A 230,686-nucleotide genomic window follows, 5' to 3' on the forward strand; every position below is an offset into this window, starting at 1 on the left:
AAATGGGCTTTCTAAGGCAGCGTCTATTGCCTGTAGTTTTCTTTGACGACTGGTTTCCATAAAAAGAAGACTCCCCGTCTCTAATAGATTAGTCAATATAACTAACAGCCCTAATCCGGTGGCAGCCATAACAATATTAGCTAAAATAGGCTTCCACTGTGCTCGATGATTTCCCATATTTTCGTAACTTTCTTTAAGCGTAGCTTTAAAATCCGCTTTAATAGCACTTAATGAGGATATCCCTTCATGCTTAAAATAATACTCGGAAAATGATGTGGTTAATGCCTTTAGTTTTTCCGCCTGTTGAAGAACATAAGCTCCTTCTGGTGCGCCCGCCTTTACTAACTCATTGCCATAATCCAAGAAAGAACGAATTTTATCATGTAAATTACTAAGTTTTTCATACCTTAATAGCGCATCTGCGTCTCTATTTACCAAACCATTCTGCCGCATCAACTTTATTTTTTCGGTAGGTATACGATTATTATAATTGGAATTGCATAGAATATGAAGGATTTCTAGATTCTGATTGCGCGGAGTGATTGCTTTTTCTAAAACTTCTATTAATAGCTCGGAAGAGGGTTGGTTCTGATGAGAAATCTCGCAAATAGTTTTAATTTTCAACCATGGAAGATTATAATCCCCCTTCCGCAACAGATTACTTAAAAGTTCTTCAAATGCCATTTTGGTAGGTCTATTGGCTGTGCTCATTTTGCAGAAGAACTCTAAAATAGATTGTGCTTCCTCTGGGTTTTGATACGACTCACAAGTATTTTTTAACGCTCTATCTATATACTTTTCCGCAACATTCATTTTGCAAAAAAACTCAACTACCGGTAAACCAGCATAACAAGCTGCTTCTTCCAACGCTTCTCCCAGTATTTCGGGAGTTACTTCAATATTTTCTATAATAAATTGAATGATCGATAAATTACCAGTTTGGGCAGCAGTGGGTAGTAGGTGTGGATCAGCATCAAAATCGATGTGTTTCTCCTTCATATAGCGAAGTACATGTAAGCGCTCAGATTCAACGGCTCTCATTAATGCTCTCTGCGCTGTCTTTTGTGTGAGCTCTTTTCGTTTTTCTAGAAAGCACATAATATGTACATGTCCATAAAAAGCAGCGTCCACATAGAGCTCGTCAATAATTTCTGAGCTAAATTGAAATTTATCCATTAAAAACTGTACTACATTTAAATGGCCATACCTTCCAGCTTGCTTCAGGCCTGGATTCATAATTTCGCTAGTTTTTGATAACATATCACAAAAATAAGCAACAATCTCGATTTCACCCCTGGCGATTGCTTCTAATAAAGCAATGTCCATATCTTCTGCAGCGGCTTTCAAATGCTCTCTCTGGCCACAAATTTTTTGAATCTCGTGTATATTTCTTTTTAAAACCGCTGTGATTAATGCAGGTAAAGGAGCGCTTTCAAGAGGAAAATGCTGTAGCCTCTTGAAAAGTCTATTAAATACAGAAGCCTCTACTTCCCCATTAGTGCGTGCAAGTAACTCTTGACATACATCCCAACGCTTAAATGTGGCGGCAACCTCGAGAGCTTTTTTATAATTAAAAGATTGTGACTTGTCTAAATGATCTTTAATTAAACTAAGGGGGGAACAAATAATAAGCCATTGTTCCTCTGAGTAACCTAATGCTCTGTATAGTTCTTTTTTCTCAAACAACTTGTGCCGTAAGTTATCATCAAGATCTCCCTCCACTAACCAGGATAACGAAGAGCGGCCTCTTGCATCTGTTAATCTTAAATCGGCTGCAGTAAGCTCGTCGACAAATGAAGGGTCTCTTGCTTTAATTCTAGAAAACAAAATACGGTGCTCTGTAGAGAGATGCGCATAATTTTCTCTGTAAGATTGTAAAAAAGCTTCATAACTGTTTTGGTTTTCCTGTCGAGGATGAAAAGGAAAATGCTGATGGAGCTTATTTTCCCAGAAATTTTCGTTTTTTAAAATGTTATGAAACCTTCTATCCACTACAGATAAAGCTAGAATATCTTCCATCTTTAGAAAGCTGAGTACATCAAACAACATGGGCATAGGGAGATCAGTGATATTTTTTGTTGCCATTTGAGCTTTTTGATTATTTGTCATTTAATTTTCTTAAACAGAGTTGATATAGGCGTTTGTCTTGGACATATCAGAGAGTTTACGTTACATGTATGACTAATAGTTGTAAAAAACGCCAAATTCATTCTTGTCGAAAATAGGAAAGCCAAGTCCCACTAAGACATGGATGAATAATTAAAAGTCATAAAGTACCAAATAATGCCATATTATTGTATAACCGTCAACTTAACTTTTGCTGATGCAAGCAAGAAGAGGTTTTATCCAGATGGCACCATATTTATTGCAAAGGTAGAGAGAAATTTGATTTTTATCTAATTCGTGACAAAACAGCACAAGCAAAAACCATTCCTCCCGCAACATTCATCGTATTCCTGACCATTGCCCTCATTCTTGGAAAAAGATACGTTATTTACATGAGAACCTAGAAGCTCGTCCAACTTTAGCAGAGGTACAAAACATCCTTATAAATGTAGAAGTTGTGGCACCACTTAAAGAAGAGTCTTTATGGTGGTCGCGCAAAGAACCTCACCTTAAATAAACAAACAAATAATCAGGTATCTACTAAAAGACTAAATCAGGAGGTAGAAGCATCTGCTGAGGAAAAAGAGGAAGAAACCCCTCGTAAATTAGTAAAAGAAAATCCTATAAATAGCATGGTTTTTTAAGTTTACTTAAACATTGATGCTGACATAAAGAAGCGATTAAATTGCAGGCCTATATGTAAGTCCCTTATTCTTTTTTTAATATTGCTCCTCAATCCAAAGAATGACGCTATAAATGACTCAGAAAGTTTACTATTAGTTCTTTAGGCTTTAATAATTCCTCATAAAATTCCTCATAGGTTTTAAGGTTAGAAATAAATTAACCAATTAGGCCTTCAGCCAAGTTTTTATAAAATCCTTCTTCTGAGAAGGAGATAGCTCACTCCATTATACAATTAATGCTTGATTATATATCGATGCGACATATTCATAGCGATGCTCGGAAACGTAGCCTAATTTTGCGAGCATTCCAAATTTTCCAATGCCACCCCTGCAGCACCATATAGCTCCAGGGGACGGCTTAGATTAACCCAATTAATTAAAATGATAGGTAATGCTGGCAGAAAACTCATTTAAGTTAATATTTTTTGATCTCACTGGCTGTACGGTGCCTGAATCATTTAATACCGTGTCTCTGTAATGCGTACCAGTTTGCAAAGGCCCGGCACCTACAAAGCGATAGGAAAAGCCCAAACTAAAATTTTTATTAAAAAAGTAATCCGCTCCTAAACCAGCATCCCAAGCGAAATTAGTAGAGGTATGTCCATCTACCACGGTGTTAAAACTTTGGACTGGATTTACATAGGTCGGAACATCAAAATCTGCAAAGCTGCCAATTTTATTACTCGATACGCCAATACCTCCTTTGACAAAAGGTACAAATCCACCCCAATCTACAGTGGGTTTTAAAATTAAATCTACCAAATAAGTTTGGATTTTTATCCCTCTGGCCTCGTAAGTTTCAAAGGGGTCGTTTGAAAAATCAGCGCCACTATTTCCATCTATGCGCCATGAATAACCACTACGATAAGCATAACCAAATTGTAAACTTACATTTTGATTCCAATCATAGCCAACAAAAGCCCCTACGAAGCCAGCAGTACCAATATCACGATTAAATGTTGCATTGGGGAGGGGATGGAAGCTTGTTACATTAATCACGACAACAGGCTCAAGATGTGCTTCTGTCGATACAGAACCACCACCTTCTACACCCAAATAAAAAGAGTGTTTGACCGTATCACTCCCCATAGTTCCTGCAAAAATAGAGCTGCTCATGGTAGTAAAAAGACAGGCCGTCAGAATATTTAATTTAAAAAACATAACAATCCTTATTATGATGGTAGAAAAATATTACAATATAATCATTAGGATATAACAATAGTATTATCGATGGCTAGTTCTATATCTAAATGCTTCTTTAAAAGGAAAAGGTTATTATTTAATCCAATTGGTTGATTATATATCTTTGCGATATAATCTGGCACACCAAATTTTCCAGGAAGTATATGTTAACCTGTGAATTTTCTTCATCTAATGTATTGCAGACTATATTTAGCTTCCTTAGCAATAGAGACAATTTATCGCTTGCTTTGGCAGCAAAAAGCCTTCAAAAAGAATTGAATTCAGCGCCTTTCGCTATGCGCTCTATTACTCAATCTAAGAGGCTCCATGAATTAACCATTCAAATGAGGAGTTTGGAAAATGACGACGAAATATATAATTTATATTATAAGATATGTAGCGAGGAGTTTTCTGAATACCAGGACATTTCTTTAGATTTACGTTTCTGGAAAATCACCACATTACAAGCATTAAGAGATGGAGTAGTTAATTTAGAGGAGGTGTTGGATTTCCTGAAGCATCAAAAAGAGCCTTCATTAGAAATCAGGATACATTTCATAAGAAAGATAAAAGAGTTTGGCGTGAAAGTGCCCACGTCAGAGGTTCTGAGACTTCCTAAAAGCCAGTTATATCTTTTTGCCGAGAATAATGTGCTTCAGGCTCTAAAGAGTAACTGGATTTCCTTGCAAGAAATCCAGAGAATTCCAACTCCCGTTTTGCAGGTTATTTTTAGTGGCAACAATGGTATGTTGGCATTGGAAAAAGGTTTATTAGATATGCATTTGTTAATCAGTCATGATTGGCAATTTTTACGCGAAGACGTCGAGTTTGATAGGACGAATGAGGCATTAAACCTAAGAAATTTATTTTGCGGCAATCCTTTTAAAGCATTAGATGAGGGTTTAATAACAATGAGGGATGTTTTATCTATGCCATTCTCGAGTTTTACTGACATTCTTGTTTCCGATTCTGAAGTTATAAGCTTACTGAGAGAAAAGAAAATTTCTTGTCAAGACATGCAGGATAAACCCTCTAGTCATGAAATTACTAAGTTTATCAACCTAAGAAAACCATTTATGTACTTCCGCTTTGTGAAAAACGCGGAGATTGCCATTGAAAAACCAGATTATTTTAATCCATTTCAGAAATATTTTTTTATGTATCGCCCATTAAACGAAGTTGCTGATTTTTTCGCAAATACCAATGTGTTGTATTTAGAAAGTACGGCTTTATCAAGATTATCTACAGAAATAAGGGAGCTTATTGGTAGATATTTTCCAATTTTTGAAAATTTTGCATTAGTCGATGTAAATTATGAAGTGGTGGAATCTTGTCATCCGGTGACCCGAGTGAATTTTGCACGACAATTTAATATTGGCAAACACAGTGTACCTTCGTTGTCAGCCCAAACTACTTTTTTTGTACAGCAAAATCGATTACTGGGCTCCTCTACCAAATCTAATGACACAGAGAATGTTTTGGAAAACTGTAAAGATAATTATTTTCACAAACTGATTTAGACCAGGTAAGAATAATTCAAATTCACTGAATTAATCTTACCCTTGCCTTAATTTTGGGTGCCTTGCAAAGAGAGAAAAAGAGAAATGCCCAGCAGATGAGGTACTTGAACTCCTAGTCATGGATAGATTGGTGCCTAAGTCTTATTACTCTCCTGAAAGTACTGACGTGGTTTAATAGATTTGACCACTCCAGTTAAGAGATAATGGACTTAACTGGAGAAAGTAATGACGATAAGAAAGAAATACCCGAAAGAATTTAAAATGGATGCAATTAGAACAAGGTTATGGAGTAACAGAAGCAGCAAATAACTTAGGTATTGCTCAAGCGCTACTAAGTCGCTGGATAAAGGAACACAAAGAACAAGATGGGCAAGCATTTCGAGGAAATGGCAAGTTAACAGCAGAACAATTAGAGATACGTCGCCTGCAGGAAGAAAATAAACGCCTGAAAATGGAAAAGGAAATTTTAAAAAAGGCGGCGGCAGATTCAACCGTTCATTGCAACACCTAATTTGTTATAGTTAACTTTTTAGGAGTGGCGATGATATATACGGTATCAAAACGGAGTTTTACAGAGTACCAGCAAAGCGCGATTTGGTCATTATGGTCTCAAGGAAAGTCTCCTAGTAAAATCGGAAGACAGCTTAACAAGCATGCAGGATCAATTTTTTTGTTTTCTACAAAAATATGGAGGTATAAAACCTGCTAAATCTATTCGCTCCAAACGAGCATTAACTTTGTCTGAACGTGAGGAAATATCTCGAGGTTTATCGGCAAATTTATCTATCAGGAATATTGCAAAAACATTAAATCGCTAACCGTCCACTATATCTCGATAAATTGGCCGTAATGGAGGGATTTTAAAATATCGAGCTATATTAGCGGATAAACAAACGTGGATAAGAGCAAAACGTCCTAAGAAATCCAAGCTTCAAATCAATATCCCATGGAATGATATAATTGCAGATAAACATTCAAACAAGTGTTCACCGGAACAAATATCTGGTTATCTTAAACGTACCTATCCGAATGATACTGCTATGAATATTTCTCATGAATCTATTTATAAAACACTTTATGTTCAATCTCGGGGCCACCTAAAAAAAGAACTATTGAAGCATCTTCAGACACAGAGAGTGATGCTCATCAATTGTAAGCACGCCCTTTTCGTCAACAAGAGTTAAATTATTTTTTGCTTTGATTAAGATTCAATGCTATTTTTTAAAGCCGATTTAAGCAATCGATTTTTTTGAATTAATCTTACCGGAGAGGATAACTCAAGGAGAGCCCTATGAATGCTAAACTTCATTCGATATATGCAATTTTTTTATTAGCTGGATATACTACCTACACACACGCAGACAATTCCTTTAATTCTGTAATTCCAGCAGGAGCAACTTGGAATTATGTTCTTGCTGAAACACCTCAACTTAAAACATCACCTATAGCTCAAGTCTATGATATTGACGGTTTTGATAATACTGCAAACGTGGTTGATATCATCCATTCTGCTGGTGCTAAAGTCATTTGCTATATCAGTGCAGGAACTTCTGAAAATTGGCGCTCTGATTACAACAAATTCCCATCTTCAGTACAGGGTAAAAATGTAGATGGATGGAAAGGTGAAAAATGGCTAGATGTCCGCCAACTATCTACTCTTTTACCTATCATGGAAGCTCGCGTGGCTATGTGTCAAAGTAAAGGATTTGATGCTGTAGAGTTTGATAATGTTGATGGATACACCAACAAAACTGGCTTTAACATCTCAGCTCAAGACCAAATTAATTACAATATAGCGCTTGCTAATTTAGCTCATAAATACAATTTAGCTGCAGCATTGAAAAATGATGTAGCTCAAACCAATCAACTGGAAGAAAGCTTCGACCTGGCTATTAACGAACAATGCTACCAATATGACGAATGCTCCTCTTTAGCCCCTTTCTATAAAGCAGGGAAAGCCGTGCTTAATGTGGAGTACAAAAAGAAACACATTAACTGTTCTGACGCTAAGAAAAAAGGGATTAGCTCCACCTATAAAACCCTTGATTTAGACGAAACCCCTTTCGTTCCCTGTAAATAGTTCATAAAGTTCTTAGTAAAAACAGTACGTTAAGTCTGCAGGCCAATATTTAAAGGTTAACAAATGAAAAAAATTATAATGCTTATATGTTTATCAACCTCCGCATTAGCTGATATTAATTCTGATGTTAACTCTCTGAAGATTAGAGTGGGGGCACCTTTTATCACATTAGGCCCTGCTCCAAATATGATTGATAATTTATTTAATTCTATTAAGCTCAGTGATAACTCGTTTTTATGTTTTACCGCAAATTCATATAGTTACAAAATGACAGGAAGCGATCCCTTTTGTCAAAAAAGTAATTTAACTTCAGTCATTGGGCCGGTTCCAAATGGATACGCAGACTGTGGATTATGGATTAACGATGTGCAAATAGATCCTAATAATAAACATCATTTATTAGGTTATGCACATGCCGAAACAGCATGTACAAATTCCGGGACCCATAAGTCCATGAATTTAGTTGAATCAAATGATAATGGTAAAACATGGAATTTGACAGGACAAATTATTACTGGCATGGATCAACCTACACTCGGAAAAATAACCGGTGAAGGTGATGGAAACGTTATTTCAGGTACAGATGGTTATAATTATTTGTATCTATTACGCAATAGCGACTATCGTACTATTGTAGCTCGAGCTTTAAAAAGTAATCCCGAAGGCCCATGGTATAAATATTATAATGGAGCGTGGAATTCACCTGGTCTAGGGGGAAATGCTACGGCTCTTAATGCGTTTGGATCCGCTTCGGTATGGAGGGAGAAAAATTATATAATGCTTTTATCCTTACCTAATGGGAGTGAAGGAGTAAGGGCTTCATTTTCTCAGGATTATATTAATTTTACTCCGTTACTTGATCCTATGCTTGTGAGTGACAATTCAAGTTGGAATCGCACCAACAGCTCCACAGAGCTATTCGCCTATCTTGCCGCTACAGGGAAACAAGGCGGGCGTGTTTGGAATAATGGGCAGTTCCTAATGAGTTATATGTATTTAGAGCCGATGACGAATTTTGGCTCCCGTTATCTGGTGAAGCGAGCTGTTTCTATTAGTGTAGACACTAAAATTAATGATGGGTCTATTCCACAAGTTGGGGTTGAATTAAGTCGATGGATAAATCCTATAAGCAATGACTTTTGGACAACTACAGCAGCTACTCCAGGTTTGTATAAATATGTGAATGCCTTGGGCTATTTAATGACGAGAAAACTTACTGGTAAACAAGCACCCGAGACTGTCGCAATTGAAGAGTGTATTAGTAATTGGACTGGAGGCACGGATCATGTGATTACAATCGATGGTACCTGTTCTAATTCTGGTTATACTCGTCTTCGAACTTTGGGCTGGCTGTATAAAGAAAACCTTCCAAACACGGTAGCCTTATATCGATGCTGGAGCCCCACCAAATATAAATCACATTTTGCTTCTACAGATATTAATTGTGAAGGCGAAACAACGGAGTTTATTTTAGGCTACATAATGATCAGTTAAATTAATTTTTAATCTTGTTGCATTACTATTTGGGCATCGGCCAATTAACTGTACCTAGATGGATTTATTTGTAGGAAGGAAAATGTGATGCTAGAAGGCCTTTTTTATTAAGAAAGCCGGCTTTGGCACATTATCCTAAAGGGGAATAAAAAGTTGCTCAAAGACCTTAGGATAACGTTTTTTATTCGACTTAGGCTTGCATAATGAGGGTGCGGTGAAGTTATCTTTAGGCTGATCTTGCATAATTAAATTAACGTACTGAAAATCATTGGCACTAATAAAATCGATGAGAGAACAATATAATCCAACCGATCGCAATTTAAAAGTAAAATCAATTTAAGAAGAATCTGAGGATAAGTGGTCAACTTATATTAAATATGTAGCCATATTTTAATCAGTATGCTATGTTTACAGGCTTATTTGGTATTTGAGTAGAATCATGAGATTAGCTATTAAAATGATACAATATTTTATCATTACGGGATTATTATTGAGTTTAACTGCTTGTGTAAAAACAAACCATCAGGGAAATGGAGTAGCTTCTTATAAGGTTAAGGGTAAGGTATATACTCCTCTTAGATCTGCCAAAGGGTACAAAGCACGAGGATTAGCTTCGTTTTATAGTAATCGCCTACATCATCATAAGACATCCAATGGGGAACGCTATAATATGTATTCGATGACCGCTGCGCATCCTACGCTCCCATTTAATACTCGATTACGAGTTAAGAATCTAACTAATGGACGAACAGTAGTGGTTCGCATTAATGATCGAGGCCCTTTCTATAATAAACGAATTATCGATGTTTCTTATGCGGCCGCACGTCGCTTAGGGCTCAAAAGCCCTTCTATGGTAGAAATACAGGCTCTAAGTTAGAAATATAAATTCTGCGTAAAAGTTATTTCTGCGATGGGTTACTTGAAACACTGGTAATACGAAATTCACCCCATTTAGTACTATACTTTATTTGATAATATATAACTTCTTTTATTCACTTCATCGAGTTTGCCGGCTCACAGTTCCACCCAAGCCATTAAAAACTCTATGATTAAAATCTATTTTAAATAGTATGGGCATTATTAAAGGCTATAAAATACTGGAAACGCTTTATCAAAGCCCCAACACCGTCCTTTACCGCGGTTTACAGCTTCTTGATAATCTCCCCGTTATGCTCAAATGTCCATGCTCTGAGCACCCTTCCCTTAAAATTCTTGCAGATTTACAGCATGAATATTTTTTACTTAAGCAACTTAATATTCCAGGGATTATTAAGCCCTATGCACTCATTCAGCAAGGTCACCTTACTGTTTTAGTTTTAGAAGATATCAATGGGCAAACCTTAAAGAATTTTTTACAAGAAAAGCCATTGGAACTGGATGTTTTCTTCAAAATTGCCTTACAGCTGGTCTATGCCTTAGCGGAGCTACATCAGCAACACATTATTCATAAAGACATTAAACCCGCTAACATCATTATTGAGCCTCATAGTCTGTTAATCAAACTGGTCGATTTTAGTATTTCTTCACAGCTGCTTGAGGAAACACAAAGCTATAATAACCTCCGTCTCTTAGAGGGTTCGCTGGCGTACATATCGCCTGAGCAAACGGGGCGAATGAACCGAAGTATTGACTATCGCACCGATTTTTATGCTCTGGGAGTCACTTTTTATGAAATGTTAGCAGGCCATTTACCTTTTGATGCAACGGATATTCTTGAGTTGGTGCATTGTCATCTTGCGAAAACGCCAGTCCCTCTATCATCGCTTCCTCTCAATATTCCAACGATGCTGAGCCAGATTATTATTAAACTAATGGCTAAAATGCCAGAAGAACGTTATGCAAGCGCACGAGGTCTGGCAGCAGACTTAGCCGAATGCGCCAGGCAATGGCAATCAAAGCAAGCCATCACTGAATTTGCTTTAGGTACTATCGATATCAGTAATCAACTTCAGCAAACACAAAAACTGTATGGGCGTGAAGAGCCAATTGCAGAGCTACTTGCTGCTTTTGAGCGCGTTAGCCAAGGGAAAAATGAAGTGGTTCTAGTGTCTGGCTATTCCGGAATTGGTAAGACCTCGCTAATTAAGGAAATATATAAACCGCTGACCTGTCGTAAAGGATATTTTATTCAAGGTAAATACGAGCAATTACAGCAGAACAAACCTTATAGTGCGCTTATTGATGCGTTACAAAGCCTGATTAAACAAGTATTAGCAGAGCCTGAGCAAAAACTTAAACATTTAAAACAAGTTTTACAGCAATCTATTGGCAATCAAGGGCATGCACTACTTGCTTTAATTCCCTCGATTAAACGGCTGCTTGGCCCGCAATCACTTTTAGAAAGTACTCCTGGCGATGCTCAAAACCAATTGGCGTTTGAATTCCAGCAGTTTATAAAGGTGTTTTGCAGGGCAGATCATCCATTAGTTATTTTTTTAGATGATTTGCAATGGGCAGATAATGCCTCCTTACAATTACTTCAACGTTTATTAGGGGATACAGCTAATAGTTATTTTATGTTGATTGGCACTTATCGCGATAATGAGGTGGATTTTGGCCATCCATTGATCGAGTTCCAGAAAACCCTAACGGCTAATGGAATAGTCCTAAATGCCATTAAATTATCACCATTGACCCTTTCTCACCTGCAACAACTAATCGCTGATACGCTGGGCTGCGGACTTGCACGGGCAAAACCCTTGGCTGAAATCCTGCAGATAAAAACGGAAGGAAATCCTTTTTTTATCCATGAGTTTCTCAAGACTCTGCATCATAATCATCTGTTAACCTTCGATTATGAAAAGGGCCAATGGCAATGGGATATTATGCAAATCGAACAACAGCATATGACAGCAAATGTCGTCGATCTACTCATTAATAACATTCAGCAGCTATCACCACCAGCACAAGATAAGCTTAAATTAGCCGCCTGTATTGGTATCCAGTTTGATTTACACACCTTATCGGTTATCGGCCAACAATCTGTATCACGCACTCTGAGCTTATTGCAGGAAGCCTTGCATGCCAACCTCATTCAGTTAGTCTGCGGCAATTACAAGACCATCGATTTGCTGGAAAGTAACGGCTCCTCTCCACAACATTCAGAAGATTTGATTATCTTTCAGTTTAAACATGACCGTATTTTGCAAGCAGCCTATCAGCTTATAGCGCCGGAACTTCGACGTGAATTGCATTTAAACATTGGCCGTTTATTGCTAGCCAACGCAGATAAGAACTCGGATGATGAAACCTATCTTAGCCAAATTGTACGCCATTTAAATGAAGCTTCGTCATTAATAACCAAGCCTGCAGAGAGATTGGAACTCGCCGAACTTAATTTGCAAGTAGGTAAAAAAGCAAAAGCTGTTGGCGCATACCAAGCTACCAAAAATTATTTCAGTATGGCTATTTCCCTATTACCCCAAGATGCCTGGGAAAATCATTATGATCTAACCTTTGCTTTATATTGTGGCCTGGCTGAAAGTGAATTATTAACTGATGAGCACCAGCTAGCTAAGCAGCACTTAAACCTGCTCTTTAAGCAAGCTAAAACCAAGTTTGATAAACTCCTGGTCTATCAGCTCGATATCATACGGCTTAGCCTTGCGAACCGTTATGACGATGCGCTGCAGCAGGGATTGGCGGTATTACGCCTATTTGGGCTTGACCTCCCTTTATATCCTAAACCTTATCATATTTTAACCACATACTTATCTATCGAATGGCGATTGTATGGTAACAAATTTACTAATTTGGATTTAACCCAGCGAGCTAGTAATGAATACAGTTTGTTGCAAAAAATCTTAAACCAGTTATACGCTTCTACCTACATCACTTCGAACAAAGAATTATTTGTTTTACTCATATTTCATGCGGTTAAACTATCCTTACGCTATGGATACACCCCTGACAGTTCCTATTGTTTTGCAGCTTATGCATTTGTATTACTCCATGTATTTAAACGACATGACGCAAGTTTTAAATATATTGCACTTGCTTATCAGCTTGCTGAATATTACCCCGATCCTTCGGTATTAGCTAAAGTGGAGTTTTGTATGGGACATTTTCTCCATTTTTGGAAATACCCACTTTCCCAATCATTGAATTATACCCTACATAGTTATCAACTGGCGCAACAGGCTGGGGATTTAACGACCGCAGATTATAGCTTTATAAGTCATTTTTTAAATCAATATGCTTTAAGCTACCCTCTATCTGGCCTTTCAAGCACCATTAGGGAGGTATTAAAGAAACGTGACCCAGATGACTATTTCTATCCGGTCTGGATTTTGTTGAAATATTCCATAATAAACTTGCAGCATTCGCCAATAAATAAAAATTTTGATCAAGAAATAATACAGTCCTTTCAATCTGTTTCTGAATGCCAAACTCAACATGAACAGGCTTGTTTTTACTTTTGCGCTATAAAACTCGCCTATTTGACCGGTAAATTTTCTTTAGCAGTGGCAATGGGTCTAGAGGCAGAGGTATTTTCAAAGTCGGCTATAGGAACAATCACCTATGTGGAAGGACAATTATATTATGCATTAAGTTTAGCTGCGAGCTACAAAACAGCCACCATCAATGAGCAGCATTGTTACAAAAAGAAGCTGCTCGCTATTCAAAAGGCTTTTAAGCGTTGGTCAGGATGGTGTGCTATCAATTTTGAGCCCTATTATTTAGTGATCAGTGCAGAAATCTTCGCTATCCAAGAAAATTATCGCAAGGCAGGTGATTTGTACGATCAAGCGGCTCAACTTGCATTAGATAATAATTCCCCTCAGCTTACTGGCGTTATAAATGAATGTGCCGCTCGCTTTTACTCACAGGAAAATAAACCGCACATAGCAAAACACTATTTTCGTGAGGCGCATTATGGGTACGAGCGTTGGGGAGCACTCGCACTTTGCCAGCGTCTAAAGCAACAGTCTCCCCAATCGTTTTATGATTATGGGCATCCTAAAACTTCCTTACAGCAAAAGGCCATAACTAACACCCAAACATCAGCCTTAAGCAGTGATCTATCCATAGATTTTATGGCAATTCTCAAATTAGCCCAAACGATTGCCAGTGAAATACAGTTTGATAAGCTATTAAAAAAACTTCTGCAAATTGTGCTGGAAAATGCTGGCGCACAACGCAGTGTACTTATTATAAAGAAAGACAATTCCTGGCTTATCGAAGCAGAGGGTACTTTAGAACAACAACATATTTGGCTGGTAGATGCAAAGAATGTAGAGACACGTACCGACTTACCCCTCACGGTTATTAATTATGTACAACGCACCGAAGAAGCGGTGCTAATACAGGATGTCGTTAACGACATCCAATTTTTAGATCCTTATTTGCAGCAGTCTAAATCGAAATCAATACTAATAATTCCTTTCTTCTATCAAGGCCAACTAAGACGCATTCTTTATCTTGAAAATAATATGCTTAAGCATTGCTTTACTGCTCAGCACTTACAGGACCTTACTATCTTGGTTTCCCAGGCCGCCATTTCATTAGAAAATGCTTACCTTTATTATCAAGCAACCCATGATCCATTGACAGGTTTTGCCAATCGTAATTTGCTCTTTCAAATTTTTCAGCAGAGCGCTTCGCGTTTATCACGTGAAGCCAAGCAATTAGCCATAATTTTCCTGGATTTGGATTATTTTAAAACTATTAACGATACTATGGGTCATGAAGTCGGTGATAAGCTACTTATCTATTTTTCAGAGCAAATTAAAACGTGTCTACGTGCCGGGGATTTGCCTGTACGTCTGGGAGGCGATGAGTTTGTAATTTTACTGGATAGCCTTGATGAAAGCGTGCAAGTAAAGGCCATCATAGATAAAATTTATCGGCAACTTGCTGCCCCTGTTACTATACAAGGTCATACTATCCATATTTCAACCAGCGCTGGCATCAGTTTATTTCCAAAAGATGCTACAGATATTCAGGGGCTTTTAAAGCAAGCGGATACTGCTTTATATCGAGCTAAAGAATTGGGCAGAAACCAGTATCAGTTTTATTCAGTAGCATTAACTCAATACATTCAGCAAAACCACCATCTGGAAGCTGAGTTCGAAAATGCATTAGCGAATCAAGAATTTTGTTTATTTTATCAGCCAATCTTTGATTTAGTAAGCAAACGCATTATAAGTCTTGAAGTATTACTGCGTTGGCAGCATCCAACTAAGGGATTGCTAGAAGCCAAGCAGTTTATTCGATTACTCGAAAAAACACCGTTCATGTTGCCCGTAGGGGAATGGGTTCTGCGTACAGCCTGCCAACAAATTAAGCATTGGCGAAATAAAAATTTACCGAGGGTTCCTATAGCAGTTAATATTTCTGCATTGCAATTTGAAAATCAATTTATTAGTAAATTAATTGCTGACATTTTAGCAGAAACCCAGCTAGAACCTGCCTATTTAGAGCTTGAGTTAACTGAATCCATTCTTATTGAATCAGCCAACGTTATAAAAGTGATGAAGGCATTAAAAAATTTAGGCGTTAATTTAGTCATTGATGACTTCGGCACAGGCTATTCCTGTTTGGCCTATTTGTCACGTTTACCCCTTAGTAAATTAAAAATTGACCGCTCTTTTATTAAGAAAAATCAGGTAAAAAAACAAGATAAGATTATTTTAGAAGCCATTATTGGATTAGCTCACCGTTTACAGCTGCAGGTGATTGCTGAGGGGGTTGAAGATATTTCGCAAGTGAATTTATTACGTAGCCTGCAAGTTGATGCAGTGCAAGGCTATTATTTTAGTCGTCCCTTATCCGTAAATGACTGTGAACTTTTAATGATGAGAAAAACCCATGGTGAATTAGTTCTATCCCAAAGAGGCTCTCACAGAAATGATTGTTAGATACACGTAGCAACTGCTCAAGACAGTTGCTACTCTTTGGTTGTTATGAGTTATAATAGGGCATCTATTTATGAGTAATTAAATATTAATCATATCGCCCCTTAAAACTTCCAACTTAGCCAATAATCATATAATTTTTGAATATTATTCGAACACAGTATAGTTTGCGCTTGAGATAGACGCTCAACAGGCCAATCCCACCAGGCCATTTCTTCTAGCTGTGCAATCTCATTCTCGCTAAAACGCCGACGAATTACTTTGGCAGGAACACCAGTTACAATGGAATATGGTTCAACATCTTTAGTTACTACCGAACGAGAACCAATAACAGAACCTGAGCCAATTGTAATACCAGGCATAATCATGGCTTCAGCACCAATCCAAACATCATGACCAATGATTGTATCCCCCGCAGGCTGGTAACCATCAAGAGCTTCTGCAAACTCCGGCTCACCAGTATAGAAAAAGGGAAACGTGCTAATCCAATCCATACGATGGCCCTGGTTGCCTGCCATCATAAACGAGACGCCTGTTCCTATTGAACAAAAACTACCAATAATTAGTTTGTCCACATTCTGATCTGGTAATAAATAACGTGCGCAATCATCAAATGAGTGGCCATGATAATAACCTGAATAGTAACTATAACGGCCTACAATAATGTTAGGATTGGTGACTTGTTGATCCAGGGGCACTCCCTTAAATGGACTTTCAAAATAATTATTGCTGCTCATAATAAATGCTCGTCGAGTATTCTAGTTAATCTATATTAATTTTTTTTAAGCAGCCAATCAATTTTCTTCACATTAATTTTTGTTTAATTAATCAATTCTTTCTTTTATCAAGGCAGAACAAAGATATAGCAAAGCCTTAAGTTACCAATTACTTAATAGTTACTTAATAATCAATTGTTAAAATATTGTCTATTTCGTAAAAAAATAGGACGATTCAATGAAACTAAAGGAATTGTTAGAAAAATATCTTCAAACTTCTTACGATAAAGCCGATTCTATTAATTACATTACCAAACATAAAATAGACATTAATATTCCACAGGAACTTTCTGAATTTATTGAAAAAATTAACGGGAATGAGTTGATAAAAGAAAAAGAATTTCATTTGTTCTCAAAGCAGTTATCCAAGCTTAATGAAAAAGCGAAAGAATGCATAATTCATTTACTTTCGTCCATAAGTTTTAATAAATATAAGGAACAAAAAGAAAACATTAAAAATGCGGTTATGAATATTGAGCGCAACTTAGCTGAGGGCAAAAAACTGCCTAAAAGCTCAGGAGAGAATGCCGCAAATTACATAGGAATATTAAATTGTTACCAGCTCTTTGCTCATCACGTTTCTATATATGAAGGAAGCAATTACTTCACTTATCCTGGGGTTACTCGTAAAAAGCTAAATAATATTATTGTTAAAATCCCCTTTGCACTTAATGCCTTAAGATTAGTTGGAGAGTTACCAACGACTGATAATTTCAATGGATTTAATCTAAGCAAACCCTTTTATCCTTTACAATTAGACATTATTAAAGCAGAAGTAATAGGCTTAAAAAAAGGAGTTAAGCGCAGTGATGACTATTTTCCATATAAAATGGTAAAGAAAATCGCTAGAGGAGCTACTGGTGATAATACTTTTGTCGCTACAAATGGTAAGAAAATACTTTTTGTACGTGGCGTAGAAGATTATTCTCCTGATGCTGTTCTTGCTTCTAAAATTGCTACTTTAGTGAGCCCCCAGCATTTCTCTTCCGAACGCTTATTAGATAACCGCTTGGTTGGCTCACGAAAAATTTCTACCTATGCAGTCTCTTTAGCAGATGACCGTACCCTTGATCTTAGAAACAGGTATATCGAGCAAGAAAAGAGAATATTTCCTGGTTCAGGTATTATTGATGAGGTGACCAACTTTATTGATGAAACGGATCCGAACATTGAGAATTATGGGCTTTCTTCCACAGATATTTATCAAAGCCACTTAACTAAAATTGATTTTGATAGATGCAGTGTTACTTCAAAAATGTCAAAAAAAGAATACGAACGGGATATATTAACTCGCTCTATTGGGGGAATTTATCGCAACCTGCCTCATATACACAGTGCTTCTGATTATATCAAAGAGAAATTATTTGCCCGATTAAAACTCGCTATGCTTACCAAAGAATTACTTCGTTCTCTTGCCAATAAGGCTTTTGCACCGGAAGATGCGCAATCCAGGGATAGAGCAGTTAAGGAGTGCATGAACCGCAGTACTATCGCATTAAAGTTATTTTTTAAACATAATCAAACTAAAGATTTTCTTCACCAAGACCCTACAATACTTAACCAATGCTACCATCAAATCGCCGGATACATAGCAACTCATTTTGCAGCGGAAGACCAAGAGCTATTGCAATCCTCATTAAGAAAGCGAGTTGAGGCTATTCAGGTTAAAGTTAAGAAAAAATTAGGGATAAAATTAACGCTTACTGATTATGTAAGACTGGGAATTGAAGAGGTATCCGCTGTAGCAGAACCGATAGTTGCTCAAGGCAATAATTCTTTTATAGAGCCAGAGTCACTTATGAAAGTACAAGCTGAGCCCGAAGTTGCGAAATCTGAAGGCACCTTTTTATCACGTAATTGGTTAAAGTTGTTAGATATCACTACCTTAGGTAAGAAAACAGCCGATGAGGAGCATCGAGTATCCAATGTGGAGGGCAATGAAGATGCTTTAAAACCTTCGCCCGATGTACAAAACTTGATCCAACAAGTTGAAGTTGCTAGACAATTGCTTGATAATGAAATAGTCAGAGCAGAAAATGCGCTTGTTCAGATACATAAAAAATCAACCGCCAAAACCCAAGACCCTGAACAGGATGTATCCAGCAAATTTGAGGCATAGGAAATTGAAATGAATGAGCTAAAATTTTTTAAGAATTTTAAACAAACCTTCGATGCTCTGGAAAACCAAGCTAGCGCAGAAGATCTTATTCAGATGCGGCAAATTAGGGCACAATTACATGCCGAACTGGATAAATATAAAGAATGGGTAAGTCATAGTTTTGATTCATTATGGGATAAACGGAATCAATATAATCAACTTTTAGCAGATAATATTAATTATTCCCAGTTAAGTCCTGAGCAATACAAACAGGTTACAAAACAATTTAAACAACTTGATTGCGATATTAACGCTTTAAGCGATTTCCTTAAAGAAATAAATCCTGAAGTGACACTTACATCTTATGAAAAAAAACTAAAATCTATCAATGAGCAAATTCACACTCTTGAGCAAACAGCGTCATGCACATTATAAAATAGGCTGGCTGTTAAACCCAGCCTATCTTACCTTATAAAGACGTCTTAATTAATCATCATTAGCAGCTCATCAGCTTGATGCCTTGTGTTATTGCGTTGTAATTTTTCTTCAAACATTTGCAGCTCATGCGACACATCAGTATATTCACCCGCATCAACCAATGCCAATAAATTAGGATTTACCAATCCATTTTCGCAAGGATAGATGCTAGAAAAATCACGTTGCATTACGGCTAATATTTCCGGTTGTAACTCAGACCATAGCGCAGATAGACCTTCATTTTTCAATTGTTCCAAGGCATCAGAATTCTTGGCCAAATATCCTTTCAATACTTGACGTACAACACAAGGCAATTTTAAAGCAGCAGTAGCCGGTGTAATGAAACTCACCTCACAAAGCTTATGGATTTTTGCCATGCCTTCGATCATTTTGTTAAATGCACCGCCTTCACATGATTGATGAGAACCTGACCGTCCACTGTCTGCTCCAGATTCCGATAAGGCATATTCTCGATCAACCTCATATAGAGCAGCATAAAAACAGGCTTCTGCTGTTTCTTGAGTCACCCCTTCGCGCCATTGATTAGCATCTCGAACTGCGGCCCAACAATATTGCAGTAATAATCGGGAGGAAATGCCTGATGCTGCCTCAGTATACCTAGAGTGAGTTAATTTATTTATTGCTGCATTCAAACTATCCAGTATTTCTTTATCGCTTCGTTGGCCAACTAAGTTTGGGTCATAATTTCGAACACGTTGGGCCACTGAAATGTCCAACATCGGATTAAACACTACGGAATTATTTCCATAATACTCATACAACCGAGTAGCTGATTTAGCTGTACTATTATGCACACTGGCCGTATGAGTACTTTGACGTCCATTCAAATTTTGAGCCAGTGCGGCAACTGGGCGCGCCACTTCTCTTTCCAATTGGGTTAATCGGACAAAAGGCTGATTAACTGCCTGCAAACCGTTTAGATTATCAATCACTCTGACATCAGTCCAAAAAGCACGATGTTCTAAAAGAAAATCGAAAATTTCTTGATTTCCCAGGATACGCTCCTCTGCATCAACAACATGGGTTAAACGCTCCATAGCATATACTAAAGCCAGGTTTTGCGGTTGCTCTAGTAAACGCCGAATATTATAGGGGTTGCGTATTCCCATTTGTTCAAGACGATGTAAAGCCACATGTAACGCGGTATAAGCCGTTTGTATGGATAACACAGCCGCACAGGCTGCACCAGATGGTGGTGGAGGTGGTGGAGAACCCGGGAAGAACCATCTTAATAAAGTGATTCCAATAACAATAGGTGTTACTGCGATGGTAAACGCTAATGCCACCCCGAACGTTATTGCTTTAATTGGTAATGCTATTGCCCATGCTAATAAATTAAGAAAATGGCTGGCTTTGCGATCCTCAAGATAGGTATCTGCGATAAGTTTTCGCGATAATAAAGGCAATAAGGTGAAATCTAAAACCCCTTTTTGGCCAAACCCTCGGAAGTTCTTATCAAAATGATCTCCATAAAACACCGTAAATGTTTCGCTAATGCCATCTAATAAGGATAAATTGCGGCTCCATAAAAAAGGAATAACCAGATCTAAAGTTAAATCCGGCATGTTCTGCCCAAGTATATCTTCTGAATAAATATGCTTTGTAGCGCGAAATGTTATATTAGAATTAGCCGATACAGGATTTAGTGCAGAAAAAAAAGAAGGCATTTTATATTCCCTGGAAAATTTCTTGCACATACTACTATAAAAATAGCCAATGAGCAAAATATCCATGCACATACAATCTTGATTATCACAGCCTGTAATTACATTGATATAAATATAAAAACAAGCTGTTTATGAAGGTTTTAAATTAATCCTCTGAGTCAATTTCTAATAAATGCAATTCTTGAGCCTGATATCCTTGCTTTTGAGCAAAATAAACTAAAGCCTCTTCGCGTCCATGGGTTACCCACACCTCCTGTGGATTAACTTCTAATATAGTTTGAGTTAATTCGTACCAATCTGCATGGTCTGAAATAATTAAAGGAAGCTCGACTCTTTTTTGTTTGGCACGCGCTCTGATTTGCATCCACCCCGAAGCCATGCCCACTAATACATTAGCAAATCGTCGAGACCATTTATCATGGAGCGAACTCGGTGGGCAAAGAACTAGTGTCCCTTGAGAAGAAGTGAGATCCAGTTCCGATGCCAGCTTTAAACACCCCAAATCAATACCTTTACTTTGATAAAAATCACAAAATTTCTTTAGGCTTCCATGCAAATAAATAGGGTCATGGTAGCCTAAAATTCGTAACGTTCTAATAAGCCGCTGGCATTTACCTAAAACATAAACCCCAATTAAATGGCAACGCTCTGGAAACATGACTAAAGAGTCAAAAAGTTTTTTTATTTCCTGTTCAATGGGTGGATGTTTGAAAACAGGTAATCCAAAGGTGGCTTCGGTAATAAATACATCACAAGGCTCGCTTACAAAAGAATCGCAGGTAGGATCAAAGGTACGTTTGTAATCACCCGATATAATTAAGCGCCCCCCCAAGTAGCTAATTACTATTTGCGAACTACCGAGAATATGGCCGGCAGGCAAGAAATATATTTCGACATCATTAATTTGAATCTTTTCGAAATAATTTAATGAAACAATATTGGAGGTATATTCTTCTCCATAGCGTATTTGCATTAGAGCATGAGTATCTGGATGCGCAATTATCTTTTTATGTCCAAAAACGGCATGATCCGCATGAGCATGAGTGATAATCGCACAATCTACAGCATCCCTAGGGTCAATGTAGCATTGAGCGGGAATACAATACAATCCTTCGTTTCGAACCTCTACCCATTGACGTGGATGAGCCATTTCTTTTCCTAAGGTTTAATTAATTGAATTAAGGTTTCTAAGTGATCGCCCTCTTCTGCTGGCTTATCCCAACGAATCCGGTTAATTCTGGGAAATCTTAAGGCTACGCCAGATTTATGCCGAGATGAGAAATTAACTGCATCAAAAGAGACCTCAAAAACAAGCTCCTTTGTTACCTCGCGAACGGGGCCAAAGCGTTGGATGGTATGATTCCGTATCCACTTATCAAGTTCAAGCAACTCCTGATCCGTAAAACCAAAATAAGCTTTTCCAATAGGTGTGAGCTTATCTTTATCCCACAAACCAAAAGTGTAATCCGAATAATAAGAAGAACGCTTACCATGCCCTCTTTGTGCGTACATAAGTACCGCATCAACGATTAGTGGGTTTCTTTTCCACTTATACCAATGTCCTTTAGGCCTCCCCGCTAAATAGGGACTGTCCTTATGTTTAATCATCAAGCCCTCAACGGCAGGATGGTTTTCATCCAAGACTTGTTGTTTTAACTCATGAAGAGTTTGTTGTGGATTTAAAGGAAGTAAATCAGAGAGTAATAAATTTGGTCTGGCGTGATTGGCAAACCATTTTTCCAAGAGAATTCTTCGCTCATAGAAAGGACGATCGCGCAAATCAACTCGCTCTAAAGATAAAATATCATATAAGATGATGCCTGCTGGAAAATCACTCAACATTTGCTTCGAAAGCGTTTTGCGGTTTAAACGTTGTTGCAGATCGTTAAAACTTCTTACTGTTCCCTCTTTAATAATCACCAGCTCCCCATCTAAAACCACATTGGAATCAATCACATTTAATACATCAGGAAAACTATGGCTTAAGTTATCCCCTGTTCGAGAAAAAAGAGCCTTGTTGTGCGGGGTTGCAACGATTTGCACCCGAATGCCATCATATTTTCTTTCAAAATAAAATTGATTGGGCGTAACTGAACTTATTTCCTTTTCTTCTAAAGGATGGGATAACATTACGGGATGAAAAAAAATGACATCGTCTAATGCTGGTTTATCAGCTTGTTTTTCGAGCCAGGCAAAAAGATTAATATAAGGCGGCTGTAATCCATGCCATATTTGCTCAATTTCTTGTACATGAACCTGCCCATAATGAGCTAAAGTATTTTTTAAAAAGCGTTCAGAAATCCCTATTCTTAGGCTACCTAATCCTAATTTTAACAAAGCCCAGCGCTCAATAGGGTTACTTTGATTGAGCAACTGAGTAATGTAGGTTTTGATTTCGCTTTTAGATAATGTTTGAAGCGCTACAATAATCTCCGACAGCGAAGGTAACTCCTGCGGGCTTTCATTCTGGGGCCAAAGTAATGCAACGGTTTCCGCGAAATCCCCTACATAATCATAAGATAAGGAAAACAAGAATGCATCTACTCGTTCTTCAACTAACTCTTTAATTAAGGAGCGCTTAAAATGAGGAAAATCAAGTGTATTCGCCATTACCGCCAAAGCATAACCGCGGTCAGGATCAGAAACCTCGGTAAAATAATGCTCAATTAATGCTCTCTTATCCAACTGGCTAAAGGTAAAATATAAGCTGCTGAGTAAATGGGCAAATTTATTCATTAGATCACTTTTTTCGCATTTTTTTCTGGCCTATCTGGGAGATAAATAGTTCTAGAACATCTAAAAAGCTCATAATTAAAGTAGAGTTTTTTACTTTTGAATGCGTCATAAGCTTTGCGAAAAGCATTCGAATCAATTTAAGACGAAAATAGGATAAAAGAAAATGGTAAAACATTCGAATTCCTAGTATATAACCCACATTATTATTATAGTCTAAAATATATTTTATCAATGGAAATTAGGAGGATAGTAAAGAAAAAAGCGATATTTTTTCCTCTACTATCTACAAAAATCATGTAACAGAAGCTTAGAAAATTAATTCCTAATAGTTTTAATTTCTTTTTGAGAAAGGCTATATGAATAAAAATCCTCCTTTTGTGTATGTGAAGCAAACCCCAGGCATTCAGCGGAAAAAACAAGGAAAAACCTTTGTTTACTACGATTCAAAAGGAAAAAAAATAACTGATTCAAAGGTCTTAGAACGTATCAAGTTACTTGCCATTCCTCCAGCTTACACGCATGTCTGGATATGTTCTAATGAAAAGGGCCATATCCAAGCCATAGGGCGAGATAAAAGAAATAGAAAACAGTATATTTACCATACTTCTTGGGTGCAGGTAAGGCAGGAACAAAAATTTAAATCACTATTGGATTTTGGTTATTCTCTTTCTTCATTAAGAAAAAAAATTAAGGAAGAAATAAATAAACCCCCTACCCTCGATAAAAATCAAATCATTTGTTCAGTTCTTTTTTTAATAGATAATTACTCTGTAAGAATAGGAAATAATACCTATGCGAAGCAGAATAAAACTTATGGTATTACAACACTTAGAAAAAAACATATACGCCATAAGAAAAATGCTGTTTCTTTTGAGTTTTTAGGAAAAAATAAACACCCTTGGCACTTTGAAGTAACTGAGCAAAATCTCGTGCAAATTTTAAGGCACTGTAATCATATTCCAGGGTATGAAGTTTTTAAATATTACACGGAACAACAAGATATCGCCGTAGTTACCTCGCAAGATGTTAATGAGTATTTGCATCTAGTCACCCAACAGCCTTTTACAGCAAAAGATTTCAGGACATGGATTGCCACCCGAGAGTTTTTTATTCGCGCTATTTCATTATTAGAAATGAAAAATTTAAAAATAACCCATATTAAAAATAGTATGCTGGAAGTGGCAACATTACTAGGACATACCCCTGCTATTTGCAAAGCAAGTTACATACATCCCCAAATTTTTGAGTGGTTAAAAAATGGAAAATTAATGCAATGGAAAAGGAAAAACCAAAGGCATATTAAAACAAAAAAACCGGATGAGCTCTTACTTCTGTGGTTGGAGGAAGTCTATTCTATGTAAGGCTCCGTAAACATCAGCCTACCAGATGGAGCATGTTAATAACGCAGATACCTCAAAAGTCCTGTCATTTGCTCGTTTGAGCCTCACAATAAGCTTATTATTTAGTTAAACCAATTGTGCCTCCCAATAAAATTCGCGATAATAAATGATTAATCCCCAACTGATTAGCAGCCGATGCTGAACATTCTAGACAATATTAATTTAACCCCTTTAAATACATTGCGCTTAAAATCAACAGCGTCCCATTACGTTGTCTTAAATCAAGTCGAACAATTAGATGAGCTTAGAGCAGTTATTTCTAATTTCCCCAAGTTCTTTATCTTGGGTGGAGGCAGTAATTTAATTATACCCACTCAATACCAAGGCTTAGTAATTCATAATCAATTACGGGGTATTACAATCACTAAAATTGGCAAAGAACAAATCGTTACGGCGATGGCCGGTGAAAACTGGGATGCATTTGTGGCTTACTGCACCTCTTATGGGGCTTTTGGGTTGGAAAATTTAAGCTTAATCCCGGGCACGGTGGGGGCTGCGCCAATTCAAAATATTGGTGCCTATGGAGTTGAAGTTAAAGATTTTATCAAAGAAGTTCTGGTATATGATCTTCAAACTGCAAAACTGATTAGTTTGAGCAATAGCGAATGTCAATTTAGCTATCGAAACAGTTTTTTAAAAAATAATTCGCGTTATATTGTTATTAGCGTCAGCTTTACTTTACTAACAGAGCCTAATCTTAATGCTAATTATGGTGATGTTGCGCAAAGACTTTCCTCTTTAACTAATCCAGTACCCTATGACTTGCGTAATATAATTATTAGTATTCGCCAAAGTAAATTACCTGATCCCGACAAGCTAGGTAATGCAGGTAGTTTTTTTCATAATCCTATCATACCCAAAAACATGGCGCAGGAGCTGAGTATTCAATATCCTAAGTTGCCCACGTTTCCCACACATGATCCTGAGAAAATTAAAGTATCAGCAGGATGGCTGATCGATAGTTTGGGCTTAAGAGGAGTACGGCAAGGCAATGTGGGCATTTATCAGGAGCATGCGCTAGTTATGGTAAATTATGGCGGTGCTTATCAAGCAGAGTTATTGGAGTTTGCCGATTGGGTTCAAACGAAAATCAAAGAGCATTATGATGTAGAACTTAACATTGAGCCCATTATTTTAAATTGATGGCATTCAAAGCTCAAACCAATACCGATTATGTCGTATAAATAAGGTTTTGTAGTCCCTTCTGAAAAGCTACAATTAATCGCCCTATTTAAGGCCCTTAAAGTATTCTATTTATAAGGCTTTATTTAAAACATTTTTAAGTACAGGATCAGCTTCTTTTATAAAATCCCCTTCATTACAATTTATGGTATTGTTAAACTCATAATCATAGCGGATTTTAACTTTTACCGGCTCACTAAAAACTGCACTATCTGATGATTTATAAAATTTTTTCTTAAAAAAAACCGTAAGTTTTTTATCACAACCATTAGGGAAAAAATTATTATTAATATAACATTCTTGACTAAACTTTCGTTCCCCTTTGCTTGAACAAGGCGCATGCGTCAAAAATATGTTAATAGTATGAATTTTTTGTTTGGGGAAAATCTCTTTAAATTCTTTTACCATTTGAGGAAATGCTTTAATAAGATTTTCCTCAGCATGTTGTGACTCTTGAGGAAACTCTAAAGCCACTCCGGCAGCGAGCATGAAATTATAAAGTTTAAATTTTTTAACATTATCAATTTCCTCCATATCTCTTTCTAATAACTCATTACCTATTGCTATTTTCGCCTGAGCTAGCATAATTGTGGCAATATTTGCAGTAGGATTACTGCGAATAACAAAATAGCCCTGGCCATTAAAAGAGAGGATTGCAAATACTTCCTTCTTTTTTCTTTGGAACGCTTTAAGAGCATCAGAAAGATGAAGATATATTTTCATTATTATTAGTCATTAAAAAGCCGAGATTATAAATAAACTATATTAAGAGAGTATTAACAGAAACAAATAATACCTATGGCCGATTTGAGTAAAAAGTTAGGGTTAAATTTCAATTAAATTATTATACTTTTATATGCGGTAACAAACTTTCACTAGGAGCCAAATTCCACTACTGAAAAAGGTTTCGTAGTGAGCCCTTTAATGTGCGCTTTTCCTCCAAAACTCACATTGATTCCATACTACTTCTTGTAAAGAGCGAGTTTGATTGAATATATTTCTTAATTTTTCAGCATCATTCATTTTGTTTTTTACTTCATCTTCCAACAATAAAAGATATTTTTCTGTTTGCAATTTAGAAGAGTATTTTCTTATTTTTTTTATGGTATGAAGTATATCTTGATCAATCGTATAATGTTGTTCACTAACAGCATCAATAATATCGCCATTAAATCCATATCTACTGGCCTGAAAATGATTATAATCATAAAAAAAATATAAATTGGGAGAAAGCTCTATCGGTTTTTCTTCTAATAAATACAATGCTAACGTTTGCAGATAAGCCGTTATTAAAATTGCCTTATTTAATGTTAAAGGAGTATCACAAACCCTAACCTCAACAGTGCCAAAAGATGGTTGGGGTCTTATATCCCATAAAAAATCACCTAGGCTTTGTATTGCTCCTAAGTCACGCATTTTATAGAAATATCCCGTAAAATCGTTCCAATTTTTAAAAAAAGGAATCACCCCGCTGAATGGAAAAGCTTTAAAAATAGTCGATCTGGACGAAGCAAATCCCGTATCGGTCCCCAAATAAAAGGGAGATGAGGCGGCAATGGCAATAAAATGAGGAATAAAACGGGCGAGCGCATGTATTAGATACAAGGCGTTTTCAGCGCTATCACAGCCTATATGAATATGTTGACCAAATACAGTTGCTTGTTGTGCTAAAAATTTATATTTTCTGCCAAAGGAAGCAAGTTTTTTATTTTTAATACAAATATCTTGTGTGTTCCATTGATGAAAAGGGTGAATCCCTCCTCCGGCGAACGAAATATTTAAAGCAGAAGCCTGTTCTAACAAGAAGCGATATATTTTATGAAATTCTGTATATAAATCATTGACGTTATGATGCACTAGCGAATTAATTTCAATCATACTTTGAGTCAGTTCAGGTTTAATTTGCTCTCGATATACACTTCCCTGAATGCTATCCAAAACTTCATTAGCGCGCGAGATTAAAGAAAAAGAGTTTGGATCAATTAATTGGAATTCCAGCTCTAACCCAATTGAAACATTTGAGGATTCTTTAAAGAGTAATTCTTTCATAGCATTATCCTTATTGCAGCCTTGCCATTTGTGGGGATAAAGAAAAAAGAACATTGGACATAATTCAGGTCCTCAAAGTTCATTTTCTTTGCAATGGCACCCTCTCTTTTCATTAGCGTGTAAGAAGGGCTAAATCAGCCGTTTTTTAGTTACTAAATTTCCCCAAGATTTAATTAAAGTGTAGAAGAAATAATGAGGGAAAATTTAAAAAATTTTAAATTTACATCTTAAGCTATAATAAAAGGGATAAATTTTTTTCGATGCATCACAAAAGAAGCGAGAGGGATATGTGCCGATTCGTAGCTTATATTGGGAAAAATGAGATCTTATTATCAGAGCTTTTAATTAAGCCCAACAATTCCCTTGTGAAGCAAAGCCTTACTTCAAGAGAATCACGAACAGTGACTAATGGGGATGGATTTGGCCTAGGATGGTATACTTCCTATGACAAAACACCTGCATTATTTACTTCGTTATTTCCTGCCTGGAATGATCAAAACTTAAAATATCTCGCTAAAAAAACTCGGGCTTCGCTTTTTTTTGGGCACATAAGAGCAGCAAGTACAGGCGGTATTTCGCAATTTAATTGCCATCCGTTTATCTATAAAAATTGGTTATTTATGCATAATGGATGGATTCCTTATTTTAAAAAAGTTAGACGTCAAATTCAAAATTTATTAGATGATGACCTATACAATTGGATCAAAGGAACAACTGATTCGGAGTTGATTTTTGCTCTATTTTTACAGCTCACAAAAAAAATGAAAATTAAGAGTGCGGATGATATTCAAGCTGTTTTATTAAAAACATTACATATCATTAATAATTTAGTGAATGAACATTATAAAAAAGGGGTATGTTACTTTAACATTTGCATTACTAATGGGAAGCAGACTGTTGCTTTTCGTTATTGTACTTCTTCTCAAGCCAAACCAGAAACCATGTATTTTTTTGAGGATTCTGAGATAAAACAAGTAATCATAGCCTCAGAGAAACTCTCCTCTAAAGGGCTAAAATGGATAGCGATGCCCCGCAATACTTGCTTATTAGTAGATAGCGACTTTAATATTTCTCTAAAAGAGCTTTCCTAGCAGAGTCCTCTAAGCCTTGAATCACGAATCAGAAATCATCACATTAAAAAACTATTATTATCTTCACTCGCAGATGATACTTCAGAAAAATCGGATTGCATTTTGATTATATCCGCTAAGAGTTGATGCTCCCATGCTATATTTAATTTGTCAAAGACAAATTGAATATTTCTTTTAAAGGAATCTAGCTCTAAAGATGATACAGTACTAGGGTTGCCAAAAAACGTTTCTACATACCCATGATGTGATTTTTTTGCAACTATAAGCGCAGGTACTAGCGTTAAAAGGGCAAGAGCGCCGGCAATCCATTTTAAAAGATATGGTGTATTACTCCATATACTTCTCTGATTTTTAAATTCTGCTTCCGCTTTCTGAATAGATTGGTAGCAGCTTCTTTGAAAGTTCAATAAAGAGCTTTTCTCTTGAGGATTCGAAAAAAACTCCTTGGAAATTATATCTAATTCAGAAATAAGAGTATGAGCTACTTTAGCAACCTTAGAATATCTTGAATTAAAGTTAGGCTGACCTTTGGTGCCCTTAGAGATTAATGTATCCGTGTAACTTCTAAATACATTTAAGTAATCCTCAAAATGCTTTTTTCTACTTTCCACCATATAGTGGTAACTCATAGCAATATGCCTTATTTAAATACGTTATTTTAACAAATAAAGACTTAAAAATAAACACAACGTAGTGGTAAAGGTCATGGCCGGAGGGGATTTGAAAGAGGGAAATAATCCCCCTTTCACTATCCATCCAATGCATTTGATAAAAAATACAGACTGAGGTACTTAAACGCTTTTTACTTCTACTTTTATGAAGCTAAGTTTTATTTAATAAATTTTGCAAATAAATATCCTATTCCAGCAGCGATGAGTACGGAAGTAAGAGGCTGCTTTTTTATACATTGAGCCATACCGTCAACATATTCTTCGAGAGATTCCTCAGCGCAATGCACTCCCTCTTTTCCAGATTCATATAAATTAGAGGCTTTATTTCCTAGATCATCGACAATTTTTTCTGTTTTTTCTTTGGTGCCTTCATACGCGTCAGAGAGTTTTTCTTTTGTAGTGCTGTATAAGTCATTAACTTTATTCTTTATTTCTTCTCCTTTACCATATATATCGTTCATCATTTTTCTCCTTAAAGAATAAACATTTATATTCAATCCCTCTTTAAAGAATAATCGGCTTAAACGATATGTCAAATTAATATCCATGACGGCAATTAATCAATGAGTACTTATTGATATTTTTAATAAGCGATATCCATTATTCTAATGTCTATTAATTGCATTATTTTCCTGGTTAAAGGATTCTCGCTTTTTTTACTATACGAGCGCTTGATTCCCATATTTTTTCTTTCAGTTTAATTAAATCGGAATAGATTAATTTGCCATCTCGTTTCATAATTTTTCCATTAATAATGACCGTATTGACATTCTGTCTTCCCGCATAAAATAGAATGGATTGGTAGGGGTTATGGATAGGCCAAAGATTCATATCTTGCAAATCAAGAAGAATAAGGTCTGCCTTCATGCCTTTGGCTATTTTGCCCACCCTGTTCCCTAAATTTAGCGCTTTTGCACTGTTAATTGTTATCCAATCTAAAGCGTTATCGCATTTAAGGTCAACAAGCTTCACCAATTCACCAGACTCTATTATTTTCTGGTTATCAATCGCACGCTGTGTCTGCATAGCAAAGCGTAACTGGGTAAACAAATCCCCGCCTATATTCGACGCTATATCTGTTCCTAATATGGGTGTACCGCCAGCTTTCAATACCTTCCCTGTTGCTGGAAAGCCCATTCCCATTTGCATCTCTACCTCAGGTGTAATGCTCAATGAGGCGCCATGATCCGCAATTAGTTTATATTCCTCATCTGAAAGGTTATTACCATGCACAAAATTAATATTGTTATCAAGCAATCCCGCCTCATAAATTTTCTTCACTCCGAATTTTGCAGAGCGCACGCCAATATGCATTGATGCTAAAATATTTAATTCGCGCGCTAATCTAATATCGCTAAAAAGTACTTCATCTTTTGTAGAGTCAGGACCACGGACAGCTAATGCCATCTGTATCCGTTCATCAGCTGCAGGAAAGCGTTTTTTAAAAAATTCAACCGCCTCATTGGGATGTTTTTCCGAGCTATCAAACCACCATTTTGTTGCATCGATTCCGGGTGGACCATATCCAAAAATAGCGCGAATCCCAGATTCCTCCAGACCTCTTAACGCCCCCTCTGCCCACTCCAGACCATTAATATTATTACACCAATCAAAGACACATGTTACTCCCGCGTCAATTTGCTCTAAAGCGCCAAATAGATTAGCAAGATACATATCTTCTGGTGTAAATTGACAACCCAGACTATCAAGCATTTTTTCGAAATAATCGAACAGACTCCAATTGCCGGCAACACCGTGCAACGCTGCCTGCCATACATGGATATGCGTATTGATTAAGCCAGGCATAGCTATCATTCCTTGCGCATCTATTATTTCTGTCTTTATTTCGCCATCCGCTATATTAAGATGAGGACCAATTTCTTCAATCGTGTCGTTGGCTATAAAAATATCCACTTTTTGTGCTTGTTGATAGTTCCCTGCATTTAATAACAAGGCATCTCGAATCAAAATAGAACTTTTTCTCACACCTATCTCCTTCACCTAGTTTCTTGGCTAATGGTTCATTACATTAAAATGAATGCTTTTAATTTTATGGATTGTATTAGTATCCTGCCTGGATTAGGTATATATTAATTATTCGATAAGCAATAAGATAGCAACCGAAGTTATTTAATAAAATCAAATAGCAATAATCCCCTATTAGTGGTTACCTGTAAATAATTTTGGGAACGTTTCATAAGCTGTGAATTTATTAATGCACACAATAAACTGGAGATATAATGGTTTTAGAGTTTGATGTAATTATTCTAGGTGGTGGTAAAGGAGGTAAAACTCTTGCCATGGATTTAGCAAAAAAAGGGCAGCGAGTTGCCATGGTAGAGGATAATCAAATTGGAGGTACGTGTATTAACGTAGCCTGTATTCCTACCAAAGCCTTAGTACAATCAGCTAAAATAGCGCATTATTATCGTCACTCAAAGGAATATGGGATAGAGGGTTCATTAAAGCCAATAGACTTTAAAGCAGTCCGCGAGCGTAAAGATGCTATAGTAAACAGCATGCGTGAAGCTAATTTAAAGCAATTTCTGGATTCAGGAATGGATCTAATTCTTGGCCGAGGTAAATTTGTAGGTCCAAAAGAAATCGAAGTACAATTATCGACTCCTCGCGATGGGGAAAATACCTTAAGAATCAAAGCGGATAAAATTATTATCAATACTGGCGCATTGCCCTTTATTCCCCCAATGCCTGGCATCGACAAGATAAAATACCATACTAATGAGACTTTAATGCGTATAGATGAAGTTCCTAAGCATTTGCTCATTATTGGAGGAGGATACATTGGGTTAGAGTTCGCACAAATATTTCGCCGTTTAGGTTCTGAAGTAACGGTGATTGAAGCGAGTAGCACCTTTCTTAATCGAGAGGACCCAGATGTTGCAGAACAGGTACTTAAAGTTTTACAAGAAGAAGGTATTCATTTTTCCTTGGATACAAAAATTAACAATATCCGCCAAGAGGCCAATGAGGTTGTAATCGAGATAAATCAAGAAGATACCTCCGGTGAATTGAGAGGCTCTGATGTTTTAGTGGCTGTAGGAAGAGTGGCTAATACTAAAGAATTACAGCTGGATAGTACCGGAGTAGCATTGGATGAGCGTGGCTTTGTAAAAGTGAATGAATATCTAGAAACTAGTATGGATGGGATTTGGGCTTTAGGAGATGTTAAAGGAGGAGCTCAGTTTACACATTTATCATTAGATGATTACCGTTTACTAAAACATAATTTGGAAAATCCTCATCAAAAACATTCGACAAAAAATCGACTTATACCTTATACAGTATTTCTCGACCCGGAACTAGCGCGAATTGGGCTTACTGAAACTCAAGCTAGAGAGCAAGGCTATGAAATTAAAATTGCAAAAATCAATGCGGCTGTGATTCCACGAGCAAAAACTCAAGGTACAACAACAGGATTCTTGAAAGCAGTTATTGATGCAAAGACCGATACGATCTTGGGTGTTTCTATTTTTTGTGCCGAAGCAGGGGAAATTTTAGGTACAATTCAATTAGGAATGGAATTGGGTATCACATATCAAAAACTTCGCGATATTATGTTTGCCCATCCGACGTTAGTAGAGGGAATTAATTTATGGTTTGCTCAAGTCAATTAAAATAATTGCGAAGGCCGCAAGTGCTTGCTACAAGCATTTGCGGCAAACGTATTAAGCTTTAATCTCAAAGAGGCACTTATGGAAGTGGAATCAGAAAAAAATAACATGAAGATTGTTAAAACCTGTAAAGAAGAGCATCAAACTGACGCTAAGATCAGGCGAATAAAAGACTGTCTTCTTTTTTCTATTGTTTTAATTATGATTTTAGGTGTTTTTTATTTTTCGGTATTAGTTCTTTTCGATGTTAGAAGTCTGGACTATGAAAAAGAATGGGCCAGAATAATTATTACCGCAATCATCTCCGCCCTTCTTGGTTACCTCATTGGGAAATCCAGTAAATAGAGAATGATTAGGCAACAAATTAGTTCACCTTAAATTGGCTAATTATTGCTTAGGCTATCTCTACAAAAGTAATTTCGTTGAACTATAAATTGTGAAATCGCTTCCAGAAATATGTCTCACTACAGGTGAGGCATTAAGGGACTCCTGATTTATCCCCTTAATAGTTGATATGATATCAGAATAATTAATATGGCTTATCAGAATATAAAGATGGAAAAAAAATAGGGAAATTTAATATCCTTATACTGAGTAAGAAAGGAACCATGGATGTTTGCAGTACCAGTAGACACATAAGTTATTCATTGCAGGCATGTGGCTCGCTACTTAAATTGCCAAGCTACATTAAAACTCAGACTCTTAAATCTGACACTAAAGGTTACCATTCGTTCAATCGGAATATCCGTTTCTATTTTAGGTCCTTTTGCACTGAATAGCTCGCAAATAGCGTAAGGCTACTGTCGATGTATTTATATTTTATAAGATTATTAACTACATAATAAGGATGAGTATGAATATAAAATGGATTGGGGTGAGCTTATCACTCTTCTTAAATAATGCGATGGCACAAATGCCCATTGTGACACCGCAACCTACCACCTGTATTTCAGCAAACTTTAGCGCTACCGGTACGAATAGCTGGAAAACTGTGTATCTTCAATTAACTAATAATTGCGATCAAGGGGTCGACTTTCAAAATTCAAGCATAACGTTTACCACAGCAAGCACGCTCCATAATGCAGATTTTTGGGGTGTTTTTTCGCCCTTATCTTATCCGGTTAATGCATTAAAAATCGCATCACAAATACAAAGCGATAAAACTTATTTAGATAGCTTAACTTTGCAATTTCCAAATTATACCGGGTCAAATAGTATATTACCTAAAGGAAACTCGTTTACACTGATATATGGGGCGCCTCAAGCAGATTATGTTGCTTCCAGTGTTCGTGTTTATGTAAGCTCACCCATAGCTACTGGCACCATCAACTTAATGAATAACACCGCCAAGCCAACCAACATTAGTCAAGGTTATGCTACCGTTAAGCTAACAGCAAACAACCAAACTGTCAGTACGGTGCAAGTACCATGGTCTGGTCAGCAAGCAGTAACTGGCTTAGCTGCAGGAACTTATGGAATTTCGCCCGTCAGTATTACGGATAGCGCAGGTATAGTTTATCAAGGTGCAGCTAACCCAAGCAGTATTAATTTAACAGCGAACTCCACCGTGTCCTCTAGCATTACTTACACGGCACAACCCGCGAGCAAAGGAGCTATTAATATTAAACTGTCCGCCTTACCTAACCAATTGTCCGGCTATACTGCAGTGCCAACGGTTACCCTCACTCGAGCTGATAATAATAGCGCTAGCTCTGTTTCTGTAGCTTGGAATAATACAACCACAGTAAGCCAACTAGCTAACGGCATCAACTATTCCTTTGCAACTCCAGCCATTAGCTATAATGGCTATAACTGTACACCAACATTTACACCCAACAGCGCTACAGCGACTACCTCTGCACCAACCGTGCAACTCGCTTATTCCTGCACACAAGTGACAGCAGATACTGTTTCGGTGCAGATTACAGGAGCTCCCTCCACTACCTCATCTATAAATGTAACTTTTACGCCCACAGGTAATGCTAATGCAATTACCCAAGCGATCTCGCTTACTAATGGCACCGGTGAAGGCACTGTACAATTAACTGATGGAGCTGTTTATACGGTAAGTGCTAACCCACTTAGCGGCTATACCGTAAGTTTTTCGCCCCAACCTTTAACTGCTTCTGCAAATGCAACGGAAGTTATTACCTACACTCCTTCCACAACCAGTACTGGAGGGCGAATTATTGCGTATTTACCTGGCTGGAAAACCCCTCCTCCAGCGAACGCATTAGCCAATGCTGGTTATACTCATGTTCTAGTTGCCTTTGGTGTTTTTAGTACCTCTGCTCCGGGTCAAATTACCAGCGCATTTGATACCGTAACCAAAGCCTATATTCAATCATTACAAAGTGTGGGAATCAAAGTACTCTTATCTTTGGGTGGCGCATCAACAAGTGTTGCAAATACTACAGTTAATTTTCATCAAGTTCTATCATCGGCCTCCTCGGCAACCGTTTTTGAACAAACGTTCATCAGTTCTTTAGAGAGCCTGATTACCCAATACGGTTTCGATGGTTTTGACTTTGATATTGAAAGTGGCTTAAATGCTGGGGGGAGCTTTGCTGCACCTACCGGAGATATTGCCGTTTTAGCAAATATCATTAATACCATGCATGCTAATCATCCTGGTTTATTGCTAACCTTAGCGCCGCAAATTGCTAATATTTCAGCTACCTCTGGATTTGATGCAACTTGGGGAAATTACGCTTCGCTAGTGATGCAAACGTACCAATCGCTCGAATGGGTGGGAATACAAATGTATAATGCGGGTTGTGCTTATGGTATCGATTTAATTTGCTACGATCCTAACAATACCAGCAGCCCTAACACTTCCGTAGCGATGGCGACTGACTTATTGGCCAACTGGCCTGCTACAACTAACTCTGGGCAAAGAACAGGTTTTCAGCCTTATATTAGCCATTTAAAACCATCTCAAGTCGTTCTTGGTTACCCAGCCCCCAATGCTTCGGGTAGTAGTGATGGCCAGCCTGCAGCAGTGATTAGTACGATTAAACGTGCAATTCAATGTTTACGTACAGGGGTGGTTAGTTCATCAAGCTGTGATACCTATGTTCCTCCAGCAACTTATCCAGGATTTGGAGGAGTTTTTGAATGGGAAGTCACTTATGATGAAGCCAACAATTATAATTTTGCCACAAGCTTGGTTAACTGTATCACCAAAGGTAACTGTAATTAACCTCATGATAAAGCTCAGATTGTAATAATCTGGGCTTTATTTTTGCTAAATAATTCATAATAAAAATCTATTACTATTAATTATTTAATTAACATTAGAAAACATCTAAATTTTTTAATTATTTTTCGTTAAAAAATCCAAATTATACCTTTAATTAGTAATATGGAATAATTGATAAAAAAATATAAATTCTTATCAATTTTTTAAAAAAAATAATTGGTGAATTAACAAAAAGTTACAATAAAAATCGCTATCTCCAACTTGAGTTTAAAGCGGTAAAGTCTAGACTTTATAGTGGTTAACATTAAAGGAGAGTATTATGAGCACTACAAAACAAGGAAAAGGCTCTAATTTAACCCAAGAAGATAGAAAAAAAGGTGGTGAACATTCCCATGCAAAACATGGAAAAGGTGGCCATCAATTAACAGATCAAGACCGTAGTAAAGGTGGTAAAAATTCTCATAAATAATGTGGGATTCCATCCATTAGTTAATTTTAATTAATGGATGGTTTTTTGATTTTTAATAGGAGTTTTTATCATGGATACTACTAAAGATATACATATGACTACCCAGCTTTTTAAAACGCAAGAAGAAGCAGAAAAGGCATACCAAGATGCCATTGATGCCGGGTATAGACCTGAGGATATAAATATTTTAATGTCAGAGGCCTCTCGTGATAAATATTATAATTCAGTGTTAGTGAAAGAAGGCTCTAAAGCAGGAACAGGTGCTGGAGTAGGAGGAGCCACAGGGGCAGTTATTGGAGGAATCGTCGCAGCGATTGCCGCTATAGGTACAGCTTTAGTCATCCCTGGCTTAAATTTAGTGGTTGCAGGCCCTCTTGCTGCTGGTTTAGCAGGCGTTGGCGCAGGAGGAATTGCCGGTGGTTTAGTAGGCGCGCTAATTGGTTGGGGAATCCCTGAAGATAAAGCAAAAGTATTTGCCTCTGGTATTGAGTCCGGTGGTATTGTATTAGGCGTAAATGAAAATCGTCCTGGAAGCAACTTAAAAGAAAAGTGGACTTATTAACAAGAAGAAACCCATCTAGTGATTTTTCTATCACTAGATGGGGCCTGAAAACATTCTCGAATTTCCTTATTAAATCTTTATAAAAATCTTGAGTCACGCCTTGTCTTTTGCTTTAGTTGTGCGAGCAAAAGCAAGACGTTCCGTTTCTTATTCATCTAATTAATCTTAATTTGGGTTCGCGGAGGAAATTTTTTCAGCACCTCTTTATAACGATTCATTTCATTTAATAAAGGTATTCCTAGAGGAATGTGTCGAATACCGATAGACTCATCCTCTTGAGGGTTCGTATATATATTAAACATCATTGACCCCGCTGTAGGAGCAATTGTACCGCTAATTCCTCCTTTTTGGCCGCGTTCCGTGGCGCTATTTGGAAGTTGCACTAAGGTCATAAATTTAAACTCATCAATTCGAACCCCAGATAGTTGGTCATTTAAAAAATATAAAATGCTACGACGATTAGATTCTCCCTTAGGTGCGAGTAAGAACGATAATTGATCAATCCCATCAATATATCGGTCTGAGGGCACTAAAGTACTCGCTTCTTTACCCGCTTTTCCTGCTAAAGCCAAAGTTGTTGGGAAAATATCCGCTAAATCAAATAGGCCCTCTGATTTACGAGGCTCGATCATTCCTTTCCAATAAACAAAGGTAGGAACGCGCACTCCTCCTTCCCAGGTAGAGCCTTTACCTCCACGAAAAACGGTACGTCCGTAAGGAGGTACTTCTTGCTCAGGTCCATTATCAGAAGAAAAGAAAATAATGGTATTGTCTAATTGATTGGTTTCAGCCAAAGTTTTATAGAGTCCGGCAAAAATGTCATTCACTTCGACAATACAATCACCATAGGTCGTGCGAGAGGCAGAGCGGCCCGCATAATATTCATTGGGATAATTATCAAAGTGACAACCACGTGTATTGTAATATAAAAAGAAAGGCTTTTTAGTTTGTGCTTGTTTGCGGATAAACTCCTCCATATTTCAGCCAGCCTTGATCCAGATTTTTAATATTTTCTGGCGTAATCACACCAAGAGACTCAATTTTTCCTCCCTTAACGGCATGTACTTCATCTTTATTAAAAGGGACTTCATTTAAGTACTGTGTACGCGCAGGGCTTAAGGCAATTTCAGGGTTGAAATTTTTATCACGCCATTCGGTATACATGTCAGAAACAGAAAGAAAACCACGGAAATCATCAAAACCCACATTTTGGGGTTGAGAACCTGTGTTTTCTCCTATATGCCATTTTCCAATAGCCTGAGTAGTATAACCCAGATTAGATAATAACTTAGCTATGGTGATCATCCCCTCTAATCCTCCTGGCTGACCATACATTGGAGGAGAGAGAATCCCATGATGAACAGGATATTGGCCAGTCATTATTGTGGCTCGGGTAGGTGAGCAGGTAGGTTGCGAATAGGCAGAAGTAAGGATTAATCCCTGAGAAGCTATACTATCTATATTAGGTGTAGCAGAACCTACTGAGATACCTCCGCCATTAAATCCCATATCAAACCAACCCACATCGTCCATTAGGAAAATGATGACATTCGGTTTTTTTCCGGTTTTTGCCTCTAAATCCGCTAATTTTTTTTGTGCTTCTTTCATCTGATCAGGATGCAGAATAACAGGCTCCATATTAGGTGCCAAACTAACAGGTTGTAATTGAATATATTGATTAGGATGATTATAACCAGGCTGCCCTTCTACCTTGATAGGACCATCTTGTCCTGGGCCATAAATAATGCCTTGCAAATTAGTATTTGCATTAGAGGATGGGGGTTGAGTATTTACTTGCTGGTCCGGAGCTGCAATTACGCAAACAGAATAAGCCGTTAAAAAAAGAGAATAGATAAAGTTCCTTTTCATCTTAGTGTCCTAGCTTAGAGTTAACTACGATAATTATAGACTATAAACTCTTAGGCAAGCTCTGATATATGCCCCCCTCTATCTATTAAACGCTAAGCAAATTTAATTTTTTAAGTATCTATTCTATACTTTTTAAATCGTCCTAATTTAATTTTAAATAATTAAATGGGCATTAGTGAACATGTTCACACTCACATTCTCAATAAGTGAGAGACAGTTCTACAAGAGGAACTATGGACAGTCAATTATCTTATTTTCTTCATCTTTCCAGCATCATTGAATCCATGCCCGATGCTTTGGTTATTATTAATAATCAGGGTCGTATTATTTTAGTTAACAGTCAAACGGAACGTTTATTTGGATACGCACGTTCTGAGTTATTAGGCGAAAATGTAGAACTACTGATGCCTGAACGATATCGCAACAAACACGTCCATCACCGTGATAATTATTTTATAACACCTAAAGTGCGTTCTATAGGTGAAAACTTAGAATTATATGGCATAAAAAAAGATGGTACTGAATTTCCTGTAGAAATAAGCCTAAGTCCATTGAAAACAGATGAAGGCGTTTTTGCCCTTGCAGCCATAAGAGATATTACCCCTCGTAAAAAGGCTGACGCAAAATTTAAAACCATTTTGGAGGCTACCCCAGACTGTTTAATTGTCATTAATAATGAAGGGAAAATCGTCTTAGTTAATAATCGTGCAGAACAGTTGTTTGGCTATAAACCAAATGAATTACTTGGTCAATATGTGGAATTCCTAATACCTAAACGTTTTCATGACAATCATGTCGGTCATCGTACTAATTATTTTGCTAAGCCACGAATAAGACCTATGGGGGCAGGCCAGGAGTTATATGGGCAGCATAAAAAAGGCCATGAATTCCCTGTCGCAATAAGTTTAAGCCCATTGGAAACTGAAGAAGGTATGTTGGCTTTAGCTGCGATACGTGATATTTCAAAACAAAAAGAGCTGGAGCAGCAATTATTTAATCAAAACAAGGAACTCGAGCTACAAAATCATTTAAAAACAGAATTTCTGGCTAACATGAGTCATGATATTAGAACGCCGCTAACAGGCGTTGTAGGTATGTCTAAATTGTTGGAAGATAAAGTCCAAGATCCAAATCAAAAACAATATGCTCAATGGTTAGGTGAAAGTGGCAAGCAAGTTCTAAATATGTTGAACGTTATCTTAGATACTGTGTCGGCCGAAAACGTCAATGAAGCCACATTACGCGAAGAACCTTTTGAACTCAATCAAATGCTGCAAGAAATTTTACAACTGGTACGTCCTTCTACCATAACAAAAGGAATTGAATTAAAAACTCAGATCGATGAGAACACGCCTCCTTATTTGGTAAGCGACCACCTGAAACTGCGCCGTATTTTATTAAATTTACTTGGTAATGCAATTAAGTTTACTCAAGCGGGCCACATTACGATTGAGGTAAAACTTCTCAAGCAAATGAAAACTCATGTTTTATTACACTTTGCTGTTGCAGATACAGGTATGGGGATTCCATATGAACTTCAAGATAAAGTATTTGATAAGTTTTTTCGCGGTACCCCCTCGCGTAAAGGACTATATCGAGGCCACGGCCTAGGTTTACATATTGCAAGTTCTTATGCCAATTTATTAGGTGGGGAAATTCTATTAACGAGTAAACCCGGAGTCGGGACAACCTTTTATTTCGATCTCTTAATAAAGATAAGTGATGAAGCTTCAACTAATGACAAATTAAAAATTACATCTCCTTCTGCTAAAACAAAAAGTAAAACGCCTGCAAATGCTCCTAAATTATTGCTTGTTGAAGACAACCATATTGCATTGCTCACTCTTGAACATATGATTAACCAAGCCGGCTTTCATTATCGCAGTGCGCATGATGGAGAGAATGCGCTAAATTTAGTTACAGAAGAAGTATTTGATTTAATTATTACTGACCTGGGACTTCCGGGATTATCAGGTTTGGATCTGACTAAAAAAATAAGAGCCTATGAAAAAGAGCATAATCGCCCCCCTGTTCCGATTATAGGACTAACAGGTCATGATGCAGCTAAAATAAAAAACCACTGCCTCAATGCAGGATTAAATGATACCTTTACTAAGCCACTCACTCCAGAGGCTTTAGAAAAAATTAAATTTATTTATTTTTCCTCAGCTCAATCAACATCGTTGCCAGTGGATAAAACCCCTTCCCCAAAAACTATAAAAAAGCATTCGGCTGATTTACCAGAGACAGAAGAAGAACTTTTTACTTTGGATGCATTTCCTTTATTAGACACTAGTAGTGCACTTGCGAGCATGGGTAATGATGCAGCCCTACTTAATAAAACTCTAAAGTTTATGATGGAACAGGAACTCCCGAATGATATTAAAGCACTAAAAATGGCCTATGTCTTAGGAGAGTGGGAGAATATTGAAAAAATCGCGCACCGCATGAAAGGAGGCTTGGTTTATTGTGGCGCATTTAAACTAGTCCATGCCTGCCAATACCTCGAACGATATCATAAAACCGGACAAGTCAAATTTCTTGAGCCCCTTTATAAACAATTAAACGAAGTCATTGATGAAACGAAAAATGCGATAAGCCAATGGCTGTCACCATAAACAGTCTAGTGGATGTCAAAGGTACATAAGAATCAAATAGCCGAAGCTCCAAAATCTAATGAGTGCTGCTCTGCAGATGAAAAAGCATTGTTTACATAGATACGCCTGATAATTGAACAGCGCAACTGCTCGATCTCAATAAAATAAAAACTATTATTCTCATCTTTGGTACGTTGACAACACAAAGAACCCGCATGAAGCAGCGCGCAAGGAAAACCTTGCCTTTTGGGAATCAAGATTAAATTAGAATAATGCAGATGCCCCGTGCAAACCAGATGAATTGGACTGTCTTTTAAATACTCCAAAAATTCCGCCGCATTATTCAAAGGATGGTGCATCCCCGAAAAATATTTAAGGTTATGGTGAAAAAACAGAATATTTAATTGCCTTGAGTGATCGGAAAAGTGATTTCTAATACGAGTTAAGGTCTTAATACTTAATGCTCCATCTTTAAGTTTATACGGTGTAACGCTGTTAACACCCAAAATATTAACTTCTTCATTCTCATAACTCACCTCCAATTCAGAGGAGATGTACCTTTTAAACTGTTTAAACGGATGACAAAAGCGCCCAAGAGGATTATGCAAAGGAATGTCATGATTGCCTGGAACAATCAGTTGAGGAACCGTTATACGCCTTAAAAACTCTGATAATTGCTGAAATTGTGTCGCCTTCCCCCTTTGGGTGAGATCGCCTGAAATAATTACAAGCTCAGGCTTTAACAATGCGCAATCCTTGAGGAACGGCTCTATAATATCAGGATTATGCATACCAAAATGCAAATCAGAAATATGAGCTATTCGCATAATGGACTCGTTAAAAGGGTTAATGCTCCCGGCAATATTTCATAATACAAGGGAGTTTTTACTTTAATAGTTTCACCATCTAAAGAAATCGTAATTTCTTTCTCGTCGCGAAAATGCACTTCAACAGGATGTATTGAATGGTTGATTTCTAAAAGGTTTTTGCTACTAAATAAGCGCTTTATTAATTTAAAAATACGAATTTTTCCATGCTTAAAATAATAAATTCCTAGTAATGCTTTTTGAAAACTCTCTCTTTTAATGGCTATCGGAAACTCATAAGAATAAACATTATTACTAATCATCAAAAAAGAAGTGTGTAAAGCAAGCTGCAGATTTTTACTTTTTATGACGAGCTTAAATGATTTATGTTTTTTAAGCCCTTCCCAAAAGCCGGGAATATAACTCAACCATTTATTATAATATTTACTGTATTGATCCCGTTTATCGGCAAATTTGGGATAAAAACCAATGGATGAATTATTAATGAAGATGAAATTATTTACCTGAGCTACGTCAATTTTGCTTGTTTGCTGCTGCTGCAGAGAGGTAATAAACTTATCCACACTCACAGGTAGCCCCATTTCTTTGGCAAAGTGATTCAAAGTTCCTAAAGGAAGTACTCCCAAAATGATGGAGGTAGAGGCACAATAATGTGCAGCGGTCCGTATTGTCCCATCTCCTCCTCCCACCAGAATAATCTTATAGGTTTTAATACATTCTTTTATAGTTTCTGCTAAATCTTCAGGGGTTTTATCATAAAGGTGATATGCAATTTCTGCCTCGTGCAAGCCTTGTAAATAGGAAGCAGCTGCGCTGTGATTGCGGGCTTTATTGTTGAGAATAACTGCAATTGTATCCATCTGCACCTCTCATGGTTCGATAAAGCGGTTAACGCATCGACTTTTCTCCTTAATACGGTCAATTATAGCACAGCCAGGTTTAAGGCTATTAGCCTTAGGATATGCTTAGAGACGGTTCATGCAACTATGCGGTTAAAATTTTTCTCGGACTATTTTGCTTTTATGTAAGATGAGGATGAAAGGAATAGATATCCAAAACATCTCGATTTGAGCCTTAAAAAAATTAAACCCCATGAAGCTAATCCTTCGCGAGGTAGGGTCTGGCAGATAAAAGGCTTTAATAATTATAAAGATTACGGTTTAGTGAAAAATAACTACTGCCAGGATAATAAAACCTGTGATTGCTAAAACACCATGACCTATGGCTAAAAATTTAGGGATTTTTTTTCCACTCAGATCAAAAAATAATAAAATTCCTCCACCTATAGCTGCAGCTATGAAAATAATTAAGATGTAAAAAAGAACATGATAAAAAAAAGCGGCTATCAAGAGAGAAATAATTGCTAATGAGCCAGCAACCCCATGGATAATCGCAATTCCTTTTGGGGTATTTTTTTCTTCTAACACATAAGTTAATAAATAAACTCCACCCATCGCTGTCAAAGCGAAGAGAATAATTGCTACGATGGCCATTTTATACGTCCTTATCTAAAATTTTATTATGATGCTCTTCTAAAGGGCATGTTGCAGGCCCTTCTATTACTACTCCCTGGGGAGAAAACCGACTGCCATGAAGAGGACAATCCCATGTTTGCTCAGCATTATTCCAAGATACTATTCCTTTCATATGAGGACAAACTGCTGTGACCACATGCAATTCATTTTTTTCATTTTTCGAGACTGCATATTTAACGCGATTTACTTCTACTATTCTGCCTTCACCCGCTTGCAAATCCTGATATTTAGTTGAAGTAAAAAGAGGGAGGTCTTTCAAATATTCTAATAAAACATTTCCATTTTCTTTGAATAAAAAAGAAGAGGAATCAAGTAAATCCTTGCGTCGGGCGTCGTATAGTTTGAAAAATTCATTCATTTTGCCACTGAGTAAATCTCCCAAAATAATTCCAGCTAATGTTCCATAGACCAAACCATCTGCAAAATATCCGGTCGCCATATAAACATGTCTTGCGGAAGCATTTGCGAGGCCGATATAAGGAATACTGTCTGCCGCATGAAAATGTTGCGCTGACCATTGGTAAACAATTTCATTCACGTCAAATTGATGCTCTAAAAAATGGCTTAATTCTTTAAAATTGTTGTTCATGTTCGCACTTTGCCCAGTTTTATGATGGCTACCGGCAACCATCAATAATTCAGGATCATTGCCTGAATGAGGGTGAGTGCATAAAACAGGGCCATCATCCATATTTCGAAAGTGACCTTCAGGATATTCCTTATTATTTAAGCTCACGGCCACTACATAACTTCTATAGGGTGCAGTAAAAAATTGTATGGGATTAATTCCTATAGGTGTGTGAGTGGCAATAATAACTTTCTTGCCAACAATTTTTGCATTTTCTGTAGTTATAATGCATTTATCATTTTCTTGGATGTCTAATGCTCTTGTATTTTCAAATATATGACACCCTTTTTTATGTAATTCTTGAGCCAGGCTAACTACATACTGTAAGGGATTAAACCTTGCCTGATTTGGCATCATTAGGGCTTTTTTAAATTCTAAATTAAGCGGTAGATTTTGTGTCTCATCTACATCCAACTCCATTCTTTTCCAAAGTTCAATCTCAGCTTGAAATTTAGCATTATCCTTTTTATTCGAGTAGGCATACCAAGGCCTTTTTTTAAATTGGCATTTCATCTTATATTCATTCACAGTACTTTCAATATAATCAATTGCTATCTGCCGTGAATGAGCCACATTTTTGGCTGTGTTTAAATCGAAATTACTCTCGATGCTTTGAAAAAGAGGCTGAACTGGTACATAGAGATTACCAGTTGAAGCTCCCGTGGTAACTCCGCCTATTTCCTGGGAATCAATTAATGCCACAGTTTTTCCAGCATTAATAAGTTGTTTGGCTGCAGTAACTCCCGTAATCCCCCCACCAATAATGATTACTTCTACTTCAAGATCAGATGCAAGGGAGGGGTATTTATGTTTTATCTCAGTAATATCTCTCCATAACGAAGCCATGCTTAATCCTTATTGTTGAATGTGAATCTTGCGTAATTCAGAACATGAGGCAGGAACTAATTCGAAATTTTCTCTTTCCATTATAGATAACTATTTTTTCTTTTCGCAACTAAGAATTACCTTACAATTTATTATATCATTTTAAAATTATAAGAAAGATGCCATTGTCAAATTTGGGATATACGAAAGAACTGACTGCTATAGAAAGTTAGTGTAATAATATGCAAGTCCAACTATTTTAAATAATTTTTATAGACTCTCAGCATAAAATCGCCCAAAATATCCTCGTTTTGCGCTTTGGAAATTTGCGACAAAACGTACTACTTAACTTAAATTATTAGTTTCAATGGATGAATTATGCCCAAGTATATAAGAAATATAAGCGCCGTATTGCTCATGATGATATGTCAAATCTTATTTGCCAGCGGTGGTAGTGGTCAGTTTTTTAATGTTTCTGCAACAGGCACACCTGCAAACGTAGAAATTACGCTCTGTCTTAATGGAAGAGGAGCGTTATCATGTCAAAATTATAATGTTTCTGCCTTAAGTTTAAATATATGCGGCGTACCAAAACATTTCTATCCGAATGCTGGAATAAAAGTAAACACACCAAATTACAAAATTGGTAATTTAGGTATGGACTGTGTGCCAATGGGTAATGGCTATTGTTTATTCCCAGTAAGCAATACCGCATGCAGAAATATCTCAGTAGTTGCTAATACACCACTGACCATTTCTCCGACATCCCTACCACCTGCTCCCCTTAATGGCGCTTATGACCAGACAATTATTGCAAGCAATGGCACCGCTCCATATACTTATGCCGTGGTTTCTGGCTCATTACCAACCGGCCTTACTTTAAATACCTCAACTGGGAAAATATCAGGCACATCTACGACTGCCGGAACCTTCTCATTTACCATTGAGGCAATCGATGCCAATGCCAATACAGGCTCCAGAAGCTATTCTATTACTGTGTCAACTTCAGTGTGCATAAACAGCAGCATTTCACTCCCTTTTGATTTAAGTAATGATATTACCGGAACGGGAGCTCCATCGTGTGGGGGTACTAATCCCAACTCAGGACCTTATAAACTGTTTCAATATGATAGTATTTCTTGCAGTGGAGGACAATTAACAGCAAGTACCTGTGGACAAACGTCTATGGATTCGCAACTTGCAATATTTCAATCACAAGAACCTCCTTTCGGCGCCTGTATAGCGGGTAATGACGATGGCTGTGGAGGAAGTACACAAAGCCAGGTTACCTGGAGTGCCAGTGGGGGTCTTTTTGATATTGTGATAAATGAATATTCTGGCGGCACGGGTACTGGTTCTGTAATTGTAACTTGTACTTGCTAAATTAAGATTATGCCGCAAAAGACCGACTTTGCGGCATAATCAACATAACATTTTGCTTCTAACCAGGTCAAAAATGAGAATCGAAAGAACAGCGTCGCTATAGGAGAGTTATAAATAAAAATTTACTATCGCTCTGGTTGTAAATGAGATGCCTGCATAGTTTTAAGGCTTTTGCCGTGGACATTGGCATAATAGAAAGGTAATGCCATGGTCACCCATTATTTCGTCATGCCAATAACTCATGCTATAGTAATAATTAAGGATCTCATTTGAATATGGACATGCTCAATTTTTTATTCCACCCTATAGTTAGCTTTAGAAAATGGTATTTAATTTCTCAAACCACCACTCATGCTTACAAAGAATATGCTTACTTCATTCTTGAGCAACATCCTGGCAGATTACCGGTGATTGAAAAATTATATGAAATTCGTCGACTTGACGGCCCCATCTGGACACGTCTAGCAAAGGACTCTCGAGTTTGGGACGGAGTAAACGCCTTGTTTGAGCATAACATGCTTACTCGAGAATTGGTGGACTGGTTATTAAAGAAAAAGGAATTTCCTCTTAATGAAGTTATTGCAGGATATCAGGCCATTCGACCTTACACACTTCCTCCAGAAGATTTTTTTCTAACATACAACAAATACCAACATATTATTCCCTTATTAACTGAACATGCACCGCTATTAAAAGGTTTGTTAGATGCCGGATTAATAAAAGGAAACGGATTAGATTATTGGTTATCCTATCCAGAAGGTCTTCCCAAAGAATTGTTATGTGCTCATGACGATGTCAATCTAGTGGAGCTTTTACATAAGTATGGCCTAATTGAACCAGGGTAGTTAGTTCCTCAGAGCGAATGGAAAAATTAGGCTAATTCTATCCCACAGCTGTATTTATACTGCCCAATACAGCTTATGTGGTTTTTTAAAAAGTGCTTATACATCAGTAGCCACCTCCCTGCGTAAAAAGCTATATTTTTTTCCAGTAACATAAATAAAAAGCAAGCATAAAACAGCGCAGATACTTATGGGAATACCTGGGTTTAAGTGGTTTTCAGAAGTGATAATTAATGAAGGTATTAAACCACCAAATATAGTCAAACTGAAGTTATAAGAAACAGCAAGCGCCCTGCCACGCAAGCTTAATCGAAATTGAGTAACCATAAAAACAGGCAGTGCCGCGTTGAGTAATGCTTGAATGAGAGCAAAAAAAACTAATACCATGATACAGAAAATGCTATTAAGCCATGGCAATACAGCAAAAATAACATAAGAAAACCCTAAATAAAGTAAGGAGGCAATCTTGATTTGTCTGATTACACCAAATTTATCTGCTAAAATCCCGGCAAATGGCAAAGCAATTAAGTAGGTTAGAATAGCCAGGAATGTGATTAAAATTGATTGCTTATGAGAATATAAATTTAATGATGTAGACAAAAAGGTGGGCATAAAAATAAAAGTAATATAATAAGCAGAAGCGGATAAATTGGTAACGATAAACGTTCCTAATAGTTCCTTTTTATAATTTTTAATAAGATTGCTAAAGCTTGGGATTGCCGTATCACTTGGAATAAAATTATCAATTTTGTTTCTAATAAAAAGCAAAATAAAACAACTCAATGCGCCAATTAAAAATGGGATACGCCAAGCGTAGTGAATAACTTGCTCATGAGGCAGCAAATAAAGAAGAATAAAAATACTAAGGTTCGCTAATAGCAGTCCAACACTCCCACCAACGAATGCGAAACTTCCAGAAAAAGCAGGAGATTTTTTTCCCTGCTCTACCGCCATAATAATGGCCGAAGAATATTCTCCTGATATGGATAACCCTTGAATTATTCTACAAATGATAAGACCTGCACCCCAATACATACCCATAAGATGCGCAGGAAGCAAGCCAATTGCGGAAGTTGCTAAAGTCATGAATAGGGTTGAAACCAATAATACTTTTTTTCGCCCTAAATGATCGATTAAATACCCAAAGCCAATAGCTCCCAAGGGTTTAACCACATAACTGACAACATATGCCAGAATAGTAAAATTAATAGCAGTACTTTTATCTTGGAAAGAAAAAAAGACCTCCGATAAAATCGGAATAAGCAATGGGAATACCGTAAAATCATAAACTTCAATCAATGTTCCTAAGAACGCCGAAAACAGGGTAACTTTTTTCATGTACATCCAAGCAATGTTTGATTTGATTATTGTAACATTGGAATAGCAGCAAACGTAGGTTGGCACTGCCTTATATGTGCCTAATAATTCCCATAGAAGACGTTATCCTAAGGAGTTTACAGCGAAGGATGAGGTGCCCAGCTGCGCTTTATTCTATGAACCTCTTCAGTAAATATTGGGTTAGTTCACTATAAATTTCGCAAGAAATGGATAGAATAAGCTTTGCTCAAAACCTATCATTAAGTAAAGGCTATCCAAATTTATGGCTCGGTACAACTAATCAAACGAGTCAAGGAGTTGAAAAACATGTCAGGGCATAATCAAAGCAACTATGAACGCGTGGAGAAGGCCATTCATTATATTAATGAGCATTTTAAAGCACAGCCTTCATTAGATGAGGTTGCTAAAGCCATTCATGTCAGCCCCTATCATTTTCAACGCATATTTAGCGAATGGGCTGGAGTTAGCCCAAAAAAATTCATGCAATACATTAGCTTAAATTATGCCAAAGACTTATTAAAAAAGCGTATGCCCTTACTTGATGTCACTTATGAAACGGGGTTATCCAGCGGCAGTCGTCTGCATGACTTATTTGTGAATATTGAAGGCATGACACCTAGAGAATTTAAAAATGGAGGGGCAGATTTAACCATTAATTATTGTTTTGCGGAAAGCCCCTTTGGAAAGATTATTGTTGCTTCCACTGCCAAGGGCGTTTGCGCTATGTCTTTTGAAGAGGATGAAACCCAAGCGCTGATCAATTTAAAAACACGCCTCCCCAATGCGAAGTATTATCAAATTACTGATAAGTTTCAGCAAGATGCTCTGCTTATATTTCAAAAAGACTGGAATAATCTTAGTAAAATCAAACTGCATTTAGCAGGAACCCCATTTCAATTAAAAGTTTGGGAGAGCCTTTTAAAAATCCCGTTGGGAACTTTAGTTACTTATGGGGATATTGCACAGAATATAGGAAATCCCAAGTCATCACGAGCAGTGGGTTCTGCGATTGGCAGCAACCCCGTTGCCTTTCTCATCCCCTGCCACCGCGTAATTCAAAGCAGTGGAAAAATAAGTGGCTATCTTTGGGGAGAAGCCAAGAAAAAGGCCATTATAGGATGGGAAGCAGCTAAAATAGAGTTGTAGAGGTGAGCGAATGGATCTTATTGAGCAAATAACTGGGGCATTCCATAATTTACTCCCTTATGGAGGTACAGTACATTATTATGGCCCTATCATGACCCCGAAGATGGCTGATGATTTTTATGATGCATTGATGCAAAGCATTAATTGGCAAAATGATGAGGCGATTATTTATGGAAAAAAGATAATTACTAAACGCAAAGTAGCCTGGTATGCCGACCAGCCCTTTTCCTATACTTATTCCAAAATAACCAAAACAGCGAACCCCTGGCTTCCTGTTCTTAAGGAGCTAAAAGAGATGGTTGAACAAGAAAGCGGAGAAAAGTATAACTCGTGTCTGCTTAATTTATATCATGATGGCAATGAAGGTATGGCCTGGCATAGTGATGCTGAGAAAGATTTAAAGAAAAATGGTGCGATAGGCTCTCTTAGTTTTGGTGCAGAGCGTAAGTTTTCATTTAAGCATAAAACAACAAAAGAAACTGTTTCCCAAATTCTTCAGCATGGTAGTTTATTAGTGATGAAAGATGCAACTCAGAATAATTGGCTTCACCGTTTACCGCCAACAAAAGCCACATGCATGCCTAGAATTAATTTAACATTTCGAACTATTGTACGTACTATAATAGATCCAGCAGCGATCTAAGCAAATTAAAGGATTAAACATTATGATAGATCTTTATTACTGGCCTACACCTAATGGGCATAAAATTACAATTTTTTTAGAGGAAGCTGATTTGCCCTATAAGCTTGTTCCCGTAAATATTTCCAAGGGAGAGCAATTTGCTGAAGACTTTTTGAAAATATCTCCAAATAATCGCATGCCTGCATTGGTTGATCATGCTCCCAAAAACTCTGAAAAACCTATAGCTATATTTGAATCAGGCGCAATCTTACTCTATTTAGCCGAAAAAACCGGTCAGTTTTTGCCTGCTAATTTGCATGAGCATTATGAGGTACTGCAATGGCTATTTTGGCAAGTTGCTGGATTAGGGCCTATGGCAGGACAAAATCATCATTTTAGCCATTATGTCCAAGACGTACCTTATGCAACAGAGCGCTATGTCCGAGAAACAGCTAGATTATATGGTGTTTTAAATAAACATTTAGCAAACCGCGAGTTTATAGGAAGTGAATACTCAATCGCAGATATGGCCTGTTATCCTTGGATTGTTCCTCATGAAATGCAGCAACAAAATTTAAATGATTTCCCTTCTTTAAAAAGATGGTTTTTAAAAATTCAAGAGCGCCCCGCCGTTCAACGTGCATATGATATAGAGAAAGACATCAATGTAGATAAAGTATTATCAGAAGAAGCTCGTAAAATTCTATTTAATCATGGGCAAAAAACGTAAAATAATTTAAAGGCAAACTTTAAGCCTCTTCTGAGGCTTAAAGTAAATAGGGTACAGCGATACACATGACAAAAATGCATGAAAATGAGCAAGCAATCGACTTAGAGCTTGTTCGATTTCTTCTAAAAAAGCAATGTCCTCAGTGGGCCAAGCTTGAGCTCCTTCCTATTCCCTCAAGCGGTACTGATAATGCCCTATTTCGTTTGGGTAGCCAGTATGTAGTTCGCATTCCTCGTATTGAATGGTCTCCAGGTAGTGTTACGAACGGAATTAATAAAGAATGGCTATGGCTTCCACAGTTAGCCCGGCATTTAAAAATTCCTATATCTGAACCGATATTCAAAGGGGAGCCCGATGGTAATTACCCCTGGCCTTGGAGCATTACCAAATGGAATGAAGGTCATAATCCTGCTTTTGAAAAAGAAAATGAATACGAGAAGCTTGCTATTGATTTAGCCAATTTCTTAAATGACTTACAGGGTATTAAGCTTTCAAAATCAGGCCCTCTGTCCCGCCGCGGTGTGCCATTAGAGGAGATGAATGAGGAAACGCAAAAGGCATTAAACGCTTTAGAAAATGATATGGACACAAAACCATTAGCTTCTTTGTGGGAGCAATTAGCGAATACTCCAAAATGGGATAACCCCGCCGTTTGGTTGCACGGGGACTTATTGCCCGGAAATATTTTAATTAATAACAACAGACTGAGTGCTGTCATCGATTTTGCGGATGTTGGTCTTGGTGACCCCGCTTGTGATTTGATTGTCGCCTGGAGTTTACTGAATGAGCATTCAAGGATGGTTTTTCGTAAACATCTGATGAATGTTGATGAGCATACTTGGAAACGAGGGCAAGGATGGGCCTTATCCATCGCACTGGTTATTATCCCTTATTATAAAAACACCAATCCGGTCTTAGCCTCTGTAGCCAAAAGAATGATTGAGCAACTTATCTTATCTAACAAATAACAGGGTAAAACCCGTATTACACTGCGCTAATACGGGCTACAGGTTAGATAGGCATCTGACTTAAAGGCTTTTGAGGTTCATTCATTTCCACTTTTGCTCGAGATGCCATCATGGCATCATGGAAATGCGCAAAAAACAAATTTTTATGATCCTGTTCGTTAAACTGGATAATTAAGGCATATCCTGGTTCTTTTTCTAATGAAGGATCTTCTTTAATGTCCTTTTTTATCTCTCGAATAATCTTTAAGAACAAATGTTCACTGGCAGTTGAACTTACTGTTCCATTAAAAAAAGTAAGGGCAAGGGCTGTAGTCACATCATGATTAAGAAAATAGCTATTAATTTCCTCTTTTCTTGAAGCAGAACTCCAGAAATAGCTACTCCAGGATTGACGACTTGTTGAATCCTCCTCTAATGCTTTATCTATTAAGTTATAAAATCGTTTTCCTTCCGATGCAGTCGCCCCTACCCAAGAAAACAAAGTATTGAATACCAATTCGATACCCCGTTTGCTACAAAGCTCAGGCAGCCCAGTGTCTTGACTAGTAGGAATACCATGGGATAATGATATGAGCGCTTTTTGCATAAACTCATTGAAAGGCGTGGTAAAGTTGCGTGCATTATAATGGTACGTTAACAAGCCTAATTCTTTAGTAAGAATAGGTGAGTCATCGACCTGGGAGATATTTAATTCACGGAATGACTTGGCAAATAATAGAGAAAGAAACGGAAATGAACTTAATTGTACGGCAAGAAATAAAACATCACTAATAATATCCTCTTCTTCCCATGAGCGATTGGATTTTATTAACCAATCATTTAGAGCTGTTTCATCTCCTTGAACTAAAATACTTATTAACTCCCGTCGTTTTTTTTGAGAATCTTCATATTCATTGGGCTCATAAGGCTCCTCATAAATATCCACATGAAGCTCTAGCTCATCATCATGATCAACATACTCCTCAAAGTCATCAAAATTGTCAAAATCCTCCTGATCACTCAATGAGTCCGATGTAGTATTGTGCGGTGATTTTCCTGGCATACATCTCTCCCAATAAATAGCGTCGAAACTACTATATGCTTAATAAATGTAAGATTCAAGGATTAAAAAAAGCGCTAAAAAGAACTTAAATACTCTTTAGCTCATTGAACGATTAATTCTCTAACTAACTAAATAAAAAGGTTTTTTTAACGTTTGGTTGCAAAGGCTAGAGGTAATATCTGTAGTTTTGAAAAGCATTAAATCAGGTAAATAATACTTCCGCTTATGGCAAAGCTCTAAAAGATTCCTTTTAATACCTAAAAAATCCGTTTGGCTCCCCTATCCTTATGGATTTAGGGTTCTGCACTGTAGGATAAAGCGTTTTCATATTTGTGCGCGCCCCTCTGAAAATGATATCTCGCAGATGGACGCGTAATGAACGTAGCTAAATGTTACTTATTTGACCTATGCCGGCAACGACACCTTCCACGCCTAGTTCTTCTCGATGTTCTTCTACAATTTCACAAACCGAAGACGACTTTTCCTGCCCCTTACTACTTAAGCCTGCCTGAAGTTCATTTTGAACCATTGGTCCTCCAAGCAAACTTATGGCTCTAGATGAATCTAGACTTGCTTCTATTTGTTTTAGTGGAGCAGATAAGCCAGTCGTTGCGGTGAATTTTCCTTCAATTGCACCTGTCTCCTGGTTCACGTGCAAGACATAAGGAGGTGTAAACAAAGATACTTCGTTTTGCTCATTTTTTGTTTTATAAACACTACGGGTTTCCGCGTAAGCAAAAATTGAACTCATCCCAAAAAGATCAGCAAAAAAAGTTTGAAAATTTTTCCCATGCCCAAAAAACCAACAGTCACGCCCCTCAGCTTTCTCAATAAGCTTTTTAATTTCCTCGACTTTATCACCGGCATAATCTAAATCTTGTTTTACATCAATGCGGCCATCGATTATCTGAGGTTCAACAAAACCATGTTTTTTTATATTGTTTAACGCCTGCAATCTTTTTTCATATAAACTATCAAAATCTTTTTGGCTGCAAAAAAGCATAGAAAAAAACCAAAGAATCACTTTGAATGGCGATCGCCAAAAAGAAATAGTTGCGTATACTTTCTTCATATCTGCTTTTGAACGAACATCCGTCCCAGAGGGATGACTACTATTTTCTGTTAATGCAGGTTCAATAGATAGTTCTGCATCACTAATATGAGCGGGAATTAGTAACCCCGCTGTTTGCATCGCGCGGTTCATTGGGGAAATTGCAATGAAGGGTTTAGGATGTTCAGGATAAAATAATAAATTGCCTGTAACTTGATTTGATTCACGCATATTGGATTCTGCTGATGCTGAAATAGGCGCATTAGGACTAAGACCCAAGCGTTTTTGTGCCCATATTGCACTTTTCCCGTGACGGCTAAATAAGATGTGCCCCGTAATTTCCAGGCTCTGAGCGTTAAGGTATACCTGATCCGCCTCTTTGAGTTGTTTTAGTAAGGCTCCTTTTGCTTCGTCATTAGCCTGATTTAGTTTAGTTATAAGATCTTCAACATGCTGAAAATAAACTTGTTTTCTTTGATCCTCGGTACTCTCTGCCTCAACAAAAGAACTCTTTTCATCCATTAATGGAATAAATTTTTTTTCTTGCACAATGATGTTCCTAATTAAATTCAAGTATATTTGCTTGTACATTATACAGAAAAATCGTCAAAAAAAATAACATTTTGATCTTTATAATCGATTCGCACGCGTGTAAACAATTGACTTACTTGTTCCATACAATATATCCGTTTACACTGTAACTCGTATATTAAAAGACTTCTGGGTCACATGCCCCAGAGTTGTACGAAGGACGCGTGCATGGGGGTTATGATAAGGACGTTTTTTTACCTGGCTCTGGGAGTGATTCTCTTGGGCTGCACTGTATCATTGCCACAAAAACGCCAACTTGAACATCTCAGCTCCCTACCCAAAATCGAACCGGAGGTTAAACGGCGATTAAAGCATAAAAATACTTTTGCAATGGGCAATTGGCCCCAACAGCAATGGTGGTTAAATTATGGCTCAGCTGAATTGAATCAACTAATTGAGGAGGCTTTGTCGAGTAATCCATCCATTCAGGAAGTACAAAGCCGAATTACCGTAGCACAACAAGAAGCCAATGTGGTGCATTCTACTTTATTCCCACTTGTATTTTTTGATGCAACTGATACCCAACAGCATTTAAGCAAGCATGGATTATATCGAGCCTTGAATCCTAAGCTTCCGCTTAATACGACCTTCCTGGATTTGTCGCTCTCATTTCTCTATGAATTTGATTTTTGGGGGCAAAACCGTAATCTGCTAAACGAGGCCCTCGGCAAAGCAAAGGCTCAAGAGGCTGAGACTGAAGAAGTAAAACTCATTATTACAACTGCACTGAGTCAAGCCTATTTCGCCTATAAAACCAATTTACAAAGAAAACACTTATATGAAGAACTAGTCCGTATACGGCAAGACCTTGTTACTTTGCAAAAGCACATGGTGCATAAAGGACTATCCTCGGAGCTGCCAGTACTTGCTGCCACAGAAAATTTACTGGAAGCAAAGAAATGGCTGGCAAGTATCAATGAAGAGTTAAGTAACAATACCCATTTGCTTAATGTACTGGCAGGGCGAAACCCCGCCCACCCCTTATCGAATGAGCGAACATTGCCTCAACTCCCTAAAACTTTAGAAATTCCGCGCAGTATTTCCATTGATTTACTTGCACGCAGACCTGATTTAATGGCACAAATTTGGCGAGCAAAAGCCTGGGCTTATAAAACAGGGGCTGCAATGTCTGCTTATTACCCCAACGTAAATCTAAAAGCCTTCATCGGGTTACAAAGTGTAACGTGGACTAAGTTTTTTGAACTGGCCAATGGTACTGGCGGCCTTACCTCCGCAATTCATCTGCCTATTTTTACTGCAGGTGCGATTCGCGGCAATATTAAAGCCGCACAAGCCCAATTTGAGGCGGCAATTTATGCTTATAATAATTTGCTCTTACGAAGCACTCAGGAGCTTCTCGATACACTGGTTTTTGCTCAAACGGTTTACCAGCACAAAGCAGAGCAAGTAGAAATCATTCATCAAGCACAACAACGATATCGTCTGGTTCGTTTACGCCAGCAAAAAGGTTTAGACAGTCAATTTGATGTGTATTATTTGCATGAAGAAGTGGTTCAGAAACAACTGGTTAATAGCACCCTGTTGTATAACCAATACCTCGCTTCAATTAAAATAACAAAAGCCTTAGGTGGTGGATATTACCAACCCCAGGTGCCACTGGTACAGCAACATGAAGAAAAAAGCTAAACAACAGCATATAGCCCTTATTATTGCACTTTGCATCATTTTTTTATGCTTCTTTTTATATTGGCTTTTTATTTGGCGTTTTGAAGAATTCACCAGTGATGCTTATGTTCAAGGCAACTTGGTAACCATTAAACCCTTACGTCCTGGCTTTGTAACCGGTATTTATACTGATGACACTTATTACGTAAAAAAAGGACAACTTTTAGTTACCTTAAATGAAACCGATTCCATTATCGCCCTGGAAAAAGCAAAACAAAAATTAGCACAAACTGTACGTGATGTCTGTCAGGCCTTTCATAATGTTTTTGTTTTCGCCGCAGACATTAAAGTAAAAAAAGCAGAGTATCTGAAAGCAAAACAGAACTATAAACATCGCTATGATGTAATTCAGATGAAGGGAGTTTCTTTAGAGGATTATCAAAATGCAGCCGATGACTTACGCGCCAGTGCTGCATCATTGGAAAGCACGCAAAACAATTACCATAAAACGCTTGCCTTTATCCAAGGTACCTCCATCACCGAGCATCCGTTAGTACAGAACGCTATTCAGGAGGTTCGCGATGCTTGGGTGCAACTTTATCGTTGTAAGATTTATGCGCCCGTAGAAGGTATTGTCGCTCAACGTAGCGTGCAGGTAGGCATGTGGCTCTCCCCCAGTGATGGGCTCATGTCGGTTATCCCGCTTGACCAAATATGGGTTAATGCGAATTATAAAGAAACTCAATTGAGCAATATTCGCTTGGGACAACCGGTACGAATTACCTCGGATCTCTATGGCAATTCTGTGGTTTTTCATGGAAAAATTGCCGGTTTGCCTGGTGCTGCCGGCAATGCATTTGCCTTACTTCCCCCCGAAAACCTTTCAGGAAACTGGATTAAAATCGTGCAACGTCTGCCGGTTCGCGTATCTCTTAATCCTGATGAGCTGAAAAAATACCCCTTACGTGTAGGGCTATCCTTAGAAGTCACTACGGATCTCTCCAACCAAAATGGTGGATTTAATAACACGGCTACCACTGAATCACCACGGTATTCAACAGATATCTTTCAGCAAGAAGAGGCTGGAGTCGATAAATTACTTACCCGTATTATTGCCGCCAATATTGACCCGAACCTGCAAAAATACGCACAAAATGTATTTGCCTATAATGAGTTAGCCCATGAGAAAAGAGTAAAGAAATGATCCTTTATTTACTTATCTTTTCTCTGGCGGCTGTAGTTTTTAACCTTACTTTGCCCCTTATGGCAGGATTATTCATTGTTGATAATCTTGGCGGCAGTACCTACATTAGCTCTTACGCCATTAGTTTCTTTTGTATTGGTAATATGTTAGGTGTGCCATTTGGCAAGCCACATAGCACTCGCTTAAACCCCATTCAACTCTATATTCTATGTTTAACATTAATGATCTTTTTTTCCTGGCAATGCGCCTTTGCGACGAATTACCTTTCTTTTATTTTATTTCGCTTTCTAGAGGGGATTGCTTCAGGCCCATTATACCTCTTAATTACTTATACCCTTATCCCTGATCTTGCCCCCAATCGTGATAAAGCATTTATCACCTCATTGCTCTTACTTTGCTTTTCTTTAGGTCCTGTTCTTGCCGCCAGTTGGGGAGGATGGATTGCCTTTTATCATCAATGGAGACTGCTGTTTCTTTCCCACATCATCTATTGCTTCTTTTTAATTATTTTTGTGGGTTATCGTTATCGAAAACACTACCCGGCGGTTAAAAGAAGCCAATTTGATTATCCTGGTTATTTTTTCTATGCCATTTTAATAATCTGCTTTGGTACCGTAATTGCTGCAGGACAGGAGCTGGACTGGTTTCGCTCCCCACTTGTTCGCACTCTGGCGATAATTGGCAGCATCAGTAGTCTGTTTTTTGTTTTGCGTTGTCTTCATCATCGGTATCCACTGATTGATTTAAAATTACTAAAAAATGGTTATTTTTGTTTGGCGATGCTGCATGTAAGTTTACTCTTTGCCATCTACTTCGGCATGATTATTTTGCTCTCTTTATGGCTGCACCTCTATGTGAATTACAGCCCATTTTGGGTGCTTCTCTCAATTTGCGTCACCCTTTTAGGGGCCTGGTTACCCGTTGTGATTCATTATAAAGCCTATGACCCACGTTTTCCGCTGATAATTGCTCTGATTTTTTTAATTGCATCCAGTTTGTATACTATTCAATTTAACGTACAAATTGATTTTAATCGTATTGCCATTTCACGAATTTTAACAGGCTTTGGACTTAGCCTTTTTCTCGCACCATTATTTCGCTTATCGGTACAGGTTTATCCTAAAGAAAAACTGCATGAATGCCTAAACTTATTTCATATCATCCGACTTTGGGGAAGTGGCATTGGCATCGCGCTCTTTGTGACGTTGTGGCATCGTCGCCAAGTATTTTATTATGAGCGCTTAGGCAGCCGCTTAACTGAATTCTCAGCCGTAACCAATGATTTTTTCAAAAAAGCCCAGCAGGTTCCCCTTCCCGGAAAGCATGCTTTTGCCCAGCTCAGCTCCTATCTTAACCGCCAGGCAACTGCTCTGGCTTTAGATGACTGTTTTTACTTAATGAGTTGGATTTTGATTGCGTTACTCATCATTTTATTATCCACATTTTTCTTTAAAGAACCGGTGTTATTTGATAAGAAAAATGCACCGTACTAGAGCTTGTCATTTCAAATGCTTATTCATTAAAAACGAAATAATTTCAGAATGCTCTTCATCGTCCCCTTCATTCTCAAATGAAGACATAAGATGCTCACGCCAAGTAGCTGGTGCATTCCATTTACTTAGGTAATCCTCTTTTTGTTGTTGATTAAGCCCATGCCAAAAAGGAAGCCAAACGTAATGAATCCAAATTTCCCCTGATTGTCGCCAAAACATATCCCAAGGAGCAAAATCCAGGGCAAAAATCCAGGGGGGATCAATTTCTGCACTCACAGGATAAGGCCCTTTAAGCTGTATCGATTTTTTATTCCCTATAAACTCTATGGAACTATCGATAAAAAAATTCACCCATTGTTTTGACTGGACATTTTGAAATTGTAATTTCCCAAAACCAGTCTTATTAAAATAATAATCGCTAGGGTAATACTGTTTCAGCTCATTAGAATGCTCTTGCTCCAATGGCCACTGCGACCGCTTATAAAATTGCTTTCTTTTATACGGGTAAAGATAACGGCAGTGCAAAAGGAAGCAAACAGTTGTTTTATTAATCGGCTTAGGAGCTGTTAATGTGCCAATTATTTTTCTTTCTTTAAAAATCAAATAATTTTGTGCTAATGGCAGGACAGATTGAGAATGCTCTTTAGGTAAAATTATTTCAAGCCAATTAACGTCTTCCCTTTTCATGCGCTCTACCCAATTAATTTCGTATCAATCTGATTTTAAATTTTAATTGATTTATGGAAAATTAAATAGCATAACGAGCATTTCCTGTATCAATCAGCTCTTTTTCTTAGAATCCAGATAGGTTTCACAACATTCACTGGTAAGTGGTCGGGAATAAACATAGCCCTGGAAGCCGTCAATCCCTTGGGTATGAAGCGTATTGAGTTGCTGTTCATTTTCAACTCCCTCTGCAATCACCTTCATATTTAATTTATGAGCCATAGTAGTAATCGCATGGATAATCGTTTGATCCAAGGAGTTTTCTGCACAGTTATCAATGAATACCTTATCAATTTTTATTTTGTTAACTGGTAAAAGTTTCAAATAAGATAGAGCTGAATAACCTGTCCCAAAATCATCGAGAACTAAGTTTACCCCTAGTTGCTGTAGCTTTTTAATTTCTCTGTATAAGTTCTCATTGTGGTTAAGAACTAGTGTTTCTGTAATTTCAAGCTCTAAAAATGCAGGATTAAACTGGGTTTCGGTTAAAACCTCTGCAACAACAGAGCTAACTGATTGGTTAAGAAATTGTGCTGCAGATAAGTTAATTGCAATAAAACCTGAAAAGATATTTTTGTCTTGCCAAAGTTTCGCTTGTTGGCAAGCCGTTTTTAAAACCCATTCACTTACAGGACCAATTAACGGACTTTTTTCTAAAGTCATAATAAAATCTTTAGCTTCTAAAACTCCTTTTTCAGGATGTTTCCATCTGATTAATGCTTCAAGACCGATTATTGCTCCAGTATCCACCGCATAAAAAGGTTGATACATCAAAAAGAATTCCTGATTCTCATAAGCGCGTTGTAATTCCTTATCTAAACCGTGTATACGTTGGTAGTCTTCCAATAATTGAGTGGAATAGTAATAAAACCGATTGCGCCCTTTTTCTTTCGCCTGATATAAAGCCGTATCTGCAAGCTTAAGTAAGGTTTGTATATCATGCCCGTCATCCGGGAAAATACTGATTCCAAGGCTGGTGGTCGTCTGCAAAATATGCTCACCAACATGAAAGGGTTTAGAGAGTTCATGGAATACCCATTCAACGATGGAATTTAAGTATTCTTTGGAGGTAAATTGAGTGAGCATGACGACAAACTCGTCTCCCCCTATCCGTGCAGCAATATCACCTTTTTTTAAAATAGAGTTTAATATTTTCGCAGTATGAACCAGTAACTTATCTCCATAATCATGCCCTAAATTATCATTAACCATTTTAAAATAATCTAAGTCTAAAAATAATAAAGCAATTCTTTTGCCCGTGATACCTGATTTTCTAGATGTTTGTTGAAAGAGCTCATACAACATATTACGGTTAGCAAGCCCTGTGAGTGGGTCATGCGATACCTGATAATAAAGTTTCGCGTTTTCCAACGAAGTCATAGCCTGCGAGCTAAGTAGCTGCAAACTGTCTATATGACTTGCGGTAAACGTATTATTACTTTCTTTATGCTCTAAATACAAAATATGGCAGAGCTGACCTTGATAAAAAAGTGGCATCGCCAGGATCGATTTAGGCTGTTCTTTTTGCACATAAATATCATTGAAAGTGAGATCCGACTGGTTTGTATCATTGATAATGATGGCTTTTTTGGTCAATTGTACATAGTTCAAAACGGAAAGAGGATATTTTAATCCCGCATCAGATGCTTTGAGATTATTCAAATAAATGTTTTGTTCTTCTGAGTTTCCTTCCGCTTCAATAATCCATTTTCCATTTATCCGGGTTAAAATAATACTGTTCTGAGCGCCTGAATTTTCCAAGACAATGGTAAGAAATTTTTGCAATAGTTTATCTAAACGGATCTCACTGGATAGTAACTGGGTAAATTTCAAAATAGCTAGCATGTCTAAATGATGGGCCCCGCCTCCCCCCGGAGGCAGCATCGGTTTGGCTAATGCTGTTTGGCTGGTAATGTATGTTGGATAATTATCTTCTAACCATTGAGCTTTAGCTAAGGCACCCCATTTTTTAAATAATTGATAGGCATTTTGTAAATAGAGTTGTGCCACTCGCCCTACTTTTTGGCTAATGCAATAACAACCCGCCTGCTCACTGGCAATCGCCGCAATTAAAATGGACTTGCTCGCCAAGGCCCTATTAACTGCTTCATCATACAAAGGAAGGGCATCTTGGTTATTAAGATGTGCTAATTCCGCATCAATTAATAGGGCATGCATTTTAAAATTATCAGGACACCAAGTAGCGTAGGTATCAATCAATTGTTTAAGCTGCTTTATTGTCTTTAAAATGGGTTTATGTTGTTTTTTGGGTAATTGCCGAAGGTATTGGCACAAAGCCAGCGCATAATAAAACTTGCCATCAAAATGGGTTATTAATCCTTTATCATACTCAGCATAAGTCTCATGATGTTGTCCCATTTGCATGGCTTGGTTGATGTTGCCTAATAGAAAATGTAAGCGCGTAATTGAGCAGTAAAAAAAGCCCAGTTCCGTTTTATTCTCTCCTTGAATAATGCGTTGTTCAAAAGCGTCCAATTGCTCAGGCTGGACTGGCTCCAGATTCTTTAAGCATTGCACGGAATAAGCCCAAAATTTTGTCACATTAACAAAATCTGAGATATTGGTACGAGACATAAATGACAAGGTAGCCTCAACAGCCCCTTTTACTTCGTCCAGTGATTGTCCTATGGTAAAAGAATGAAGTACTAAAGTGATGCTACTGTAATTGCTATAGCCTAAATCCCCCGCTTCGCAGCCTAGGTTAAAAGCGTTCCTTATTGTTTTATTACATTCACTAAGAGGTAATTGATAGGGCTCAATAAATTCGCCTAAAACAAATTGATTCCTGCCATCAAAGTTTGATACCCCATATTTTTGTTTTAACTTATTATAAAGTCGGACAAAAGACAGCGCTTCCTCATGTAAGTATAAAGAATGCATAAGCACAAATGCATAGACTGGAATACACATAGAGGTGCTTTCGGTATAACCATGCTGTAAACTTAAGCGTATATTAATGCAGGTCAGCAAAATAAACATTTTTTGCTCAATAATAAAGGCGCTATTTAGCAATTGCGTAATTAAGTTAACGATGGCCTTTTGTTTCAAATCACTCATCAAAGGTAAATCAATAAATTCCGGCGGCGTTCTTTTTAGTTGGAATTTAATTTTATAAATGGCGATTAATAAGTGATAGGTCTTTGGTTTTTTGGGGATCTGGATGCCAAAACTTTTTAAAGCATTTAACCCTAAATTAAGTGCATCTCGATGTTTACCAATGGTGGCTAACATTTCAATTTTAAGTCGATTGATTTCTAAAATCTTAAGTGGCTCTTTTTCTTGATTGAGCAGTTGATTAAAATAGTTATTGGCATTAACAAAATCGCCAATTAAATATTTGCATGCCGCCAACTCTTTATAGAGCTGGAACGCCAATTCTTCTTCCATTTGCCAACAATTATCTGGTAATAAAGAAATACCCGCGGAGAAATATTCATTCGCAGCATAATAAGCTGAGGCTGATTTAGCTTTCTGGCCAGCCCATAAATTATACTTGGCTAATTCCACTCGTTCATTAGGGTTTTTAATCAAAAAAATGGCTTGATTAAAATGCTTCATCACCTCGAACAACCGCTCATCTTTTTCTGTAAGCGCTTTTTCTTTAAGTAACAATCTACCTATTTTTAGATGGATATAAGGCAGCCTATCTTGTTCTACTAATTCCGAGCTTGCTTGCTGAATACGATCATGAACAAATCGATAATTTAAAGTACTTAATTGCTCACGATTGATAATGCTCTCTAAACCTACCAGGTTTTGAGTTAGATAAGCCTCTTCTATTGGATAAATTAAATTGGCTTTAATTGCCTGGTATAAGCCCTCTGCGGTTTGCCCAATTGTTTTTTCACTAATGGTAACCAAAGTGTCAAAATCAAATTTATGGCCTAAACACGCCGCTAACATTAAAATCTCTTGAGTGGCTTGAGGCAGCCAATGAATTTTTGTTGTCAGCAACTCCACCACATTATCCGTAGCGTTCTGCTGCAAAATTTGCGATAAATCCCACTCCCAGCAACCTAGTTCATAGGAAAATCTTAATAACTTGTTCTGATAAAGAACTTTAATGAATTCATTAATAAAAAAGGGATTTCCCTGAGTTTTCTCGAAAACGCATCGTGCTAATTCGTGGATTTTTTTTAAAGGACTTAATAAAGTATCATGTAATAATTGCTGAATATTTTTTAATTCTAAAGGCTGCAGCGTAATTTGCGTGAGTGCCACATTGTTATTACTAATATTATTCAATGTTTGTTGTAAGGGATGACCCTCATCAATTTCATTATCCCGATAAGCACCTAACAGCAATAAATAATTGGTCTCCTGATCTTGCAATAGGTTTTCGATAAAATTAAGCGATGAATTATCTGCCCATTGCAAATCATCAAGGAAGATAATTAATGGATGATTTTGTTGCGCAAAGACACGAATCAAATTTTGGAATGCCAGATTAAATCGTATTTGCGTATCGTTAGGATTCAATTTTGGAACAGCTGGTTGTGCTCCTATAATTAATTCTATTTCTGGAATTACATCGATAATAACCTGTCCTACTTTGCCTAAAGAATCTAGTAGCTTGGTTCTAAGATTATTTAAATTATCCTCACTTTCCGAAAGGACTTGTTCCACCAATCTTTGAAATGCCGAGACAATGCCGCTGTATGGAATATTTCGTTGTATCTGATCAAATTTCCCTTGGATATAATAAACACGATGTTGCACCATCGCTTTATGTACTTCATTAACCAAAGACGTTTTCCCAATTCCAGAATATCCAGCAATTAACACTATTTCTTTATTGCCTTTGCTTACACGATTAAAGGCTTGTAATAATTGCTCTACTTGTGCATTACGACCATATAAATTACGCGAAATGCTTAAATAATCACGGGTATCGTTTAAACCTAGAGTGAATGGTTTAATACAGCGTTTACGTTCCCATTGCTCTTGGCAGGCCTGAAGATCAGATTTTAAGCCAATGATACTTGAATACCTTGACTCGGGCATTTTATTCATAAGCTTGTCAATAATCGCATTGAGCATCTCCGGAACGTCTGATCTTTTTTCAAATACTGGTGGTGCTTTCTTAGCAATGTGACAATGCACTAACTCCAAAGGATCTTTGCTTTGAAATGGTAATTGATTCGTTAACATCTGGTACAGAGTTATTCCTAAAGAATAAAAATCCGTGCGGTAATCAATAGGACGATTGATGCGACCTGTTTGCTCTGGTGAAATATAAGCCAAATCTTCTTCAAGATTGAAGGTCATATAATCAAAAGTTTCTTCTGAAAGTTGCGTACAGACACTTAAATCAATGAGCTTTAAGGTTAACTTATCGGGATCAATGATAATATTTGATGGGTTAATTTCTTTATGAATAATTTTTAATTGATGCAATTCCCCAATTATATCCACTAACTGCAAAGCCAATTTACAGAAATCACCAATTTCTAAGCGATTATCCTTAAGATAATCATGTAAAAGCATTCCTTCTACATTCTCTAAAACTAATATTGGTACGGGAATATCTTGTAAAAAGTCATAGGCTTTAATAATGGTGGGCGCATTAATTTGTTGTAACAAGTTAAACTCGTGCTGTAAAACAGCGAGATTTTCTGCGGTTATATGATGATTATTTGGTGTTTTTAATAAAACACGGCACCTATCTTTACTTCTAATGGCATAGTAAGTATCGATATTATGATTATTACGCATTTTCTTTTGTAATGCATAACCTGATATGGCAACCATTTCGACTCATTTATTGATAGTCATTCTCTTATATATTTGATTTGTCATTGCAGTTCAAATCAACATCCCGATACGTCTATCAAATTTCTCTGAACAAAAAGAGTGTATTTTCCTGATCTTACAATATACTAAGATTTAGTCCATACAATTATCAGCCTCTTATGGACTTAGATTATCGTAGACCTACATAAGCTACATGTTTTCCAGTAGTGTTTTACTCGATGCTCGAGAATACGTACTATACGTAAAGTGTAGTGCAGGAAGACGGCATGTCAAAATTTTTTCTTCCTGATAAATTTAAAGACAAAAGAACATTAATCGCTAAATTTTCATTTAGAGCGCTAAGTGATTCGCTTGTATCTGTAATGATCTTTTATATTTATGTTAAAATAGTGCCCAACCGAGGATGCACTAATAAGTTCCTCATAGATATTTCTAGGTACGTTATAATACGCGTATTCCCGATTACTTAAAAAGCGTAGATACAAAGTACTACCTTGATAGGCAGCAGCGGAGATAACAGATGATTGAAGTTGAATCCAAGCGACCATTAGAAGATCCCCCTTCTGATTCAGTTAAAAATCTGAATGATTATAAGCTTGGTATAAGTAATATTACATATCAAGTCTCTTTGGCAAAAGATGGAGAAGCTTGGTGCGCTCTAATTGGGCATGACATTCAAACAGGAATTAGTGGTTTTGGTAAAACAGTGCCTGAAGCCTTACGTGATCTGGCAGATAGAATATGCGAATAATTAACCCATTTCAATGCGTTACTTTTTTGCATCCCCTAATAAAAGTGCCATAAAGATATGGTTTTCATAGGTTCCATTGATGCGAACAGCATTTTTATGGATGCCTTCCTTTTCAAATCCAAATTGTTCATATAAGGCAATTGCTCGCTTATTTTGCTCACGTACAGTAAGCTCGATGCGTGTTAAACCCTTTTGCTCTGCCTGTTGAATAGCAGCATGTATTAATTTCTTGCCAATTCCTTGCCCCCGATAAGATGCTAATACACCCATGCCTAAAGAACCTATATGAGCAAAAACCGGGCGGTCAAGCGCGCTAATATCACACCATCCAACTACGTGGTCATCACATAAAGCTACAAAATGAGGCCAATTACCCTCAATATTCTGCAATACAAAATCTCGCGTAGTATTTATAGGCGGCCCCTCTAAGAAAGCCAGATACTTAAGTTCGCGCGCAACGCTATCAACCGCCGCCCAAAATCCATCGATGTGTTTTTCAGTTATGGGAACTATTTCAATCATTTTTTAGCATTCCTCATAGTATGAGGGGTGGACCTTCATAAAAAAGTTCTGACTAATTGGCAACAGCCAGAACCGCTTTTCAATCTTATTTTTTTCTCTTTTGAGCAGATGGGCTCATTGGCACTTTAATTTCATTGGGATAATCAAAAGCCGAACCACTTGCTATATCAATTACGCCACCAATAATTCCACCAAATATAATATTACCAAAGATTAACCCTTTAAGCTTGGATTGTACCTTAGTCGATGATTTTCCATAGCCTGGTTTTTCGCAAGTAAGGAATAAATCCTTGTTGCTGCGATGAACCACAATACTATTTGGCGTGTGATCTACATACCATTTACCTTTATTATTTTCTAAGGCACAGCGTGCATTTTGAGCTGGGGGAGTTAATACCTTAATTTTTTGCTGATTGCCACTAACTATAGAAGCACAACCAGTTAAGAGAGAAAAGCCAAAACAGGCAGAAGACAATAATGCTAATTTTTTCATAATTTCCATTTTTCCATAAAATATTGGTTGCTGTTTCAACAATAAGTTGTTGATCATTCCATTAAATCCCAGTTCCATAACTTGGGAATTTTGGAGCAGGCAGAATACCAAGCTTTTATAAAAAAGCAATGAATATTTTATAAAATTGCAATAACAAGATAGGATTTGTTTTTTTATGGACAGTATGGTAAAAAACAATCTTGCTCCTGCTGTTTATTACCTTGTAAATGCCCTTAGAAGATAAATTTACAACCAAAAATAGAGGTGCCTTAAGCAACCCCGAAGGCCGATTTGAAACAACACGCTATGAACATTTTGCTGATGGCTGGAATTTAGAAGAAGAAACCTTGCCGGAAATAGAAACCGTTCTATTATCAGAAACAGCTAAATCCATTATTTCTCATAATGATTCTCCTGATTTGCCATTTGAGCAATCCATCAACCCTTATCGTGGTTGTGAGCATGGTTGCATTTACTGTTACGCACGTCCTAGTCATGCTTATGTTAATTTATCACCCGGTATCGATTTTGAAACCAAGATTTTTTATAAAGAAAATGCTGCACAACTTCTAAGCAAAACATTTGAAAAAGCCAGTTATCGCTGTAAAACGATTGTCTTAGGCGCGAATACTGATCCCTATCAACCCGCAGAGGCTTCGTTAAAAATAACGCGCAGCCTTCTTGAAGTGTTTAAGGAGTATAAACATCCGGTAAGCATTATCACTAAAAACTCCCTGATTGAGCGAGACTTAGATTTGCTTACAGCCCTGGCTAAAGATAACTTAGTAAGCGTAGCCCTCAGTGTAACCACGCTTTCTAAAGAGTTGAAAAGAACCATGGAGCCACGCACCTCCATGCCAACAGCCAGGTTAAGAGCTATTAAACGACTTACTGAACACGGTATTCCTGTACGAGTACTGGTGGCTCCGGTTATCCCGATGATCAATGATATTGAACTTGAAAAAATTTTAGAGGCAGTCAGCCAAGCCGGCGCTAAGCATGCCAATTACGTTCTACTCAGATTGCCACATGAGGTCAAGGATTTATTTAGAGAATGGCTCGATGAGCACTTTCCTCAAAGGGCATCGCATATTATGAGTTTAATCCAGCAAATGCGCGGCGGTAAGGATTATGATTCGACGTTTGGCAAACGAATGTCTGGTGAAGGCATCTTTGCAAGCTTACTAAAGAAACGCTTTCATCTAGCCTGCCAACGCTATCATTTAAATAAAACACCTGCCCAAGCGCTGGATGTGACACAGTTTGAGCGAAAAATGGCTGGCGGCAAACAATTACTCCTTTGGGATGAAATGTATTAATGATCGCAAGCTAGCGCTGAACGGAGTGAAGCCCAGCATTGCACGTTGCTGGGCTTCAGCCTACATCCCCATATCCATTGTTTATGTTATACTTGATTTTTTTACTACTGGCTTACAAACACTATGCATACATTACCTCCATGCCCCAAATGCAACTCCGAATATACATATGAAGATGGCCCCCTATTAATTTGCCCTGAATGCACTTACGAATGGAGCCAACATGAACATGATGCGGATGAAGGCCAGAATGAGGAACGAATCATTAAAGATGCTAATGGCCAAGTATTAAATGATGGAGATACCGTCACCGTTATTAAAGACTTAAAGGTCAAAGGTTCGTCTCTAGTAGTAAAAGTAGGTACTAAAGTAAAAAACATTAGACTGGTTGACGGTGATCATGACATTGATTGTAAAATTGATGGCATTGGCGCTATGAAATTAAAATCAGAATTTGTGAAAAAAGGCTAATTCTCCAAGATAAAGACACACCGGCATAATCAAAGCATAATGGAGTTAGGATGAAAGGATCTCATCACACAGCGAAACGAAATCGTATGAGTCGTCTCAATACGCGTTGGCCTACCTGGCTTGCGCTTATTGTGGTTGCTTTACTCTATGAAGCCCTACCCAAAGTATTTTATTGGGGACCAAGAGGTTTACTTATTGGCTTGGTAACGGTGCTATTGATCCCCTTAATCATTGGTCAGTGGCGCGGCGATTCTCACATCAATCGTATTCTTGCTCTAGCAATTAATATCCTTATTACGCTGTATACCATAATTTCTGTCAGTCGATTACTCATAGCTACCTTTCAAGGACAAATTGGCCCAAACCACTTGCTTATCTCATCCATAATTTTATGGGCAGTCAATATTTTGGTTTTTGCGCTCTGGTATTGGAGTTTAGATGCTGGTGGCCCTGTACAAAGAGAGCTCAAAGAAAGTGCAGGCTCAACTGCTTTTCTATTTCCTCAAACCCAACTCGCCTTAACTGAAACAGCAGGCGTACCCAAAGCGATAAAAGACTGGAAGCCTCATTTTGTGGATTACTTATTCCTAGCCTTTAATACTACCACCGCCTTTTCACCAACGGATACGCCAGTGTTAACCCGTTGGGCAAAGTGCATGTGCATGCTCCAAGCAATAATTTCTTTAGCCATTATCGTAATGCTCGCCGCACGCGCCATTAACATCTTAAACTCAGGTTCAAGTTATTTTGTTTCATAAAAATGACAAGCCGGGTTGCCCATAAGAGTCCTTACTTAAAGCTCAGGGTACGTCATCCTGGTTTTCCTATGGGTTACACAGTTTAATTTTTTATACCATAATAAATATAAATTCATAAAGATTATGTCCATGCCCCCAAAAAGCTTTGATTACGTTATCGTAGGCGGAGGTTCCGCAGGCTGTGTTTTAGCCAATAGACTATCGGAAAACCCTAATATTAAAGTATGCCTACTCGAAGCAGGCCCAGCAGACACTAATCCCTTCATTCGCATGCCCATGGGAATTATCATGGCCATACGCAGTAAAAAGCTAAACTGGCATTTATGGACCACACCCCAAGTTCATTGCAATAACAGAATTATGTATTGGCCTCGAGGGCGAACGCTTGGAGGCAGCTCCTCTATTAACGCCATGTGCTACGTAAGAGGACATGCTCATGATTATGATCACTGGGCGCAATTAGGTAATGAAGGCTGGTCTTATCAGGAAGTACTTCCCTACTTTGAAAAATTTGAACGCGAAGGAAAAATTCATGTCGATAAGCCCAGGTATTTAAATCCCTTGATGCGTGTTTTTGTTCAAGCAGGAGAACAAGCTGGTTATTCGCGTTTAGAGAATTATAATAAAGAGCTGCACGAAGGCGTAGGGTATTTTGAGGTAGCGCAAAAAAATGGACAGCGTTGGAACAACGCTCGAGGTTATTTAGATCCCATTAAAGAAAGAAGTAATTTAACCATTATAACGCAGGCCCACGCGGTTAAAATTCTTTGTGAAAATAAATGCGCTAAAGGAGTACGTATAGTCAGACGAGGAAACACGCTAGACATTTGGGCCAATAAAGAAGTGATTTTATCTGCAGGAAGCATCGGTTCGCCTCATCTTTTATTACTATCCGGTATAGGGCCTAAATCAGAGATAGAGAAACATGGTATTACTTTGGTGCATGATTTACCCGGAGTAGGAGAAAACCTACAAGATCATTTAGATATTCATATAACCTGCTTGGATAAAACACATACTTCATTTAGCTTCCGTCCTAGTGCTCTGTGGCGACACCTTAAATCATTAGCGCTTTATTTATTTAAACACCAGGGTGAATTAACCAGCAATTACACACAAGCTGTAGGTTTTGCCAAAACGAACCCCACACTAATTGCTCCCGATATACAATGGCATTTCGCAGCATCTATGTATACTAATAGCGCACGCCAATTAAGGGATTTGTTCCATCATTATGGCTATTTATTGATGGCCTGTTTTTTACATCCTAAAAGCAAAGGCAGGATTAAATTGCGCAGTGCTAACCCTCTGGAGATGCCCTTAATCGATCCTAATTATTTATCGGAAAAAGAAGATTTGGATGCAATGGTAACTGCCTTTCAAAAAAGTAGGGAAATTCTATCCCAACAAGCCTTTAAGCCTTACTGTCTAAAAGAATTTGAGCCTGGAGAGACCGTGAAAACACAAGCGCAAATTCGCGAATACATTAAGCAAAAATCAGAAACCATTTATCATCCCATAGGTACCTGTAAAATGGGTATTGATTCAATGGCCGTAGTCGATCCCAAACAATTAAAGGTATATGGAATGGAAAATTTAAGAGTGATCGATGCCTCCATTATGCCTACCTTAATTAGTGGTAATACCAATGCCCCGACCACGATGATTGCTGAAAAAGGAGCCGCAATAATTTTAAATGCGACAATTTAACTGGGAGAACATTTTTTTGCATCAAAATAGTACACTCCTCTTGCATATCGTCTTCCTATATTTTATTTTTAAAAGCCAGAGAAGTCTGGTTTTCCATACTTCTTTTAGAATATATAAATAGTAATTAGAAATTTTTTACAACAGGAGAAATTTCCATGAATAAAAATCTACTTTCTATTTTACTTTCTATCGCTCTTATCTCACCAGTATTAGCGAACTCTGTCAACGATACACAAAATACATCCATCAACAGCAATAACCAATTAATCGATCCATTTACTAACGATCCATTTTTTCAATCACACAATGCTGTCCTACAGCAAATGCAAAAAATGCAGCAGGCCATGGATCAATTTATGAAAAATCAATTTATACAAATGCAAAATAGCCTGGCAAATACTCCAAATCAGGATCCCTTCGGTAGTGCAAAAAACATTGAGATTGAAGAAAATAAAAATGAGCTTATTTATAAAATAAAACTGCCACAAGGCAGCGATAATAAAGTTGATGTTTCTGTTAAGAATGGGCAATTAATTATTAGTGCCAATGTAACTCAAAAAATTACCCATGAGGAAGGTCAAAGTAAAAGCGTAAGTTATTCTCAAAGCAATTACAGCCAATCATTCCAATTACCTCAAGGATACGATCCCAACTCAATGACTACAAAAATGAAGGATTCAAACTTGATTGTTACATTAAAAAAACAAGCTTTGTAAATCCGAAATAATTTAGCTGCGTGACATTATTGTGTGAATTAAAATGTATCCAATAATGGTCACGCGAACACTGGCAAGCAATCAAAATGGAATTTTCAATAAAGCCTCTTTATATTTGCCAAATAATTTAATTCGCATTCTACACAACCTAGATTTTCGGATAGAATTATTTTGCACTCAAGAAATTATACGCTTGGGCTTCATTTTCAGGTTTTTTAGTTATCTTTTTTTCTAGCAACTCAACCATACTCATGACTTTAGCATGATGTTCAGATAGCTCTGTGAGCATCATATTTGCATAGCACCGATCTCCAGGAACTGAAGCAAAAGAAATGACTGGGTAAGAAGCAAGTAATTCAGAAAAAGCTTTAGAAAAGCTTATATCTTCATAGAGTTCGCGCTTAAGCTTTGCGAATAATTCTGGATTAGAAAAAAATCGCAATTCCTGGCTTAATGCTTGTGCAGTTAAATTGAGCTGCTCTACGAATATAATAAGCCGCTCATGAACTTGCGTTTGCTCGTTAAATATTTCTTCACAAGACTCCAAAAAAAATTTAAGATCTAGCAGTTTTTCTTTTTCTTTTTTTTTGGGTATGTTCTTAGATGGGCCTACAATAGAGGCTCCAAAAATACCTAAACATACACTGAATGATATTAAAGAGAAGGCTTCACATAGAGGATTCCCGAAAGTCATAATATAAAGAGATGCCGAACATACAGTTAAACTGGCAAACAACAATTGTGGGTAATAAGTGGCTACAAAAAGTGTAGTAAAACGACACAGGTTTAAACACAACAGCCCTAAAGCTAAGGTTAGTTTAGTTAAAGCAGTCCCAAACTCTTTAGCGGCATCATGAGTTAATGACATTGCATTCGAGAAATTTAATGCAAACAAAGAGCTTGCTACCTGCCCTAAAATTTTGAATGTTTCAAAAAGCATGGAAAAGCCTGAGCTTACATATTGCCACTGTCCAATCCACATTGAGTAATTTATTTCTTTAAACTCATTAAAATTACGGTAATAGCGAAAAAAATACTCCCCTGGGTGTTCCCATAGGTTCATTTTTAATTCATTTAGATATTTTTTTTCTACTTCAGAGAAATTATCAAACATGCTCGTTCCTACCTCATACAATAATTTTTTACCAAGACAATGACTTGAAACTTATAGGGAGTGAGTTAAAACAGATGGTTTTGGGATTGATAAGTAAAGATGATTTTTCCATAATTTTTCCATTCATAGCAGACTAATAAAATTACTCTTTTCCATACCGACTTAAGGTTGAAGAATGCGAAGAATACATTGATGAATTATTTTTTTCAATAGTACTTATTTAAAATCCATCTTGGGGAAATTAAAGGCACTTAAACTAAAAATCATAGCAAATAGTACAGCAGGTCAACTATTTAATATTCAATTACTTATAATAATAATTAAATTAAAACCTGTAATAAACACAATTACTTCTAAGATCTCTTTCATAACTTTATACAGACCAAGTGGCCTTTTATACTGTAAGATAATAATTAAAATTTTAATTTAAGCCTGGCATGAAATTCCCATACCAACCCATTCACTTAACTCATGTACTTGAAACCACCCCTACTTGGGATAGTAAACGTAGGCTGGGCTGCAAGCCCAGCATTATGGGGCACAAACTCTGTTACAGAGCCTGAGAGCCCGTCGAACTACATGTTTCATCGCGTCAAGGGACATAACAATTTACAATATCCTTAAATTATTCTTCACCGCTAAAACAGTCGGATGTGAAGCACCCAATTTTTTGGCGCCAATAGCAATTGCCTTTTCAAAACAGGATCTTGCAGCCACCTTCTTACCCTGCTCAGAATACAAAGTGCCTAAATTATTCATATACGTCGTTAAAAGCGGATGGTCTGCGCCATGTTTTTTTTCAATGATGGCTATTGCCTGCAAATAAAGCGGTTCCGCTTTATCATATTGTTTTAACTCACCATAAACATAGCCTAAGCCGTTTAAACTTTGAGCATATAAAGGATGCTCTTCCCCTAATGCTTTTTTCCTAATCACCAATGAGCGTTGATAAAGCGCCTCAGCTTTACTGTATTGCTTTTCTTCTGAATACAAACTTGCCAAGTTATTGAGTACATTAGCAATCAGCGGACTCTCCGCTGGAAGTTTCTTTTCATAGATTGTAAGCGCCTGCTGATATAAGGATTCTGCCTTTGTGTAATTACCTCGCCCTTCATAAAAAGTCCCAAGGTTTAATAATGCATTAGCGGTATTGGGGTGCTCATTACCTAATTTGTTTTGGTAAAGCGCTGCAGCATTTTGGTAGAGCTCTTCTGATTGTTTCATCTTTCCTTGCGCGCTATAAACACTCGCTAAGTTATTCATATCCCGACCAATGGAACGATGGCCTACAGGAAGAACCTTCTGATCAATCGCCAAAGATTGTAGGCATAATTTTTCTGCCTCTGCGTAATAACCTTGCAATTTATACAGACGGCCCAAATTATTTAAGATCGTAGCATATTGAGGACCGTTAATTTGCAGCACCTTCACAATCGCTAACGCTCGCTCATAAGTGCGATGTGCCTTTTCATACTCCCCTATTCCCTCATAGGCTAATCCAAGATTATCTAAACTCGTGGTTAGCGTGTAATTTTTAGAGTCAGTATGTTGCTCATGAATTTTTATAGCGCGCAATAGCAATGGTATTGCTTTTGCACTTAAGCCTTGACTTATATAAAAATCAGCCAGATTATTGAGGGTTACTGCCAAATCAGGATGGTTTTTTCCGTATACTTGTTCATCCAAAGCTAATGTTTGATGATAGAGGGGCTCACACTTATTGTATTCCCCCATGCTTTCATAAAGAGCAGCCAAATTAGAAAAGAGACCGATTCTTAATTCCAAGTTTTTTGATGGCTCTTTATCTAAAATTTGCTGAGCCTCTTTATAGAGATTTTCTGCCTGAGTATATTTATTTTGCTGTCGATAGACCGAACCCAAAATAACTAAAAATGGAATACGCTTAATATCATCCTTAGGATATTTCCTATCAAAAAGACGCAATGATTTTAAGGCATAATACTCTGCCTTATCATGCTTTCCTTGTTCTCTATAATTCCTGGCAAGAAGATTTAATGTCGTTGTAGCAGAATAACTATCCTCACCATATAATTTTTCATAAAAGAACAAGGCTTGGCGTAAAAATCTATCTGCCTGCTTGAAGTTTCCTTGAACATAATAGGAGTGCCCTAAATTAAAACAGCTAATGGGTAGATGCCTAACTTCTTTATGTCGGGCAATCGAAAAAGCCTGACTGGCAAGAATTAAAGCCTTTTTACTGTCACCTTGTCTTTTGGCCACCCAATATTGAGTATTTACATTTTCCCATGGTGTTTTTTGTGCCCAACCCAAGCTAAAAAATAAGCATAAGATAAAGGCAACGACTAGTTGCCTATTTATTTGAACTCGCATGTTCTACCTACTTCGTTTACAGACTGATTAAGTGTCGTTTGCTCATGCCTTTTTACTGCTTCTTCAGGACAAAAAAATGAATGCCTATTGACCTTTCTAGATTCTGGAGTAATTGGATCAACTACTGGAAGTTTAGGTTTTATCCTATCCAAAATCATATCATCAAACAACTCCGGATGACCCAAACGCTTAAGATTACTTATTGCTCTATCGCTAACCTTGAAGGATAAATCCGCTAGATAATGCATTACTTGAGCACCCCAATAAGCCTGAGTGTGCTCCTGAGAAGCGTGCATGAACGTTGCTGCTGCTGTATAGTTACCTTCATCAAATTGTTTAATACCTTCCTCTGCCAAGGATTTGCCTTGCTCTTGAAATAACTCTACTACCTTTTCATCATAAAGCAGCGTATCCAAAACCCCAATCCCAACTAAAGCCCAACCAATAGGACCAGCAGCAGAACCCGTGGTTACTTTTAAAGAATAGTTAATTATTAGATCCCCAACCGTATTTTTCATTGCGGTATCCCAAACATCCTTTTTCCCATCAAGAGATGCGCCATATAAGTTAAAAATAAAGCTAATATATATAGTACCTCGAGACCCCATATAAGCTTTCGTGCTAAGGCCATCAGGAGCAGAAAATATTTTAGCCAACTTATCTGCCGAGTCAGCCCCAATTTTTTGAGCAAGTCCCTCCCACATATCTTCAGAGCTTGCTTTAACGACCTTGTTAAGTGCAGATAAAAGTTGGGCTTTAAACTTTTCTTTAAGCTCGGAAGCACCATCTCCTTTTTCTAAAGCCTCTTGCAGTTGTACTGAAGTTTTAGCAATTTCGCTCGCATCGCCCTCAGAAATCAAAGAAAAAAGCTCCTGAAACGCAGCAACAGCTTCCTCTTCAGACAAAGGTGATTTCTGATCTTTTTTATCTACATCAGTATCTTTTTCAGCCTTTTCACCAAGTTCCTCTTCTTCTTCCTCCTCTTCCTCACGACGCGAAGGTAAAACAGGCTCCTTCTGCTCTGGGAGTTTAGTCTCTGGAATGCCTGTGAGTCCTAATGCAGTAGTAATTTTTTCTACTCCAGATTTAATGTTATCGACACTCTTTTGGATGTAGTCTGAATTAGTAATAGGAACGTCCAGATTCACATGCATTTCATCGTTTTTAAGTACTTTTGCGCCGCTTGCAGATTCTGTGTGTACCTCACCCACAACCTCTTTAATTACGATTTGAACGCCATTTTCTCCATAAACCACAGGAGTATGTTCTACTATACGATCCACTTTATCAAAAGTGACTTCCCCCACAGCTATTGCTTGCTCACCGGTTGTATTTGATGCTTGTTGCCCCGTCCATCGTTGTAAATCATTCACATTAAAGCTAATGCCAACACCAGTATAAGATTGATGATCAACTACTTTTTCGCTAACTAATTTCGTGATTTCTACCGAACCACCATTAACCAACATCTCGCCACCTTTCATATGGGCATCATCAATCACAACTGAATGACCCGTATTATTCGCAACGTATATGCCGCTATGTTCTCTCACTACTGCGGAGTCACCTTTGCCAACATACGCGGATACTTGTCCTGAAAGACTTACCTGGCCTGATTTTGTTTCCGTAACACTAGTATCCTGTTTATCAATAATGCTTAAATGCTCAATCTTTGCATCCAAGCTTCCTGCAATAATTCGCGCGCCATCAAGAGTAACCTGGTCCATTGCCCCTTCTTTATAACCTAATTCCATATGGCCGCCGGCAGACAATTCGGCATTGACATGCTGTGTCGATTTGGTGCTAGTATGTGAGTATGCAAATGAAGCATCTTGTATTTGTCCCGTAGGAGAAACACCAATACTTTGGCTGGTAACCGTTTGATCTACAGAAGAATGGAGCTCAGCGGACCTTGCGACAATTTCAGGAGCATTAACTACCATATTTCCCCCGGCATGAACACGCACCCCATTTTCTAAATCAATGCCCTCTCCAGCTTCCAGGTAAACATTTCCTCCTCGATTTACACCACCTACACCTTGGGTCTGGTACTTAGTTTTGGTTGTACTTTCTGTCATTGTCACATTTATTGTAGGTGAAAATCCTTTTCCATCGGTGCCACCTAATCCGTAACGTGCCAGTATTTCGCCCGTTAGATTATTCTCACTTAAACCTCGCATAAGGCTATTGGTGGTATTATATAAATTAATTCCTAAATTTGATGCATTCGCTAAAAGCTCAGTCGTATTATTGCTGCCAAGCATGGAATTTAACTTGGATAAAGTAGCATCCTCTGCGCTCATTGCATCATAAATAGAGCCTCCGTTTTTCCAAGAATTCCAAGCACCCATTCCCGGTACCGAAACTCCAATCCCCCTGGATTTTTCAATAACTTCATGATCCAGAATATCTACGCCAAACTGTATACGACCATGTTCTGCGCGCATATCCAAATCGCCATTTCCTACAAAATAAGCACCACGCGCATCAATGCTTCCTTGCGTAGAATAAACACGGGTAACCCCATTATCGACAAATAAAGTAGGGGCAACTTCTTCATGTGTTTCATCAATTGAATGTTTCGATAATCCCCAGAGGCTACTTGAAGATTTATGTTTTTTACTTTGCGCCTTTAGGCTGTAAAGTAAAACGCTGTCCCTAGAAGAGATTTGCGTTCCACCTGGAGAAACAAAATGGGTCGCTACCGATTTTACGCCACCTTCCTCAGCGACTAAAGTATTCACCCCACCAAAGGATTGAACATTTGAATGACTAATAGAAGTTGTTGTAGTAACACTTTCGCTGGATTTACCATACCAGTTTTTTGTTTTCTTAACCTTTGAAATATGGGTTTCCTGTCTTGCCCCCAGATCAATACCGTGCAGTCCATAAATATAGTTGGAACCATTAGAAATAAAATTAGAAGCATCTGAACGTACCATGCCATTTGCTTTGATATAAAGGCCAACTCCTTCAGTATCAGCTAAACCAGAACCTCCAGCGATTAAGCCCGGGTCAAACGTGGTAATTCGATCGTAAGCTCCTCGATGTGTTGCCACATTACATTTATTAATAACGTCACCTTGAGCAATTAACTGAGTGTAAGCCCCGCCGCGAATAATTCCTCCGCAATTCACGATATTTCCGGTCGTTGCTTCCATGTACGTCTCACTACGTCCATTAATAATTCCCTCAGTACCCATATCAATTCCCCAAGGGTTTGGAGCAGGCTCCTTTTTGTCTTTAGTCTTATGATGGGAACCTGGAAAATCGTGGCGTTTAGGCCTAAAGATACTGCCAGGACTTTTAGGGGTAGGTGTCACTGAGCCTGGAGTTACATTTATTATTTCACTGGCTTTAATAGAAACTATATTCCCATTAATTCCACCTCCAACATTATAAAAGCCACCATCTGCCTCAAAACACGCTAATTGAGCAGCATAAATCTGATGGTTAGTTTTAATCGCACCCGCAGATTTCATATAAATGTTAACGCCACTGACATTTTTTAATAAGGTGATATCTGATTCAGTGGAAATTAATTTAAGCGTATTACTCGTAATATAATCAGAGTTTAAAGTAATGCCACTAGCTTTTACCGTTAAATCACAAAGGCGATAAAAAGGTAAATTTAGATCCATGTAATCCGCTGTATCAAACTCAAGAAGACCGGAAACGCCATAGCTACTGTACTGACCGCTACCCGAGATAAATTGATTCGCATTAGCTAAGTGCTTGATATCAAAAATAGCATTATCCAGATTCGATGAGCCATGCAGATTAGCAGTATCCGCCTGCACTGCAAAAAGATTCTTAATTTCTGTGGTTTTAGGTAAATCTAATACAGAAACCCGCCCGCCATGTTCATAATGTTTCGTGAAAAAAGCAGCCTGACCTTGATAAGATAATTGACTATAATCTACTAATTTATCCGTTGTAACAGTAGAATCTATTATATGCTCACGCCCATATTGGCTTAGTATCATTTCATTTAAAGTGACATCTGAGTGATCCAGACTTAACGTTCCATCGACATTATTTAACGAAGTACCATTGAATATTGATTTTTCAAGCGATAAATGCCCGCTATGATGAATTTTCGTATGGTCGATGTCGAGGTCAAAACCTGAAAGATGTGCACTTCCTGTAACATCTCCGGCTTGAGCTGAGATAAAGCCATGAGTCAGATCAATTTCTGCAGAGGTTCCTATCTCTACTAACTCGCATTTCTCAGTTTTCTCCTCAACCCCTTCCGCTTCAATAGGTTTACCATGAATTGAGGTGAAATCACCACCCGTAAGTTTACCATCTAAGTGTACTTTTTTTGTCTCAATAGCTAAAATATGTTGGGGGTTAAATTCTTTTTTCTCTTCTTTTTTCTCAGAAGTTTCTCCGGTTTGAGTTGGGGTATCAACCGAAGTTACAGGATTTTCTTTGGTAACAAATAACTCATCTTCTGCAGTCTTTTTCCCATTGATTGAAGATCCCGCCTGCAAAGAAACCGTTTCTGCTTTAACAGAAAGAAGATGCTGGTAGTCTATCTTTCCTTCAACCTGAAAATGATCCGTAGTAATCCAAGTATCATCAGATTTGAAGGTTGAGGTTTTTGTAGTTAGAAATTCATCGCGGTAGTGAAAGCTGGTTTTTTGTGAATCGAGTGTGCCTGCTGAAGTAAAACGCTCGCCTGTTAATGCGCTCTGAGTTACTGTTGTACTGGATTTTTCGCTATCGCGAAATTGTGTAATCTCGCCAGAGCAACTATCCAGAACCTGACTATTATTTTGTTGCAATGAATCAATTTCTAAAGAAAAACTATCCAAATTTATATGGCCATCATTCACCACCTCGTGACCAGCAATTGAACCATAGCTAAGCGTGATCTCTGCATGCTCACCAATAGTTAGCTTATCAAGTTTTGGGGATTTCTTTACAGGCGCATCTTCTGGTGTACTCACTGATGTGTTTTCAGATGGAGAAGGCTCTGGCTTATTTTCTATACCTTGTATCAGCGTATAATCGCCACCACTCATTGCCCCATCAAGCACCACCTCTTTTGCTTTTATTTGCAGCACATGGTTTGGATTAAACTCTTTCTTTACTTTCGATGGCTGATCATCCGTTGTGGCAACTTGTTCTTGGGCTGTCTCTGTCGTTGATGTTTCTTGTGCCACTTCGGTTTCTTGGTCTGGTGTCGATTTGATTACAAATAGCTCCTCTTCCGCGGTTCGCTGTCCATGAACTACGGAATTTTCAGTGAATGTAACCTTATCCGCTTCAATAAAGAGTCCATCTTCGTGTTGTAATTTGCCAGCAAGAATAATCTCGCCTGCTCTCATAGAAAGATGGGACGCTTGAGCAGTAGAACTTTCCTCCATTTTAATTTGGTGCTCATAATCTAAGAACGTTCTTTGGGCCTCTAAATGTCCCTTCGACTCATAATCAGTACCCCCAACAAACATATCAGCAAATTCTGTGACCGCAGCTTCGGTATCAGTAAATTGGTCAATTTTCGCAAAACCCCGACTTAAATGAAGCGTACCTTCTTGTTCAAGCGAGTCTATAACCACATAGGCTTGCTCGCCTATCATGGAGCCAGTATTCACTGTGCTATCGGCTTTATAGTAGAATCGATTTAGCCCTTCTAATGTCCCTTCGTTATAACCATATTGGGTAGAAAAACTAGCGTCACTACCTCCAGACCAGCCACTATTAAAAAATACCTGATTACTTATATTATGAGAGAATGCAGAAAACTCAGCCCCAGAGTTAAAGCTAAAGAGGCTTCTCTTCGCAGTATTGGGCGACACACTGCTTCCAAAATTGAGGTTTATCAATGAATCGTCATTATAGCCACCCAAAAGTACGCCTGCGGAACGCATGCCAAAATTTTTATAGTCAAATCGTGAAGCAGCTGATTTAATATCATAAAGAGATAGTGGGTTATCATTAAATGCACTTTGAGCGGAAATAAAATCATTACTCAGATTGGACAGCTCAAATGAAGCCCCATAAGCCATATTTGCCGCATTATATGCAGTAGATACAAGGCCCTTTAGGCAGCTTAGCTCCGCCATCAGCTCATGTGTTCGCATTTGCTTATAATGATCAAGATTCAAACCCGAAATCATATTATAAAGACTTAGACCTTGCTCAGAGCTAATAAGCCCATACGTCATGCAAGCTAAATTAATTGTATTACTATAGCTCGGGATCAATGTGGTAGCTGCAATTTTAGCTACTGAACCCAAATTAGCCCAACTAATAATGTCTGAAGCTTTCCCTGACAAATTGGGTGTAATTAAACCTGCGTTGACTGATAATAGAGTCGTATTGGAATAATTGTTAGCTGCAATAAGACCGCCATTAGCGCCATAAAATCCCGCTACAGATAAGGATTTTTTAGCATAGGTCCTTCCTAACAAGTTAAGGAAATTACTATGAATTACCATATCTTCTGCAGATAATGAGCCAGAGTTTTGGACTTGAGAATCAAAACCCAAAAATACTTTTTCAGCCTCAATTGAACCTTGATTAGTTAATGTGTTCCCTGTAATGCCCAACTTTCCGGAAAGATCTATGCTTCCGGTATGCTGATACTGGTTGGCCTCGATCCATAAATTTCCTTTTCCCGTAATTGAACCCTCTTCAGCAACAGTTAATTCCTGATGCACATTAATAAAAAACTTTGGCTTTTCTTGTTCTAATTCCTGCCCTGTTTGCTCTGGAGACGGCTCTTCTTTGGGATCCGCATGTACTGCAAGTGAGCCCATCACGAGCATGTTATTGGTATCAACTTGTGCTCTTCCTCCTAAAGCCAAGAAAGCCTCAGGATAGATTTCAAGTTCATTTTGAACAGTAATGCTCGAATTTGTTACATCCATTTTGCCTAAAGTCGACACAGATCCGCCAGTTAACATTGAGTTTTCTAATTTAGCTTGAGCCTCTAATGCAACCTCAATTAATCCTTCAACCGTGACTGCAGAGAGAGAATGGGCAGAAAACTGTTCATAAATGGACAGCTCTTTGGCCGATAAAAGGCTAGAGCATAATTCTGTACGCCCTAATGCAGTAAATTTTTTAGCTTGAACCTTTGAGTCAGTACTCATAATAGTAGAGTCAGAGGCATTCGCAAGTTGAGAATCAGCAACTAAAGTACTATCTTCTTTCAAGACAAGCTTGGAGTTATCCTCTAGCTCTACATCAAAAGCCCCTAATACCGAACCTTCAGACAATTCAACCGTACTGTTCTGAGAACTTAACTTATCCGCAATTGCAAAAATACTTGCTTCCAATTTAAGACTTGCATTTTCTTGTTTTAAATGCTCACAAAAAACTTTTGAGTCTTTTGCTTTCATTGCTCCTTGTGAATGCAAGAGCCTTACTTTCATTAAACTATTATCTTCTAATTCAATTTGTCCATCGAGATAGTTTCTGATGTCATCATCGGTAAGGAATTTGGAGCGTCTAACCTTTAAGTGCGAATGAAGCGGATGACTCATTACTTTCTCAGAAACCCCATAAATTGTGGAGTTATCAAGTGTAATATGGTTAGTGCACTCTAGTAATTCGATAGTAAAACCACAACCTTTAAACACTATTTGCTCTTCTGCATCACTACCAGTTATTTGTAGGCGCTTTGACTTGGAAAATAAGGAATTAATATTTGCTTTTTGGGAGGTAATATTTAAGGAATCTGCTTGGAAATGAGCTTTATCAATAACCAACTCGCCATTCAAGATTAAGGTATCCCCAGCAATACGTGACTCACTTAAATCTGTAGCTCCATTTAATTCAACTGCTGTTTCTGCGGTAATATTTGAGTTTTTACTACTTAATTGGCCTTCTCTTGTTTTAAAGTATTTTGTCTCAATATCAGCTTTTTCAAATAGTAATCGCCCCATGGATTTTAGCGAGGTCGCTGCCTTAAACTTAGAGTCGCGAACAATCGCCTCGGCCTCTTTATCTAAAAGTAACGCTTCAATTTCAATTTCTGAATGGTAGTTAAATTCTAAAGATCCTGCATGTATCTTGCATAATTTCCCTTTATATACGCTCTCACTCATAGAAAAATCATTATCATGGACATATGTGGTTGGGACAATATAATGACAATTTTTAAGTTCTGTTAGTGCTTTATTAGCGTGGGTAAAAGAATCCGAAAGCTTTATTAATGAGTTACTGGCATCAAAAATCCCGTGCTGCTGGACGCGTTGAGCCTCCAAATGACATTGCTCAAACACCAACTCCCCATTGTTTTCTATTTGGTTTAAAGGGGATTTTGTATTAAAAACATGAGCCACAGCTCGTTCATCAATAACTAATTGTTCATCAACCAGAAATAGTCCTTCCTGAGGCAGAGCTAAATTTCCGATACGGACTTGAGTATCTCCTCGAAGGTGTAAATTACCGGTATGAATATGATTGCTTCCAGGAAATCTAAAGGTAGACGATTCAGTTTCATGTCCCAAAATTAAGGATTTTGAGGTTAAAAAACATTCATTATTAATAGTAAAATCCCCATTCATTTCACTCGCTGTAGAAATCAGGCGTAACTTATCAACCACTGTTTTAACTGAACTATTCTGTTTAAAAAATTGCGTACAAACATCAAATTGTCCTGCAGTGCGTATATCCGCTGCTTGATGAACATAAGCGGCATCAATGACTAAGCTCTCTGATTTCACGGGAGCTAAAAGACCAATACCTTGACGTGCTTTTAAGAGAATAGCTCCTTTGGAAGTAATTTCATCATCGAGCCAGAGTGCCTCAGCATCAATGGCTAGTAATGATTCGATCTCCAAAGAGCCTTTTATGTATACAGGACCTTTTGCTTTAAAAAAACATTCTTTTGTTTTAAGAGCAGCAAATAGATTGATTTGCTTTTCAGTGTAAGATTGAACTATTAATCGTCCATCTGGAGTAGAGTGCCATTCTAAAACCTTAGTGCCATCATCATAAAGTTCTCCATGGGTTTTCGTTCCAATTATATTATCCGTAATATTATATTCACCATTCTGATCGGGCTGAATTAGAGCACGAGCCTGTTTCTGATTGGATTCCAACCAATCAACATCAGATAAGTAATGAGCATTGAGTTCACGGGGTAATACCCCAAGATCCTGTGTTCCAATACTTAAAACTTTAATTGCACTTGCCATTTTCCTTAGGTCCTTGCTTGCTAATAGTTGGAATAAAAATTTACATAAAATTTATTTGTTAAAATCTTAGGTTCGAAGGATTTTTTCTCTTCCTTACAGATGAAGCATCTGATGGTTGGCGAAACTCACTTTGATTTGAACTATGTAAACCATGTTTCGATAAAAGAGTACTTACATTTTCGGGAATGGTATCTGTTTGTTCTTGGCTGGTTTGATCCGAAGAGCTTGCAGTACTAGAAAATGTTGTTGATGCTTTATTTACATGAGAAGTAATGCTGCGCTCAAGCATACTGATTCTACTAGAGTTCAAATCGACATCATCACAAACCATTGAGATTCTGGCATTCTGCTCTTTCGTATCCATTTCTCTTTGCATTTCTACAGTATTTTGGCGGTGCTCTATAGTGTCTTGGCGGAGTGCAATTTCGTCAACTTTCTGGTTTAAACACTGCACATGACGACTTAACACCTGAATATCAACACTATTTCCGTCATTATCTACGCCTTCTTGGGTCGTTGTCTTTTCATTTTCTCCAGCAGCGCAGCTACTAAAATGATTAACCGCAGTGTCTCCCGCAGAAAAAGCGACCCCCAAAGTACCCGCAATACTAATCCCAATTTTAATTCCAATCGGCACGATTAATACAGGAGCAGCACAAGCTGCTACAAATGATACAATACCAAAACTAATGACACTCCCAGTCCATACAGGACTTACTTTTTTTTTCATAATTACCTCTAACTAATTGCTTTTAAGACCATGAATATTTATTTCATTGCTATTAAGGAGTTATGCTCTTGGGCTTTATTTTCAGGGAGTTTATCCATCTTTTGAACTAATAACTCAGCCATGCTTATGACCCTAGCATGATGCTCAGCTAATTCTTTGTACATCATATCGGCATAGCTTCGCTCTCTTGAGGCTAAAGTAAATGAGACCTCTGGATAAGAAGTAAGTAATTCAGAAAGAGCTCTAAAAAACTCTATATCATCTCTAAATTCGCGCTTAAGTTTTGCTAATAATTCTGGATCAGAAAAAAATCGTTGCTCATGGTTCAATGCTTGTGAAGTTAAATCAAGGCGATCTACAAAGACATCAAGGAGCTTACAAATTTTTATTTGCTCTTGATTCATTTTTTTCCAAAAATCCACAAAAAGCTCACGCTCGAGCGATTCCTCGCGCTGTTTTTTTGTAAACATGCGCTCATCACTATTTTTCTTTAACGTTCCTGTAATAGAACCCCCAAAAATACCTAAAAAAATGCTACTCGCCACTAATGTAAATGCTTCAAGAAGCGGATTTCCTAAGACCATAAAATAAAGATAAGCAGAACATACAGTCAGACTTGCAAATAATAATTGGGGATGAAAAGTAGCGACAAAAAGAGTAAAGGAGCGGCAAAGATTTAAACACAGCAATCCCAGACCCAAGGTTAATTTGGTTAGAGCAGTCAGGCCTTCTTTAGCGGCATCATGAGTTAATGACATTGCGTTCGAGAAATTTAATGCAAACAAAGAGCTTGCTACCTGCCTTAAAATTTTGAATGTTTCAAAAAGCATGGAAAAGCCTGAGCTTACATATTGCCACTGTCCAATCCACATTGAGTAATTTATTTCTTTAAACTCATTAAAATTACGATAATAGCGAAAAAAATACTCCCCTGGGTGTTCCCATAGGTTTATTTTTAATTCATTTAGATATTTTTTTTCTACTTCAGAGAAATTATCAAACATGCTCGTTCCTACCTCATACAATAATTTTTTATCAAGACAATGATTTGAAACTTATAGGGAGTGAGTTAAAACAGATGGTTTTGGGATTGATAAGTAAAAATGATTTTTCCATAATTTTTCCATTCATAGCAGACTAATAAAATTACTCTTTTCCATAACGACTTAAGGTTGAAGAATGCGAAGAATACATTGATGAATTATTTTTTTCAATAGTATTTATTTAAAATCCACCTTGAGGAAATTAAAGCCACTTAAACCAAAAAATCATAGCAAATAGTAACCGCAGGTCAACACTATTTAATATTCAATTACTTATAATAATAATTAACTTAAAACCTGTAATAAGCACAATTACTTCTAAGATCTCTTTCATAACTTTATACAGACCAAGTGCCTTTTATACTGTAAGATAATAATTAAAATTTTAATTTAAGCCGGGCATGAAATTCCCATACCAACTCATTGACTTAACTCATGTACTTGAAACCACCATCCCCACTTGGGATAGTGGTTGTGGTTTTAATCATGACTTGCAACTGGATTACTCCGATTGCCAAGGTGATGATAAATTTCGAGTAATGAAACTCCGTATGGATGCAGGGATTGGTACTCATATAGATGCTCCCAGCCACTGTGTTCCTGGCGGGAAAAACGTTCATGAGTTTGAGATGAATGACTTAAGTATGCCCTGTGTTGTTATTGATGTTTCCAATAAAGCACATGCGCATTATCGTGTCTCGGCAGAGGATATTAATGATTTTGAAAGCCTGCATGGCGTAATAGCTCATAACACCTGTGTTCTGATTAAAACAGGCTGGGAACGGTTTTGGGGCGAGCCACTCAAATACCATAACAACCATGTGTTCCCTTCTGTCTCAGAGGAGGCGGCTAATTTATTACTGGAGCGAGGAGCTGCCGCATTAGGCATTGATACCTTATCGCCAGATTGTCCTGACCATGGTTTTAAAGTCCATCAAGCCTTTTTAGGAACGGGTAAAATACTGATAGAAAACGTGGCTAATTTGGATAATATGCCTCCAACAGGTGCCTATATTATTATTTGTCCGCTTAAAATACGTAATGGGACCGAAGCCCCAGCCAGACTATTAGGGTTAATTGCAAATTAAGATAACCTCCTAGAGTTAGGGGCATGTTGTAATGCTATGATTCCTCTATGCTCAAGCAACTTTAAAACCAATTTGGCCATTGTGCATTGGCATGTAAGTCCAAGCCCATATCATAGCCGTGATTGTTGCCACATTAACCTGCGCGGTAAGCGCCAGATAAAAGCCATTAGAAACCAATGTTACCCCGTCCCGCTCCTTTGGCTTGATATAAAGCCTCATCCGCATGTTTAATTAATAAATTAATATCCTCTAAATTTGCTGAAATTGCACAGCCAATACTGCAGGTAACATGAATACTGCCCCCATTAAAGGAAATGGGGGCTCCTGCAACTTCGTCACAAATTTGCTGGCCTATTCTTAGGGCGTCATTTAATTCAATATTTGCTAACACGGCTAAAAACTCATCACCACCATAACGCCCTAATGCATCTTTTGGACGAAGAACAGCACGTATTTTTTCAACAATAATATTTAGAACCTCATCTCCAGCCGGGTGTCCATACGTGTCATTTACTTCTTTAAAACAGTCGATATCAATCATCAATATGGCAAGAAAGTTGTTTTGAATGTTTCTTAGCTCCATGGCCAAAATATCAAAAATGGCAGCTCGGTTCCAACTGTGGGTTAAAGGGTCAATACGACTCTTACGTTCAAGTTCTTCATTTTGTTGCGCCAATTTCACTTGCGCTTCAGATAGGGCATGAAAATTTAGCTCCTGCTCGACTAATGAGGCAAGATCTCGCAAAGTCTCTTGCTGCTTTAAGCTAAGCCGGCGTGGTTTATTATCACCAATACAAAATACGCCTATACGTTCACCTTCAAAATGAATGGGCACACCTGCATAAAAAACCCAGGTATCCGTATAGATACTATCAAAAAAACGAGGATCTTTACGTGCATCAAAAGTTACACAAATTTCCTCATCTAAAATGGTGTGATGGCAATAAGAGTCTTTTCTTACTCCCATGACAACACTTACTCCCTGAGCACTTTTCACCCATGCTACTTTTGCACCCAAAATATCAATTACAGCCAAGGGTACATTAAAAATCCGACGGGCAAGTCGCGTTATTTTATCAAAACGCTCCTCGGCAGGTGTACCTAGCATTTGCGATTTTTGAACAGCGGCAAGGCGTTGTTCCTCATTGGGCAAGTATGGAGCTTCAGGCATTCTTGCTTCTCTATTTAGTTAAAACAACAGGGGCGTAATATAGTACTAAATTATAGCAGAATTTTTGATTTATTTACGATTTTTCTATTTTATTAGTCTTTAGTAAGTTTTAAAAAAGCAAGCATACACCAAAATATTAAATGTGGTTAAGGGTAAGCCCAATTTAATAAACTCAAGAAAACCAAACCCCTTAATACCACGTTTTTCGCTATTTTGAATGATGATAATAGTACTAGCCGCCCCCAGAATAGATAAGTTACCACCAATCGTACTTCCTACTGCTAAAGTTAATAATTGCAGGTTTGAATGTTCCGCTTGCATCAACAGAGGTAAATAAAGCGCAACTAGAGGGACATTAGAAATAAATTGGCTCAAAAGAACACTAATTACTAAAATAGCCATTGGGCTGATTAATGACATATGGTAATGATGAATATTCGCTTGAAAAAAACCACTATTCCAAACACTTTGCATCAACACAAAAGTACTTGCAAAGAAAATTAATGTTCCCCAGTCAAGTTTTCTTAAAAAAAGCCATTTCTGTTTACTTAATAACAGAGGTATCGCGGAAATAAGTGCAATATAACTAAAATTTATCCTGAATCCTGTGTGGGCAAAATCCATTATTACTTTAGTCAAAACCAAACAAATCATCATAATTAAGCTTAATTTGACTAAAGCAACCGTCCGGAAATCGCGAATCGGCATAGGCATTGCTTTTTCAAGGGACTCCTCCAGCCGGTCTTTATACACAACATAAATAAGTAAATAGCAAATAATAAGATTTAAAATGGTTGGGATGGCCAGGGGCATAAAAAAATCAAGGAAGGGTGACATCATCTCTCCTTTTACCGCAATGAGTAAATTTTGCGGATTTCCCACAGGGCTTAAGGCACTACCAATGGTTACAGAAAATGCTAAAGCAAAGAGCAAGGGTTTAATTAAACTCTTATGTGATTTGCATAATTGCAGAATAATGGGCGTACCAATAATTGCAACGGTATCATTCATCAGTAAGGCGGCACTTGTTCCGAGTATAAAAACAACAATGAACAAGGCGTGTTTTCCAGTGCATGCGTGATAAAAAATATTATGCGTTAATTGCTCTAAATACCCACTTTCCTCAGCCGCTTGGGCGATAAAAAAAACGCCTAATAAATAAGCCATTACATCCGCCTCTATCGCCGCTATTGCCTGCACTGGGGTGATTTGTTGACATAAAAGCGCAGCAATAGCACCAAAGGCCATAATTGCCCAAATAGGAATAATTGTTCTCGCTACCCGGCGCAAAGCAATGGCAACAAGAGTAATAAAAAGAATAATGACTGCCACTGGCATTCTAGTTCCGCTATGTTTTTTAGTTGCTTTTATTATGAGTGAATCATTCAGGTTGTAAATAGACCCTATTTGCTTTAGCCCTAATGCTATCCTTTAATGTATATACATACCCTCATTATTTGAGCCTATCATGTCTAATTATCATGTTGAACGGATGAACCGTGATGAAGTGACACTGGCAGTAGATTGGGCAAGAGCAGAAGGATGGAATCCAGGCCTTCATGATGCTGAATGTTTTTATCAAACCGACCCACAAGGTTTTTTTGCAGGTAAGCTTAATAACCAAATCATAGCTGTTGGCTCAGCAGTTATTTATGATGAACATTTTGCCTTTTGTGGTTTTTATATTGTTGATGAAAAATACCGCGCACGAGGTTATGGCATGCAACTAACCGAGGCGAGGTTAGCCTATATCGGTAATCGCAATGCAGGAATTGATGGCGTTTTGGAAATGACGGATAATTATGAGCGTATTGGTTATCGTTTTGCTCACAATAATGCACGTTATGCTTTAGAAAACAGGCGCATCTCCGTTCATCCTCTAGAATATATTATTGATTTAAAAAATATTCCTTTTGAGCAGTTAGTTACGTATGATCGCCGACACTTCCCAGCCCCCAGAGCACGATTTCTCATAAATTGGATTAAACAAGATCAAGCTTTAGCTTTGGCTTATGTCAAAGAGGGACAATTGCAAGGTTATGGCGTTATCAGAAAATGTTTTAACGGTTATAAAATTGGACCTTTATTTGCAGATTCAGCGGCAATTGCAACACACTTGTTTGAACAGCTAGTAACTCATGCTCGGGGAGAAAGTGTATTTCTTGATATTCCTGAAAATAACCCCTTTGCGGTTGATTTAGTACAGCATTATGGGATGACCAAAGTATTTGCTACAGCACGAATGTATTTAAAGGGGGCTCCAAAATTATCTATTGAGGGTATTTATGGGATCACTTCCTTTGAATTAGGTTAGGAGAAAAATCCTCTCTCAGGACGGGAGGCTAACTTACGCTAATTTAAAGGCTGGGTAAATGAGGATAAATTTAGCCAGTAATCCATGCCAATCAAAACAAATTGACATCCCCTTTATTTATAGTCAAGATTCGTCATCGATTTAAGCCAACATCAGTCCTGGGAGCAATGGAGCAAGTGAACCCTTTAGCTAAAAATGTAAATTACTCTGTTGGCTTATTTATAAAATTTATTTTACTTCTCATTCTTATCAGCGTTTTTGTTCCTTTTGCTCCGAAAATGCCTGCCTCAACATTAGACTCATCTTGGGCTGTAGGCTTAAATCAAGCAGTTGTTCAGGGACTTGCTTTTGGCAAAGAAATTATCTTTACCCTAGGACCCTACTCATTTATTTATACAAAAACCTACCATCCAGCATTAGATGCATTAATGATAGGTGGGAGCCTGTATTTGGCACTCAGCTATTGGCTTTGTTTGCTTCTTTTAATGAAAGGATTTCGCGGGTCTTGGGCTTTAGCCTTTAGCTTTTTTCTGTTTATTATGGTTTACGCTCGAGACTCACTGCTTTTTTCCTATCCCCTGCTTGTTGGGCTTTTTTGTTATAAAAACTTGTCATCACCAAAACCATCCTTTTATTTTCCTTTTTGGTTGAGCTTATTTTTGGCCCCATTTGGATTAATGATTTTAGTCAAAGGCTCTTTATTATTGTTATGCGGCACTATAAGCAGTTTGTGCTGTTTATTTTTTATTAGTAACAAAAGAAGGATGTTGGCTTTAACTAGCTTGCTTGTGCCCTTTATTTCCATGCTGATATTTTGGGTTAGCATCGGACAACCTCTCATTAATTTACCTACTTATTTGAGTACCAGCATCTTGCTTGCTTCTGATTTTACTGAAGCAATGTCTGTAAACGGCAATAAAGATGAGATTATTTTATACTGCTTAAATGCCATTGTTCTTCTAGGCAGCATAGCTTGGCAAAAGAATGCTCGTGGAGTGAGTAAATTATTTTTATTCGGCATTTTCTTTGCCTTTTTGTTTATATCTTTTAAAGCCGGATTTGCTCGTCATTATGGGCATGCATTAATTCCGGGAACCTCCATTATGATGGCAACCTTGTTTTTGCCTTTATTGGTTAATAATACAAAACTGCTGATTACTTTATTCTGTGTTTCCCTGAATACTTGGTATGTAATTAATAACCACTACACCCGTTTATCAATTAGCGATAACTTTAAGTCGAATTATTCTTCTGCCTGGCATGGGCTTAAAAACCGGATAAGCAGTCCCAACTCCTTAGAGCAGGACTTTGCACTTTCAATGAGCTTCCTCAGCCAGCAAGCAGAATTTCCAATTTTTCAAGGCACTACGGATATCTACTCCTATAATCAATCCTATTTAATTGCCTCAAATAACCAATGGTCTCCTCGGCCCGTATTCCAAAGCTATTCGGTGTTTAACTCCATCTTAGCGGAAAAAAATAAACAGCACCTGCAAGGGGCTGTGCAGCCTGATAATATTATTTTTAAAATTGAGCCAATTGATGAACGTATTCCAGCCCTAGAAGATGGCAGGAGCTGGCCATTACTGCTAGCAAATTATCAACCTGTTGATTTAAAAAATGATTTTTTATACCTTCGTAAAAAGAAGGAGTCAGGCGCTAGAAAAGATGTGGCGACGTTAATAGCTAAGGAGCAGCATTTGTTAGGCGAATCCGTCACGGTTCCACGCGTAGAGGCACCAATCTATGTAGAACTTGAAATTAACCCTACACTTCTCGGTCGTATTGCAACTCTATTATTTAAATCCAGTCAGTTATACATGACGTTTACTTTGGAAAATGGCATCCAAAGACACTATCGCCTTGTTGCAAATATGGCAAAGGCAGGCTTTTTGTTATCGCCTTTGATTGAAAATACCACGGAATTCACTTTATTATATGTTAAAAACAGCTATCTAAATGAAAAAAATGTCGTTTCATTGACCTTGTCTACTGACGGTGACCTTATGTGGAAGCCTGCCTATGTAATTCATTTTAAGCAGTTAAATTATTAAGGCTATAATCAAATTAATACGAGCGACACAGGGATGATCATGCGCGATTTGATAGGTTATGGACCAGAAGGATTAAATTTCTATTGGCCAAATAATGCTAAAATAGCCATCAACTTTATTCTTAATTATGAGGAAGGCTCAGAGCTTAGCCCTGTTAATGGCGACACTTATGCAGAAACACAAGGAGCTGACTTCCCCTTTTCCCCTAAAGATGAGGGAATACGAAACCTCAGTATCGAATCGTTCTATGAATACGGAAGCCGTGTGGGCCTATGGCGATTACTTCGTCTTTTTGATGCGTATCAAATTCCTCTTACTTTTTTTGTTAGTGGGCAAGCATTGCTGTTAAATCCTTTATTGGCAATGTACTTGGCCCAAAATAATCATGAGGTTGCAGGTCATGGCTGGCGTTGGATTGATTACGCCCGAACATCTCGAGAAGTAGAAAAAGAACATATCATTTTGTGCATTGAAACCTTGGAAAAATTAACTGGGCAACGACCTAAGGGTTGGTATACTGGCAGGCGCAGTGAAAATACTCGGAGTTTACTTTTAGAAATTGGTGGATTTATTTATGATTCCGACAGTTATGCTGATGAACTCCCTTATTATCAAAATCAGCATTTAATAATTCCCTATTCTCTTGATTGTAATGATTTTAAGTTTACAACGAATTCGGGGTTGATTACTGCACAAACATTCTATGAGCAACTGGTAGCTAGCTTTAATTATCTTTATCAAGAAAAACGTCCAACAATTATGACTATAGGATTGCATCCAAGGCTCAGTGGCAGACCTGCTCGATGCGAAGCGGTTAAACAGTTTTTAAATTATTTGCTGCAATATGATGATATCTGGATAACTCAGCGCATTAAGATTGCTGAGTATTGGTTGAAGGAGTTTCCAGTCGCATAAGTTTGACGAGTTGAAGTTTAATCTAAAATTTTGAGATGAATTTTATTCTGTCATTGCGAACGTAGTGAAGCAACCCAGGAGTTCGAAGCACGGAGCCTGTTTGCTTCCTTCGTTTGCCAATGACGATATTATTGAATATAAAATTACTATCCATAGTTAATACTTGTCCTACCTAAGCCGTATAACGCACTGCTAAAGCAACCACATCTCCTGAGCCTTTATATTTTGCACTTACCTGATTCACCTCTTGTACTCTACTACTCTCTCCTAAAGCCACCTGAGTAGCATGCTGTCGTTGCTCATTCATGAAAATATGAGAGTAGGCTCCATCAAATGATAGGTATTTATTAACCACATAACTTAAACCAAAGTTTAGCAAAACGCGGCCTGCATCAGGAAAACGAGGATCGTTGTATCGATTGCTTGCTGGCGTTTCATCATAAGCAATACCTCCGCGAGCAACCCAAGATGGATTCACCCGATAATCAACGCCTAATGCCCCAAACCAAGCATCTCGCCATTTCATAGGCCCAACACTTAATTGATTAAATCCGTCTGGAGTCTCGATGTTAAAACGATTCATTCTACTCCAAAAGCTAACTTGTGCTGTAGCCTTAACGGTCCACTCATTAATGTCTCGTGCGGCACTCATAGTTAACATTGCTGGAGTTTTGAGATTTGTCGTAGCATACGATTCAACATTTGCCAAAAAGGTATCCGCAGGAGCCTGTACCAATAGCTCGCCTGGCAACATATATTGCTCAGCATATCCCATTTGGCGAGAAGAAATTTGAGAGCGATACCCAATTCCCAAGCGTGTTAATTGATTGGGTTGATATAAGGCACCCAACGTATAACCATAACCCCAATTATCCCCTTCAATATAAGAAGGTCTGGTTGCAGTTAAATAGGTATCAAGAGCAGGAGACGCTGTATAAATTCCATTAAAATTAGTGAATTCTGTTTTAAGGTATTGTGCTTGAAAACCAACGCCCAAAGACCACTGCTCATTTATTTGATAAGCAATTGACGGATTAATATTAACGGAATTAATCTCTGATTTAACCGCCGCAAATCGCAACACTGAATCGCGTGAATAATTATTCGACATGTAATAAGGTTCAAGAACAGCAACACCAACGCTAAATTTATTATCAAAAAAATGCCAACCAATATAACCATTAGGAATAAAAACCGATTTGTTTAAATTGTTTCTATGCGTATCGCCCGATACGGTGGTAGTAAAGCTACTCAGTGGAGTACCAGGTACATTAAAAGTATGTACCGCCTCCCCTCCGTCCATGCACATATTAGGGAAAATTTGACTGGCACCAACATAAGCTTGCAAACCATTTAATGTGGATAAGGTCGCCGGGTTACTAAACATTGCAGAAACATCATTTATTTGAACTGCAGAACCTGCCATAGCCGTTCCTTGCAGACTGGTGCTTGTCTCGTTTAATTGAAAACCTGCTGCATGTGCACTTACTCCAAATACGGATGGAATCATTACAGTAACGGCTACAAGTTTCTTTTTTAATAAACGTGGCTTAATTAACATAAACTCCCTCTTAGTTATATATATTAAGAGCTAATGAAAGGAATCTACGCCATCCTAGGAAGATTACAATGAAGGATCTCCTGAATAATGCCAGTGTTGAATGCATTATTCAGGAGATCCTTCATTGCGTTTGGGATGACGTTCTACCCTTAAGTTGACGGCCGTCTATAGAAATTAAATATAATTAAATAACGACAAATTTTGCAGCCGAACAAAACTTTCTTGTGCTGCTTGCAAATTAACAAGCTCTTGGTTGAACTCAGTTGCGACATCAACAGGATTAATATCCGTTAAGGTCTTTAAAATTTCCTTACTCATATCAATTAGATCTTGATTTGAATCTGATGAACTGGAAACTTGATTCATCCGAGAACCAAGACTGGCAAGCATATTAGTAAAATTCGTCAACGCACTATCAATTTGGGCTAATATTTGGTTATTCTCCGTTACTGCAGCAGCCTTTTCAGCCGCTGTAGCAAAGGGCCTACCTAAATTGCTAATCATTGATTGAATCGTTTCAAAAATAGACGTATTCATTGCAGGAGCAATGGCGAAAGCGTCACCTGGTGCTGGCATACCAGATACTTCCACTGTCATGCCATTAAAACTAACAGACATTCCTGCTTGATACAAAGGCGCATCATCAGGTATGCCTGATGGAGGAATCACATTACCCGTTGCAGCCCCAGTCACCATGACAACCAACTCACCGGCGGAATTTTGCACAAAGTTAATTGTATAGTTATCAGGAATATATGCAGCCTGATTCGTTACCGAACCTGTACTTGCTGAGGCGGTACCTGTATTGGGTGTTGCTGTTTCACTCACGGTAAAACTACCATTTCCCCCAGGTATATTCATGAAGATCTCATTGCCGGGATCATTAATTGCTATCTGCAAGCTACCGGAAATAACCTGATAACGCGTAGTGCTATCACCATTATAAACATATTGGCCTGCGTCATTTAAAGAAAAGGGTTCCGTAGAGGTTTGGCCACCGGCAAAAAGGTAATTGCCATTATTATCTTTAGTGTTTCCAAATGCTTGCAGTTGCGTCAATATGCCGCTCACTTCAACAGAATAAGCTTCGCGTTGAACATCCGATAAAGTGCCATTTCCAGCCAATACCTGGATATCCCGTAAACGTTGTAAGTTACTGACACAATTTGATAATACGGATTCTTCTAAACCCAATGCGTTTTGCGCATTAATGCAATTCGCTTGTAATAGTTCAGTAGTACTCACACGCTGATTCAACCATTGAATTTGGGCATAAGAAATGGGATCATCCGAGGCGTATTGAACCTTAACTCCTGTTGCAAGCATTTCTTGCAACTTTGTTACTCGCATTTGCTGAGTTAATAAGCTACTTAATCCAGTCTGGTACACCTGATTTGTTGAAATACGCATTTATCACCCCATCATCTCGAACAACACATGCATCATTTGATTAGAAACTTCAACTAATTTTCCCGCAGCTGCATAAGCCTGCTCAAGCCTCAATAAATTTGCGGCTTCTTCGTCCAAGTTCACCCCGCTTTTACTTTCTTGAAAATAAAGCGCTTGTTTGTACAACACATCAAAAGCATCATAGCGTGTTTTTGATTGACGCGTTTGACTACCAACATTGGAAAGCAAATCTGAATAACAATCAAAAAGAGACTCATTGCCACCATCAAATAACTGGGCTTGTTGAAGGCCAGCTAACAATAAACCATTGGTATTGTCACCAAAACCACCTTGGTTATATTCCGCAGTAAACGTATCACCCGCATTAGGCATTCCAGATAAAATAACTGAATACGATGGGTTTGTTGCATCGGGAATTTGTACCACGTTGTCTGAATTTGGAGTAAAAGGTAAGGGACCAGCCACGGTAGTTCCTGTAGTTACATCAACTACATTAAATTCAGTAGGTGAGGTGAAATTAATCGCATATTGGTCCGATACCCCAGAGGTATTAAACACGGTACCTAAAGCAATTTTTCCAACCCCGGTATTACTGGTACCGACAGAGGTTCTAACCGGAGATGCTAAAGCCATTAAATTGGGATCACTCACCAAGAGTTCTAAATCTCTCGCAGCGCCACGTGTTGGAATTAATGAATACGAATCATTATTAACTAATTTACTTATGTCATCGACAGTAATTGTCATGCCGTCAACTTCAATTTGTCCTGCAGGAGGAGCTGGTGGATTACTTGACCAATTGAGCGTCATGCTCGTACCATCAGACTGACGAATGACACGCACTTCATTTGTGCCAGTATCATTAACGACTAACTGATAATCACTCAATTTCATCTGCGACAAATCAGAAATAGCCACGGATAATACACCAGTACCTGCATTATCTGTAGCAGAAATAGCACGTTTTAGCTGCGCCGCACTGCTGTTAAAATCAGTAAAATAGTCTTGCCCAATTTGGTTGTAAAGATCCATACCTAATTTGTTTTGAGCGTTGAATGTTTGGGCTAAACCAATCGCCATAAGTCCTACTGTTTGGCTCGTTTGCGCAATGATATTGCTTTCATAGCTCATTAGGCCGCCTAAAGTTCCAGTAGTTAATTCCGCAGAAATATCTAACTGTCCTGCTCCGCTGCCTAATAACACTCGCGTACCTAAGGTATTTAAAGGATCAAATTGTACGGAGAGCGTTCTTTGATTTGGACCCACGACCAACATTTCTCCAGTTCCAATCCCAACGTTTACCGTACCATTATTTTGCACAATAACCGTTAAATCAGAGTATTCAGCCAGCTCTTTAAGTAATTGATCACGCTGATCTAAAAGTTGGGGTGAGGTAGGATTGCCCATGATTTCTTCATTAAATGAAACCAAATCTGCGCCTATTTGATTAATTCGATTGGCAATCATGCTGATTTGAGCGGTAGTATTTTCTTGAATTTGATCCAAGTTTGACTGCAAGAAATTAAATTGCTGCACCAATAACTGGCTCTGGCTTAAAGCAACGCCTCTTGAAGCCGCGCTATCGGGCGCGTTGTTTAACTGATTAAAGGCATCAAAAAATGATTGCATTGCAGCAGAAATGCTACTGCCATTTTGAGAGATTAACTGGTCAATTTGACTGGCTTGGTTATAAAAAGTTTCATATTGGCTACGAGTGCTTAAAGCCGCTCTCATTTGAGTATTGGCAAATTGATCGGCATTACGATAGATGGAGGTAATAGAAACCCCTGTCCCCACATAAACGCCACCATAACGCTCAGACAGCGCATCGGTTAACAAGATGCTTTGTTTGGAATAACCCGGTGTTCTTTGATTTGCTATATTATTAGCGGTTACATCCAACGCATATTGGAAGGCATTTAAGCCTGAATATGCGATACTCAAAATCGACATAACTGTTCACTCCCTGACCTATTATTTCGTTAGCATTTATTATGCTTTTCTTAGCTTACCACAATAATTCTAATATTATCATAGTTTTATTAAACCTGAGCCGATAAATCACAACGCTGGATAGCCTGATTCAATTCATCACCATGGTAAATAGATAAAATTTTTGTACTGTATTCCGGATCCGTCGCATAACCTGCTTTATGTAATTCCCGCACATAATTTTCAGGGTTAGCTGCACTCGCTAAAGCACCTTGATAACGCCCATCTTGTTGGATCAATGAAATATAATCATCAAAACCTTGCTCAATTGAGGAATATTTCCTAAACGATGCACTCATTTTAATAGGTGTATCGGCAATGTATTCCGTTGTTTTAACATTAACCGAATCATAGCTACTATTAGCGCCGGACTTGATATTAAATAAGTTATTGCTGCTAGTACCATCAGCATCTTTCGCAATAAATTTACCCCAGCCCGTTTCTAAAGCTGCTTGAGCTATTAAAATCTTTGGATCCAGGCCGATAAGAGCAGCCGCTTCTTTGGCTTTAGGCCAAATGGATTGCACAAAATCATCTACTGTAGGTGCTGGTTTATTCGCATCGCTACTAACTGGCTGTTTAGAGGTTACACCCTGCATAGCAGAAGCTGCCGTAGGCATCATTGGTGGGGTTGCGTTGGTGGCTTGTGCTGGCGTATTCGTAACTTCCCCTAATTGCCGAGTAAGCATCGTTGCAACACCAATGCCTCTTGACCCAGCAATATTGCTAGCATATTGTGCGTCTAGCATGTCTTCAAAAGTTTCGCGATTTTTTCCTCTGAAAGGACTGGAATCATCAAGAAAATGTTGTCCCATACGCATGCTTTTTAGCATGGACTGTATGAAAATTCCTTCAAATTGTCTGGCCACTTCAGGGGCAGCTCCTTTGGCATCAGTAACTGCCTTCGCTTTTAAATCAGCCAAAGCTGAAAAATCACTGGTTGCAATGCCATGTAACATAATAACTATCCTTTTCAATTAACCTAAATTCTAGCTCAAAAAAAAGCAAATGGTATCTTCTCGCGCGGCATTGTTGCGTTGGTTCCTCACAAAACAATACTTAGCCGAACTATTTATCATCAATCCCCAAAGCGAGACCCCATCCTCAATGCGCACCAAGCATATACAAGAAATAGAGCCCGCCTATACAGGCACTATTTCCTCCTCTATCTTATATCACGATCAAGGTTGCATTCAATGCGCCCGCTTGCTGTAAGGCTTCAAGTATGGCAATTACATCCGCCGGTGTTGCCCCTACCGCGTTAATACCTCGAACGATATCCTTAAGTGTGGTCCCTTTAGGTAATACAAAAGCATGATTATTTTTTTGCGCAATATTTACTTGAGATTGTTGTCTAACCACGGTTCTACCACCTGCAAATGCATTCGGCTGACTAATTACTGGCGTTTCAGTAACGCTTAACACGAGATTACCATGGGATACTGCGGCTGATTTAACAATTACATTTGAGGAAATAACTACAGTACCTGTACGTGAATTAATAATAATTTTCGCCATTGGCTCTGCAGGCTTAAATTCGATGTTTTCAATAACAGAGACATAATCAACTCGTTGTGACATTTTAACCGGGGCAGTGACCACAACAGATGTTGCATCCAAAGCCTTAGCAGTTCCTGGGCCTAATTGCTGATTAATTGCATCTGACATACTTTTAGCCGTAGTAAAATCAGGGCTATGTAAGTTATATGTAAGATTTTTAGTAAAGTAAAAGGGGTTAGGAATATCAGCTTCAATGGTCGCCCCGTTAGGGATTCGCCCGCCACTTGGAACGTTAACTGTTACACTGGAACCATCACTTCCCGAGGCACTAATACCTGAAACGATGATATTTCCCTGAGAGATTGCATAAATACGACCATCAGCTCCTTTTAGAGGAGTCATCAATAAAGTGCCACCTAACAAACTTTTAGAGTCCCCTATTGAAGAAATATTAACATCCAAAGTCTGCCCTTTTTTCATAAATGAGGACAAACTGGCTGTGACCATAACCGCTGCCATATTTTTCGAATTAAGTTTGGTGCCGGGTCGAATATTTACACCCAGTTGCGTGAGCATGTTTGCAAAACTATCTTCGGTATAACGTGTGCCATTTTTATCACCCGTACCATTTAAACCAACAACCAGACCATAACCGATTAATTGGTTCGTACGCACACCAGCCAGCGTTGCCAAATCTTTGATTCGTTCCGCATAAACCTGATTTAACAGCAGATTTACCGCGAACAGGCATGTAACCATCAGCACTCGCCGCATTACTGTTCCTTTCATTATTAATATCCAAATTCCAATGCCACTCAAGCAGGGGGGATTGATTAGGTTGAGCTCGAAAGCTCAACCCCAATACTACAATTAGGTTGGGAATAAGGGTCCCCACATAATTCGGGCCAACCATCCTTGAGCATTCGTATTATTAACCTGTCCTGTACCACCATAAGAGATTCGAGCATTTGCAACACGATCGGAGGTAATCGAGTTATCCCCTTTAATATCTTGTGGTCGAACGATACCAGATAGGCGAACATACTCTTCACCCTGGTTGATTTTGACCCACTTCTCCCCTTGAACCACTAAATTACCATTAGCTAAAACCTTAGCAACAGTTACAGAGATGTTGCCAGCCAACTGATTATTTTGTACTGCTTGTGCTGAACCATTAAACTGACGTTGGTTATTTAAGTTGAAGTCCATACTATAACCGCCCCCAAGAGAAATAGGACGTCCCAGAAATGCCTTATTGATTACCGTATTGGTATCATTTTTCATTTGCTGTAAGGTCGCATTCTTGGTCGCATTTGTATTTTCCACTAACAGCACTGTCAAAATATCCCCTTCATGCCGCGCCCGATTAGTCTCAAATAGTGGTAATGCCGTTTCAGGATCATAAATAGCCCCTGTTTGCCTTCGCAACTGTTTGGGATCGGGTGATGCAGGATAAGTAGGTGCATAGTCCGGGTTTTTTCCAGCCACAGGCGGATTCAAAACCTCACATCCGCCTAAGAAAAGTGCAATCCAACCCACTGTTAAAAAGTTAAATAATTTCATTGATCAAGTCTTCTTAAACAGTCTGATTTAAATATTGCAACATGTTATCTACGGTTTGCATGCCTTTCGCAGTAATCTCATAGCTACGTTGAGCCTGGATCATATTGACTAGCTCTTCAACAACATTCACGTTTGATGCTTCCAGATTATTTTGCAATAAAGTACCTAGACCATTATTTCCCGGATTATCAAGTATTGGGTTTCCACTTGAAGGGGTTTCAATGAATAGGTTTTGACCTATAGGCTGAAGTCCTGCTGGGTTCATGAAGTTAGTAAGCTGTATCGTGCCAAGATTCGTTGGTGTCGTGGAACCAGCAACTGTAGCACTAACAACCCCATCCTGGCTTATTGTAACTCCTAATGTTTGAGCAGGTAGCGTAATTGCAGGCTGTAATAAATAACCGTGGCTATCAACAATCTGCCCTGTACTATCAATGGTAAATGCTCCGTTACGAGTGTAAGCCTGAGTACCATCTGGCATTAAGATAGTAAAGAAACCCTGTCCTTGAATCGCCAGATCATAGGCGTTATTCGTGTTCTGAATGCTTCCTTGTTGAAACATTTTTTGGGTAGAAACTAAATGTACCCCTGTTCCAGTATTAATACCCGTTGGAACAATAGAATTTTCTGAAGATTGAGCTCCGGCCTGGCTTGTAGTTTGATAGAGCAAATCCTCAAATTGAGGTCTGTCACGTTTAAAACCAGTAGTGTTCACGTTAGCCAAGTTGTTAGCAATTGTACCAATAGTTTGTTCCTGAGCTTCCAAGCCCGATTTGCTCACCCATAATGCTGGTTGCATTTAAATCTCCTACATTTATTCAAAAATATTCCACAACACTCAAGATTAAAACTTAATTAATCGGCTAATATTTGGGTTAGTTTTTGTGCATTATCCCCTACTGTCGATAATATATTCATCTGTGTTTCAAAATCTCGTCCGGCACTAATCATTGCAACCATCTGCTCTACAGCTTGAACGTTTGAGCCCTCAAGTGCCCCACTAGTCATCTTTAATGTATTATCAACAGGAGCAACTCCCCCATTATTAAGTTGAAATAAACCATCAGCATTTTTAGAAATATTGGAGGTATCTAAAGAAACCATTTTTATTCGGTCTACAGTGGTAGCAGCTTGAGGCCCGTTTCCTGTAGGTACAATAGTGATTGTGCCATCCGTACCAATAGTAATATTTGATGCGGGAGGAATAGAAATCGGACCACCATTACCAATTACCTGTTTACCAGATGCTGTAACTAAGAAGCCATTTGCATCAATATTAAGACTTCCAGCTTTGGTATAAGCTTCTTTCCCGTTACTACCGCGTACAGCCAGCCACCCTTTGCCATTAACTGCTACGTCCAAAGTGCGCCCAGTTGTAATAATAGGTCCTGGAGTAAAATCAGCAGCATTAGGATTTTGTACCGTAAATGATTGACCGTAATTACTACTGCCCTGTGCACCTTGGACATAGAGTGTTTGAGCTTGATATAAATCAGCTCTAAAACCAGTAGTACCCACATTTGCTAAATTGTTTGCAATCACCTCTTGGCGGGCAAAATTTCCACGCCCGCCATTTGCAGCATTATACAAAATAGGATCCATTAATTAGCTCCTTAACGCATATTGATAATCGTTTGCGTAATTGCATCACCAGCGCGAATTGTTTGTGCATTCGCCTGGAAATCGCGTTGAGCACCAATCAAATTGACTAGTTCACTTGTTAAGTCCACATTCGACTCTTCTAAGCTCCCCGAACGGATATCACCAAAACTACCGGTTGTTCCAATACCAATTAATGGCTGTCCTGAGGCTGCGGTGGCAGACCAACATACATTTCCTATATTTTGTAAACCTTGAGGATCTGCAAAGTTAGCTAATTGAATTTGGCCCATAGCTAAAGTTTGGCCATTAGAATAACTTCCAGAAACGGTACCATCAGCAGAAACTTGTAAGCCTGCTAAATTACCTGTTGTATATCCATTTGTGCTCGCTGATTGCACGGCAAATGGGCTTCCAAATTGGGTACAGCTTGATAAATCAACCTGTAAACTTAGTGGATTAGCACCATTAGTTAATGTCATTGATAAAGGAATCAAGTTATTGGCGATTGGAGTTCCTGTATTGTCTTGTACTAATGAAAATGTACCATCAGAATTAAAATTAACAGCAAATAAGTTCGAACTGTTACCTGGTGTTGTAATTGCCGGAACATCCTGATTATCGATCTGGAAAGCTACATACCATTGGTTTTGAGTTCCTGGAGGCGAAGCTGCATCTGGGCTGCCTGCAGCAGCGGCTGCATCCGCTTTTATAAAATACATACTCAATACATGTGAATTACCTAAACTATCATAAATCGTCATTGAGGTTGTATTGTTATAAGTATCACTCACAGGTAAAGCACCCCCTGCCCAATCGGCTGCTGGTGGCGTGCTGCCCGAATTCAAATTAAGTCCCGCGGTTACTGTGGTACTGGCTTGTGGACTCAAATTTGCCTGGTTCACTTGGATTTTACCGGTTGCTCCGGTGATTTTTCCTGTGGAATCCGCCAAGTAGCCTGTAAGGTATTGACCCGTTGCGTTAGTAATATAATTTTGATTATCAAGACCAAATTGTCCTGCACGTGTATATACGGTGGACCCTTGGTCATTCAAAATAAAAAAGCCATTACCGCTAATAGCAAGATCAAGAGTATTATTGGTATTGGTAATAGTTCCATTAGTAAACATTTGCTGAACTTGGGTCAACATTACGCCACCACCAACGGTCGTACTGCCTCCTGAATTATAACCACCAAAAGAATAAATATCCCCAAAATTAGCGCGTGAATTTTTAAAACCTACTGTTGAAGAGTTCGCAATGTTATTACCAATTACATCCAAATGGCTTGACGCCGCGTGCAGTCCGCTTATCCCAGTATCAAAAATCATTTTTGTCTCCGTCCTATACTGTTATTTGTTTTACCTGGTCTAATGAAACTGCTCCGACCCCAGCTACATTAAGTTTTAAACCATCCCCGTTTTGGCCAAGGCTTACGCTATCAACGTTTGCAGAGGTCATTGTCCTAAATGCAACTTCTTTGCCCATATACTTAGCATGCACAGCTACTTTGTATTTCCCCTCCGGTACACGGTTTCCATCCTGCCCTATGCCATCCCAAGCGAATTGATAAAATCCTGGTGCTTGTGGACCTAAGGGTATTGTTTTTATCAGCTCGCCAGACGCGCCGTAAATAAAGGCATTGATATCGCTGACACCGGGAGGAATATCAATAGCCGTTTTCACATCGCCTTCTTTATCTAATTTAAGGCTATCGCTATTGACTAAAACTTTGCGCCCTACGAGAGCAGAAGCCTGTAATGCTTGATTAGATTGCAATGAGTTTGCCATTTGCTGCATGGACTCTTGCATTTTATTGACGCCATCATTTGTGCTAAATTGCGCGAGTTGTGACAAAAATTCACCATTTACTTGTGGCTGCATTGGATCTTGGTTTTGAATTTGGGCGACCATTAACCGTAAAAAATCCTGTTGCCCCAAATTTTGGGGAGCCATTTGGCCTGTGGACATCTGAGCCCCACCATTTACTCCATTTATCGAATTTGTTGTCATTCCTTTTCCCCTTACTCACCTAATTGCAAAGTGCGTTGCATTAATTGCTTTGCTTGATTAACTAATTGAAGATTCATTTGATAAGATTTCGCAGCTGAAATAACGTTAGCCATTTCTTCTGCGTAATTCACGTTTGGCGAATAAACATAACCATTCTTATCTGCTATAGGATTATGCGGTTGATAATGCTTAATAGGCTCAGCGTTACTAACATAGTTTCCCTTTAGTTGCACACCAGCTTTTATTTGATCACCAATCCATTGATTTGCACCTTCTTGTATTGCTTTGAATACAGGGTATTGTACGCGATAGACATCATCAACATTACCTGTCTCTACGTTGGCATTACTTAAATTTGAGGTACTGCTAGTTAAACGTGCGGTTTCAGCAGTTAGCGCTGAACCTGCAATATCAAAAATTGAACCGATTGACATCCTTACTCCCCTTTCAATGCAAGCATCATTGTTTTAATTTTGTTGTTCAGAAAATTTAAACTTGCCTGATAATTCAGAGAGTTACGAGCAAATTCCATGGTTTCTAAATCTTTATCAACAGTATTTCCATCTAAAGCAGTTTGTGCAGTAACGCGAAACTTCACATTTGCCGCAAGATCACCATTCTTAGTAATGTGGTTGGCGGAAGTAACAGCCATTTGCTGTGCACTTGCTGCCATCTGCTCTGCGAGGAAATTATTAAAATCAACGTCCTGAGCTTTGAAATTTGGTGTATTGGCATTAGCCAGGTTATTGGCTAATAGTGAGGCTCTCTGATCTCGTCCAATTAAGGCTTTGGCGTGAATACCAAAATAAGAGTCAAGATTTCGTGACATACATACTCCCTTGTAACTTTACATCCCTCAGCACAAACATTGTGCCAATTCTAAATAAATGAGAAAATAACCCGTCGCAGCAAATCAACGATCCTCGAAGATTACATGCAACATCTAGCAATAGTCGATCTAATATAAATTTGAGTACTCGCCATGTCAAATACTTATGAACTTCCTGTGGATGCGATTGAACAAGTAAAAGCTTATCTTTTGCAATTACAAAACACTATTTGTACTGTTATTGAAGACCTCGATGGTCATTCGCGGTTTATTGAAGACGCCTGGAAACGACCGGCTGGTGGCGGCGGTATTACGCGTGTATTGACTCAAGGTAAGGTTTTTGCAAAAGCTGGGATTAATTTTTCTCATGTTTCCGGAGAACATCTTCCCCCGTCAGCCAGTGCACATCGACCAGAATTAGCAGGTAGAAAATTTAGCGCATTAGGTGTCTCACTAGTGATTCACCCAGATAATCCTTATATTCCCACCTCTCACGCAAATGTTCGTTTTTTTATTGCTGAAAAGGAAGGTTCTCCTCCGGTTTGGTGGTTTGGTGGCGGATTTGACTTAACGCCTTATTATGGGTTTGCCGAAGACTGTCAACACTGGCATCAAACCGCATTAAACGCCTGCCAACCTTTTGGTGAGGGCATTTATCCTCGTTTTAAAAAATGGTGTGATGAGTATTTCTTTATAAAACATCGTAATGAGGCGCGCGGTATTGGTGGCTTGTTCTTTGATGATTACAATGAAATTAGCTTTGAACACAGTTTTGCCTTAATGCAAAGCATTGGGAATCACTACATCAAAGCTTACGCCCCCATTGTATCTCGGCGCAAAGAGCATCCTTTTGGAGCGCAAGAAAAGGCCTTTCAAAATTATCGTCGTGGGCGTTATGTAGAGTTCAATTTAGTGTACGACCGCGGTACTTTATTCGGTTTGCAATCAGGAGGTAGAACTGAATCGATTTTGATGTCGCTTCCACCTGATGTTTCCTGGGCATATAACTGGCAGCCGGAAGCAAATAGCCCGGAGGCTAAACTCTATAGTGATTACCTTCCGCCTCGGGATTGGATAAATATTTAAACGTCTATACATTGCGAGTACAGTAACCTAGAACCATATTAGCAAGGTTACGCTCGCAATAATGAGAGACATAAACCCGTTACAAAAAAAACCATCCGCTGCATTGTGTCTTCATTAACGGGATTAAGTTATCTCAATTTTCGGAACACGCTTTAAAAACATCCAAGCAAAAAATGCGGCAATAATATTTAATAAGCTTACTACTAAAAAAATTTGGGGAATAGCAGCGCTAAAATGCAGCAATAGCATAACCATTAATGAGCCTAAAACCATAAATAATGCGTTATAAATATTATTTGCAGCGATTACACGCGCCCTATTTTCTGGCGCGCTAGCAACCTGCAGGTAAGTATATAATGGCACCACAAATAAGCCAGCACTAAAGGCTAAAAGGAATAAATCAAGAGCAATGCGCCAGTGAGTTTTGTTAGAAAAAAATGATGTAAATGTTAATAAGGATTCATGCTCTTGGATGTTGGACGAAGCCCAATAAAGATCCGCAGTAAAGCACGTAAAAGCAAACATAGCCCAAGGGACTAAAGCCAGAGCAATACGACCGCGAAAAATAACATTAACACTGACAGACCCTATAGCTATTCCCAGAGAAAATAACGCTAAAAACAGTGCAAAGACCGTGTTACTAGCCCCTAAAACATAATGGGTATAATCAGGGAGCTTAGTTAATATAACTGTTCCCAAAAACCAAAACCAAGAAAGAATTAAAGTAGCTACTAAAATACCAAAATGCTCGGTCGCCTGTTTTATAAATCGATATGTTGCACGCCAAAATTGAATATCAATTTTGAGATTGGATGAAGTCGCTGGGGCACTAGGAATAAACAAAGACGATAATAGACCTAATAAAGCGACGAGAATCGTCATAAAAATAGCAATGTACGGTGTAGAGCCTTTAATACCTATAGCTAAGCTCCCTAAAGTAGTTCCCAAAAGAATAGCAATAAAGGTACTTGCATCAACAAGCCCAGTTGCCCCCAACAAATCTTTTTTAGGGAGATGATCAGGTAAAATAGCGTATTTTATAGGGCCAAAAAATGTCGAATGAGTTCCCATTCCCGCCAAGGTAAACATCATCCAAAAAATATTGCCGAAATATAAAGAAAAACTGCCGATAATCATTAAAAATACTTCAACGATTTTAATGATCCGGATGATTTTTGTTTTATCATATTTATCTGCGATTTGCCCCGAGATGGCAGAAAGTAAAAAGAATGGCAATATAAATAAAGCACCTGCTAGAGCTTGGTAATATTCTGATGGCGCCTGAGAATCTGTTAAATAATAGCTAATCATGGTAAGCATTGCTAATTTGAATGCATTATCATTAAAGGCACCTAAAAACTGAGTAAAGAAAAAAGGCAAAAACCGCCGTTCCTTTAAAAGGTAAATAACCCCTAACCCCATAAGGCATCCCTCTGTGCTACAAGTAAAAGTGGCTAAGAATAATCATGTCTTAGAGGAAAGTAAATGATTTGATCATTCGTTTAATGAGCGTTTGATAAAAAACAAAGATGAAATACCATCCTCCAATTTACCAACAGGATGCATATTGATAAAAGGCAAAAGCGAAAGGACGACCCTAATTTAGGATAACAACCCCAACATTAAACCCGAACCTCCGCCTATGCTGAAAAATTGCTCGGCGATAGCTAATGATGTACTCGGTTTTTTACTTACTCTGCTTCAGTAATTAATGCAACGTCTTGAGCTTTTAAGCCTTTAGGTCCTTTATCAAGAACAAAGGTTACCGGATCATTTTCGTGCAAAGTTTTAAAACCCACACCTTGTATATCTTTATAATGTACAAAAATGTCATCGCCTTGCTGATTAATAATAAATCCAAATCCTTTTTTTTCATTAAACCATTTTACATGGCCTGTCTCTCTCTGTGACATTAGTATCCCCTTTGTCTTTAAACTTTTTACTTATTTATGCCTATTGTCACGCAAGCTCAAGTGGTAAAAAGTTAACTCACTAAAGAGAACTGCGTTATAATAAACATTTACTCTGTACTTGGAATTTCATACAGCTAGATTAGCATAACAGTTTTTTATGTATTGTTAAGATTTTTTTATTAAATTCAATATAATTAACCTCTTTTTGTGCTATTGGAAAAACATTATGAATCATACGAAATCATCTTTTATAAAATTAGCGCTGAATTGCCAAGTATTAAAATTTGGTGAATTTATTTTAAAGTCTGGCCGAAAAAGTCCGTACTTTTTTAATGCAGGATTGTTTTACCAAGGCAGGGCACTTCACCAACTTGGTAAATTTTATGCACAGACCTTACTGGACCATCAGGCTGATTTCGACCACTTGTTCGGACCTGCTTACAAAGGATTACCTTTAGCAACAACAACGGCCGTTGCTCTGTCTGAGTTAGGCAAAGAAACGACCGTGACCTTTAATCGTAAAGAAGTCAAAGATCATGGGGAAGGAGGCCAATTAATTGGGGCCCCATTAACAGGCAATACCATTATTGTGGATGATGTGATCACCGCGGGAACCGCTTTTCGTGAGTCACAAAAACTAATTAAAGAATATGGCGGCAATCTCACAGGCGTAATTATTGCACTGGACCGCTGCGAGCGAGGACAAACTCATGAATCCACCCTCTCTGAAATTAAAGCTGAGGGAATTAATGTTTATTCTATTATTAACCTTTTTGATTTAATTGATTATTTAAAAGCAACCAATGAATTGGAACAAGTAAAAAAATTAGAAGAATATCAACAAGTTTATGGTTGCTAAATACTTGACTATCCTTTTTTAAATTAATCTGGTTGTTTGCAGCTAATGGACTGTAACTCGTATTAGCAAGCCAGGGCTTCGAACCCGTATCACGCTTTCGCTAATACGGGTTACAGGTCAGATACATACCCCAAAACCGATTTACCATTCTCCTTTATATATTTCTATTGACAGCTTTCTGTTTCTCCACTAACATCGTAACAATGTTACACTACGTTAATACGTTATCATGAAAACACAAACTACCGTAAAGCATTCTGCTCTTCCTGATTTAATGCATGCAATTAGCTTGCTGGAAAATAAAGAAGAAGCCCTGCAATTTTTTACCGATCTATGCACTCCTGCTGAATTAGAGGCAATGGCTGATCGTTGGCAGGTAGTCCCTCTTCTGCGACAAGGTATTCCCTATCGCACCATACATGAACAAACCGGAGTCAGTGTTACAACAATTACGCGAGTGGCACGCTGTTTAAGTTTTGGCACTGGCGGTTATGAATTAATCGCAAATCGGACGGGAGAGTTATGAAAAATCGTTTACGTTTAGCATTACAAAAAAAGGGGCGTTTATCGGAGGAATCGCTAAATTTATTACAACGCTGTGGCTTAAAGTTTCGTATCAAGCCTAACGCCTTACTCACCCATGTAGATAATTTTCCTATTGATTTGTTATTCGTCCGTGATGATGACATTCCCACCCTGGTTTTTGATGGACTTTGTGATGGCGGAATTGTAGGGGAAAATGTCTTATTTGAATCCTCACTGGCTAATCCAGATAAATCATTTAAAACCACTGCAAAATTGGGAAGTTGTACCTGCCGCCTCTCCCTCGCGGTCCCTGAAGCCTTTGATTATCAAGGCCCAGGCAGTTTAGATGGTAAAAGAATCGCAACCAGTTACCCCAACTTACTGAATCAGTATTTACAAGAACGAAAAATTTGTGCCGAAACCCTGTTTTTGTCAGGCTCAATTGAAGTAGCACCACGAATGGGCATGGCCGATGCCATTTGCGATTTGGTTTCCAGTGGCCAAACTCTAGAGGACAATAAGCTTTATGAAGTAGATACTCTCCTCCAAAGCCAGGCCGTGTTAATTCAAAGCGAACTCGATTGCCCGTCCCAATTTCAAGAGCTATTTGACATGCTGGCCCGTCGCATTCAATCCGTACAACAAGCCCAAGAACGCAAATACATCGTTTTTCATGCACCTAAGTCTGCTCTTGAGCGCATCGCTGAAAAACTACCCGGTGCTGAGTCACCGACTATCCTATCCTTACCAGGCCGGCAAGATAAGGTAGCAGTACATGTGGTGTCCAGTGAGCGGGTGTTTTGGAATACCCTGGAAACCATCCAAGAATTAGGAGCCAGTTCCATTCTGGTTTTACCAATAGAAAAAATGTTGGAGTAATAATGATGCTAGCAATTAAAAATTGGCAATCGCTTTCTGATACGGAAAAAAAATCCGTTCTGGCTCGCCCCTCACAAACTTCAGCAACTAAAAATGGGGTATTAGACATCATTAAACAGGTGCAGGCTTTCGGTGATAAAGCTCTATTTGAGTTAACACAAAAATTTGATGGGATTGCATTAAAAACACTTCAGGTGCCTTCGGAGCAAATTTGCAATGCGCGCATAAGCCAATCCGCTTTATATGCAATAAATACAGCCATTGAAACTCTGACTCGTTACCACCAGTCACTTTTACCAGAAAGCAAAAGCATGAGTACAGCCAATGGGGTAAACATCCAAACTGTTTACCGCCCTATTCAGCGTGTTGGCTTATATGTACCTGGAGGCAATAAAACACCGTTAATTTCTTCCTTATTAATGCAAGCCATACCTGCATTAGTTGCGGGATGTCCAATTAAAGTATTTTGCACGCCTCCTGATGCTAACGGCAGCATCAATGAGCACTTATTAGTTGCGGCTCGTTTATGCGGTATTGATACTATTTATACCTTAGGTGGCGCCCAGGCGATTGCGGCGATGGCTTATGGGACAGAAAGTATTCTCAAGGTAGATAAGCTCTTTGGCCCGGGGAACAGCTACGTAACTGAAGCAAAAACATTAGTTGCTAATGATCCTGCAGGAGCGGCAATTGACATGCCCGCAGGTCCCTCAGAAGTAATGATTAGTGCAGATGATAAAGCAAATCCAGCCTTTATTGCCGCCGATTTATTAGCTCAGGCAGAACACGGCATTGATTCACAAGTCATTTTACTTTGTGAGAGTGAGCTTCTAGCTCAACAAGTTAATCAACAGTTGGAAGTACAACTTAAGACTCTAACACGTACACAAATTATTAATGAATCATTAGCCAATAGCCGTATTATTTTATGCAAACAACAAGATGAGCAACTGGAAATTATCAATAATTATGCGCCAGAACACTTAATTATTAACCGCCAGGATGCGGAAGCATGGGTAGATCAAATTACTGCCGCAGGTACCGTGTTCCTAGGCCCTTGGGCCGCAGAAACCCTAGGTGACTATGTGACAGGTTCCAATCACGTTTTACCCACAAATGGTTTTGCGCGAAATCATAATGGGCTTAGCACTACAGATTTTTTAACTCGTTTTAGCGTGCAATCTATTGACCAAGAAGGAATTAAAAGTTTAGGAGCAGCAGCAATTACGCTAGCACAAATTGAAGGGTTAAGCGCTCACGCAAATGCGGTAGAAATTAGACTTAATTCTCTGGAGGTTTAAAATGTCCATACTTAATTTAATACGACCTGAACTCTTGGAAATCCCTACCTACATTGCGGGTTCCGAGGAAATAAAAAATAGATTGCACGCTAATGAGTTGCCTTGGTCAGCAATCAATGCAGATTCTATTGATTTGAATTTTTATCCGGAAAAAGAATACAAAATACAATTGCAAAAACAATTAGCACAACGATATCAAATAGAACCAGACCAATTAGTATTAACGCGGGGCTCTGATGATGGCATTGATTTACTTGTGCGACTATTTTTAAAGGCGGGACGCGATGCATTCATGCAATTCCCACCAACTTTTTCTATGTATGAGTTTTACGTGCAATTGCAACAAGCCCAAATCATACAATGCCCTCTCGATCTAAATACTGGTTTTGCTTTGGACCTCGGGCAAGTCAAACGCTGTTGGCAAGAAAATTGCAAAATAATTATGCTGTGTAGTCCTAATAACCCTACTGCTAATGCCATTGATTTAGAGCTTATTGCCAGCCTGTGCCACCAATACAAAAACCGCTCGGTCATTGTGGTGGATGAAGCGTATATCGAGTTTGCTGATCGTCAAAGTGCAACATCTTTAATCTCGCAATTTGATAATTTGATTGTACTGCGCACCCTATCTAAGGCATATGGTTTAGCAGCTTTACGCCTGGGAATTGTAATTGCCCAGTCGCAGGTTATTCAAGCCTTAAATAAAATTATGGCGCCTTATCCTTTATCCAGCGTGGTCATGCGCTTAGCACAGCAAGCGCTTAGCAATGATGCCTGGTTTATGACCGCAATCGAGCGTATTAAAAAAGCACGTTTGAAACTTAGTACTGATTTAGCGGCAAACTCACTTATTGAAAAGGTTTACCCATCAGAAACCAATTTCATTCTGGTGAAAACAGCCTACGCCAAAGAATTAGTTAATTGGCTAAGTCAACAAGGCATCACCATTAGAGGCTTTGCTGCCAATTCAGCCCTATCTGATCACCTACGCATTACCGTAGGTGATGAGCAACAAAATCTGCTCGTCATGGCTGCTTTATCTTCATTCAAAAATAGAATTTCGGGGTTGTAACATGCAAAAAATATTATTTATTGATCGTGATGGTACCTTAATTGAAGAACCTTTTGATTTTCAAGTGGATTCATTGGATAAAATTAAATTAACTCCAGGAGTAATCCCAGCATTACTGCAATTAAAAGAAGCAGGATTTCGTTTCGTTATGGTGAGTAATCAGAATGGAATTGGTACGCCCTCATTTCCCGAAGAAGACTTTAGCATTTGCCACGAGTTTACCCTGGATTTATTTTCATCTCAGGGAGTATTTTTTGATAGTATTTTTATTTGCCCTCACATGCCTGAGGATAATTGCCTTTGTCGTAAACCAAAAACTGGTTTGCTTGATGCATTTATGAAAGAAACAGCAATTAGCCTATCCTCATGCTGGGTCATTGGCGATCGCGACACTGATCGCGAATTAGCCAATAATTTAGGCATTAAATTCTTACCTGTTTCTCAAGAACATGGTTGGACGCAAATTGCACAAACTATTTTAAATCAAGGTCGTTCAGCAACAATACAAAGAAAAACCAAGGAGACTGAGATCAACTTGACGGTGATTTTAGATGCAGATCAAACAGGCTCCATTGCAACGCCGCTACCCTTTTTTAATCACATGCTTGAGCAAATCGCGAAACACGGTGGTTTTAATCTAATTTTAGAAGCTATGGGCGATGTAGATGTCGATGATCACCACTTAATAGAAGACACTGCCATTGCTTTAGGGGAAGCATTAAAACAAGCGCTGGGTGATAAGTGGGGTATTAACCGTTATGGATTTACTCTACCCATGGACGAGTCGCTAGCCTCTATTGCCATAGATATTAGTGGGCGCGGCTTTTGTGATTTTCAAGCAGAGTTCACACGAGAATTTGTTGGTGGAATGGCTACTGAAATGGTGCCCCACTTCTTCCAGTCCCTGGCTTGTGCTCTAGGAGCCACGCTACACCTGCAAGTTAGTGGCAAAAATCACCACCATATGATTGAAGCTTGTTTTAAATCATTAGGAAGAGCGCTGCGACAAGCATGTACTAAAGGCAATAATACCATGCCGTCTACCAAGGGGGTTTTATGATTGCAGTAATTGATGTCAGTGGCAATAACCTGACTTCCCTAGGTAATGCCCTAAACAGATTGGGGTTCGATTATGTATTAACCCATAATGCACAACAAATTCGTAATGCCAGCCATGTGATCCTTCCAGGGGTTGGCACCGCTGACTATGGTATGAACTCCTTATTAAGCCATGGCTTAGTGGAGGTACTCAAATCATTAACTCAGCCGCTGCTGGGAATTTGCTTGGGCATGCAATTATTATTGGACTCCAGTGAAGAAGCGGAAGTTAATTGTTTAGGATTGATTCCCGGGAAAGTAAAACGTTTAACGCAAAAGAATGATTTCCCTGTACCGCACATGGGTTGGAATCAACTGCAATGGTGTCAAGATTCGCCGTTGCAACGAGGTTTAAGTGAGCAAGATTACGTATATTTTGTCCACAGTTATGCCCTAAGTACCCAAGAGTATGCCGTAGCTCGCTGTGAATACAGTGAACCATTTACGGCCATTATTAACAAAGATAATGTCTGGGGCATGCAATTTCATCCAGAAAAATCAGCGCAAACCGGGATGCTCTTGCTTAAAAACTTTTTAGAACTGGAGGCTTTATGATTCTTATTCCAGCAATTGATTTACAAAATGGGCGTTGTGTACGTCTTAAACAAGGACAATTTGATCAGGTTACCTCTTTTGATGTCTCTCCTATTGAGCGTGCGGCATATTTTGCTCAATTAGGGGCGAAACGCTTGCATATTGTCGATTTAGATGGTGCTCAGGCAGGTAGCATGCAGCAACTACCTTTAATTTGCTCCATGCAAAATACGGGAATTAAAGTTCAAGCTGGCGGTGGGATTCGCTCTTTAGAACAAGCAAGAAATTGCTATGCTGCGGGTATTTCTAGCTTGGTTATTGGAAGTATAGCCCTGACTAATCGTACGCTAACCACCGCAATTTGTACTGAAATTGGTCCAAAGAATATAATTTTGGCTTTAGATGTCCGTATTACTAAGGGTATTCCTATCCCTGCAACCCATGGTTGGCAAGAGGCATCGGATACGAATTTATGGGATGTTGTCGCTTACTATCAACAACTAGGTATCCGGCAAATCCTATGCACTGATATTGCCTGTGATGGCATGATGCAAGGGCCCAGTGTTCGCCTTTATCAAGAAGCCGTAGAACGCTTTCCGGATATCGCCTGGCAGGCCTCTGGAGGGATTCGTAATCAAGACGATCTCGCTGCTTTAGATAAATTGGGGATAGCCGGGGCAATATTGGGATTATCCTTATATCAAGGTACGCTTGATTTAGCCCAAAGCCTCAAGGAGTATGAATTATGTTAACTAAACGAATTATTCCCTGCCTTGATGTGCGAGATAACCAAGTAGTTAAAGGCGTAAAATTTCGGGATCACCGCATCATTGGCGATATCATTGAGCTCGCCAGTTATTATTCTGAAGCAGGAGCAGATGAACTGGTGTTTTATGATATCACCGCCAGTGCCGAACAAAGAGCTGTTTGCCCTACCTGGGTTAATCAAGTTGCCGCAACGATAAATATTCCATTTACTGTTGCTGGTGGAATTCGTTCGAGCAATCAGGCAAAATCCATTCTAAATGCTGGGGCAGATAAAGTATCAATTAACAGCCCTGCCTTAGAAAACCCCGATTTAATTAATGAGTTAAGTCGGCAATTTGGCAGCCAATGCGTGGTTGTCGGTATTGATAGTCAATGGGTTAATGATGATTACTATGTCTACCAATATACCGGCGATGAGAATAAAACATTAAACTCGAAACGCAAAACTCGCGAGTGGATAAGTGAAGTTCAAGCGCGCGGTGCTGGGGAAATTGTCCTGAATTGCATGCAATCTGACGGTGTACGCACTGGCTATGATATAGAACAATTACGTGAAATGCGTTCATTATGCCAGGTTCCGCTTATTGCCTCTGGAGGTGCGGGCGCTCTAGAACATTTCACGGAAGTATTTTTGCAATCAGGAGTTAGTGGTGCTTTAGCGGCCAGTATTTTTCATGACAAAATACGAACCATTAATGAAGTAAAGTCCGCACTTAAGCAACAAAATATTAGGGTAAGATTATGAATCAATTAGAAATTAGCTCTTTAGATTGGCAAAAAATGAATGGCTTATTACCAGCCATTATCCAAAATGCGGAAAATGGCATGGTGTTGATGCTCGGTTATATGAATGAAGAAGCATTAATTGCGACTGTAACCACAGGCCAACTTACTCTATATAGTCGTAGCCGTAAGCGTTTATGGCGTAAGGGAGAAACCTCCGGTAACACAATGTCCGTGCAGCAAATTAGCACTGACTGTGACAGTGATAGTTTATTAATTTTAGTTATTCCCAAGGGCCCTGCCTGTCATCTAGGTTTCAATAGTTGCTATCAGCCTCACTGCAATAGTGCGTTGAGCTTTATGGGCGAGTTAATTGAGATCATTAATCAGCGTGCTGAAACGCAAGATGAGAATAGTTATACAGCTAAACTACTCAATTCGGGAGTTAGTCGTTGCGCACAAAAAGTAGGCGAGGAAGCGGTTGAAACCGTTATTGCCGCCGTGAATCAAGATAATGAAGAGTTTATTAATGAAAGCGCCGATTTATTATTTCATTTATTGGTTCTATTAAAAGCCTGCGAATTGAGTTTTTATGAGGTTTTAGATTGCCTCAAAAACAGAGATAGAACGATTCATACATAAATAATCGCGTCAACCCCCGGCTTCACGCCTTGAACTCATGGAATTGCTTCACCACAGCACCTTCGCAACGGGCAAAGAATAACTAAACTCCCGTCATTACGAACGAAGTGAAGCAACCCAGGGTTCTGTGCTTTAAATCAAGAATTGCTTCGTCACTAAATTTCACGCCTAAATAATGCATGCACCGATAGTTGAAAAATTAAACTCCAAAAGAACACTTATCAAATAAATTGCACTTTTATTGCGCAAACATAAAATAAAAATTATAATAGCTATAAAATATTTCATGGTCCAAATAAAGGCCTTTCTTATTAATAACGAAGAGCATTCTATCCTCATGGAAACTAAAATATACAATTCTTATATAAGCCTCCTCGACTTATTAGAATTAATCCCTCAAAGAACTGCCAGTGTAGAAACAACAAATAAAATAAAAGCCAAGCTTAAATTATTTATCACTGACTTCCAGAAGCGAATTCAACCAGAAGATGCTAATAAAGAGCTCTTGAACCTAACAGGGTTAGCTCAAGAAAATAAACATCTTTCTGAGTTACAGCACTTTTATGAAAAATTAATAAATATACACCAAATTAATGCGCAGCTTATTCAAAAACTCATCATATGCACCAAGCAAGCCTATTCCTCACTAAACCTGCAAGAACCTGATCTTATTTTTTTATTAACCGCTCCTTTTGATGAGGCAGCCAAAACAGGTGATGGTCAATATGCTCAGTCATTAGTGCAAGGTTTCCAATCTCAAGAAAAAAAACCTCATGTGTTTGGTTAAAAGAAGCTGATGGACATTATAATTTAAGGCTTCGATCAGGATTAAATTCCATACCACCGCAAACGATTCCCACCATTTATGTGCTACAGCCGGTTGCTAATGGACAGACCGTTGTCAGTGGTTATCAATGTCCTAGCGATGAGTTATTAAATGTTGCGAAGTTAAAAATCCAATCAGAAATTACCCTAAGAACTCCCAAAATAGTTTTAGATAAAAACAATCGCTTAAAATATATAGGTTATCAAAGTGAGCAAGGACTTAAACTCTTAACGGAACATGATGTTCTTGTTCAAAAAGAACTATGGACTTCTCAGCTAAACCAAAGGGTACGAGAGCTTCCCGGCCTAGAAACGCAACAGTCTGAACTTACTGTTAAATACACACAAATAGATACTCATTTTTCTGCAGTATTAAAAACTATGGAAGCAGCTAAAAAGCTTCCAGAAGAAGAAATTCATACTATTAATAAGATTATTACAGGGATTAAACAAGATTTTCCGAGATTCAAAATAGAGCCACTTAAACCTTCCGATTTACACGAAGTGATAGTAGAGCAATCCACAGGTATAAAAACTTCACTAAAAAGGATTCTTGCAGAGATTAAAGCGAATATAAAAAATAAAGAGCAAGAAAATGCAGCATTAGAGAGAAAAATCCTCTTATTTGAAGAGCTGAAAAAACAATTTGCCAACAACAACCTTAATCAAGCTGAGCTATTCGTATATGTGAAACAATTGGCAAAAATAGAAAGTTCCAATTCCAGGCAGCTAAATACTCCCCAAGAGTTTAACAAGGCTCTTCAGATTGCAATAGACGATAATGACCGTAAGGCCGCCGTTTCTACTTTATTCTCTACCATACAACATATGTCAAAGAACAGAAAATGCGGTATAGATATCCACATACGGCCACCAGATACAGGAATACTCATCATGCCGAAAGATATCCTGGAATTTAAGCGCTTAGGTCTATCGGTAAATATTACCGTACATGAGTATAAACAGAATTATACACGGCGTTTTTTACAACAAATGACTCATGAATTACTGCGCCATGCGGATTCTGTTTTATTTTTTAATCAAAAAGATCAACATAATGCGATTAAAGCAGCCCATAGTGGCCAGGTAGACGGAAAACATCCGGGGGACTGGCCTATCACCCCATACGAGCTGAGAGCAAAAACCGAACTAACTGTCGCCGCCCAAATACTTAGTGGTACGCCGCCACATCCACTTCAAGTATTAAAAAAAGCCCCCAACATTTTAAGCTTTGGCACCATTAGGCCGGGAAAAGGTTTTGAGGAAGCTTTAGAAATAGCGCAACTGCTCAACATCAAACCATCCCCCTTAAACTTACAACCTGCTGAGCAAACGATTGCAGATAAAATAACGGTCATTGTTGCGGGAGATCCTCAAAATGGTGAGCTTATGGCACAACTCTTTGCAGAGCGCTATGGCGCAGAAAATCTGAAAGAATTCCAAACCAATCATCCCTATATAAGTGAAGGTTTATCCAATGGAGCAAAAAGAATCTATTGGAAAAAAGCCAAACTCTATTTAGAGATCATGAGCAAACCCTTAAATAACCCGCATCTAGAACTTTATCCATGGTGCCCAGCAGAAGAGCTCACTGCATTAAAAGCACGGTGCAAATATGTATGTCGAATGGATGACATGGGTATGCGAAATAATGGTTCGGCCATCATTAGTGTACTTGATGTGGGTATAGTCTATACTAAATGGGGCTGTGTTACAGATAAATACTATACTGATACAGCAACTACTGATGTAGAAGGCGAAAGTTATACTGCAGCAGTCGATTTAGGCGAGACAAAATATGGTCTTCATAATCCGGGTGAAAGGAATACCTGGGATAAAAAATTGAAAATTGAATCTGACTTTAAACGCCGCACTCATGCACGTTCCCCAAAGGAAATTCTGCATTCCATTATAAAACGAGAAATAGACCAAGTTGATAAAAATGAAGTACAACAACTTGATACACCTAGAAGCCTCAACCACTATACAGTTTTTACGGCCCAACGTTTGCTATTAACAAAGTTTGCTTTAAAAAAGAGTATTCATGCACTGAAAAGTATATTTGTAAAAGAATATCCAGGACAACCAAATGATTTAACGGAGGAAGCCAAAACTCCAGAGCCAGTTCAAACGAAAACTACGCGTTATGCGCGAATCCGAGCGTCAGGAAACAAAGTAAAAAAAGCATTTTTCTGGGCGCAAGAGCATCAAGATGATTTATCCCTTACTACAAGCATGGAAACAGAATCCAGATCCGAAATGGAAACGCAACTTGAAACTGGGTTATTAATTCCTCTTAGGGTTAGCTGTTAATTTTTTTAGGAAAAATGGAAATGAAAAAGAATATTAAAGAATCAAGGATGGCCACTAAGTTAGATTTTTTAATTAGAAATGTAAAGGATGAGCGGCCTGATGCGATGGAGCATTTGCTTAGTTTTTTGAGTAGTTTTGAGGAGCCTGAAGAATTAGCTTTCTTGTTAGCACATAATACCGATTTATTGCATGAGTTAATGGACAGCCGATATGATGATTACTGGAATGGCGAGTTAATAGAATGTTCTCCTACTGATGACTTGTCCCCAGACAGCCCTCCTAATTTCAAATTTAAGCCACCACGCAACCTGACGTCTGTCCAATTTTGGGTAAGTTATATTATTGGACTGGCTTATGTAGAGGAACATGGTTTCCATAATACCATCCAATTGTTGCTGCGCTATCCTCCAGAGCTTCTTGATTATCATATTTTATATTCCGCTAGCCTTACTCTAAGGGGCACTCTTCCTGCTTCGACTACCCTCTCTGAGGAGCAAGAAGAGCTACTCATTGAAAAACTCAAAAAGGCAGCTCCTTATCATGGGTCCCCAGGCTATTTATTGTTAGTATTTTTACACGAGCATTTAGCATTTTTAGCCCACCAAAAAGCCGGGCGAGAAAAAGATTTAGCTCTAAGACAAGAGTTATTTAGAGAAAAAGATAGATATTCATTTCAAGTTCTTAAATATGTGTGTATGGCTCAACTTGCTGAAACTCTTTCGATAGCTGAAATTAATAATGCCTATTATGGAAAAACACTTTCTTCATCCCTGCCTTTTTCTGTTAAAGATCTTAGCGAGCTCTATGCAGCTTATTCGAGATCCTTTATAGCTCCTGAAACTACGCATATACATGAGATAATATCTAAGCAAGCCCGAGAAGAGTTTATGGATACTGAATATTTATTTAATATTAAAAAAGAGCAAATTAAAATAAAGCGCCAACAAAAATATTGCGAGCAGCAACAAGCAGGAAGAAATCACTATTTAGAAACGCCTTTATTAACTGCTGCAAGAGAGGGAGAATGGCAGACAATAATGGAACTCAATGCATCGACACACGATATAGATTGGAATGCCACTGATTATTTAGAGAATAACGTGTTGCATCTCGCAGTACTAGGTGGATGCCCAGCAAATATTATCAAACTTTTACTTACAAAATCCGACTCTCTGTGTCAAATGAAAAATAGTAAGGGCATTACCGCCATTGACTTGGACGAGGTTGGCGTTATCAAAAAAGTGGCGAGAATCGGTTTGCACAAACCCTTCGGCTTATTCCAACCAGAGCCCCCAAAAGAGGAGCCAAATTCAGAAGAAAAACGCTCTTATAGTTCTTCTTATAGCTCTAAAAGTTAAGAACAGGATTGTAGCCCGTATTACTGCAAGGCGTAATACGGGCTACAACTTAAACCACTGCCAACAACACAGCCGTTAAATAATTTCCCTCCGGAAATGCAGCTAAAGTAGGATGACAACTTGCTGGTCCATAAATGCCTAAAACACGTGCCTGCTTACCTACAGCGCCTGCTTGCGCACTTACCAGCGAGCAAAATTCTTGGGCTGAAAGTGCTGAGGAGCAATTACAAGTCATTAATAATGAACCAGAATTCATGTGCTTAAACACTTCACGATGTAAAAATCGATAATAATTTTTTGCGCGTTGAATATGTTGTTGAGAGGGAACCAGTTTAGGTGGGTCCAGTACAACAATGTCATACTCCCCTGCTTTCATAAGATAATCTCGGGCATCCGCTTCAATAAACTCAATATCGGTTAAACCATTTAATGCAGCATTATTAACCCCCTGCGCAATAGCCTGAGCTGAACTATCTACTGCCGTTACTTTAACTGCGCCAGCCTTAGCTGCATGCAAAGCAAAACCACCAGTGTAACTATACAAATCTAATAATTTTTTGCCTTGAGCTAATTGAGCAATGCGTTGATGATTTTCGCGCTGGTCAATAAATAAACCTGTTTTTTGCGCATTTGCAAATTCAACTTGATAAATAACTCCCGCTTCACGTACCTGAGCACTTTGCTCTACTACTTGCTGAGTTACTTGCTTCCAGCCATCTTGTCCCAAGGGTTTAACCTGGGGCATCCAAATAATTTGATCATTTGGAAATAGTTCTTGTAAGGCTTTGCTAATTACACTCTTATTAGCTTCAACCCAATAAGCTGAACTTGCAACCACACAAACTTGATTAAACCTGTCAATGGTTAAACCCGATAAACCATCTGCTTCACTATTAAAAAATCGGTAGGCTGTTGTTTGCTCATTGGGTAAATTTAAACACTGCCTTACTAAATGAGCCTGTTTTAGGCGGTGGGTAATTAAGGTATAAAAACTGCTTCGATCAATGTTTTCATTAGTTAATGCTAAAACTCTAACCCTATATAAGGAGTGCTCGTTATATGCCCCTACCCCAATAAGTTCTTCTTCAGCATTATAGATATCAACTAAATTCCCAGTAATAAGCTTCCCAGAGGTTCGTGCGATTGCCTTGGGGAAAATCCAGGGATGGCCACGTAATACAGTGTTTTGCTTTGCAGCAAGCAAAATGACTTTTGCATTCATTATCTATTTCCCAACGGACAAAAATCGGCTAATCTACACAAAGAAACGTAGACCTGCAATAGATATACTTCGAAACAAGTACTCCCAGGCTAACTCATTATTTTTGAAACACCTAATTGCATTATTTGCTCAATGTTTTTTTAAAAATAATATTTAGTCTTTTCAACAGGCTATCGCAATTCGCTAAATAAAAATATATAGGGATGCTTTATGTCACATTATGTAAAAATATTCGTTTTTTTCCTTTGCGCCAGCCTTTTTAATGGAATAACTTATGCTTCCCCCTGGTTCACTGGACCAATTCTGGCGCCAGCAGGTCATACCGTGCCGCGCGGCCATACCAACTTTGAACTTTATGGCATCGATGTCGAGACTGATGGCTTATATAACGGTGCTGGAAAGTTTCGTAAGACACCTTTATTTAGTAGCGTGCTTTTAAATCCGCTTTTGACCCATGGTTTTACCGACTGGCTCGATGTGCAGCTTTCAGTACCTTATGCCTTTAACAGCACGCGTGGAGTGCATTATAACCGCGTAACAGATAGCTCTGTAGGAGTAGGACTGCAACTGACAGAACAAAAAAAATCGAGATGGCTTCCTGACATTCGCTTCTTTGTTCAGGAAACATTTCCCACTGGAACCTATGATAGATTAAATCCAGCATTTTTAGGTACTGATGCCACCGGATTGGGAAGTTACCGAACTCTCATTGCAGCAAACATTCAATATCTCAAAGAAATTTATAATTCTCATTACTTGCGTACTCGCTTTATGATCTCGCGACTCTTCTCAACCCCAGTGAATGTTATAGGATTCAATAGCTTTGGCGGCACATCCAATACACAAGGAAGAATTAAACCCGGTGCTGAGGATAACGTAGATATTGCTTTTGAGTATACGCTAACCCAAAACTGGGTTGCTGTGATGGAAGGATATTATTCTGAGGGACAAGCAACACGCTTTAATGGTATTTTAGATATTGTAAATAATGACTTAGCTTTAATTGGCTCTCAACAATATTATGAATATGGACTCGCTCCAGCGCTTGAGTATAACTTTAACGCCAATGTAGGTGTTATTGGCGGCGTTTGGTTTCCGGTTGCGGGAAAAAATACCTCTCATTTCATGGCATATGTTTTAGCTATTAATGCTTATTGGTAAGATGAGAATAGTTTCTAACAAGGTGCATTGTTTCTATGGACAAAACAAATAAATTCTCCTATGGACTTACATTAGCCGCTTTAGGAGTTGTATTCGGGGATATAGGAACAAGTCCCTTATATGCATTAAAAGTTACTTTAGAAAATCTCACAGTAAACGAGGGAAATATTTTAGGGGTTTTGTCCCTTATTTTCTGGTGCTTAATTATTATTATTTCATTTAAGTACCTAATTATGATTTTCCGAGCCGACAATGATGGTGAAGGAGGTATTCTTGCTTTATTAGCTTTATTAAAGCACAAAGATGCCAAATACGTCCCTTTATTTTACATCCTGGCAATGTTTGGCGCAGGACTCCTCTTGGGAGATGGCATGCTTACCCCCGCCATCTCCGTTATTAGCGCGGTCGAAGGACTTGGCACCTTATCCAATTCATTCACACCTTATATTCTTCCCACCGCGGTAGTGATTTTGGTGTTTCTCTTTATGATCCAGTCAAAAGGAACTGCCAGTATTGGTTATTTATTTGGACCATTAACTTTTATCTGGTTTTTCACCATCGCCGCTTTAGGTGTTATTCAAATTATTTCTGCGCCCGTCGTGCTTAAAGCCATAAATCCTTATTACGCCTTTGTCATGTTGCAAAATACCGGCTTTAAAGGCTATTTATTATTAGGCGGCATTTTTCTGGTTGTTACTGGTGGCGAGGCACTTTATGCAGACATTGGCCATTTTGGTAAAAATCCTATTCGCACCAGTTGGTTTTTCCTAGTCTTACCCTGTTTGATATTAAACTATTTTGGCCAGGGGGCTAATTTGCTCTTACACCCAGACGCCATTAGTAACCCTTTTTATATGATTGCCCCTAGCTGGTTTTATTTACCTTTAATTATTCTGGCCACTCTTGCTACCATTATTGCCTCACAAGCAGTAATCTCCGCGACCTTCTCTTTAACTAAACAGGCCGTATTATTAGGTTTATGCCCGCGCATACCTATAGTCCAAACCTCAAAAGAATATTCTGGCCAAATCTATGTGCCACAAATCAATTTTATCTTATTCCTTGGCACCATAGCTCTTTCTTTTGCCTTCCGCACATCCGATAAAATGGCGCATGCTTATGGAATAGCCGTCAATGCCTATATGCTTATGGTAGATTTTATGGTTGCCTATACTGCCATTTCCATCTGGCAATGGTCAAAAACAAAAACTTCGGTGATCTTTGGTTTATTTCTTCTTATTGACTTTGCCTTCCTGGGATCGAATGCTCATAAATTCTTAACCGGCGGCTGGGTACCCGTAACCTTTGCTTTCATCTTAGCAACCATTATGTATACCTGGAAATATGGGTTGGAATACCTGCGTTGCAACTTCTATATGAATAAAGAGGATATTTCTAAAATTTTAAAGCAGTTGCAGTATAAAAACCTAAATCAACTTACTGATTTAACTGCCGTATTTATTACCGATGCCTATGACCGCAGTGGAGGCAGCTTTTTGCATTTCCTAAAACTTAGCCGCTCTGTTCCCGAACATGTAATCATTGTAAATCATGTGGTAGATAACATTCCGCATGTCCATTATAGCCAGCGCTATGAAGTCACATGCCTTGACGAACGGGTTTATTGCTTAACATTGCATTATGGGTTTATGGAAACAATTTCCATTCCTCGCGCTATAGAACGCGCATCGGATAAAAATATCTTGCCCTTCAAGTTTAATAAAGACCGTGCCACCTATATGGTTGAAATTCCAAATATTTTAGCCTCAAAAAGCAGAAAGTCACTAACCTTTTTCTGGCAAGAAAAATTATTTGCATTTTTAATTCGCAATTATTCTGCCAATTTAAATATCGAATTTTATAAACTTCCGTATAATAGGACCATGGCTATTGGCACCTATTATATTATGTAACATCAGGAGTTGTTCATGTGGTTTAATAACGCACTTATTTATCAATTTGAGCTTGACGACGCGAGTGTTTTAGAAGCGTCTTTAGCTGAAAATATTCTCAAACCCTGCCCTCCGCACGCACGGTTTATTTACGGTTGGAGCCCTGTTTTTTCTGATGAATTAGTTCAGGAAGTTGCTGGCACCTCACTTATTTGTATGGGTAAAGAAGAGCGCTTATTACCTCGAGGTGTGGTTAATAAAATGCTGGCTGAACGCGTGCAAGCGCTTGAAAACCAACACGGTCGTATGGTTAAGCGCGCCGAAAAAGCACAAATGGCAGAAGACATTGAATTTGAATTGCTTCCTAAATCATTTTGCATACAAAAAAGATTGCTAGCTATTCTGGATGCAGCAAGTAAGCGTATTATTATTAATGCCTCCAGTAATAACCAAGCATCTCAACTAACCTCTTTACTGCGTAAATCAGTTCCAGGTATTAGCATCGACCCAATTACTCATACAGAAAATTTAGCGGTACGTTTTGCAGAATGGATACAATCCCCAGCTAGCCTTCCTGCTAATTTCCAATTAGCATCTGATTGTGTTCTTTTTTCCTTAGATAATGAAAAAAAACGAATTCACTGCAAAGGCTATGAATTACCTGCAGATGAAATTTTGACTTTGTTAGAGCAAGGCATGGTTACTTCCGAAATTTCCTTAATTTGGAAAGAACGTATTCAATTTACCTTAACTCATGATTTCACTTTTAAGAAATTGAAGAGCCTTGATTATCTGGTTGATGATTTTAATGAAATTAAACAATTGGATGAAGAACTACAACAACGTGATGCAGCACTTACTTTGTTAGCTGGTGAATTACGTGAATTAACAAATGATCTTTTGGCTGCTTTTAAAGTCGCAACCCCGGCATTAGAGGAAGCTATATAATTCTTATGTCCTGGTTATTTGCAACCAGGACTTCCTTTTATCCGATAATCCCCATCTCATTCTATTTCCATAGCGTCCTAAAAGGCTCTCAGCTTATCAAACTATTAGAGCTGGCCCTGGGCTTAAAATCGCTAATAACATGGGCTTTGATGCAAAATAGCGAAGCAATCCAGAAGAACAATTCAGACTCCTGGTTACTTCGCAGCACTACAATAACGAAAGTTATAGTATGGTAAACAATTAAGATATCTTGGGCATATTTGTTGTATGATAAGTTGCTTGATAAACTTTCTTAGCTTCTTCAGCCGCGCTGTTTAATCCCAAAGCAACATTAGATTCATACATAACAGCTAACGCTTGCTGCACACTTGGTGCTTGAGGATAGTTTTTAACTAAATAACTTGCCCTCTCAATGGCTGCAACATACATTTTACGTTTGAAATAAAATTTAGAAATATTTAATTCCTTTTGAGCAAACATATTACGTAAATAGATCATACGTTGTAAGGCATTAGCACGATATTTGCTTTCAGGGAATTTTTGAATAAATACAGCAAAATCAGAGTAGGCTTGCGTCTGAGTTCCAGGATCGCGCCAAGACTCATCCATAGGCAGCATTTTAGCAAAAACACCACGAGTTTGTTGGAAATTAGCTAATCCACGCATGTAATAGGCATAATCTACATGTTTTGCACGTGGGTAAAGATGAATAAATCGTTCCGCGGTCGCTGCAGCAGAAGGATAATCCTCATTTTGATAATAGGCATAAATCAAATCCATTTGTGAATTTTCAGTATAATCACTAAAAGGGTACATTGTTTCCATTGCTTCCAATCGTTTAATCGCGCTCACGTATTCTTTTTTACGTAAGGCCTTTTGCGATTCATCATGAAGCTGTTCCGCACTCATCCCTTTAAATGGATTTTTATCGTCATCATCCTTATTCCACCAGGTCTTACACGAAGATAAAGAAACCAGAAGACCAACCAGGAATAACACTTGAATTCGTTTCATAACTACACCTATTGAATTATATCTGCTGCATCCACAAACAGTAACAAAAAAAATTTGGATCATTATACCTAGGACTATCTAATTTGCGAACATTCTTATGTGGATTTAATTTGCAATGAAATCAAAAAAGTATTTGCAAATCTTTTAACGTTGCGATAGTATTCTCGCCTGTCGGAGAGATGGCAGAGCGGTCGAATGCGGCGGTCTTGAAAACCGTTGAAGGGCAACCTTCCCAGGGTTCGAATCCCTGTCTCTCCGCCAAATCACACTTCAGCCTCTTAAATTTTCAATAATTAATAAATTCCAAAGATTGCATGTTCTTAAACGCCTCAGGCTCTTCTACACATAATATTTATATTTGGCCTATGTCCATTGCCCCTCATTGCCCGTAATAACCTAATGCCTTAAAAAATTGTCTTATCTATTTCTGGCTATTATCATTAGGGTTTATGTGAATTGATTGCAATTAGTGCTTTTAAATAGAGCACGATATTTATGACATAAGAAAATCTTAAGAAATAAATGATACAATGTGTTAAAAATAAATCAATTTGCCTGTTTTTTTTAAAGTGCGAGGTATTCGATGAGTAAAGAGCAGAAAACCCACGATAATATCAAGCCGACCAAGGAACAAACAAAACCACAACTTAAAAAACCATTATTGCTTGGATGTAGTGGCGGCGGGGGTCATATATCAGCAATCTTAGGTATTGAGCAGTCGCTTAAAATAACCTATTTTTCAAATGAGATTGAGCTTCCTTTATATACACCAGTTTTAGCAGAGCAGAAGCCGCCGGCCGCATCAATTCATACGGGTGCCAATATTATGCACGCTTATGGGGTAGGAAAACCCCTCCAAAAGCTAATTGAGTTAACCCCGATTCCTCTATTGCCTAATGCCCATGCCTTAGATGAAGAAATTAAAAACTTAAGTAAAAAAGAACAAACCAACGGTTCTCGCTGTTACATCGATATGTTACTTGATGTATATCCTGAGGGTTATGAAAGTGCGGCTGTTTGGAATATATTACAGCGCAATGAAAAAACCAGTACCCTGAAAAAATTAATTGCTCTCCAAAGCATGAGTGATACATTTAACTATCAAATAGTTTATGATTATTTCATGAAGACATTACAAGATGCGGAGTTACAGGGCTCACCGTATACCGAAATTATTAGTACTCAAGCCATGGCTCTTCCTGCATTATGTGATGTGGTTAAAGATTATAACGCCAGCCGCCCTATTGAAAGCCGTATTATTATAAATCAATATTTAACTGACCTTCCTACATTAGGCGCAGTACATTTTTTTAATGTTCTTGCTACGCTAACCCCAACGCAACAGCAGCAAATGAGGTTATATGGCATTAACATGACGGACGATGTCATTCAACATTTCTTTCCACAAGGTAATCATTTCAATAAAATTTACAATGTTCCTCCCGACAGAAACCCAATGGTCCGCACCGCCTTTAAAGATAGCGCCTATGACAATAGCGACAATTTTCATGAGGAAGTAACGCTTAGCTTTCAAAAAGAACAGAGCCCATACACCATTGCTCCTGGAGAGCAAATCGCCTCGATTATGCTTGGAAGCCAAGCAGGTGCTGATACAGTAAAATATATTGAACCCCTACTTAAATGCGGAATGGAACGAGTATTCGTATTTGGCGGTAAAAATAAAAGCCTTAGCGATAAAATTGATGAATTAATCAGTACGCATGAAGAATATAGAGATCGAATTGTTCGTCTGGACAATCAAGGTGATAAAGAAATTTCTGCCCTAATGACTCGCAGCAATATTGTTGTTACTCGTGGCGGCGGTTTAAGTGTGATGGAACAAATGGCGATGTCACACAACTCAGAACAAATAGTCTTGATTCATCATGCCGATGCCCCCGAAAACGCTCCCCTAAGCTCAGGAATCAGTTGGGAAGATAGTAATGTTGACATGCTTATTGATTACTTACAACAAAACGATACTTATGCTCAGAAAACGTCTCCCGGCTTAGCATTACGACATATTGCTGAAGGTCAAATTATTAACTGCATCAAAAAAAATCAAGAACAAATTGAACTTAAAGATTTGGCACAAAAGGTGCAAGGTATATCAAAATCCACATTAAATCAATGCTTAGCATGGCTACATGAAGGTCATGAAGATAAAGTGGTAAGTTACTTCAAGTATTATACGGATAAAGAATATCAACATGAGAAAAAGTACCTATCCACAATTGAACGCCTAAATGCTCGTTGTGATGATTGCATTGACTATCTACGTGCACAAATTTTGAATGAGATGAAAAATCACAGTGGGTATACCATTCAACTTAACGAGGTCGATGGGGATGAGGATATCGTTATTGCAGAATCCATCGATGCAGCTGCAATCGCAACTCAAGTACTAAATAATGAGCTGAGTAATCCAAGTCCTGCATTACTTGCTGCCGCTAAAAGCTATGCTGCAGTTCAAACCTTGCAAAGAACCATTAGCTGTACTAATGAAGATGCATCTCCATTTGAAAAATTAAATGCCTTTAAAAACAGCTACCGCGATAAAGAGATTAAACATACCCTACAATCTAATCAGAGTAATGTGTTTAAAAGATTAATTGATGAAATTATTTATCAATTAGCGAGAGTATTCAGCTCGAAAAAAGCTGAAACTTTATTTAGCCCACCAATGGTTTTGCGAAAAGAAATCCAAGGCTTGAAAGATGAAACCTCTATCGAGCTGTTTAATGGTACACCTACATTACAGTAGGTAACGCAACTTGGTTGCTTGCGACTGAGGGTAAGCTTTTGCAGGCAGCCAAGCTTCACTTTTCTAAATATAGGGAAATTTTGCTATGTATAAACTTTGTTTCTATGTTCCTGTATCCCATTTAGCTCCTGTTAAAGAAGCCGTTTTTAACGCGGGAGCAGGTATTATTGGTAATTATTCTCATTGCGCATGGGAGGTGTTGGGTGAAGGTCAATTTATGCCTTTACAGGGAAGTGAACCCTTTATTGGCGAAACGGATAAGCTTGAAAAAGTTCCAGAATATAAAGTCGAAATGGTTTGCGCTCAAAATTGCATCCATGAAGTTATTAGCGCCTTAAAAGAAGCGCATCCTTATGAAACTCCTGCCTATGAAGTTTGGAAATTAGAAAATTTTTAATTTAATAAAGAAATGTTTGCTGGGCTTTACAGCCCAGCCTACTATTAATAATGAGCCGATCCAAATGAAGTGTTATAAGTAATACCATCATAGGGTGGAGGAGATTGTAGCTCATCCATCGAGGGTGCTGATGGCTGTAGTTGGAATCCACCTGTATACTGAGTAGCATCATAGCCCTGCTGCGCAAAGAAGTTTTGAGCTGATTCCTGATAATAAGACTCAGGCGGTGGTGATACAAAACGTTGCTCTACCACGGGCACATAAGCATAAAATTGCGGTGGCATATAATATGGGGTTTTTACTTCACAATCAAAGAATAAATCCCCTACTTCAACGCTCTTAATAACACCACTACGTAGATTGCGAACCTTTTGAAGGCATTCATTAACCTTAGCCATACTCTTATCTTTACGCGAAAAGAATGATGGGATTTCTGCATTATTATTGCCTAAGAGTTTAGCGATTTCAGCACGAAGAGCTGCCATAGCACATTTCACCATTGTTGGGTCGATGCCTCTTTCTGCTAAGTTATATTCCTCTTTAGCTGTTAACCTAAAACGAAGGGGATCATTCGGATCCATCGCATTTTTATCAGCCTGTAAAGGACTACACAATAGATTCATTGCAAATGCACCGATGCCCGCACCAATGATACTCAAAAGAACTGCTCCGGTAACAACCACAACCGCAGGATTAAAGCCGGCCATAATTGCTAAACTAGTCAAAGGAGCAGCGGCAAATGTTAAGGTAAGCAGTGTCGAGCCTGCGCCAAAAGCAATGGAGTTAGCCATTATTAATGCTGCCTTTAACCAACCTTCATTATAATAAAAACGTTCAGCACCTTCTAAAAGCTGATTTAGCATATAATACATAGCAATGCTCGCCAATACCGCTGCAATTGCGGCTAAGAGCAATATTGCCAATGCAGCAAGGAGTTCTGATAAGTCGTTTTTATCAGAGTAACTGCCACCGCCATGGCCATGATGATTACCATGATTCCATCCACCATTAGGGTATCCTCCATGATGATGTGAATTATGATAATGACAATCATGAATAATTGAGCTGAGCAACAACCAATCAAATAAGGCTGAGTTATGACAGTCATAACGATTGTAGTTGTTGTATACAAATTTAATTTTAACGTTAAATTTGGGAGGCTCTGGTTTAAAGTTCTTCTTCTCTAGCTCAGAAAGATCTTTATAAATAGGTAAAGCGTAAAAGATTGCATTAAAGGATTTGTAAACTTTTGCTTTTTCGGAAGGCTCTAAATGATAAAGTGTACCGTAAGGTGATTCAAGGGAGTTTTGTACAGCAAAGAACAGTTCATTATAAATTGATGTCACGTCTTTGGGAACATTATCTTGATTAATATAATGCTTATAATGCTGTAAGACATTACCATAAAATAGCATCAAGTTATGATCGGTAAACTTACGTATATTTGTCATAGCTACTCCTAAAATTAAGTAGCACTAATCCCATTTAACTTAGGGCTTTGCATCCCTTATTCAGCAGTCCTTTGCTTTTGACTGGGGCTGGGTCCAGCCCCTTTCATATTAATAGTCAAAATTAAATAGAACTCATGCTAATGTCTTTCAATTTGGGCTTGATTAATTAAACTTTTTGCATATAAATCATAATCCATCATGCCATAACTAGCTTCGATCTGTTGAATGAGGCTTTCCTGTTGTTCCTTATCTAAAGTACTTAATTTTCCATCATTAATGTGCTTTAGTCTTACAACAACATAATCACCATTAGGTAAAACAGCACCATCGCGGCTTTCTGGTCGTAATAAGTTAAATGCCAACTCATTGATTTGAGGATCTGCTTTATCACTATCTCGAGTAGCTTGTTCTACTGTAGTCCAAGATAGCTTATTGGCACTAAGAATCGCTTCATGTTTTTGGTCATCAACTGGGTTTTGCAAGCTTTCGCCAAGTGTTTTAGCTTTGGCTTCAGCAGCTTGTTTTATCAATGTATTATGAATTTGGCTCTGTACTTCATTTAATGATTGCTCCTTCTCAGGCATATGTTCATTAACACGAGCAACAATAACCGAATCATTATCTAATTGAATCGGCTCGCTATTATTTCCTAACTCTAATACATCGTGGCTAAAGGCAGCATTAATCACTTGTGGATTTTTAGTTAAACTATCCTGGCCGCCAGCACGCGAGAACGGTTTAGTCGTCTCAATTTTTAATTTCATCGTATCAGAAACAGGCTTTAAGGAGTCAGGTGACTGATAACTTAAATCAGATAACTGCTCCAATGCTTGTGCATATTTAGCTTGCGCCATTTCGGTCATCAATTGCTCTTTAATTGTTACCTCAACTTCTGATAAGGGCTTGATGGTTACGGGTTTGTAGGCAATTAATTTAAAAATCTCAAAGCCATGCTTGGTTCGAGCTGGGGCTGATATTTCCCCTGTCTTTGTTAGATTAGATAAAATCTTATCATAATCATTTTGTCCTGCAGTAATCCAGGGAAGCTCTCCTTTATCCGCTACAGAAAGCTTATCATCAGACTCTGAAGCAACAAGCTTATCAAATTGGCTGGGATCTTTTTGTAATACTGCATAAGCGTCGTCAGCCTTTTTCTGAATTTGATCTAGCTCATCTTTGGAAACCCCTTCAGGAATAGCAAACAAAATATGAGCAACATGCCATTGTGCTGGAGTTAGGTAGTTATTTTGATTTTCATTATAGAAACGACTTACATCCTCATTGGATATTTTTATTTGCTTTTTAATATCATTCATCGACAGAGTTACATATTCCAGACTTACTTGCTCAGGGGCCATAAACTCTTTTTGATGCTTTTTATAATAATCAGCAACCGCGTCCGAAGAAATATTAACCTCTTTCGCAAAATGTGACGCAGGAACAATTAGATAGTCATAATCTCTATTTTGCATGTATAAGCGCACAAAACGTTCAACTTCATCAGGTAGCGCAAATGAAGTACCAATAAATGCAAATCGCTGTTGGTTCAACAGCATGCCTTGTCTCACTTCATTTTGAAAACTTGATTGTGTGAATAAAGCAGCACTAAGCGCCTGCTGGTATTTTTCAGCAGAAAAATGGCCATCTTCTTGGAATTGAGGAATACTTAAAGTAGCTGCATTCGCTTGGCTTTCACTAACCTCAAAGCCATTTTTATGCGCTGCTTGTACCATAACTTCATTTGCCACCATTTGATCGAGGACCTGGCTTTGCAGTTTTTTCTCATCTTCAGCCGTCATATGCGCCGCATCCTGCATTCCGCGCGCACGTCTGTAATTTGTTTCAAACGCCTGATAAGTTAAGGATTCACCATTAACAATCACTTTCGCATTGGATGTTTGATGCGATTGTAAATAGTAATCAACTCCAAAAAGAGTAAACGTTATGCCGATTAAAACGACAACTAGCCAAGCAACAACACCTTGTATGCGCTCATTTAACTTCTGCAACATGTCCCGAGATCCATTTAGTATTAACAAAGTTTTAATGAAGTGGGATTGTAACCTAATCGGACAAAAATCTAAACAAAAACTGCTAAATTTTACAAATAACTATGTGAACGATTATTGTTAAAAAACAATATATTTCCAGGAAAATGCCTTATATCATTAATTATCCAGTGCGCAAATAGGATAAAATTAGCTCAAAGAACAAAAGCTTACCGTGAAACAGCTTGCGTTAAATCGTAACTCGTATTAGAGAAAATCGGAAATATGAGGTTATAGATACAATAAAGAGTCCGGCAAGGTAATTGTTTATGTTTGATAACCTATATGAAATTTCTTTGGCTGAAGTCCTCTGAATTGAAGGACTTCATTTAGGATGATGGCGGAGTGGACGGGGCTCGAACCCGCGACCCCCGGCGTGACAGGCCGGTATTCTAACCAACTGAACTACCACTCCAAACTATGGTGGGTGCTGTAGGGATCGAACCTACGACCCTCGCCTTGTAAGGGCGATGCTCTCCCAGCTGAGCTAAGCACCCGAAATCTTATAAATTTCGCTTTACTACTCACCAGTTATGCACTGCATAAACTTGGTGCTCTCACTTATAATAAAAAACGCGCCTGTAAGCGCGTTTTAGAAATATGGCGGAGTGGACGGGGCTCGAACCCGCGACCCCCGGCGTGACAGGCCGGTATTCTAACCAACTGAACTACCACTCCATAATTATGGTGGGTGCTGTAGGGATCGAACCTACGACCCTCGCCTTGTAAGGGCGATGCTCTCCCAGCTGAGCTAAGCACCCCAAATCTTTAAGCTTCTTGAACCGCTTCTTTCAGGTTTTTGCCTGCTTTAAATTTAGCTACTCTTGACGCTTTGATCTCAATGATCTTCCCAGTTTGTGGGTTTCTGCCAGTACGCGCAGAACGGTTACCAGTAGAGAACGAGCCAAATCCAGGTATTACCACTTGGTCGCCACTTTTTAAGGCATCAGTAATAGTACTAGTAAAAGTCTCAAGTACTCTGCTTGCATCTGCCTTAGTTAAACCAGAACCACTTGCTAAAGCATCAACTAATTCGCTCTTATTCATTGCTTCCCCTATACAGTTAATCTTCCATACTTCAAGCTAATCTAACTTAAACTCAATCAAATTAACCAGTCAAGTAGTTACTTCCTTGCAACGCCCGCCAGTAGCGGGCCACGAAAGGAAATATACCTTTAATTAATGGGTATGTAAATCATTATTTTTAATTTTTTTTGATTTTTTACCCGCTAAAACGGCAGCTTGTATATTATCTGGACTATCTATCCAAGGACTGCGTTGTAAAGCCAGCTCTAACACCTGCTCAATAGTCTTCACAGGATGAATTGTTAGCTTGCGCAACACATTATCGGGTATCTCTTCCAGGTCTTTTACATTCTCTTCAGGGATGATTACATGCTTAATTCCGCCCCGGTGAGCAGCCAGTAACTTTTCTTTTAATCCACCGATAGGTAATACCTGTCCTCGTAAGGTAATTTCCCCTGTCATTGCCACATCTGCCTTAACAGGAATTTGTGTGACTACAGAAACCAATACGGTACACATACCAATACCAGCACTAGGACCATCTTTCGGAGTCGCTCCTTCCGGAACATGCACGTGGAAATCATATTTTTCAAAGAAATCATCAGCAAGCTGTAACTTTTTAGCACGACTACGTACAACAGTCATTGCAGCATGTATTGATTCTTGCATTACCTCACCCAATTGCCCCGTATGGATCACTTTACCTTTACCGGGCATCATGGAGGATTCAATAGTCAGCAACTCCCCTCCTACGCTCGTCCAAGCTAAACCAGTTACTTGACCAATTTGATCAAACTCTTCTGCCAGACCATATCTGTATTTCTTAACGCCCAGATATTTTTCTATATTATTTACAGTAACAGTTAACCGCTTAGACTTTTTCTTGCTTGATAAGATTTCTTTTACAACTTTTCGGCAAATACTAGCGATATCACGTTCCAAGTTACGAACGCCAGCCTCACGAGTGTAGTGGCGAATGACTTCACGAATAGCCCCTTCGCTAATATGAATCTCATTGTTATTTAAACCATTAAGACTAATCTGCTTAGGCACTAAATATTGTTCAGCAATGCTGACTTTTTCATCTTCGGTATAACCTGCCAAACGAATGACTTCCATTCTATCTAATAAAGGTGCAGGAATTTCCAATGAGTTTGCCGTTGCAATGAACATTACATCGCTTAAATCATAATCCACTTCCAAATAATGATCGCTAAATGTATGGTTTTGCTCTGGATCTAATACTTCGAGTAATGCAGAAGCTGGATCGCCACGGAAGTCCATAGCCATCTTATCTACCTCATCAAGCATAATTAATGGGTTTTTTACTCCAGCTTTACATAATTTCTGAATTATTTTTCCAGGCATTGAGCCAATATAAGTTCTACGGTGACCTCGGATCTCCGCTTCATCACGAACACCACCTAATGCAATACGTATGAATGTACGACCTGTCGCATTAGCAATGGATTGTCCTAAGGATGTTTTCCCTACACCTGGAGGTCCAACCAAACATAAGATAGGTCCTTTCAAACGTTTTACCCGTTGTTGAACTGCCAGATATTCGATAATGCGTTCTTTCACACGCTCAAGGCCATGGTGCTCTTTATCAAGTAATTTTTCTGCTTTGAGTAAATCAAATTGAATTTTACTTTTCTTTTTCCAGGGAACCATGAGCATCCAGTCAAGATAATTACGAATGACTGTTGCCTCTGCGGACATAGGTGACATCATTTTTAATTTATGAAGCTCAGCCATTGCTTTTTCTTTCGCTTCTTTAGGCATGCCGGCTTTATCAATCGATTTTTCAAGCTGCTCGATTTCATTACCTTCTTCACCCAGCTCACCCAACTCTTTTTGAATGGCTTTCATTTGCTCATTTAGGTAATACTCGCGCTGACTTTTTTCCATTTGACGTTTCACACGGCCACGCACCCGTTTTTCAACATGCAATAAGTCAATTTCAGTTTCAATGGCGGACATTAAGCGTTCAAGGCGCGTGCCAACATCTAAGGTTTCTAATAATTCTTGTTTATCATCAACTTTCAAAGTTAAATGTGCAGCAATAGTATCGGCTAGACGACCTGGCTCTTCTATTCCAGCCAAGGGTGAAAGCACTTCAGGAGGAATCTTTTTATTTAACTTAATGTACTGCTCAAATTGTGACATTAAGGAACGCATTAAGATGCCAACCTCAGGTTCTTGCACGGCAACATTTACTTCGTCCATTACTTCCAGAGAGGCTTCTAGATAACCCTTCTCCTGGCTATATCCCTTAACTCTTGCCCGCTGCTCCCCTTCTACTAAAACCTTTACTGTACCATCAGGTAACTTAAGTAACTGCAATACGCTTGATAAAGTACCCACATGGTATATATCTTCTGGAGATGGATCATCATTAGAAGATTTTTTCTGCGCGACTAAAAAAATTTGCTTACTGTCAACCATAGCGGCTTCAAGGGCTTTAATTGATTTTCCTCGCCCAACAAAAAGGGGAATAACCATATGAGGATAAACCACCACATCCCTCAGTGGCAGCACTGGTATCATAGACACATTTTCAGTCTCATTAGGCGTCACTTTATTTTCAATAGACATAACGAACCCTTATTCAAACAAAAGCTATAGTTATAATTTACAACAAATTTTTACTGCTCTTTAACTGAGTATAACGGTATTTGAGGAAATGAACAAAGTACTTAGTAAGAATGGAGAATTAATATGACAACTTATCTAAATTAGATGCAAGCGCCCTATCAGCTACTTGTTAGAAAGACTTAATTGATTGAATAAAAATGACATAAGCAACTATTCAATGTGTAAGTCTCTGAACCAGTAACTGGATAAAGGCGCAGAGACTAATATAGAGAATAGTCGCAAAATAATTAGCTATTCTTTACCACCTGCTGCACTCTTCATCTCATCATGCTCATAAATAAGTATAGGCTTTGACGAATTATTTACGGCACCCTCGTCAATTACAACTTTATTTACTCCTTCAAGAGAAGGTAATTCATACATGGTGTCTAAAAGAATATTTTCAAGTATTGCACGTAAACCGCGAGCACCCATTTTTCGCTCTAGGGCTTTTTTCGCAATCGCAACCAAAGCCTCTTCTCTAAATTCTAGTTCAACATCTTCCATTTTGAAAAGCGACTGGAACTGCTTGGTAAGCGCATTCTTGGGATTAGTAAGAATATCGATAAGCGCAGACTGGTCCAGCTCTTGCAATGTAGTTACTACAGGTAACCTACCTACAAACTCAGGAATCAATCCATATTTAATCAAATCGTCAGATTCTAATTGATTTAATACTTTAGAGACTTCATCACTAGTATCTTTTTTATTTTTCAGTTGTGCTGAAAAACCAATTCCTGATTTATCGCTACGTTCTCTAATTACTTTATCTAAACCTGCAAATGCTCCACCGCAGATAAATAAAATATTTGAGGTATCTACTTGCAAGAATTCCTGTTGCGGATGTTTACGACCACCTTGTGGGGGAACAGAGGCAATTGTTCCTTCGATAAGTTTTAGTAAGGCTTGTTGAACGCCTTCCCCAGAAACATCTCGAGTTATTGATGGATTGTCTGATTTACGGGAAATCTTATCAATTTCATCAATATAAACAATACCTTGCTGTGCTTTATCAACATCGTAATCACATTTCTGCAATAACTTTTGAATAATATTTTCAACGTCTTCACCGACATACCCTGCCTCGGTCAGTGTTGTTGCATCAGCCATAGCAAAAGGAACATTTAAAATTCGAGCCAAGGTTTGCGCTAAAAGAGTTTTACCGCTACCAGTTGGACCAATTAATAAAATATTACTTTTTCCTAGTTCAACGCCATCTTCGCTTTTATGCTGCAATCGCTTGTAATGATTGTACACGGCAACAGACAACACTTTTTTGGCATGCGGCTGACCGATGACATATTCATCAAGGAATTTTGAAATCTCTTTTGGTGAGGGTAAACGCACTTCTGCTTCTTCATGAGCTTCGTGTGTTTCTTCACGAATAATGTCGTTGCATAATTCAACGCATTCATCACACACAAATACAGAAGGACCAGCAATTAACTTTTTCACTTCATGCTGGCTTTTTCCACAAAAAGAACAATAAAGAACCTTATCACCACTTCCATTACTGGATTTACTCATATCCAACCCCTTCTTACAGCCATTACCGGGAAATAGGTAACACATGTAAAATATTAGTCAATCAGAAAAAGATATGCCACTACAAATTAAGAACTAATTTATTTAAAAGCCCCGCCATGGTATATCAATCTCTGGTTTAAAGCTTGATTTAAAAAGCTAAAATCAAGAGATCTTACTGCATATTGGGGCAACAAATGAGAATTACAACTGTTCTACTGAATTATTTGTTACTTCTCGATCGTAAAGTACTTTATCGATAAGACCATATTCAGCAGCTTGCGTAGCACTCATAAAATTATCACGCTCAGTATCACGCATAATTTGATCTGGAGTTTTTTTAGTGTGCTGCGCCATAATATTATTTAAGCGCTCTCTTACGGCTAAGGTTTCACGAGCATGAATCTCAATATCAGTTGCCTGACCTCGATAACCGCCTAATGGTTGGTGAATCATCACACGTGAATTTGGTAGACAGAATCTCTTACCCTCAGCACCAGCACAAAGTAGCAAAGCCGCAGCACTTGCAGCTTGACCGATACATAAAGTACTGACATCAGGCTTAATAAACTGCATGGTGTCGTAAATCGCTAAACCAGCCGTTACCACACCACCAGGAGAATTAATGTAGAGAGAAATGTCTTTTTCAGGGTTTTCAGACTCAAGGAACAACAATTGAGCAACCACTAAATTAGCCATATGATCTTCAACTTCACCCAATAGAAAGATAATACGCTCTTTCAATAGTCTTGAGTAAATGTCATAAGAACGTTCACCACGTGAAGTCTGTTCAATAACCATTGGCACCAATCCACTGGCATTGCGAATTATGTTATCTGAATATCCCGACATATAATTACTCTCCTTTTGTCTTCTCAGTCGCCTTTTTAGGATTCATTACTGAATCATAGTCCATAGATTTATGCTTAATCTTAGCATCAGCTGCTATTTTATCAGCAACCAGTTCTTCCATGACTAATGCTTCAATTTCAGCAAGATGTTCTTTGCTGCTTTGGTACCAAGCACGTAACTCATCAGGATTTTCGTAAGCACCAGCAAATTTCTCAATCATTGCATTCACTTTATCTTTATCTGCAACAATTTGATGTTTCTTAACGTATTCAGAGAACAGTAAGCCAAGGTGAACACGGCGTTTAGCTTGCTCTTCGAATAACTCTCTTGGGAAATCAGGAATCTTTTCATTTTCATGATGTTCATGGCCAAATAGACGATGATACATATCATGTTTCAAGTGTTCGATTTCTTTATCGATTAAGGCTAATGGTAGATCAATCGCATTAACTTCCATTAGTTTATCAAATAATTTCTCTCGGTTCATCATGCTAACACGACGCTCTAATTCACGAGTCATGTTCTCTTTGATGTCTTTCTTCAGAGCATCAACACCACCTTCCTTAATATTAAACTTTTCAGCAAAAGCATCATTAAGTTCAGGTAGCTTGCCTTCCATTGTGTTACGAATAGTAATCTTGAATACAGCTTCTTTGCCTGCTAATTCATTATGACCATAATCTTCTGGGAAAGTAACTTTAATGTCAAAAGGCTTATCTTTTTTGCCACCAATAATTCCTTCTTCAAAGCCAGGAATCATAGAGCCAGAACCGATAATTAATTCGTGGCCTTCTGCGCTACCACCATCAAATAATTTATCATCTAAGAAACCTTGGAAGTCGATAACAACCTTATCGCCTTTCTTAACGGCACGTGAGACATCATGCCATTCTTTATTTTGTTCACGTAGCTTATCAAGCATCTCTTCAAGATCTTTGTCAGTTACTTCTGAACGAGCTAATTCAACTGTTGCTTGATTTAATTCAGCTACTTCAAATACTGGCATTACTTCAAATGTAGCCGTGTATTTAAAATCTTTGCCTTTTTCGATTTGTTCAGGCTCAATGTATGGGTAGCCTGCAGGAACTAATTCATTTTGTTGTAATGCTTCGAATAGGGTTGATTGTACCATTTCTCTAGCCACTTCTTGGCGAACGCTATCTGAGTAACGGCTGGTAACGATGTGCATAGGTACTTTGCCAGGACGGAAACCATCAACTTTAACTTTATGAGCCAGGTCTTTGAGCCGCAAACTTACTTCTTCCTCAACTTTCGCTGTAGGTACAGAAATAGTTACCTTGCGCTCCAAACCGTTTAGGGTCTCAACAGAAACTTGCATCAATTCACCTCTTGGATTTTATAATGAAATGGTGCGAAAGGAGAGACTCGAACTCTCACGGGTCACCCCGCTGGAACCTAAATCCAGTGCGTCTACCAATTCCGCCACTTTCGCAATCAGGTTGGATTATCAATCAGTAATTCGGTCTTGTAAAGACTCAGATGAATCTTTAGCGAAAAACCTTCGTTTTCATCACATGGGGTGAACGATGGGACTCGAACCCACGACAACCGGGATCACAACCCGGGGCTCTACCAACTGAGCTACGCTCACCATAACTTAGTATAAATTGCCATCAGATATCACTATGGGCTGGCACGCCCGGCAGGATTCGAACCTGCTACCCTCGGCTTAGAAGGCCGATGCTCTATCCAGATGAGCTACGGGCGCTTAATTTGGTCGGGGTAGAGAGATTCGAACTCCCGACATCCTGCTCCCAAAGCAGGCGCGCTACCAGACTGCGCTATACCCCGACTGACCCGTCCCGAGGACAGTGCGCACATAGTACTAACCAACACGGCTAAGGTCAATAGCTAATCTCACATTTTTTTTAATATTTTAAATTGGTTAGACTTGTTATATTCATATTGTGCAAATTAAGACTTAGTTGGGTTTTTATTTACATAAGCCCTGCCCTAATTACCGGGATTTGAAAGGCAAATAGGAATAGAGAGTTACATATTAATAGTTTTTCAGATAGGATTGCCTCATCATTTATTTCATTCAAAACATCATGAAATTCAAGTTGCTTCCTCTTTTCGATAATTTAAACCATTTACATAAAAATCATGAAAACGTGGTTTTACCCGATCCGCAGTTCCACAATGATTTTCATTACACTTTAAATTTCTTAAAAAGCTACACCGGAAGCCAAGGAACATTTAATAGTTATCGGCGCGAAGCTGAGCGTTTATTGCAATGGTCTTGGCATATTAAAGGAACAACACTTACTGAATTAAAACGGGATGACATTGAGCAATATATTCGCTTTTGTCAAAACCCACCTAAGAATTGGATAAGCTTGAAAAAAGTCCCCCGTTTTATAGAGAAAAATGGACTGCGCGTGCCTAATGAAGAATGGCGTCCTTTTGTAGTTACCCTAAGTAAGGCAGCAATAAAAAATGGACAGATACCTGAAATTGAGCAGTTCAGCCTATCTCAAGGTGCAACTCAAGAGATATTTGCCATATTAAGTACCTTATTTAATTTTTTAATCGCGGAAGAGTACTTAGTTTCAAATCCAGTTGCGCTTATCCGTCAAAAAAGTAAATTCATTCGTAAGCGCCAACAAAATGCCCCTATTCGCCGATTAAGTATTGATCAATGGAGTGCCGTACTGAATGCTGCCGAAACATTGGCTGCTGAATCACCTGAAAAACATGAGCGCACCCGGTTTATGCTAAGCATGCTCTTTGGAATGTATTTACGTATCTCTGAATTGGCTGCGAATGATCGCTGGATTCCTAGCATGAATGACTTCGCGAAAGACAGTAATGGGCATTGGTGGTTTACCACGGTAGGAAAAGGAAATAAAGAGCGCCAAGTCGCTGTAAGTGATGCCATGCTTGACAGCTTAATTCGTTGGCGTACCTTTCTTGGCCTAACCCCACTCCCTTCACCAGCAGATAACTCACCGCTGATTCCTAAAATCCGGGGCAATGGTCCCATAAGTGACACCGCTCCCATTCGCCGCATCATACAACATTGCTTTGATTTAGCCGCAGAAGATCTTCGGATGAAAGGCCAACGTGAAGAAGCTGATAATCTTGCGGCAGCAACAGTGCACTGGTTAAGACACACCGGAATTTCAGAAGATGTGAAAATTCGCCCCCGTGAACATGTTCGTGATGATGCAGGTCATAGCTCAAGCGCTACTACCGATCGCTATATTGATATTGAAAAACAGGAGCGTTATCGTTCGGCGAGAAAAAAAATTATCGATCCTATATTAACTGAGGAATAAGGACTTTTCCCTTAGTTAAGCAATAAATTAAAGAACGTCATCCTAAAACAAGGTAAGAGATGGCGTTCTTAAAAAACCACACTATTTGTTTATTTTTCGATCTTTTGTTACAATAAAGCATCAAATCTAATGGCAGGAAACAAATGTCTCAGTTTTTCGAACTACCTAATGAGATTTTGCTGGAAATCTATAAAACCCTTTCTCCTCAAGAATTATTGGCTATAGCATCTACCGGAGAAAAATCGCAAAAACTTCGGCGTGAAGCCTTAAAAGCCTTATTCATGCAAAGAACAGAAGAAGCCATCAAAGTCCAACAAAGAATGCTGGAGTACTGGATGGATCATCCTAATCCATTAGCTCCTCCCAGAGATATTCTACTTTCTGCATTAAAACATATGGATGTATTTCATCAAATTATGGGGCTTGGTATAGTCAACCATACTGAAAACACTACAAAACAAGAACTTCAGCACTATCTGAACCATTTAATTGAGCAGACTCAACCTGAAATAGTGACCATACATGATTTGCTGCATTTACTCCAGGTTGTTCCTGTTTTAAATGAAAACAATATAGAAACAGTTCTTCCGTTTTTACAGGAAAACCTAAGCGGTGAGGATATACATATACGCCAATCCACTCTGGAACTTATTACGGCATTGGCTCCCAGACTTACCCCGGAGCAAATTTCTCCACTTTTCCCCGAGTTACTGGAAAACCTTAAAAATCCCGTGCTTGTGCGGAAACAGTGCATAGAAAGCTTTAGGGCATTAGCCAATAGGCTCAATGCTGAGCAGCTTAATCCTCTTATTCCTGAACTTCAAGAATGCCTAGAGTATGCAGATGAACGAGTAAATGAGATGGCCTTGGAGGTTATTAGTGTATTGGCTGACAAATTTAATCAAGAGCAACTTTCACTCTTCATTGATAAAGCTCAGAGCACACTTGAAGCAATATTAAATATCTTAGATGCTCCTCCAGGTAATCTTGACGATGACCAGGAAAATCTTGATGAGAACAAAGACACTCCTGAGGTAGATGAAGTAAGCCAAGATGAGGCTATGGAGCTTCTGCAACTATGCAAAGTGGCACTCTATACCATTAAACCATTGGCAAGCAAACTTAGTGCCGAGCAACTGGAGCGGTTTTTCCTTGTATTAATAAACTACCTACCGCATCAAGAATATTGGATAAGGAGTACTCATCTCCTATCAATTCTTATGGCTCTGGCCAAGAATTCTGCGCATCCTGCCCTACTTTTTGAGCGCATACAAAGTGCAGATCCCAAATTCATAGCCCATCCAAATACACGTATTGTTCTTAATATATTAGCAACTAAGCTTCAGATTAATTTGCCGGGTTCTAAAGCCTCAGACGCTTTTCGCTTGGCAGCTCTTGAGAAAGATATGGCCCGATCTGATAATACACTCACTCAAGAGGAGATTAATTCTCGTATTTCGACATGGTTAGAACACTTAAATTCTGATGATGAAAAAGAAACTCTAAGGGTTTTGGGCACGCTGGAAGCAAACGTTCATTTGCTCAGCACGAATCAGCTTGAGCTGCTGCTTCCTGGATTACAAAAAAACCTAAAACACTCAAATTTTTCTATCCGCGTTGCCGTTTTAGTTAATCTTAGCCTATTAGGTGATAAACTCGCCCCAGAACTTCTTATTCCACTTATTCCCGAAGTGCTGAAAAACTTACATGATGAAAGCGATGATATAAGCGATGCAGCCTCACCAACACTTCAGGCTTGGGCCCATCAATCACAAAATCTTGCAAAAGCGGTATTAAACAATCTAGTTAATGCCCTACGTAAATCTAAGGAAGCCCCAGAAACCGAAAAATTATGGGAAACACTTTTTGCTCTTGAGCAATACCAAAATAACTTTAGAACCTCTAATATTCTAAACCATATAGAATCGGTTGAGTCTTTAACCTATCTGTTTACCCAGATAACTATGTTGATAGAAGATAATGGATTGTTAATGCAGGATGAACTATCAATCCAGTATTTTCTGGTTCATTTATTAGAGCGATTAAATAAATCAGCACAAATAGAAGCTGCAAACAAGCTATTGTCAATTAGTTGCAATAGCGATATCGAGCCCGAACTTCGTGATGTAGCGCTGCAAGCTTTAGGATGTTGGACAATGGAACTAGTACGAACTCAACAGCAGGAATTAATTAATACTCTAAATAGTAGTATTGATGAAACGGCTCTTAAAACAAATGATAAATATTCTATTTTGCTTTTGGCTATAAAATCCCAAATCGCTCAAGCAGCACCAACATCAACCCTAACATTCAAATAAAGGGGCTATTTATCTGTTCCTCCAGCTCTATTGGATGTAGCCTGGAGGCAACGGCATATAATGCAGGAACTAAGAGCACTTATGTTTACTTGGCGTTAATTATGGGCTGTGCATACTAACATTTTCATTATCAGGATCGGCATTATCTATCATCTTCTGTTGGTTACCGTGTTGCTCTTTCATCATCGCTTTAAACCGTTGAGTAATATCTATCGAATGCTGAGTTAGATCAGCTGCTCCAAAATGCTGGGGTTGCGGATGCGGTTGTACGGGTTTAGGAGGGGTGGCGCCCATTGGTGGAGACAAATGTTGTGAATGCTGTTGTGCTGGCTTAAGAGGAGATGCTCCCACTGATGGAGGCAAAGGTTGAGGATGCTGCTGTGCTGGCTTAAGGGGAGAAGCTCCCACTGATGGAGACAAAGGCTGAGGATGGTGTTGTACTGGCTTAAGGGGAGAAGCTCCCACTGATGAAGGCAAAGGCTGAGGATGGTGTTGTACTGGCTTAAGGGGAGAGGCACCCACTGATGGGGGCAAAGGTTGAGCATGCTGTTGTACTGGCTTAGGAGAGGCTGCTCCAGCTAATAGGGTAGCGCTTTGAAAATGAGGGTACGAATACATTTGTGGTTGTGAATATTGAGATGATCCAGGAAAAGTTGAAGGCTTATCAAAATCATGTTCATCATCTGAGTAAACAACAGTCTCGGCATCTGGGTCAACAGCGGCAGCAGTGGCAGTGGCAGCAGAAGGTGAGTTTTTGACTTGTAACTTCTGCAATAGATAAGGGTGCACAGCAACATTCGAATAATCTCTATTTATTATATCACTGTCTAGTAAAATAGTTGTTTGAATAGAAGGATGATCCGTTGCTGTCTTATCATTAGCTCCAAGCTGAAGTTCTACGTGGTTTAACACGGTAGGCTGCTGCATACGAAACGAATAATCTTTATCAGGCCCAAATGAAACTCCTTGCATAAAAACCGTAAATTTCTTAGCGCTAGAGGACGCTGGCGATAAAAAAATGCTTCCTTGTAAGCCCCCCGTTGATGGACTTGAATACTCTTGTATTCTGCTTTTAAAATTGGTATCCCCCATATACCCTATTACAATTCTATCCGATGCTTTTGCCTGCTTTTCTAATAAGCTATGTGCATTAACAGCGTTTTTGGCGATATTATTGGGAATATGCGGAATATAAATACTGTATTTATTATTTGCCGTGCTGAACTGTATCTCCCCTACTGTAAAATGAGAGGTTATCTCCGTTTCTACGAGTGTTACTGCCTTTTCCATGTCATCTCTTACATAAAAATGCATGCTTTGTTTATTATCCAAACTACCAAGCCGATTGGTTCCCTGTATATAAAATGAACGCAATGTAAAACTAGCGGCAGTTTCAGCTGAAGAAGCAGCGGTTGCCGCTGCATTAACGGCAGGAGAGCTAGTTAAAGTAAATGTATTCAGTAAGTTATCTCTTTGACCTTCGATAACGGCGACAACATGAGGGGTTTCTCTATTATCAAATAGCTTAGTGAGTGCCTCAGCATAGGTTTTTACGTTTCTATAAGCCTCTACTTTTGATGCTAATGTATCCCTAACGTTTGGAGCTAGCACCTCAGGAGTGCTCCCATCAAAGGATTCATAGCGTATTCCAGCATTCCAGTAGCGAGTAGAGAAATTTCGCGAGGCCTCTTGAGAAAATACCGCTATTTTAAATCCATCCGTCCACTTCCAAACGTTAGGAGCTTGGCCGCCATCTAAATACATGCGCTGGTCATGCCTTATTGGTGCTTCATTGCCGGCAGCATCAATATATACGCTGTTGCTTTTTATTGGTGGGAAATTTCCTTCTACTCCTACCTGTGTTGGGGACCTTTTGGGCACATATCCATTACCTGCACCAGCCCCAGCTGCGGCACCAGCACTATTGCCAGTGGCTACTGCAGCGACAGCTCCTGCACTCGTTCCAGAGGCAGCAGGCTCACTTACCGGTACACTAGCACTCGCATCATCTTCCATGATGCTACTTTGCGGGTATTTTTCTTGCATCGTTAACTCCATAAACATTGAATGCAAGCAGGGAGGGAACTTAAAATCCAACCTGTTATTATATTAAGTATAACGCACAAATATGAAACATTTTTTATGCTTTTATTATCAAGATAAAAATACAGCTGCCCCATGCAGCATGACCATATTGCTGCTTTAATTTTTATATCTATGCTAGAATTCTTTCTCTTTTTCGTTGCTATTAATTTAAAATGTTAACCTTACGCCAAATCACCTTATCCCGTGGCAATAAAGTATTGCTCGACAAAGCCAGCATAACGCTCTATGAAAAGCAAAAAATAGGTCTTATCGGCCATAATGGCTGTGGAAAGTCTACCTTATTCGATTTTTTTCTGGGTAAGCTTATTGCAGATACGGGAGAGTATTTAATTAATCCTCATCTGCGCATTAGCCATTTATCGCAACAATTACCTGACAGTAATGAAAAAGCATTGGATTTTGTGGTTAGTGGGGATGAGGAATACATCAAATTATTGCAACGCTTAGAAAAAGCAGAGAAAGAAGGTAATCATGCTGAAGTCCTAGCCTGTCATGAAGAATTAAGCCATTCTGGGGGCTATAGTAAACCTGCACAAGCTGCAACAATTATGTCAGGTTTAGGATTTGGGAGTGACGAGCAAAATGCCTCGGTGAATAGCTTTTCTGGCGGCTGGCGGATGCGTTTGAGCCTTGCGCGTTGCCTCATGAAACCGGCGGATTTATTATTGCTTGATGAGCCCACCAACCATTTAGACATGGAAGCTATTTTTTGGCTTGAGCGCTTTTTAAAGCAAAGCCCCAGCACAATTATTCTGATTTCACATGATAGAGAGTTTCTGGATGCCTTTGTTACCCATATTCTTCATATTGAAAAACAGAGCCTAACTCTTTATGGCGGGAATTATAGTTGCTTTGAGAAAACTCATGCCCAGCAATTAGCCTTACAGCAAGCTATGTATGAAAAGCAACAGGCCAAGATTAGCCATATGATGAGTTTTGTTACTCGTTTCAAAGCTAAAGCAACAAAAGCCAAACAAGCACAAGGCCGCCTAAAAGCAATTGAACGAATGGAAGTTATTGCTGCCGCTCAAGCAGATTCGCCATTTTCTTTTGATTTTTTCCCCTGTCCCCGTGCAGGTAACCCCTTAATTCAATGCAATCAGGTTGATGCAGGTTACATGGGGCAGGATCCCATACTTAAGAAAATTAACTTATCTCTTAGCCCCGGAGATCGGATTGCGTTATTAGGTCCTAATGGGGAAGGTAAATCAACATTAATAAAGACTTTAACTGGCTCTTTACCGGTTTTGAATGGAACGATCCACCGCTCTGCCCATTTACAGATCGGTTATTATGCACAACATCAGTTAGAACAATTAGATTGTAAACTAAGCCCGGTTGAAACTATCCAAGTTTTATCTCCAGAAGTGCGTGAACAAAACATCCGCGATTTCTTAGGCGGCTTTAATTTCATGGGTGATATGGCCGTGCAACCAATTCATCATTTTTCTGGTGGTGAAAAAGCGCGCTTGGCTCTGGCTAAATTAGTTTGGCAAAAGCCCAATTTATTATTGCTTGACGAACCAACCAACCATTTAGATTTAGGCATGCGCTCAGCTATTGAATTGGCACTGCAAAGTTATGAAGGTGCGTTGATTCTTATCTCCCATGACCGGCATATGCTTAAAACCACAGTGGATAATTTTTATTTGGTTTATCAAAAAAAAGTACAGCCATTTAATGGTGACTTAGATGATTATTACTCTTGGTTACAGTCTAAAGATGTCATAAAAGAAAGCGCTAACACCATCGCGAGCCCTGCCAATGATTATAAAGAGAAAAAGGTATTACAAAATCGCTTAAAAAAACTAGAGCAGATGATAGAGCAATATCATGGAGAGCTCGAAAAACTGGATCTTCAACTTGGTGATGCTAGTCTTTATGAAGACAGCACCCAACAGAATAAATTAAACCAATTGGTGCAAAAACGTGAACAGACGCATTCCTCATTGGCCCAAGTTGAGGAGGAGTGGATGGAAATTAGTGAGACTTTAGAGGATTTATAGCCTAAGAAGGAACTAGCAATGAATGCATACCAAAAATTAGAGCAGCATTTTAAAAAATATTATGATTTTGAAAACCTTGCAGCCATTGTTTCTTGGGATGAAGCATCCATGATGCCTGCTGGCGGTGGTCCCGCACGGGCAGAAGCACTAGCAACCCTAAGCGCGATCCAGCATGATTGGTTAACCGATAAAACGGTGGGTGAATGGCTTAAGCAGTGCCAAGAGTTAGAGTTATCACCTTGGCAGCATAGGAATGTCTATTGGATTGAAAAGCAGTACCGACAGGCAACCTGCATCCCTTCTCTGCTTGTAGAAGAAATGACTAATGAGTCATTCATTTGTTCGCAGGCATGGCGAGAATTGCGTGAGAAAAATGATTGGCAAACTTTTAAACCTTATTTAAAAAAACTATTTGATAAAGTAAAAACCATTGCCGAAATTAAATCCCAGCTTTTTGGAAAATCCCCTTTAGATGTGTTAATTGATGAATATTCGCCAGGCTTAGATTGCAAAACAATTACACCAATTTTTAATTCGCTAAAGCAAGAATTACCTACGCTGATTCCTAAAATAATGGAAAAACAAAAGTCTCGTACTATAAAACCTATTATCGGTGATTTTGCGGTAGAAGCCCAAAAACAATTAGGTATGGAAATCATGTCTCGCTTAGGCTTTGATTTTAATCATGGTCGATTGGATGTAAGCCATCATCCTTTTTGTGGTGGGATTTCTACTGATGTACGCATCACCACACGTTATAAAGAACATGAGTTTCTCTCATCACTCATGGCCATTAGTCATGAAACAGGCCATGCCTTGTATGAGCAGGGTTTATTAAAGGAATGGCTGATTCAACCGGTTGGTCATTCATTAGGTATGGCTGTACATGAAAGCCAATCCTTATTTATAGAAATGCAGATCTGTCGCAGTTTAGAGTTTATGCGTTTTTTAACGCCTTTAACGCAAAAATATTTTGGTGAAGCTCAAAATATTACCGAGGAAAATCTGTTTTATCATTATACCCAGGTGCAACCAGGCTTTATTCGTGTTGATGCCGATGAAGTAACCTATCCTTTACATGTCATCTTACGCTATGAAATAGAGCAACAATTATTCTCTGGGGAAATAACGATCGAGGATTTACCTGAGGTATGGGATTCCTATATGCAAAAATATTTAGGGCTATCGACTAAAGGTAATGATAAGCATGGAGTAATGCAGGATGTACATTGGCCCTCAGGAATTTTTGGCTATTTTCCAGCCTATACCTTAGGTGCATTAATTGCGGCGCAATTATTTTCCTCAGTAAAAAGAGCTATCCCTGATATTAAACAACAGATTGCGCAAGGAGATTTTAAAGCGTTATTACTGTGGTTAAGAGAAAATATCCATCAAAAAGCCAGATTGTTACCTTATCAGGAATTATTACGTGAGGCGACAGGAGAGGAGCTTAACCCACAGCATTATTTAATGCACATTCATGAGCGTTACTTATAATAAATATTTACTGCCCCTCTGGTTAGCGGCCTGCTATCTCGCTCGAGATTTTAATTGCTCAAGCATTAATTTGGCTGCTATTTGCTCCGCCTTACGGCGGTTGGGTCCTTGGCCATGAGTTACTTGCTTTGCCGCATCAACGGTACATGTTACATAAAATATTTGATCATGCTCCTCCCCTTCAACCTTAGTCAAAGCATATTCAGGAAGCGCTAATTTTTCAGCTTGCAGATATTCTTGAAGTTGGGTTTTAGAGTCTTTTAAACAATCGTTTAAATTTGGATCTTCAAGTCGTGATTTATACAGCGTTAAAATGACTTCTTTTGCAGCATCTACACCGCCATCAAAAAAGATGGCAGCAAATACAGCTTCTAAAGCATCAGAAAGAATGGAGGCACGGCGAAAACCACCGCTTTTTAATTCGCCTTGCCCTAAGAAAAGATAATCTCCTAGCGCAATTTCACGGGCAATTTCAACTAACATATCACCACGAACTAAAAAAGAGCGTAAACGGCTGAGTTGTCCTTCGCTTTGTTGAGGAAAACGATGAAATAACTCATTAGCAATGACAAAGCTTAAAATGGAATCACCTAGAAACTCAAAACGTTCATAGTTGTCGCTACCAACGCTACAATGCGTCAACGCCTGCTTCAAATAAGCTTGGTTACTGAATTGATAATTTAAGCGCCTGCATAATCTTTCTAAATTAATTTTCACTACCTACTACACCTTTTTAATGAATCATTTTACCTATTTTAGACCAGCGAACAGTACCCGTTTTACTATCCCAGCTCATCCAGACTAAAAAGGCTTTGCCTCTAAAATAAGAGCTAGGAACAAATCCCCAGAAACGGCTATCTGCGCTATCATCTCGGTTGTCACCCATCATAAAATAGCTTCCTTCGGGAACTACAATATCAAAATCTACTGCCGGGACGTCGGTGCGCACAAAAATATTATGTATTACGCCATTTAAATTTTCGCTGTATTTCGCTACAGGCTTACCTGAACTTTCATCTATCGTATATTCAACAAAAGTTTGTTTTGCTTCCTTACCATTAATGGTCAATACCTTGTTATGGTAACTAATTTTGTCGCCTGGAACGCCAATAACTCGTTTAATATAATCATAAGAAGGATCGGGCGGCCAACGAAATACCGCAACTTCGCCGGTTTTAGGATCAGCGATCGATACTACCTTTTTTTCAATAACCGGTAATTTTAAACCGTACGCAAATTTATTTACGGCAACAAAATCTCCTACCAGCAATGTGGGTTCTAATGAACCGGAAGGAATGCGAAATGGTTCAATGAGAAAAGAACGCAGGATCAATACCACAAAAAACACGGGAAAGAATGAACGCGCGTATTCAATAATCTTATTCGGTTTTTGATCAGCAGTACGTTTTTTAGCCCAAAAAATAATATCTAACAGGTAAATTAACCCGCTGATTAATGATAATACAACTAATATTAAAGCAAAATTCATAAATCACATCCTAATATTGTAGGCTGGGTCCATGGCTCAACGAAACATAAGAGCCCAACCTACAAGTCATTGCAAAATTTCCTTAATTTCTGGCTATCTTTACTTTTTATCGGTTTGGAACACGGCCATAAACGCTTCTTGAGGTATTTCCACATGACCAACTTGCTTCATGCGCTTTTTACCTGCCTTTTGCTTCTCAAGTAGTTTACGCTTACGTGTTACGTCACCACCATAACATTTTGCCGTTACGTTTTTACGTAAGGCTTTAACCGTTTGACGTGCGATAATATGGCTTCCTAAGGCCGCCTGAATTGCTACATCAAACATTTGTCTTGGAATCAAATCTTTCATCTTTTCAGCAATCGCTTTTCCACGGCTATGTGATGAAGAACGATGAACAATAACAGAAAGCGCATCAACTCGCTCACTGTTGATTAAAATATCCATTTTTACCAAATCAGCTTCTTGAAAGCGTAAGAAATTATAATCTAAAGAAGCATAGCCCCGACTGACTGATTTCAAACGGTCAAAAAAGTCAGAAACTACTTCACTCATCGGGATATCATAAGTAACAGAAACCTGACGCCCGCTATAAGTCATGTTAACTTGTACCCCACGACGCTCAATACATAAATTAATGATTGGCCCTAAATAATCTTGCGGCACTAAAATATTAGCTCGAACAATGGGCTCATACATTTCTTTAATTTGCGGTAAAGGCGGCAAATGGGAGGGGTTATCAATTAATAAAGTTTCCCCTTTTTGGGTAACAATTTGATAAACCACTGTGGGTGCTGTCGAAATTAAATCAAGATTGTATTCCCGCTCTAAGCGTTCTTGAATAATCTCCATATGCAGCATACCTAAGAAACCGCAACGGAAACCGAAACCTAAAGCCTCAGAAGATTCTGGCTCATAAAATAAAGAGGCGTCATTGAGGCTTAATTTAGCTAAAGCCTCTCGGAACGCTTCAAAATCATCAGCACTGATTGGGAATAATCCAGCATATACCTGAGGTTTTACTCGCTGAAATCCAGGTAACGCATTAGCTGCCTGATTTTTTTCTAAAGTTAAAGTATCCCCAACCGGAGCGCCCTGAATTTCTTTAATTCCAGCGACAACGTACCCTACCTCACCGGCATTTAACGCGTCTAATTTAGTACGTTTGGGTGTAAAAATCCCTACCTGGTCCACTTCATAAGCGCGTCCAGTAGACATCACTCGCATTTTATCGCCTTTGCGAATAGAACCATTCACAATACGGACTAACGATACTACGCCCAGATAGCTATCAAACCATGAGTCAATAATTAAGGCTTGTAATGGTTCATCAATATTACCTTCTGGAGGTGGGATATTCGCAACCAAGGCTTCCAATACGTCTTCAACACCTAAGCCGCTTTTCGCGCTAGCGCGAATGGCATCATGAGCCTCAACACCAATAATATCCTCAATTTCAGCGATCACTCGCTCAGGCTCCGCCTGCGGCAAATCAATTTTATTTAATACAGGTAATACCGTTAACGACTGATCAATTGCGGTATAACATACAGCAACCGTTTGCGCTTCAACCCCTTGAGCCGCATCAACTACTAAAATTGCGCCTTCACAAGCAGCTAACGAACGGGATACCTCATAGCTAAAATCCACGTGCCCTGGAGTATCAATAAAGTTCAACAGGTAAGTCTTACCGTCTTTAGCTTTATAATTTAATGAAACACACTGAGCCTTAATGGTAATACCGCGCTCACGCTCAATATCCATGGAATCAAGTACTTGCGCACTCATTTCACGCTCAGTCAAACCACCACAAACTTGAATAAATCGATCTGCTAAAGTCGATTTACCATGGTCAATATGGGCAATAATTGAAAAATTGCGAATCCGCTTTAAATCACTCAATTCAGCTAACCTTTTTTGCAAATAGCGCATTTTAGCTTAAATACGCGCTAGCTTAAAGTCATTACAAAAATTTGCTAATGTTCCACTTTTTTAATAGAATTTTTTTCTTCCGCTTCACTATAGATGAGACTTACAATGCAACGAATAATCAGACTGGGTTTTACCGCGTTAATACTCGCTCTTTTTTCCTTTGCGTCGTATGCAACAGACACCGCCTTCACCAAACGTAAAGATGTACAGCAATTTATTCAAGAAATGGTTAAAAAATACCATTTTAATGCCAGACAACTGACCGCCACGATGAATCAAGTCAAGTTGCAACCGCAAATTATTGAATCCATGGAAAAACCCTACGAAAAGAAAAATTGGGATGTTTACCGTGATATATTCTTAACCCCTGCTCGTGTAAAAGGTGGTATCGATTATTGGGCTGCCAATAGGAAAACTTTAGAAAAAGCCCAACAAAAATATGGGGTACCCGCAGAAATTATCGTAGCAATTTTAGGTGTTGAAACGTTGTATGGTGAACGTCAAGGTGACAACCGAGTACTCGATGCCCTGGCAACTTTAGCCTTTGATTACCCCAAGCGTAGTCGATACTTTAGACATGAATTAAAGGAATATTTACTACTTTGCCGCGAGCATAATGTCCCTGCAACACAATATAAAGGCTCTTATGCGGGGGCAATTGGTCAACCCCAATTTATGCCAAGCAGCTACCGTAATTTCGCTGTTGACTTCAAAAATAAAGGCAAACGTGATTTAGTGAATAATAATGACGATGCTATTGCAAGTATCGCCAACTATTTCAAGGCTCATGGCTGGCAAACCAATGCGGGTGTTGCACAGCATGCAAAACTTGTAGGAACACGTTACAAAAACATTCAGATAAATCCTAGAACTGCGAATTACAATTATTCCCAATTAACCGCTAATGGCGTTAAACCCGTTACTGCAGCTCATAACCATCCAGCACGTGCCGCATTAATGGAATTAGTTACAGCTCAGGGAAATGAATATTGGATTGCCTATCCAAACTTTTTTGTAATTACTCGTTATAATTCCAGCCCACAATATGCTCTGGCCGTTTATTTATTATCTCAACAATTAAAACAACAATGGGTAGCAATGAACGCAAAAAAGCATAGGGCTTATGTATAGTGGATACTTTATTCTTATTCACTAAACATATTAATAATGAGGGATGTCTGTGCTTAAAACTTGATGCAGAGGGGAAAACTCATACCCCCCCTGCTCAGCGAAGTTTTACAGACATTCAAATGCTGCAACAAGATTGCACTACTATTGTGATTGAACGTTGTGCGCATGCCAGTCTTTTAACTCTTGAACTGCCCTGGCTTCCCGACCGAAAAGCACGTGTAGCTATTCCCTATGCCCTGGAAGATAAATTAGCCCAATCCGTTGATGAGTTACATTTTGCCTTTGACAAAGCAAGATACCAAAACAATCATTACTTGATTACCGCTATAAGCAAGCAGCGAATGCATTACATTATGAATTTGCTGACCGAAAAAGAGATTGAATTTACTGCCATTACTCTTGATTGGTTTGCATTAGAACCAGAGGAGCTTTGCATTAGCGAAGATGACCTACTCGTTAATTCAGATGACTTTAAAGGCGAGCTTTCTGGCGACTTAGCCGATATTTACATAAAAAAGCATCCACTGCATGCCCCCCTAATATTTACTGATAGTCTTATTAAGGTTGAGCTAGATTCCGCAAAAAGACAAGAAACCTCTTATGAGTGGATTGCAAGAAGAATTTTAAACGCGAAACTAATGAATCTTTGCCAAGGTGAAATGCAGCACGGCAGTAAATCTGATTGGATTAAAAAAGGATATCAGCTTGCGGGCGCTTTATTTTGTTTTTGGCTCGTGTCATTAATCTTGGTTAACGGCATTAACCTTTATTTTTTGAATAAACAAACAGCGCAAATTGATCAACAGATTGCCGAAATTTACCATAGCTTTTTCCCTGATGCCAAGCAAGTTATTAGTCCTAAATTTCGTATTATGCAATTGTTAAAGAGTAATAATAATGAAGGACAAACACGCTTTTGGTTTTTACTTAACCAATTCTCCAAAGTTATGGATAGCAAGCAATTTACCTTAGAACAATTTCGCTATCAAAATAAAACGTTGTCGGTGACGCTAATCAGTCCTGATTTTGCTAAATTGGAAAAACTAGAAAACCAATTAAAAGCCTCACAGCTAAATGTCAAACAGACGCAAGCATCAACCCATGAACAACAAGTTGTTGCAACCCTGGAGTTATCATGAAAGCATATTTAAGCTCCCTTAATGAACGAGAAAAATGGATGGTTATCGGTGCTGCCGTCTGTCTTGTTCTATATTGCTATTATATGTTTTTATATACTCCATTAAGCCACCAAGTGAATCAGAAGACTAACCAATTGGTTGAGAAGATAACGACTTTGGACTGGATGAAAAAAGTAAAAGGACAAAATCTTCGCCCTAAAAGTAAAGAGACAGTCGATAATAGTCAACTACTCACTATTTTAGCGACCCAGCTTAAAGACCATGCATTGCAAAAATATCCTTATCAATTGCAACAAACAGGTTCTGGCGATATTCAACTGACTTTTGAAGCAGTGCCCTTTAATTTGTTTGTTACCTGGCTAACTAAAATTAATGAGAAATATGCGCTGACCATCAAACAATTTAACGCGGAGAAAACGCCTACTGCCGGGGTAGCTCATGTTATGATTTTGCTAAGTGCGACTTAAAATAAAGTGGTCTGGCGCAACGAAGTATAATCCGGGAGCCCTGAGCGCAATGAATTTATTACACAGTAGCAAGCTGTAAAGCCAACCGATAACCTGCCAAAGCAATGCGTTGTTTAATCAGCTCTTGAGACTGTTTCTGATACTCTAAACTAGGCACTTCTTTTTCTAAAGTAGAATAAACCCAATTTTTGGCTAAACTGTAACTCTCCTGGGCCCAAATCTGAGGTGGAGCATTCAACTCTTGAGGAGAAAAAGAATCTCGAGGGTAAGCACTGGAAATTTCTTGCGCCATGCGCTGAAGCTGTTCTTCGGAAAGCGATCTAAATAAGCCAAAATCACTATCCCATAGCGCATGCAACGTGATCAATGACTCTGGATGATGCGGATCTTTTACCCAAAATAAATTTCCGCCCTGATCTCCCTGAGGTAATGCTTTATTTGAACGTGAAATAGCATGCAGCGGTTGATGTAAATCTCCGGTTATATGAATCAAAAAAGAGGTAAAGCGAGCGCGCTCACTCAGCGGTACCTCTTTATTGCGCAAGGTCTGATTAATTTGCCCCAAGGCCCATACAGCATTATCGGTATCAACAGAAACATCAGTTGCAGAACCATCGCTGCTGTAGGGAGTATCTATATAGTGCCAGTGCGTATAAGCCTCTATCGCGTGTTTTCGTATTGCATCAGGCCAAGTGGCAAGATTGGCTTTGGGATAGTCTCTTTGCAATGCCTGGGTTAATTCATTAAACGTTCTTTGTGATTCAGAATCGAGATTATTATAGGCAATCAAAGCAATCAAACGATGCCCCGAGTCCCACCATGCAAAGGAATTCAATGAATAAATAAATAATCCCAGTAGCATAAGGCCGCGTATGCTTATACCGAACATAGATAATCCCTAATATGCGTTATTCTGAATTATATAGTAACGCTTATTATTGCTGTACACTACTCCAGCTTTTTACTGTAGCCCCGTTACGAATATCGGCTGGTAAAGCATCCAAAGCTTTTTGTGCATCAGCAGCATCTTTGTAAGAGCCATAGACACCACTGTAATAATCCTTTCCATTGCGTTGATATTTAACTTGAGCCATTCGATTTTGCTTAGGAGCCTTATAAAGAGCTTGTGCTACCTTTGAAGCCTTTTCTCCATTAGCCAGTTCAATAGTATAGGCTTGTGGATTTTGATTTCGCACCCACTCTTCATCGCGTTCATGGAATGAGGTTGGAGAACGCATATCACCTACATGGTAAGAATCAGGCACAATAACATCACGTGGGGGTCTAATTGAGTAATTGTATTTGTAATTAGAACTGGAATTCCCATAATTGCTTTGCATGTAAAGTTGGCTATTGTCGTAGCTGGTATACGCAGGATAATACAAATTCTCACTAGTTTGATTGTCTACAAGGGTGCAAGCAGATATGCTTAAAACACTTAACCCAACGATGGCGAATCTAATATTATTATTCATTATTATTCCCCTGGTTATAAATCCTCTTAATTACTATTATCTTCCAAACCCGGAAAAACTTTAGAAAATAGACACTTCGTTTAAATTTCCGCACTTTAGGAGCTATCCGAAATAACTGAAATATATGCAAACCTATTGTTTCAACTAATAGTATGGCTTACAGTTACTGTTTTATCATTTTCACGGCAAGATTTATGTGGACGCATCGACGCTCAGGGCAAACAAACCAACGAGGAACTCATGATCATCGAGATCCTTATGAACGAGATAGAACTCGGGTAATTCATTGTCCTGCATTTCGAAGATTACAGAGAAAAACTCAAATCTTAGGAACAGACGAGGGAGATTTCCATCGTACCCGCCTTACTCATTCGCTGGAAGTCGATTCGATTGGCCGAAGTATTGTACGTAACCTATTGATTAACCAGGATCAGCACCCCGTAGTTACTGGTCTATTACCTAACGATGATTTAATTTCTGTTATTTGTTTATTGCATGATATTGGTCATCCTCCCTTTGGGCATGGCGGTGAAGTCGCATTGAATTATATGATGAGAAATTACGGAGGGTTTGAAGGGAATGGGCAAACGCTACGTCTACTCACTAAAGTGGAAAGTAGTTATGGAGCTTTTGGTCTCGATCTAACCCGCCGTGCATTACTGGGGGTCCTAAAGTACCCCGTACAGCGCTCCAAAGTAATTGCCCCGGAACAACCTCCTGTTCATGAGTCCATACATAAAACCATCAAAGTAAATGATTGGTTACCTCCCAAAGCTTATTTTGATTGTGAACAACCTGAAGTGGATTGGCTATTAGCGCCCTTTTCAGCCACTGATCGCGAATTATTTCAATCACTTTCTGTAGAACCTAGTGGAACGAAAGTAGGTAAAGCCGCCTATCACAGTTTTGATTGCTCCATTATGGACACCGCAGATAATATTGCCTATGGAGTGCATGATCTTGAAGACGCCATTCACCTTCGTCTAATTAATCCTTCTCATCTGGATACTCCCGAGTTTAGAGGGTTATTGAATAATACCTCGCTTTCAGCCCATCAAGACCGACTTATTAATTCTTTATTTTCTCAAGATCCTTACTTAAGAAAACAGACCATTGGAGAAATGGTAAATTATTTTATTACCTCCACCCAAATTAGTTTAACTCATGAAGGCTTTGAAAATAATTTATTAAAATATAATCTAGCCTTAATTCCTGAAGCGGCCGCTTTACTAAAGCATTTAATGCAGTGTATTTACAATAATGTAATTGACTCTCAAGAGGCACGAACCTTTGAATACGGCGGTCAAACTGTGGTGTTACGCTTATTTGATGCCATTAGCTCTAATCCAGGAAGCTTGTTAGATAATAAAAATCGTTTATTATTTAAACAAGCCAAAGACGAAATTGAAGCGTATCGAGTTGTTTGTGATTATTTAGCGAATATGACAGATGAGTATGCTTATCGCATGCATGAGCGTCTTTTCGGGTTTAATACCCGCACGATTTTTGAGCGTTTATAATTTTATGCTTTATCGGCTGAGTAAATATGGTTTTTGCTAGTCCTGGTGCTGGGCTTTACGGCCCAATCTAACATAGGTCAGAGAAGAATAAATAGAACGTACTGCTGCTGAACACAAAGAGAATTTATAAGTAAATGAAGTGACTAATTTAATTAAATTTAAGAAAGGCAATAAAAATGCCTAAAATGGCGTCCCCAAGGGGGTTCGAACCCCTGTTCTCGCCGTGAAAGGGCGATGTCCTAGGCCGCTAGACGATGGGGACCTAGATTTTTTATTTTACTACATTCTACTACTTTTTACCACAACCAAAACGCCTAAATGGCGTCCCCAAGGGGGTTCGAACCCCTGTTCTCGCCGTGAAAGGGCGATGTCCTAGGCCGCTAGACGATGGGGACCCTGAACGTTTTGCCCATCAACATACAAAGATGTTGATGGTGGAGCTAGGCGGGATCGAACCGCCGACCTCTTGCATGCCATGCAAGCGCTCTCCCAGCTGAGCTATAACCCCTCAATAAGGCTCGCATTGTAATGACCTCCCCCTATCCTGTCAAGCAGTTTTTTATTTTTTTACTTCATGTATATATCTCTTGTTAATTAGGCCTAAAAGTAATTGCTCTTTTAAAAACCAAGGATTAATACCCTCACCTAATTTACTTATAATTTTTTAATTCTCCAGGCTTGTTTTAATTCATTAAGTTTGATTTAATTCGCCGCGGTGTTTAAGCAAAAACACCTATGGAAAAATGTAGGCTTGTAGCTCAATGGCGCAAGTGGAGTACAGCAAGTTAGAAATAATGGAAACGGAAGATGTCTAACGATTTAGCTATCTATTTAAGTAAACAATTACTTTGGCATGCATTGCTCATTGCCTCACCAATAGTTCTAGTCGCACTCATTAGTGGTTTACTGGTTTCTATTTTACAAGTTGTTACCCAAGTTCAAGATTCAACCCTAAGTTTTGTACCTAAAGTTTTAGCTGTAGTACTTATGTTAATGCTTTGTGGCGGATGGATGTTGCATTCATTAGTAGAGTTTGCGCAAACCTTATTCCTTAATATTCCAGGGGCTATTAAATCATGACCTTGTCCCTCCCCTGGCTAACTAACTTGTTTTTTATTAGCATACGCTTAGGTACGGTACTGCTCTTTACTCCAATTCAAGCAATACGTTATTTACCTATTCATGCACGCTTACTTTTTATTTTTACTTTGAGCCTGCTTTTAGCTAATTATGTTCCCCATACCTCGTTAATCTTAAGCAATAATGCCATTCTTCTTGGAGGGCTTGCGGAGTTTGCCAATGGCTTAATCTTGACTACCAGCCTTTATGCGGCATTCGCACTTTTTCAAATTGCAGGCCAATTAATTGATAATGAAACTGGCTTTAATACCGCGGCTATTTTTAATCCCAGTGAGCATTATCAAGAGGCATTAACCAGTCATCTATTATCTATGCTGACTGTCCTATTCTTTTTTAGCCTCGATGGACATCAATGGTTATTTAAAGGACTCTCTTATTCTTTTGTGATTATTCCACCTGGAGCGCTTAACTTATTTGCAGGGTTTGTCCCAGTTATCAAACAATTTGGTTTTATGTTTAGCATGGCCTTTATAATTGCCAGCCCTATTATTCTTGCTCTACTTACCGTTGAGCTTTGTGGCGCCCTCATTACACGTAATATGCCACAAGTCAGCACCTATTTTCTAACTCTACCTATAAAAATTATTTTAGGATTACTCCTATTATTCATGATGATGGGCTACATTGCCCCAATCACCAACACGGTGTTTGCTCAGTGTTTTCAAACTTGGCAGGAGCTTATGTCATGAGTGAGAAAACTGAAAAAGCAACGCCTTATAAATTGCAAAAAGCGAAAGAAAAAGGGCAAGTAAGTAGAAGTGCCGAATTAACGACCTGTGCCGCTCTATTTGTTATGCTAGGCATGCTAAGCGCCTTATGGCCAAAACAATTGCATGAAATCCAAACGATGATTCGTCATTTGTTGCAATTAGCAGCACATTTGCAATTTAGTATTGATAACCTCCATCATTTACAGCAATTTATTTTAGGCCAGCTCATTAGTCTATGGTTACCTTTTGCTTTGGCAGGTAGTTTGGCTACCATCCTTACGAATCTGGCGCAAACCGGGGTGGTGTGGTCCACCACCCCATTGATACCTGATTTCAAACGCATTAATGTGGTCCAGGGTTTTAAGAAGTTATTTTCCATAAAAAGCTGCTTTGAAACTCTGAAAAGCACCTTGAAATTGTCTGTGGCATTTATTTTTTTATTCTTTACTTTAAAACATCAAATACCCAACTTATTGCAATTGGCTTTAACACCAATTAATGCTCAACCTCGCCTCATCATGCACTTTCTTCTCACTTTAATTTTTCAGTTGCTACTCTTGCTCGCAACACTCGCAATACTGGATAAATTCTATACGCGCTGGAGCTATGCAAAAGATCAGCGTATGAGTAAACAAGAAATAAAAGATGAATACAAACAACGGGAAGGTGACCCTAAAATAAAATCGAAAATCAAGCAGCTGCAACAACAATTACGTCAAAAAACTGCTTCATTAAAGCAAGTAAAATCGGCTGATGTAATTATTACGAATCCTACCCACTTAGCCATTGCCTTAAAGTATGATCGCAGCAGCATGCCCGCCCCCAAAGTGGTTTGCAAAGCCCAAGATAAAATGGTGCTACAGGTTAAAGAGCTGGCCAGAAAACATCACATCCCCATTGTGGAAGATAAGGCCTTCGCACGTATGCTCTATCATTCTGTGGATTTAAATCAATGGATTCATAAGGAACTTTATCCCTTTGCCGCAGCTATTTTTCGCGAACTCTATGCGCGTAAGCAGGTAGTGTAATGAGGGCTAATTTTTTTAATAATAGCAGTGAAATGCTCATGATTGCTTTTGCCACAAGCATTCTTTTTATCCTGTTTGTCCCTATTCCTGCTGCATTATTAGATCTATTGCTGATCGTGAATTTCAGTTGGGCTTTGACTATTCTTTTACTTACCTTTTACACAGATAAGCCTTTAAGTTTTTCTACTTTTCCAGCGTTATTATTAATCTCTACTTTATTTCGCCTTGCCCTAAATATTTCCGCTACCCGACTTATTTTATCAGATGCTCATGCAGGCAAAGTAATTGACGCCATGGGGCATTATGTCATTCGTGGTAATTACGTGATGGGACTGGTTGTTTTTCTAATCTTGATCATTGTGCAATTCATTGTAGTAACCAATGGAGCTCAACGTGTAGCTGAGGTAGCTGCTCGCTTTACCTTAGACAGTATGCCAGGTAAACAAATGAGTATTGATGCAGATTTAAATATGGGCAGTATTTCTCAAGATGAAGCCAAACTTAGACGCGCGCAAATTGAAAAAGAAGCGAACTTCTATGGAGCGATGGATGGTGCCAGTAAGTTTGTAAAAGGTGATGCCATTGCTGGTATTTTAATTATTCTGGTCGATATTATTGGCGGCTTTGCCATTGGCTTATTACAAAAAGGCTTCAGTCTCTCCGAATCTATTCAAACTTATACTCTACTTACCGTGGGTGATGGTTTAGTGACGCAAATTCCTGCTTTAATCATTTCCACAGCGACTGGAATTATCGTAACTCGAGCTGCAACTGATGCGCATTTGGGCTCTGAGGTTGCCAAACAAATTAGTGCCTACCCTAAAAGTTTAATCTTGGTTTGTTTGAGTTTAACCTGTCTTTTATTTCTAAAAGGCATTCCCCTAACCCCAGTATTATTCATTTTAGCTTTATTTGTATTCATTACCTTTTTGGCAATTAAATCCAAAAATAAAGAGGTACTCATCGAAGAGGCTGAAGAAAATTTATACGATAAAATTCGTATTCATCCGGTTGAAATCAGTCTGAACAAAGAGTTGTATCAAACTCTATTACCTTATGAAGAACAGGTATTAAAAATTATTCACCAAATTCGCGAACGAATTGCTTTTGATTTAGGCTTTGTGCTACCAGATGTGAAAATAAAAGCAGATAAAAAACTCAGCTACCCTTTTTATCACATTGCTATTCAAGGAAATCATTCCGAAGTAAATCCTCTTTATTTGGATAAGGTATTGGCTATTTTTTCTAGCCGCAATAAAAAACCTGGCACGGTACTAAGTACTGGATTTGATGTACGTGATCCCAGCTATGGCTTACCTGCGTGCTGGATAGATTCCGAGAAAAAACAAGAGGCCGTGGAGTCAGGTTATACAGTATGTGAGCCACTTACCGTATTAACCACGCATCTAAATGAAATTATCTATGCCCATATTGACCAGTTATTAACTCGAGAGGAAACCGAAAAGCTTTTATTACAGCCTGGTATTAAAAATTTAAGTGAGGAATTGATTCCCGCTCAATTACCTTTGAGTCATGTGCAACGTATATTGCAAACTCTCTTGCAAGAAAAGGTTTCCATTCGTCCCTTACAGCAAATATTAGAATTATTATTGGAACACGCCAAACAACTTCCTGATCCCATCCAACTTACCGAGCTGGTGCGAGCAGGTTTGGCCATGCCAATTTGCCAAAAGCTACTAGGCAATCAAAATAGCTTATACGTGCTGACATTAGAACCCTCTCTCGAGCAGCAACTGAATCAAAGTATCAGCGGAAAAAGTCATTTAACCCTGGAACCTAAACTTACAGAAAACTTAATTAGTGCATTGGCAAATCAGGTGGAAACCATGTTGGGGGAGCGCAAACGTCCTATTTTATTGTGCTCTTCTTTACTGCGACGCCATATAAAACAATTAACTCAACGAGTTATTCCGCATTTAACCGTACTGGCAATGAGTGAAATTCCAGTCACGATTCAGGTGGAATCTTTTGGAGTAGTAAAATAAGGAAACATTATGTTTGATGCGATTACCGCAACTCAGCTTGCCATGGATGTTGATCAATTGAAACTGCAATCGATCAGCCAAAACATTAGCAACATGAATACGCCAGCATTTAAACGGCAATTGGCTGAAACAGGAGCATTTACGAACTATTTGCAAGTAAATATGAATCAGGCAGCTCAACAAATTGAGCAAGGGCAAATAAAAACACAGGGTTTACTAAGCCAAACGCATAACCCTAAAGATCTTGCCATTAGTGGGGATGGCTATTTTCAGGTCCAAGGGGAGCAAGGTATTTTTTATACGCGCCGAGGTGATTTCCAAGTAAATGCTCAGGGTGAACTTACTACGGCCACTGGTGAAACTGTTCTGGGTAAAGGTGGGGTTATCAAAATAGATGATCATGCATTTACCATTGATACACAAGGCAGATTATTCATTGACCACCACCAAGTGGATCAATTGAACCTCGTGCAATTTAATAAGCCGGATTTGTTACGTTACGCCGGCAATGGATTGTATCAAAGTGATGAATCACCAATTCCTGCAGGAGCCAATACCCGTCTGCTCCAAGGCTTTGTAGAACAATCCAATGTGAAATCTATGGATGAAATGATGGATATGGTCAAAACCTCACGCCATTTTGAAGCCAGTCAACGTGTTATGCGTACCGCAGATAGTTTATTAGCAACTGCCATTAATCAGTTAGGAGAAGGAAATGTCTAATACACTCGCCATTGCCGCTAGCGGACTTAAAGCTGAGGAATACCATATTGATCGTATTGCCAATGACTTGGCAAATTTAAATACCTCCAATTATAAAGCCAGCACGGTAACCTTTGAAGATGTCCTGTACCAAAATATTAATGGTGAAGAGCCCCTATTTAATAACCAAGCCAATGCCAAATTAGGTTTAGGAACCGCGGTGTATAAGACAGGTAAGGATTTTAGCAAAGGCCCCTTAAAAGCTTCTACCAACGACAAGGATGTTGCTATTGATGGCGATGGCTTTTATCAAGTAATCAATTCAGATGGGAATATTGCCTATACCCGCAATTCCAGTCTAAAACTTGATGAGGACCATTACCTGGCGACTCAAGATGGGTTAAGACTTGCAGATAATATCCAAATTCCCGATGACCAAGCTAAATTAACGATCAAAAGCAACGGCGATGTTGAAGTTCTCTTACCTGATGAATCAGAGCCACAACTAATAGGTACTATTCAGCTGGCTAAATTTACCAATCCTGAAACCTTAAATCCTATTGGTTCAGGGCTTTATACCGTAACGGATCACACCAGCGAACCCCTAATTGATAATCCAAGCAGTAGTGGCTTAGGCGCTTTAATACAATATCAAACAGAGGGATCTAATGTCGACATGGTCAGTTCGCTCATGCAACTTACTATGGCGCAGCGAGTTTATCAATTGAATGCGAAAGCCGTACAAATTGCGGATGAATTGGAAAAAATAACTAATGAAATTCGTGGTTAACTTATTACTTTTACTGAGCGTGTTTCCCCTCCAGGCAGAAACGGTGTTGCGCTTTCGCACACCCATTACTCCTGAAGCGAAAAAGCTATGCGATCTGCTGCTGATTACTCCAGATAAACATCAGTGGGGAAAAATTATGTTGGATAGCAAACCCAAGTCAGGAACCAAACTGAATAAGCAACAAGTACTCACTTGGTTGCAACGTAAAGTTGGAAATTTTTCCTATCAATGGAAAGGTAAAAACAGCACCACTATTCGCGAAACCGCTTGCAGCAAAGCAAAAGATTTGCTCATTACGGCACAAAATGCCTTAGCTACACAACTAAAAAAACAGACATATAGTCAAGTAAAACTAAGCAGCACCACGAAGCTAAAAGACAGCAGTATTGCCTTGGCCAATTTTAAAATTCAACTCCCCAAAGGCTACCCTGTTGCTAAACGCGTTTGCGTTCGCCTTCATTATCAAAATCGTTCCATTCCAATCTGGTTCGCAGTTAAAGCGTATCAATCCGTATTGGTCGCGAAACACGCAATGAGGCGGCATACTCTACTTCGTCCAGCGGATGTGGTTTTAAAAAGACGTAATATAGCGGGTCTTAACAGTGCCCCATTAATGCAATTTCCAGCTACCGCTTGGCTTAATAAGTCAATTAGTAAACAACAAATTTTAACGCAAGACCTGCTTGGTAATCCACCTGAAGTGATGCAAGGGCAAAAGACCAAAGTCCTCGTGCAACAGCATGGAATAGCAATCACTATTGAGGCCATTGCACAAAGTAATGGTATTCAAGGTCAATCTATACGCATGAAAAACCCACGTACGAATAAATACTTTTTTGCTGTGGTCACTGGAAAAAATATTGCGGAGATTACTGCATGAATTCATTATTTAAAAAACTAGTATTCTTAGGAACCTTAGTACTTAGTCAGTCTTTATGGGCTATTAATCTTTTTGATGAGGATGTTTACCGGCCACTAATCGCGGATCGTAAAGCAACCCTACCCGGCGACATCCTTACCGTCATTGTTATGGAAACCTCTAATGCCCAAACCAGCGCGGATCTTTCTTCACATAAAGAGATAAAAGCCGCACTCGAGGCAGGCTATAACCATAACAACCACAAAGTTAATTTTGGTTTAGATGGTAAAGGAAAAGCAGCAGCTAAAACAGGACGTAATGGTAAAATAAAAGCCGCTCTTACTGTTTGCATCAAGGAAGTATTTCCCAATCAGACTTATCTGGTTGAAGGAGCCCAGCGGATTACCATTAATGGGGAAAACCAAAAAATCCTGTTACGCGGTGTGGTGCGACCTGAAGACATTAGCCCGCAAAATACTATTTTATCAACTCGCTTGGCTCAGGCTCAGATCGTTTATACCGGAGCAGGTTCTGTCTCAAACTCACAAGATCGTAATTATATTTACAAGATCCTGTCGTTTATAGGGGTCGTATAATGAAAAAACTGTTCCTCCTGGTCGCTTTATGTGCACTTTTATACTGGCAACCAAGTTATTCTGCCGTGCGTCTCAAATCTATTGCTCGCCTATCTGGCTTACAAGAAAACCCAATTACAGGTTATGGCCTAGTGATAGGTTTGGCAGGCTCAGGCGATTCCCGACGTAATAAGGATACTACTCAGGCAATTTCGAACTTATTACAAACATTTGGAGTCACCCTAAGTCCGAATGAGATTAACAGCCGCAATACAGCAACTGTAATTATTACAGCCAACCTCCCTTCGTTTGCTCATCAGGGAGATAAAATAGATATTAATGTAGCCTCACTTGGTGATGCCAAAAGCCTGTTGGGAGGGACCTTGCTAGTCACGCCGCTAAAAGGGGCAGATAACCAAGTTTATGCCTTAGCGCAAGGGCCTATTTCGATTGGGGGATTTAAGTATGACCTTTATGGCAATGTCATCCAAAAGAATCATCCCACTACAGGCTTGATACCGGGCGGCGCCATTATTGAAAAAACAATTTATAATGATTTAATCGAAAAATCAGGGGAGATGCATCTAATTTTAAATCATCCAGATTTCACCACAGCAGACAGCATTGAGTCTGCAATCAATGGTCAATTTGGCGCCAATACGGCACGTGCGCGTTCAGCACAAGATATTGAAATTCACCCACCTCAATCGGCGCGTAAACATTTTATTCGCTTTGTCAGTCAACTTGAAAACGTGGTGATTACTCCAGATAACTTGCCAACGGTAGTCGTGAATGAACGCACTGGTGTTGTAGTAGCTGGGGCTGATGTCAAAATCGATGCCGTTACTATTTCTCATGGTAATTTACAAATTGCTATTTCTACCGAATATCAAGTATCCCAACCTACTCTTATTCAAAACATGGGAAGACAAGTACGAACTGCTGTTGTACCTAACACCAACATTAATGTAAATGAGCGCATGGCCAACACTGTGAAATTAAAACAAGGTGCCACTGTAGCTGACTTAATTAGCGCCTTAACTAAAGTCCAAACCTCCACGCGTGACATCATTGCCATATTGGAAAGCTTAAAGCGCGCAGGGGCATTACACGCAGAATTGGTGATTCAATAAGGAAAATAATGAGTACAGATAACACCATACAATTAGTTAGCCTGGCCCTGGATGCCGCATTAATGCGCCAGACTGCCATTGCCAATAATATTGCCAATATCAACACGGAAAACTACCAAAGCATGGAAGTGAATTTTGAACAGCAATTACAGGAAAACCATTTAAGTCCTAATGCCAATGACTTATCGTCAGTTACTCCTTATTACCAAAGTTGCGATCATCAATCCAGTATTGATGAACAGATGGCATTGAATGTGCAAAACATGACCCATTACCGCGCCCTGGTTAAAGGATTAAATCAAAAATTAGCCATTATGAAACTCGCATTACAAGGAAATCAATAATGAATTACGCGCAAATTTATGCCATTTCAGGTCAAGGAATGAATGCTGAAAAATTACGTGTTGATGTGGTGGCCAATAACATCGCCAATCAACACTCATTGCAAAATGCAGATGGCTCATTATTTCAAGCAAGCCAGGTGATCACTTCTGCCAAAACCTTTTCTGAATTGGTCACTAACCCTCAAGAGATGGGTATCAGTTCAATAGAGGTTGTACCGCAAAATTCACCCCCGAACAAAGTCTATCAGCCCGGGCATCCAGCTGCTGATAAACAAGGCTATGTCACATACCCAGGAATTAGCACTGTTGATGAAATGACCACCCTCTTACGTGCCTCCAGAGCTTATGAAGCCAACATTAAAATGATTAATAGCGCACATAGCTTGTATTTACAGGCATTAAGCATAGGAGATGAACGATGAGAATCGACGCACTAGATAACATTTTTTTAAAGCCAAATGTACAAAGCCCGGAAATCGAAACAACAAAAAGCGCAGATCCAGAATCTTTTTCGGCTTGGATTAGCGAAAAAATAGGTGATACCAATGCGCAATTAAATAATGCTGATAAAGCCTTAAATGAACTCGCCAGTGGTCGCGCAGAAAACTTGCATCAAACCATGATTATTCTAGAGCAGGCCAAATTATCGTTTCAATATTTAGAGCAAATTCGTAACCGTTTGATGAGCGCCTATCAAGATTTATTAAGAGAGCAAATTTAAAGTGAATTACTTACAAACAGCCAGCCTCTGGTTTAGCAATTTGGAAGCAAAACGCAAATTCAGTTTAATTGCGTGCGTTACTGGTATTGTCATCATAACCATAATACTTAGTTGGCGGGCTTTATCTCCCTCCTACGCTATTTTATTTAATCATTTGGACGAACAGGATGCGAACAAGGTTTTAAGCCAATTGGATCAGGAGAGTATTTCCTATCAGCTTCGCAATGGTGGCCGGGATATTTTAATTGATAAGGATATGGTGGCAAAAACCCGCTTGAAAATCATGGGTTCAGGCATGCAATTAGCTGGCAATGTAGGCTTTGAATTGTTTGATAAAAATGATTTCGGCATGACGGACTTTTCGCAAAAAATTAATTACCAACGTGCCTTGCAAGGTGAGCTGGAGCGCACTATTTCCAGCATTGATGAAATACGACAAGCACGGGTGCATTTACTGATTCCGGAAAGCCATTTATTTGACCGTGATAACAATCAGCCTAAAGCTTCGGTGACCTTGCATTTAAAACAGGCCTTAACACCTAAACAAGTGCACAGCATCCAACAGTTAGTTGCTGCAAGTGTTGCGCATTTAAGTTTAGCTAATGTGGTGGTAGTGGATCAAAACGGGAATACCTTATCGGCCACGGAGGAAGACCCTTCCTCCAGTCATTTCACCGCGCAAAAAACCATAGAACATTATCTGAATGACAAAGTCATGCAACTGTTGCAAACGATCTTTGCCAAAGATCAGGTTATGGTGAAAATCAATGTAGCCATTAATTATGATGAACTACAACGTGAATTAGTTAAACCACAAACCAAAGGACAAATTACCCACGAAAAACAAACCAAACATTCTACGATAGATAAAAAAGGAAATCAGAAAGGTAAGCAGGATTTAACTTTAGAAAAAACTTATGAGTTTGGCCGTGAAAAAGAATTATTTAAACGAGCAAATGGCACCATTGAACGGCTTTCAGTCAGTGTGGTTTTACCACAAAAAACTGATGCTAAAACTATTGCTCAAGTTCAGCGACTCATAAAAAGTACCGTGGGTTTTGATGAAAAGCGTGGCGATGTAATCAGTGTCGAAGCCTTAATTAGCGCGCCTAAAGCAGTAAAAATCGCTGTCATACCAAGCCCCCAGGAAATTAGCACAAAACATTTTAGCGACCTTTCCTTGGAACAATGGAATGAAGAACGAAAATGGCAGGCACTTGTATTGTTCATAGTACTGACAGTATTTGCTAGTTCCACAGTATTGCTCTTAAAGCGCAATCGGCAAAAAAAACGCCAGCAACTGTTAATCGAGTTAACCCAATGGCTAAATCATCATGAATAATGAATTAAAAAAAATCGTGCTTAGTTTAGCCAAATTAAAACCTGCCGATCAACGCTGGGTACTTAAACAATTAACGCCGATACAACGTGAGCAATTTGAACAGGTGCAAGGTCATGCGCTGCTCAAAGAGGCAAATAAATTTCGTCATCTTCCCTGCCCCAAACTTGCACCAAAAGAATTTACCTTACCGGACTTTTGCCAAAAGCTAAGCCAGGAAGACCCGCTTTACATCGCTATTATTCTGGAACAAGGACAATTTTCCTGGGAGCACAGGTTTTTAGAAACGTGCATGCAAAAACAAAAAATCCAAGAGGAATTAACTTCCCAAGTACAAAAGCTGAAATCGGCATCGAAATTATACCTCTTTCAACAATGGCGAAAACAATTGAGTTTTAGAGAGCAGCTGGAGGTGCCTCATGGCGACACTCTATAAAAATGTCTTAGTCAGCGAGGAGGAGATTTTTTTAAACCAAGAAGTTCCTGAGGTAGTTGAGGAGGTAATTCCTGCGACGCCTAGTGTAGATGAAACACAATGGGAACAAATTCGCCAAGAAGCTTATGAGCAAGGCTATTTAGCAGGAACAATAGAAGAACGTGCTCGGCTTGAACAAGAAAATAGCCAACGCCAACAGCAATTAGAGCAAATGCTGGCATCGCTACCTCAAGCAGTAGCGCAAAATCGCCTGGATTTGGCAAATGAAATTGCCGATATTGTATTGCTAATCAGCAAACAATTTTTTGTAGAAAACAGCAACAACCAACAGGCCCTAAGTCAGCAAATTAACTACATTCTTACGCAATTAAATGACAAGCAATCGGTTGAACTGTGCTTGCACCCGCAAGATATTGCTGCTTTACAAAATGGCGCCATGCAATTAAGTGCCGCGCATTTAAATGGTTTAAAAATAAAAACGGATGACTCACTAGCTTTAGGAGGTTATGTCCTTAAAACCAGCCATGGTGTTTTTGATGCCGGCATCGAAAAACAAATCGATAAGCTCAAAGAAGTTTTACTGCAACTAAAGCAGCGAGGCGCGCATGCATCCATGGATTAATGAACTCTTAGCCATTGAGCGTTTAGGAGAAATTGAGCAATTCATTGGCTTAAAGCTGGTTGCCAATGGGCCGCCACAAACATTCATTGGTGAGGTTTGCGATATCCTGGATCAACATCATCAACCGATTATGCAAGCAGAGGTCATTGGTTTTGAACAAGGAAAAGTCTATCTAATGCCCTATGATTCTGCCCCGGTTTGCATGGGCTATAAAGTACGGGCCACAGGAAATCCATTAAGTATTGCCGTAGGTGACTCCTTACTAGGTCATGCGGTTGATGCCTTTGCGAAACCGATTGATGAGCGTTTGTGTTTACACCACAAACACCGAGTCTTTACCCAAAATAAAAAGATTAATCCATTTAACCGTTTGCCGATTAGTGAACGTTTGAGCACGGGAATCCAGGCTATCGATGGCTTACTGCCATTAGGTAAGGGACAAAGAGTTGGTATTTTTGCCGGTAGTGGTGTAGGGAAAAGTACCTTGCTTGGCAACATGGTGCAAAACCTGCAAACAGATATTAATGTCATTGCGCTGATTGGTGAGCGTGGCCGAGAGGTCAATGACTTTATCTGCAATCATTTGGATGAAAACACCTTAAAAAAATCCGTGTTGGTGGTTTCTTGCAGTGATGAATCCGCTTTGAGGCGTCGTCAGGCAGTCTATACCGCCACAGCAATTGCGGAATACTTTTGCAAGCAAGGCAAACAAGTCATGTTATTTATGGATTCGATTACCCGTTTTGCCATGGCCCAACGAGAAATCGGCCTCAGTTTGGGGGAACCCCCTACTGCCCGCGGCTATACCCCCAGTGTTTTTGCACTGCTTCCGGGTATTGTTGAGCGTACAGGAAATTTTAAAGATCAAGGAAGTATTAGCGCAGTGTACACGGTTTTGGTTGAAGGGGATGATTTTAATGAGCCCTTAGCCGACCACATGCGTGCACTTCTTGATGGACATATTGTTCTCACACGTGAATTGGCACAACGGGGTCATTACCCGGCGATTTCCATTCTGCAAAGTGTCTCTCGGTTGGCTAAGCATTTAGTTAGTGCGGAAGAACAGCAACTAATGAACCAGATTTTCGCCACGTTAAGTATTTATGAGCAAAATAAAGATTTGATTGAGTTGGGTGCTTATAAGCCTGGGAATAATGCCCATCTGGATACTGCAGTTGAGCGTATGCCGGCGATCAATCAGCTACTCATTCAGGATACAAAACAGCCGTTATCCTTTAATGAACTCATGCACCACTTTAAAGAGATTTTATTATGAATAAGTCACTGTCAGCACTGATGACCAAATTAAACTGGCAACTTAATGAGCTTAATTTGCAATTACATGAGACACAAAACCAATTACAAAAAGTGCGCCAAGAGATGGAAACGCTGGATGAGCAAATACAACAAGCGGGAGTTAATTCGTTAATTATTAATCCTGATTTTGAAATTAACCGGCTCAATTTTATAACACAACAACATGAAAAAAAGGAAGAGTTGAATATGACGCTTAAACAGCATCAAGACACAGAAAAGAATGTGCAGGAAAAAATACAACGCATTAAAACAGAATTAAAAATGTTAGAAAAATATTTGGAACGTGAGCAGGCTGAGCTCCAGGAGCAACAGAAGAAAGCGGAAAATAATGCTTTAGATGAGTGGGTTGTTCAGCGGGGTTGAGTAAATGATTTTAATAGGAATATGGAAAATTAACCAGTCACAACCACAATGCCATGGACAGACCAAACAACATGCAAACCAGCAATCGTCTGCTGACTTTGAACATTGGTTAAATAGCCCATCCAAGCAAAGTTCAGGAGATGAATATTACTGGGAGCACCAAACTCAGCTACAACACTCTGAATTACACTTTGATGCCAAGCCATTGCCAGCAGCGAAAACAGAGCAGATGCTCCCTAAACAAAATGGGCCGGCGTTTTCTATTCCTGCCCACGTATGTGCCCTCCAACATTTTGAATTGCAAAATACATTGGTGACGGCAACAGATAACACGGCTCCATCGTATTCGCCCGAAAATAAATTTGCCCCACTAATGATGGAGCTGAAACAAGCCTTAGAACAATCATCATTACCTCTGCCAATGCATATCAGCAAATTGACCCAAGATGCATCGGCAATCAAAGCAGCGACCAGCTCCTCGAATAGCGTGACTACCACCCTACAGTTTAAAAACAATCACCTGTTTATTCAGGGCGAACAAGCAGAGCTAACCTTAAATCTGCATACATTGGATAAACAAGAACAGAATGAGCTGGTGCAACTCATTCACAATTATTTAAAGAAAAAAGGCTTGGTTTTAAGCCGCTTAATTATTAATGGAGTAAACAATGACTGAACCAGTTGAGGCAGTTAGCATGGGGCAAGATGAGTACATGAAATTATTCATGCAAGAATTGACCTATCAAGACCCGTTAAAACCTATAGATAACCGTGAATTTATGGCTCAGATGGCACAGTTTTCCTCATTGCAGCAAGCTGTTGGAACGAACCAGGGAATACAGGAATTATTAAAAATAGCACAGGAAAATCGCAGCCTTAATCTTTTAGGTAAAAAGGTAAAAATAGAGGGGCAGGATCTATCTGGTGAAGTTAAGTCCGTATTTTTGCAAGAAAATGAAATTATGGTTTATGTGGGGAACGAGCATATTAAGGCTAAGTTAGACCAGGTTCTTGAGGTTGAAGTATAGATCTCAATGGTCTCGTAGTTTAATGCACACAACAGAATTTGATAAGGAGCAAAAATGACAAATGCTTATTACAGCAGCCTTTCAGGAATGCTTGCGGCCAGTTATGGGTTGCAAAACACTTCGAACAATATAGCGAATATGCAAAGCCATGGTTTTAAACGTAGCGAAGTATTCTATTCCTCTTTAGGCAATGGGCATGGAGAAGAAGGAAGCGGCCATGGGGTACGTGTTCATGGCTCCTCGATTAATTTTAAGCAAGGTAATCATCAGGAAACCGGTACTGGTACTGACTTGGCCATCGTGGGTAATGGTTTTTTCGTGATAAAACTAAAAAATAACGAATTGGTTTATACTCGTGATGGACATTTCAAATTTGAAAATGGTGTTTTGACTGATTATAAAACAGGTGGGCAGGTACAAGGCTACGATGATGCTGGCAATTTGGCTTCTATTTATGAGAAAGGGCCTAAAATTTCTGCAGGAAAAGCCACTAGAAATGTCTTTATTCATGGTAAATTTATATATCAAGAAAGAAACCCAAAAATATCTGATTCTATCTATGAGGATATCTCTTTTGAGCTCAAAGATATTTATGATGCACAAGGAAATCCCCATACTGTAACCCTGAGGTTTACTGACATTCAAGAAGGCCATAAACCTACAAATACGGATTCGAATACTAATCCTCCAGCCGCACCAACAGCATGGGAATTAAAGGGCATCAAATATGATAAGGACAATGAGATCCTCACATATGGGCAAATAATAAAATTTGATGAGAATGGTTTTTTTTCTAAGGGTGTACTCTCAGAAAACAGCACAATTCAATTATCTCTAAATGGACAACCAGTTACAGTTTACTTTGGAGACGGTAACAATGGGCTAGATCAATACGTAGAGCTAGGAAAGCCCTCTAGTGAGCAATCGACAACCACCACTATCGAAATCCACCAAAACGATGGTTATCCTCAGGGAACACAATACGAACTTACGATTGATGAAGAAGGCCTAATATCGTACCACTATACTAATGAGCAAATCATTAAAGGCATCTACATCGGCATAGCCAAGTTTGATGATATGGAAAACAATCTAATCCAAACACAAGACAACTTCTTTCGAGCAAAAACTACCCATGGCATTCATTATGGACATGCAAAGACCAAAGAGCTAGATGTCATAAAATCTGGCAATTTGGAAGCGTCTAACGTCGATCCCACCATGGAATTTGCCAATATTGTCGTTTTACAAAGAATGTTCCAGGCTTGTTCACAGATTATGGATATAGACAAACAATTATTAGAAGAGTTGGAAACCAAATTATGAAACCCTATCGATTAATTAATGCGGTAGAATTACACCAGTTAAACCAACAATTTAAGCAAGAACTGGATGCTTGGAATGAGGAATACAGCTGTATTCCTCTTGGCTTGCATTTGGCTATGACGCCTAAAAACTATCGTATCGAACAAGCCTGTGTGCTTCAGGAGCATGATGATGAACTTGGCTTTATTGAAGGTGATTATTTGAGCGTGATCACTCTCGCCGTATTTGGTCGTGACCAATCTAGCTTCCATGCAACAAGCAAAGAACTTTTCTTAAAATTACTACATAAGTTTTTTCAATGTGAAGAAAGCATACTGCAACCCTATCAGGGAGAAAATCCCAACTGGTTTTATGCAGGCTCTACGAGTGTACTTCTTACCCTTACTTGCGAGCACAATAATTTTAGGTTGATCGTAAACCCTGATTGGATTTATCAGCAACTGCCCGCATACCAAAGCAAAGGTACGCCATTAAGCTCCCTGGATGAGGCATTAACCGAACAAAAAATTTATTTAGCGCTAGAACTTCGTTCCAGCAACTTATCAATAAAAGGTCTGGCGCAATTACAAATCGGTGATGTCCTTAGCACCAAGCACCCATTAACTGAACCATTAAGAGTTACTAGCGGCAAAGAGCTATTCGCTGAAGCAGAGTTAGGCCAATCCGCATCCCATAAATCAATTGTATTAAAGAGGAAGTCATGAGTATTACTGTAAAAAAAGTTAATTTAAAAGAACATGCCCCACAAACTGAAGAAGGCCAATTTATTAACCCAAACTATCTGGGTTTAGTTGGTGATATTGAAGTGCAATGCACTGTACGTATTGGTACCTTAAATTTAAGTATTGCTGAATTAAAGGAGCTCAAATCCGGTCATGAATTACGACTGGAACAAAAAACGAATGAGCCGGTAGAAATTCTCTTAAATGACCGCGTAATTGCTCGTGGTGAATTAATGAGCCATGACGATCACTTTGCAGTACAGATTACGGAAATTAAGGCATGAATAACATAGTAAAACAAAGGTGGTTGCTCTTGGGCTTGCTCGTGTCTCCCGTACTTCATGCCCAAAGTACTCTGCCATTTAAAGAAGATCCAATTAACCATATCCACTGGATTCCTTATCTAGCTGTTTTGCTAATTCTCCTTATCGTACTTTCTATCATAGCCAAGCGCTCAAAAGGATTAGTAAAAAAAGTCTCCCAAGGTCAGCTCATTGAAAAAATTCCCATTCACCATAAAATGCAAGTCTACATTCTTGACTACCAAGGCCAGCGTTTTTTAATTGCCGATAATCAAAATTCCTTAGCCATTCATCCAGTGCAGGAGGCTAAGCCTTCATCATGATGTTTTCGCGTATTATTTTTTGTTTTATGTTGTTTTGCCCCTTAACGGCACTTGCTGCCTCTGGAACCAATATAGGACCAATTCATTGGGATCAAGAAAATATTTCTCCTGCATTACAAGCATTTGCTTTACTTACCGTTTTAAGTTTGGCTCCCAGTATTTTAATTATGCTGTCTTCGTTTACCCGTATTGTGGTAGTGCTGTCCATGTTGCGTAATGCGTTAGGATTGCAACAGACGCCACCAAATACAGTAATTATTAGTTTGTCCCTATTCTTAACTTTATTTACCATGATGCCAGTAGCTAAAGCCATTTATACTGAAGCCTATCAACCTTATGAAGCGCATCAAATTACTACAGAAGCTGCACTTGATAATGCCGTTAAGCCCTTAAAAAAATTTATGCTGCGGCAAACTCGAGAAAAAGATATGAAGGTTATTTTACAATTAGCTAAAGAACCTTTGCCCTCTTCTGCAGAAGAAATTAAATTCTACCAATTAATTCCCGCTTTTATTTTAAGTGAATTACAAACCGCATTTCAAATCGGATTTATGATTTTCTTACCCTTCTTACTGGTTGATCTCATTGTGTCAGGAATTTTGATGACTGTAGGGATGATGATGATGCCGCCCATGAGTATTTCATTGCCCATTAAAATTTTGCTGTTTATTTTAATTGACGGCTGGGATTTGGTTGTTCAAGCATTAGTTGGCAGTTTTCAAATTTAGCTTAGACCAGCACACAACCCGTATTAGTAAAGAATAATACGAGCTATGCCCTGGCTTAATGCTTTGCTTAGAGGAGGAAGCAAAGAGTGTCCTCCTCATCCTCCTCTGGATACTCATAATTATCAGTATACCCAGTAGTAAAATGAGCTGCCGTAGCTAAAGAACGAGTAACCAGCGATGCTACACTATGAGGAAAGCTAAGAATACCTACCGCCGCGGCAACAACCGCAAGAACTAATGCATTCCCAATAAATTGTAAGGTCCCACTTACCCAATCAAACGCTTCATTTGCAAGAGTTGGATTGTCATATAGCGATGCCCCCATAGCGACTAATAAACAGCCAATCCCAAATGTTGCGGCCAAAGCAGCAGAGAATACTGAAAACACGGCGAGAGTCCCACCTGCAAGAGGATAAATAACAGGGGCGATAAACTCTCCAATTGCGTGAGTTACCTTTTTATAGGGAGTAAAAAACCCCGGGCGTGTGCGGTATGTTTCCAGCGCTCTGCTCGCAGCCTCTTCCATAGAATTTACGTCATTTGAAAATATATAATTTACTTCACGTTCGCCATATAACCCAAGCATACCGTTCTCCAGCAAGATGGCCAAAAAATAATCATTATACGGTTGAAAAATATGGTGTCAAATAAATATGCCCATAAATTTAGCCTCTCACTGCATGTACTTCATGGGTTCTTTCTTCTTCAGACCCGCTCTCACCTGATGAGCTATAAGTCTTTAGCAGAGAAAAAATAGTACTCCCTGAGCGTGTAAGAAAAGACAGGGGCGCATGGAATAAGCTGACCGCAAGTAAGAGGCTACTGATTGCAAATGCAGTTAATCCTAAGCCCGCTATGTGAAATGCAGCCGCTGCATTATCAATTGATTCATCACAAAACTCATAACTACCAAAAAGTGCTGCCCCTGTTGCGGTAAGCGAGGCGCCTACTCCTAGAACTGCGCCAAAAATAACACAGGCAACAGAAAATCCAGAAAAGATACTCAATGTACTGGGGTAAACGATATTAGCTAATAAACCACCAGAAAATTCATAGCCATTTTTATACGGTGTAAAAAAACCAGGTCGAGCATTATATGTTTCAATAAATCTTCGGGTAGGACCTTGTAAAAACCAATCTCCATTTTTATCTTTGGCAAAATTAATTACATTCCAAACATCTTCCCATGCAACCATCCCAAGCATAAAACACCCTCCCTGAGTAGTATTTATACATCATCATAATGTGGGAAATAATTAGCTGTCAAATCCGTTTAGACCATAATCATTGTAAAAGGTCTCCGGGGACTTTATACCGTGGCCTATTATAGTCAATGCAAATAACCTTAAGAATTTACTAATTATTTCATTTATTAAGATATAGCATATTTTGAAGCTGAGTGTTCATAATGGATTCGCAGCGCTATAGTTCTGATTACAAATTTGGATAGGATGAGCAGCGGTTAATGCGCTATATAGGGTTTGCCTTTTTTATAAGTTAGGCTTATAGTTCCCCAGTTTTTAACAACCTCAAATGACAAGGAATCCTCCATATGAGCAATCAACAAGTCCAAGAACAATTGAAACGCCATCTTTCTTATTTGGAACAAGATAAAAGCAATCTTAGCTTACTAGTAAAAATCAGTGATCTCTACGTAGAGCTCGATGATTTAGATGCAGCTCAAGAATACCTTAATCAAGCCAATGAAATTGACCGTATTGCCTGTCTTGGTCATCAAGGATTACTTCATTTAAATCGGGGCCTTTTATCTCAAGCTCAAGAAAATTTTATGGAAGCCTTAACGTATGAAGACACACCCGCCTTACGCTACAATCTTGGTTTTATCTATTTTATTAATTCCGACTTAGAAAACGCAGCGCAAACTCTAGCCCCAGTTATAGAGGGAGAACATCATCCAGAAGCAAAACGATTAATGGCGCGTATACACCATGGGCAAGGTGAATTAGATCAGGCATTGGACTTAGCAAAAGACGTATTAACTCATGACATCAATGATGCGGAAACTTTAGGTCTTCTTGCATTGTTACATTTCGACCGCGATGAAAATGAGCAAGCTATTCAGGCAGCAAACCAAGCACTGGAATTTAATCCAGATAATTATGATGCCAAGTTAGTCCATTCCATGTTAGGTCTTACTACTCAGGAAACAACGGTTGAAGATATTGAAAAACTATTGCAAATAAACCCAGGCGATTGCCGCCTCTGGTTTGCTTTAGGCAGTGCGCATATGAACCAGGGGGATTTTGAGCGTGCAGAATACAGCTTGCAAAAAGCGATAGAAATTTATCCGGAATTTTATGATTGCCGTATTGCTTTAGGCTGGTGTGCTTTGCTGCAGGATAAATTAGATGATGCATTCAATGCCTATCAAATTGCAACGCATCAGGTCGCTGAATTAGCAGATGGTTGGGGCGGATTAGCGTTGGTTGCGGCATTACAAGAAAATAATGCTCACGCTGAGGAATTAATACAAAAAGCAAAAGCACTAAGCACAGACTGTTTTCTTGCGGAAATTGCTGAGGTTATTTGTTTTAATTTGACTAACCCGATAAAGGCCAAAGAACATTTAGTTCAAACATTGAGAAAGACTGGGGTTCCGGTTAGTGAGAAATTAGCTGCGGTGATTGAAGAATTGCAGGAACCGGCCCTGTTGCATTAAGCCCAGTCCTGAAGTATCGACTGTTTTTTGCATGTAAAGCCTGGTTAACCCTTATTAATCAGGCTTTATAAATCTTAAATTGTTCTTATTGAATCTTTGTCCATAAATAACAAACTTACTGAAAAAAAAGCAATAGCCTTCCTATCTACAATTCCAGCATGATTTTGGTTTACGAGCTCAACTTTTAATAGCAAAAGGAAGGCTCATCCCTTCAGTACTATTATTTTTACGGCTCACACTACCCAGGCCTCGAATTACAAGGGTTATGCTAATAAAAAGCAACACCCCAAAAACCAAGAGCGCGGTAGTTCGACCATAAATATCCGCGAGAAATCCAGTAAACACGACGGGTAAACTGAAACCTAAATAGGCCATAAGGAAAAACCCAGCGCTGGCTCTCGCTTTTTGCTCACCAGCCAGTTTAGAAACCCCGCCAAGCCCGCCAAGGTATACAAATCCATAGCAAGCACTACTAGCAGCTAATGCTCCACACAACACGGCAAAAAGCACTCCATGCAAAGCCCCCCAGGCTAATAAAGCATAGGCTGGTAAAAGAATAATTAAACCTATTCGTGTTGAATAGGTTGGTTCGAGTTTTCGAGCAAGTGGTTGAAATAGTAGCCCGCAACTTATCGCTATCAACGTCGATATTCCAGACCAATGCGCTAAATTATGGAAAGCCAACACAGAGGGAAGTACTGATATAATCAATCCTGTTGTTGCCCATGAAAGTAAAACGGCCCCACCAAACCATACAGCTCCTTTAGGAAAGTATGGTAGACGCAACATTGAATTACTCATTCCACATTCAGCTTGTTGCGGCATTTTCCACAAAAATGCAAATGCCAACGCGGAACAAAAAAGATGTAACCAAAAACTATAAGGGGATAATGAGTTGTTTGAGAATAAAAATATGCTCGTCAGAGCTGGACCTATTCCAAATCCGATAGAGGTACTTGCTGTTACCCAATTGGCCGCAACTGAAAGATCTTCCTTATCTAATAATTCAATCATGTAAACAGTTGCAGTGGCTGACATGAGCGCTGTTCCAATCCCCAATAACAACCTTGCTATTGCTAATGTGGTGATATGAGGTGAGATTAACATCAATATTGTTGCTAAAGCTGAGAGCATAATGGAAGTTAATATCACTGGGCGACGCCCGATACGATCAGATAAGCCTCCTAATATCAATAGCACGGGTAGAACGCCGGCAACATAGCAAGAAAAAGCAATTGTAGTCGCTATTAAACCGTAGCCATCACGATAAGCATATACTGCGTAAAGTGGAACATGTAAATTAACCCCCATGGTTATTACACAGAGCGCAAAAGCTAATTTGATTATGCTACGATTTGAATTCATAGAAGTTCTCGCAATACTGAACTCTTAATAAGATAAAAATGTCATCTTCGCGCAGGCGGAGATCCTTGTTGGGTCACGACCCAACCTGCAATTATGACTTTTCGTGCGTTCGCCGTCCACAATTCTTTTTTACAACGCATATTTTTCGCCCTTTTATTTTAACTGGCTTACTCACCCAGCCGCCACCTAGAGACTTAATCAATCCAACCGCAGCACTCATCTGCAAGCCATCTACATTATTAGCCGATTGCTGCGCAGAAAAAGCCGTAACTTGGGCGGTTAATACATTGGAATAAGGCACCGTCCCAGCTTTATACTGATTCACAACCAATTTAAGCGCTAAACGTGCATGAGCAGCGGCTTTATCTTGGAATACGCTTTGCTGGCGTAGAATGCGCAAGGCAATAAGGTTATCCTCTACATCCTGGAAGGCCGTTAAAACCACTTGCCGATATGATGCTACCTGCGCAAGGTAGGCCTGCTTGGCAGCACATACAGTAGCTGCCCGTAAACCACCATCAAAAATAGTTTCTGCTACTTGTAATCCCATTGACCAACCAAGGTTGGGCTTATGAATTAATCGGTGGAAACTATTTGCTGAGGCGCTTCCCGAGCTAGTTAGCGTTAAGGTAGGAAAATAAGCGGCCACCGCAACACCAATTTGCGCACTTGCTTGCTGGACTAAACGTTCTGCTTGCGCCACATCTGGGCGCCGTTCTAGCCAAATCGAGGGAACTGTTAACGGTATTGTTGGCGCTTTGGCAGTTAAAGGCATATTTTTTAATGATAAAAATGCCGGAGGGCGTCCAATTAATACCGCAATGGCATGCTCATATTGACCACGTAAAATACCATTATTCAATGCTGCGGCCTGAGCAGTTTCCAATTGGCTTTCAGCTTGCACTACATCTGCTTGTGAAACCACCCCAGAGCGATACTGGTTCTTAGTAAATCGCAATATCCCTTTGTAAGACTTAACCGTTTCATCTAAGAAATGCTGATTTTTATCTAAAGTCCGCAATTCAAAATAATATTGTGCTAAAGAGCCCTGAGCTGACAAACGAGTTACACCAATTAATGCCGCATTAGATTCTGCTAAAGAACGATCGGCCTCAATAGTACGACGAACCAAACCCCAAATATCTGGCTCCCAGGTTGCATTAAGAATTCCTGTGTAGTTTGTTATGGTACTTGCCGTAGTGCCGCTTCCTGTTGATGCAGTACCAACAGAGGTCGTGCCTCCTGATGTACTAATAAATGAAGTGGAGCCTCCACCCTGGCGTTGTCTAAAGATATTAAAGGCACTCGTTATTGTTGGAAAGAGGCTGGCTCGCGCCTCATTTACGATGGCTAACGATTGGCGATAATTTGCCTCAGCATTCACGATATTTTGGTTATGGTGATTGAGCTGATCTTCCAAATCATTAAGCACTGGGTCATTAAATAATTTCCACCACTCGCCACGATCCATTTCATCCTGAGGCTCTATGGGCTTCCAGTTTTTACGTATAGGCCCGGCAACCATTTTACCCTTAGCTTCTTTAAACTCATAGGGTCCAACGACTTTTGGACGCACATAATTAGGCCCAACCATACATGATGTAAGCAATGTGACAATAAGAGTCATTGCTGACCCTTTGGCTAATCGATTAGGCTGATTGACCATAAGCACCTCGAGTAGATTTAAATTGCGCAACCCAACGACGAACGCGGATGCTTGCGGTATCCAATGCTAAATAAATCACTGGTGTGGTATAAAGGGTTAATAATTGACTTAAAATCAAACCACCAACAATTGCAATACCTAATGGACGTCGTAACTCTGACCCTACTCCAAAGCCAATAACCAGGGGTAAGGCACCCAATAAGGCCGCCATCGTGGTCATCATAATAGGTCGAAAACGTAATAATGCGGCCTCATAAATGGCCTCGCGAGGGGTTTTATTTTCGTTTCGTTCTGCCTCCAAAGCAAAGTCAATCATCATAATGGCATTTTTCTTCACAATCCCAATCAACAGGATAATTCCAATCAAAGCAATAATACTAAGATCCGTGCCACATAACATTAAGGCGAGCAAAGCCCCAACTCCTGCTGAGGGTAAAGTCGATAAGATGGTAATAGGATGAATCAAACTCTCATACAACATGCCCAAGACAATATATACTGCCAATAAAGCGGCTAAAATTAAATATTTTTCATTCGCAAAAGACTGCTGAAATGCTTGAGCTGTGCCTTGAAACGAACCTCTCATAGTGGGAGGTAATTCCATATCATTAATCATGGTAGTAATCGTATTAACCGCATCGCCCAATGAGGTACCAGGGGCTAAATTAAAGGAAAACGTAGCTGCTGGAGTCTGGCTTTGATGATTCACAGACAGTAAAGTTGAGCCCGACTTAAAACTGGCAAATGCAGATAAGGGAACCTCATTTCCAGAAGGCGACTTTATAAAAAGCTGCTCTAAAATTGACGGATATTGCCAATATTTTTGCGCCACATTCATCACCACAAAATATTGGTTCAGCGGCATATACATTACAGAAATCTGACTTTGCCCAAAAGCATTATAAAGCTCCTGATCAATAATTTCCGGGGTAATGCCAAAACGTGATGCGGTATCATGTTCGACCTGAATAAAGCTTTGCAAACCATGGTTCAATTGATCATTATTTAAGTCGGAAATTCCAGGTATTTTCGATAGTTGCTCCATGATACGCGGAGTCCAAACTGCCAGATCTGCTAAACTATCTGAGGACATAGTATACTGAAACTGAGCCGCACTGGAACGACCGCCAATGGTTAAATCCTGCGAAGACTGCATGTATAATCTTGCGCCAGTAATCACCGCTAATTTTTTGCGTAGACGAGCTAATACTTGCTCTGTGGGGATATTTTGATGTTTGGGAACTTTTAACATAATAAATACTGTACCGGTGTTGCCCGTATTACTCCCTGGCCCCGTACCAATAAATGCAGCAACATTGGCTACAGCCGGATCTTCCTTAATGATGGAAACGCATTGAATCATTTTTTTCTTCATCGCTTGGAAGGAAATGTTTTGATCGGCCTGTAAAGAACCGGCAATTCGATCCGTTCTTTGTTGTGGAAAGAATCCCTTCGGCACAATCACATATAAATAAATAGTTAATAAAACGGCTGCAAAAGTTAATAACAGCATCATCGTTGGATGAATAAGAACCCAACGCAAACCATGACTGTAGCGGAGCTTAACCGCCTCTATAAAGCGCATAAAGCGATTGGGTTCTTCCTCTTTAGAATGTAATAAGCGTGAACACATCATGGGAGTAAGCGTAAGAGATACGACTAAAGAAATAAGAATTGCAACGGATAAAGTCACCACAAACTCTCTAAAGAGTCGTCCCACAATTCCTGTCATAAATAGAATTGGAATAAACACGGCAATAAGCGAAATACTCATGGATATTACTGTAAAACCAATTTCCTTAGAGCCATCAAAAGCAGCCTGCAATGGCTTTTTGCCCATAGCAATGTGACGCGTAATATTTTCTAAAACAACGACAGCATCATCAACGACAAAGCCCGTTGAAATGGTAAGTGCCATGAGAGATAAATTATCCAGACTGTAATTACATAACTTCATGACCGCAAAGGTACCCAGCAAGGATAAAGGAACTGCTACCCCGGGGATTAACATAGCACGAAAACTACCCAGGAATAGATAAGTCACAAAAATAACCAATAGCATGGCGATAAATAATGTTAACTCCACATCGTGCAAGGAGGTACGAATTGTTGTCGTTCTATCCATTAATATGTTTAGTTCAGTATCCTTGGGTATAGAGGCTTTTAGCAGAGGTAATATTTTTTTCACATAATCGACAGTTTTAATTACATTAGCTCCGGGCTGCTTAAATAAAACCAAAAGCACCGCAGGCTTACCATTTGCTATGCCGGCATTATGCACATCAGCCACAGAATCGGTCACATGGGCCACATCAGAAAGGCGCACCGGATTATTGTTCTGATAAGAGATAATTAACGGTGCATATTCAGCCGCTTTAAACATTTGATCATTATTTTTAATAACGGAGACTGTGCCATCATTATTGGTAACAAGACCTTTTGCTTGGTTTATATTTGCCTCAGCAATTGTAGTAGCCAATTGATTAAAACCTATTCCATATTTATTTAGGGTCAAGGGATCAACCTCTACTCGTACCGCCGGCAAAGACCCTCCCCCAACGTTGACTTGTCCTATACCTTCAATTCGGAGAATGCGCTGCTGCAGGATGGTTGAGGCCATGTCATATAATTTCCCAGTCCGATACTTATCCGAAGTTAAAGCCAGAATCATAATCGGTGCATCCGCGGGGTTCACTTTGCGGTACGTGGGATTGTTAGTTAAATTGGTAGGTAATTGACTTAAAGAGGCATTGATTGCAGCTTGCACATCACGTGCCGCGCCATCAATATCTCGTGATAAGTCAAATTGCACAATAATACTCGATAGCCCAAGCGTGCTGGTGGAGGTAAGCTGCGTAATTCCCGCAATACGCCCAATCTGCCGCTCCAAAGGAGATGCCACAGAAGTAGCCATGACTTCAGGACTCCCTCCGGGTAATGAAGCTTGCACACTGATGGTGGGAAAATCAATTTGCGGCAAAGGGGCTACGGGCAATAAATTAAACGCCAGAATCCCTGCAAAGCTTAAACCTAAAGCCAAAAGAATGGTGGCTATTGGTTTACTAATAAATAAGGAAGATATATTCATTGTATCTTCTCACTTTTTAACGTCATCCTGAGAAATTTATGGCTAAGCCTCTTTTGAATGGTACAGCGTATTAATCCATGGCATCGGCATATCATTAAGAAACTCCCTCACCGTGTTCAGGAGGAGGTAAGCCGCCATGTAAATTGGAGCGATAGCCCATAACTTTTCGTGAAATACGATCAAAAGTCAGGTAAATCACCGGCGTGGTATACAAGGTTACCAACTGGCTAACAATCAAGCCGCCAATGATAGCAATCCCCAACGGCCGTCGTAATTCCCCACCGATACCATGGCTAAGCGCCAAGGGAATGGCGCCTAACATAGAGGCCATCGTCGTCATTAAGATAGGACGAAAGCGTAATAAAGCCGCTTCATAAATTGCATCTAATGGTGCCTTCTTATAAAGTCGCTCTTGTTCTAAAGCAAAATCGATCATCATAATGGCATTTTTCAATACAATACCAATGAGCAAAATAATCGCAATTAAAGCAATAATACTTAACTCGTTATCGGTTAAATAAAGCGCTAATAAAGCTCCCATTGATGCTGAAGGCAACGTTGATAAAATAGTTAAGGGATGAATATAACTTTCATAAAGAACACCTAGGATAATGTAAACGACGATAATCGCCGCGACAACCAGCCATCCTTCATTAGCCAAAGAGTTTTGAAAACTTTTGGCCGTGCCTTGAAACCCTACCTCCACATTCAATGGGATATTAAGCTTATCTTGCATGTCGTTAACCGCACGTACGGCATCACCTAAAGAGGCATGTTCTGAGAGATTGAATGACAGTGTTGCTGAAGGAAATTGATCTTTATGCGCAATCACCAGTGGACCTACGGTTTGCGAAATGCTGGCAATCGCTTTTAGTGGAACAGAACCACTGGTTGTGGTAATGGTTGCCGAGCCAAGCCCAATTGGATTATTTACCGTGAGGGTGTTCGGGGTGGTAATAGGTGTAGATACGGCAGTCGATGCTCCCGAAGTGGAGGCCTTACTCACCGAGGAGTTAATGTAGATGTTTTCGAAAGCAACAGCCGCTTTGTGCAAGAAAGGCAAGACCTCTAAAATAACCCGGTATTGATTTCGTTGGGTAAACATAATTGATATTTGTCGCTGCCCGAATGAGTCATATAAAGTATTATCAATCATTTGCATGGTAATCCCCAATCGTGATGCGGTATCACGATCTACATTAATGAATGTCACTAAGCCCTTATTTTGCTGGTCACTATTAACATCCTTTAATATGGGAATTTCGCGCATTTTATTTTCGATTATTTCTGCCCATTTCACTACGTCAGCACTGTCTGGTGCACTTACACTGTATTGGAACTGAGTACGACTTGCTAGTGTATCAATGGTTAAATCCTGAACAGGCTGCATGTACAACGTAGCCCCAGTAACATTGTGTATTTTACTTTGTAAACGGTTAATAACCTGATTAACACCTGGACGTTCATCTAAAGGTTTTAGATTAATAAGGATGCGTCCGCTGTTTAATGTTACATTAGTACCATCAATACCAATAAAGGAGGTAAGGCTTTCAACTGCCGGATCCTTAAGAACAACCTCTGCCAAAGCCTGTTGTCGTTCAGCCATTGCTGGAAAAGAAATGGAGTCAGCGGCTACTGAAATTCCTTGAATAATGCCTGTATCCTGAATGGGGAAAAAGCCTTTGGGGATTACATACAATAAGATGGCGGTAATAATTACTGTAATAAAAAAGATAAATAAAATAAAAGACTGAGAAGAAAGAACCCAGCTTAAAGAACGCTTATAAACATCGATTAAGCGATTTAATTGACGCTCTAAATACAATTCAAAAGAGTTTGCCTTCGTTTCACTTTGAGCCTTTAATATGCGCGAACAAAGCATCGGAGTTAAAGTTAGCGAAACAAAGGCGGAAATCACAATGGTTATGGTTAACGTCAAGGCAAATTCACGAAATAAACGCCCTACTACATCGCCCATAAATAATAAGGGGATTAATACCGCAATTAAGGAGATGGATAAAGAAACTATAGTAAACCCAATTTGGGCCGCACCCTTATGGGAAGCTTCAATCGGATTTTCTCCTAATTCAATATAACGCATGATGTTTTCAATCATGACAATAGCATCATCTACGACAAAACCAGCCGCAATTGTAAGCCCCATCAACGTTAGATTATTTAAACTAAATCCTAATAAATACATCAAGCCCAAAGTGCCAACCAAAGCTAAAGGAACGGAAATACTTGGGATAATTGTGGCAGGTAATTTCCGTAAGAAAAGAAAAATTACCATAACTACTAAGACCACGGACAGCATTAATTCCATTTGCACATTGGCAACAGAAGCACGGATGCTCACAGTACGGTCGGTAATTATCTCAACATTAATGCCAGCAGGTATTGCTGCCTTCATTTGTACCAACAAATTTTTTACCCGTTCAGCCACTTCAATAACGTTAGCGCCAGGCTGCCGCTGGATATTTAGGACAATCGCAGGCTCCTTATCAACCCATGCTGCCTGCATAGTGTTTTCGGCGCCATCAATGATATTAGCAATATCTGATAAACGGACTGGCGATTGGTTTTGATAGGAAAGAATCAAGGGCTTGTAAACCGCCGCAGATAAAAGCTGATCATTGGAATTAATCGTATAGGCTAAGCGTGGCCCATCAAAATTTCCTTTAGCAGCATTAACGTTGGAGGCAGTGACAAGGGTGCGTACATCCTCTAAGGTTAATCCATAAGCCGATAAGGCATTAGGATTAGCCTGAATGCGAACCGCTGGGCGGTTGCCACCACCAATACTTACTAACCCCACTCCAGATAATTGAGATATTTTGGGAACTAAACGAGTTTCAGCATAGTCTTCTACTTGTGTTAAGGGCAGGGTTTTTGAGGTAAGCGCCAAAATAATAATAGGAGTATCAGCAGGGTTAACCTTGCTGTATACCGGAGGATTGGGTAAATCTTTAGGTAAATAGCTGCTGGCAGCGTTAATCGATTGCTGCACTTCCTGTTCGGCGACATCCAACCCTATATCCAAATTAAATTGTAAGGTAATAATCGATGAACCAGTTGAACTGTTGGATGTCATTTGGTCTAAACCTGGCATTTGGCCAAATTGACGCTCAAGCGGTGCAGTCACTGTGGAACTCATAACATCTGGACTGGCACCGGGATAAAAAGTTGAAACTTGGATTGTAGGGTATTCTACTTCGGGTAGCGCAGAAACCGGTAACAATTGATAGGCAAGAACCCCACTTAAGAAAATCGCAAACATCAATAACGAGGTAGCAATTGCCCTTGCTATAAATGGACCAGAAATGCTCATGAGACACTATGCGGTTTAGTTTTTTTGGATGAGTGATGCTCCTGCACTATAATTTTGGAGCCATTCATCAGCTTATCCGCTCCTTCAATAACCACATGTTGTCCAGGTGCTAAACCTTGAGAAATTACCGTGTCATCGCCACTAGCAGGTCCCATCACCACTGGAGTTGTGGTTACCGTATGATCTGCGTTCACTATGTACACAAAATCTTCCGAAGTGGTATGTTGTATGGCGGAGGTAGGAACCAAGGTTGCTTTAGTTAAAGTGTTTACTAATATTTGCACATTAACAAATTGATTAGGAAATAATTTGCTTTCTTTATTATCAAAAATTGCCCTTAGCTTTACCGTTCCAGTCGCAGGATCAATCTGATTGTTCAGGGCAATTAATTTTCCTGTTGCCAATAACTTATTCTGCTGGCGATTGTATACTTTTACCTCCAAATTCTTCCCCTTAAATGCCTGAGGTGCTACTTGAGGCACGAAATCTTCTGCAATGGGGAAAATAACAGTGATTGGGTCATGAGTTGTAATTACAGCAATACCGCTGGTCGTTGAAGTTTGTACAAAATTGCCTGGATCAATTAATCGTAGACCAACTCGTCCATCGATTGGCGACGTAATATTGCAATAAATCAGATTAATCTTAGTGCTCTGAATTAAACCTAAATCCGTTTCAACATTACCTTCATACTGTTTCACTAATGCTTGTTGTGTTGCTAAAGTTTGTTGCGATATCGAATTTTCTTTCCATAAAGTTTGGTAACGCTTCAGATCGATTCGCGCATTTTCTAATAATGCAGTATCTCGTTTTAAATCACCTTGGTATTGAGTTAATAAGGCTTCATAGGGGCGTTGATCAATTTGTGCAATGAGCTGTCCTTTTTTAACCAAATCCCCTTCTTTAAATAAAACCTGCATTAAGAGGCCATTAATTTGTGATTGAACAGTGACAGTATAAACAGGAGTAACTGTACCCAAAGCGGAAATATAAATTGGCACGTCACGCGTTGTGACGACTCCAGAAACAATGGGTATTGGCTTGACCGGATTTGGATTATGTTTTTTAGCAAAAAAATACCATACCAGCACAAGAAGCAGCACCAGAATCAGGATGAATAATCCTAATGAGCTTTCTGAGGGGAAGCGTTTCTTCCATCCAGGGGGAATCACCCATTTTTTCTTACTTTTTTCAGGTGACTTAACTCCTTGCATGAGTACGACGGTCCTTCGTTAAAATTAATGCTGGTCCATCATAACGTGCAATTCATTCCCTCGTAAAGAGAATTTTGCCCTAAAAAACAGCTACTTCGGGCCTGATTTTTTGCCATTGTATTAATGGAGAACATTCTGGTTTTGCCATTTTATCTACTGGAAGATAAAAAGTTTGCTCTAGTAAATGCTGTCCACTCAATGCAGCATGCGATACATGATCAGTAAAAACAATCCACGTGCTTTGGGCAGGAAAATCAACACGCGTTTTACTCACTTGGGATTGATATGCATCATCAAGCTTCATCGTATCATGTAAATGCAGCATGTAATGATCATAGGCGGAACGTAATGTTTTTGTGGTTTTCGTCCATTTCAGCACCTTCGCTTTTAATTTGCTGTAGGTGGCAATTTGTGGAGCAAAACGCGCAAGAACTTGAGAGAATGGTTCGCCTAGGTTCCAAACACGTGGCTCATTATGAGGATTCACATTACAAAAAACACGTAAAATACGTAATCCATGCACGGGGCTGGCGGAAAATGAATCCACATGTAAACGGGTGTCATCTTTACGTTTGGAACTAACACGTCCATTGATTTGGGCTGGTCTAAAACTAGTACGTCCCCAGCGTAAATGAGGAATATATGAGGGTAAAGCTGCTTGGATTAAATTGTATGAAAAATCAGCATATCCTTGCATCATTTGGATAAGTTGTGCATCAAGCCCGGGTATATCCTTTTTATAGGCGTTTAAACTTTTTTTCTGAGAGTCATAGCTAATATTTTTTCGGCTGCCATCAAGTATGGTTTCTGACATTAAATTTGGGTGAATTTCAGAAAAGACATAGTTTGGAAAAAATAATACTTTTCCATGCTCTAACTGTTCAATGCTTTCTTGCTGATTGATGTGTTCAATGTCCTGTGTCAGTAAATAAGAATTCATTTTTTCGATGACCTCTGATTAGATGATTGAATGTAAGTTGGGTCATGACCCACTTACATTTTTTGCGAAATTGTGCACTGATTATTTTTTTTCTGCCAGTTTTTTCTGAGAAAACGCAGCTAATAAAAGAATAAGTCTAAAAATTTCGATTCATATCGCATATAATCTTTAGGTTAATTATTTGCCTGGGAAGCACCTATGACATATTGCCCTTGCGGAACCCCAAAAACATACGAACATTGTTGTGGTTTATATCTTGAAAAGCACCAGGTACCACAAACACCTGAGCAATTGATGCGTTCACGATATACTGCTTATAGCCTGGCTAATATTGATTACATAAAAAAAACCATGAGCGGTAAAACGCTCGTAGGCTTCAATCCCATAGAAGCTGAGCAATGGGCAAAAAGTGTTACCTGGCTGGGCTTAGAAGTTTTAAGTGCTGAACCAACTGATTCAGATACAGGCTTTGTTGAGTTTTGCGCGCGCTTTATGGAACATGGTCAAGTAAAAGTAATTCATGAGTTAAGTGAGTTTCATCAAGAAAATGGTTCCTGGTTTTATGTGGATGGGGTCAATAAAGAACCCCCTTCCAAGAGCAAGAAACAACCAATAAGCAGAAATGGCCCCTGCCCTTGTGGTAGCGGTAAAAAATATAAAAATTGTCACGCTAAATAAATTCCCGGGTTACATATTATGAATGGAAATGTTTTACTAAATGTCTTTATCTTTCTTGCTGCTGCCAGCATTATGGTGCCCATTGCCAGTCGATTTAAACTAGGTTCCGTATTAGGTTACCTTATTGTTGGGATGCTTATTGGCCCTTTCGGATTAAAACTTATTGGCAACTCCCAGCAGATCATGCACTTTGCCGAATTTGGCGTCATTATGATGTTATTTTTAATCGGCCTTGAGCTCGAACCCTCCATGTTATGGAAGCTCAGAAAACTCATTGTAGGCTTAGGTAGCCTACAAGTGGTGATTACCACTGCTGTTTTAGTAGGAGTTGGCCTCATGCTTGGTTATAACTGGCGGCCCACACTGGCAGTAAGCATGGCCCTTTCGCTTTCTTCTACAGCCCTAGTTTTGCAAATGCTACAAGAAAAAAACTTGCTCAAAACAGCGGAGGGTGAGGCGTCCTTTGCCATTCTTTTATTCCAGGACATTGCGGTAATCCCTATTTTAATTATCATCCCGTTGCTGCAATTAACTGGACATATTCAAATCAACCCGCAAGAAACCTCCTTTATGATCCAGCTGCCGAAGTGGTTACATGCGCTTATTGTTGCTGGGGTTATTGGTTCCATTATTTTAGTGGGGCATTATTTATCTAGATATTTATTTTTTATTATCGCGAAAACCAACCTACGAGAAGTGTTTACCGCTTTTTCGCTGGCCCTGGTTATTGGCATCACTTTACTTATGGAATCCATAGGTGTTTCCCCTGCGTTAGGCGCATTTATTTCTGGAGTAGTATTAGCCAACTCTCAATATAAGCATGCCATTGAAGCCGACATTCAACCTTTTAAAGGCTTATTACTTGGGCTATTTTTTATTTCTGTAGGCATGGGCATGGACTTTTCGCTCTTTTCAGACCAGGCCTGGCTTATCCTTGGCGCTGTATTGGCCTTAGTCTTAATTAAGGCAACAACGCTCAATATTTTAGGTCGCTACTTTGATTTAACTAATTTTCAAACCTTCGGCTTAGCCTTTGCTTTATCGCAAGGAAGTGAATTTGCTTTTGTACTCTTCCAATATGCAGGCTCAACCCGAGTCATAAATAACAATACTATAGATTTCTTCACCTTAGTCGTCGCCCTCTCCATGCTAACCACCCCCTTTTTAATGCTGCTGTATAATCGCATTATTTTGCCACGTTACATGAGTATGCTGCCAGAAAAAGAATACGATTCAATTAATGAAAGCAACGACATTATTCTTGCTGGTTATGGACGTTTTGGCCAAATTATCGGACGTCTACTCAATGGAGAGAAAATCAAAGTCACCGTATTAGAAAATAATGCCGAACAAGTCGAACTGTTAAGAAAATTTGGTTACATCGGCTATTTTGGAGATGCCACCCGGCTTGATTTACTTAAGAGTGCAGGAGCAGAGAACGCGAAACTATTGATTGTTACGGTGGGTAATGTCGATGCAAATCTTAGAATAGTGCAGTTAGCGAAAGAGCACTTCCCACATCTCAAAATCTATGCCAGAGCACGTAATCGTCAACATGCCTATGAATTACATAAGTTAAATGTTGATTACTTTATCAGGGAAGTTTTTGAGTCTTCGCTTAGCATGACTAAAGAGGTTATGAAATTTTTGGGGTATAAGCATGAGGATATTGTGCGAAAAGCTAAAGCTTTCAAAAAACATGATGAGGCGACTTTAATTCAATCATTTGAATTTTTTGAACAAGAAAGGGATTTAATTAACTTTGCCCGACAAGCACGCGGAGAATTAGAACGGATTTTGCATTCCAATTAGTACCAATTTGGAGCCACTACTACTAAGGGATGGAAATTTATCCTCTAATGCGGCTCCAGCTCATGCAAGCAATGGCTCCCTCCGTCAATGGGAGAAGTAAATTCTGGCTGAACTACCGGCAGTAAGCCTTGGAGTAATAGATGATCAATTTTCAAGATATTTCTTTAAAAACTTTTCTTAGCGAATATTGGCAGAAAAAACCTTTAGTGATTCGTAATGCCTTGCCCAGTTTTGTTAATCCCTTATCGCCTGATGAATTAGCCGGACTTGCCTTGGAAGAAGATGTTGAAAGTCGAATTGTTTGGGAAACACCAGAACAAAATCCTGCATGGCATCTAAAACGTGGGCCCTTTTCAGAGCAAGATTTTAATACTTTGCCTAAAAGCCACTGGACCTTATTAGTTCAAGGGGTAGATCGATTAATTCCCGAGGTGTATGCCTTGCTGGATTATTTTGACTTTCTCCCCCAATGGCGCATTGATGACATTATGATTAGCTTTGCAGCACTTAATGGCAGCGTGGGGCCACATTATGACAACTACGATGTCTTTTTATATCAAGCACAAGGATGTCGTGAATGGTTATTAACCACGAAGGAATGTAATCAGGAAAATTACCTTAAAGATCTTGAATTACGTATCATGGACCGTTTTGCTGTAGAAGAAAAAATTATCCTTGAAGAAGGCGACATGCTTTATCTGCCACCCCATGTTGGGCATTATGGTATTTCTCGTTCTGAAGCCTGTATGACCTATTCTTTTGGCTATCGCAGTTATCAAGGTCAAGAATTATGGGACAGTATTGGTGATTTCTTATCCGAAAAAGGTGCTTTCACAGATTTATATCAAGATCCAGATTGGTCGCACTTAAAAAATACCTCAGAAATCACTCAACCAGCATGGCAAAGCGCACAAAAACTCTTACAGAAATTGATCAATAATGAACAAATAATGAAATCCTGGTTTGGCTGTTTTGCTACCCGGCTGGATCAGAATGCTGAGCAGCAATTACCTATGCCCTTAGAAGAAGATGAACTGGGGGATTTGCCAAGCTTTATTCAGGAATTGCGATCCGGAGTAAATCTTATGCGTGATGCCTCGTGCCGCTTTGCCTATGTAGAGGAAAACTCCGGCCAGATACAGCAATTTTTTATTAATGGCTGCGAATGGGAGGTTAAGGAGGTAACACCAGAATTACTTAGGGAGCTGGCCAACCATCGAATGGTTAATACTAGACCCTATTTAGACCATAAACCCAATCAATCGTTTCTTTTTGATTTATGGAAATTGCAGTGGTTGCAAATAGTAGATCATTGAATTTTAATTGGTTAAATGCGCAATCCTGGAGTATAGTTAAGGTATAAGTCATAACAAGGATCGGCCATGAAAAAAATGATATTGGTGGTAGCTATGGTAGTTGCTTCTATAGCTTTGAGTAACTGTTGCGGAAATCCATGTAATGGAGTATGCGCACCTAGTGATTGTTCTGGTACTAATAGTTATACAGGAAATTGGTACTAATAAAACCGCACATTATCACAAATATGCTTTACTTTATCAAAATCAGCGCAGCCTGCTGCGCTGAAATAATCTAAAGCCTATTCTTCCACAATCTCTCTGCGCCAATTTAACCACCCTAAGTCAAAACTTAGCTTATGGCTAAACAACGTTATCAAAGCCCCTGCCAAAATAAAAACAATTCCTAAGGCACTCATAAGGCGTAACTCTTCACCCAGAAGTATTACCCCAAAAATAACAACAAATACCGGTTCTAAAACAGATAAGATAGACGCTTTTTCAGAGCTAATATAGCGCAAGCTATAGAGCATTAGTAAAATAGGAACTACGGTGGCAATAATGGCAATCCCTAACAAATGTAACCATACAGTGGTTGAGGTGGGAACTGCAAGCGTATGGTTAAAAAGGGAAACAATAAGAGCCGTTACCATGCATCCCAGGCAGACCATCAATGTGGACATATTTGGAGAAAGAGGATTTCGTTTGCTGGCAATAATGTAGCATGCATAAAAAAATGCGGACACCACCCCAAGCAGTATGCCTGACAAATTAAATGAGGAAGTACCCAGATCAACTAAAAAGCTCATGCCAATCAAAATAATTAAAATAGCTAAATAATAAACTTTCGGAATTGCTTGCTTATATACTAAAAAATTAATAAGCATAATTAATACAGGGTAGGTAAAAAAGATTACCATTGATACCCCAGAGCTTATGTATTGGCAAGCCAGGAAGTAAAGTAAGGTTGATAGGCCATAATAAACAACGCCAGTTAAAAAAGCATTTAACATGTTTTTAGCTGTATCGGTGCTCTTTTTAAGTTGTGGAAAAAGCACAATTAGAATAGCGATACTGGAAATGAAAAAACGCCAAAATAACATCGTACTTGATGACATGGTTCCATTCATCGCGCTTAATCCGAAATAACCAATAAATCCATATAAAAAGCCGGATAAAACTGCGTAAGTTGCGCCAAGGTGTTCTTTTGTCATCATGATGTAATCCAGTATAAACAGAGGAGTTTAATTGCTTGTAACCAGAGGCTACCCTCTAAGTTTCCCTAATTCGCAGCAGGCAAAAAGGTTGCTAAAATTCAGTGCCAGGTAAGCAAGCTACATTATTCAATTGTTTTTTTAGTAATTTAACATTTTTTGTTAGGATATCATATTGAAAACAAAAAATACATAGTGTATTATTTGCGCACTAAATCTTAAAGGCTGAGACTATGCTGCGTTTTTTCATCTTTATCTCCTGCTGCTTCTTCATATCAACGAATGTTTATGCCGAAAAAAATCCTTGTAAAGACCATCATTGTATCGCTGTAGTTGATGCAGGAAGTACGGGCTCCAGACTACATGTTTTCACTTATGATAAAGATAAAACCAGCACCCCAACGAATATCACAGAAGTTTGGTCCAAAAAAATAAGCCCCGGGCTTGCAACAATTGAAAAAAATCAAAACACAATTGATTCCTACATGACTATTCTCTTTGCTGGGGCACCTACGCAGCAAATGCCTGTTTATTTTTATGCTACTGCCGGAATGCGTCTAATCCCTCAAGCAAAACAGAAAGTTTATTATCAAAATATTAGAAACTGGTTTAACCAGAATGCCAATTGGCAATTAATGGATGCCAAAACAATTACCGGAGATGATGAGGCGCTCTATGATTGGCTGTCTGTAAACTATCATCTTAAAACGTTACAATCGTCCTCGACAGAATCTGTCGGCGTATTGGACATTGGCGGCGCATCCACGCAAATCGCGTTCCCTGTGCCCAGTGAAGCCACCCAACAAAAAGGGAAGTTTATTGAGTTAAATCTTTATGGGCAACACATTACCTTATTCGTACATAGTTTTCTTGGTTTAGGTCAAAATGAAATGGCCCACCAGTTACTTGATTCCTCTTCTTGCTTTTCTGAGAGCTACCCTCTTCCTAGCGGTGAATTGGGCGCTGGAAACGCGCACGAATGTGCTCAAGAAATTGAGTCATTAATCAACGGGGTGCATAAGGCAAACCAAATCATTCAACCACTTCTAAGTAGTCAACCTACGCGCTCTTGGTATGCAATAGGCGGTATTGCTAACCTTGCTGAAAGTAAGCCATTCCAATTCCCTGGAGGGCAATTAACCACTCAAGATTTCCTCCAGCAAGCAAACGATTTCGCCTGCCATCAAGCTTGGGATACTTTAAGTACTACTTATCCTGATAATGAGTATCTGGACTCCTATTGTCTCTTACCGGCTTTTTATTATGCATTAATGGTGCATGGTTATGGGTTTTCACCTACACAAACGGTGAATTATGTACCTTCTGAGCAGAACATAGATTGGACGATTGGGGTAGTATTACATCATTAACCATCATGTATCAGGAACGAGCGACAAAGAGCGGCCCAGAAATTGGTAGCGCAAACCTGGGGTTGGCCCGCGATATTCGTAATGACAGGAATTAATTTAGAAATACGACCTATATTATAGCTCTGCTAGTGAAAAGTCATTCACACATAAAATGGGGTTTTGGCCATAAAAAGTACTGATGGCATCGCGAAATCGTTTGGCTCGTTCAGAGAGCCCATACGTGCAATAATGTTTTACTTGCTCATACACGGCCTGTTTAAATGCTTCTGAATCGGATTGCTCGCCATCTAAATTATCAATACTTACGCGAAACTTGTGTCCCGCCGCTTTAGAAAGTATCCACTCTATCGCCTGAGGCTTTACTTCGACTTGCTGAAATAAGGCTTGCTGCTCTGCCGTACGCCCATCAGGGGCATACCAATAGCCAAAATCAACTTGCTTTCTACGCTCTTCTCCCGCAATTAGCCAATGTGCGCATTCATGCAATGCGCTACTAAAAAAACCATGGGCAAAGAAAATAGCATGATAACTACGCTGGTCGTCTGCAGGCAAATAAATAGGCTCATTACCACCTTTTACCAATCTGGTGTTATAATCCGCGCCAAAACAAGCGTGAAAAATGGTTATCAAATCCTCGTAGTGATGCACAAATACCTTTTCAATGGCTAAAACAAAACAATAATGCTTAATTTATACTAATATGATTAAAGAGTCATCGTTTTTTTGTGAAGTTTTATTGTGTAACTTCGCAATAAATTAAGCACATTGCACTGTTGTTTTACTGCAATTTACTTTAATTTCTGCTAAATAATGAGAAGAATATATGGTTTTTTACCAAGTAGGAAAATTTATTAATAAATTTCGTTGGCCTGTTATTATCCTATGGATAGTGCTTATTTTAGGATGCATTCCCTTTCTGCCTAAAATTATGGACCCCTTTAAAACAACTGGTTTTGTCGACTTATTCTCGGAAAGTACGCGTACCCAAAATTTCCTGAATAAAGAATTCGGCTATGATAATAATAATAAATTTATCATCATGTATCATAGTTCCAGGCTCCTGGCGACTGATGATGAATTTATATCCAAAATTAAGAAATCATTATCTGGCCTCGATGATTACCCGATTAAGCATGAAATTTTACTGCCCTATAAAAAACAACAAGTTTCCAAAGACAAACATACAGCTTATGCAGTAGTAATTCTTAAAAGCAAGAAAGCAATTAATGATGAGCAGTTAAAAGAATTTAAAGCTGCAATCAAAAAGCCTGCCAATATGACCATGCAAATTGGTGGCGAGCCCGAATTTGTAGAGCAAGTAACGCATCAAACGCAAATCGACCTTTATAAAGCTGACTTTGTGGCAACGCCCATAGCACTCATTACCTTACTTTTTGTGTTTGGTTCGGTAATTGCCGCGCTTCTTCCTTTAGTTTTAGGCGGAGGCTGTGCTCTGATTATTTTAACCAGCCTTTATTTTCTTGGTCATTATTATACGCTTTCCGTATTTACCATCAACATTGCCTTATTGTTAGGGCTTTGCTTATGCCTGGATTACTCTCTATTCTTTATTAGCCGCTTTCGCGATGAATTAAAAGGCGGTTTAAGCAGCGGCGAAGCTCTGGCAGTAACACAATCCAGTGCGGGAAAAGCCATTTTCTTTAGCGGTTTAGCCGTATTCGTTAGCTTAAGTGCCCTGTTCTTATTTCCTGTAAATATTTTGATTTCTGTTGCAGTTGGCGGTCTTATGGCTGTATTTTATGCCGTTCTTATATCGACCATATTATTACCCGCAATCCTTGCAGTTTTGAAAACAAAAATTAATCTATTACCAATTCGCTTTTTCCATAGAAAGAATGAGGACCTCAGCTATTGGAGATGGCTTGCTGAGCGAGTTGTAAAGCGGCCTTATCTTTTCTTCTTTTCGATTCTTACTTTATTACTCGTGCTAGGGTACCCATTCTTATCCGTTAAATTTGGTATTTCCGACTATCGAATTTTCCCGGAAAATTCAGCAAAACGTAGCTTTTATGATACTTATGCAGAAAAATTTAATATTGAAGAATTAAATCCTATTCAATTAGTGATAACGTCCAATAGCTCAATTTTATCACGTAGTAACTTATCTAAGATTTATAATTTGGTGGATAAGCTGAAAGATAATTCGCGAATTAAAAAAGTTACGGGTATTATCAGCAGTGATTCTGATTTAACTAAGAATCAATATTATACCCTTTATCATGACAAGCGTAGTTTATCAGACGCTCATGTAAAGCAACTATTAGCAAATACCACATTGAAGCATATCACTGTGCTCAATATAGTAAGCAAATACCCACTTAACTCGCCTGAAACTAAAAAACTTATTGAAGAGCTACATAATTTGCAACCAATTCCCGGTTTAACGATGCAATTAACAGGGACAGCCGTAAGCAATATTGATGTATTGCATAGCATTTATCGCATTTTACCTCATGCCATCTTATGGATAATGATATTTTCCTATTTGATACTTTTAGTTCTATTAAGATCATTATTCTTACCATTAAAAGCCATTTTAATGAATTTACTAAGTCTATCTGCCTCTTATGGTGCCTTAGTTTTTGTATTCCAAAAAGGCTACCTCTCAACTCTGCTTAATTTTGAACCTCAAGGCATGCTGGACGTTAGTTTATTAGTCATTATCTTTTGTGCTTTATTTGGGTTCTCCATGGACTATGAAGTATTCCTGCTCTCACGAATTAAAGAGGCTCATCAATTAACGGGCGATAATAACAAAAGTATTATTTTTGGGATTGAAAAAAGCAGTCGCATTATTACCAGTGCAGCCCTTATTGTCATCGTGATTTGCGGTTCGTTTTTGATCGCTGACGTATTGATGGTTAAAGCCTTTGGGTTAGGTATTGCCGTTGCTATTTTTATGGATGCATTTTTAATACGCAGCTTTTTAGTTCCAGCAACAATGGCTCTTTTTAAATCATGGAATTGGTATTTGCCACAGTGGCTTAATCGTTTATTACCGAGACTATAACAATAACAATGTGGGTGCAAAACATGGTTATCCAAAATACAATACCAAGTTTATTTGAGGAACAGGCGCGCAAATTTCCAGAATACGTTGCCGCCCTACAAGGAAAAAGGACGTTAACGTATAATGAATTAAATAATAGAGCAAATCAGCTTGCTCGCTATTTACAAGAAAAAGGAGTAACGGCGGATACACCTGTTGCACTGTGCCTGCCTCGCTCTTTTGATTTTCTTATCGCCATTATTGCTATTTTAAAGGCGGGTGGAGCTTATCTTCCTTTAGATGCGCATCAGCCAGAAGACCGTTTATTGTTTTTGCTGCACGACTCTAAAGCCCCGGTTTTAATCAGTAAATCGACATTTAATGATAAGTTTACTCAATATGAAGGCGATTTAATTCTGCTTGATAAAGAAGATAAACACATCAGTCAATTTGCTACAGAAAATATGCACGCCCCTCTTTCTCCTGAGCAATTAGCTTATATTATTTATACCTCAGGCTCGACGGGACTTCCCAAAGGCGTATTAATTGAGCACCGTTCAGTAATTAATTATTGCCAATGGCTTGCAGAGTATACTGGATGCCAACCCCAGCAGCGAATTGATTTCTCTTCAAGCGCAATTTTTGATATGGCAGTATCTACTTCATTAGCGCCATTATTGCTGGGACTAACCGTGGTAATTTGTCAGGACGATGTCAAAAAAAATATCGGTCATTATCTTAAATACCTAGTACAGGCGCAGATCGATATTATCAAAACAACCCCTAGTTATTTTAAAACGCTACAACATGAAACCCAAAATAACTTTATTGCGTTAAGCCATCTAAAGTCAATTATCCTAGGAGGGGAAAATTTAACCGCTGCAGAATGTAAATCCTGGCTTTCCCTCTACCCAAACCATGTATTATTTAACGAATACGGGCCTACCGAGGCAACTGTTGCAATTTCCGTCTATCGGGTAGATGCACATAATTTTTCTGACTTTGGAACCAATGTTCCTATTGGCACAACCGGGCCTGAAATCAGTTGCATTATTGTCAATGAACATGAGGTACCTGTTTCTGATGGAGAAATAGGAGAATTGTGGATTAGTGGGCTGTGTCTGGCACGAGGGTATCTCAACCAATCTAAATTAACCCAACAAAAATTTATTACTCTCTCTAATCAGGAAAGTAGACGATACTATAAAACAGGGGATTTATGTCGACGACGTTCTGATGGGGTACTCGAATATTTTGGCCGCCAAGATGATCAAGTTAAAATTCGTGGCTTTCGCATTGAGCCCGGAGAAATTGAAGCCTGCTTAAAAACCCATTCAATGATAAAAAATGTGGCCGTAGTTGCGCAAAAAAATGAACAGCACGAGTTGCGCCTGATTGCATATTATATTCTCAAAGATAATGAACCCCATTTGTCACCCAGCACGAACCAAATACGGCAATTCCTACAAAATCATGTGCCTGAATACATGATTCCGGCAGCATTCATGCGAGTGGACTCCTTACCGCTGACTGCGAATGGCAAACTTGATAAAGCAGCCTTACCTATACCTCAAATAGAGGCGAGTCAACATTATGTGGAGCCCGAAACAATCCTCGAAAAGCAATTAGTGAAAATGTGGTCTGCAGAATTAGGGGTTAAGCTAATTGGATTAAATGATAATTTTTTTGAACTAGGCGGCCACTCCTTATCCGCGGCCCGCTTAGTTTCCAAGATTAATCATCAATTACATAAAAATATTACTTTAAAGGACTTTTATAAAGCAGCCTCTATCGCGAAGTTAATACCTGTGATTAAAAATGCGAAGCAAGCAGAGCCTCATGGCCATCATTCGGAACCATACCCTGAGGCTGCGCAAATTCCTTTAACCGAATTCCAGTTTGTATTATGGATGGCAGACACCTTTGAACCCAGAGCCAAAAAGTTAAATATTGTGGCGAGAAAGCAGTTTCAGGGATCATTAGATAAAGAGGCCTTAGAATATGCATTTCAGGCCATTTTAAAGCAACATGAGGTGCTAACCTATCGAGTATTAAAACTTAGCCCTAAACAGCAAATACAAAAAAATGTTGCCTTACCTCTTCTTGTGGAAGATCTAAGCTCCTTATCAAAACAGGATGCCGAAGCAAAACTTCTCACCTCCATGGAACAATTAAGTAGCTCTCACCATTGGCCACAAGACTATCCATCAATTATCATCAAATTATTTCACTTAAAAAATGGCTTTAGTGAATTACAAATTAGTATGCCTCATATCACTTCCGATGATGCATCAATTGCTATTCTCTTTGCTGATTTATCTAAATATTATCTGCTCTACCATAATAATCCCCCATCTATAGAGACCATTGAAACCGATTTTAATTTTAAAAAATATGTTTATATGGACCAACATGTGGTTACTGCATCATTAGATGAAAACATTACATTCTGGGAACATTATTTACAGGACGCTGGATTCTTTTCATTCCCCAAACAATATGTTGTGGAGGATATGAGTGCAACAAACTATGGTTATTCAACTTATGAAAAAATACCCATCCATGTCTTGAGTAAATTGAAGCTATTTTGCAGGCAAAATCATATCAGTTTGAATAATGGGCTTTGTGCCATACTCGCGCTTGCCCTACGTAATTGCTGTCACAGCGCGCCGACTGAGGCACCGTATACCGTTATGAACATTATTAAATCAACTCGCGATAATCCCATCTATGACCATTCTTTAGGCTCATTCCTACGAATTGAGCCTATTAAAATCGACTTGGATGAGCATGCAACGGTAACTACCTTGGCTAAAGAAATATGCGCAGCAACGATTGAGACCAGTAACCATCAACATTGCTCCAACCTTATCAAGCTTGCAGGGACGCATACGTTGAGATTTAAGGGTAAAAAAATTAGAGCGGCCTTAATCAAACTATTAATGCCTGTCGCTGCAAAACTATTAAAAATTTCACCGGCTTATCATAAAATTTTACAACACTCGATTGCTCGATTAATGTTCTTTAAACGCAATACTCATTTCATTATGAATGTTAATGTTAGAAATGATTTTATTTCTAACATTGATCAGTTGGAGGAAAAACCCGAGCTTTTTGGATTAAAAACTCAACCCATCAAAAATTATCAAGAAGATCTCTTAGTAATTGATTATGTTTTTGAAGCATGCTTTTTTTATGATCATGAGCAATATCTTCATTATCTAGTGGTTTCAGCAAATTTAACTCCGGAATTCCGTAAGAAAATTACACAAGAAGCAGTGAAAATTATGGCATCACTGGTAATAGAACAAAATGTAGGGCAACCCTATCAAACCGTTACCACCTAATAAGAAACTTATAGCCTTGATATAACGCAGGATAATCAAGGCTATACATTAACGTAGATTGAATGACCTAATTTTACTTTTTAAACCTATCTCTTTTGCAGCTTTTCAATTTTTCTGATACATTACTGCAGTTCTTTTTTTCCCCTAAACTAAGGTCTCAAAAATGATACGAAAAATTTTTGCTGTGCTGATGTGTTTTTTTAGTTTATCTGTTTTTGCCTGCAACAATGCAGTCCCTACAGATAATCCTGGTTTTTGCCCTTCATTTAAAACTGCAGCAACCTGTTATTGCATCGCTTCAGGGTTGCCTGCGGGTATGTGTCAAGACATGAGAATGCTTTATGCACGGTTAATCAGTGTATTTGGATCATTACAAAAGGCATGTGAATATCAAAAATATACTTCGGTACAAGATTGTATGGATAACTGGAATTGCTACCGTTTAGGCGGTTCTGATTCTCGCGGAAGAATTTGTAGTTCTACTGGTAAAGCCTGTCAATAAATGCACTGAAACGAGTTGGGTCAATGACCCAACTTTTCACTTGATTTAGATCGGAATTTAGTAAAAAGAGTATTTCATTGTGATTAATAAAAAATCAATATTACCTCTGTTTTCGCTTTTGTTTTTTTCATTTGCTGTGTGTCACGCTAATATAAATAACCAAGTAAAACACCCCTATTACGTGGGTGCTATTGCCGGTTATGGCTCTACTACTTGGCACGCACTAATTCCTACCAATAAAAAGCAAAAAACTGCATTGCTGATGTCTACACCTGTAGATGTTCAAGAAGGTGGGGCCACTTGGGGTGCGATACTTGGGTATGAATTTACCCCCTATTTTGCAATTGAAGCAAATTACATGCGCTATCCTAATACGACTGTCTATTTTACCTCTTATAGCTTATTCAGCTATGAGCACGATGGAAAATCAAGTTTAACCACGAAAACAGACAGCATCAGCGTTTTAGGTAAAATTATGCTGCAGATCCCACATACTGAGTTTAGGGTATTTTCGAGTGCTGGAGTCGCAGCCTTATATCGTGAGGATTTGATTATTGATGATTGGCGCGCATCCCCTACTTTTGGTGTTGGCGTGAATTATAATTTTACAGACCGAATAATGGGTGAAGTGGTAGCGAACTACACTGCAGGCTTTGGAGAATCTCAATTAAGCCCAGCAGATGCTTATTATCCCTTCCTTTACTCAATTACTGCGCGTTTGGCTTATCGTTTTTAACGTCGTAGCCCTGAAATTAGCGCAGCGTAAACTGCTATCTAAGCCTAATTAGTACTCACTCCCGTATTACGCTGCCGCTAATACGGGCTTCGTTCTGCTCTTATTCGTTATCAAAAAATCCAGATTGTTCGCATATCTCTCAAATTTTGCCTATTATTAACCAAGAGATGCACACATCTCGATGTAAAAACTATCTACTATAGGTCAAAAAATGATAAAGATGTTATTAACTTCCTTAGCATATATAGTGAAAGTAGTAAGATTAGCCCTTCTATTTTTCGTTCTACTGTTAGCCATTAGCTTTGGTTCGCACTACATCGATAATCCTGGACAATATACTACCTTAATGAAAATAACTGGTTGGGTCCATCAGATAAGCCAACCTGTTCTCTCGCAAATTAAGCTAATCATTCCTTATAAATTTCATGGCATTGATTTTAGCCTTTTAATATTAGGAATTTTTTTACTACTGCTAGCCAATTTTTGTAACTCATTCAGAGATAAATGCTTGAGCATGGTTAATAATATGAAAGAAAAGAAAGCCTATTATGAATGGCGCAATCAAATCAGCCGTGTTGTATCCAAAGAAAAAATGTCAGAAATTGATAGTAAATTTGAAGAATTAAGCACCACTAAGCCAAGAGATAGAAAGCAGCTGCTGAAAGAATTTGCTGAGCTTAAAAGCAAGCTCGACAATATGGGCCAACAATTAGCATTCCTGGCAATTGATGTGGTCGATTCCACTGGTATGAAGCGAGATGAAGACAAGCATCTTGCCGCTTATGACTTTGACCGATATAACGAATTTGTTGATTTATGTCTGAAAGAAAATGGCGTGGTAAAATACACCAAAACTCCTGACGGGATTATGAGTTGTTTTCGTACTGTAGATGGAGCTGTCAGCGCAGCATTGTGTCTACTTGAGCGTATAAAAAAATTTAATTTAAATGAAAAGAAAATAAAACGCGACTTTCAGATTCGTTGTGGTATTAATGCCGGTTTTGTTTATGTAGATGAAGATACTCCGCTTGAGCAAATCAGCGACCGTGTTATTGACATTGCCGGGCATATGCAAAAATATGCCAAACCTAATTGTATTAATATTGCCGCCACGGCGATAGAGCCCTTGAAAAACCGTAATGGATTTATTGAAACAACTGATGTAATTGATGAGCAAAAAGTTTATGAATGGAAACCCAATAAGGCGTCATGATAAAAGGAATTGTAGATTAGACCGTAAACTCTAATGGCTCGGTCATAGAGGCACATAATCATTCACTGCGAAGGAGCTCCTGATAAGGCACAAAGTAATACGTGCCTTATTTAGGAGCTCCTTCGTCGTAAGCTCCTCAGGATAACGTGCCTCTTATTAGGCCCTTGGCATAACTTGAAAACGACTATTAATCTCTTGCTCAGCCAAACTTACCGATTTAACTCTAATGGATTCATTAATATTCAGTCCTTCGGCCCGAATAATAGTTACATCCTTAATCCCAACAAAATCAAAAATCACCTTTAAATAATCTTCCTGGAAATCCTTGGCTCTCATTACTTCATCGCTGGAATAATGATTGCCACGCGTTGAGATAATGGTAACTTTTTTATTACCGGCAAGCCCGATAACGCCTTGTGCTGTGTATTTAAACGTACGTCCAGCAACTAAAATACGGTCAATCCATGCTTTCAGTTGGGAAGGAAGAGTAAAATTATACATAGGGGCGGCAATGACAAGTTCATCGGCATTAATAAACTCATTTACCAACTGCTCCGAAAGCTCCAAATCTTCTTTTAAGGAGGGTGACAAGTCTGCTGGTACCTTTTGTTTGGCATTTAATAGCTCACTGGATAAATGATTAATCGGTTGTGTATTTAAATCACGATAAACTATTTCTGCTTGAGGATGCACTTGCTGCCAATGATCAAGAAATTGGCGCATAAGTTGTCGGGAAGTGGAATGATTTTCCAATATACTGCTATCAAGCGCAAGCAAGTTCATTTTTATCTCCTAATTCATATTTGGCTTCTCTATTAAGCATATAATTAAAACAATAAATGATAAGATAGCCATTTCAGGAAACATTGTTCTATAATTACAACAATTGATATTTTTAACGTAGTTCTATGCGCTCATTGACTCTTTTACCTGATCTTAATGATTTATATTTCTTCTGCTGTGTGGTTGATGAAGGCAGTTTTACTCAAGCAAGTCTTGGCCTGAAAATGACGAAATCCAAATTAAGTCGACGTATTTCAGAATTAGAGAATTATCTAGGCGTTCGTCTACTAAATCGTTCGACGCGTAAGTTAAGCTTAACTGACATTGGTCAATTGGTTTACGAATACAGTAAAGCGATGGTTAATCAGGCCAGTTTTGCGCAAGAAGCAGCAATCCAGGCACAATCTAAGCCTAAGGGACGTATTCATGTAACCTGCCCAACCTTAGTAGCTCAGTCCCACTTTAATAGGATTATTATTGAGTTTATGCGTCATTATCCAGAGGTGCGTATTAACCTTTATGCCAGTGATCGCAAAGTAGATTTAATCGAAGAAGGCTTTGATATGGCCTTAAGATTTCAAGTTAATGAATTGGAGGATTCTAATTTAATCGTGAGAAAATTAGGAGAGAGCACCCATTGTTTAGTCGCAACCCCTAAGTATTTGCAGGGATATCCGCCGTTGAATTTTCCCACGGAATTAACTCAGTTTTCCTGGCTAGGTAAAACGAAAATGGATGGAGTCAACCAGTTACAATTAACTCATACAAATGGGCAAAAAGTTAGTATTCCCTTAACTCCGCGCTTGGAAAGCAATGAATGGACGATCTTAAAACATGCCGTTTTAGAAAGCCTTGGTATTGCTTTATTGCCGCTAGAATACTGCAGCCCAGAGATTCAGGATGGAAAGTTGATTCGAATTCTAACAGAATGGTCGTTGTCGACAGCCAGCTTCTATCTTATTTACCCTTCCAAACGCGGCTTAGTACCCGCTGTACGTCATTTTATTGATTTTGTGGGAGAAGCCGTACAGCAAAGTTGTACGGCATTGAAGAATGAGAAACAATCATAACCTGGTGGCCAGCAATCAGGTTATGATTTTTAATTCTTACATTACCCTAACCTCAAAACTTGGGTTTTTCCCCCTTGCGTACTCTTGGTGGTTGGCAAGCAAGGCCTCCGACAATTTTTCTTTATGCTCAGTTCCTATTTTATTAAATAGAGTAAAGGCATGGCGCATTTGGGCTATTTTGGCTTTGGGTAGGCGCAAAGTCACTTCGTCCTCTGCTTTAAGAGGATCTTCACTTGCCTCAAGTAATTCTCGTTTAGTCATAGTACTAACGTATTTTGAAGCGCGATCATGATCAGGTAAAAACTCTTTACCTTTAGCCATACGCATCATTTTATAATATGCATTTACATCGCCATAAGTAAGCGGTACTTCAAGTACATTGTTTTGATTATAAATATCTAACTCTTCATTTCTAGGAAGAGAAGGATCATGTATTTTTGCATAATGTGGCTTCGGAGTGGTTTTGAAAGCGCGCTCAAAAATAGCAGAGCCCAGCAAAGCCAACCCTGTTGCTGCTGCCCCAAGAGCCACGGCCAGCAAACCTCCAGAAACTGTAGCATAAGAAGCCAAACTAACGATTGGTGCTAAGAATAAAAGAGGCCAATTTCCAGCTAAAAAATAACCTGTGGGGCGAATTACGTAGGTATAAGGAACCATAACACTATAATAAAATACGCTACGAGCAACAGAAAAAATCCAAAAATTACGGGATATGCGTTTGGCATTATCTTCATTAGCACTAATATAGGTAAATTGAGTGCCCTTGATGCCTGCATAATTTAATGCATGATCAGTAACTGAGTTTGGACCTTGTTTGTTTTTCGGAGGAATTACCTTTATTATTTCCCAGTCATCTTTCCAAAAACCAAAATAGGAAACCGGATCATTTCCTTGTTTTTGTACTACGACTCGAGGTTTAGAAGGCAATTTATCCCAATGATCCATTTTACTTGTAGGTTGCGCCTCATGTAATCCTGCAGGATTTAAGGCATCGACACGTGATAACTTGTAATCGCCTTGATCAATAGCAAGCAACAAACTTAAGGAACCACCAAGACTTGTCCCACAAACATGAATTGCATTTGTTTGCAGTGTCAGCCACTCCTGAAGACGCGCTCGACCGGTCTTATATAAAGAAGTTCCAACAGACTCAAAACCTCGTGCATCAGAATTAACCTGGGTTAAAAAACCTTGCCCCGCAGGATAAGTGGTGCCCATGAAGATTAAATGAGATTCTGCTTGCGAATGGAGCAAAGGCTCAAGGCCATAAGCAAAAACTCGATCCGAATCACGTTCTTCTCCGGTAGTTAACTCAATCGGTTTTACCGTATATTCTACCAGTTCCCATACACCACCAATGTATTGAGGAATCCTAATCGACTCATAGGGGGTTAAATCACTATAAGGCAGTAAAGCCAGACAATTGCTTAAATAAAGCTGTATTTGCTCAGATTGGCTTTCATTAAACTCATTACCTTCTAACTGGTTAAATAACTCTAAAAAGCCTTCTTGAAAGGCTCGGCGCATTTCCTTTAAAAATGCAGGATTACGCTCAATAAATACTGCATGGAAAACTGTGGGGGTTAATAGCTCTTTCCAAGATTCAGTCCATCCCATCATTAGCACACGTAATACATTACGGGCAATAATAGGTGCTTGCTCTAATAAAGAAAGCCCTGCTGTTGACTCAAAACCTGCCTGTTCAAAAAACTTCAAATCCAGCTCTGCTGTAAATGTATTTTCACTCAGCATGTATTAAATCCCCAGATTGGTCGAAAAAAGGTATTATTGCGCAAAACACATACTTTAGTAAAGGGTTTAAACTGTAAATTTTTTATAAAAATAAAGGGCAACTAAACCTGATTGCAAAGCAACCAGGCTGCGGCAATATTACAATTGCTCTTGTTGTAAGGCTTTCGCAACGGAGGGGCGCTCTTTTAAATGTTGCATAAATTTTTCTATGTGGGGTACAGCTGATAAATCCATTTTAAAATAATAAGCCCATCTTAAAATCACAAATAAGTAAGCATCTGGAAGCGTGAAATGATCGCCCATTAAATAGGTATTTTTTCCTAAATGCTCATTTACAAATTTCAACTTAGCCTTAATCATTGGCATATAGATGTTTTCTTTCATTTCATCAGTCAATGCTGGATTAAAAAACATACCAATAGACTTATGCAGTTCAGTTGCCACATAATTTAGCCATTCTAAAGTATGGTAGCGCTTCAAGTCCCCTAAAGGTGCTAAAACATGTTGCTCTTTGGCCGTATCTGCCAAATATTGTAGGATGACCTGGTTTTCAGTGATTACCTGGCCATTATCAAGCATGATGGCCGGAACAGCTCCTTTAGGATTAATCGACCAATAATTTTCATCATTTTTGGTTTTTTTAGCTTTTAAATCAACGTCCACATCCTGATAATTAAAATCTAATTCATTTAAAATAATTCGAACCGCCAAAGAACACGCTGATTTACTATAATAGAATTTCATCACCACTCCTTTGATTACGTTATGTTTCCCATCAAGCACATGGAGAAACCAGGAAATTTTTTAACTCAGATTCAATTTCATTAACCAATGACATAGTAGCCGATGTCCGCTTAAAAAAGAAATCCCAAATATACTTTTCTCTCAATGGCTCTAATACATCACGATTATCGAGTTTCCAATTTTGTATATTTAAAAGTAACTGATCGAGACTTATGGATTGAGTTCCAGTCAAATCATTCCCTACTCCAGTAATAAGAGTATATAACTCTTTAAGGCGACTAAACTTATCCATTGTCGCTTGAGCGTTAGGCGCAATTTGCGGTAAACGCTCCATACGATGATAAAGTTTTTTAAGAATTCTTTCTTTCTGCTCACCCAATCCAACATATGCTGAGGGTGGCACAGGAAGCACATAAAAAGGTATGGAGCTGTTTGGCTGGCCATATTCTAACTCAGTTTTATAAGGTAAATCATAAAAAAAGTATTTAGAAACAGAATTAGAAACTGGTTCATTCTGTATTGTTTCTACTAATTTAATGGCACTATGACGACATGTATTATAAAGATCTAAATTATCAACACTTGCTTTTATTTGCTCTGCCTTCGCATTCAAGCTAATCAAAGAGGGGGCAATGCTGTATTTGAGGCTAATCTGCTCCTCAGTTTCTTCATAGGGTAGATAACAGGAAAAATAATTTTCTTCCGTACTTAAGTTACTTAAAATTGCTAAATACTCTAAATATTGTTCATAGCGAATATCATAAGCTTGATAGTTGATAATGGCTTTCGATTGACCTCTTCTAAAAATTCCTTCATCCATTAATCGAGCTCGAAAGCCCCCAGAACAAATATGAAGTATTCGTCCACAGTTTTCGATGCAAGAATCATCCTTTCCATTAATGTCAAAGACCTTTCCTACCCGGCTTAGTAAATTCTCTACGGTAAACTGATGATAAACGCCAAAAAAAATAAATGAATGGATTTCAATTTTAGCAATGGCCATGAAAAAACGATCTGTTTTTTTATTTATATTAATTATAATTGAGGGCTCAGTCATAATTTTCCACAACCAAAAGATAGGATTAGGGTTTTACCACAGTTAAATTAAGAAATTATTAAATCATGTGAAGCGATACCTCAACATAACCCGTATTCCATATGCTTCTACGGGTTATGTGTTACCTCATTAAGACATACATTTTAATTCTGGATGGGACTTTATAATCAATTTATACAAGTTAAGGTTAGCGCTGAGGATTTCATCACCTAACTTAGAATCAGGATTACCTTCGCCTCCTTTACCGTTTAATGCAACTACAGTAGTTACATTATTACAAGGCTGCCAGAAATACATTGTTCTAAATCCTAAAGTACTGCCTTTATAAACCCAAAATTTTTGCTGAAGCTCTTTATCGTAATAATAACCAACACCTAATCCAAATCCAGCAGGCTCCTCGGCAGTCACTGTAGGAATAGGAAGTCCAGTTTTCATTGAAACTACAGATTTTAATTCAGCAAGCGCACGCTCTCGATGAGCGGCATCAATTAACTTTCCGTGATACAACAATTGCACCCACTGCACTACATCCTCGGTATTGGCTACAATGGCTCCCGCAGCTCCTGCCCACGAAAGGTTATTATCAAAAGTACCCTGTAGCTTTTGCGTCTTTTCATCAAAATAATAGCCATGTACCTTCTGTGAAGAAATCGCCTTTTGGATTGACTCCCCATCAGGGCCAGCAGGATAATAAGTATGGTTTAATCCATTTTTTGCATTAACAATGCGCAACTTTAATTGATTCGCAAAAGTATCTCCAGTCGCTTTTTCAATGACCATTCCTGCAAGGATATAATTCGAATTGCAGTACTCATAAAGACTTTTTCTATGCTTAGGTAGTGGTTTTTCGGGATGAGCATAGCTTAATAACTCTTCGTCAGTCCATATCCTGGACAAATTAGCTTCCATTTTTTTACTAAAGACATCATCTTCTGAATAATTAGGAATGCCACTGGTCATATTCAATAATTGCCGCAAAGTCACTTCACGCCAATTAGGATATTGAGGTAGCCATTTACCCAAATGATCCTCTAATGATAATTTGCCTTCTGCCTGTAATTGCAGCAACATTAACGCAGTGAAGGACTTCGTAATACTGCCAATATCAAATAAGCTGTCTGCATTGATGGTTTTGGAAATTGGAGGCATTCCAAAAGTGCCTTTAAATGCTGTCTTAACTTCATATTGATTAGCTTCTTGTGGTTTTGGAATCAAAACTGAGGCTTGAATCGCAGTAAATTTTTCTTTTTTACTGTATTTATTGTAATAATCATCAACCACCTTTTGCAAAGAAGCCGCCACATTAGGTGTTACGCTTGACTGAGCATAGGATACAGGCGAAAGGCATAACGTGGTTAAGCTTATTCCTAATATATATGAGTTAATCTTCAACATTTATTCATTCCTTGAGTTATGCGTGCGCTCACGTAATGACTTCAACTTAGAGGAAACTAGCCACTGTCTGGAGATGAATTCAGTACAGTGGCTACAGCAAAGTGAGAGCAATATGAACATCACCCATTAATTGGATGAGGCGCGAACCTTTAATTGTTCTAAAGCTCCTTCTAGACGACTTAGCGCTCTATCCTTGCCTAATAAAACTAAAGTCATATCAATAGAAGGTGACATGCTTGAACCAGTAACTGCAACCCGTAAAGGTTGAGCTATTTTCCCCATATTAATATCAAACTGAGCACAGGTATCATTAATGCATTCTTGTAATGCATCTTTTTGCCAATCATTTACTGCTTTAAACCGCTCATACAGTGCCAATAAAGGCTCTAAAACAACTGGGCGCAAATGCTTTTTTACTGCATCTTCATCGTATTCAATTGAATCCGTGAAGAAATACATACTAATTTCAGCCATTTCGACTAAACTCTTGCAGCGTTCCGCTTGAATTGCAACCAATTCTTTTAAATCGGGCCCCTTCGTTAAATCCACGCCAGCTTGTTCGAAATGCCAGCTTAGCGCTTTAGCCACATCTTGGGGAGAATCACTTTTTTGATAATGTTGATTTAACCAATACAACTTATCGTAGTTAAAACTAGAAACGCCTCTACTCACATTTTTTAAATCGAAACAGGAAATCATTTCATCCAAACTAAAAATTTCCTGGTCACCATGAGACCATCCAAGACGTACTAAATAGTTTAGTAAAGCATGCGGTAAAACACCTAATTCTTTAAATTGCAAAACGCTTACTGCACCATGACGTTTCGATAGCCGCTTACCATCATCACCTAAAATCATAGGTAAATGGGCAAACACCGGTACAGGAGCATTTAATGCACGAAATAAATTAATTTGTCTTGGTGTGTTATTAACATGGTCATCACCTCGAATCACATGGGTGATGTTCATATCTAAATCATCAATCACTACAGCAAAATTGTATGTAGGATGCCCATCGGAGCGCACTAGAATTAAGTCGTCTAATTCTTTATTGTCTACATGAATTTCGCCATAAACCTCATCGGTAAACGAAACTGTACCCTCTTCTGGATTTTTAAAGCGTATTACAAAAGGTTTATCGGTCTGCGGTAAATTTTTATTACGACAATGACCGTCATATCGAGGCTTTTCTTTAGCAGCTAATTGAGCTTCACGCAAAGACTCCAGCCGCTCTTTGCTGCATTCGCAACGATACGCCTTACCTTCATCTAAAAACTGTTGTGCTACTTGATTATATCGCTCATAGCGGTCCGTTTGATAAAAAGGCCCTTCATCCCAATCTAAGCCTAACCAGGTCATACCATCTAAAATAGCTTGCACGGATTCCTGAGTAGAACGTTCTCTATCCGTATCTTCAATTCTTAAGATAAATTGGCCTTTATGGCGCTTTGCATAAAGCCATGAAAATAAGGCAGTGCGCACACCGCCCACATGTAAAAATCCGGTTGGACTTGGAGCAAATCGAGTTCTAACAGTCATAATCTCTTCTGATGTTGTGGGATAAAATATTCATAAATAGCCCTAGGAGCATAGAAAACACGTCATCCTGAAGAGTTTAGGTTGAAGGAGCTACTGAACAAGACATTATGCACATTATAAGCTCTATGCTTTTATTCAGAAGATCCTGCCCTTCATTCGGGATGGCATGGCATTAACCAAATACTTTAAAAATAGCATTTTGAGTATATAATAACTGACTTTGTAGTCTGGGTGAAGCGCCTTACATAGAGACTTGAATGCCGCAAATAAGTTGTGCTACACAGAAAACAAAGGTCAGATTATCTACCCCAGGAGCCATCCTTGAAAAGTATTGGTATTAAATATCAACTAAGAATTACAACCCTTATCCCAGCATTTCTCGTCGCATTGCTCTTCGCAGTCTTTTACAATGGTCTTTTTGGGAATGATTTAAAACAGCATATGTCACGGCTGGGGGAAGCATATATCCGCCAATTAGTACCAGCAGCTCAATATGCAATGCTTCGCAGAGATGATCGCACCTTACAAGGCTTAATTAATGCCTCTACGATAAATCCCGAGGTTAAAGCGCTCGCTTTTTACAATAGCGAGGGGCAATTACTTGCCTACCGGGGCGGCAAGCATTCGATACATAAGCCTTTCACACCACCTGATTTTACTGGGGATTATATTGAAAGCAAACAAATAAACCCTTTCACTATTAACTTCATTGCCCCAGTCACCATTCCTAAATTTAACCTTTATTCCAATACTAACTTCAGCCGAAAATTAACGAATGCCTCAACCTTCCAAGCAGATGATATTCTTGGCTGGCTCTCAATTGATATTGATACACGTTCCATGCTCATTAAACGTTATCAAATGCTGATTGTTACTATTTTCATTACCCTATTTGGTTTGCTGATGGGATTAACCAGCCATTACTTCCTCTCTAAACGTATTTACTTACCCATTTCCCGTTTGCGTCGGAGCATGAAACAAATTCTACGTAATGAATTTGAAACTGAAATAAAAACCACCAGTAAAGGCGAATTAGGTATTATTGAAAAAGGATGTGCTCACTTACAAAAAAAATACCTTGATACCATAAAGGACCTTAATCAGCATATTGAAGTCGCAACTGAAGACTTACAACAAAGTTTAGAGCTTTTAGAAGAGAAAAATATTGAGCTGTCATTAGAAAAGAAAAAAACAGAAGAGAAAAGCCGGCAAAAATCTGAGTTTATTGCCAACATGAGTCATGAAATACGTACACCAATGAATGGCGTCATTGGTTTTACCAATGTGCTACTGGAAAGTAAACTTGACCCATTGCAAATGGATTACGTCAAAACCATTAAATCTTCAGCTCAGGATCTATTAGGGATTATTAATGACATCCTCGATTTCTCCAAAATTGATGCCGGAAAACTCCATCTGGATTGTATTCCTTTAAATATTCGGCATTGCATCGATGAAGTACTTACTTTAGCAGCCCCCACCGCTCATAAAAAAGGAATTGATTTAATCCCAATTACTGACATCAATGTACCCAAAACCGTTTTGGGTGATGCCTTCCGTATTAAACAATTCATCAGTAACTTAATAACCAATGCCGTTAAATTTACCGATCATGGCTATGTGCTTATACGCACGCACGTCGAGCAAGAGACGGACAAAGATTACACCCTATGCATTACGATTAGTGATACGGGATTAGGAATTTCACCAGAAGATCAAAGCAAGCTATTTACCGCATTTAATCAGGCTGACACGAGCATTACTCGCCGTTATGGAGGCTCTGGTTTAGGCTTAGTAATTTGTAAAAAACTATGTGAAGAAATGGGTGGTCGTTTGAGCATGACCAGTGAGCTCAATAAGGGCTCAGCCTTTACTGCCCATATAAAAGTGGAAAAATTAGCCGCGTATGAAATAGAAAAAAATCAAACACACCGTTTTGCTCATTTTAAAGTGCTGTGCTTTGATGATAATCCATTGCACTTGGAAGCCTTATGTAATGGCCTGGGTTATTGGGGCATAGAATGTATTCCCGTTAATTCGTTTAGCCAACTGCCCCAAGCCTTAGATGATAATATGGATTGCAAAATGGCCTTCCTAAACGTAAACCAAGGCTGTGAACGGCAAATGGAAAAAATTATTGCGGCTCATAATTATTTCCCTTATGTACTTATTTCCAAGTGGCATATCCATGATTATGCGGCATTAGGCGCGCACGGCTTTCTATTTAAACCTATTAGCATCCAAAAACTACAAGATATTATTGAATTACTTATTAATGAGAATCCGCTTAAAAAACAAGGAAACCATGAGCTGGATGGTTTACGAGAGCAACTACGCTTTCTGCACCCAGACCTGCTCATTGCCGAGGATAATCCTGTAAATAAAATGCTACTGGATTCATTATTAGGAACCCATGCTAATATCGATGCAGTAGATGATGGAGAAATGGCTGTTTCTTCGTGTAATGAAAAAAAATACGATATTATTTTACTTGACTTACAAATGCCTAAACTCAATGGTTTGGATGCTGCGCGGATCATACGCCAAAAATCACAGCTCAATCGGCATACACCTGTCGTTTTAATTAGTGCTAATAGCAGTGATGTTAATAATGCGGAATTGAAGAAATCCGGTATAAACCTCTGTTTGCAAAAGCCCATTGATGAAAAACAATTACTGATGCATATTCTACGTATTGTGGATAGAGCCAAACATGCGGCAATTGATTGGCAACTCTGTGTGCAAAAAGTTTCTGGAAACCAAGAACTTGCTGAAGAATTTTTAAGCCAGTTTGTTGAGGAATTACATAAAAATCGTGAAGAATTTCTGGAATTAATGCATAAAAAAGATATCAAACAACTGGGGGCTGCAGCGCATAAGCTTCACGGTGCGTGTTGCTTTTCCGGCGTACCCACCTTACAAGCTAAAGTAATCCAGGTAGAAAAAATGGCCGCTCGTTCAGCCAGTATTGAAGAGCTGGCGATTCCCTTTGCTGAGTTAATTCAAAGTATTGATGCAGTAATTAGTGAGTATGAAAATCTACCGGAAAAAAATACTTAGAGCATGTTGACATTTTTCATAACCCAGCCAAAATGAGCTGATTTTAGTACAACAGGCAAGCGTCAAGATGACGTACTTTTTAACCCTAAACGATGCGGCAATTAAAGAATCATAACGCAGGAGAAAAAATGACAATAAAAAATGCGATTTATGCACAATCAGGCGGTGTAACCGCGGTAATTAATGCCTCAGCTTGTGCTGTAATTCAAACCGCTAAGTTATATCCTGAGCAGATCGGCAAAGTATACGCTGCTAAAAATGGGATTATTGGTGCCTTAAACGAAGAATTAATCGATACTTCTTTAGAAAGTGATGCAGACATTGCCAAATTAATGCAAACACCCTCTGGTGCCTTTGGTTCCTGCCGTTATAAATTAAAAAATGATGGGGAAGAATACGCACGGCTAATCGAAGTTTTTAAAGCGCATAACATCGGCTATTTTTTCTATAATGGCGGTGGAGATTCCCAAGATACGGCACACAAAGTCTCTCAGTTAGGTGAGAAAATGGGTTATCCAATTACGTGTATTGGCATTCCCAAAACTGTAGATAACGATTTACCTTTTACTGATGCATGCCCTGGTTTTGGTTCTGTTGCTAAATACGTTGCTATTTCAACTAAAGAAGCAGGATTTGATGTAGCCTCAATGGCTGCATCTTCAACTAAAGTATTTATTCTTGAAGTAATGGGACGTCATGCCGGCTGGATTGCTGCAGCCAGTGGCTTAGCCAGTGAAAACGCCGGCGAACCACCGCATGTTATTTTATTACCTGAAATTACTTTTGAGCCAGCTAAGTTCCTTAAAAAGGTTGATGACTGTGTGAAAACTCATGGTTATTGCGTTGTGGTCGTTTCCGAAGGAATTCGTAATAGTGAAGGTAAATTCTTGAGTGATGCTGGTCTTCGCGATGCATTTGGTCATGCACAGCTTGGTGGTGTTGCCCCTGTTATTGCTCAATTAGTTAAAGCTGAACTAGGCTATAAATACCATTGGGCCGTAGCAGATTATCTCCAACGGGCAGCGCGTCATATTGCTTCCAAAGTGGATGTGGAACAAGCGTACGCGTTGGGTAAAGCAGCGGTAGAATATGCAGTTAAAGGGCATAATGCGATCATGCCCATTATTGTACGTGAACAAGATGAGCCCTATCAATGGTCCATTAATCATGTGCCCCTAGCTAACGTAGCCAATCAGGAAAAAGCTATGCCTGCAGAGTATATTTCTGAGGATGGAATGGGAATTACCGAAGCATGTCGACGTTATTTATCCCCCTTGATTCAAGGTGAAGCCTATCCTGAATATGTGAATGGGTTGCCTGATTATGTTCGTTTAAAAAATCAATTGGTTGCTAAAAAACTTTAGGATGATTTATCTTGTGCTACAGGGGCGGGCTGCCCCTCGCTGCGACTAAAACGTCATCCCGAACGTAGAAGGATGGCTTTTTCGCGTACTGGCAGTGGATATTCCCTGTAGCCTTATCTAAAATACGATTATATTTAGGAGCAATACATGAAACAAAAAGGCTTAACATTAATTGAACTGATGATTGTTATAGCAATTATTGGTGTTCTTGCTTCCATTGCTATTCCCGCCTATCAAGACTATATAATTAGAGCGCGAATCACTGAAGGGTTAAGCTTAGCAACTACGGCCAAAACTACTGTTTCTGAAAATGCCATGACTGGAAATACTGATTTAAGTACGGGATGGGCTAGTCCCCCGGCTACTGCTATTGTAAAAAATGTCAGTATTGCTAAAAATACAGGGGTGATAACTATTAATTACACGCCACTTGCTCAAAATGTTGCAATCACTATGATTCCGAAATCAAAAGGCGAACTCCTCAGTGCAGGAACTCCCCCAGCGACTACGATTACTTGGGTTTGTGCAGTAACTGAAAAAAATAATAACCGATATGTTCCGGCAAATTGTAGGATATAGTATGTCACGAAAAATACGCATAGAAGAACTGTTAAATCAGGAACTTAATCCCGTTTATTTAAACGTTGATGATGAGTCATCAAATCATCATGTTCCTCAGGGAGCAGAAACTCATTTTAAAGTGACCGCAGCCTCTTCTAAATTTATTGATTTAAGCCGCGTTGCCCGCCATCGTTTAGTTAATCGTTTACTCGCCAATGAATTCGACCTGGGATTGCATGCGTTAAGCATGCATCTCTATACCCCAGATGAATGGGAAAAGAACCAAGCGGTTCCTAGCTCCCCCTCTTGTCGTGATGGTTATAAAAATAAATAATTCCTTAGCGCTGCCTTAAGGCAGCCTATTAGCCATCGACTCATCTACATTTCTTAGTTGAAATAATAAATTAAGTTAAGCTTGGGTCCGAGTAAATAAGTATTCCTTGCGATAACCTCAGTTTTAGTTTCCGCATCACTCTCTCGTGATAACGCACCAAAACGTACCTTACCAAGCCAAATATAACTTATTCCTAAATCAAGCATCAGATGTTGTGTCATGACATATTTAAGCCCGACAGCAACCTGAGGACTAAAATTAGTTTGATCCTGGTGTGACTTCATTATTAGTTCTTCTTCATAGTCATAAGCTTGATAATTTAATCTCGAATGTGCGGTCAAGTTTGCAATGCCAAGTCCAGGAGCAACATAAAGGGAATAATTCCGTTTTAAAATATAATCAATATTAACAATTGCCGTAAGCACATTACCGTTCATTCGTGAATGAAAAGTATTTATTAAATCAACATTTTCAGAGCCCGCCATAAACCGATTAAATTTTTTAGCGTATCCAGATAATTGCAAATAAGAAGCCTCCAAGCTTAATCTCCAATCTGGATTAAGGAAATGACTCATCCCAAGTGCAACGCTTCCCGCACCATTGCTACTGTTTAACGAGCCAGGTGTTATTTCGGGCGAAATGGAACCGGCAATTGGATCTGTCCGCTTGTAGGTATAGTTATCGCTACCACTCCATAAATAGTCTGCACCGAACTTGGCATAAAAAGAAGCAGCAATACTGGCTTTAGCTAGAATGAGCATCACTATAACTAATAAATTCTTGTTCATTTTATTTCCTTTACGTCACTAAATAAAAAATGTAGGTGTGCCCACAGTTAGCATATGAATCCATTTGAATCATTAATACGGCAAATTACACCAGGTGTTGCCAGGCTTAGTACAGTACGCCCATAAGTTACAATAAGACGTGATCCATTAATTTGTAATACCGGGGTTTCATAGGCTGAAAGGGGTTGGCATGCTCGTGTTGCTTGATTAATTTCCCATTTGCTTGCAAATGGTGATGGAATGGAACGCGCAGTGGCTACATACGTGTTACGAGGACAACGATTAAATGGATCAAAAGAGCTTTTCAAATTTAAATCTGTCGCTGAAGGCGCAGCGATAATAGTGCCGCCTGAAATTACAAGTTTCACCGCCTTGTATGCATTTATAATCCCAACACCGCAAGACTTTTCGCCAAGGCAAGAACGTTGAGGATCGGACGTGGAAGCAAAAGGATCAACGCTTTCTAATAAAATACTTTTTACTTCTTGAGAACTAATATAAGGATTTAAGGCATAAATTAATCCCGCAATTCCAGCTACATGAGGGGTTGCCATACTCGTGCCATCAAAAAATGAAAAGCCGCTATTTTGACAGCCAGTTCCTGCTGAAACTGTAGATAAAATACCATTGGCGTCACAAGGATCGGTACCAACTCGCTCCCCTCCTGGAGCCGCGAGGGTAACCCGGGGTCCATAATTTGAATAATTAGCACGATAGCCATTAATTTGTGTTGCTGCCACGACCATCACATTATTGCAAGAACGCGGCGGATTGTTTGATGCCGGTTCGTCGTCGTTTCCAGCACTTACTGTAATAATTCCATTATTTTGGATAAACGCATCAAGCGCCTCTTGCAATGATGGTTGACACCCGATATAGGATGGATAAACAAAGCTCATGCTTGCGACCTTCGCCGGATAATTGTTATGAGGGACACCGGGAATGTCTTTACCAATAGCCCAATAGAGTCCCTGCTCTAAGTCTGAAAGAGAGCCTGGAACAATAGGAAGAATTTTTAGGAAAGGCCCCACTCCAGCAACTCCTGACACTGCTCCTGTTGCTGCAATTGTACCGGCCGTATGCGTACCATGATCCTCTCCCAACTGGCTAACATCAGTACTGTTATTACTAAAATTCCAACCAGGCAAAATATTAGGGGCTAAGTCAGGATTATAGTTAATGGCTTCAAAGTTAGAGATAACAACTGGAGGAGTTGCATAGCCTAAGGTTATCGACCAGGCGCCATTTAACAAACCGGGCGCTGATTCCAACATAACGCCAGGATAACTAAACTCGTCCCATTGAGCAGCATGGGAAATTGATGTCCGCATTATTTTGGACGATGTCTCTGTATTAAAAGTATGTACTGGAGGTTTAATTAAGCAATAACGCATGTCGCGATCAGCATACTGGACATCATTTTGCTTTAATATTTTACTTAAACCCGCATTAACATATTGATCAACTAGAATATTTTTGGCTGATGATAATCGCTTTAATTTTTCCGAATCAAGAACAACGAGATAAGCACCGCTTACCATGGGCTTGACTGTTCGTACCGGTAATCCACTTTTTTTGGAAAAACTATTCCACCATAAGTTATCGAGCTCAGGCTGATCCTGACTATTTACGCTTTTATATTTTAGAATGATTTGATCAAGAGGCTCTCCACATTGTTCTTTGGCAGCAAACACTGGCGGTTCAAAAGAAAAAAATGCCAACAAAGAGTTCAATAAAAATAAACACTTCCTTATATTCATTATTGCGTCCTGTACTATTTCATCCAACGAGTGGTTCAAAACCCTGAATAGTAACAATAGCGTGTGTCTTATTCATAAGTCTATAATTTTTATAATTTTTTTAACATAAACTCTCTTGTTATGTGGTTTATCCTTTTGGTTATTTTATTATTTTCAGTTCAAACTTATTGTGCGAGGAAATTAAAGGCATACATAGCATTTTAAAGTATGTTAAGTATATAATGCTTCCCTTTTAATAACTCGAACGAATTAATGAACAACTGGTCTTCGGAAAAAATTTCTGTACTTGCTTTAGTCCTCTTGATAACCGGTGCTATTGATAGCATCAGAAATTTACCCGGCACGGCATTGTTCGGCTCGTCGTTAATCTTCTTTTTTATTTTTTCTGCCCTTGTTTTTTTGATTCCTGTTGCTTTGGTAGCAGCCGAATTGGCTTCAACTTGGTCAGAAGAAGAAGGTGGTATTTACAGTTGGGTCAATCATGCTTATGGTGAAAATGTGGCCTTTTTCACCATTTGGCTACAATGGATAAATACCTTGGTCTGGTATCCCACCATTCTCTCCTTTATTGCTGGCGCTTTGGCTTATTTAGTCAATCCGGAGCTTGCGCAAAATAAATATTATTTGATTGCCGTAATCCTAAGTATCTTCTGGTCCTTGACCTTTATTGGCTTGTCAGGACTACGTGCTTCAGCCCATTTTGCTGGAATCTGTGCCATTTTAGGCATGATTATTCCCATGGGCTTTATTATTTTACTGGCCATTATTTGGGTTATAAAAGGTAATCCTATTGCTATTGATTTCAGCCCTGCTCATTTATTACCGCAATGGAAAGACAGCCAATCCTGGGTTTCACTTACTGCAATTATGACTTCATTTTTAGGAATGGAGCTGGCCGCAGTGCATGTGCGTAACGTGAAAGATCCACAAAAGAACTTTCCCCGCGCGCTGCTTTTTTCAGGGCTACTTATCTTGTCAACGATGATTTTAGGCTCTCTGGCGATTGCGTTCGTATTACCTAAAGAAAAAATTAGCCTTGTGGATGGGGTAATGCAAGCATTTAATAATTTTTTCCATGCCTATCATCTGACTTGGCTCATGCCGATTTTGATTTTCCTTTTACTCCTAGGTAGCTTAGGCAGTATGATCAATTGGATTATTTCCCCAGCCAAAGGTTTGCTGATGGCAGCAAATCATAATTTTTTACCTAAACCCTTATGTAAATTAAACAAACATGGCGTTGCCTCACGTATTTTAATCGCGCAAGCAGTATTAGTAACGATATTATGCAGCGGCTTTCTTTTATTTCCCAGCGTGAATGCGATTTATTGGCTTTTTACCGATTTAAGCACTGAACTGTACATTATGATGTATGTATTAATGTTCATTGCTGCCTGGAAGCTCAAAGCAAAATTTGCCCATGTTCAAAGACCCTTTGCAATACCTGGTGGTAAGCCTGGCTATTATCTTACCTGCATCTTGGGTTTATGCGGCTGTACCATGACCTTGATTGTAGGCTTTATTCCCCCTGTTGAGTTTATGAATTTTGGAAGCGCGTCTCATTTTCGCTTAGTTTTCTCTATAGGTATTTTTGTAATGATCTTGCCTGCAGTCTTACTTTACTGGCGTAAAAAATCCCAAGAGACCGCGTAATACGAAGTTTCGTGCCCACAGCTCGTATCATATTTGTTTAATACGGGCTGTAATGTTTTAAAAGTAACTTTCTGATTTAAAAATTTAACCTCAGTCAGAACCAAGAAATTTCCAATTATATTAGTTTTATGGATAAAAAAAGGCCCTCCTCGGCTTCCCTGAGCAAGTTTCCGCATGCAATAAGCAGCTCTGCAGTAGGTACTGTACTTTATTGGCGTCAGTATTTTCCTTAGTCTCTTCTTTGCTTGCCCTCGAGCTCATGGTCGGAGGAGCGATTGGCGCGTATTCTTATGCTACTCAAGCTTATGAGCAAGCTCTGGGGTTAGAAAAAAGGCTTTAAGCAAATAGGCGCAAAATTGCAAGCCCTCCTCTAAGATACAAGTATATTTGGTGATAAAAATCATATCGATTTTTCACTGCAATCGTTATGCCCTTGCCTTATGCAGCCATTACCGCTGGAGAGCAACTGGTATTCGAACAAGGTGGATTAAAGACTGTATCGGACTGGCGTAAGCAGTTAGACGATGTATCTAAAATAATTATGAGTAAATAAAATTACCTGGTTAATGTTGCCTGGATGTAAGCACCTAATGGCACTTACTTAAGGGATTTTGTAGGCCTGGCGCTGTGCAAGCCCAGCGCCGAGGCTCAATGCCACATCATGCTGGGCTTCGCGATGCTTAGCACCAGCCTACACTTCATGCTTGAGCTTAAGTAGATGCCATTATGCTCGCGCGAATTATAACTTATCTTTTTCTTCCAACGATATAACCCGAGCCTCATGCTCTAACATAACTGGAATGTCTCCATGAATCGGAAAAGCTAAACGGTCAAATTTACAAATCAATTCATTTTTCTTATTAATCAGCTTGCCTTTACATAAAGGGCAAACCAAAATCTCCAATAATTTTTTATCCACCAAGATCTCCTTTACTCATTTAAGAGTTCTTATCGTATGTTACTTGATTGCGAACGTATACTGGCTGAGCATCAGCTACAGCAATGGTAGGTAAGTTTTTAGCCCGTGCCAATTCAATCATTGTTGCAGCATTCGGATAGACAGTTAACCTAGTACTCACTTGAGCTTTTATGACATCAGGAAAGCCATCCCAATATTCATCGATACCGACCCCGGCAAGTACTATTGGTTGCTGATTAGGTATTGTAATTTCCGTAACCGCATTAACACGTTCTTCTGCGCTATCGTGTGCCTGGGGGTAATAAGCCCAATACATTTCGTGCATGCGTGCATCTAAAACTGCTAATATAGGTGAGGCTGCTTGCCCTGTCTGTTGCTGTGCGCCCCAAGCAATTGTAGCCAAACTACTTACTGGAATTAGCCCCAAATCATGAGCATAAGCCAAGCCTTTAGCAACGCTGCAGGCAATACGCAAACCCGTAAAACTACCGGGCCCACAACCAAAAATAATACCATCAAGCTGAGTCATTGATATATTTGCCTTCGCTAATAACTCATCGATCATAGGCAGCAATAATTGTGCATGGGTTCGTTGTGTCCCTTGCTCTTGATGCAAGAGCTCATCACCAAACGACACTGCAATACTTGCTTGTTCAGTTGATGTATCAATCGCTAACAGTTTCATAATCCAATGCCAACTCTCTAATAAATTTTAAAACTTTTTGTTCATCACGCGTTTTGGGAAGCCTGGGTAAACTGGCTAAAATACGGCGACCATACTCTCTGCCGGTTAAGCGGG

Annotated in this window: 186 protein-coding genes, 12 tRNA genes and 1 pseudogene (2 of these 199 only partly in view); 106 read left to right on the plus strand and 93 right to left on the minus strand. The window is 38.9% G+C overall.

All coding sequences use genetic code 11. The features are described 5' to 3' along the window. Both BN3124_RS13965 and BN3124_RS13975 read right to left on the minus strand, forming a co-directional pair. Nucleotides 1-2,109, minus strand: partial view of an F-box protein gene (locus BN3124_RS13965; RefSeq protein WP_058535387.1) — the 5' portion only. It extends 42 nt beyond the left edge of the window; 2,109 of the gene's 2,151 nt are visible here — the first part of the coding sequence; its start codon is at nucleotides 2,107-2,109; its stop codon lies beyond the left edge, outside the window. 1,052 nt (nucleotides 2,110-3,161) lie between these two features. Continuing rightward, on the minus strand, nucleotides 3,162-3,950 hold the full coding sequence (locus BN3124_RS13975; protein WP_058535389.1) for an outer membrane protein: 789 nt from the start codon (nucleotides 3,948-3,950) through the stop codon (nucleotides 3,162-3,164). A 185-nt stretch (nucleotides 3,951-4,135) separates the two neighbouring features. Between BN3124_RS13975 and BN3124_RS13980 the strand changes: the two genes are divergently transcribed. The 7 genes and pseudogenes from BN3124_RS13980 (at nucleotide 4,136) to BN3124_RS14010 (ending at nucleotide 15,925) form a co-directional block, all read left to right on the plus strand. Then, nucleotides 4,136-5,491, plus strand: a complete 1,356-nt coding sequence (locus tag BN3124_RS13980) for a hypothetical protein (RefSeq protein ID WP_058535390.1) — start codon at nucleotides 4,136-4,138, stop codon at nucleotides 5,489-5,491. Nucleotides 5,492-5,716: 225 nt separating this feature from the next. Next, nucleotides 5,717-5,969, plus strand: a pseudogene (locus BN3124_RS13985) (transposase); the annotation flags it as partial. A 175-nt stretch (nucleotides 5,970-6,144) separates the two neighbouring features. Next, a complete protein-coding gene (locus BN3124_RS17585; protein ID WP_078061570.1) occupies nucleotides 6,145-6,309 on the plus strand; it encodes a helix-turn-helix domain-containing protein in 165 nt (54 codons plus the stop codon). Nucleotides 6,310-6,782: 473 nt separating this feature from the next. Next, nucleotides 6,783-7,571 (plus strand): endo alpha-1,4 polygalactosaminidase, encoded by a 789-nt coding sequence (locus BN3124_RS13995; RefSeq protein ID WP_058535391.1) that lies wholly within the window; start codon nucleotides 6,783-6,785, stop codon nucleotides 7,569-7,571. A gap of 63 nt (nucleotides 7,572-7,634) precedes the next feature. After that, entirely contained in the window at nucleotides 7,635-9,065 is a 1,431-nt protein-coding gene (locus BN3124_RS14000) for a hypothetical protein (RefSeq protein WP_058535392.1), read from the plus strand. A 439-nt stretch (nucleotides 9,066-9,504) separates the two neighbouring features. Beyond that, entirely contained in the window at nucleotides 9,505-9,942 is a 438-nt protein-coding gene (locus BN3124_RS14005; protein WP_058535393.1) for a septal ring lytic transglycosylase RlpA family protein, read from the plus strand. 193 nt (nucleotides 9,943-10,135) lie between these two features. Continuing rightward, nucleotides 10,136-15,925: an EAL domain-containing protein gene (locus BN3124_RS14010; protein WP_058535394.1), complete on the plus strand. Its 5,790-nt coding sequence runs from the start codon at nucleotides 10,136-10,138 to the stop codon at nucleotides 15,923-15,925. A 101-nt stretch (nucleotides 15,926-16,026) separates the two neighbouring features. Here the strand turns inward: BN3124_RS14010 and catB are convergent, their stop codons facing one another. Further along, nucleotides 16,027-16,659: a type B chloramphenicol O-acetyltransferase gene (gene catB / locus BN3124_RS14015; protein ID WP_058535395.1), complete on the minus strand. Its 633-nt coding sequence runs from the start codon at nucleotides 16,657-16,659 to the stop codon at nucleotides 16,027-16,029. Nucleotides 16,660-16,876: 217 nt separating this feature from the next. On the opposite strand from catB, the gene BN3124_RS14020 reads away from it, so the two are divergent. Then, entirely contained in the window at nucleotides 16,877-18,817 is a 1,941-nt protein-coding gene (locus BN3124_RS14020) for a hypothetical protein (protein WP_058535396.1), read from the plus strand. A 9-nt stretch (nucleotides 18,818-18,826) separates the two neighbouring features. Beyond that, nucleotides 18,827-19,231 (plus strand): hypothetical protein, encoded by a 405-nt coding sequence (locus BN3124_RS14025; protein WP_058535397.1) that lies wholly within the window; start codon nucleotides 18,827-18,829, stop codon nucleotides 19,229-19,231. Nucleotides 19,232-19,278: 47 nt separating this feature from the next. Here BN3124_RS14025 and BN3124_RS14030 read toward each other — a convergent pair whose 3' ends face one another. The 3 genes from BN3124_RS14030 to BN3124_RS14040 form a co-directional block, all read right to left on the minus strand. Further along, entirely contained in the window at nucleotides 19,279-20,961 is a 1,683-nt protein-coding gene (locus BN3124_RS14030) for a hypothetical protein (RefSeq protein ID WP_058535398.1), read from the minus strand. A gap of 145 nt (nucleotides 20,962-21,106) precedes the next feature. Beyond that, nucleotides 21,107-22,111, minus strand: coding sequence for a ligase-associated DNA damage response exonuclease (locus BN3124_RS14035; RefSeq protein ID WP_058535399.1), 1,005 nt, complete (start codon nucleotides 22,109-22,111; stop codon nucleotides 21,107-21,109). Between the two features lie 8 nt (nucleotides 22,112-22,119). After that, nucleotides 22,120-23,697, minus strand: coding sequence for a cisplatin damage response ATP-dependent DNA ligase (locus BN3124_RS14040; protein WP_058535400.1), 1,578 nt, complete (start codon nucleotides 23,695-23,697; stop codon nucleotides 22,120-22,122). A gap of 356 nt (nucleotides 23,698-24,053) precedes the next feature. On the opposite strand from BN3124_RS14040, the gene BN3124_RS14045 reads away from it, so the two are divergent. After that, nucleotides 24,054-25,058 (plus strand): DNA topoisomerase IB, encoded by a 1,005-nt coding sequence (locus BN3124_RS14045; protein WP_230849148.1) that lies wholly within the window; start codon nucleotides 24,054-24,056, stop codon nucleotides 25,056-25,058. Between the two features lie 174 nt (nucleotides 25,059-25,232). Beyond that, nucleotides 25,233-26,240 carry a UDP-N-acetylmuramate dehydrogenase gene (gene murB / locus BN3124_RS14050; RefSeq protein ID WP_058535401.1) on the plus strand — a complete coding sequence of 336 codons (1,008 nt, stop codon included), beginning with the start codon at nucleotides 25,233-25,235 and terminating at the stop codon, nucleotides 26,238-26,240. A gap of 111 nt (nucleotides 26,241-26,351) precedes the next feature. Here murB and BN3124_RS14055 read toward each other — a convergent pair whose 3' ends face one another. Both BN3124_RS14055 and BN3124_RS14060 read right to left on the minus strand, forming a co-directional pair. Next, nucleotides 26,352-27,002, minus strand: coding sequence for a hypothetical protein (locus tag BN3124_RS14055; protein ID WP_058535402.1), 651 nt, complete (start codon nucleotides 27,000-27,002; stop codon nucleotides 26,352-26,354). A gap of 198 nt (nucleotides 27,003-27,200) precedes the next feature. Beyond that, nucleotides 27,201-28,328, minus strand: coding sequence for a YbdK family carboxylate-amine ligase (locus tag BN3124_RS14060; RefSeq protein ID WP_058535403.1), 1,128 nt, complete (start codon nucleotides 28,326-28,328; stop codon nucleotides 27,201-27,203). Nucleotides 28,329-28,615: 287 nt separating this feature from the next. Here BN3124_RS14060 and BN3124_RS14065 point away from each other — a divergent pair, with 287 nt between their 5' ends. Next, nucleotides 28,616-29,419: a class II glutamine amidotransferase gene (locus BN3124_RS14065; RefSeq protein WP_058535404.1), complete on the plus strand. Its 804-nt coding sequence runs from the start codon at nucleotides 28,616-28,618 to the stop codon at nucleotides 29,417-29,419. A 38-nt stretch (nucleotides 29,420-29,457) separates the two neighbouring features. Here the strand turns inward: BN3124_RS14065 and BN3124_RS14070 are convergent, their stop codons facing one another. The 3 genes from BN3124_RS14070 to BN3124_RS14080 all read right to left on the minus strand — a co-directional run bounded on the left by BN3124_RS14070 (nucleotide 29,458) and on the right by BN3124_RS14080 (nucleotide 32,076). After that, a complete protein-coding gene (locus BN3124_RS14070) occupies nucleotides 29,458-30,048 on the minus strand; it encodes a hypothetical protein (RefSeq protein WP_058535405.1) in 591 nt (196 codons plus the stop codon). 200 nt (nucleotides 30,049-30,248) lie between these two features. After that, the gene (locus BN3124_RS14075; RefSeq protein ID WP_149865277.1) at nucleotides 30,249-30,554 is read right to left on the minus strand and encodes an ElaB/YgaM/YqjD family protein; all 306 of its coding nucleotides are present in this window, start codon (nucleotides 30,552-30,554) and stop codon (nucleotides 30,249-30,251) included. Nucleotides 30,555-30,726: 172 nt separating this feature from the next. Beyond that, on the minus strand, nucleotides 30,727-32,076 hold the full coding sequence (locus tag BN3124_RS14080) for an amidohydrolase family protein (RefSeq protein WP_058535407.1): 1,350 nt from the start codon (nucleotides 32,074-32,076) through the stop codon (nucleotides 30,727-30,729). Between the two features lie 254 nt (nucleotides 32,077-32,330). Here BN3124_RS14080 and BN3124_RS14085 point away from each other — a divergent pair, with 254 nt between their 5' ends. The 5 genes from BN3124_RS14085 (at nucleotide 32,331) to BN3124_RS14100 (ending at nucleotide 37,955) form a co-directional block, all read left to right on the plus strand. Beyond that, the gene (locus BN3124_RS14085) at nucleotides 32,331-33,725 is read left to right on the plus strand and encodes a dihydrolipoyl dehydrogenase family protein (protein ID WP_058535408.1); all 1,395 of its coding nucleotides are present in this window, start codon (nucleotides 32,331-32,333) and stop codon (nucleotides 33,723-33,725) included. A 78-nt stretch (nucleotides 33,726-33,803) separates the two neighbouring features. Continuing rightward, complete coding sequence (locus BN3124_RS14090) at nucleotides 33,804-34,067, plus strand: hypothetical protein (RefSeq protein WP_058535409.1); 264 nt, start codon at nucleotides 33,804-33,806, stop codon at nucleotides 34,065-34,067. A gap of 508 nt (nucleotides 34,068-34,575) precedes the next feature. After that, nucleotides 34,576-36,924 (plus strand): glycosyl hydrolase family 18 protein, encoded by a 2,349-nt coding sequence (locus BN3124_RS14095; protein WP_230849149.1) that lies wholly within the window; start codon nucleotides 34,576-34,578, stop codon nucleotides 36,922-36,924. A 319-nt stretch (nucleotides 36,925-37,243) separates the two neighbouring features. Then, nucleotides 37,244-37,393, plus strand: coding sequence for a hypothetical protein (locus BN3124_RS17105; protein WP_155522668.1), 150 nt, complete (start codon nucleotides 37,244-37,246; stop codon nucleotides 37,391-37,393). 70 nt (nucleotides 37,394-37,463) lie between these two features. Next, nucleotides 37,464-37,955 (plus strand): hypothetical protein, encoded by a 492-nt coding sequence (locus tag BN3124_RS14100; protein WP_058535410.1) that lies wholly within the window; start codon nucleotides 37,464-37,466, stop codon nucleotides 37,953-37,955. A 155-nt stretch (nucleotides 37,956-38,110) separates the two neighbouring features. Here BN3124_RS14100 and BN3124_RS17495 read toward each other — a convergent pair whose 3' ends face one another. Beyond that, entirely contained in the window at nucleotides 38,111-38,932 is an 822-nt protein-coding gene (locus BN3124_RS17495) for a sulfatase-like hydrolase/transferase (RefSeq protein ID WP_330139776.1), read from the minus strand. Next, nucleotides 38,898-39,824: a sulfatase-like hydrolase/transferase gene (locus BN3124_RS17500; protein WP_330139779.1), complete on the minus strand. Its 927-nt coding sequence runs from the start codon at nucleotides 39,822-39,824 to the stop codon at nucleotides 38,898-38,900. The genes BN3124_RS17495 and BN3124_RS17500 overlap by 35 nt, the downstream gene beginning before the upstream one ends. Before the next feature lie 233 nt (nucleotides 39,825-40,057). Here BN3124_RS17500 and BN3124_RS14110 point away from each other — a divergent pair, with 233 nt between their 5' ends. Continuing rightward, the gene (locus BN3124_RS14110; RefSeq protein WP_058535411.1) at nucleotides 40,058-42,442 is read left to right on the plus strand and encodes a PAS domain-containing hybrid sensor histidine kinase/response regulator; all 2,385 of its coding nucleotides are present in this window, start codon (nucleotides 40,058-40,060) and stop codon (nucleotides 42,440-42,442) included. A gap of 32 nt (nucleotides 42,443-42,474) precedes the next feature. Here the strand turns inward: BN3124_RS14110 and BN3124_RS14115 are convergent, their stop codons facing one another. From BN3124_RS14115 to BN3124_RS14130, 4 genes are all read right to left on the minus strand, one after another. Beyond that, the gene (locus BN3124_RS14115) at nucleotides 42,475-43,248 is read right to left on the minus strand and encodes a metallophosphoesterase family protein (protein ID WP_058535412.1); all 774 of its coding nucleotides are present in this window, start codon (nucleotides 43,246-43,248) and stop codon (nucleotides 42,475-42,477) included. Beyond that, on the minus strand, nucleotides 43,239-44,108 hold the full coding sequence (locus BN3124_RS14120; RefSeq protein ID WP_058535413.1) for a diacylglycerol/lipid kinase family protein: 870 nt from the start codon (nucleotides 44,106-44,108) through the stop codon (nucleotides 43,239-43,241). Before BN3124_RS14120 ends, BN3124_RS14115 begins: the two co-directional genes overlap by 10 nt. 300 nt (nucleotides 44,109-44,408) lie before the next feature. Then, nucleotides 44,409-44,741, minus strand: a complete 333-nt coding sequence (locus BN3124_RS14125; protein ID WP_058535414.1) for a hypothetical protein — start codon at nucleotides 44,739-44,741, stop codon at nucleotides 44,409-44,411. A gap of 1 nt (nucleotide 44,742) precedes the next feature. After that, the gene (locus tag BN3124_RS14130) at nucleotides 44,743-46,257 is read right to left on the minus strand and encodes an FAD-dependent oxidoreductase (protein ID WP_058535415.1); all 1,515 of its coding nucleotides are present in this window, start codon (nucleotides 46,255-46,257) and stop codon (nucleotides 44,743-44,745) included. Nucleotides 46,258-46,614: 357 nt separating this feature from the next. Here BN3124_RS14130 and BN3124_RS14135 point away from each other — a divergent pair, with 357 nt between their 5' ends. Together BN3124_RS14135 and BN3124_RS14140 are read left to right on the plus strand one after the other, a co-directional pair. Then, nucleotides 46,615-47,619 carry an Ig domain-containing protein gene (locus tag BN3124_RS14135; RefSeq protein ID WP_058535416.1) on the plus strand — a complete coding sequence of 335 codons (1,005 nt, stop codon included), beginning with the start codon at nucleotides 46,615-46,617 and terminating at the stop codon, nucleotides 47,617-47,619. A gap of 275 nt (nucleotides 47,620-47,894) precedes the next feature. Further along, nucleotides 47,895-48,464 carry a hypothetical protein gene (locus tag BN3124_RS14140; protein ID WP_058535417.1) on the plus strand — a complete coding sequence of 190 codons (570 nt, stop codon included), beginning with the start codon at nucleotides 47,895-47,897 and terminating at the stop codon, nucleotides 48,462-48,464. Between the two features lie 96 nt (nucleotides 48,465-48,560). Here BN3124_RS14140 and BN3124_RS14145 read toward each other — a convergent pair whose 3' ends face one another. After that, on the minus strand, nucleotides 48,561-49,799 hold the full coding sequence (locus BN3124_RS14145; protein ID WP_058535418.1) for an MFS transporter: 1,239 nt from the start codon (nucleotides 49,797-49,799) through the stop codon (nucleotides 48,561-48,563). 306 nt (nucleotides 49,800-50,105) lie between these two features. On the opposite strand from BN3124_RS14145, the gene BN3124_RS14150 reads away from it, so the two are divergent. The 4 genes from BN3124_RS14150 (at nucleotide 50,106) to BN3124_RS14165 (ending at nucleotide 53,265) form a co-directional block, all read left to right on the plus strand. After that, nucleotides 50,106-50,945 (plus strand): bifunctional transcriptional activator/DNA repair enzyme AdaA, encoded by an 840-nt coding sequence (locus BN3124_RS14150; RefSeq protein WP_058535419.1) that lies wholly within the window; start codon nucleotides 50,106-50,108, stop codon nucleotides 50,943-50,945. 10 nt (nucleotides 50,946-50,955) lie between these two features. Then, complete coding sequence (locus tag BN3124_RS14155) at nucleotides 50,956-51,588, plus strand: alpha-ketoglutarate-dependent dioxygenase AlkB family protein (RefSeq protein ID WP_058535420.1); 633 nt, start codon at nucleotides 50,956-50,958, stop codon at nucleotides 51,586-51,588. 22 nt (nucleotides 51,589-51,610) lie between these two features. Next, nucleotides 51,611-52,297 (plus strand): glutathione S-transferase N-terminal domain-containing protein, encoded by a 687-nt coding sequence (locus BN3124_RS14160; protein ID WP_058535421.1) that lies wholly within the window; start codon nucleotides 51,611-51,613, stop codon nucleotides 52,295-52,297. 65 nt (nucleotides 52,298-52,362) lie between these two features. Continuing rightward, nucleotides 52,363-53,265: an aminoglycoside phosphotransferase family protein gene (locus BN3124_RS14165; protein ID WP_058535422.1), complete on the plus strand. Its 903-nt coding sequence runs from the start codon at nucleotides 52,363-52,365 to the stop codon at nucleotides 53,263-53,265. Nucleotides 53,266-53,308: 43 nt separating this feature from the next. Here the strand turns inward: BN3124_RS14165 and BN3124_RS14170 are convergent, their stop codons facing one another. Both BN3124_RS14170 and BN3124_RS14175 read right to left on the minus strand, forming a co-directional pair. Next, entirely contained in the window at nucleotides 53,309-54,307 is a 999-nt protein-coding gene (locus BN3124_RS14170; protein WP_058535423.1) for a hypothetical protein, read from the minus strand. Between the two features lie 385 nt (nucleotides 54,308-54,692). Continuing rightward, nucleotides 54,693-55,907, minus strand: coding sequence for a histidine phosphatase family protein (locus tag BN3124_RS14175; protein WP_058535424.1), 1,215 nt, complete (start codon nucleotides 55,905-55,907; stop codon nucleotides 54,693-54,695). A 210-nt stretch (nucleotides 55,908-56,117) separates the two neighbouring features. Between BN3124_RS14175 and BN3124_RS14180 the strand changes: the two genes are divergently transcribed. Genes BN3124_RS14180 through BN3124_RS14190 form a run of 3 tightly spaced genes read left to right on the plus strand, consistent with a single transcriptional unit; the run spans nucleotide 56,118 to nucleotide 60,272 of the window. Next, entirely contained in the window at nucleotides 56,118-57,596 is a 1,479-nt protein-coding gene (locus BN3124_RS14180) for an efflux transporter outer membrane subunit (protein ID WP_058535425.1), read from the plus strand. Beyond that, nucleotides 57,580-58,779 (plus strand): HlyD/EmrA/EmrK family protein, encoded by a 1,200-nt coding sequence (locus tag BN3124_RS14185; RefSeq protein ID WP_058535426.1) that lies wholly within the window; start codon nucleotides 57,580-57,582, stop codon nucleotides 58,777-58,779. The genes BN3124_RS14180 and BN3124_RS14185 overlap by 17 nt, the downstream gene beginning before the upstream one ends. Beyond that, on the plus strand, nucleotides 58,776-60,272 hold the full coding sequence (locus tag BN3124_RS14190; RefSeq protein WP_058535427.1) for an MFS transporter: 1,497 nt from the start codon (nucleotides 58,776-58,778) through the stop codon (nucleotides 60,270-60,272). Before BN3124_RS14185 ends, BN3124_RS14190 begins: the two co-directional genes overlap by 4 nt. Before the next feature lie 6 nt (nucleotides 60,273-60,278). On the opposite strand, the gene BN3124_RS14195 is transcribed toward BN3124_RS14190, so the two are convergent. The 3 genes from BN3124_RS14195 to BN3124_RS17590 all read right to left on the minus strand — a co-directional run bounded on the left by BN3124_RS14195 (nucleotide 60,279) and on the right by BN3124_RS17590 (nucleotide 67,321). Further along, nucleotides 60,279-60,959 (minus strand): hypothetical protein, encoded by a 681-nt coding sequence (locus BN3124_RS14195; RefSeq protein WP_058535428.1) that lies wholly within the window; start codon nucleotides 60,957-60,959, stop codon nucleotides 60,279-60,281. Nucleotides 60,960-61,052: 93 nt separating this feature from the next. Next, on the minus strand, nucleotides 61,053-66,770 hold the full coding sequence (locus BN3124_RS14200; protein WP_058535429.1) for an EAL domain-containing protein: 5,718 nt from the start codon (nucleotides 66,768-66,770) through the stop codon (nucleotides 61,053-61,055). Between the two features lie 341 nt (nucleotides 66,771-67,111). Further along, a complete protein-coding gene (locus tag BN3124_RS17590; protein WP_078061571.1) occupies nucleotides 67,112-67,321 on the minus strand; it encodes a KTSC domain-containing protein in 210 nt (69 codons plus the stop codon). Here BN3124_RS17590 and BN3124_RS14205 point away from each other — a divergent pair. Beyond that, complete coding sequence (locus BN3124_RS14205; RefSeq protein ID WP_058535430.1) at nucleotides 67,294-67,524, plus strand: hypothetical protein; 231 nt, start codon at nucleotides 67,294-67,296, stop codon at nucleotides 67,522-67,524. The genes BN3124_RS17590 and BN3124_RS14205 overlap by 28 nt on opposite strands. An 18-nt stretch (nucleotides 67,525-67,542) precedes the next feature. Here the strand turns inward: BN3124_RS14205 and BN3124_RS14210 are convergent, their stop codons facing one another. Both BN3124_RS14210 and BN3124_RS14215 read right to left on the minus strand, forming a co-directional pair. Then, the gene (locus BN3124_RS14210) at nucleotides 67,543-68,046 is read right to left on the minus strand and encodes a GNAT family N-acetyltransferase (RefSeq protein ID WP_058535431.1); all 504 of its coding nucleotides are present in this window, start codon (nucleotides 68,044-68,046) and stop codon (nucleotides 67,543-67,545) included. Between the two features lie 85 nt (nucleotides 68,047-68,131). Continuing rightward, complete coding sequence (locus BN3124_RS14215; RefSeq protein WP_230849150.1) at nucleotides 68,132-68,596, minus strand: hypothetical protein; 465 nt, start codon at nucleotides 68,594-68,596, stop codon at nucleotides 68,132-68,134. 170 nt (nucleotides 68,597-68,766) lie between these two features. Here BN3124_RS14215 and BN3124_RS14220 point away from each other — a divergent pair, with 170 nt between their 5' ends. The 5 genes from BN3124_RS14220 to BN3124_RS14240 all read left to right on the plus strand — a co-directional run bounded on the left by BN3124_RS14220 (nucleotide 68,767) and on the right by BN3124_RS14240 (nucleotide 73,513). Further along, nucleotides 68,767-69,858 carry a PA0069 family radical SAM protein gene (locus tag BN3124_RS14220; protein WP_058535432.1) on the plus strand — a complete coding sequence of 364 codons (1,092 nt, stop codon included), beginning with the start codon at nucleotides 68,767-68,769 and terminating at the stop codon, nucleotides 69,856-69,858. 123 nt (nucleotides 69,859-69,981) lie between these two features. Continuing rightward, nucleotides 69,982-70,329, plus strand: coding sequence for a zinc ribbon domain-containing protein YjdM (locus BN3124_RS14225; RefSeq protein WP_058535433.1), 348 nt, complete (start codon nucleotides 69,982-69,984; stop codon nucleotides 70,327-70,329). 50 nt (nucleotides 70,330-70,379) lie between these two features. Further along, on the plus strand, nucleotides 70,380-71,087 hold the full coding sequence (locus tag BN3124_RS14230; protein ID WP_058535434.1) for a hypothetical protein: 708 nt from the start codon (nucleotides 70,380-70,382) through the stop codon (nucleotides 71,085-71,087). A gap of 129 nt (nucleotides 71,088-71,216) precedes the next feature. Then, nucleotides 71,217-72,797 (plus strand): GMC family oxidoreductase, encoded by a 1,581-nt coding sequence (locus BN3124_RS14235; RefSeq protein ID WP_149865278.1) that lies wholly within the window; start codon nucleotides 71,217-71,219, stop codon nucleotides 72,795-72,797. 155 nt (nucleotides 72,798-72,952) lie between these two features. Beyond that, the gene (locus BN3124_RS14240) at nucleotides 72,953-73,513 is read left to right on the plus strand and encodes an Hsp20/alpha crystallin family protein (protein ID WP_058535436.1); all 561 of its coding nucleotides are present in this window, start codon (nucleotides 72,953-72,955) and stop codon (nucleotides 73,511-73,513) included. Nucleotides 73,514-73,679: 166 nt separating this feature from the next. Here BN3124_RS14240 and BN3124_RS14245 read toward each other — a convergent pair whose 3' ends face one another. From BN3124_RS14245 to BN3124_RS14265, 5 genes are all read right to left on the minus strand, one after another. Next, the gene (locus BN3124_RS14245; RefSeq protein WP_058535437.1) at nucleotides 73,680-74,627 is read right to left on the minus strand and encodes a hypothetical protein; all 948 of its coding nucleotides are present in this window, start codon (nucleotides 74,625-74,627) and stop codon (nucleotides 73,680-73,682) included. 609 nt (nucleotides 74,628-75,236) lie between these two features. Continuing rightward, nucleotides 75,237-76,979, minus strand: coding sequence for a tetratricopeptide repeat protein (locus BN3124_RS14250; RefSeq protein WP_058535438.1), 1,743 nt, complete (start codon nucleotides 76,977-76,979; stop codon nucleotides 75,237-75,239). Further along, entirely contained in the window at nucleotides 76,964-86,137 is a 9,174-nt protein-coding gene (locus BN3124_RS14255) for a hypothetical protein (protein ID WP_058535439.1), read from the minus strand. The genes BN3124_RS14250 and BN3124_RS14255 overlap by 16 nt, the downstream gene beginning before the upstream one ends. 58 nt (nucleotides 86,138-86,195) lie before the next feature. After that, nucleotides 86,196-86,867 carry a hypothetical protein gene (locus tag BN3124_RS14260; protein WP_058535440.1) on the minus strand — a complete coding sequence of 224 codons (672 nt, stop codon included), beginning with the start codon at nucleotides 86,865-86,867 and terminating at the stop codon, nucleotides 86,196-86,198. Nucleotides 86,868-86,905: 38 nt separating this feature from the next. Further along, on the minus strand, nucleotides 86,906-87,871 hold the full coding sequence (locus BN3124_RS14265) for a hypothetical protein (RefSeq protein ID WP_058535441.1): 966 nt from the start codon (nucleotides 87,869-87,871) through the stop codon (nucleotides 86,906-86,908). A gap of 440 nt (nucleotides 87,872-88,311) precedes the next feature. Between BN3124_RS14265 and BN3124_RS14270 the strand changes: the two genes are divergently transcribed. Continuing rightward, a complete protein-coding gene (locus tag BN3124_RS14270; protein WP_058535442.1) occupies nucleotides 88,312-88,998 on the plus strand; it encodes a cyclase family protein in 687 nt (228 codons plus the stop codon). 166 nt (nucleotides 88,999-89,164) lie between these two features. Here BN3124_RS14270 and BN3124_RS14275 read toward each other — a convergent pair whose 3' ends face one another. Next, a complete protein-coding gene (locus BN3124_RS14275) occupies nucleotides 89,165-90,169 on the minus strand; it encodes a GGDEF domain-containing protein (protein ID WP_058535443.1) in 1,005 nt (334 codons plus the stop codon). 99 nt (nucleotides 90,170-90,268) lie between these two features. Beyond that, complete coding sequence (locus BN3124_RS14280; protein ID WP_058535444.1) at nucleotides 90,269-91,507, minus strand: anion transporter; 1,239 nt, start codon at nucleotides 91,505-91,507, stop codon at nucleotides 90,269-90,271. 130 nt (nucleotides 91,508-91,637) lie between these two features. Between BN3124_RS14280 and BN3124_RS14285 the strand changes: the two genes are divergently transcribed. The 3 genes from BN3124_RS14285 (at nucleotide 91,638) to BN3124_RS14295 (ending at nucleotide 95,452) form a co-directional block, all read left to right on the plus strand. After that, entirely contained in the window at nucleotides 91,638-92,483 is an 846-nt protein-coding gene (locus BN3124_RS14285) for a GNAT family N-acetyltransferase (RefSeq protein WP_058535445.1), read from the plus strand. 167 nt (nucleotides 92,484-92,650) lie between these two features. Beyond that, nucleotides 92,651-94,537 (plus strand): hypothetical protein, encoded by a 1,887-nt coding sequence (locus BN3124_RS14290; RefSeq protein WP_058535446.1) that lies wholly within the window; start codon nucleotides 92,651-92,653, stop codon nucleotides 94,535-94,537. Between the two features lie 36 nt (nucleotides 94,538-94,573). Next, nucleotides 94,574-95,452 (plus strand): polysaccharide deacetylase family protein, encoded by an 879-nt coding sequence (locus BN3124_RS14295; RefSeq protein ID WP_230849165.1) that lies wholly within the window; start codon nucleotides 94,574-94,576, stop codon nucleotides 95,450-95,452. 172 nt (nucleotides 95,453-95,624) lie between these two features. On the opposite strand, the gene BN3124_RS14300 is transcribed toward BN3124_RS14295, so the two are convergent. From BN3124_RS14300 to flgB, 12 genes are all read right to left on the minus strand, one after another. Next, entirely contained in the window at nucleotides 95,625-97,013 is a 1,389-nt protein-coding gene (locus tag BN3124_RS14300) for an OmpP1/FadL family transporter (RefSeq protein WP_058535448.1), read from the minus strand. A 174-nt stretch (nucleotides 97,014-97,187) separates the two neighbouring features. After that, complete coding sequence (flgL, locus tag BN3124_RS14305) at nucleotides 97,188-98,423, minus strand: flagellar hook-associated protein FlgL (RefSeq protein WP_058535449.1); 1,236 nt, start codon at nucleotides 98,421-98,423, stop codon at nucleotides 97,188-97,190. A 3-nt stretch (nucleotides 98,424-98,426) separates the two neighbouring features. After that, nucleotides 98,427-100,376: a flagellar hook-associated protein FlgK gene (gene flgK / locus BN3124_RS14310; RefSeq protein ID WP_058535450.1), complete on the minus strand. Its 1,950-nt coding sequence runs from the start codon at nucleotides 100,374-100,376 to the stop codon at nucleotides 98,427-98,429. 89 nt (nucleotides 100,377-100,465) lie between these two features. Beyond that, on the minus strand, nucleotides 100,466-101,374 hold the full coding sequence (gene flgJ / locus BN3124_RS14315; protein WP_407927391.1) for a flagellar assembly peptidoglycan hydrolase FlgJ: 909 nt from the start codon (nucleotides 101,372-101,374) through the stop codon (nucleotides 100,466-100,468). 211 nt (nucleotides 101,375-101,585) lie between these two features. After that, nucleotides 101,586-102,689, minus strand: a complete 1,104-nt coding sequence (locus BN3124_RS14320) for a flagellar basal body P-ring protein FlgI (RefSeq protein WP_058535451.1) — start codon at nucleotides 102,687-102,689, stop codon at nucleotides 101,586-101,588. A gap of 96 nt (nucleotides 102,690-102,785) precedes the next feature. After that, nucleotides 102,786-103,478, minus strand: a complete 693-nt coding sequence (locus BN3124_RS14325; protein ID WP_058535452.1) for a flagellar basal body L-ring protein FlgH — start codon at nucleotides 103,476-103,478, stop codon at nucleotides 102,786-102,788. Nucleotides 103,479-103,491: 13 nt separating this feature from the next. Continuing rightward, nucleotides 103,492-104,277, minus strand: a complete 786-nt coding sequence (gene flgG, locus BN3124_RS14330) for a flagellar basal-body rod protein FlgG (RefSeq protein WP_058535453.1) — start codon at nucleotides 104,275-104,277, stop codon at nucleotides 103,492-103,494. A 56-nt stretch (nucleotides 104,278-104,333) separates the two neighbouring features. Next, nucleotides 104,334-105,080, minus strand: coding sequence for a flagellar basal-body rod protein FlgF (flgF, locus tag BN3124_RS14335; protein ID WP_058535454.1), 747 nt, complete (start codon nucleotides 105,078-105,080; stop codon nucleotides 104,334-104,336). 11 nt (nucleotides 105,081-105,091) lie between these two features. After that, nucleotides 105,092-106,408: a flagellar hook protein FlgE gene (gene flgE / locus BN3124_RS14340; RefSeq protein ID WP_058535455.1), complete on the minus strand. Its 1,317-nt coding sequence runs from the start codon at nucleotides 106,406-106,408 to the stop codon at nucleotides 105,092-105,094. A 13-nt stretch (nucleotides 106,409-106,421) separates the two neighbouring features. Next, nucleotides 106,422-107,090, minus strand: a complete 669-nt coding sequence (locus BN3124_RS14345) for a flagellar hook assembly protein FlgD (RefSeq protein WP_058535456.1) — start codon at nucleotides 107,088-107,090, stop codon at nucleotides 106,422-106,424. An 11-nt stretch (nucleotides 107,091-107,101) separates the two neighbouring features. Beyond that, a complete protein-coding gene (gene flgC / locus BN3124_RS14350; protein WP_058535457.1) occupies nucleotides 107,102-107,524 on the minus strand; it encodes a flagellar basal body rod protein FlgC in 423 nt (140 codons plus the stop codon). A gap of 2 nt (nucleotides 107,525-107,526) precedes the next feature. Next, nucleotides 107,527-107,919, minus strand: coding sequence for a flagellar basal body rod protein FlgB (gene flgB, locus BN3124_RS14355; RefSeq protein WP_058535458.1), 393 nt, complete (start codon nucleotides 107,917-107,919; stop codon nucleotides 107,527-107,529). A 153-nt stretch (nucleotides 107,920-108,072) separates the two neighbouring features. Here flgB and hemF point away from each other — a divergent pair, with 153 nt between their 5' ends. Beyond that, entirely contained in the window at nucleotides 108,073-109,005 is a 933-nt protein-coding gene (gene hemF, locus BN3124_RS14360; RefSeq protein WP_058535459.1) for an oxygen-dependent coproporphyrinogen oxidase, read from the plus strand. Between the two features lie 123 nt (nucleotides 109,006-109,128). Here hemF and BN3124_RS14365 read toward each other — a convergent pair whose 3' ends face one another. Then, nucleotides 109,129-110,427, minus strand: coding sequence for an MFS transporter (locus BN3124_RS14365; protein WP_058535460.1), 1,299 nt, complete (start codon nucleotides 110,425-110,427; stop codon nucleotides 109,129-109,131). A 269-nt stretch (nucleotides 110,428-110,696) separates the two neighbouring features. Continuing rightward, on the minus strand, nucleotides 110,697-110,918 hold the full coding sequence (locus BN3124_RS14370; protein WP_058535461.1) for a cold-shock protein: 222 nt from the start codon (nucleotides 110,916-110,918) through the stop codon (nucleotides 110,697-110,699). Nucleotides 110,919-111,144: 226 nt separating this feature from the next. On the opposite strand from BN3124_RS14370, the gene pyrE reads away from it, so the two are divergent. From pyrE to BN3124_RS14435, 13 genes are all read left to right on the plus strand, one after another. Next, nucleotides 111,145-111,777 (plus strand): orotate phosphoribosyltransferase, encoded by a 633-nt coding sequence (gene pyrE, locus BN3124_RS14375; RefSeq protein WP_058535462.1) that lies wholly within the window; start codon nucleotides 111,145-111,147, stop codon nucleotides 111,775-111,777. 229 nt (nucleotides 111,778-112,006) lie between these two features. Next, nucleotides 112,007-112,303, plus strand: a complete 297-nt coding sequence (locus tag BN3124_RS14380) for a YerC/YecD family TrpR-related protein (RefSeq protein WP_058535463.1) — start codon at nucleotides 112,007-112,009, stop codon at nucleotides 112,301-112,303. Next, nucleotides 112,300-113,181 carry an ATP phosphoribosyltransferase gene (gene hisG, locus BN3124_RS14385; RefSeq protein ID WP_058535464.1) on the plus strand — a complete coding sequence of 294 codons (882 nt, stop codon included), beginning with the start codon at nucleotides 112,300-112,302 and terminating at the stop codon, nucleotides 113,179-113,181. Before BN3124_RS14380 ends, hisG begins: the two co-directional genes overlap by 4 nt. Before the next feature lie 5 nt (nucleotides 113,182-113,186). Further along, nucleotides 113,187-114,482, plus strand: a complete 1,296-nt coding sequence (hisD, locus tag BN3124_RS14390) for a histidinol dehydrogenase (protein ID WP_058535917.1) — start codon at nucleotides 113,187-113,189, stop codon at nucleotides 114,480-114,482. A gap of 1 nt (nucleotide 114,483) precedes the next feature. Further along, nucleotides 114,484-115,554, plus strand: coding sequence for a histidinol-phosphate transaminase (hisC, locus tag BN3124_RS14395; RefSeq protein ID WP_058535465.1), 1,071 nt, complete (start codon nucleotides 114,484-114,486; stop codon nucleotides 115,552-115,554). 1 nt (nucleotide 115,555) lies between these two features. Further along, nucleotides 115,556-116,614 (plus strand): bifunctional histidinol-phosphatase/imidazoleglycerol-phosphate dehydratase HisB, encoded by a 1,059-nt coding sequence (gene hisB, locus BN3124_RS14400; protein ID WP_058535466.1) that lies wholly within the window; start codon nucleotides 115,556-115,558, stop codon nucleotides 116,612-116,614. Next, nucleotides 116,611-117,207, plus strand: a complete 597-nt coding sequence (gene hisH / locus BN3124_RS14405; RefSeq protein ID WP_058535467.1) for an imidazole glycerol phosphate synthase subunit HisH — start codon at nucleotides 116,611-116,613, stop codon at nucleotides 117,205-117,207. Before hisB ends, hisH begins: the two co-directional genes overlap by 4 nt. After that, nucleotides 117,204-117,938 (plus strand): 1-(5-phosphoribosyl)-5-[(5-phosphoribosylamino)methylideneamino] imidazole-4-carboxamide isomerase, encoded by a 735-nt coding sequence (locus BN3124_RS14410; RefSeq protein ID WP_058535468.1) that lies wholly within the window; start codon nucleotides 117,204-117,206, stop codon nucleotides 117,936-117,938. Before hisH ends, BN3124_RS14410 begins: the two co-directional genes overlap by 4 nt. Further along, entirely contained in the window at nucleotides 117,932-118,699 is a 768-nt protein-coding gene (gene hisF, locus BN3124_RS14415) for an imidazole glycerol phosphate synthase subunit HisF (protein ID WP_058535469.1), read from the plus strand. Before BN3124_RS14410 ends, hisF begins: the two co-directional genes overlap by 7 nt. Further along, a complete protein-coding gene (gene hisIE, locus BN3124_RS14420; protein WP_058535470.1) occupies nucleotides 118,696-119,319 on the plus strand; it encodes a bifunctional phosphoribosyl-AMP cyclohydrolase/phosphoribosyl-ATP diphosphatase HisIE in 624 nt (207 codons plus the stop codon). Before hisF ends, hisIE begins: the two co-directional genes overlap by 4 nt. 337 nt (nucleotides 119,320-119,656) lie before the next feature. Further along, nucleotides 119,657-120,106, plus strand: a complete 450-nt coding sequence (locus tag BN3124_RS14425) for a hypothetical protein (RefSeq protein ID WP_058535471.1) — start codon at nucleotides 119,657-119,659, stop codon at nucleotides 120,104-120,106. Nucleotides 120,107-120,186: 80 nt separating this feature from the next. Next, nucleotides 120,187-122,457, plus strand: coding sequence for a synaptonemal complex protein 1 (locus BN3124_RS14430; protein ID WP_058535472.1), 2,271 nt, complete (start codon nucleotides 120,187-120,189; stop codon nucleotides 122,455-122,457). A gap of 20 nt (nucleotides 122,458-122,477) precedes the next feature. Then, on the plus strand, nucleotides 122,478-123,815 hold the full coding sequence (locus BN3124_RS14435) for a DUF5630 domain-containing protein (protein WP_058535473.1): 1,338 nt from the start codon (nucleotides 122,478-122,480) through the stop codon (nucleotides 123,813-123,815). Between the two features lie 49 nt (nucleotides 123,816-123,864). Here BN3124_RS14435 and BN3124_RS14440 read toward each other — a convergent pair whose 3' ends face one another. Beyond that, complete coding sequence (locus BN3124_RS14440) at nucleotides 123,865-125,037, minus strand: class I SAM-dependent rRNA methyltransferase (RefSeq protein ID WP_058535474.1); 1,173 nt, start codon at nucleotides 125,035-125,037, stop codon at nucleotides 123,865-123,867. A 210-nt stretch (nucleotides 125,038-125,247) separates the two neighbouring features. Here BN3124_RS14440 and BN3124_RS14445 point away from each other — a divergent pair, with 210 nt between their 5' ends. From BN3124_RS14445 to BN3124_RS14455, 3 genes are read left to right on the plus strand one after another with little or no spacing between them, the layout of a single operon-like run. Continuing rightward, nucleotides 125,248-126,198, plus strand: a complete 951-nt coding sequence (locus tag BN3124_RS14445) for a transporter (RefSeq protein ID WP_058535475.1) — start codon at nucleotides 125,248-125,250, stop codon at nucleotides 126,196-126,198. Nucleotides 126,199-126,233: 35 nt separating this feature from the next. Then, the gene (locus BN3124_RS14450; protein WP_058535476.1) at nucleotides 126,234-128,111 is read left to right on the plus strand and encodes a potassium transporter Kup; all 1,878 of its coding nucleotides are present in this window, start codon (nucleotides 126,234-126,236) and stop codon (nucleotides 128,109-128,111) included. A gap of 15 nt (nucleotides 128,112-128,126) precedes the next feature. Next, entirely contained in the window at nucleotides 128,127-129,038 is a 912-nt protein-coding gene (locus BN3124_RS14455; RefSeq protein WP_058535477.1) for a recombination-associated protein RdgC, read from the plus strand. Nucleotides 129,039-129,278: 240 nt separating this feature from the next. On the opposite strand, the gene BN3124_RS14460 is transcribed toward BN3124_RS14455, so the two are convergent. Next, nucleotides 129,279-130,052 (minus strand): outer membrane protein assembly factor BamD, encoded by a 774-nt coding sequence (locus BN3124_RS14460; RefSeq protein WP_058535478.1) that lies wholly within the window; start codon nucleotides 130,050-130,052, stop codon nucleotides 129,279-129,281. A 173-nt stretch (nucleotides 130,053-130,225) separates the two neighbouring features. On the opposite strand from BN3124_RS14460, the gene BN3124_RS14465 reads away from it, so the two are divergent. The 3 genes from BN3124_RS14465 to BN3124_RS14475 all read left to right on the plus strand — a co-directional run bounded on the left by BN3124_RS14465 (nucleotide 130,226) and on the right by BN3124_RS14475 (nucleotide 133,213). After that, a tRNA-Ser gene (locus tag BN3124_RS14465) sits at nucleotides 130,226-130,313 on the plus strand. 322 nt (nucleotides 130,314-130,635) lie between these two features. Next, entirely contained in the window at nucleotides 130,636-132,816 is a 2,181-nt protein-coding gene (locus BN3124_RS14470; RefSeq protein WP_058535479.1) for a hypothetical protein, read from the plus strand. A gap of 85 nt (nucleotides 132,817-132,901) precedes the next feature. After that, nucleotides 132,902-133,213, plus strand: coding sequence for a YqfO family protein (locus BN3124_RS14475; RefSeq protein WP_058535480.1), 312 nt, complete (start codon nucleotides 132,902-132,904; stop codon nucleotides 133,211-133,213). A 44-nt stretch (nucleotides 133,214-133,257) separates the two neighbouring features. Here the strand turns inward: BN3124_RS14475 and BN3124_RS14480 are convergent, their stop codons facing one another. From BN3124_RS14480 to BN3124_RS14550, 15 genes are all read right to left on the minus strand, one after another. Further along, on the minus strand, nucleotides 133,258-134,664 hold the full coding sequence (locus BN3124_RS14480) for a hypothetical protein (RefSeq protein ID WP_058535481.1): 1,407 nt from the start codon (nucleotides 134,662-134,664) through the stop codon (nucleotides 133,258-133,260). Nucleotides 134,665-134,801: 137 nt separating this feature from the next. Further along, nucleotides 134,802-136,676 (minus strand): SurA N-terminal domain-containing protein, encoded by a 1,875-nt coding sequence (locus tag BN3124_RS14485; protein WP_058535482.1) that lies wholly within the window; start codon nucleotides 136,674-136,676, stop codon nucleotides 134,802-134,804. A gap of 374 nt (nucleotides 136,677-137,050) precedes the next feature. After that, nucleotides 137,051-137,127, minus strand: a tRNA-Asp gene (locus BN3124_RS14490). Nucleotides 137,128-137,133: 6 nt separating this feature from the next. Further along, nucleotides 137,134-137,209, minus strand: a tRNA-Val gene (locus tag BN3124_RS14495). A gap of 104 nt (nucleotides 137,210-137,313) precedes the next feature. After that, a tRNA-Asp gene (locus tag BN3124_RS14500) sits at nucleotides 137,314-137,390 on the minus strand. Nucleotides 137,391-137,397: 7 nt separating this feature from the next. Beyond that, nucleotides 137,398-137,473, minus strand: a tRNA-Val gene (locus BN3124_RS14505). A 7-nt stretch (nucleotides 137,474-137,480) separates the two neighbouring features. After that, nucleotides 137,481-137,759, minus strand: a complete 279-nt coding sequence (locus BN3124_RS14510; protein ID WP_058535483.1) for an HU family DNA-binding protein — start codon at nucleotides 137,757-137,759, stop codon at nucleotides 137,481-137,483. A 132-nt stretch (nucleotides 137,760-137,891) separates the two neighbouring features. Further along, a complete protein-coding gene (gene lon / locus BN3124_RS14515) occupies nucleotides 137,892-140,336 on the minus strand; it encodes an endopeptidase La (protein ID WP_058535484.1) in 2,445 nt (814 codons plus the stop codon). Nucleotides 140,337-140,627: 291 nt separating this feature from the next. Beyond that, complete coding sequence (gene clpX, locus BN3124_RS14520) at nucleotides 140,628-141,902, minus strand: ATP-dependent Clp protease ATP-binding subunit ClpX (RefSeq protein WP_058535485.1); 1,275 nt, start codon at nucleotides 141,900-141,902, stop codon at nucleotides 140,628-140,630. 201 nt (nucleotides 141,903-142,103) lie between these two features. Further along, nucleotides 142,104-142,751, minus strand: a complete 648-nt coding sequence (gene clpP, locus BN3124_RS14525; protein WP_058535486.1) for an ATP-dependent Clp endopeptidase proteolytic subunit ClpP — start codon at nucleotides 142,749-142,751, stop codon at nucleotides 142,104-142,106. 4 nt (nucleotides 142,752-142,755) lie between these two features. Then, on the minus strand, nucleotides 142,756-144,090 hold the full coding sequence (gene tig, locus BN3124_RS14530; protein WP_058535487.1) for a trigger factor: 1,335 nt from the start codon (nucleotides 144,088-144,090) through the stop codon (nucleotides 142,756-142,758). A gap of 29 nt (nucleotides 144,091-144,119) precedes the next feature. Then, a tRNA-Leu gene (locus BN3124_RS14535) sits at nucleotides 144,120-144,204 on the minus strand. Nucleotides 144,205-144,287: 83 nt separating this feature from the next. After that, nucleotides 144,288-144,363: transfer RNA gene (locus BN3124_RS14540), tRNA-His, on the minus strand. Between the two features lie 40 nt (nucleotides 144,364-144,403). After that, nucleotides 144,404-144,480, minus strand: a tRNA-Arg gene (locus BN3124_RS14545). A 6-nt stretch (nucleotides 144,481-144,486) separates the two neighbouring features. Continuing rightward, nucleotides 144,487-144,563: transfer RNA gene (locus BN3124_RS14550), tRNA-Pro, on the minus strand. Between the two features lie 260 nt (nucleotides 144,564-144,823). Here BN3124_RS14550 and BN3124_RS14555 point away from each other — a divergent pair. Continuing rightward, a complete protein-coding gene (locus BN3124_RS14555) occupies nucleotides 144,824-146,053 on the plus strand; it encodes a tyrosine-type recombinase/integrase (RefSeq protein WP_058535488.1) in 1,230 nt (409 codons plus the stop codon). A 143-nt stretch (nucleotides 146,054-146,196) separates the two neighbouring features. Next, entirely contained in the window at nucleotides 146,197-148,371 is a 2,175-nt protein-coding gene (locus tag BN3124_RS14560; protein ID WP_058535489.1) for a hypothetical protein, read from the plus strand. 99 nt (nucleotides 148,372-148,470) lie between these two features. Here the strand turns inward: BN3124_RS14560 and BN3124_RS14565 are convergent, their stop codons facing one another. Beyond that, nucleotides 148,471-150,417 (minus strand): hypothetical protein, encoded by a 1,947-nt coding sequence (locus BN3124_RS14565; protein WP_058535490.1) that lies wholly within the window; start codon nucleotides 150,415-150,417, stop codon nucleotides 148,471-148,473. A gap of 212 nt (nucleotides 150,418-150,629) precedes the next feature. Between BN3124_RS14565 and BN3124_RS14570 the strand changes: the two genes are divergently transcribed. Beyond that, nucleotides 150,630-152,483, plus strand: coding sequence for an ABC-F family ATP-binding cassette domain-containing protein (locus tag BN3124_RS14570; protein ID WP_058535491.1), 1,854 nt, complete (start codon nucleotides 150,630-150,632; stop codon nucleotides 152,481-152,483). 18 nt (nucleotides 152,484-152,501) lie between these two features. Further along, complete coding sequence (locus tag BN3124_RS14575) at nucleotides 152,502-153,980, plus strand: carboxypeptidase M32 (protein WP_058535492.1); 1,479 nt, start codon at nucleotides 152,502-152,504, stop codon at nucleotides 153,978-153,980. Between the two features lie 33 nt (nucleotides 153,981-154,013). On the opposite strand, the gene rnc is transcribed toward BN3124_RS14575, so the two are convergent. The 3 genes from rnc to lepA all read right to left on the minus strand — a co-directional run bounded on the left by rnc (nucleotide 154,014) and on the right by lepA (nucleotide 157,401). Next, complete coding sequence (gene rnc / locus BN3124_RS14580) at nucleotides 154,014-154,697, minus strand: ribonuclease III (protein WP_058535493.1); 684 nt, start codon at nucleotides 154,695-154,697, stop codon at nucleotides 154,014-154,016. Between the two features lie 16 nt (nucleotides 154,698-154,713). Next, on the minus strand, nucleotides 154,714-155,469 hold the full coding sequence (lepB, locus tag BN3124_RS14585; protein ID WP_058535494.1) for a signal peptidase I: 756 nt from the start codon (nucleotides 155,467-155,469) through the stop codon (nucleotides 154,714-154,716). 99 nt (nucleotides 155,470-155,568) lie between these two features. After that, nucleotides 155,569-157,401: a translation elongation factor 4 gene (gene lepA / locus BN3124_RS14590; protein ID WP_149865279.1), complete on the minus strand. Its 1,833-nt coding sequence runs from the start codon at nucleotides 157,399-157,401 to the stop codon at nucleotides 155,569-155,571. A gap of 105 nt (nucleotides 157,402-157,506) precedes the next feature. On the opposite strand from lepA, the gene mltB reads away from it, so the two are divergent. The 3 genes from mltB to lspM are packed head-to-tail and all read left to right on the plus strand — an operon-like array spanning nucleotide 157,507 to nucleotide 160,138. After that, nucleotides 157,507-158,532, plus strand: a complete 1,026-nt coding sequence (mltB, locus tag BN3124_RS14595; protein ID WP_058535495.1) for a lytic murein transglycosylase B — start codon at nucleotides 157,507-157,509, stop codon at nucleotides 158,530-158,532. After that, nucleotides 158,532-159,671 (plus strand): type II secretion system protein GspL, encoded by a 1,140-nt coding sequence (gene gspL, locus BN3124_RS14600; RefSeq protein ID WP_058535496.1) that lies wholly within the window; start codon nucleotides 158,532-158,534, stop codon nucleotides 159,669-159,671. The genes mltB and gspL overlap by 1 nt, the downstream gene beginning before the upstream one ends. After that, nucleotides 159,668-160,138: a GspM family type II secretion system protein LspM gene (lspM, locus tag BN3124_RS14605; protein ID WP_058535497.1), complete on the plus strand. Its 471-nt coding sequence runs from the start codon at nucleotides 159,668-159,670 to the stop codon at nucleotides 160,136-160,138. The genes gspL and lspM overlap by 4 nt, the downstream gene beginning before the upstream one ends. A gap of 58 nt (nucleotides 160,139-160,196) precedes the next feature. Here the strand turns inward: lspM and BN3124_RS14610 are convergent, their stop codons facing one another. Further along, nucleotides 160,197-161,027: a S1/P1 nuclease gene (locus BN3124_RS14610; protein WP_058535498.1), complete on the minus strand. Its 831-nt coding sequence runs from the start codon at nucleotides 161,025-161,027 to the stop codon at nucleotides 160,197-160,199. Nucleotides 161,028-161,073: 46 nt separating this feature from the next. After that, nucleotides 161,074-161,613, minus strand: a complete 540-nt coding sequence (locus BN3124_RS14615) for an SPOR domain-containing protein (RefSeq protein WP_058535499.1) — start codon at nucleotides 161,611-161,613, stop codon at nucleotides 161,074-161,076. A 194-nt stretch (nucleotides 161,614-161,807) separates the two neighbouring features. Here BN3124_RS14615 and BN3124_RS14620 point away from each other — a divergent pair, with 194 nt between their 5' ends. Further along, the gene (locus BN3124_RS14620) at nucleotides 161,808-163,133 is read left to right on the plus strand and encodes an anti-phage deoxyguanosine triphosphatase (RefSeq protein ID WP_058535500.1); all 1,326 of its coding nucleotides are present in this window, start codon (nucleotides 161,808-161,810) and stop codon (nucleotides 163,131-163,133) included. A gap of 186 nt (nucleotides 163,134-163,319) precedes the next feature. Here the strand turns inward: BN3124_RS14620 and BN3124_RS14625 are convergent. From BN3124_RS14625 to BN3124_RS14635, 3 genes are all read right to left on the minus strand, one after another. Further along, nucleotides 163,320-163,395 (minus strand) — tRNA-Glu (locus BN3124_RS14625). Between the two features lie 57 nt (nucleotides 163,396-163,452). Next, nucleotides 163,453-163,528 (minus strand) — tRNA-Glu (locus BN3124_RS14630). 37 nt (nucleotides 163,529-163,565) lie between these two features. Next, a tRNA-Ala gene (locus BN3124_RS14635) sits at nucleotides 163,566-163,641 on the minus strand. A gap of 299 nt (nucleotides 163,642-163,940) precedes the next feature. On the opposite strand from BN3124_RS14635, the gene fliQ reads away from it, so the two are divergent. From fliQ to fliP, 24 genes are read left to right on the plus strand one after another with little or no spacing between them, the layout of a single operon-like run. Next, nucleotides 163,941-164,213 carry a flagellar biosynthesis protein FliQ gene (fliQ, locus tag BN3124_RS14640; RefSeq protein WP_058535501.1) on the plus strand — a complete coding sequence of 91 codons (273 nt, stop codon included), beginning with the start codon at nucleotides 163,941-163,943 and terminating at the stop codon, nucleotides 164,211-164,213. Beyond that, entirely contained in the window at nucleotides 164,210-164,962 is a 753-nt protein-coding gene (locus BN3124_RS14645; RefSeq protein WP_058535502.1) for a flagellar biosynthetic protein FliR, read from the plus strand. The genes fliQ and BN3124_RS14645 overlap by 4 nt, the downstream gene beginning before the upstream one ends. After that, entirely contained in the window at nucleotides 164,959-166,011 is a 1,053-nt protein-coding gene (locus BN3124_RS14650; RefSeq protein ID WP_058535503.1) for an EscU/YscU/HrcU family type III secretion system export apparatus switch protein, read from the plus strand. The genes BN3124_RS14645 and BN3124_RS14650 overlap by 4 nt, the downstream gene beginning before the upstream one ends. Beyond that, a complete protein-coding gene (locus BN3124_RS14655) occupies nucleotides 166,011-168,017 on the plus strand; it encodes a flagellar biosynthesis protein FlhA (RefSeq protein ID WP_058535504.1) in 2,007 nt (668 codons plus the stop codon). Before BN3124_RS14650 ends, BN3124_RS14655 begins: the two co-directional genes overlap by 1 nt. A 9-nt stretch (nucleotides 168,018-168,026) precedes the next feature. Beyond that, the gene (locus tag BN3124_RS14660; protein WP_058535505.1) at nucleotides 168,027-168,740 is read left to right on the plus strand and encodes a flagellar hook-basal body protein; all 714 of its coding nucleotides are present in this window, start codon (nucleotides 168,027-168,029) and stop codon (nucleotides 168,738-168,740) included. Then, the gene (locus BN3124_RS14665) at nucleotides 168,733-169,509 is read left to right on the plus strand and encodes a flagellar hook-basal body protein (protein WP_058535506.1); all 777 of its coding nucleotides are present in this window, start codon (nucleotides 168,733-168,735) and stop codon (nucleotides 169,507-169,509) included. The genes BN3124_RS14660 and BN3124_RS14665 overlap by 8 nt, the downstream gene beginning before the upstream one ends. After that, complete coding sequence (gene flgA / locus BN3124_RS14670; protein WP_058535507.1) at nucleotides 169,493-170,389, plus strand: flagellar basal body P-ring formation chaperone FlgA; 897 nt, start codon at nucleotides 169,493-169,495, stop codon at nucleotides 170,387-170,389. Before BN3124_RS14665 ends, flgA begins: the two co-directional genes overlap by 17 nt. Continuing rightward, nucleotides 170,386-170,964: a flagellar basal body L-ring protein FlgH gene (locus tag BN3124_RS14675; protein WP_058535508.1), complete on the plus strand. Its 579-nt coding sequence runs from the start codon at nucleotides 170,386-170,388 to the stop codon at nucleotides 170,962-170,964. The genes flgA and BN3124_RS14675 overlap by 4 nt, the downstream gene beginning before the upstream one ends. Next, nucleotides 170,964-172,076, plus strand: a complete 1,113-nt coding sequence (locus BN3124_RS14680; RefSeq protein WP_058535509.1) for a flagellar basal body P-ring protein FlgI — start codon at nucleotides 170,964-170,966, stop codon at nucleotides 172,074-172,076. Before BN3124_RS14675 ends, BN3124_RS14680 begins: the two co-directional genes overlap by 1 nt. Before the next feature lie 8 nt (nucleotides 172,077-172,084). Then, complete coding sequence (locus BN3124_RS14685; RefSeq protein ID WP_058535510.1) at nucleotides 172,085-172,420, plus strand: flagellar basal body protein; 336 nt, start codon at nucleotides 172,085-172,087, stop codon at nucleotides 172,418-172,420. Next, nucleotides 172,420-172,842 (plus strand): flagellar basal body rod protein FlgC, encoded by a 423-nt coding sequence (flgC, locus tag BN3124_RS14690; protein WP_058535511.1) that lies wholly within the window; start codon nucleotides 172,420-172,422, stop codon nucleotides 172,840-172,842. The genes BN3124_RS14685 and flgC (BN3124_RS14690) overlap by 1 nt, the downstream gene beginning before the upstream one ends. Next, nucleotides 172,839-173,141 carry a flagellar hook-basal body complex protein FliE gene (gene fliE, locus BN3124_RS14695; RefSeq protein WP_058535512.1) on the plus strand — a complete coding sequence of 101 codons (303 nt, stop codon included), beginning with the start codon at nucleotides 172,839-172,841 and terminating at the stop codon, nucleotides 173,139-173,141. The genes flgC (BN3124_RS14690) and fliE overlap by 4 nt, the downstream gene beginning before the upstream one ends. A 1-nt stretch (nucleotide 173,142) precedes the next feature. Further along, entirely contained in the window at nucleotides 173,143-174,483 is a 1,341-nt protein-coding gene (fliF, locus tag BN3124_RS14700) for a flagellar basal-body MS-ring/collar protein FliF (RefSeq protein WP_058535513.1), read from the plus strand. Beyond that, a complete protein-coding gene (locus BN3124_RS14705) occupies nucleotides 174,476-174,916 on the plus strand; it encodes a hypothetical protein (protein ID WP_058535514.1) in 441 nt (146 codons plus the stop codon). Before fliF ends, BN3124_RS14705 begins: the two co-directional genes overlap by 8 nt. Then, the gene (locus BN3124_RS14710) at nucleotides 174,900-175,538 is read left to right on the plus strand and encodes a FliH/SctL family protein (RefSeq protein WP_058535515.1); all 639 of its coding nucleotides are present in this window, start codon (nucleotides 174,900-174,902) and stop codon (nucleotides 175,536-175,538) included. Before BN3124_RS14705 ends, BN3124_RS14710 begins: the two co-directional genes overlap by 17 nt. Next, nucleotides 175,522-176,814, plus strand: coding sequence for a FliI/YscN family ATPase (locus BN3124_RS14715; RefSeq protein ID WP_058535516.1), 1,293 nt, complete (start codon nucleotides 175,522-175,524; stop codon nucleotides 176,812-176,814). The genes BN3124_RS14710 and BN3124_RS14715 overlap by 17 nt, the downstream gene beginning before the upstream one ends. Next, nucleotides 176,811-177,218, plus strand: coding sequence for a flagellar FliJ family protein (locus BN3124_RS14720; protein ID WP_058535517.1), 408 nt, complete (start codon nucleotides 176,811-176,813; stop codon nucleotides 177,216-177,218). Before BN3124_RS14715 ends, BN3124_RS14720 begins: the two co-directional genes overlap by 4 nt. A 4-nt stretch (nucleotides 177,219-177,222) precedes the next feature. Then, nucleotides 177,223-177,894 carry a hypothetical protein gene (locus BN3124_RS14725; RefSeq protein WP_058535518.1) on the plus strand — a complete coding sequence of 224 codons (672 nt, stop codon included), beginning with the start codon at nucleotides 177,223-177,225 and terminating at the stop codon, nucleotides 177,892-177,894. After that, nucleotides 177,887-178,246, plus strand: a complete 360-nt coding sequence (locus tag BN3124_RS14730) for a flagellar hook capping FlgD N-terminal domain-containing protein (RefSeq protein ID WP_058535519.1) — start codon at nucleotides 177,887-177,889, stop codon at nucleotides 178,244-178,246. Before BN3124_RS14725 ends, BN3124_RS14730 begins: the two co-directional genes overlap by 8 nt. A 54-nt stretch (nucleotides 178,247-178,300) precedes the next feature. Continuing rightward, the gene (locus BN3124_RS14735; RefSeq protein WP_058535520.1) at nucleotides 178,301-179,572 is read left to right on the plus strand and encodes a flagellar hook-basal body complex protein; all 1,272 of its coding nucleotides are present in this window, start codon (nucleotides 178,301-178,303) and stop codon (nucleotides 179,570-179,572) included. Continuing rightward, entirely contained in the window at nucleotides 179,569-180,276 is a 708-nt protein-coding gene (locus tag BN3124_RS14740) for a FliM/FliN family flagellar motor C-terminal domain-containing protein (RefSeq protein WP_058535521.1), read from the plus strand. The genes BN3124_RS14735 and BN3124_RS14740 overlap by 4 nt, the downstream gene beginning before the upstream one ends. Beyond that, nucleotides 180,273-180,578, plus strand: a complete 306-nt coding sequence (locus BN3124_RS14745) for a FliM/FliN family flagellar motor switch protein (RefSeq protein WP_058535522.1) — start codon at nucleotides 180,273-180,275, stop codon at nucleotides 180,576-180,578. The genes BN3124_RS14740 and BN3124_RS14745 overlap by 4 nt, the downstream gene beginning before the upstream one ends. Beyond that, nucleotides 180,575-180,919 carry a hypothetical protein gene (locus tag BN3124_RS14750; protein WP_058535523.1) on the plus strand — a complete coding sequence of 115 codons (345 nt, stop codon included), beginning with the start codon at nucleotides 180,575-180,577 and terminating at the stop codon, nucleotides 180,917-180,919. The genes BN3124_RS14745 and BN3124_RS14750 overlap by 4 nt, the downstream gene beginning before the upstream one ends. Continuing rightward, a complete protein-coding gene (fliP, locus tag BN3124_RS14755; RefSeq protein WP_058535524.1) occupies nucleotides 180,916-181,647 on the plus strand; it encodes a flagellar type III secretion system pore protein FliP in 732 nt (243 codons plus the stop codon). The genes BN3124_RS14750 and fliP overlap by 4 nt, the downstream gene beginning before the upstream one ends. A 67-nt stretch (nucleotides 181,648-181,714) precedes the next feature. On the opposite strand, the gene BN3124_RS14760 is transcribed toward fliP, so the two are convergent. Both BN3124_RS14760 and BN3124_RS14765 read right to left on the minus strand, forming a co-directional pair. Further along, nucleotides 181,715-182,233: a hypothetical protein gene (locus BN3124_RS14760; protein ID WP_058535525.1), complete on the minus strand. Its 519-nt coding sequence runs from the start codon at nucleotides 182,231-182,233 to the stop codon at nucleotides 181,715-181,717. A 79-nt stretch (nucleotides 182,234-182,312) separates the two neighbouring features. After that, nucleotides 182,313-182,852: a hypothetical protein gene (locus tag BN3124_RS14765; RefSeq protein WP_058535526.1), complete on the minus strand. Its 540-nt coding sequence runs from the start codon at nucleotides 182,850-182,852 to the stop codon at nucleotides 182,313-182,315. A 347-nt stretch (nucleotides 182,853-183,199) separates the two neighbouring features. Here BN3124_RS14765 and BN3124_RS14770 point away from each other — a divergent pair, with 347 nt between their 5' ends. Next, nucleotides 183,200-184,327, plus strand: a complete 1,128-nt coding sequence (locus tag BN3124_RS14770; RefSeq protein ID WP_058535527.1) for a tetratricopeptide repeat protein — start codon at nucleotides 183,200-183,202, stop codon at nucleotides 184,325-184,327. A gap of 177 nt (nucleotides 184,328-184,504) precedes the next feature. Here BN3124_RS14770 and BN3124_RS14775 read toward each other — a convergent pair whose 3' ends face one another. From BN3124_RS14775 to BN3124_RS14800, 6 genes are all read right to left on the minus strand, one after another. Continuing rightward, nucleotides 184,505-185,692: an MFS transporter gene (locus BN3124_RS14775; protein ID WP_058535528.1), complete on the minus strand. Its 1,188-nt coding sequence runs from the start codon at nucleotides 185,690-185,692 to the stop codon at nucleotides 184,505-184,507. 91 nt (nucleotides 185,693-185,783) lie between these two features. Continuing rightward, nucleotides 185,784-187,319, minus strand: coding sequence for an efflux transporter outer membrane subunit (locus tag BN3124_RS14780; RefSeq protein ID WP_230849151.1), 1,536 nt, complete (start codon nucleotides 187,317-187,319; stop codon nucleotides 185,784-185,786). A gap of 22 nt (nucleotides 187,320-187,341) precedes the next feature. Next, a complete protein-coding gene (locus BN3124_RS14785; RefSeq protein WP_058535529.1) occupies nucleotides 187,342-190,446 on the minus strand; it encodes an efflux RND transporter permease subunit in 3,105 nt (1,034 codons plus the stop codon). A gap of 94 nt (nucleotides 190,447-190,540) precedes the next feature. Beyond that, the gene (locus tag BN3124_RS14790) at nucleotides 190,541-193,777 is read right to left on the minus strand and encodes an efflux RND transporter permease subunit (RefSeq protein WP_058535530.1); all 3,237 of its coding nucleotides are present in this window, start codon (nucleotides 193,775-193,777) and stop codon (nucleotides 190,541-190,543) included. After that, a complete protein-coding gene (locus BN3124_RS14795; protein WP_058535531.1) occupies nucleotides 193,774-194,991 on the minus strand; it encodes an efflux RND transporter periplasmic adaptor subunit in 1,218 nt (405 codons plus the stop codon). Before BN3124_RS14795 ends, BN3124_RS14790 begins: the two co-directional genes overlap by 4 nt. 79 nt (nucleotides 194,992-195,070) lie before the next feature. Beyond that, a complete protein-coding gene (locus BN3124_RS14800) occupies nucleotides 195,071-195,931 on the minus strand; it encodes a Kdo hydroxylase KdoO (RefSeq protein ID WP_058535532.1) in 861 nt (286 codons plus the stop codon). A gap of 198 nt (nucleotides 195,932-196,129) precedes the next feature. Here BN3124_RS14800 and BN3124_RS14805 point away from each other — a divergent pair, with 198 nt between their 5' ends. The 3 genes from BN3124_RS14805 (at nucleotide 196,130) to BN3124_RS14815 (ending at nucleotide 199,737) form a co-directional block, all read left to right on the plus strand. Further along, complete coding sequence (locus BN3124_RS14805) at nucleotides 196,130-196,609, plus strand: YchJ family protein (RefSeq protein ID WP_058535533.1); 480 nt, start codon at nucleotides 196,130-196,132, stop codon at nucleotides 196,607-196,609. A gap of 18 nt (nucleotides 196,610-196,627) precedes the next feature. Continuing rightward, nucleotides 196,628-198,421: a monovalent cation:proton antiporter-2 (CPA2) family protein gene (locus BN3124_RS14810; RefSeq protein WP_058535534.1), complete on the plus strand. Its 1,794-nt coding sequence runs from the start codon at nucleotides 196,628-196,630 to the stop codon at nucleotides 198,419-198,421. Nucleotides 198,422-198,561: 140 nt separating this feature from the next. Next, nucleotides 198,562-199,737 (plus strand): JmjC domain-containing protein, encoded by a 1,176-nt coding sequence (locus BN3124_RS14815; RefSeq protein WP_058535535.1) that lies wholly within the window; start codon nucleotides 198,562-198,564, stop codon nucleotides 199,735-199,737. 281 nt (nucleotides 199,738-200,018) lie between these two features. Here the strand turns inward: BN3124_RS14815 and BN3124_RS14820 are convergent, their stop codons facing one another. Next, the gene (locus tag BN3124_RS14820) at nucleotides 200,019-200,933 is read right to left on the minus strand and encodes a DMT family transporter (protein WP_149865280.1); all 915 of its coding nucleotides are present in this window, start codon (nucleotides 200,931-200,933) and stop codon (nucleotides 200,019-200,021) included. 230 nt (nucleotides 200,934-201,163) lie between these two features. On the opposite strand from BN3124_RS14820, the gene BN3124_RS14825 reads away from it, so the two are divergent. After that, nucleotides 201,164-202,300: an acetate and sugar kinases/Hsc70/actin family protein gene (locus BN3124_RS14825; RefSeq protein WP_058535537.1), complete on the plus strand. Its 1,137-nt coding sequence runs from the start codon at nucleotides 201,164-201,166 to the stop codon at nucleotides 202,298-202,300. Nucleotides 202,301-202,414: 114 nt separating this feature from the next. Here the strand turns inward: BN3124_RS14825 and BN3124_RS14830 are convergent, their stop codons facing one another. After that, nucleotides 202,415-202,948, minus strand: a complete 534-nt coding sequence (locus tag BN3124_RS14830; protein ID WP_058535538.1) for an elongation factor P hydroxylase — start codon at nucleotides 202,946-202,948, stop codon at nucleotides 202,415-202,417. A 175-nt stretch (nucleotides 202,949-203,123) separates the two neighbouring features. Between BN3124_RS14830 and BN3124_RS14835 the strand changes: the two genes are divergently transcribed. The 5 genes from BN3124_RS14835 to BN3124_RS14855 all read left to right on the plus strand — a co-directional run bounded on the left by BN3124_RS14835 (nucleotide 203,124) and on the right by BN3124_RS14855 (nucleotide 211,108). Next, nucleotides 203,124-205,331: an MMPL family transporter gene (locus BN3124_RS14835; protein WP_058535539.1), complete on the plus strand. Its 2,208-nt coding sequence runs from the start codon at nucleotides 203,124-203,126 to the stop codon at nucleotides 205,329-205,331. A gap of 23 nt (nucleotides 205,332-205,354) precedes the next feature. Continuing rightward, a complete protein-coding gene (locus BN3124_RS14840) occupies nucleotides 205,355-208,657 on the plus strand; it encodes a non-ribosomal peptide synthetase (RefSeq protein WP_058535540.1) in 3,303 nt (1,100 codons plus the stop codon). A gap of 163 nt (nucleotides 208,658-208,820) precedes the next feature. Further along, nucleotides 208,821-209,159 (plus strand): hypothetical protein, encoded by a 339-nt coding sequence (locus BN3124_RS14845; protein WP_058535541.1) that lies wholly within the window; start codon nucleotides 208,821-208,823, stop codon nucleotides 209,157-209,159. Nucleotides 209,160-209,238: 79 nt separating this feature from the next. Beyond that, nucleotides 209,239-209,895 (plus strand): outer membrane beta-barrel protein, encoded by a 657-nt coding sequence (locus BN3124_RS14850; protein ID WP_058535542.1) that lies wholly within the window; start codon nucleotides 209,239-209,241, stop codon nucleotides 209,893-209,895. A gap of 526 nt (nucleotides 209,896-210,421) precedes the next feature. Further along, nucleotides 210,422-211,108, plus strand: a complete 687-nt coding sequence (locus BN3124_RS14855) for an adenylate/guanylate cyclase domain-containing protein (RefSeq protein ID WP_230849152.1) — start codon at nucleotides 210,422-210,424, stop codon at nucleotides 211,106-211,108. Between the two features lie 156 nt (nucleotides 211,109-211,264). Here BN3124_RS14855 and BN3124_RS14860 read toward each other — a convergent pair whose 3' ends face one another. After that, complete coding sequence (locus tag BN3124_RS14860) at nucleotides 211,265-211,891, minus strand: FMN-dependent NADH-azoreductase (RefSeq protein ID WP_058535544.1); 627 nt, start codon at nucleotides 211,889-211,891, stop codon at nucleotides 211,265-211,267. 125 nt (nucleotides 211,892-212,016) lie between these two features. Between BN3124_RS14860 and BN3124_RS14865 the strand changes: the two genes are divergently transcribed. Continuing rightward, nucleotides 212,017-212,961 carry a LysR substrate-binding domain-containing protein gene (locus tag BN3124_RS14865; RefSeq protein WP_058535545.1) on the plus strand — a complete coding sequence of 315 codons (945 nt, stop codon included), beginning with the start codon at nucleotides 212,017-212,019 and terminating at the stop codon, nucleotides 212,959-212,961. Nucleotides 212,962-212,997: 36 nt separating this feature from the next. Here BN3124_RS14865 and BN3124_RS14870 read toward each other — a convergent pair whose 3' ends face one another. From BN3124_RS14870 to gltX, 5 genes are all read right to left on the minus strand, one after another. After that, the gene (locus BN3124_RS14870; protein ID WP_058535546.1) at nucleotides 212,998-214,713 is read right to left on the minus strand and encodes a hypothetical protein; all 1,716 of its coding nucleotides are present in this window, start codon (nucleotides 214,711-214,713) and stop codon (nucleotides 212,998-213,000) included. A gap of 138 nt (nucleotides 214,714-214,851) precedes the next feature. Beyond that, nucleotides 214,852-215,457: a glutathione transferase GstA gene (gene gstA, locus BN3124_RS14875; protein WP_058535547.1), complete on the minus strand. Its 606-nt coding sequence runs from the start codon at nucleotides 215,455-215,457 to the stop codon at nucleotides 214,852-214,854. A 31-nt stretch (nucleotides 215,458-215,488) separates the two neighbouring features. Further along, a complete protein-coding gene (locus BN3124_RS14880; protein WP_058535548.1) occupies nucleotides 215,489-216,514 on the minus strand; it encodes a hypothetical protein in 1,026 nt (341 codons plus the stop codon). A gap of 129 nt (nucleotides 216,515-216,643) precedes the next feature. Continuing rightward, nucleotides 216,644-217,906 carry a serine hydrolase domain-containing protein gene (locus BN3124_RS14885; RefSeq protein ID WP_058535919.1) on the minus strand — a complete coding sequence of 421 codons (1,263 nt, stop codon included), beginning with the start codon at nucleotides 217,904-217,906 and terminating at the stop codon, nucleotides 216,644-216,646. Between the two features lie 129 nt (nucleotides 217,907-218,035). Further along, entirely contained in the window at nucleotides 218,036-219,448 is a 1,413-nt protein-coding gene (gene gltX, locus BN3124_RS14890; RefSeq protein ID WP_058535549.1) for a glutamate--tRNA ligase, read from the minus strand. Between the two features lie 321 nt (nucleotides 219,449-219,769). On the opposite strand from gltX, the gene letS reads away from it, so the two are divergent. From letS to BN3124_RS14910, 4 genes are all read left to right on the plus strand, one after another. Next, nucleotides 219,770-222,508 (plus strand): two-component system sensor histidine kinase LetS, encoded by a 2,739-nt coding sequence (letS, locus tag BN3124_RS14895; protein WP_058535550.1) that lies wholly within the window; start codon nucleotides 219,770-219,772, stop codon nucleotides 222,506-222,508. 128 nt (nucleotides 222,509-222,636) lie between these two features. Further along, nucleotides 222,637-223,872, plus strand: coding sequence for a 6-phosphofructokinase (locus BN3124_RS14900; protein ID WP_058535551.1), 1,236 nt, complete (start codon nucleotides 222,637-222,639; stop codon nucleotides 223,870-223,872). A gap of 147 nt (nucleotides 223,873-224,019) precedes the next feature. Beyond that, entirely contained in the window at nucleotides 224,020-224,451 is a 432-nt protein-coding gene (locus BN3124_RS14905; RefSeq protein WP_058535552.1) for a pilin, read from the plus strand. Nucleotide 224,452: 1 nt separating this feature from the next. Next, nucleotides 224,453-224,767 carry a BolA family protein gene (locus BN3124_RS14910; protein WP_058535553.1) on the plus strand — a complete coding sequence of 105 codons (315 nt, stop codon included), beginning with the start codon at nucleotides 224,453-224,455 and terminating at the stop codon, nucleotides 224,765-224,767. A gap of 53 nt (nucleotides 224,768-224,820) precedes the next feature. On the opposite strand, the gene BN3124_RS14915 is transcribed toward BN3124_RS14910, so the two are convergent. Further along, nucleotides 224,821-225,555: an outer membrane beta-barrel protein gene (locus BN3124_RS14915; RefSeq protein ID WP_058535554.1), complete on the minus strand. Its 735-nt coding sequence runs from the start codon at nucleotides 225,553-225,555 to the stop codon at nucleotides 224,821-224,823. 47 nt (nucleotides 225,556-225,602) lie between these two features. Beyond that, a complete protein-coding gene (locus tag BN3124_RS14920) occupies nucleotides 225,603-227,315 on the minus strand; it encodes a S8 family peptidase (protein ID WP_058535555.1) in 1,713 nt (570 codons plus the stop codon). 252 nt (nucleotides 227,316-227,567) lie between these two features. On the opposite strand from BN3124_RS14920, the gene BN3124_RS14925 reads away from it, so the two are divergent. Both BN3124_RS14925 and BN3124_RS17470 read left to right on the plus strand, forming a co-directional pair. Beyond that, entirely contained in the window at nucleotides 227,568-228,968 is a 1,401-nt protein-coding gene (locus tag BN3124_RS14925; RefSeq protein WP_058535556.1) for an APC family permease, read from the plus strand. A gap of 427 nt (nucleotides 228,969-229,395) precedes the next feature. Continuing rightward, nucleotides 229,396-229,521 (plus strand): hypothetical protein, encoded by a 126-nt coding sequence (locus BN3124_RS17470; RefSeq protein ID WP_269057630.1) that lies wholly within the window; start codon nucleotides 229,396-229,398, stop codon nucleotides 229,519-229,521. A 186-nt stretch (nucleotides 229,522-229,707) separates the two neighbouring features. Here the strand turns inward: BN3124_RS17470 and BN3124_RS14930 are convergent, their stop codons facing one another. The 3 genes in view from BN3124_RS14930 to BN3124_RS14940 are tightly spaced (at most 19 nt apart) and all read right to left on the minus strand, a layout consistent with a single transcriptional unit that may run on beyond the window. Then, nucleotides 229,708-229,887, minus strand: coding sequence for a Trm112 family protein (locus BN3124_RS14930; RefSeq protein WP_058535557.1), 180 nt, complete (start codon nucleotides 229,885-229,887; stop codon nucleotides 229,708-229,710). A gap of 19 nt (nucleotides 229,888-229,906) precedes the next feature. Continuing rightward, nucleotides 229,907-230,572 (minus strand): tRNA (adenosine(37)-N6)-threonylcarbamoyltransferase complex dimerization subunit type 1 TsaB, encoded by a 666-nt coding sequence (gene tsaB, locus BN3124_RS14935; RefSeq protein ID WP_058535558.1) that lies wholly within the window; start codon nucleotides 230,570-230,572, stop codon nucleotides 229,907-229,909. Continuing rightward, on the minus strand, nucleotides 230,553-230,686 hold the 3' end of the coding sequence (locus BN3124_RS14940) for a DNA repair helicase YoaA (protein WP_058535559.1). 1,840 nt of this gene lie beyond the right edge of the window; only the last 134 of its 1,974 coding nucleotides appear in the window; its start codon lies off the right edge, out of view; it ends in the stop codon at nucleotides 230,553-230,555. The genes tsaB and BN3124_RS14940 overlap by 20 nt, the downstream gene beginning before the upstream one ends.

The sequence above is a fragment of the Legionella saoudiensis genome, from assembly GCF_001465875.1.
In the GTDB taxonomy this organism is placed as follows: Bacteria; Pseudomonadota; Gammaproteobacteria; order Legionellales; family Legionellaceae; genus Legionella; species Legionella saoudiensis.

Coding starts and splice junctions, on each gene's coding strand:
- BN3124_RS13975 (WP_058535389.1), bottom strand. CDS start 3,950: ATGTTTTTTAAATTAAATATTCTGACGGCCTGTCTTTTTACTACCATG.
- BN3124_RS13980 (WP_058535390.1), top strand. CDS start 4,136: ATGTTAACCTGTGAATTTTCTTCATCTAATGTATTGCAGACTATATTT.
- BN3124_RS17585 (WP_078061570.1), top strand. CDS start 6,145: ATGCAGGATCAATTTTTTTGTTTTCTACAAAAATATGGAGGTATAAAA.
- BN3124_RS13995 (WP_058535391.1), top strand. CDS start 6,783: ATGAATGCTAAACTTCATTCGATATATGCAATTTTTTTATTAGCTGGA.
- BN3124_RS14000 (WP_058535392.1), top strand. CDS start 7,635: ATGAAAAAAATTATAATGCTTATATGTTTATCAACCTCCGCATTAGCT.
- BN3124_RS14005 (WP_058535393.1), top strand. CDS start 9,505: ATGAGATTAGCTATTAAAATGATACAATATTTTATCATTACGGGATTA.
- BN3124_RS14010 (WP_058535394.1), top strand. CDS start 10,136: ATGGGCATTATTAAAGGCTATAAAATACTGGAAACGCTTTATCAAAGC.
- catB (WP_058535395.1), bottom strand. CDS start 16,659: ATGAGCAGCAATAATTATTTTGAAAGTCCATTTAAGGGAGTGCCCCTG.
- BN3124_RS14020 (WP_058535396.1), top strand. CDS start 16,877: ATGAAACTAAAGGAATTGTTAGAAAAATATCTTCAAACTTCTTACGAT.
- BN3124_RS14025 (WP_058535397.1), top strand. CDS start 18,827: ATGAATGAGCTAAAATTTTTTAAGAATTTTAAACAAACCTTCGATGCT.
- BN3124_RS14030 (WP_058535398.1), bottom strand. CDS start 20,961: ATGCCTTCTTTTTTTTCTGCACTAAATCCTGTATCGGCTAATTCTAAT.
- BN3124_RS14035 (WP_058535399.1), bottom strand. CDS start 22,111: ATGGCTCATCCACGTCAATGGGTAGAGGTTCGAAACGAAGGATTGTAT.
- BN3124_RS14040 (WP_058535400.1), bottom strand. CDS start 23,697: ATGAATAAATTTGCCCATTTACTCAGCAGCTTATATTTTACCTTTAGC.
- BN3124_RS14045 (WP_230849148.1), top strand. CDS start 24,054: ATGAATAAAAATCCTCCTTTTGTGTATGTGAAGCAAACCCCAGGCATT.
- murB (WP_058535401.1), top strand. CDS start 25,233: ATGCTGAACATTCTAGACAATATTAATTTAACCCCTTTAAATACATTG.
- BN3124_RS14055 (WP_058535402.1), bottom strand. CDS start 27,002: ATGAAAATATATCTTCATCTTTCTGATGCTCTTAAAGCGTTCCAAAGA.
- BN3124_RS14060 (WP_058535403.1), bottom strand. CDS start 28,328: ATGAAAGAATTACTCTTTAAAGAATCCTCAAATGTTTCAATTGGGTTA.
- BN3124_RS14065 (WP_058535404.1), top strand. CDS start 28,616: ATGTGCCGATTCGTAGCTTATATTGGGAAAAATGAGATCTTATTATCA.
- BN3124_RS14070 (WP_058535405.1), bottom strand. CDS start 30,048: ATGAGTTACCACTATATGGTGGAAAGTAGAAAAAAGCATTTTGAGGAT.
- BN3124_RS14075 (WP_149865277.1), bottom strand. CDS start 30,554: ATGATGAACGATATATATGGTAAAGGAGAAGAAATAAAGAATAAAGTT.
- BN3124_RS14085 (WP_058535408.1), top strand. CDS start 32,331: ATGGTTTTAGAGTTTGATGTAATTATTCTAGGTGGTGGTAAAGGAGGT.
- BN3124_RS14090 (WP_058535409.1), top strand. CDS start 33,804: ATGGAAGTGGAATCAGAAAAAAATAACATGAAGATTGTTAAAACCTGT.
- BN3124_RS14095 (WP_230849149.1), top strand. CDS start 34,576: ATGAATATAAAATGGATTGGGGTGAGCTTATCACTCTTCTTAAATAAT.
- BN3124_RS17105 (WP_155522668.1), top strand. CDS start 37,244: ATGAGCACTACAAAACAAGGAAAAGGCTCTAATTTAACCCAAGAAGAT.
- BN3124_RS14100 (WP_058535410.1), top strand. CDS start 37,464: ATGGATACTACTAAAGATATACATATGACTACCCAGCTTTTTAAAACG.
- BN3124_RS17495 (WP_330139776.1), bottom strand. CDS start 38,932: ATGGAGGAGTTTATCCGCAAACAAGCACAAACTAAAAAGCCTTTCTTT.
- BN3124_RS17500 (WP_330139779.1), bottom strand. CDS start 39,824: ATGAAAAGGAACTTTATCTATTCTCTTTTTTTAACGGCTTATTCTGTT.
- BN3124_RS14110 (WP_058535411.1), top strand. CDS start 40,058: ATGGACAGTCAATTATCTTATTTTCTTCATCTTTCCAGCATCATTGAA.
- BN3124_RS14115 (WP_058535412.1), bottom strand. CDS start 43,248: ATGCGAATAGCTCATATTTCTGATTTGCATTTTGGTATGCATAATCCT.
- BN3124_RS14120 (WP_058535413.1), bottom strand. CDS start 44,108: ATGGATACAATTGCAGTTATTCTCAACAATAAAGCCCGCAATCACAGC.
- BN3124_RS14125 (WP_058535414.1), bottom strand. CDS start 44,741: ATGGCCATCGTAGCAATTATTCTCTTCGCTTTGACAGCGATGGGTGGA.
- BN3124_RS14130 (WP_058535415.1), bottom strand. CDS start 46,257: ATGGCTTCGTTATGGAGAGATATTACTGAGATAAAACATAAATACCCC.
- BN3124_RS14135 (WP_058535416.1), top strand. CDS start 46,615: ATGCCCAAGTATATAAGAAATATAAGCGCCGTATTGCTCATGATGATA.
- BN3124_RS14140 (WP_058535417.1), top strand. CDS start 47,895: ATGGACATGCTCAATTTTTTATTCCACCCTATAGTTAGCTTTAGAAAA.
- BN3124_RS14145 (WP_058535418.1), bottom strand. CDS start 49,799: ATGAAAAAAGTTACCCTGTTTTCGGCGTTCTTAGGAACATTGATTGAA.
- BN3124_RS14150 (WP_058535419.1), top strand. CDS start 50,106: ATGTCAGGGCATAATCAAAGCAACTATGAACGCGTGGAGAAGGCCATT.
- BN3124_RS14155 (WP_058535420.1), top strand. CDS start 50,956: ATGGATCTTATTGAGCAAATAACTGGGGCATTCCATAATTTACTCCCT.
- BN3124_RS14160 (WP_058535421.1), top strand. CDS start 51,611: ATGATAGATCTTTATTACTGGCCTACACCTAATGGGCATAAAATTACA.
- BN3124_RS14165 (WP_058535422.1), top strand. CDS start 52,363: ATGACAAAAATGCATGAAAATGAGCAAGCAATCGACTTAGAGCTTGTT.
- BN3124_RS14170 (WP_058535423.1), bottom strand. CDS start 54,307: ATGCCAGGAAAATCACCGCACAATACTACATCGGACTCATTGAGTGAT.
- BN3124_RS14180 (WP_058535425.1), top strand. CDS start 56,118: ATGGGGGTTATGATAAGGACGTTTTTTTACCTGGCTCTGGGAGTGATT.
- BN3124_RS14185 (WP_058535426.1), top strand. CDS start 57,580: ATGAAGAAAAAAGCTAAACAACAGCATATAGCCCTTATTATTGCACTT.
- BN3124_RS14190 (WP_058535427.1), top strand. CDS start 58,776: ATGATCCTTTATTTACTTATCTTTTCTCTGGCGGCTGTAGTTTTTAAC.
- BN3124_RS14195 (WP_058535428.1), bottom strand. CDS start 60,959: ATGAAAAGGGAAGACGTTAATTGGCTTGAAATAATTTTACCTAAAGAG.
- BN3124_RS14200 (WP_058535429.1), bottom strand. CDS start 66,770: ATGGTTGCCATATCAGGTTATGCATTACAAAAGAAAATGCGTAATAAT.
- BN3124_RS14205 (WP_058535430.1), top strand. CDS start 67,294: ATGATTGAAGTTGAATCCAAGCGACCATTAGAAGATCCCCCTTCTGAT.
- BN3124_RS17590 (WP_078061571.1), bottom strand. CDS start 67,321: ATGGTCGCTTGGATTCAACTTCAATCATCTGTTATCTCCGCTGCTGCC.
- BN3124_RS14210 (WP_058535431.1), bottom strand. CDS start 68,046: ATGATTGAAATAGTTCCCATAACTGAAAAACACATCGATGGATTTTGG.
- BN3124_RS14215 (WP_230849150.1), bottom strand. CDS start 68,596: ATGATCAACAACTTATTGTTGAAACAGCAACCAATATTTTATGGAAAA.
- BN3124_RS14220 (WP_058535432.1), top strand. CDS start 68,767: ATGCCCTTAGAAGATAAATTTACAACCAAAAATAGAGGTGCCTTAAGC.
- BN3124_RS14225 (WP_058535433.1), top strand. CDS start 69,982: ATGCATACATTACCTCCATGCCCCAAATGCAACTCCGAATATACATAT.
- BN3124_RS14230 (WP_058535434.1), top strand. CDS start 70,380: ATGAAAGGATCTCATCACACAGCGAAACGAAATCGTATGAGTCGTCTC.
- BN3124_RS14235 (WP_149865278.1), top strand. CDS start 71,217: ATGCCCCCAAAAAGCTTTGATTACGTTATCGTAGGCGGAGGTTCCGCA.
- BN3124_RS14240 (WP_058535436.1), top strand. CDS start 72,953: ATGAATAAAAATCTACTTTCTATTTTACTTTCTATCGCTCTTATCTCA.
- BN3124_RS14245 (WP_058535437.1), bottom strand. CDS start 74,627: ATGTTTGATAATTTCTCTGAAGTAGAAAAAAAATATCTAAATGAATTA.
- BN3124_RS14250 (WP_058535438.1), bottom strand. CDS start 76,979: ATGCGAGTTCAAATAAATAGGCAACTAGTCGTTGCCTTTATCTTATGC.
- BN3124_RS14255 (WP_058535439.1), bottom strand. CDS start 86,137: ATGGCAAGTGCAATTAAAGTTTTAAGTATTGGAACACAGGATCTTGGG.
- BN3124_RS14260 (WP_058535440.1), bottom strand. CDS start 86,867: ATGAAAAAAAAAGTAAGTCCTGTATGGACTGGGAGTGTCATTAGTTTT.
- BN3124_RS14265 (WP_058535441.1), bottom strand. CDS start 87,871: ATGTTTGATAATTTCTCTGAAGTAGAAAAAAAATATCTAAATGAATTA.
- BN3124_RS14270 (WP_058535442.1), top strand. CDS start 88,312: ATGAAATTCCCATACCAACTCATTGACTTAACTCATGTACTTGAAACC.
- BN3124_RS14275 (WP_058535443.1), bottom strand. CDS start 90,169: ATGCCTGAAGCTCCATACTTGCCCAATGAGGAACAACGCCTTGCCGCT.
- BN3124_RS14280 (WP_058535444.1), bottom strand. CDS start 91,507: ATGCCAGTGGCAGTCATTATTCTTTTTATTACTCTTGTTGCCATTGCT.
- BN3124_RS14285 (WP_058535445.1), top strand. CDS start 91,638: ATGTCTAATTATCATGTTGAACGGATGAACCGTGATGAAGTGACACTG.
- BN3124_RS14290 (WP_058535446.1), top strand. CDS start 92,651: ATGGAGCAAGTGAACCCTTTAGCTAAAAATGTAAATTACTCTGTTGGC.
- BN3124_RS14300 (WP_058535448.1), bottom strand. CDS start 97,013: ATGTTAATTAAGCCACGTTTATTAAAAAAGAAACTTGTAGCCGTTACT.
- flgL (WP_058535449.1), bottom strand. CDS start 98,423: ATGCGTATTTCAACAAATCAGGTGTACCAGACTGGATTAAGTAGCTTA.
- flgK (WP_058535450.1), bottom strand. CDS start 100,376: ATGTCGATTTTGAGTATCGCATATTCAGGCTTAAATGCCTTCCAATAT.
- flgJ (WP_407927391.1), bottom strand. CDS start 101,374: ATGTTACATGGCATTGCAACCAGTGATTTTTCAGCTTTGGCTGATTTA.
- BN3124_RS14320 (WP_058535451.1), bottom strand. CDS start 102,689: ATGCGGCGAGTGCTGATGGTTACATGCCTGTTCGCGGTAAATCTGCTG.
- BN3124_RS14325 (WP_058535452.1), bottom strand. CDS start 103,478: ATGAAATTATTTAACTTTTTAACAGTGGGTTGGATTGCACTTTTCTTA.
- flgG (WP_058535453.1), bottom strand. CDS start 104,277: ATGCAACCAGCATTATGGGTGAGCAAATCGGGCTTGGAAGCTCAGGAA.
- flgF (WP_058535454.1), bottom strand. CDS start 105,080: ATGGATCCTATTTTGTATAATGCTGCAAATGGCGGGCGTGGAAATTTT.
- flgE (WP_058535455.1), bottom strand. CDS start 106,408: ATGATTTTTGATACTGGGATAAGCGGACTGCACGCGGCGTCAAGCCAT.
- BN3124_RS14345 (WP_058535456.1), bottom strand. CDS start 107,090: ATGACAACAAATTCGATAAATGGAGTAAATGGTGGGGCTCAGATGTCC.
- flgC (WP_058535457.1), bottom strand. CDS start 107,524: ATGTCAATCGGTTCAATTTTTGATATTGCAGGTTCAGCGCTAACTGCT.
- flgB (WP_058535458.1), bottom strand. CDS start 107,919: ATGTCACGAAATCTTGACTCTTATTTTGGTATTCACGCCAAAGCCTTA.
- hemF (WP_058535459.1), top strand. CDS start 108,073: ATGTCAAATACTTATGAACTTCCTGTGGATGCGATTGAACAAGTAAAA.
- BN3124_RS14365 (WP_058535460.1), bottom strand. CDS start 110,427: ATGGGGTTAGGGGTTATTTACCTTTTAAAGGAACGGCGGTTTTTGCCT.
- BN3124_RS14370 (WP_058535461.1), bottom strand. CDS start 110,918: ATGTCACAGAGAGAGACAGGCCATGTAAAATGGTTTAATGAAAAAAAA.
- pyrE (WP_058535462.1), top strand. CDS start 111,145: ATGAATCATACGAAATCATCTTTTATAAAATTAGCGCTGAATTGCCAA.
- BN3124_RS14380 (WP_058535463.1), top strand. CDS start 112,007: ATGAAAACACAAACTACCGTAAAGCATTCTGCTCTTCCTGATTTAATG.
- hisG (WP_058535464.1), top strand. CDS start 112,300: ATGAAAAATCGTTTACGTTTAGCATTACAAAAAAAGGGGCGTTTATCG.
- hisD (WP_058535917.1), top strand. CDS start 113,187: ATGCTAGCAATTAAAAATTGGCAATCGCTTTCTGATACGGAAAAAAAA.
- hisC (WP_058535465.1), top strand. CDS start 114,484: ATGTCCATACTTAATTTAATACGACCTGAACTCTTGGAAATCCCTACC.
- hisB (WP_058535466.1), top strand. CDS start 115,556: ATGCAAAAAATATTATTTATTGATCGTGATGGTACCTTAATTGAAGAA.
- hisH (WP_058535467.1), top strand. CDS start 116,611: ATGATTGCAGTAATTGATGTCAGTGGCAATAACCTGACTTCCCTAGGT.
- BN3124_RS14410 (WP_058535468.1), top strand. CDS start 117,204: ATGATTCTTATTCCAGCAATTGATTTACAAAATGGGCGTTGTGTACGT.
- hisF (WP_058535469.1), top strand. CDS start 117,932: ATGTTAACTAAACGAATTATTCCCTGCCTTGATGTGCGAGATAACCAA.
- hisIE (WP_058535470.1), top strand. CDS start 118,696: ATGAATCAATTAGAAATTAGCTCTTTAGATTGGCAAAAAATGAATGGC.
- BN3124_RS14425 (WP_058535471.1), top strand. CDS start 119,657: ATGGAAACTAAAATATACAATTCTTATATAAGCCTCCTCGACTTATTA.
- BN3124_RS14435 (WP_058535473.1), top strand. CDS start 122,478: ATGAAAAAGAATATTAAAGAATCAAGGATGGCCACTAAGTTAGATTTT.
- BN3124_RS14440 (WP_058535474.1), bottom strand. CDS start 125,037: ATGAATGCAAAAGTCATTTTGCTTGCTGCAAAGCAAAACACTGTATTA.
- BN3124_RS14445 (WP_058535475.1), top strand. CDS start 125,248: ATGTCACATTATGTAAAAATATTCGTTTTTTTCCTTTGCGCCAGCCTT.
- BN3124_RS14450 (WP_058535476.1), top strand. CDS start 126,234: ATGGACAAAACAAATAAATTCTCCTATGGACTTACATTAGCCGCTTTA.
- BN3124_RS14455 (WP_058535477.1), top strand. CDS start 128,127: ATGTGGTTTAATAACGCACTTATTTATCAATTTGAGCTTGACGACGCG.
- BN3124_RS14460 (WP_058535478.1), bottom strand. CDS start 130,052: ATGAAACGAATTCAAGTGTTATTCCTGGTTGGTCTTCTGGTTTCTTTA.
- BN3124_RS14470 (WP_058535479.1), top strand. CDS start 130,636: ATGAGTAAAGAGCAGAAAACCCACGATAATATCAAGCCGACCAAGGAA.
- BN3124_RS14475 (WP_058535480.1), top strand. CDS start 132,902: ATGTATAAACTTTGTTTCTATGTTCCTGTATCCCATTTAGCTCCTGTT.
- BN3124_RS14480 (WP_058535481.1), bottom strand. CDS start 134,664: ATGACAAATATACGTAAGTTTACCGATCATAACTTGATGCTATTTTAT.
- BN3124_RS14485 (WP_058535482.1), bottom strand. CDS start 136,676: ATGTTGCAGAAGTTAAATGAGCGCATACAAGGTGTTGTTGCTTGGCTA.
- BN3124_RS14510 (WP_058535483.1), bottom strand. CDS start 137,759: ATGAATAAGAGCGAATTAGTTGATGCTTTAGCAAGTGGTTCTGGTTTA.
- lon (WP_058535484.1), bottom strand. CDS start 140,336: ATGTCTATTGAAAATAAAGTGACGCCTAATGAGACTGAAAATGTGTCT.
- clpX (WP_058535485.1), bottom strand. CDS start 141,902: ATGAGTAAATCCAGTAATGGAAGTGGTGATAAGGTTCTTTATTGTTCT.
- clpP (WP_058535486.1), bottom strand. CDS start 142,751: ATGTCGGGATATTCAGATAACATAATTCGCAATGCCAGTGGATTGGTG.
- tig (WP_058535487.1), bottom strand. CDS start 144,090: ATGCAAGTTTCTGTTGAGACCCTAAACGGTTTGGAGCGCAAGGTAACT.
- BN3124_RS14555 (WP_058535488.1), top strand. CDS start 144,824: ATGAAATTCAAGTTGCTTCCTCTTTTCGATAATTTAAACCATTTACAT.
- BN3124_RS14560 (WP_058535489.1), top strand. CDS start 146,197: ATGTCTCAGTTTTTCGAACTACCTAATGAGATTTTGCTGGAAATCTAT.
- BN3124_RS14565 (WP_058535490.1), bottom strand. CDS start 150,417: ATGCAAGAAAAATACCCGCAAAGTAGCATCATGGAAGATGATGCGAGT.
- BN3124_RS14570 (WP_058535491.1), top strand. CDS start 150,630: ATGTTAACCTTACGCCAAATCACCTTATCCCGTGGCAATAAAGTATTG.
- BN3124_RS14575 (WP_058535492.1), top strand. CDS start 152,502: ATGAATGCATACCAAAAATTAGAGCAGCATTTTAAAAAATATTATGAT.
- lepB (WP_058535494.1), bottom strand. CDS start 155,469: ATGAATTTTGCTTTAATATTAGTTGTATTATCATTAATCAGCGGGTTA.
- lepA (WP_149865279.1), bottom strand. CDS start 157,401: ATGCGCTATTTGCAAAAAAGGTTAGCTGAATTGAGTGATTTAAAGCGG.
- mltB (WP_058535495.1), top strand. CDS start 157,507: ATGCAACGAATAATCAGACTGGGTTTTACCGCGTTAATACTCGCTCTT.
- lspM (WP_058535497.1), top strand. CDS start 159,668: ATGAAAGCATATTTAAGCTCCCTTAATGAACGAGAAAAATGGATGGTT.
- BN3124_RS14610 (WP_058535498.1), bottom strand. CDS start 161,027: ATGTTCGGTATAAGCATACGCGGCCTTATGCTACTGGGATTATTTATT.
- BN3124_RS14615 (WP_058535499.1), bottom strand. CDS start 161,613: ATGAATAATAATATTAGATTCGCCATCGTTGGGTTAAGTGTTTTAAGC.
- BN3124_RS14620 (WP_058535500.1), top strand. CDS start 161,808: ATGTGGACGCATCGACGCTCAGGGCAAACAAACCAACGAGGAACTCAT.
- fliQ (WP_058535501.1), top strand. CDS start 163,941: ATGTCTAACGATTTAGCTATCTATTTAAGTAAACAATTACTTTGGCAT.
- BN3124_RS14645 (WP_058535502.1), top strand. CDS start 164,210: ATGACCTTGTCCCTCCCCTGGCTAACTAACTTGTTTTTTATTAGCATA.
- BN3124_RS14650 (WP_058535503.1), top strand. CDS start 164,959: ATGAGTGAGAAAACTGAAAAAGCAACGCCTTATAAATTGCAAAAAGCG.
- BN3124_RS14655 (WP_058535504.1), top strand. CDS start 166,011: ATGAGGGCTAATTTTTTTAATAATAGCAGTGAAATGCTCATGATTGCT.
- BN3124_RS14660 (WP_058535505.1), top strand. CDS start 168,027: ATGTTTGATGCGATTACCGCAACTCAGCTTGCCATGGATGTTGATCAA.
- BN3124_RS14665 (WP_058535506.1), top strand. CDS start 168,733: ATGTCTAATACACTCGCCATTGCCGCTAGCGGACTTAAAGCTGAGGAA.
- flgA (WP_058535507.1), top strand. CDS start 169,493: ATGAAATTCGTGGTTAACTTATTACTTTTACTGAGCGTGTTTCCCCTC.
- BN3124_RS14675 (WP_058535508.1), top strand. CDS start 170,386: ATGAATTCATTATTTAAAAAACTAGTATTCTTAGGAACCTTAGTACTT.
- BN3124_RS14680 (WP_058535509.1), top strand. CDS start 170,964: ATGAAAAAACTGTTCCTCCTGGTCGCTTTATGTGCACTTTTATACTGG.
- BN3124_RS14685 (WP_058535510.1), top strand. CDS start 172,085: ATGAGTACAGATAACACCATACAATTAGTTAGCCTGGCCCTGGATGCC.
- flgC (WP_058535511.1), top strand. CDS start 172,420: ATGAATTACGCGCAAATTTATGCCATTTCAGGTCAAGGAATGAATGCT.
- fliE (WP_058535512.1), top strand. CDS start 172,839: ATGAGAATCGACGCACTAGATAACATTTTTTTAAAGCCAAATGTACAA.
- BN3124_RS14705 (WP_058535514.1), top strand. CDS start 174,476: ATGAATAATGAATTAAAAAAAATCGTGCTTAGTTTAGCCAAATTAAAA.
- BN3124_RS14710 (WP_058535515.1), top strand. CDS start 174,900: ATGGCGACACTCTATAAAAATGTCTTAGTCAGCGAGGAGGAGATTTTT.
- BN3124_RS14715 (WP_058535516.1), top strand. CDS start 175,522: ATGCATCCATGGATTAATGAACTCTTAGCCATTGAGCGTTTAGGAGAA.
- BN3124_RS14720 (WP_058535517.1), top strand. CDS start 176,811: ATGAATAAGTCACTGTCAGCACTGATGACCAAATTAAACTGGCAACTT.
- BN3124_RS14725 (WP_058535518.1), top strand. CDS start 177,223: ATGATTTTAATAGGAATATGGAAAATTAACCAGTCACAACCACAATGC.
- BN3124_RS14730 (WP_058535519.1), top strand. CDS start 177,887: ATGACTGAACCAGTTGAGGCAGTTAGCATGGGGCAAGATGAGTACATG.
- BN3124_RS14735 (WP_058535520.1), top strand. CDS start 178,301: ATGACAAATGCTTATTACAGCAGCCTTTCAGGAATGCTTGCGGCCAGT.
- BN3124_RS14740 (WP_058535521.1), top strand. CDS start 179,569: ATGAAACCCTATCGATTAATTAATGCGGTAGAATTACACCAGTTAAAC.
- BN3124_RS14745 (WP_058535522.1), top strand. CDS start 180,273: ATGAGTATTACTGTAAAAAAAGTTAATTTAAAAGAACATGCCCCACAA.
- BN3124_RS14750 (WP_058535523.1), top strand. CDS start 180,575: ATGAATAACATAGTAAAACAAAGGTGGTTGCTCTTGGGCTTGCTCGTG.
- fliP (WP_058535524.1), top strand. CDS start 180,916: ATGATGTTTTCGCGTATTATTTTTTGTTTTATGTTGTTTTGCCCCTTA.
- BN3124_RS14760 (WP_058535525.1), bottom strand. CDS start 182,233: ATGCTTGGGTTATATGGCGAACGTGAAGTAAATTATATATTTTCAAAT.
- BN3124_RS14765 (WP_058535526.1), bottom strand. CDS start 182,852: ATGCTTGGGATGGTTGCATGGGAAGATGTTTGGAATGTAATTAATTTT.
- BN3124_RS14770 (WP_058535527.1), top strand. CDS start 183,200: ATGAGCAATCAACAAGTCCAAGAACAATTGAAACGCCATCTTTCTTAT.
- BN3124_RS14775 (WP_058535528.1), bottom strand. CDS start 185,692: ATGAATTCAAATCGTAGCATAATCAAATTAGCTTTTGCGCTCTGTGTA.
- BN3124_RS14780 (WP_230849151.1), bottom strand. CDS start 187,319: ATGACTCTTATTGTCACATTGCTTACATCATGTATGGTTGGGCCTAAT.
- BN3124_RS14785 (WP_058535529.1), bottom strand. CDS start 190,446: ATGAATATATCTTCCTTATTTATTAGTAAACCAATAGCCACCATTCTT.
- BN3124_RS14790 (WP_058535530.1), bottom strand. CDS start 193,777: ATGAGCATTTCTGGTCCATTTATAGCAAGGGCAATTGCTACCTCGTTA.
- BN3124_RS14795 (WP_058535531.1), bottom strand. CDS start 194,991: ATGCAAGGAGTTAAGTCACCTGAAAAAAGTAAGAAAAAATGGGTGATT.
- BN3124_RS14800 (WP_058535532.1), bottom strand. CDS start 195,931: ATGAATTCTTATTTACTGACACAGGACATTGAACACATCAATCAGCAA.
- BN3124_RS14805 (WP_058535533.1), top strand. CDS start 196,130: ATGACATATTGCCCTTGCGGAACCCCAAAAACATACGAACATTGTTGT.
- BN3124_RS14810 (WP_058535534.1), top strand. CDS start 196,628: ATGAATGGAAATGTTTTACTAAATGTCTTTATCTTTCTTGCTGCTGCC.
- BN3124_RS14815 (WP_058535535.1), top strand. CDS start 198,562: ATGATCAATTTTCAAGATATTTCTTTAAAAACTTTTCTTAGCGAATAT.
- BN3124_RS14820 (WP_149865280.1), bottom strand. CDS start 200,933: ATGATGACAAAAGAACACCTTGGCGCAACTTACGCAGTTTTATCCGGC.
- BN3124_RS14825 (WP_058535537.1), top strand. CDS start 201,164: ATGCTGCGTTTTTTCATCTTTATCTCCTGCTGCTTCTTCATATCAACG.
- BN3124_RS14835 (WP_058535539.1), top strand. CDS start 203,124: ATGGTTTTTTACCAAGTAGGAAAATTTATTAATAAATTTCGTTGGCCT.
- BN3124_RS14840 (WP_058535540.1), top strand. CDS start 205,355: ATGGTTATCCAAAATACAATACCAAGTTTATTTGAGGAACAGGCGCGC.
- BN3124_RS14845 (WP_058535541.1), top strand. CDS start 208,821: ATGATACGAAAAATTTTTGCTGTGCTGATGTGTTTTTTTAGTTTATCT.
- BN3124_RS14855 (WP_230849152.1), top strand. CDS start 210,422: ATGAAAGAAAAGAAAGCCTATTATGAATGGCGCAATCAAATCAGCCGT.
- BN3124_RS14860 (WP_058535544.1), bottom strand. CDS start 211,891: ATGAACTTGCTTGCGCTTGATAGCAGTATATTGGAAAATCATTCCACT.
- BN3124_RS14865 (WP_058535545.1), top strand. CDS start 212,017: ATGCGCTCATTGACTCTTTTACCTGATCTTAATGATTTATATTTCTTC.
- BN3124_RS14870 (WP_058535546.1), bottom strand. CDS start 214,713: ATGCTGAGTGAAAATACATTTACAGCAGAGCTGGATTTGAAGTTTTTT.
- gstA (WP_058535547.1), bottom strand. CDS start 215,457: ATGAAATTCTATTATAGTAAATCAGCGTGTTCTTTGGCGGTTCGAATT.
- BN3124_RS14880 (WP_058535548.1), bottom strand. CDS start 216,514: ATGACTGAGCCCTCAATTATAATTAATATAAATAAAAAAACAGATCGT.
- gltX (WP_058535549.1), bottom strand. CDS start 219,448: ATGACTGTTAGAACTCGATTTGCTCCAAGTCCAACCGGATTTTTACAT.
- BN3124_RS14900 (WP_058535551.1), top strand. CDS start 222,637: ATGACAATAAAAAATGCGATTTATGCACAATCAGGCGGTGTAACCGCG.
- BN3124_RS14905 (WP_058535552.1), top strand. CDS start 224,020: ATGAAACAAAAAGGCTTAACATTAATTGAACTGATGATTGTTATAGCA.
- BN3124_RS14910 (WP_058535553.1), top strand. CDS start 224,453: ATGTCACGAAAAATACGCATAGAAGAACTGTTAAATCAGGAACTTAAT.
- BN3124_RS14915 (WP_058535554.1), bottom strand. CDS start 225,555: ATGAACAAGAATTTATTAGTTATAGTGATGCTCATTCTAGCTAAAGCC.
- BN3124_RS14920 (WP_058535555.1), bottom strand. CDS start 227,315: ATGAATATAAGGAAGTGTTTATTTTTATTGAACTCTTTGTTGGCATTT.
- BN3124_RS14925 (WP_058535556.1), top strand. CDS start 227,568: ATGAACAACTGGTCTTCGGAAAAAATTTCTGTACTTGCTTTAGTCCTC.
- BN3124_RS17470 (WP_269057630.1), top strand. CDS start 229,396: ATGCCCTTGCCTTATGCAGCCATTACCGCTGGAGAGCAACTGGTATTC.
- tsaB (WP_058535558.1), bottom strand. CDS start 230,572: ATGAAACTGTTAGCGATTGATACATCAACTGAACAAGCAAGTATTGCA.